The following is a 228,327-nucleotide window of genomic DNA, read 5'->3' on the forward strand; positions in this document are numbered from 1 at the left end:
CATGAACGCGGCCAGGGCCACCGCCCTCATCACCGATGTCGCGAACGCCGCCAAGCTCGACGAAGTGGCCGGGAGCAATGTCCGACCCTGCGCGCGCATCCTGGTCGATGGCGAGCGCGACGGCTGGCACGAGCTACGACAAGCTCATGCACCGGGCCAGACGCAGCGCGTTTCGAGACCGCCGACACCGCCTTCGACGAAGATGCACTGTTATTTCACGTCCGGACCACCGGCTATCCCAAGATGACCATCCATGGTCACGACGTGGCCTCGCGCACCAGGTCACTGGCCGCTACTGGGCTGGATCTCTCGCCCGACGACGTGCACTGGAACATCAGCGACACCGGCTGGGCCAAGGCTGCCTACAGCAGTTACTTCGGGCCGTGGAACATGGGCGCGACGGTGTTCGTGCATCACTCGCCGGTGTTCGATGCGAAGAAGACGCCTCGATCTGCTCGCGCACTATCCCATCACTGCCACCCTGTGCGGCGCGCCGACGGTGTATCGCATGGTGGTGCTGCAGGACCTGTCGGCCTACAAGTTTCCGCACCTGCGTCATTGTGTGGGCGCCGGCGAGACGCTCAACCCGAAGTCATCGAAACCTGGAAGCGCGCCACAGGCCTCGTCATCCGTGACGGCTATGGCCAGACCGAGACAATGCTGGTGTGCGGCAACCATCCGTCCATCACGCCGCGTTTCGGCTCCATGGGCCAAACCCATGCCGGGCGTCGAGATGGCCATCATCGATGAACAGGGCGAAGCCCTTGCCACCCCAGCAGGAAGGCGACACCCGCGATTCGCGTGAAGCGCTGCGCGCTGCCGGCCTGTTCCGCGACTATCGCGGTGATCCGGAGCGGCTCAACGCCTGCTTCATCGGCGACTGGTACCTGACCGGCGATCGCGGTTGCATCGATGAAGACGGTTATTTCTGGTTCGTCAGTCGCGCCGACGACGTGATCCTGTCGGCCGGTTACCGCATCGGTCCGTTCGAAGTGGGAAAGCGCCCCGATCGGCACCCGCGGTGGCGGAGTCGGCGGTGGTGGCGAGCCCGGATGCCTTGGGCGGCGACGTGGTCAAGGCCTTCGTGGAGTTGGCGCGGGTTACAGCGGCAGCGATGCGCTGGTCACGAATCTGCAGGAGCATGTCAAGCGTGTGACCGCGCCTTACAAGTATCCGCGTCGCATCGAATTCGTCGACAGCCTGCCCAAGACCGTCAGCGGCAAGATTCGCCGTGTCGAACTGCGTGCGCGGGAAGCGGGCGCGGGTTGATTGCTTTGACGCGTCGCGCAGGCTGGTGGAATGTCAGGCTGAAGCCTGACCCACGGCACGCGAGCCGGCAGCGCCGAATCCTTGTGGGTCAGGCTTCAGCCTGGCAACATGTCGATTGCATGAGCGCCCCGCCGCCCGACGACATCTCGCCCGGCTCGCGCTGCGCTTCGCGGTCGTCATGATCATGCTGAGCTCGGTGGCGACGGCGATGATGCTGTCGACGGTCAACGTCGCCTTGCCCGCCATCGCCAGGCGCTCGACATCGACGCGGTGATGCTGCTGAGGCTGGGTGCCGATGGCTACCTGTTTGGCGAGCGCGGCCGCGCGTGTTGAGCCTGGCGCATGGCCGACATGTACCGGCCGACGGCGCATTTTCCTGTGGGGCACGGTCGGCGTGATCCTGGCCTCGCTGGTCGCCGCCTGCGCCAACAGCGCGGCGGTGCTGCTGGCGGCGCGCGCGCTGCAGGGCAAAGTTCGGCGGCGGCGCTGTTCGCCCCAGATAGCCATCAAATCGTCGGTCTATCCGCCGGCCAGGGGGCGCGGCGCCGCCATCGGCGCCAGCATCTCGGCGGTGTATATCCCGGTCTCGCTCGGGCCCTTGCTCGGCGGCCACGTGATCGAAATGTGGGTCGTGGCGCGCGGCCTTCCTGCCGCATCTGCCGCTGACCGCTGGCGGTGCTCTACCTGGTGTCTCGTGCACATGCGCTTCGAGGCGGGCCGAGGAGCGCGGCCACTTCGATGTCGTCGGCGCGCTGCTGCGCGGTAGGCATCATGGTGGCGGATCGATCGGCCTGTCCAGCCTGCCGAGCGCGCGCGATCTCGCCATGGTGGCGGGCGGCGCCGCGCTGCTGTGGGTGTTCTTCCGTCACGAACGCGGCGACCACCAATCGATATTCGATGTCGGAACTGTTCTTGACCAACCGCGTGTTCACCTTGTCCTATCTCGCCTCGCCTCAGGTGATGTACCACCACGACCTTCGCCAACGTCATGCTGGTCAGCCTCTACCTGCAATTGCTGAAGGGCGTGCCGCCGTCGCGCGCCGGCGTGATCATGATGACGCAGCCGGTGGTGATGGCATTGTTCTGCCAGATGGCGGGACGCATGTCGACCGCATCGAACCGCGCGTGATTGCCTCGCTGGGCATGGCGCTGACCGGCATCGGCCTGGTCGGCTTTGCCTTGCTCGATGAACCACAGCGCGCTGCATCTGACGGTGTGTTGTGTCTCGCCGTCTGCGGATCCGGCTCCAGCCTGTTCCAGTTCGCCCAACGTCAACGCCATCATGGGCGCGGTGCCGCCACGGGATTATTCGCGCCCGGGCGCGATGTCGGTGATCGCGCGTGATCGGCCAGTTGTGCAGCATGGCGCTGGTGGCGGTGGTGATGGCGTTGTGAAAGCTCGGACCGGTGGACATCGAGCCCGCCGTCACCCGGCGCTCGGGCATGCCAACTCCACACAGCTTCGCCGGCGGCGCGGCGCTGCTGTCGCTGGTCGGTATCACGCTGTCGCTGTCGCGCGGTGGGTGCACGGCCCGCCAACACTGCGTGAGCGTTCATCGCAGGTGAGCCTCGCCGCTCTACCTGCCCGGCCCTGCTGCTGCGGGCATTCCCGCCCAGGCGACCTTCATGTTGCTGCCGCTATGCGAAGTGCTGGAGCAGGGCGGGAGCGCGGCCACCGCCGCCGCCATCGTCGGGCTGAACGCGGCATCGGCATGATGGCCATGGATGCCGGCCGGCATGCTGGCCGCGCGTTTCGGCGAGAAGCGGTGATGGTGGTGGCGGTGTCCCTTCACCATGCTGGCGTTCGCCGGTTACGGTCCCGCCGACGACATCGGCTGGTTCTATCTCATCGCGTTCATGAACGGCTGGGCGCAGCACCTTCCTGTTGGGACGCATGAGCTACGTGTCGGCCTGTTGCACGCCGCCGAGCGCGGCCGCGTGATCGCGATGATCGGGCTCGGTGCGGGCCCTCGGCCTTGCTCGGGCCGATGTGCGGCGGCGGGCTCGCGCACTACGCGGGCTACTCGGTGACCTTCCTGTGCGGCGGCGCTGTCGGTGTTGTTGGCGATGCTGTGCGTGTTCGTGTTCGCGCCGAGGCGCCGAGGGCGCGGCCACCGAGCGGTGGACCATCCCCAGGCTCGCCCTGGAGTATCGACGCTTGTTCGCCACCGCCGGCGTGGCGGCGGTGTCCTTCATGTTGATGCGCGGAATCACGCACGGTGCTGGGTCGCTGATCGGCGTAAGCCTGCGCTCGACGTGCGCAGCAGATCGGCAGCATCGTGTCGGCTTCGGCGCTGGTCGACATTGCGTTCTTCTACCCGGCCGGCGTGATCATGGACCGTTACGGCCGGCGTGGCGCCCGCCGTGCCGAGATCCATGCTGTTCGTCGTCACGCTCACCGCCCATGACCTGGCCACGGGTTATCACAGCCCGCTGATGGTGGCGCTGGTGGTGGGCGTGGCTATGGCATGTCGGCATCGACGCTCGGCACCGATCTCGCGCCGCCCGGACGTCGCAGTGAATTCCTCGGACTGTGGCGCTTGCTCACCGATGCCGGCACCTCGGCGGCTGGCGGACCGATGGTAATCAGCGCGCTGCTGGCGGTGGTGCGGCTCGGCAGCGCGGCGCTGGGCGTGGCCGCGGCCGCCCGGCGCGCTGGGCAGTTCGTGGTGTATCGCTTCGTCGAGGAAACGCGGACGTTTGATCGGCTCCTCTGTGGGTCAACTTCCAGTCCGACTCCGCACGCAAACCACCAGCCTTCGATACCTGGTCAATGTCAGACTGAAGTCTGACCCCGACGGCTCCCCACAAGAAGAAATGCGAGCGGTGGTCTTAGATATCAAGCAGCATAGTAGACGGCCATGCTGCTTCCTGATCCCAATCGTTGTTTACCAAGACTTCGATAGAGCAAGAAGGACAGCATGTACGCAAGCAGTTTGCTGGAGAGTTGGCTAGAGGACAACTGCACCTGGATGCACAAGGCGCGTCAGGGCGCGGTGTGCAAATTGGTCGATGGCCTGCTTCGGGGAGGTGTCGCAACCCTCACCGCCATGGGGCGCCATATCCCGATGCAGCAAGCAGAGAAACACGGTATCAAGTGTGCGGATCGCTTGTTGGGCAATCGTCATCTGTCCGCCGAGCGATTGAAGATCTATCAGGCGCTGGGGCGCTGGCTATTGGCCGACATCGCGCAACCGTGGGTGGTGGTCGACTGGTCCGATGTTCGCCCAGGCCGTTGCTACGGTTCGCCGGCCACGCACTTGGCGTTCTTGGGCCGCCTCAAGAGCGTGGTCCCATCAAGCTGTCGACCCATACTGATCACCGATGCCGGCTTTCGTGGGCCATGGTTCAAGGCCGTGTCTGCGTTGGGCTGGGGATTGGATCGGCCGAGTTCGCGACCGGGTAACGTATCGCCACGAGTTGAACGGACCATGCCGCCCCGTCAAATCGTTGTATGCCCAGGCAGCGACCGTGCCGCGCACAGTGGGCTCGGTGTGGCTGGCAAAAACGAACAGCTATCGCTGCCAGTTGCATCACTACCACGCCACACCGCCAAGCGCGCCGTCGCGGCAAACAGCACTCCAAGCCCAACGGTGCACGCAAGCGCCGCTCGGTCGCGAGCCCTGGGTGTTGGCGACGTCGCTTCCTCTGAGCGATTGGTCGGCTCAACGAGTCACGCACCCTATCGTCAGCGCATGCAGATTGAAGAGACCTTCCGGTGATGAAGAGCCCGCGTTGGGGCTACGGCCTACCTACAGCGGCTCAAACTCAGTGATGCGACTATCGAACCTATTGCTGCTCACCACTTTGGCGACGCTGGTGACCTGCGTCACGGGGTTGGCGGCTCGCGCCGCCAACCTGGCTCGAAAATTCCAGGCCAATACTGAAAAGCAACGTCACGTACTGTCGGTGTTCTCGCTAGGCAGGCGATTGCTCAGCAGAGCTTGGAAGCTACTTTCCCTGTCCGACATCCGCAACGCCTGGAGAGAACTCCCGAGCATGGCCGCAGCACAGGCCTTAACGGCATAATTCGTGGGGATCCGTCAGAGTCTGACCCACAAAACGGGACCTCTGTGGGTCGGACTTCAGTCTGACTGCCGCGCGTCACGCATCCAGCGTATTGCGCCGTCCCCAGTTGAAGAACAACCGTCGCGCCGGCACCTGGCGGCCGGCGAGGCGCTGCACCAGGGTGTCCAGCACCAGCTTCTGCACTTCCATCATGTCGAGGCTGGCGGTGTCCTCGATGCGGATCCAGCGCAGGTCTTCCAATTCGCCGTCGCCGGCCAGTTCGCCGCTGAACAAGTCGGCGGGCGCCGCGAAAAAGCGCGCGTGGTATCGGATCGGCTGGTGGCTGGGCGTGATGGCGCGTCCCAGGAATTCGAGCTCGCCGAGATCCGGCGCGCGCGCGGCGCGACGAAAGGCGTCCCAGGTGGCATGGCCGACAGCGCCGACGCTGCCCGGCACGCCGAACATCAGCCCGGCTTCCTCGTGCGCCTCGCGCACCGCCGCCATGGCCAGCGCATTGGCCTTGCTGTGCGAGCTCGCCACCGCCAACTGCGGCACCAGCTCCGCAGCCAGCGGCCGCGCCGGCTGTGCGCGGTAATCGGCGCGATCGAGCCCGCCGCCCGGAAACACGTACACGCCAGGCTTGAAGCGCGCCTTGGTGCCGCGCCGCCCCATCAGCACTTCGTGATGGGTGTTGCGGCGACGATGGATGACCAGGCTGGCGGCATCGCGGGGGGCGGACTGGAGGCATGGCGCGCGTTCATCTCTTTGCCGGGGACCGGCCGGACTTTAGCACAGCCATGGCATCGCGCTGGGCGCGGGCGGCCTCGCGTCTATACTGCACCGCGATGATTGCCTGCCTGCCTCGCCTCGCGTTCAACGCGCTCGTCCTGCGTCTGTCACTGTTGCTGGTCTGCCTGGCCGTCTGCGCGCCGGCCATGGCGGTGCCGACCCTGCCCGGCACCGACAGCGTCGAGGCGGCGTCGGCCGCCACGCCTAGCCTGCCCGATCCGCGCAATCTCGATCCCGAGTGGTGGAATTACTTCGCGGTCGGCGAACCCCCGACGGCAAGCTGCTCGATACGCGCTACGCGGCCTTCATCAAGCAGCTCGATACCATCGCCGCCGGCATGAGCGGCGAGCCGCGCGACGACGTGGCGCAGCTGCGCGCCAGCATCGAGCGCCATTACGGCCGCTATAAGCGCACCTTGCAGGCGCCGACCGCGCCGGCGCCGCCGACGCCGACCATGAAGGACGCCTATCCGCTCGACGACGTGCTGGAGCTCGGCCGCGAGAACGAACAGCTGCGCCGTGCCGCCGACCTGGAAGCGCAGGAGATCACGCTCATCGAGCGCTCACTGGCGCTGGGGCGCAATGAACAGGACGCCGCCAAGCTGCGTTATCGCGATCTCGCGCAGGACAGCGCCGAGCGCACCGTCGAAGGCGTGCGCCTGGTCCGCGACCGCCTGCGCATCGAGACGCTCAACCAGGAACTGCGCTGGCGGCGGGTGCACCAGTCGGCCTTGCAGGCGGAGCTCGACCAGCACATGAAGCTGCTGGCCACGGCCGGCGAGCGTATCGAATGCACCTCGAGCGCGCTGGCCGAGTGGCAGCGCATCGAGAAGGACGCGGCCAAGGCCGCGCACAACGCCGGCGCCGACCTCATGAAGCTGCAGCTGACCAGCTCCATGGCGCTCGCCACCAGTCCCGATGAGCGCGCGCAGGCGCGCTATCACGAAGTCAAATCGCAGCGTCGCAGCGTCGAGATTGCGATCGCTGAGGCGCGCCGCGCCACCGCGGTGCTGGCGCAGCGCCTCCTGCAGCGCGTGGCCGAGCGCAACACCGCCGAGCCGGCCGCCGATCGCACGCTGTTGCGCAAGCAACAGGCGCTGCTCGACAAGCAGGCGCGACTCGCCACCGAGCAGCGCGCGCGCGCCAACCAGCTGCGCAGCGCCATCACCATTGAACGCGAATCCTCCGACGAGCCGTCGGTAGGCGCGCTCTACGACCGCGCGCGCAATGAACTGACCGGCGTCGAAACGGCGCTGGAAGATCTTGCCGCGCAGCTGCGCAGCGGCACGCAGCTCGTCGACATGCTCGATGCGCGCCTGCGCGAACGCGAAAGGGCGCATGGGCCAGAGCGTGCGACTGCTGAAGGACGCCGTGCGCGGCAGCATCGCCGAGGCCCATGCGCTGCTCGGCGCGCCGTTGTTCGAAGTCAACGAAACGCCCGTCACCAGCCTTGGCCTCATTCGTCTCGGCCTTATCCTCACCATCGCGTGGTGGGTGTCGGCCCTGATGCGCGGCGCCCTGCAGCGCCTCGGGCCGAGCTTATTCGGCGTTCAACGCGGCCTCGCTCTACACCGTCGGACGCGTGCTGCATTACGTCTTGCTGACCATCGGTATCGTGGTCGGCCTGTCGTCGATTGGCGTCGATCTGACCAAGTTCGCGCTGTTCGCCAGCGCCCTCGGTATCGGCGTCGGTTTCGGCCTGCAGACCCTGATCAGCAATTTCGTGGCTGGTCTCATCATCCTGTTCGAGAAGAGCCTCAACGTCGGCGACCTCATCGAACTGCAGTCCGGCGTGACCGGCATGGTGAAGGAAATCAACATGCGCGCCACGCGCATCACCACCGGCGACAATGTCGACATCCTGGTGCCGAACGCCGAATTCATGAGCAGCAAGGTCATGAACTGGACGCTGGAGGACGCCTGTCGGCGCCTGCATGTGCCGTTCACCGTGACCTACGATACCGACAAGGAACAGGTGCGCAAGGCAGCGCTGGCCGCCGCCCACGATGTCGAGCACACCTTGCTGCACAACCCGGCGCGCGAGCCGCAGGTGTGGCTGGTGCGCTTCGGTGACACCGGCCTCGATTTCGAACTCGTGATCTGGATGAACCTGCGCGCCATCAAGCGTCCGGGCTCGGTGATGGCCGATTACTGCTGGGCGTTGGATACACGCCTGCGCGAAGCCGGCATCGAGATCCCGCATCCGACGCCAGCGCCGCCGAGGCCACCCAAACCCGCCGAGTAGGTGCGAATTCATTCGCACACTGACGCGGGGGCGACAGGCCATCGTCGGGCATGAATGTGCGAATGAATTCGCACCTACAAATCCTTATCCGGCGGCCGCTAACCTCCGTTTGAACGCATCGCGGCGCCATCGCGCCGAAACGGAGATTCATACATGGACCATTCCAGACTTTCTTTCACCGCCGCGGGCCTGGCCGCCGGCATGCTGGTCGCCGCCGTCGCGAGCGCGGACGAACAGGGCGCCGAGGCTGCCGCTTCCGCGCACACTTTCAGCGCCAACGTCGGCCTCTTTTCCGAGTACGTGTTCCGCGGCATCACCAATTCCAACGAAGGACCGGCCATCCAGGGCGGCTTCGATTACGCGCACGAATCCGGCTTCTACCTCGGCGTATGGGCGTCGAACATCGAATTCGGCGGTGGCACCAGTGACACGGCGTCGATAGAAACCGACTTCTACGGCGGCTTCACCGGCAACTTCGCCAACGGCATCGTCTGGGACGTCGGTCTCATCTACTACGCCTATCCCGATCAGAACGAAGACTTCGCCGCTGATTTCAATTACCTCGAAGGCTACGGCAAGCTCAATTACACCTGGGAGGGCGTGACGCTTGCGCCGTCGCTGGAAGTGGGCCTGTATTACTCACCCGATTATTTCGGTGAAGACGGCGACGGCGTGTATACCTATGGCACCTTCGGCGCCACGCTGCCCCATGAATTCAACCCCTACGTGACGATCGGCTATCAATACGTCGACGGCGACCAGACTTCCGGACCGGCGGGCTACGACTACGTGCATTACGCCGTCGGCGTGAACAAGACCCTCGGCCATTTCACCGCGGACCTGTCCTGGCAGGACGCGCGCGACCTGTCCGGTTGCAACGACAATTGCGAAGCGGTGGTGTTCTCGGTGTCGAGCAGCTGGTAGATGCCGCGCGTGCGTGGCTCTCAGCCGTGGCCGGCGCCGCCGAGCAAGGTGCAGGCGTGGCCCTGCACGCCGGTTTCGACCTGGAAGGTGGCGTGATGGATCGCGAATTCATCACGCAGCGCCTGCGCGAGCTGGTCCAGGAAGTCATCGCCCGGGTGGCCAAGCGGCATGACCAGATGGGCAGTCAAGGCGACCTCGGTGGTGCTGAGCGCCCAGATGTGCAGGTCGTGCACTCCGCTTACGCCCTGCTGGGTTTGCAGAAATCGCGTGACCGGCGCGCTGTCGAGGTGCGCCGGCACCGCGTGTAACGACAATAGCGCGCTGTCCTGCAACAGGCGCCAGGTGCCGACCAGCACCACGCTCATGATGGCGAAGGACACCAGCGGGTCCAGCCAGTACCAGCCGCCGCGCAACATGAGATAGCCGCTCACCGCCACCCCCAACGAAATGAGCGCGTCGGCCAGCATGTGCATGAAGGCCGCGCGCAAGTTGAGATCGTGCGCGCGGTCACGCAGAAAGAACATCGCCGTCACGCCGTTGACGGCCACGCCCACCAGCGCCACCACCATCACAGTCGCGCCCGCCACGCTGCCCGGCGTGAACAACTTGTGCAGCGCCTCCAGCGCGAGGCCGCCGCAGGCCAGCAACAACATCACCGCGTTGGCGAGCGCGGCGAGGATGGTGGAACTGCGCAAGCCATAGGTGAAGCGCGGCCCGGGCGCGCGCCGCGCGAGCCAGGCCGCGAACCATGCCAGGGCGAGAGCGGCCACGTCGCTGAGATTGTGGATCGCGTCGGCCACCAGCGCGGTAGAGTCGGCGACGATACCGAAGGCGAATTCCAGCGCAACGAACACGCCGTTCAAACCAATGCCTGCGGCGAACGCGAGGTCGTGGCGCCCGTTTGCAGCCGCCGTGTGCGCATGCCGGTGATGCGCGTGATGGTGATGATCGTGACCGTGCATCAGCGTTCAGGGCCCCGCCCGTCGGCGCAGTGCGCGACACCGATGCGTGGCGTGTTCACAGCGTATGCAGGTACCAGTCGTAGTCCTGCTGCGGCACTTCGCCGAAATAGCGACCGCTCTCGGTGCGCTTGATTGCGCAGTAGACCTCGACGAAACGCTGACCGAAATAATCGCGCGCGAAGGCCGAGTCGGCGAAGCGATCGATGGCGCTCAGCCAGTCGCGCGGCAGCGCTGCGTGGTTCTTCTGCTGGTAGGCGTCGCCGCTCACGGCCGGGCCCGGGTCGATGCGCTTGCGCAGGCCGTGATGCACGCCGGCCAGCACCGCGGCCGCCACCGCGTAGGGGTTGGCGTCGGCGCCGCAGATGCGGTGTTCCACATGGCGCGAGGCGGCCGGCCCGGTGGGAATGCGCAGCGCCACGGTGCGATTGTTGACGCCCCAGTTCGCCACCAGCGGCGCGCAGTTGTAGGCCTGGTAGCGGCGGTAGGAATTACCGAAAGGGGCGAACAGCGCCATCATGTCGCCAGCGCTGGCGGCCATGCCGCCGATCGCGTGCTTGAGCAGGTCGTTGCCGTCCAGCGCCTCGGCCGCGAACACGTTGCAGCCGTTCGCGTCGTTGAGACTCAGGTGCAGGTGCAGGCCCGATCCCGGCAGCACCGGAAAGGGCTTGGCCATGAACGAGGCCCACAGCCCGTGACGTTGCGCGACGCCGCGCACCGCGCGCTTGTACATCACGCCTTCATCGAGCGCGCGCAAGGCATCGCTGCGATGCTTCAAGGTGATCTCGAATTGCCCCGGCCCGAATTCCGAGATGGTGGTCGACACCGGCAGGCCTTGCGCTTCGCAGCAGGCGTAGAGATCGTCGAGGAAGGCCGCGCGCGATTCGATCTCCTCGACGCTGTAGACGTGCGGATGCCTGCCACGGGTCGAGGCCGCCTGCGCGCGACCGGCACGCGCCGCCTCGGCGTCGAGCAGGTAGAACTCGAGTTCCACCGCCATCACCGGCGTATAGCCGTCCTCTTGCAAAAGCCTGATCACGCGCGCGGCGGCGAGGCGCGGGTCGGCGGCGGCGGCCGGTCCGCCTTGCTCCGCATCGAACATCATCAGCACCTGGGCGCTCGGCGTCTTAAGCCACGGCGTCGGCACCAGGGTGCCCGGCAACGGCCAGGCCAGGCAGTCCATGTCGCCTATTTCCCATAGCAGGCCGGTGTTTTCGGCGTCATCGCCGTCGGCAGTCAGCGCGGCGATGGAACTCGGCAGCGGCAGGCCCTCGTTATAGATGCGCTCGAGCTCGGCGCGTTGGATGGACTTGCCGCGCAGGATGCCATTGAGATCGGTCTGCATTAGCTGCACGTGACGCAACTCGGGATGGCGGGCGAGAAATTCGCGGGCCTGGGCCGGATCGGAGCCGGTGCTCATAAAGGAATCCTCGTGGCACGCCGCTGGCGCGGCGTCGGTATGGTCATCATGACCCGACCGTTAGCGGCGGCGCAACGCGGATTGGTAGGTGGGAATTCATTCGCACGCGGGGTGACATGAGCGCGACGCATCGTCTGGCATGGGTGTGCGAATGAAATCGCACCTACAATGCCGCCATGTTCGAACCGCTAGCTTCCACGCCGCGCGCCGACGGCTACGCCATGCCCGCCGAATGGGCACGCCAGGCGCGCTGCTGGATGATGTGGCCGACGCGCGCCGATACCTGGCGCGATGGCGCGGCGCCGGCCCAGGCCGCGTTCGCGGCTGTGGCGAACACCGTCGCCGAATACGAGCCGGTGGTGGTGGGCGTGGCGGCGCCGATGCGCCAGCGGGCGCGCGCGCTGCTCGGCACTGCCGTCGACATCGAGATCATCGACAGCAACGATGCCTGGATGCGCGACATCGGCCCGACCTTCGTGCGCAACGGCGCGGGCGACGTGCGCGCGGTGGATTGGATGTTCAATGCCTGGGGTGGCCTCGACGGCGGCCTCTACCATCCCTGGGATGCCGACGACGCGGTGGCGGCCAAGGTTGCGAGCCTGGCCAAGCTGCGGCGCTACCGCGCGCCGCTGGTGCTGGAAGGCGGCGCCATCCACGTCGACGGCGAGGGCACCTGTCTCACCACCGAATAATGCCTGCTCAATCGCAACCGTAATCCGAGCCTGACGCGCGCGGACATCGAAGGGCATGTGCGCGATTACCTCGGCGTCGACACCGTGCTGTGGCTGGGCGACGGCGTGTACCAGGACGAAACCGACGGCCATGTCGACAACCTCGCCTGCTTCCTCCGGCCGGGCGTGGTGGCCTTGACGTGGTGCGACGACGAGCAGGATCCGCAGCACGCCATTTCGCATGACGCTTTACGACGCCTGCGCGGTTTTCGCGACGCGCGCGGGCGTGCGCTCGAGGTGGTGAAGCTGCCGCAGCCGCGACGCATGCCGACCATGCGCGCAGAAGAAGCGGCCGGTCTACGGCCGATGGTCGGCTCGCATCCGCGCCCGGCCGGCGCGCGCCTCGCGGCGTCCTACGTGAATTTCCTGCTGGTGAACGGTGCGCTGATCCTGCCGTCGTTTGGCGATGAACACGACGCGCGCGCCGCCGCCATCCTCGCCGAGCAATTCCCCGGCCGCGACATTCGGCCGTTGGCCGCACGTGAGATCCTGCTCGGCGGCGGCTGCGTGCATTGCATCACCCAACAGCAGCCCGCCTGAACGCCGCTTTCAGTCGGAGGCGTTGACCGCCATCTGCGTATCGCGCTGCTGTTGACGCTCCTGGCGCGTCATCAGCACGCCGGCCACGATCATGGCCACCGTCACCACCAGCACCATGAGGGTGGCCAGCGCATTGATCTCGGGCGACAGCCCGAGCCGCACCTTGGAATAGATCACCATCGGCAAGGTGCTGGCGCCAGGGCCGGACACGAAGCTCGACACCACCAGATCATCGAGCGACAGCGTGAAGGCCAGCAGCCAGCCCGACACCAGCGCCGGCGCGATGATGGGCAGGGTGATGACCAGGAACACCTTGGCCGGCCGCGCGCCGAGATCCATGGCGGCCTCTTCGATGGAGGCGTCCATGCCGACCAGGCGCGATTGCACGACCACCGTCACGTACGCCATGGCGAAAGTGGCGTGGGCGATCACGATGGTCAGCGTGCCGCGGCCGGCGGGCCAGCCGATGGCCTGTTCCAGTGCCACGAACAGCAGCAGCAAGGACAGGCCGGTGATGACTTCCGGCATCACCAGCGGCGCGGTCACCAGGCCGCTGAACAGGGCGCGGCCGCGAAACGCGCCGAAGCGCGCCAGACACAGTGCCGCCAGCGTGCCGAGCACGGTGGCGAGGCTGGCGGTCAGCGTGGCGATTTTCAAACTGAGCAGCGCGGCGTCGAGTATCGGGCGATTGTCGAGCAGGGCGCCGTACCACTTGGTGGAAAAGCCCGCCCACACCGTCACCAGCTTCGATTCGTTGAACGAGAACACGATCAGCGAGGCGATGGGCAGGTAGAGGAAGGCGAGGCCCGCCACCAACCAGGCCAGCAGCCAGCGCGGCGTGCGCTTCATGCCGACGCCTCGCTGCGGCGTTGCAGCCAGCCTTGCAGCAGCATGATCAAGACCACCAGCGACAGCATGGCGATGGCGACCGCCGAGGCCACCGGCCACGCGCGGTTGGCGAAAAATTCCTCCCACAGCACCTTGCCGATCATGAGCGTGTCGGTGCCGCCCAGCAGATCCGGGATCACGAATTCACCCAGCGCCGGTATGAACACCAGTGAGAAGCCGGCGATGATGCCCGGCACCGACAGCGGCAGGGTGATGGCGAGGAAGGCGCGCCACGGCCGGCTGCCGAGGTCGGCGGCGGCCTCCAGCAGCGTGTCGTCGAGTTTCTCCAGCGTCGCGTACAGCGGCAGCACCATGAACGGCAGGTAGGAGTAGACGATGCCGACGTACACCGCGAAGTTGGTGCGCATCATGACGATGGGCGTATCGATGAGGCCGAGCGCGATGAGCACGTTGTTGATGACGCCGTTGTTGTTCAAGAGGCCTATCCAGGCGTACACGCGCAGCAGGAACGAGGTCCAGAACGGCAGCACCACCAGCATCAGCAGCACGTTGCGCCACGCGCTGGGCGCGCGCGCCATGGCGTAGGCCATCGGGTAACCGATGACGAGACACATGAGGGCCGAGCAGAACGCGACTTCGACCGAGCGCAGGTAGGTCTTGAAGTAGAGCGCGTCCTCGATGAGGAAGCGGTAGTTGGAAAGATGCAGCTTGAGCGTGAGGCCGCCCTCGGCGCCGCGTTCGAGCAGCGCGCTGTAGGGCGGCTGGGCGAGCAACTGCTCGGCGAAAGAGATCTTCAGCACGATCAGGAACGGTACCAGGAAGAACAGCGCCAGCCATGCATAGGGCAGGGCGATGACGCCGCGCCGCCCGGCCAGGCCCAGCGCGCCGATGGCGTTCAAGGCCCAGCGCAGGGGCGCGAAACGCAGCAGCGTGCGCACCAGGGGCTCGGAGCCCTGCGCCAGACGATCGCCCAGCGGCAGGTAGCCGAGGCGGCTCACGAGGTCAGCACCACACCGCTGGCGGCATGCCAGGACAGCCACACCTGGTCGTCCCACTCGATGCGGTCCGCGGCGTGGCGGATGAGATTGGGCTGCGTGACCTTCACCGACATGCCCGAGGCGAGCTTGACCTTGAACACCGAGATGTCGCCCATGTAGGCAATGCCATCGACCTGGCCGGCCACGCAGTTGGCACTGGTGTCGGCCGGCGGCTCGCGGCTGATGGTGATTTTTTCCGGCCGCAAGGCCACCCATAGCGTGCCGCCCGGTGACGCCGCCACGCCGTGGTTGATGTACAGCGTGCAATCGGCGTTGGTCGAGCGGATGCGCACGTAGTCGTTGTCTTCGTCGATGATGTGCCCTTCGAAGATGTTCACCGAGCCGATGAAATCGGCGACGAAGCGGCTGTTGGGGAATTCGTAGATCTCGCTCGGCGTGCCGGTCTGCACGATGCGGCCGTGATCCATCACGCCGATGCGCGAGGCCAGCGTCATGGCCTCTTCCTGGTCGTGGGTGACGATGATGAAGGTCACGCCCAGGGTGTCCTGGATGTTCATCAATTCGAACTGGGTCGATTCGCGCAGCTTCTTGTCGAGCGCCGCCAACGGCTCGTCGAGCAGCAGCAGCTTGGGCTGCTTGACCAGCGAACGCGCGAGCGCCACGCGCTGGCGCTGGCCGCCGGACAACTGGTGGGGCTTGCGACGCGCAAAGCCGGACAGCTTGACCAGTTCCAGCATGGCCTCGACCTTGTCGCGGATCTCCTGGCGCGGGCGGCTCTCCTGCTTCAAGCCGAAGGCGACGTTGTCCAGCACCGTCATGTGCGGAAACAGCGCGTAGGACTGGAACATCATGTTGACCGGGCGCTGGTAGGGCGGAATGCCGGTCATGTCGACGTCGTCGATGAAGATGCGCCCGGCGCTCGGTTCCTCGAAGCCGGCCAGCATGCGCAGCAGCGTGCTCTTGCCACAGCCCGAGCCGCCGAGCAGGCAGAACAGTTCCTTGTGGTAGATGTCGAGCGTGACGTCGTTGACCGCCACGAAGTCGCCGAAGCGCTTGCTGACATGCTCGATGCGCACGTAGGGCCGCGCGCCCGGGTCGGTCCACGGCGTCGGCTCGCGGCGCTCGGCGCCCGGCGTGTCACTCATGGGGCCGGGCACGTCTTACTGGTTGGTCTTGATGCGCGTCCAGGCGCGCGTCACCTGCCGGTCGTAGTCCGGCGGATTGACCACGTTCGGGAACAGCGTGGCGCGCGTCGCCTCGTCGGGATAGACCGCCGGGTCGTGCACCACCTCCGGATCCATCTTGGCGGTGGCGGCCTGGTTGGCGTTGGCGTACTTCACCTCGTTGCTGATGGCCGCCGCGACCTCGCCGCGCAGGATGTAGTCGAGGAACTTGTAGGCGTTCTCGACGTGCGGCGCATCCTTGGGGATGGCCATGGTGTCGAACCACATGAGCGTGCCTTCCTTGGGAATGACGTAGGCGATTTCGTTGCCGTTCTTGGCTTCCCGGGCGCGGTCGCGGGCCTGGAAGATGTCGCCGCTCCAGCCCATCACCAGGCACAGTTCGCCGTTGGCGAGGTCGTTGAGGTATTGCGATGAGTGGAAATACTTGATGTGCGGGCGCACCTGCATCAGCGCCGCCTCGACCTTGGCGAGATCCTCGGCGGTCTGGCTGTCGGTCGGCAGCTTGAGGTAGCGCAGCATCAAGGGCACCACTTCGCTGGGCGTATCGAGCATGCTCACGCCGCAGTCCTTGAAGCGCGCGACGATTTCGGGTTTGAACAGCATGTCCCAGCTGGTGATCGGGGCATCGTTCATGCGTTCCTTGATCTTGGCGACGTTGTAGCCGATGCCGTCCGTGCCCCACAGGTAGGGCAGCACGTAGGCATTGTCCGGGTCGTAGCCGGCCAGCGCCTTCATGATCTCCGGATCGAGGTTCTTGTAGTTGGCGAGCTTGTTCCGGTTCAGGCGCTGGAAGATGCCGGCCTTGATCTGGCGCGCGACGAAATTGGCCGACGGCACCACGATGTCGTAACCGGTGTTGCCGGCCAACAGCTTGGCTTCCAGCACCTCGTTGCTGTCGAACACGTCGTAGCGAACCTTGATGCCGGTTTCCTTTTCGAAATTGGCGACAGTGTCCGGCGCGATGTAATCGGACCAGTTGTAGATGTTCAAGACCTGTTCCTCGGCCGACGCGGCCGGTGCCGGCGCAGGGGCGCTGCTTGGCGCGGGCGCGGCGGGCGCGGCAGTGCCGGCGGTGTTTGCGCCGTCGCCGCCGCCACAGGCGCCGAGCAACAGGCTGAGTGCGGCAGGAACGACAAGACGCAAACGCAGGTGCGACATCAGGATTACCTTCGATGAGATGACAGGATGGGGTTCAGGCATGGCCGCGCACGGTATCGAGCGTGAGGTCCAGGCAGCGGCGCGCGAGCGTCACCAGTTCGTCGATTTCCGCGCGGCTCATGACCAGGGCCGGCGCAATGATCATGGTGTCGCCCACCGCGCGCATGATGAGGCCGTGCTCGAAACAGAAATCGCGGCACACCGTGCCCACTTCGCCGACCGGCGTGTAGCGCTGGCGACGGGCCTTGTCGCGCGTCAGCTCCAGCGCGGCCATGAAGCCGACGCCGCGCACTTCGCCGACCAGCGGATGGTCGGCCAGTTCGCGCAGCCGCGCCTGCAGGTAGGGGCCGGTGTCGTCGTGCACGCGCTCGACGATGCGCTCGTCGCGCAGGATGCGCACATTGCGTTCCGCCACCGCGCAACAGGTCGGATGGCCGGAGTAGGTGTAGCCGTGATTGAACTCGCCGCCGCGTTCGATGAGCACGCGTGACACTTCGTCGCTGACCATCACGCCGCCGATGGGCAGGTAGCCCGACGACAGGCCCTTGGCGATCACCATGAGGTCCGGCGTGTAGCCGAAATGCTCGCAGCCGAACCAGCGCCCGAGGCGGCCGAAGCCGCAGATCACTTCGTCGCTGACCAGCAGGATGCCGTACTTGCGGCAGATGCGTTCGATCTCCGGCCAGTAGCTGGCGGGCGGCACGATCACGCCGCCCGCGCCCTGGATGGGTTCGCCGATGAAGGCCGCGACCTGGTCGGCGCCGATGGCGAGGATGCGTTCTTCGAGGCGGCGCGCGGCCACCAGGCCGAAGGTGTCGGGATCCATGTCGCCGCCCTGTTCGAACCAGTAGGGCGGCTCGATGTGTTCGATGCCGGGGATGGGCAGGTCGCCCTGCTCGTGCATGTAGCGCATGCCGCCCAGGCTCGCGCCCGCCATGGTGCTGCCGTGATAGGCCAGCCAGCGGCTGATGATGACCTTGCGCTGCGGCTGGCCCTGCACCTGCCAGTAGTGCCGCACCAGGCGCACCACGGTGTCGTTCGCTTCCGAGCCGGACGAGGTGAAGAACACGTGGTTGAGATGCGCGGGCGTGACTTCCGCGAGCAGCGCCGCCAGCGCCAGCGTGGGTGGCGTCGCGGTCTTGAAGAAGCTGTTGTAGAACGGCAGTTCCAGCATCTGCGCGTGGGCCGCCTCGGCCAGTTCACGGCGGCCGTAGCCGACGTTCACGCACCACAGCCCGGCCATGCCGTCGAGAATGCGCGCACCGTCGGAATCCCACAGGTACACACCCTCGGCGCGCGTGATGATGCGCGCGCCGCGCGCGTGCAGGGCGCGGCTGTCGGTGAAGGGATGCAGGTAGTGGCGTCGGTCCAGATCCTGCCAGGCGTGCGTGTCGTGGGATGGGGCAAGCGTGCTCATGCTCGGGCCGGGACTCTCAAGGCATCGGCGACCCGACGGCCGCTGTGAAGCATCATTAACATGTTTCATCTGGAGCGTCGAGCCAGGCCCGCGCGGTCGCCGCCAACGCGCCTTGCGGGCACGCGCGGCCAGCGCGCATGATGGCTCGGCACCGCGCACATCGAGCCTCGCAAGCCGCCACTCAGCATGTCAGCCGACCTCCCATCCCATTACGCACGCAGCGCCGGCCCGCGCCCGCCTTGCGTGGCGCTCGACGGCGACACGCACTGCGACGTGGCGGTGGTCGGCGCCGGCATCACCGGGCTGTCCGCCGCCCTGCATCTCGCCGCGCGCGGCTACCAGGTGGTGGTGCTGGAGGGCGCCGAACTCGGCGCCGGCGCCTCGGGCCGCAGCGGTGGCCAGGTATTGGCCGGCTACGCCTGCGGCGTCGCCACCCTGCGCGCGCAACTCGCGGACGCCGACGTCAGGCGACTTTGGGACATGTCGCGCGAGGCGGTGCAGCTGACGCGCGATCTCATCGCCCGTCACGCCATTGCCTGTGACTGGCGCGAAGGTCACGTCGACACCGCGGTCAAGCCGCGCCAGCAACGCGAACTGGCGGAGATGGCCGCGACCCTGGCGCGAGTCTGCGGCGACACCCGCCTCGAATTGCTGGAAGGCACGGCGCTCGCGCGCGAAGTGCGCAGCGCGCGCTATTGCGCCGGCCTGTACGACCCCGACAGCGGTCATCTGCATCCGCTCAACTACACGCTGGGGCTCGCGCACGCGGCGCTCGCGAGTGGTGCGCGGGTCTACGAACACAGCGCGGTGACGGCCATCGACAGCGGCCGGGAGCTGCTGTTGCGCTGCGCGCGCGGCACGGTGCGCGCGCGCTACGCGGTGCTGGCGCAGAACACCGGTCGCCCGGTGCTCGATGCGGGCCTGCGCGCCAAGATCATGCCGGTCGGCACCTACATCGCCGCCACCGCGCCCTTGGGCGTGGAACGCGCGCGCGCGCTGCTGCCGAACAACGCCTCGGTGTGCGACATCAATTTCGTGCTGGATTATTTCCGCCTGTCAGCCGATCACCGCCTGCTGTTCGGCGGGCGCGTGAGTTACTCGGGCATGACGCCGCCCAACCTCGCCGCCTCGATGCGCGCGCGCATGTTACGGGTGTTTCCCGAACTTGCCGACGTGGCCATCGATTCGGTGTGGGGCGGTGACGTGGACATCACCATGAATCGCGCGCCGCATTTCGGCACCCGCGATGGACGCATCCTGTTCGCGCAGGGCTTCTCGGGCCACGGCATGGCGCTGACCGCGCTGGCTGGCAAGCTGATGGCGGAAGCGATTGCCGGCCAGGCCGAACGCTTCGATCTGTTCAGCCGTCTGCGCCACCGCGATTTTCCCGGCGGCCCGTGGCTGCGCATGCCGATGCTGGTGCTGGCGATGGCGTACTACCGTTTGAGGGATCTCCTGTAGGTGCGAATTCCTTCGCACGTTACTCGCGGGCGTGCGACTGAATGCGCACCTACAGGATGAAATCGCCGGAGGTGAAACCAATCAGGCTGGTGAAGTCGATCTGGAAATCGGCCACCGCATCGCCGTTGACGTCGCCTTCGACCACGGTGTGATCGAGGCTCGTGCCCGATTCGTTGAACAGCTTGTAGTGCAGTTGGCCGGCAACGTGGCCGAAGTTCGAGCGGCCGATGAACTTGAAGGCGTTGTTGCTGCCGCCGGTGATGGCGTCAATGCCGGACAGGTCGATGTGATCCGTGCCATGCAGGAAGTCGCGGATGAGATCGCGCGTGGTGGCGCCGGCGGACTCGGTGAGCGCGTTGAAATCGAACAGGTCGGCGCCGGCGCCGCCGGTCAGTTGGTCCTTGCCGCCGGCGCCGGTCAGGGTGTCGACACCGTTACCGCCCAGCAATTTGTCGTTGCCGTTGCCGCCCAGCAGCTTGTCGTTGCCGTCGAGCCCGCTGAGGATATTCGCGCCGCGGTTGCCGAGCAGGGCATTGTTGGTTGCGTTGCCGGTGGCGTTGATGTTCGCCGCGCCCAGCAGCGTGGCGGTGGTGGCGCCGCTGCCGAGCGTCACGCTCGCCGAGCACAGCACCTCGGCGTTGCCGGCGAGGTCTATCTTGACGTTGTCGTCCGCCGTCACGGTGCAGTTCACCGCTCGGCTCAAGGGGCCGCCGTGAAATTGCACCTGGTAGCTGCCGGCGGCAACGCCGATGCTGTAGTTGCCGGCGGTGCCGGTGGTGTCCTTGCCGGCGGTCACGCCGGCCTTGATGACGTCCACCAGCACGCCCGAACGCTGTTCGCCGATGTCGTAGAAGTTGTCGCCGTCGGCGTCGGTGATGGCGACGCCCGAGATGAACACCTTGCTGCCCGAGCGCGCGAAATTCTGCGTGGCATCGACCGAGTCGAAAGCCTCGGACTGGCCTTCGAAGACGAACGAGCCACGCTTGATGCCGATGCCGAGTTCACGGAAATTGGTGCTCAGGATGTTCAGGCGGTGCGGGGCGCTGTCGAACAGCCCCTCGTGGTTGGCGAAAGTGAAGGTGGTAACGTCGGCAGTGCCGGCGGTGCCGTTGATGGCGATGTTTTCGCCCAGGGAGCCACCATTGGGGAAGGTGTAGCCGGCCTTCTGGATGCGCGAACTGGGCGTGCCGTCGCCGATACCTTCATGTTCGAAGCGATCGTGATCGAGCATGAACTGGCTGTGTGCGCGTGCGGCGTCGACCAGTTTGTCGTTGGGCGCCAGCGGTGCCTTGGGCGTGCCGTTCAGCGTGCCGGCCGCCAGGTTCTTGTTGAGGTCGATCCCGAATCGCTTGGCCTCCAGCAGCGGATCGAGCCGCGCGCGGTTGACCAGTTCGAGCATCAGTTGTTCGTGGACGGAAAATTGCGCCATGGGGGTCGGTCACCCTGTCGTGGGCCGCGGCTCGGCCGTGCTCGGCAAAGTCTAGAGCGAGCGTCCGTTTACGATGGTCAAAGAATGTAATTTTCGGGAACAGGAGCACATATTGGCTCCAGCGCATCACCGATGCACGCCTGGCGACGGCGTGTGACAACATGGACTCGCTGTGGCGCCGCGCGGGACGGGCTAGACTTCCAGCAGTGACGACAGACACCGATGGCGACATCATGATTCGTTCGACCTTGCCTGGCATCTCGAGACTGGCCATCGCCGCCGTGCTGGCGCTGCTCGCGGGCGCTGTCTCCGCGGTGACCGTTCACACCTGGGTGGATGCCGACGGCGTGCGCCATTTCGCCGATGCGCCGCCCACTGCCGAGGGCGGTGTGGCCAGCAGCGAGATCTCGGTCGACGGCGGCGAGGGATCGGTGTCGGAGGATCTCGATTACTACTCCATCACCAATCAATGGCAGCGCTTGCGGGCCGAACGCGAGGCCGAGGAAGCGCTGGACCTGCAACGCGGGCGCGCTGACGGCGCGCAGCCGCCAGCGCCGCCGCCGATGCAGGACGATGTGCCGCGCTCGGTGTTCTACCCGAGCTACTACTACGGACTGCCGCCGCGCGGCGGCCCAATGTATCCCTGGCCGGCGGATGTCAGCGGTCCGCCGTCGCCGCGCAATGCCTTCGTCAACAAGCCACCGCCGGTGTGGCCGCGCGAGCGTTGAGCGCGGCGCTACCTGGCGCGCTGGATCACGAAGCGGTAGACGCCGTCGCTGACGCTCGCTTCCAGCAGCGGGTGACCGCTGTTCTTGCAGAAGGCGCGGAAATCGGTATCGGACGCCGGGTCGGTGGCCAGCACTTCCAGCGTTTCACCGACGGCGATATCGCGCAGGGTCTTCTTGGTCTTGAGGATCGGCAGCGGGCAGTTGAGCCCGGTGGTGTCGAGTTGCAGGGTGGCCATGGTCATGAGGTCTCGCGACGGCGGTTCGTGGCCACAGTATGCGGGATTGCGGTCGTCGGTTAAGCGGACTGGGCGCGCGGCTATACTGGGGCGGCATCGTGCGCGGCGGGTGCTTGGTTACGGTGTGCGACTAATTCGCGCTGCTCGTCTTTCTGTGGGTCAGCTTTCTGACATTAAGGGGCGGACGACGAAGGGTTCGCCTGAATCGTCAGACTGAAGTCTGACCCACAAACGACTGCCGCCAGGCCGGCAAGCACGACATCCAAGGGGGAGAGCATGATTCACGGTATCAATCACGTAGCCATATCCACGCCCGACATCGAACGCTCGGCGGCGTTCTACATGAATCTGCTGGGCTTCGAGGAAGTGTTCCGCTTGAACTGGGACATCGGCCACCAGGCGCTCGATGCCATCACCGGGCTGCGCGATTCGTCGGCGCGCATCATCATGCTGAAGTGCGGCAACGCCTGCGTGGAATTGTTCGAATACCGTACGCCCACACCCAAGCCGGGGGAGGCGGCGCGACCGGTGAACGATCACGGCATCACCCACCTGTGCGTGCAGGTCACTGACATCAATGCCGAGTACGCGCGTTTGAAAGCCGCCGGCATGCGCTTCCACTGCGAACCGCAGACCGTGGGCGGCGACATCTGGGCAACCTATGGTCGGGACCCCGATGGCAACGTGGTCGAGCTCCTGGAGGCGCCCGCCAACAGCGCGCTGGCGGTGGTGGCGGCCTGAGGCCCCATGAGTCTGCGCGAAAGCCTGGTGATGGCCGGGCCGCAGGCATTGGCATGGGGCGGGCTCGCCATCGGCGTGGTGTTCGGCGTGGTGGTCGAACACACGCGTTTCTGTGCGATGGGCGCCCTGTCCGACTGGCATGGCTTCGGTGACAAGCGGCGGCTGCGCGCCTGGCTGTTGGCCACGGCGGTGGCGGTGCTCGGCGCCCAGGGGCTGCATGCCGCCGGCGTGGTCGATCTCGGCCTCAGCATGTATCTCGCGCCCAGCCTCAACTGGCTGGGCAATATCCTGGGCGGCCTCCTGTTCGGCATCGGCATGGTGTTCGCGGGCGGCTGCGCGAGTCGCAACCTTACGCGCCTCGGTGGCGGTGACCTGCGCGCGGCGGTGGTCTTGGGGGTGATGGGCGTCGCCGCTTACATGACCCTGGGCGGCGTACTCGGCCCGGCGCGCGCCCTGCTCGAGCAACTCAGCGCCGTCGAACTGCCGAGCGGCGCGAACGCATCGTTGGCGTCGCTGCTCGCCGTGGCCATGGAGATCCCGGCGAGTTGGGCGCGCGCCGCGCTTGCGGTTCTGCTGTCGGGCGCGCTGCTGGTCTACTGCCTGTCCGATGCCGCGTTTCGCGCCTCGCCGCGCTTGCTGGCGGGCGGTCTCGGCGTGGGTCTGTGCGTGTGCGCGGCGTGGGCGTTGACCGGCCTCGCCCATGATGAATTCGCCGACCAGCCCGTGCCGCCCCAGGGGCTCTCTTTCGTGCGCCCGACCGGGGATGCGCTGGAATACCTTGAGCGCTACACCGCCGCCCCGGTGCCGGCGTTCGGCGTGGCCACGGTGTTCGGCACGGTGCTCGGCGCGGGCCTTGCCGCGTGGCGCGCCGGACGCTTCAAGTTCATCGGTTTCGCCAACAGCGGCGACACGCTGCGCAATCTCGCCGGCGCGGCCATGATGGGCGTCGGCGGCGTGGTGGCGATGGGCTGCAGCATCGGCCAGTCAGTGACGGGCGTGTCGACGCTGGCCGCCGGTTCGGTGCTGGCGGCACTGGCTTTGATGGTCGGTGGCCTGTTGGGCCTAAGGCTGCTGGAGCGCGTCCTGTAGGTGCGAATTCATTCGCACACCCGATACCGAACGAAGCTCCCGCCAAGGCCTGCGCCTTCTTCGTGGGTCAGACTTCAGTCTGACATTCCATGTCACTTACAGCTTGCCCAGGATCTGCTGCGCGCGCGTGAACATCGGCATCACGCCGAGACCAATCTTCTCCCACGCCGGATCGTGGCGTTGGCCACGGCGATGCAGTTTCACGTTCAGGCAGGCGATACAGGCCAGACGATAGCCGGCCAGCGCCTGGTACCAGGGGATCTCGTCGTAGCGCTTGCCCACGCCCTGTTCGAACAGCGTGCGCAGACGCTCGGGCGAGAGCGGGTGGATGGGGTGATAGACGGGCGTCCAGTTGGCGGCGTCGGCGATCATCATGAGCCAGCCGATGTCGAGCAGCTTGGCGCCGATGCCGGAGATCTCCCAGTCGATGATGCCGGTCAGCTTGCCCTGGTGGTAGAGCAGGTTGCCGGGCTGGTAGTCACCATGGAACAGGCCCACGGGCTCGCCGTCGGGCAGGCTCGCGAGCAGCGCTTTTTCCGTTGCTTCGGCGGCGCGGGTCCATTCCGGCTCGGGCGCCTGTGCATAGATGCGTTCCCAGCGCGTGATCTGATCGGTGAGGGCTTCGGGTTGTTCCCAATCGGCGAGATGGGTGCGCCAGTCGAACTGGTGGAGCTGGGCCAGCGCCGTCGCGCATTGTTCCCACAGCGGTTCGGCGGCGGCGGGCGTGCGTTCGAACACCGCCGGCGGATCCCATACGAAGAACACGCGGCCCGGCAGGCGTTCCATGATGATGAACGGCACGTCGAACCACGGGTTGTCGTCGTAGGCCCACGGCACCTGCGGCACCGGCACACCGGCCTTGTGCAGCGCGCGCATCAGGGGCGCCTGGCGATAGACGTCGGTGTTGCCATGACGGCGCACGCCCTTGGGCGGCAGCTTGACGACGTAGCCGGTGGTCGCGCCCTCGGCGTCGACCACCTCGAACAAAAACGTCAGGCCGGCATGGCCGTCGGATTCCTGAACGTTGACCACGCGCGCGGCGCTGCCGAGTTCGGCATTGATGAAGGCGGCAAGGCCGGAGCGAAGTTCTTCGATGTCCACGACAGGGTTCCATGCTGGTTCAAGGGTGCGCTCGAATCATAACGCAGGCGTTCGAGCGGCAGTGGCGCACCGTGCTGCGCCACCAATGGCAGGGGCGATGGCTTCAGGCCTCGGGCGGCGGTGCCGGGTACCATTCCTCGGGGGCCGGCATGGGCTTGTCGGTCGGGATGATGAACAACTCGGCGGTGGTGGTGGTGGCCTCTTCGGTGTCGAAATAGGCGTAGGGCACCGTACCCTGCCAGGTACCGGACTGGATCATCTTGAAGCCGCGCTTCTCGAATTCCGCGCAGCGCGCAGCCCAGCTCATGTCGCCGCAGTGGAAGGCGGTGTGGTGGATGCCCTCGCCGTGGCGCTCGAGGAACTCGGTGTAGATGCTCGGGCCGAGGGTCGGCTGGATGATTTCCCACATCATGTTGCCGTTGAACGCGAGGCAAAGTTTCATGGCATATTCGGCCGGCTTGCCGCGGAAGGTCATGTCGCTGACGGTGGTCTTGTCGAAGGTGTAGACCGCCCACGGGCCGATGCCGAGCTTGAGCATGCCGTCCATGGTGCGGTAGATGTCGCGAGTCACCACGCAGATCTGCATGGTGTCGCTGAGAAAGCTGTTGCTGAGCGTGTTGGCGCTGGTGGTGGTTGGCTTGGCGGCCATGCTGGTGTCTCCCCTTGGTGCTCAAACTGGTGTTGTGTCGGCTCCGGAATCGGCGACAATACGGCGGCGTATAGCCATGACCCGCAGCGGTCCGCATCCGAAGTCTCGAGGATACCTAATTGAATCTCCTGCATAACAGCTTTAAGGACATGATGAACGACGTGGTCGACTACGGCAGCTGCTGCGAATGCGGCAGTTGCGTGGTGGTGTGCCCGCACAATGTCATCGAGTACGTGGACGGAAAACCCAAGCAGACCGCCAAGGAATCCGCGGCGTTCGACTTCTGCGGCGTCAGCGAAGGCGCGGGCTGCGACGTGTGCGCGACGGTGTGTCCGCGCCTGTGGCCGCGCGAATCCCATCTGAAAGACGCGGTGTTTGGCGAAGAGCGCGGCATCGAGGACATCTTCGGCGTGTTCAAGCACATCTTCGTGGCACGCGCCAAGCGCCCCGATATTGCCGAAGTCGGCCAGGACGGCGGCGTGGTGACGGCGCTGCTGGCGTGGGCGCGCGAAAGCGGCCGCATCGACGGCGCGGTGGTGTCGGCAGTCGGCGCCGAGGACAAGCCCTGCTTCCCGACCCCCAAGGTCGTCACCACCGATGAAGAGATCCGCGCCAGCGCCGGCAGCTGGTATACCTACTGCGCCAACAACCTGGCCTTGAACGAGGTCGAGGAGCGCGATCTCAAGCAGGTGGCGTTCGTCGGCGTGCCGTGCCAGATCACGCCGCTGCGCAAGATGGAGCACATGGATCCGAGCTTCCTCATCGGCGACAAGAAGAAGCCCAAGATCATCGGTCGCCAGCGCGGCTTCCTGCGCGGCTACAGCGATCGCGTGGCGTTCAGCGTCGGCCTGTTCTGCACCGAGGTGTTCAGGCCCGAACTCATGACCGACCGCATCGAAAAGCAGATGGGCATTCCGCTCACCGAGGTCAAGCAGTTCAACGTCAAGGGCGAAGTCTTGATCTACCAGAAGAACGGCGACATCGGCCGCATTCCGCTGGAAGAGGCGATGCACGAATACCAGCGCCCGGAATGCCGACATTGCGGCGACTTCTCGGCCGAGATGGCCGACATCGCCTGCGGTGGCGTGGGTACCGACCGCGCCACCATCGTGGTGCTGCGTACCCAGAAGGCCGTCGACGTGTGGCGTGAATTCCAGGCCTCGGGCCAGGTGGAAGTCGAGCCCATCAAGGACAACAAGCGCGCCTGGAACATCCTGCTGCGCCTGGCGCGTCGTCAGCGCGAGCGCATTCCCGCCGGTCCGAGCCGCGGTGGTTCGGCGCCGGGCATGCCGCAGTACAAGGCCGCCGACGGCGCGGCCATCGCCCTCACCAAGCTGACGCCCGGCGCGCTGTCGGAAGACGAAGTGAAGGCGAGCCTGGCAGCGGCCTACGGCGATGAAGCGCGGCCGACCGAGACGGTGGCCTACATCGCCGGCAACCCCATTCCCGGCGACCCCGGCGAAGGCACGGGCGAGAAGCGCAAGCTGCCGCCGCCCTTGGCGCCCGAAGCCGGCGGCGCGCCGCCGGACTGGGTGGCGCCGACCGCCTGAGTCTTGCCGGGTGCGAATGAATTCGCACCGATGGGCCATGACTGCATAAGCAAATCCGAAATTGTTCTGCGCGGCGCCTTGGCGCGCCGCGCATTCATCGTTAGTCTGGCCGCAATGCAATCGCGCGGCGCCCGCCCTTTCCCTACAACGTGATCCGTCTTCGTCCACACCGCGTGCCGTTGCTGGCGGCCTTGTGCATGTGCATCGAGAGCGTGTGCGCGGCCGATTACGTGGTGGAGAATCACGGTATCGCCAAGCCCTTGAGCAGCGAGCCTGGCGATGCCGCGCGCGGCGCCAAGGTGCTGGCCGATCGCGAGCTCGGCAATTGCCTGGCCTGCCACGCGGCGGCCGTCAACGAGGAGTTCTTCGGCACCACCGGCCCGTCGCTGCTTGGCGTGGGCGAGCGCCTCGGCGAGGCGCAACTGCGCTTGCGCATCGTCGATCCGAAACGCGTCAATCCAGCGACCATGATGCCGGCCTACTACCGCAGCGAGGGCCTCTATCGCGTGCTGCCGGAATTCGCCGGCAAGACCATACTCACGGCACAGCAGGTCGAGGACGTGGTGGCTTTCCTGATGACGCAGAAAACGGCGCAGTGAACGCGCGAGGAAGCATGATGACCCCCGATGCTGTTGGCGTGGCGCCGAGCGCGTCGCGTCGCGCCCTGTTGCAACGCGCGCTGCTGGCCGCCGGCCTGTGCGGGCCGCTGGCAGCGCTGGCGGGCGAGACCGACAACGGCGCGGCAGCGGCCGTGGCCAAGGTCCTCATGCAGCGCACGCCGCTTGCCGAGGGCATCAAGTTCAATACCCCGGCCATCGCCGAGAACGGCAACACGGTGCCGATAAGCATCGAAGTCGAGGGCCGGTTCAGCGCCGACCGCTACGTGAAAGCCATACACGTGTTCGCCGAAGCGAATCCCGCGCCCGAGGTCATTTCCTTCCATTTCACGCCGCGCAGCGGGCGCGCCAAGGTCGCGACCCGCATCCGTCTCGCACGCACGCAGCGCGTGGTGGCGCTGGCGGAATGGTCCGATGGGCGCGTGCAGGAGGCCATCAACGAGGTCAAGGTGACGATAGGAGGCTGCGGTGGCTGAGTCGGACAAGGGTCTGGACAAGCCGCGCGTCAAGGTGCCGACCAGCGTTACGCGCGGCGAGCCCTTCGAAGTCAAGGCGCTGGTCTCGCACAAGATGGAGTCGGGGCAACGCAAGGACGAAAAAACCGGCGAGAAGATCCCCACGCCGCATATTGAATCGATTCCAATGCACGCTCGATGGCGACGAGATTCTCGCGGTCACGCTGCATCCGGCGGTGTCGGCCAATCCCTACCTGTCGTTCTACGCGACCGCCGACAAGAGCGGCGAGATGCGCTTCCTGTGGAGCGACGACGACGGCAGCACGCTCGAAGCGCGCGCGCGCATCGAGGTCAAGCCTTGAGCGCCATGCGCGTATCGGCCGTGCTATGCGCGTGGCTGCTCGCCGGCGCGGCGCTGGCCGCGGAACACGAGTGGGGCAAGTACGCGGTGGACGGGCGTCGCAGTGGCTACACCTACGCCGCGCCCGAGACCCGCGCCATGCAGGACGACGAGTTCGACAACCCGGGCTCGATGTGGGTGGCCAAGGGTGAAGACTTGTGGAACGCCGTGGACGGAGCCAAGGGCAAATCCTGCGCGAGTTGCCATGCCGACGCCGCCGACTCGATGCGCGGCGTGGGCGCGCGCTACCCGTTGGTCAGCAAGAGCGGCAAGCTCCTCAACCTCGAACGGCGCATCAACCTGTGCCGAGTCGGTGCGCTGGGCGCGCCGTCCTGGCCGCCCGAATCCGAGCCGCTGCTCGCCATGACGGCCTACATCAAGCACCAGTCGCTGGACATGCCGGTCAGCCCGGTGATCGACGGCGCGGCCGCGCCGTTCTTCGCCAAGGGCAAGGAAATCTACGAGACGCGGCGCGGGCAACTCGACCTCGCGTGCATCCATTGCCACGAGCAGAATCATGGCAACATGCTGCGCGCGCAGCGTTTGAGCGAAGGCATGTCCAACGGTTTTCCCGCCTACCGCCTGAAGTGGCAGGCGCTCGGTTCCCTGGAGCGCCGCATGAGCGGCTGCATGCAGGACATTCGCGCCGAGCCCTACCCGCAAGACGCCGACGAATACGTGGCGCTGGAACTCTATCTTGCCTGGCGCGCGCGCGGCCTGCCGGTCGAAACGCCGGCGGTGCGTAACTGAAGACGCGCCTAGCCGGCGCTGGCGAAACCGCGGAAGGCCGCCGGCAGGCGTTGAATGTCGGCGATGACTTCGGCCGGCATGTCCGAGGGCTGTTCGGAACTGGCGCTGGCATGCACGGTGTCGATGAGACCGCCGAAGCGCTTCGCGATGACACCCGCAATCTGGTCGTGACGACCGATGGCCGTGCAGGCTTCGAGCAGGCTGTCGGGGATCTCCCGCGCCAGCGCGTCCCAGCGCCCCTGCTTGGTCAGATCATTGAGCCGCGGCCCCAGTGCCTGTAAACCCTCCGCTTCCAGCACCGGCCAGTAGGCGGGCGTAGAGCCATAGAACGCGATGCGGTAGCGCACCCAGTCGACCATCTTGCCGACCGACGCGTCGTCGGCGCCGGTGGCGACGAAGCCGCCGCCGTTGATCTCGAAATTGGCGCGCGCGCGACCTGACTTGGCGAGGCCGCGCTCGATGGTCGGCGCCACCGTCTGTTCGAAATAACGGCGCGTGCAGAACGGATGCAGGCGCACGCCGTCGGCGACTTCCGCCGCCAGTTTCAGCATGGCCGGACCGACCGCGGCCAGCGTGATGGGCGGCAAGGGCAGTGCGCTGCCTTCCGGCACGAAATTCGGCGGCATGAGCGTGAAGCGATAATGCTCGCCTTCGTGGCGCAGCGGCGTGCCATCGCGCCACGCCGTCCAGATTGCGCGCAAGGCCGTCACCAGTTCGCGCATGCGCGGCACCGGCGCCGACCACGGCACGCTGTAGCGCTTTTCGTTATGCGCCTTGATCTGGGGCCCGAGTCCCAGCACGAAACGGCCGCCCGACGATTCCTTGAGATCCCAGGCGACGTGCGCAAGCGCCATCGGCGAGCGCACGAAGGCGAGGGCGATGCCGGTGGCGAGCTCGACCTTGCGCGTCGCCAGCGCGGCCACCGCCAGCGGCATGAAGGGCTCGTGGCGGTTCTCCAGCGAGCACAGGCCATCGAAGCCGCGTGCTTCGATGTCGGCGGCGGCACGGCTGGCCGCGGCCAGCGAATGTTGGGGGACGGTGGTGACGACGCGCATGGATTCGGACTCCGAACATTCGTTGAGGCAAGCAGTGGGATAGCGGGATTTTGCACCATCCGTGACGCCGCACATACTAGGCCAACCACCCACCCAACGCAGGGCGCAGCTTGCTCCATGGCCACCGTCATCCATTACTTCGACTACAAGAGTCCCTACGCCTACCTTGCGCAACAGCCGACCTTCGATCTCGCGCGCGCCAGCGGCGTTACGATCGAATGGCACCCCTACACGCTCAAGATTGAAAAATATCTCGGCGAGGCGGAGCTAGACGCCGACGGGCGCGACACGCGCGGCACGCGCAACGATCACCAATGGCGTCGCGTGCGGTATTCCTACATGGACTGCCGGCGCGAGGCCAACCGGCGTGGGCTCGTGATCCGCGGGCCGCGCAAGATCTTCAACAGTTCGCTGGCCCACATCGCGTTTCTGTACGCCTGCGAGCGCGGCGATTTTCGTCCTTTCCACGACGCGCTGTTCGAACGCTTCTGGCGGCGTGAACTCGACATCGAGAACGTCGCGGTGCTCGCCGCGCTGCTCGACGAACACGGTTTCGATGGCGGTGGCTTGCAGCCTTATCTCGACGGCGCGGGACGCGCGCGTTACGAACGCCTGCAGGCCGAAGCCGAAGCCGCCGGCGTGTTCGGCGTGCCGAGTTACCTCGTCGACGGCGAATTGTTCTGGGGCTTGGAGCGGCTCGAGCGCGTCAGGGAACGGCTCGAGCAGGGATAAGGTGCTCGAGGCGAGGACCACGCCAACGCCAGCGTGACCCCCGCCCGAGCGGGGAGAGCGGTATCAGGCGGCGCGCGGCAGGCTTGCCTTGCGTACCGCCGGCAGCACGTCGGTGCCCAGCAGTTCCATGGCCGACAGGACCTTGTCGTTTTCGAGGCCGCCGATGCGCGTCCAGCACAACAGTTCGTCGAAGCCGAAATCACGGCCCATGTTGACCAGCTTCTCGACGCAGTACTCGGTTTCGCCGCAGACCATCGAGGTGCTGTCGACGATGTCCTTGAAATCGAGACTGGCCGCGAGATCGCGCGCCGCGCCATAGCCTTCGTAACCGGCCACGTCGGCCTGGCCCTTGGGCGGTGCGATGTACTTGGCGATGGTGCTGTAGTACCAGTTGACGCGCGGGCCGAAAGTGTTGCGCGCCTGCTCGCGGGTCTTGCCGGGGTAGACCATGACCAGGCACGCGATCTTGCCGCCCTTGGGATCGAGGCCGGCTTCCTGGCGACCGCGCCGATAATCGGCAATGCCCTGGCGCGCGCCTTCGGCGGTCAGGCCGAATACTGTCGACATCAGCACGTCGTAGCCGAGCCGGCCGGCGGTCTCGAAGGTGCCGGGCGACAGGCAGGCCATGTACACGGGCGGATGCGGCTGCTGCAGCGGTTTGGGTCGCACGCAGATGTCGTCGAACTGGTAGTAGCGCCCCTTGTGGCTGAAGCGATCGAGCGTCCAGCATTTCTTGATGACGTCGAGACTCTCGAGAAACATCTCGCGTGACTGGCTCTGGTCGAGACCGAAACCGCGATATTCCATCGGTTGATAGCCACGTCCGACACCGAGATCGACACGGCCGTCGCTCATGAGATCGATGAAGGCGAAATCTTCCGCGACGCGCACCGGGTGGTGGAACGGCAGGATCACGACGCCGGTGCCGAGGCGAATCTTGGAGGTGCGCGCGGCGACCGCCGCCAGTGACACCTGCGGCGAGGCACAGTAACCGTACTCGGAAAAATGATGTTCGGCCGGCCAGACGGAGTCATAGCCGAGACGTTCGGCTTCCACCATCAGTTCGAGCTGGTTCTTCACCACCTGGTGTTCGGTGTAGCCGATCGGGTTCTCGAAAAGATGCAACATGCCCAGTTTCATATGCCTTCCCCTTGGCGCGTCTGGCGCCACTGTTCGAAAGCCGCGCGATGGAGGGACTTTGCTACAGGTGCGGGCGCGTGGATCTTGATCAGGATCATGTGCGGCCGTCTGCCGCGAACCGCGACGTGCAAGCATCGACAGCGCGACGCTCATTGCCGATGGCGCGGCGCTGCCACTACACTCGCGCGCATGAGCACCATGATGAACGCCGACATCAACGCCTGTCTCGCGCCGACCGCGATGGTCGACAGCCAGCACCCGGCCATCCGTGAATACGCCCATGCGCGCAGTGCCGGATGCGCTGACGACAGGCAGCGCGCGGTGGCGCTCTACTACGCGGTGCGTGACGGCATTCGCTATGACCCCTACGCGCTCGATCTCAGCGAGAGCGGATTTCGCGCCAGCGCCACCTTGGCGTCGGGGCGTGGCTGGTGCGTGCCCAAGGCGGTGCTGCTGGCGGCGGTGTGTCGCGCCATCGGCATACCGGCGGCGCTCGGTTACGCCGACGTGCGCAATCATCTTTCCACCGAGCGCATGCGCCAGTTCATGCAGACCGACGTGTTCTACTGGCACGGCTATACCGCCATCCTGCTCGACGGCCAGTGGGTGAAGGCGACGCCGGCATTCAACGTCGAGCTATGCGATAAGTTCCGCATTCGCGCCCTGGAGTTCGACGGGCGCGAGGATTCGATCTACCACCCGCTCGATCTCGACGGACGCCAGCACATGGAATACCTGGCCTATCGAGGCGAATTCGCCGATGTGCCGCTGGCGGCGATGGCGGCCGACTTCCGCAAGCACTATCCGGGCGTCAGTGACAAGCTCGCGCACGAGGACTTCGACAGCGACGTCAACGTCGAGACCCGGCGCCCGGCGTGAGCGCGTGGCTCGTGCCCATGACGCACAGCGCGTGGCGGGCACGCGCGGCGCGTTGAACATCACGAGGGCCGGACGCTGAGCGAGGCGCGCCTGCGCCTGCTGGTGTTCGCGGCGGTCGCCACCTACACCAGCGGTTTCCTGTTGTGGTATTCAGCCACGGCGCTCGGGCTCGCGCCGATGCTGGACGGGCGCGAGCAACTCGAACTCGCCGCGCGCATTGCGCACGGCGGCTTGCCGCACGAGCCGTTTTATCGCGCGGCGCTGTTTCCTTCGTTGGTGGCGTGGCTGCTCAAGGCCGGCGTCAGCGCCACGCAGCTGCCGTTCGCGTCGCGCCTGTTGAACGGTGTACTGCATCTGGCCAGCACCGGCCTGGTGTGGATGATTGCAGCGCACGTGTGGCGCACGCCGAACGCGGCGGCGCTGGCCGCCGTGCTGTTCGGCATGAATCCGGTGGTGCTGCATTTCGCCGGCGACCCGCTGGACTTGAGCTTGGCCATGACCTTCATGCTGGGCGGCGTGCTCGCCAGTCTCCACGCGCTCGATGGCACGCCGGCCTCGCGCGTGATGGCGATGGCCGCCGGCATCCTGCTCGCATGCGCGAGCCTCGCCCGTCCGCAACTGGTGGTGCTGCTGCCGATGTGGACACTGTGGCTGGCATCCCATCGCGGCGCGCGGCGCCTGCTGGCCTGGAGCGTGCCGCCGATGTTGCTGGTGCTGGCGCTGATGGGTGCGGCCAACCTTGCGGTAGGCGGTGCCTTCCAGGTTTTGCCCTGGCAGGGCGCCTACAACCTGTGGGCGGCCAACGGTCCCGATGCCAACGGTCGCTACTTCGTGCAGCGCGAGCGGCAGGCGGTATACCGCGAAGGCGGCAACCCGGCGCGTATCGAATCCGAAAGGCGTTATCGACGCGAGCAGCCCGGCGCGCCGGACGACAACGCGAGCATGAGCCGCTACTGGCAACAACGCACGCTGGCCCATGTGCGGACCGAACCGTGGACGTGGCTGACGCTCGTGGCGAGCAAGGCCTGGTACCTGCTCAACGGCTTCGAGCAATACGACATCAAGACCTACCATTTCCACAAGGCGCGTTCGCCGTGGTTGCGTTGGAACCCGCTTGGCTGGTCGTGGTTGCTGGCGGGCGCCGGCGCGGCGCTGGTCATGCATGCGCGCAACCGCCGGGCGTGGACGGTGGCGACGTTTGCCGCGTGCTACGCGGCGGGGTTGCTGCTCGCCTACGTGAGCGCGCGTTTCCGTCTGCCTCTGGTGCCTTTGCTTGCCGTGCTGGCCGGCGGGGTGCTGCATACGGCGCCCCGCGCGGCGTCGATGCGCGCCTTGGCGACGGCGCTGCTGTTGTTCAGCCTGTCGCGCCTGCCCTTGCCGCCAGGGGAAGCGGAACGCACCGTGGTGCAGGACTACCTGCTCAATGCACGCGCAGCGGCGGTGCTGGGCTTTACCGATGAAGCCTTGCGCGACGCACGGGCGGCGCTAGCCCGCGCGCCGGGCGATGCCGCCGCGCGCGAATTGCTGTGCGTCGCGGCATTCAATGCCTGGCTGCGGGCCGGAGACTATCGATCGCAAGGCCCCACGCAAGCCTGCGCCGCGGCCGCGGCGGACTCGCCGAGTGCGCAACGGGCCCTGGGCGTGCTGTGGTGGCGCGCTGGCCGGGGCGACGAAGCGCGCGCTGCGTGGGGTGCTTTGGTGACCGCCAATGGCGATGAGCGCGACGCGGCACTGGCGGCGTTGGTGATGGTCGACGGTGCGCGTCATGCGGCCGCGCTCGAACGCGGCAGCATGGCGCAATGGAGTGACGAATTGCTGCTGGCACTGGCCCTGCGCGGCGACCCGCGGGCGCGCGCCGCGCTCGCGTCGCGCATGTCGAGTGTCGAGATCGCGCGGCAGACGGCGGCGCTCACGGCGCTGTTCGCGCCGCCGTCCGAGCGCTGAGCCGCACTCAGCTGGCGCCGTGCTGCCGCGGTTGTTCGACATAGCGGGCGGGGTGGCCGATGGCCTCCTCCAGCGCCACGTAGACGCCCGCCATGAACAGTACGAACACGGCGGCGGCCAGTACATCGGGTAGTTTTTTCATGACTTCGCTCCTCGGGTGGTGGACGCGCCGGGAATCGACGCGACCGCTTGATCTCTAATTCAGCCGGTCGCGCGGTGGGCGTCGATGACCTGCCCTTGCTGTGCCGACGCGGGCGCGGCGCCAGGACGCGCGACGCCGTAACGGAACTCGCTGAAGGCCAGCAGCAGCGCGAAAGCGACGAGCAGGGCACGCGCGAGACGCGCGAGCGGGCCGCAGACTAGCGGCGCTCGGTCGCTGCATGGGGAAGACAGGGGCGCGCAGCCGGTTTGCTGTCCCATGGCTGTCGACCTCAACCGCCCTGCAGCGGTATCGGGGTAGTCACGGGCGTCTTGAAAAACCGACTGGTTGGTATGTTTTCTGACACCATGCAAACCGAATAGGCCTCGGTGGCGGTGGTCGCGCCCTGCGCTTCTTGCGGCGCGCTGCCGTTGACCACGAACCAGGTCAGCGCGAATGCGATCAGCGCGGCGATGAGTCCGCCACCGATACCGGTACCCGTCGATGTGCTGTTGTGCTGCTGCATGTTCGTTCTCCTGACAGACCGTGTGGAATTCACCGACCGATTGGTCGGTCACCAGCCAAATTTTTTTAGCTCGGAACCTTCTTCAAGTTCTTCAGATAAGAGCTCAAGCCTTTGATGGATGAGCGAAAGATGCCGCAATCCTGCGCGTTCTTCGCCAACCCCACCGCGCCTTGAAGCGAGGCGATGATGAAATAAGCCACTTCGCCGGCATCGAAATCGTCGCGCAGCACGCCGCGCTGCTGGGCACCCGCCAGGGCATTCTGTATGCGCCGCTGCCAGACCCGGTAAATCTTCTCGATGCGCTGACGGAAGCCTTCATCCACCGGCGACATTTCCTGCGCCAAGTTATTGAGAGGGCAGCCACAAGTCAGTCGCATCCCAGACATTACCTGAGCTTCGGCCTCGAGCAGATCGCACAGGCCTTCGATTGGGTCCTCCTGGCTGAGGGCGGTATCCCAGGTGCTGCCGACGCGATTGAGAAGGACATCGTCGAGTACCGCGTAACCAAGCGCGAGTTTGCTCGGGAAATGGTGGTACAGCGCGCCCTTGGAGATGCCGAGCCTGGTGAGGATGTCGCACAGCGAGGCGGCTTGAAAGCCGACCCGGTACATTTCATCGGCCGCCGCCTCGAGGATTTTCTCGCGGGTGATCTCGGCTTTGATTTCGCGCTGTGTGACCATGGCTTGAAGTCTACCGACCGGTCGGTCGGTAATCAAGGCAAGGACGAAATTATTTTTCGAGCGCTGCCGTAACGCCTGCACAGGGCCGAATCAACGGCAGGCCGTGGCGTCGGATCGCGAGGGTGAAGCGAGGCACGAGAGCCTCTGACAGATCGCGGGCGCATCGCGCGGCCGCCGAGCGCCGCGCGTGATGAATCATGTACCTGCCATCACGGCTTGCGACTGTATTGCGCACCGACGCCATGGCACAGCGTGCCAATCACCGCGCCCACCGCGCCAAAGCAGAAGTGGGTGATGATGGGAAAGACCGCGCCGAAACGCAGCGTGCCGAGTTGAAGATCGAGGCCGTGCGCCAGCAGGTAGACGGTGATGGGTTTGAGCATGAAGGCCACGCCGCCGAGCAGGGCCGCCGCCGCCAGGCGACGCAGATGCGTCGCGCCCAACAGCCAGGCGGCGTCCACCACCAGCGCGCACAGCGCGTAGACCGGCGCCTGCGTGAGGCCGGCATGGGCGCCGTGGGTCAGCAGAGCGGTGCCGCCGATGTAACCGCAGGCCGAGCCGAGCGCCGCCCAGCGGGCCGGCGACCAATGCCGCGTCATCATCACGCCGGCCATCCACACCAAGCCGTAGTGGCCCGGCAGCTTGAGATGAAAATCCCAGGCCTGGTGTATCAGGGCCAGCAGCGCGCCGATGCCGAGCAGCGCGGCCGCATGCGCCAACCCGACGCTAGGGGCGGAAGGCTTTGATGCGCTGTTTGTCGGCGACGACGAAATCGACTGAGCCATTGCGATGCTTCTCCACGAATAACACTGACCGACCGGCGACGCGCACCGGGCGGGCCCAACCGCCGAGGTCGATGACGGCCTCGGCGGGCGCGGCGGCGCCTGCGCGCTCGCCGTCGAATTCCAATACGTCCTGCAGGCCGGTGGCCTCGCACAGCGCCGCCACCGTCATGGTGTCGGCGGCGAGCTCGCGTATGCGCGGCAACCAGATGTAACGCCCGTCGTCGCCCTGCAGGTACAGGCCGACGCCGGCCAGCGAGCCGATGATACCGCCATGGGTGCCCGTCAGTCCCTCCAGCAGGATGTCGGCCCGCGCGGCGGTCTCGCGCGCGATATCGCGATTGAGCACTTCGACCTTGGCGCGCAGGCCGTAATCGATCACGCGCCCGGCGGCGGCCACGCTCGCGATGCACAGGCCGATGTCCGCGCCGACCGCCGCCACTTCGAACAGGAACTGCCGGCAATAGGTGTGGATGTCGGCCAGCGAAGCACGCGCGCTGGTTTGCAGACAGGCCGAGCTGTTGTGCGAGGTATAGGGAATGCGCGGGTCGACCAGCAACTGGTGGCGCGTGATGCCATGTACCTCGGCCAGGCCGGCATCCGCCAAGCCCTGCGCCAGTGTACGGGCACGGTAGCCGGTGCCGCGGGTATCGAGGTTATCGGTGTCGTCGATACCGATAAGCATGTCGATGCGCGGGTCTACTGGTGGGTGCGTGACGCTTTGGTGCATGGCGGCCCTTGAATACCTGGCCGTATTGTCGACGATTGTCGCGTGGTGCGAAATGGTCACGGGCGAAATCACAGGAGCTTGATGTCGAAGCCCGCGTACAACAGGCGCCCCGCCTGCGGCAGGCCATAGGCTTGCTCGTAATCGGCGTCGAACAGGTTGTCGGCGCCGACGAACACCCGGATGCGTGGCCCGAGCAGCGGCCGTGCCACGCGCAGGTTGAACAGGGCATAGGGGTCGAGCATGCGTGTCCGCGGCAAACCCTGGCGCGAGAAGTAGTACTCGCCGCCAACGAACTGCATGGTGGCGCTGAGTTCGGTGTCGTCGGCGAAGCGTTCGCTGGCCATCATCGCCACCTTGTGCCGCGGGCGATATTGCATCTCGTCGCGAATGCTGGTGCTGGAGCGATCGCTGGCGTCGAGATAGGAATAGGACGCCTCGAGGCGGCTGCGCGCGTCCAGCCTCGCGCTGGCCGTGAGCTCGGCGCCATCGAAGCGAATGCGCTGGTTGTTGGCGAATTCCTCGGTGAGCGGGTCACGGTCGATGAAATTCCTGACGTCGCTGCGAAATATCGTCAGGCCGACATCCGCCCAGCGCCAGCCACCGTAATCGGCGCCGATCTCGTAGGTCATGGCGCGCTCCGGGGCGAGCGTCGGGTCGCCCGAGATGCTGTCGTACAGCTGCTGCACGGACGGCATGCGGATCTTGCGCGCGACGCCGGCGCGCACGCGCCAGTCGCGGCCGAGCGCGCGGCCCAGGCTCGCCGAGAAACTGCCTTCGAAAGCGCTGCTGCCGTCGTCCCGCTGCAGCCAGTGCTCGGCGTATCCCAACACCACGTCGATGGCGGCAATGGTCCTGAAATTGATCTCGAGCGCGCCGCTGGCGATGGTGAGATCGCGCGTCTGGTCGAAAGGGCGCAGGCCGAAAGAGACCTGTTCGAAACGCGTGGGCTGGCCGCCGCCCGAACCGTCGCCGCCACTGCCGCAGGCGCTGCCGGCCTTGGGTGCGGTGATCGGCTTGACCGGATCGGGCGGCTTGGGACCGGTCAAGGCGGTGGCACTGGTGGGCGCGACCAGGAACACGGCCAGACCGCCAGGCCCACCGGTCGGTGGCTCCGACGGCCCCCAGAAACCGCTGGCGTCGACCTGTCGCAGTTCCAGCGCGGCGTAGGCGGGCGGGCGTCCGCCGGTGCTGGTGGCGGAGAATCTCAAGAGCTCGGCGAGCCGCGCATGGGAATAGCTCCACAGCGCCGTTTCGCCGTCGACCAACGGGTCGGCCGCGCCACCGGCGCCGCCCGGGCGCTGCCATCCGATCTGAGTTCGAAAGTGATAGTTGTTGATGATGTCGCCGAGCCCGGGCGCGGCGAAACCATTGGCATTGGCGCCGTTCGAGCCCTGGCTGGCGGGGTTGCGCACGAACTGCCAGTCGCTGATGTCGAGGTCCTGGTCGGGCAGCAGGTACAGGCGCGACACGTACATTTGCGCAATCGGCGGGCCGGAGCCGCCTTGCGTGAAGAAGTTTTCCGCGGCGAGGCTGCGCAGACTGAAATCGACGCCGCCCTGGGCGTTGTTGGTCATGGTCAGGCGCGCAATGGCCTGGTTGTCGCCGGCGCTGTTGGTGGCGCCGTAGTTGTTGGTCGCGAGGTAATTGAAATCCAGCGTCGCGCTGGTGGCGTTGGTCAGGGGATCGGGCGTCGGCGCCGGCGGCGGCGGTGGCGGCAGATGCGGAATGTCACGCGTCATGCAGTCCTGGGTGATGTGTTCATGGCGCGCCTCGAGCATGAACTTGATGGCGCCACCGTAATCGTGCTCGAAGCTGAGTTCGTTGTGCACGCCCACCACCCGCGAGTCGGAGTTTTCCCTGAACGTGCCGCGCACGTGCACGTCGTCGAGCGTGGGCGCGAACGGGTCGCTGTAGCGATTGGTGTTCTCGTCCAGCGTGTTGATGTAAGCCCAGGCGCGATCCGACAGGCGGCCGCCCGGCGTCCACGCCAGGCTGAGCTGGCCGGTCACGGTCTCCTGGTCGTCCACCCGTTGCCAGCGCGGGCGGTTGGCGAAGGCGTCGCTGATGTCGTCGACCACCGTGCCGGGTGCGCCATAGCCGCCGCGCGCGTAGGTGAAGTTGCCGCCGAGTTCGAAGCTCGGGTTCACCTGGTGGTAGAAATTGAGATAGGCATTGTTGCGTTCGCGATCGCTGTTGGCGCGCAGGCCGCCATGTTCCAGCGAGGTCTTGTCGAAGCCGCCCGCCAGCGGGAAGCCATCGCGCGCGTTGCGCCCACCGGCCACGAACACGCCGCTGTCGCCATCGCCCCACGCGTAGCTGCCGCTGACGCGATGGAAATCGCCGCCGCCGTATTCGGCATGGGTGGTAGCGGATTGTCCCTGCTCGGCCTGGCGCGTGATGACGTTGATGACCGCCGCCACCGCGCCGTCGCCGTACATGGTCGAACTGGCGCCGGTGGTCAGCTTGATGCGCGCGATGTTCTCACTGGGGATGAGGGTCGGATCGAATTGGCCGTCGAAGGTGTTGCCGAAAGGCACGCCATTCAACAGCAGTTTGACGTGTCGCGTGCGGAAGCCACGCACGTCGATGCGTGGACTGCCGTTGCCGCCGGTGCGCACGTTCACGCCCGGCAGCAGCGCCAGCGCCTCGTCGAGGGTGCGCGCGCCGCGGATCTCGATGTCCCGCGCATCGAGCTGATACACCGTGCCGACCTGCTCGACCGTCGGCTTGCGTGCGCTGACCACCACCTCGTTGAGGGCCGCGGCATCGCCGCCCAGGGCCGGGCGCGCGAGCAGGCCGATGAGCATCCCCAACGCGGCGCGCCGTGCCGCGCTGGCGATGCATAGTGGTTGATGCCTGCACATGATGTCTTTAGCGCGGGAGCGGACTGTGTCAGATTAAGCGTTTATTTGAACACGCTTTTCCTGGCGTGTGCTGTTGTTGAAATAAGTAATGATAAGCATATTAAACGACACGGGCAGCGGCCATGTATGCCACCGCCGTGAGTTCCTGGCACGGCCAACCAAGGCCTGCGGCCAGGAGGGCGGCTGGCATCGCCCCAATGCGCATGGGAAGGCATGAGATGGACATGAAAATCGGCCTCGGACTGACCTGGCATATCGATCTCGACGGCCAACGCTACGCCATTGAAGCTCTGCTGTTTGAACTCCTGGAAGCCGTCGACAAGGGCGGCCATCTCAATTTCGCGGCCAACGCCACCGGCGTGTCCTATCGCCACGCATGGGGCCTAATGCGCACCTGGGAGGAGCGGCTCAAGCTGCCCCTGCTGGACCTGCAGCGAGGTCGAGGCGCGACCTTGACGGCGAGCGGGCGCGCCTTGTTGGCCGCACGTGCCCAGGCCGTCACGCACACGCAGAGCGCCCTGGCCCAGGCCGCGACGCAGGCCACCTCGCTGCTGGCGCCGACTCTCGATAACGTGCGCGCGATGGTGCGCATCGCCTCCAGCAACAGCGAACTCATCAATGGCCTGGTCGACGCGCTGCGCGCCGCGCAGTGGCAGGTCGTGATCGATGTGCTGGGCAGTGAAGCGGCCTTGCACCGCTACCAGCGCGGCGAAGTGGACGTGGCCGGTTTCCACCTGCCGCTGGGCGAACTCGGCCGCACGGTCGGCATGGCCCTGACCGCCATGCTCGATGACGCACGCGACCAGGTCTTCCTGCTGGAATTGCGTTCGCTGGGCCTGATGTCGCGTCCCGAGCGGCCGCTCGACGAGTTGGAGGAACTCTGCCGTGACGGCGTGCGCTTCATCAATCGCCAGCCGGGTTCGGGCACGCGCCTGGTGTTCGACGGGCTGCTGGGTGCGCGCGGCATCGCGCCGGGCACCATCGCCGGCTACCGCAACGAGGAATACACCCACTCGGCGGTGGCGGCGATGGTCGCCAGCGGCAGCGTCGATGCCGGCTTCGGTACCGCCAGCGCGGCGGCGAGGTTCGCGCTCGCCTTCAAGCCATTCGTGCAGGAGCGTTTCTATCTGTGCATGCGGCGCGGCGCGGCGCGCGAACTCGGCGAGGCGGTGGAGAACTATGTGCAGGCAACGCTGGCGAGCGGTCAACGCCCGCCGGCGGCCAGTGAGATCCAGCCCAGCGTGGGCCTGTTGAGGCGCCTGCACAATCCCATGTAGGCGCCTCGCGGCAGCGGATTACTTCAAGACCTTGGCGCAGGACTCCAGGAAGTATTCCAGGTTGGCGTTGTTGATGCCCGCCACGTTGATGCGGCTGGAACCGACCATGTAGATGCCGCATTCCTTCTGCAGGCGCGTGACCTGCTCGGGCGAGATGCCGAGGAAGGAGAACATGCCGCGCTGCTTCTGGATGAAGCTGAAGTCCTGCCCGACAGCCTTCGCCAGGCGCTCCGCCAGCACGTTGCGCAGGCCGTTGATGCGTTCGCGCATCTCGTCCAGTTCCTTGACCCACGCCACGTTCAAGGCTTCGTCGCCGAGGATGATCTCGACCAGCGCGGCGCCATGCGCCGGCGGCATCGAATAGCTGGTGCGCACCACGGAGTCGATCTGGCTCTGCACCTTGCCGACCTCGGCGTGGCTCTTGGTGACTATCTGCAGCGCGCCGACGCGCTCGCGGTAGAGGCCGAAGTTCTTCGAGTACGAACTCGCGACCAGCAACTCGGGGCACGCGTCGGCCATGATGCGCAGGCCCATGGCGTCGTCGTCGAGACTGTCGCCGAGGCCCTGGTAGGCAAGGTCGATATAGGGCGTCAAGCCCCGCTCGCTGCAGATCTTCGCGATCGCCTGCCAGTCTTCACGTTGCGGATCGACACCCGACGGGTTGTGACAGCAACCGTGCAACAGCACCAGGTCACCGGACGGCACCTTGGCCAGCGCGCCCAGCATGGCCTCGGTGTTGAGACCGCGGGTCTGCTTGTCGTAGTAGGGATAGGTTTCGATCTTGATGCCGGCGCTGCCGAGCAGCGGCACGTGGTTGGCCCAGGTCGGATCGCTGACCCAGATGGTGGCATCGGGGCGTGCGCGCTTGACCAGTTCGGCGCCCATGCGCAGCGCGCCGCAGCCGCCGGGGGTCTGCACACCGGCCACGCGCTTGTCTTTCAGCACCGTGTGGTTGGCGCCGAACATGAGCTTGCGCACCAGCTCGTTGAAGCCGGGGGTGCCGGGCGGGCCGATGTAGGTCTTGGTGGTCTCGGTGGCGAAGCGGCGGCGCTCGGCTTCGGTCACGGTCTTCAGGATCGGGGTATTGCCTTGCTCGTCGCGGTATACGCCGACGCCCAGATCGATCTTCTGCGCGCGGGGATCGTCACGGAACGCGGCCGTCAGGCCGAGGATGGCGTCGGGGGCCAAGGCTTCCAGGGTTTCGAACATGGCTTTATGAGACTCCAGGCTCACGGCTCTAGGGAATGAGGCGCGCGAATATACCACGGGCCCCGCGCTTCGGACCGGCGCGCGGACGAGACGGACTGGCGTCAGTGTTCGAAGCAGCGTTGTGCGGCGGAGGCGGCGCGCAGGGCGTCGAGATCGGCTTGCAGCTGCGGGCGTTTCTGCTGTTCGCGGAATTGCTGCACGGTGCGGAACGGCAGGTAGGCGAAGGCCGGCATCCACACGGTGCCGAGCAGCGCACTGGTGCGTATGCGTGGGTCGCCCATGAAGTCGGTCGGATTGGCGTCGACCTGGCCACGCATGAGGGCCACGCGGCGGTTGTAGAGCGTGGCGCAGTCGAGGTTGGTCGGCATCACCGCCTGCGGCGCGGGATTGCCGAGGGCGAGGTCGCGGGCATCGCGCGCGCGTTCCTTGACGAACTGTTTGACCTGCACCGGCTCGACGGCGTCGAGCGTCGTAACCGGCGGCTCGCCTGCGAGCGCATGGGCCATCGGCGCGAGCAGGCTCATGCCGATGACGATGGACAATAAACGTGAGCACATGGTCGGACCCCTCCGCTACCTCACGGGTGTCGGCCGGCGGGGCGCCGACTTGAGCGGCGCCTCAGGGTCTGGGAGCGGGCGCCGGTTCGATGTACAGAAAGGACAGGCCGCCCGAAGCGCCGAGGCCGCGGCTCGATTCCAGCGCCACCGGCTGCAGGCCGACGTTCTTGGCGCCGCCGCCGAACAGCGCCTTGGCGCCAAGACCCAGGCCGGCCGCCGCCGACACTTCGCCACCGACGTACCTGCCGGCCAGCGCGTTGGAGCCGGGCGCGATGTCCTTGGACGCGGACAGCACCGTGAACGCCATGCGCTCGTCGCGGCGGAAGCTCAAATCGACGCCGAGCGCGATGCCGGTCTCGCCGACGTAGTGCTCGGCGGCGCCGCCCTTGGTGTAGTCGCAGGTCACGTCGGCGGTCGAGCGCACCACGAGATTGACGCGGCTGCCGGGCACCACGGTGCAGGTCAACAGACCGACTTCGAGTCCGGGCGCCTGGGCGCCCGCGCTCGAACACTGCAGCGTGCCGCCGAGCAGCACGGACAAGGCGAGGGACGACGATCGTTTCATCATGGGCTCCGTGGATGGCGGCGGCTTCGATTCTCGCAACCACGCTTCGCGCTTGTCCATCACGTAGCGTTCCGCATCACTGGTCTTCGATGACTGTTTTTATATACAGTATTCGTCCCATGAGCCATTGCCGTGTCGTCCCATGCCCAGCGCGCCCCTGCCTGCCTATGCCGAGCTGCATGCCGTCAGCAATTTCACTTTCCTGCGCGGCGCTTCGCATCCCGAGGAACTGGTGCGCGAAGCCCACAGGCTCGGCTACCGCGCGCTGGCCCTGACCGACGAATGCTCGCTGGCGGGCGTGGTGCGCGCCCATGTCGTCGCGCGTGAACTCGACTTCAAACTCATCGTCGGCACCGAGCTGCATCTCGACGACGGCTTGCATGTCCTGCTGCTGGCCGACAGCCTGCGCGCCTACCAGCGCATTGCCACGCTCATCACGCGCGGCCGACGGCGGCAGCGCAAGGGCGCCTACGCGCTCAATCGCGAGGATCTCGAACTGCTGAGCGACGCCGGCCTCGTCATCTTCCTGCCGCGTCCGGACGACCACGACGAGGAGGCGATGGCGTGGCTGGCGGCGCGTTTCGGCGGGCGACTGTGGGTGGGCGTGGGCCTGTTCTACAGCGGCTACGATCATGTGCTGCTGGCCCATGGCGAAGCACTCGCGGCGCGCCATGGGCTGCCGCTGGTGGCGACCGGCAATGTGCACATGCATGTCCATGCGCGCCAACCGCTGCAGGACACCCTGACCGCCATCCGCCACGGCGCCACGGTCATGACGGCGGGCAGGCTGCTGTTCGCCAATGGCGAGCGTTACCTGCGGCCGCGCGAGCGCCTGGCGCGCATCTACCCGGCGACCTTGCTGGCGGAAACGGTACAGGTCGCCGCGCGCTGCCAGTTCACGCTGGCGGAACTGCGCTATCGCTACCCGGCGGAACTGGTGCCGACGGGCATCACGGCGAGCGCCCACCTGCGCGCCCTGACCGAGGCCGGCATGCGCAGGCGCTGGCCCGACGGCGTGGCGGCCAAGGTGCGCACCCAGGTCGAACATGAACTGGCTCTCATCGTCGAGCTCGGCTACGAGGCGTTCTTCCTGACCGTGCACGACATCGTGGTGTTCGCGCGCGGGCGCGGCATTCTGTGCCAGGGGCGCGGCTCGGCGGCCAATTCGGCGGTGTGTTTCTGCCTCGGCATCACCGAGGTCGACCCGGCGCGCATGGACATGCTGTTCGAACGTTTCATTTCCAAGGAGCGCAACGAGCCGCCGGACATCGACGTCGATTTCGAGCACGAGCGGCGCGAGGAAGTGCTGCAATACATCTACGCCAAGTACGGCCGCGAACGCGCGGCGCTGGCCGCCACCGTCATCACCTACCGCCTGCGCAGCGCGGTGCGCGATGTCGGCAAGGCGCTCGGCATGAGCGTCGAACAGGTTGAGCGCCTGTCGGGCAATCTCTACTGGTGGGACAAGGGCAACGACATGGGGCAACGCCTGCGCGAAGTGGGCTTCGATCCCGACAACCCGATCATCCGCCGCGTGGTGATGCTGGTGGCGGAGATCCTGGGCTTTCCCCGTCATCTCTCGCAGCACGTCGGCGGCTTCGTGATCTCCGATCAGCCGCTGTCGGAACTGGTGCCGATCGAGAACGCCGCGATGGCCGACCGCACGGTCATCCAATGGGACAAGGACGACCTCGATGCGCTGGGCCTCTTGAAAGTCGATTGCCTGTGCCTCGGCATGCTGAGCGCTCTTCGGCGCAGCTTCGATCTCATCCAGGACTTCGATGGCCGACGGTTGAGCATGGCCGGCATTCCCGCCGAAGACCCCGCGACCTATGAAATGATCCAGCACGCCGACACCGTCGGCGTGTTCCAGATCGAATCGCGCGCGCAGATGGTGATGCTGCCGCGCCTGAAACCGCGCTGTTACTACGACCTCGTGATCGAAATCGCCATCATCCGTCCGGGCCCGATACAGGGCGAGATGGTCCATCCCTACCTGCGCCGGCGTAACGGCGAGGAAGCGGTCGAATACCCGAGCGAGGAGGTGCGTGGCGTGCTGGAACGCACGCTCGGTGTGCCCTTGTTCCAGGAGCAGGTCATCAAGCTCGCGATGGTGGCGGCCGGCTTCACGCCCGGCGAGGCCGATCACCTGCGTCGCTCGATGGCGGCCTGGAAGCGCAGCGGCGGGCTCGAGCATTTTCGCCAGCGCCTGCTGGACGGCATGCGTGAGCGCGGCTACCAGGAAGCGTTTGCCGAGCGCATCTTTCACCAGATAGAAGGTTTCGGTGAGTACGGCTTCCCGGAATCCCATTCGGCGAGCTTCGCGCTGCTGGCCTATGTCTCCGCGTGGCTGAAACGCCACGAGCCGGCGGCCTTCCTGGCCGCGCTCCTGAACAGCCAGCCGATGGGTTTCTATGCGCCCGCGCAGTTGATCCGGGATGCCGTGCGCCATGGCGTCGAAGTGCGCGCCGTCGATGTACTGGCCAGCGAATGGGATTCGACGCTCGAGGAGCGTGCGCCCGGCGCGCGCCAGGCGGTGGTGCGGCTGGGCCTCGGACGCATCAAGGGCATGCAGGCGGAGGCCGCCGCGCGCATCGTCGCCGCGCGCGGGCAGGGGCCGTTCATCGATGTCACCGATCTCGCGCGTCGTGCCGGACTGGATCGGGGCACGGTACGGGTCTTGTCCCAGGGCGGCGCGCTCGCCACCCTGGTCGGCAATCGCCACCATGCCTCGTGGGCCGCGCTTGGCGTCGAGACGCCGCTCGCGGTGCTGCCCGAGGCGCGTATCCGCGAGGCGGCGCCGCTGTTGCGCACGCCCGGCGAGGGCGAGGACATCGTCGCCGACTATGCCAAGCTCGGCTTCACCCTCGGCCGCCATCCCCTGGCCTTGCTGCGCGACCATCTGCGCCGTCGCCAGTGCCTCTCGGCCGCCGACATCGCCGCCGCCGAACCCGGCCAGCGCATCCGTACCGCCGGCCTCGTCATCAGCCGCCAGCGGCCGGGCACCGCCACCGGCGTGGTGTTCGTCACCCTCGAGGACGAGACCGGCATCATCAATCTCATCGTGTGGTCGACCCTCGTCGAGGCCCAGCGCCGTGAGTTGCTGCACGCGCGGCTGCTCGGCGTGGTGGGCGAAGTGCAAAGGGATGGCGAGGTCGTGCATGTCATCGCGCAACGCCTGTCGGACCATTCGCCGCTGCTCGGGCAACTCATGGCGGCGTCGCGGGATTTCCACTGAAAGCTTGGGAAGCTCTGAATAAGCGTAGCGAGCATGGCCGCGCGCTAGGAGCCGCGCAGAGAGCGACGAGACATATCAGCCAGATAGGCGAGGAGCGAGCGAGCACGCGACAACGCGCGCGGTCAGCGCAGTAGCTTAATCAGTGATTCCCTTGTCGCGGGACAAGCCCGGCCCCGGCCGCCTGCCTTACATCGGGGGCGGATTCCAGTACAATCGCGGCCCCTTATTGCGCTGCCGCAAATGCATGAGAAGAGAGATGCAGAAACCAGCAAACAAACCCGCCAATCCCTGTTTTTCCTCCGGACCCTGCCCCAAGCGGCCGGGTTGGGAACCGGCCGTGCTGGCCAAGGCCCTGGTCGGCCGTTCCCACCGTTCCAAGCCCGGCGCCGCGCGCCTCAAGGCCGCCATTGACGAGACCCGCGCCGTGCTCGGCGTGCCGGCCGACTATCGCATCGGCATCGTCGCCGGTTCCGATACCGGCGCGGTCGAAATGGCGCTGTGGAGCCTGCTCGGCCCGCGCGGCGTCGACGTGCTGGCCTGGGAAAGCTTCGGCTCGGAGTGGGTGACCGACGTCATCGACGTGCTCAAGGTCGCCAATGCCCGCAAGATGGTCAGCGCCTACGGCGAACTGCCCGATCTGACCCAGGTCGATTTCAACAACGACGTGGTGTTCGTGTGGAACGGCACGACCTCGGGCGTGAAGCTGCCGAACGGCGACTGGATCCCCGACGACCGCGCCGGCCTCACCATCTGTGACGCGACCTCGGCGGCCTTCGCCATGCCGCTGCCGTGGTCCAAGCTCGACGTCACGACCTTCTCCTGGCAGAAGGTGCTGGGCGGCGAAGGCGCCCATGGCGTCATCATCCTCTCGCCGCGCGCCGCCGAGCGTCTGGTCACCTACACGCCGCCGTGGCCGCTGCCCAAGCTGTTCCGCCTCGCCAAGAAGGGCAAGCTCGACGAAGCGGTGTTCGAGGGCGCGACCATCAACACGCCGTCCATGCTGTGCGTGGAAGATTATCTCGATGCATTGCGCTGGGCGGCCGGCCTCGGTGGGCTCGATGCGCTGTGCCAGCGTTCGGCGGCCAACCTCGCGGTGCTCGACGCCTGGGTGGCGAAGACCCCGTGGGTGGAATTCCTGGCCGCCAAGCCGGCCGAGCGTTCCAACACCTCCATCTGCCTGAAGGTGGTCGCCGACTGGTTCCTGAAACTGTCGGAAGACGCGCAGGCCGATTTCACCAAGAAGCTCTCGGCGCTGCTCGAAGCGGAAGGCGTGGCCTACGACATCAACGGCTATCGCAACGCTCCGCCCGGCCTGCGCATCTGGGGCGGCGCGACGGTGGAAGCCAGCGACCTCGCGGCGCTCACGCCGTGGCTGGACTGGGCCTACGCAGAACTTGCCGCCAAGCACACCGGCGCCTGAGCGCCTGACGGAGTAACACCATGTACAAGGTTTTTGTCGCCGACAAGCTGTCGGCCGAAGGCATCGCCGCCCTCAAGCAGTACCCGGAGATCGAAATCGATTTCGCCGCCGGCCTGTCGGTCGCCGACGCCATTCCCCACGCCGCCGCCGCCGATGCCATCATCGTGCGCAGCGCCACCAAGATCAAAGGCGAGCTGCTGGCCGCCGCGACCAAGGTCAAGGTCATCGGCCGCGCCGGCATCGGCGTCGACAACGTCGACCTCGACGCCTGCACCGAGCGCGGCATCGTGGTGCTGAACACCCCCGACGCCAACGCCACCACCACCGCCGAGCTCGCCATCGCGCACCTGTTCTCGCTGTGCCGCAGCCTGCCCGCCGCCGACGCCTCGGTGCGTGCCGGCAAGTGGGAGCGCAACAGCATGGTCGGCACCGAGGTGTCGGGCAAGACCATCGGCATCGTCGGCTTCGGCACCATCGGCCGCCTGTTCGCCGAACGCGCGCGCGGCCTGAAGATGCGTGTCATCGGTTTCGACCCCTTCGTCACCGAGGCCACGTTCACCGAGTACGGCGTGGAGAAGGTCGACCTCGACACGCTGGTGACGACGGCCGATTTCATCACCCTGCATTGCCCGGTCACCAAGGACACCCGCGGCCTGTTGAGCCGCGAGCGCCTCGCGTCGATGAAGAAGGGCGCGCGTCTCATCAACTGCGCGCGCGGTGGCCTGGTCGACGAAGCGGCGCTGATCGAACTGGTGGCATCGGGCCATCTCGCCGGCGCCGCGCTCGACGTGTTCGAGGAAGAGCCGCCGCCGGCTGATTCGCCGTTGTTCAAACAGCCCGGCATCCAGTTCACGCCGCACTTGGGCGCCTCGACCGAAGAAGCGCAGATCGCCGTCGGCATCGAGATCGCGCACCAGGTAGCCGCGTTCCTGATCCGGGGCGAAGTCATCAACTCGGTCAACGTGCCGAGCATGGCGCCCGAGAAGCTCGCCAAGCTGTCGCCCTACATGGATCTCGCGCGCAAGCTCGGTCGCCTGTTGTGCCGCATGACGGAAGAGCCCCTGAGTTCGGTGGAGGTCGGCGTGTTCGGCGCCGCCGCCAACTTGAGCACCCATCCGATCGCGAGCGCGGCGATGGTCGGCATGCTGTGCGAGCACCACGCGGTGCCGGTCAACCAGATCAATGCCATCCACCTCGCCCGTCGCCAGGGCATCACGGTCACCGAGACCAGCTCGGCCGACTCGCGCGATTACGTGTCGCTGGTGCGCATCACGGCCAAGAACGGCAAGCAGACCCTGTGCCTCGAGGGCACGCTGTTCGACGAACGTCACCCGCGCCTGGTGCGCGTCAATGACTACGAAGTCGAGTCGGCGCTGGAAGGGCAGTTGCTGTTCACCCGCCATGCCGACAAGCCGGGTGTGATCGGCGCGCTGGGTGAGATCCTCGGCCGCGCCGGCATCAATATCTCGCGCATGCAGGTGGGCGTGGCCAAGGGCAGTGACCGCGCGATCGCGGTGGTCGGCGTGTCACAGGCGCTGGAGCAGGCCACGCTGGACCAGCTGACGGCCATCGCCGCGGTGGACAAGGTGCTGCAGGTCGGGTTCTAGTCGCCCAGGCGGCGCGCAATGCGCCGCCTTTTGCGATATGTGCTGCGGACAAATCGCGGCGTGACGTTGCCGCGGCTTCGATGTGCGAATGAATTCGCACCCACATGCCCCGATGTCGACCTTGTAGGTGCGAATTCAATCGCACACCCCAGGTGCCGGGATCGAATTCAGGCCGCCAAATCGTCGTCTTCTTCTTCGAGTTCCAGGCCCAAAGGCGTAGCCGCCACGAAATTCGCCGCGGGCAGCTTGGCTACCAGGGTTTTGAGCTGGGTGACCGCGCCTTGCCAGTCGACGGCGTTTTCACCGGCACGTTGTGCGGAACAGGCGTGGATGGCGGCGAGTGCTTCGCTGGTGGCGCCGCCGTTGCAGGCCATCTTGAGCAGCATCATTGCTTGCGCTTTCGCGTTTGAATCAAGTCCCTTCATGGTCGCTCCTTGTCGATTCCGCTACGGCCGCGTGGGTTGGGCGGTCGCGCCGAATTCTCCGTTGGTCATGCAGGTGGCGGCGGGTGACCGCCACGGCAATCGATCGGCCGCGGGCTGGAGCACATCATGTGCGCAGCGCTCGCGGTCGGTTGCGCGGGCTATTTCGCCCGACGCTATACCGCTTCGTATGGTACGAATCCGCCCCCGTGGGCAGCAAAATTCTTGCTGTCGCAAACGGGGGCGAGTGTGTAAAAGATTATGGCTGTGCCTGGCGGATTTGATTCAGCTCAAAAACGGAAGATGCCGTAACCCTGTTGGCCGAGCGGCGCATTCAGCGCCGCGCTGATCGACATGCCGAGTGCGTTGCGCGTATCGACCGGGTCGACGATGCCGTCGTCCCACAGTTCCGAGGTTGCGTAGTAGGCCGACATCTGGTGCTGGTAGGCTTCCAGGGTCTCGCGGTAGACGCGATCGAGTTCACTCTGCTCGACTTTCTCGCCACGACGCTCGAGCTGCCGGAGTTTCACTTCCGAGAGCGTCTTGGCCGCCTGTTCGCCGCCCATGATGCCGATGTTGTGGTTGGGCCACGAGAACAGCATGCGCGAATCGTAGGCGCGGCCGCACATGCCGTAGTTGCCGGCGCCGAAGGAGCCGTGGCACATGACAGTGAATTTCGGCACGTGCGAGCCGACCTGCGCCATGATCATCTTGGCGCCGTCCTTGGAGATGCCGCGCGCTTCGTATTCGCGGCCGACCATGTAGCCGGTGATGTTCTGCAGGAACACGATGGGCGTGTTGTTCTGGTTGCACAGCTCGATGAAGTGCGCGCCCTTCAAGGCGCTGTCGTTGAACAGCACGCCGTTGTTGGCGAGGATGCCGACCTTGAAGCCCCAGATGTTGGCGAAGCCGCACACCAGGGTCGTGCCGTAGGCCGGCTGGTATTCATGGAAGCGGCTGCCGTCGACGATGCGCGCGATCACTTCGCGCATTTCGAACGAGCGCTTGATGTCGTTCGGAATGATGCCGTACAGCTCGTCGGGGTCGTAGTAGGGCGGCTCGACGGCGTCGCGCTGCAGGTTCCATTTCGGCGTGTGTTCCCACTGCGCGACTATTTCGCGGCCAATCGCAATCGCTTCTTCCTCGGTCGAGGCCGGGTAGTCGCAGGTGCCGCTGATCTGGGTGTGCAGATCGCAGCCGCCGAGTTGATCGGCGGTGACGATTTCACCGGTCGCGGCCTTCACCAGCGGCGGACCGGCGAGGAACACCGCGCCGGTGCCGCGCACGATCACCGAGTAGTCGGACAGCGCCGGGATGTAGGCGCCGCCGGCGGTGCAGTGTCCGAACACCAGGGCCAGCTGCTTGACGTTCATCTTCGACAGCACGCTCTGGTTGCGGAACATGCGGCCGGCCATGTACTTGTCCGGGAACAGCTCGGACTGCAAGGGCAGGAAGCCGCCGGCGCTGTCGCACAGGTGGATCACCGGCAGCCGGTTCTCGATCGCCATGTCCAGCACGCGCACGATTTTCTTGACCGTCAGCGGATACCAGGCGCCGCCCTTGATGCTCGAATCGTTGGCGTTGATGATGACTTCGCGGCCCTGCACCATGCCGATGCCGGTCACCACGCTGGCGCTGGGCGCCTCGCCGTCATAGGCCATGTTGGCGGCCAGTGTCGAGAACTCCAGGAACGGCGTGCCCGGATCCAGCAGCTTCTCGATGCGCTCACGCGGCATCATCTTGCCGTGGTTGGCGAGGCGCTCGATGTCCTTCTGCGGGCGGTCGAAGCGCGCCGCGCGTTGCTTCTCGTGCAGTTCGCGCGCCAGGCCACGGTTGTGCGCGTAGTAGCGGCGGAATTCCGCCGAGCCGGTCTGAATGGTGGATTGGATGCGTGGCATCTCAGGACTCCGCGTGCAAGGAAATGAGTTGAGCGCCCTTGTCGAAAGTCTGGTTGACCTCGACATGCACCGCTTCGACCACGCCGTCGCGTGGCGCGACGATGTTGATCTGCATCTTCATCGACTCGATGACGATCAGCACGTCACCGGCCGACACATGGGCGCCGACGCTGGCGTTGACCGCCACCACCACGCCCGGCATGTCGGCGCGCAGCGTGTCGTCGCCGCCGGCATGGTGCTGGGCGGCGGTGATCGCGTCTTCATAACCGACCGAAAAGCTGCGGTTGCCGATGCGCAGGTGGATGCGATTGCCTTCCCAGGTGCGCCACACCTGGTAGCTGCGACCATCGACGGTCAACAGCGCGCATTCCTCGTTGATGGCGCCGGATTCGCTGACGGTGTGGGCGATGCCGTCGACCGTCAACACCAGTTCCGGGTTGCGCTCGGCGATGCTGACACCGTGCTCGGTGCCGTCCAGGTTGAAACTGTATTCGAGTGCCATGACTAGTTCCGCCAGCCGCCGATGGAGGCGTAAGGTTCAGGGGTTTCGTAGACCAGGCGGCGGAAATCGCTGACGCCCAGGGCCGCGGCAATCAGCAATGCCGCGCGGTCGGTGTCATCCAGCGCCGCGGGCGCGAGATCGGCCGCGTGCTCGGTGATGAAACCGGTATGCAATTGACCGGCGCGGAACGCCGCGTGACGCAGCACCGTACCGAGGTAGTCGATGTTGTTGCTGACGCCGAGCAGCACGAAGTCGTCCAGCGCCTGCACGATGCCGTCGACCGCCGCGTCGCGCGTGGCGCCGTGGCAGACGAGCTTGCCGACCATCGAATCGAAGGCGGCGGTGATGGCCTGCCCCTGGCGGATGCCGCCGTCGAAGCGCACGCCTTCGCCGTCGGGAATGCGCAGCAGCTGCGCGACGCCAGTGGCGGGACGGAATTCATGTTCCGGTTCTTCGCAGCAGATGCGGCATTCGATGGCGTGGCCGCGCTGCTTGATGTCGGCCTGCTTCCACGGCAGGCCAAGGCCCGCCGCGACGCGCAGCTGCGCCTCGACGAGATCGACGCCGCACACCATCTCGGTGACCGGATGCTCGACCTGCAGGCGCGTGTTCATTTCCAGGAAGTAGAACTCGCCGTCCGGCGCAAGAATGAATTCCACGGTGCCGGCGTTGCGGTACTTGGCGCTGGCCGCCAGTTCCACCGCCGCCTTGCAGATGCGATCGCGCAGTGCTTTCGGCATGCTCGGCGCCGGCGATTCCTCGATGATCTTCTGGAAGCGGCGCTGCACCGAGCATTCACGTTCGAACAGGTGCACGACATTGCCCTGGCCGTCGCCCATCACCTGCACTTCGATGTGACGCGGGCGCTCGATGTAGCGCTCGGCGTAGACGCGGCCGTCGGCGAAATAGCGTTCCGCTTCGCCCATGGCGGTGCGCGCCTTGGCCGCCAGTTCACCGCTGCTGCGCACGATGCTCATGCCCTTGCCGCCGCCGCCGGCGGCGGCCTTGATCAGCAGCGGGAAGCCGATCTTCGAGGCCTGCTCGACGAAGCTGTCCAGATCGCCTTCCTGCTTGACGCTGGGCGAGACCGGCACGCCGGCCTTCACCGCGAATTCGCGCGAGTGGATCTTGTCGCCCATGAGGCGGATGACTTCCGACTGCGGACCGACGAAGGCGAGGCCGGCATTCTCCACCGCCTCGGCGAACTTCGCGTTCTCCGACAGGAAGCCGTAGCCCGGGTGGATGCATTGCGCGCCCTGGGCCTTGGCGATGTCCAGCAGTTGCGGGATGTCGAGATAGCCGGCGGTCGGCACATCGGCCACCAGCTCGACGGCGACATCGGCCAGCTGCACATGGGGTGCGTGGCGGTCTTCGTGGTGGTAGACGGCGATGGTGCGCAGGCCGAGCTTGCGCGCGGTACGGATCACGCGGCAGGCGATTTCACCGCGATTGGCGACGAGGATGCTGTCAAACATGGATGAGTCTGTCGTTGTTTTTGAGCGGGCAGCGGGCGCAGGTCCGCGCTGCGGTTAGCGGGCGAGTATACCGTCTTTGGCGGCCCATTCGGCAGGTACCGTCACGGGCAGGTCGAGCAGCATCTGGGCATGGGCCTTGCCCTGCGGGTCGTGGCGCAGCGACGCCACGCCGCCGCCGCCGAGCGCGCGTTCGAGCACGAAGTTGAAGCCATCGAGCCCCGGCCACGGGTAACGCGTCACCGGCCCGGCCGCGAGATGGGCGAACCACGCGCCGACCGCGTCGCTGCTCAATTGCGCGGCCAGCAGTGGCACGAATTCCGGGCGCCGCGCCAGCACGCCGATGTTGACGCGGTCGCCCTTGTCGCCGGAGCGGGCATGGGCGAGGGCGCGTAGCGGAACATCGATGCCGGCGGTGACGTGCCGCGCGGGTGTATCGTCGGCGACCGTCGCGGCGTGGCCCGCCGTGCCCGCGGGCGCCGGCACCGGGATGCGCGTGTCGCCGAGCAACACCTCGATGTCGATGGTCGCTTTCGGCACCAGGCACGAGTAAAGGCGGATCACCGGCTGCACGTTGGGACGCCCGCCGGCGAAACCGGTCAGTCCCTGGGCCATGGCGGTGGCGGCCGGAAAGATCTCGCGCGCGAAGATCTCGAGCGCTTTCTTGTCCGCGTGGGCAACGCCGATCTTGACCACCACCTCGCGAGTGTCGCCATGGCGTGCGTGGGGTCCATAGGTGCTCTCGGCGCCGAGCAGCTCCACCGACACTTCGCGGTAATCGCCAAAGCCGCGTTCGCCGAACATGCGCCGCGTGCGGGCCAGGATGGCGTCCGCCACGCGCTGGCCTTTGCGCGCGGCATCCACGCCGCCGATCATCATGGTGGCGGTGGCGCGATAGCCGTCGGCATGGGTGGCCGAGACCTTGTAGCTGTCGCTGGGCGTGTGCCCGCGCGCACCGCTCACCTCGACCCGGTCGACGCCCACCTCGCGCACCGCGATGCGGGAAAAATCGCAGCATACGTCGGGCAGCATGTAATGGGCGGGATCGCCAATCTCGTAGACGATTTGCTCGGCGACGGTGGCGCGCGAGATGAGGCCGCCGGTGTGCGCGGGCTTGCTGATGACGAAGCTGCCATCGGCGCGGCACTCGGCGATTGGAAAGCCCATGTCGTCCCAGCCCGGCACCTGTTCCCAGTCGGTGAACAGGCCGCCCGTGCATTGCGTGCCGCATTCGATGATGTGCCCGGCCAGCGAACCGGCCGCAAGCAGGTCGTAGTCGTCGCTGCGCCAGCCGAACTCGTGCATCAGCGGGCCGAGTACCAGCGCGCTGTCGACACAGCGGCCGGTGATGACGACGTCGGCGCCGGCAGCCAGCGCGGCGGCGATGGGCGTGGCGCCGAGGTAGGCATTGATGCTGGCGAGCCTGGCCGGCAACGGTGCGCCGCTGTCCATCTCGCGCAGGCCCGATGCGCGCAGTGTGTCGGCCGCGGCGGACAGGTCGTCGCCGAGCACCGCTGCCACGCGCAGGCCGACGCCGGCCTCGGCGGCCACCTGTTCCAGCGCCGCCTTGCAGGCCAGCGGATTGACGCCGCCGGCGTTGGTCACGACCTTGATACCCTGGCGAGCGATCTCGGCGATGAGCGGCTTCATGACCGCCGACACGAAGTCGGTGGCATAGCCGGCCGCGGCGTCGCCGGCCTTCATGCGTGCGAGTATCGACATGGTGATCTCGGCCAGGTAGTCCATCACGAGGTAATGGATATCGCCGTGATGCACCAGTTGCGCCGGCCCCGCCGCGCTGTCTCCCCAGAAGCCGGCGCCGCAGCCGATGCGCACCACCGGCATTGCCGTCGTGCCGTTCATTTGCCCGGCCATTGCGGCGCGCGCTTCTCGTTGAAGGCGGCGAAGCCCTCGCGGGCGTCTTCGGTCATGGCCATGATCGGCAGCATGAGCTGGGTGTATTCGAAGGCCTTGTCGAGCGGCATGTCCTCGATGGCGCGGAATGCCTGCTTGCCGAGCTTGATGGCGGTCGGCGACTTGTCGGCGATGCGCGAAATCAACCAGTCGAGCTTGGCGTCGAGTTCGGCGGCCGGCACCACGTAGTTGACGATGTCCATGGCCAGCGCCTCGGCGGCCGAGAACGACTCGCCGGTGGTGGCGATTTCATACAGCTTGCGCCGCGGAATGATGCGCATCATGTAGGACAGGATCATCATCGGAAACAGCCCCAGGCGTGATTCCGGCACGCCGAACTGCGCGGCATCGGTGCTGATGGCCATGTCGCAGGCGCACACCAGGCCCAGCCCGCCGGCCAGGGCATGGCCGTTGACGCGCGCGATGACCGGCAGGCCGCAGCGCTCGAGACGGCGGAACAACTGGATGACGTAGTGCCGCGGATTGGCCGGGTCGATGACGAAGGGCGTGCCGTCGGCGCCGGGCTTGAGATCGCCGCCCGCGCAGAACACCTTGTCGCCGCTGCCGGTCAGCACCACCACCCGCACGCCGGGGCTGGCCTCGGCCTCGTCGATGGCCGCCGCGATGCCGGCGCACACCTCTTCGTTCAGGGCATTGCGCCGCTCCGGTCGATTGATGGTGATGCGCAGCACCGCGCCATCGCGGTCGCTCTTAACCACGTCATTCATGCGAGATCTCCCCAAAGAATGCGGCTGGCGGGCGCGCCCGCCGCGCGGCCGGCGTGGCAGGTGGCGCTCCGCCGTGCGTGTACTAGAGTTGATGATACCAAGCAGCCATCAAGGGCGGGGAGGTGACTATGCTGACGGTGGGCCAGTTGTTGGATGGCAAGGGGCGGCAGGTATGGTCGGTGCAGGTGGACTCGACGGTGTTCGAGGCCCTGCGCGTGATGGCGCACAAGGACATCGGCGCCTTGCTGATACTCGACGGCGAATCGGTGGTCGGCATCCTCAGCGAACGCGACTACGCGCGCAAGATTGCGCTCGAAGGGCGCGCCTCGCGCTACACGCCGGTGACCGACATCATGTCGCGCCAGGTGCTCTCGGTGTCACCCCGTCACACCGTGCACGAATGCATGGCGTTGATGACGGCGCACAAGGTGCGGCACCTGCGGGTGCTGGAACAGGGGCGGGTGCTGGGCATCATCTCCATCGGCGACCTGGTCAAGTCCATCATCGCGGAACAGGAATTCGTCATCGAACAGATGACGCATTACATCGCCGGCACCATGGCCTGAGCGCGCGAGCGGCGGTCTCAGGCCGCGGCGTCCAGTTCCTGGAACGCGATCAAAAGACCGAGCACTTTGCCGTCGGCGTCGTGATAGCGCATCTTGTGCGAACGCACCCGTGCGCGGCGCCCGTCGGCAAGCGGCAGGCCATGAACGTGGTTCAACATCGGCACGCCGGTGCGTAGCACCTCTTCGTCGGTGATGCGGTAGTCGATTTCCTCGCCCAGCACCAGCTCGCTGACACTGCGCCCGACCAGTTCGGCCTGCGATACGCGGAAGAACTCGGCGGCCAGGCGGTTGGCGCGCAGTATGTGGTTGTCGCAATCCTTGAACACCACGCAGATCGGCAGTTCGTCGAAGAGGGTGCGCAATTCATGCTCGTGATGACGCGCCTGGCTGAGCGCCTCTTCGAGCGCCTGCTGGGCGGCGATGTCGGCGCTGATGTCCTCGGCAATCACGATCACGCCCACCGCCTGCCCGCCGGCGTCGAAGTACGGCACCTTGTGATAGCGCAGCCACACCGGTGCGCCGCCGGCGATAGCCACCTGGCACTTGAGATCGAAACGCGGCCGCCGGCTGCGCATCACGTTGAGGTCTTCCTGCCAGAAGCGCCCCTCGGGATCGGGGAACACCTCGTCGGACGAGGTGCCAATCAATTCCTCGGCGCGGCGCCCGATACGCTCGGCCACCGCGCGGTTGACGCGCAGCAGGTTGTTCTCCGCATCCTTGACGATGATCATGCTCGGCACGTGGTCGAGCACGATGGCCATCTCTTCCTTCTGGCGACGCAAGGCATCTTCGACGAGCTTCTGTTCGGTCATGTCGTGGCTCATGACCATCACGCCGGCGGGCACGCCGCGCTCGTCGTAGAACGGCACCACTTCCGAGTGCCAGAACGAGTTGTCGGAAAGATGCGAGTACTGCACGTTCCATTTGCGCAGACTGCGCCCGCTCAGCATCACTTCGCGACTCTCGGCGATGAGTTCCTCGGCGGCGTCGCCGAGCAGGTCGCGTAGATTGCGCCCGACGATCTGTTCGGGCGGCAAACCCATGCGCGTTGCGCAGGTGCGATTGACGCGCAGGAAGTTGCCGTCGCCGTCGCGCGTCACGATCGCGGCCGGCGAGTGGTCGAGGATCAGCTGCAGCTCGGTGCGTTGGCGGAGCAGTTCGTCCTCGGCCTGCTTCTCGGCGGTGATGTCGTGCGACAACACGATGATGCCGTTCACTTCGCCGGCCTCGTCGAACAGCGGGAATTTACCGGTGCGCACCCAGCGTTCGCCGTGGCCCGGTACGACGTGCTGTTCCAGCAGCCCGAGCAGCGGCTGGCGGGTGCGTATGACCGTCAGGTCGTCTTCGTAAAAGCGCTTGCCGCGCTCGCCGTATATGTCTTCGAGGTTCCGGCCTTCGAACTGCTCGAGCGTGAGGCCGATGGACTCGGCGGCGAAGCGGCTGGCGCGCAGCACGCGGTTATGGGTGTCCTTGTAGACGATGCGCGCCGGAACGCGGTCGAGGATGAGATGCTGTTCGGCGTTGCGCTTCTCGAGTTCGGTCACCAGCGCTTCGGCCTGCTGTACGCGCCTTTGCAGTTCGGACTCGAAATGGCGGGCATGGGTGATGTCCTCGCCGACCACCATGATGCGGGTCAGCGCGCCGGTGGCGTCGAAACAGGGCAGGTGGTGCAGCCGCAGCCAGCGTTGTTCGCCGCGTCGCGTGGTCACCGATTCGATGACATTGGTGAGCGGCTGGTGTGAGCGCATGACGTCCAGATCGTGCAGGTACAGCGCCGCGGCTTCGCGTGGCAGCGACATGCTGGCGTGCCGCCCTTCGATTTCCGACTGCGTGGTGCCGAGCACATCGGCGGCGTAGCGATTGCAGCGCAGGATGCGGTTGTCGGTGTCCTTGTACAGGATCAGGACCGGGATGTTGTCGAGGATGAGATTCTGCTCGTACTCGCGCTGACGCAGAACGCGCACCAGCGCATCGCCGTCCTCGATCTGTTCGCGCAGACGATGCTCGAGCATCTTGGTGTCGCTGATCTCGACGCCCAGCACCAGGCACAGGGTGGCGCCGTCGCCGGCGCGCTTGAACGGCACCTTGTCCATGCGGTGCCAGCGGTTCACCCCCTGCACGTTCAATTCCTCGACCAGCCCCAGCATGGGCTCGCCGCTGGCGATCACCGCGCGGTCCTGGCGGTGCCAGGCCTGCGCGACCTCCTCGGGAAACAGCGCGTAGGTGTTGTGGCCTTCCATGCTCGTCTCCGAGCCGCGGAAATAGGCGTTGGCGCGCCGGTTACAGCGCAACACGTTGTTGTCGGCATCCTTGACGACGATGAAGGCCGGGATCTGGTCGAAGATCTGGCGCTGCAGCGCGAGTTCGTGGCTGGCTTGATGCTCGGCCTCGACGCGGTCGGTGATGTCCGTCGCGCACAGGGTCAGCCGCGCGTGCTCGCCATTGCCGACCATGACCCGCAGCCAGTGGTAGTCGCCGTCGACATGGCGCAGACGCAAGTCGACATGGGCGCCGCTATGACAGGCTTCGCGTACCCGCGCCAACCAGTGCTCGCGGTCCTGGGGATGCAAGGCCTCGCGCCAGTCTTGATCGGTCAGGCTGCTCGGGTCGCGACCCATGAAATGGCACAAGGCCAGGTTGAAATCGTCGCCGCGTCCGTCGGGCGTAACCTGCCAGGCCGGCATCGGCAGTGCGTCGAGCGGCTTGGGCGTGCGGCGCAAGCGCGACGCGGGATTGCTCATCCCGCCGACACCTCGCAGCGGTTACGGCCATTGTTCTTGGCCGCATACAGGCAGGCGTCGGCGCGATCGAAGGCGTGTGCCGGCGCTTCCTTGGGCGCGAACTCGGCGATGCCACACGAGATCGTCACCGCCACCGGTTGGTCCTTGAACTTGAAGCGGCAGGCCTCGATGTGACGGCGCAGGTTGTCGGCCAGCTTGAGCGCGCCGCCGCGATGGGTGTCGGGCAGGATGAGCACGAACTCCTCGCCACCGTAGCGACCGAAGAAGTCCTGGGCGCGGATCTGGCTCGACAGCTCGCGCGCCAGGTATTTCAGCACGCGGTCGCCGGCCTGGTGGCCGAAAGTGTCGTTGATGCTCTTGAAGCGATCGATGTCCAGCACCACCAGCGACAGGTGCTGGCCGCTGCGCTCCCAGCGCGCGTACTCCATGTTCATGCGCTCGTTGTAGGCGAGACGATTGGGCAGGCCGGTAAGCGTGTCGTGCAAGGCCTGGTCCTGTGCTTCGACCAGTTGCTTGCGCAAGCGGTCGGTCTCGCGGCCCAGCTCTTCGAGCTGCTTGGCGAGCGTGCCATGTTGTTCGTCGACGCGCTCGGAACGCGCGCCCTCGGATTTCATGAAGGCATTGAGGTTGCCGTCGATGATGCCAATCTGGCGCTGGATGTCGTCTTTCAGCTGTTTCAGATCGTCCGTCGTATTGACCCGACCGCGCATGGTGTCGAGGCTCTGCTGCACCGACTTGTTCAGATCGTCGCGCGCGCTGCTCGCCACCTTGCGTTCGCTCTTCTCGAGGTCGACGAAGCCCGAGACCTCGCCGAGGCGGGCCTTGATGACCATCAGGAAGGTATTGAGGCCGGAGACTTCGGTATGCAGGCCTGCCACGTAATCGACCACGAAGTCGGCGAGCTCCTTGGCAATGGCTTTGACGGCCGCCGAGTCGACGGCCTTCTGCAACTGCGGCGTGATGGCGCCGAGCCGCGCCTGTGCCGCGCTCGGCAAGGACAAATGGTCGATCAGGGCCTGCAGCACGTCGCGCGCCGCGAGCGTGCGGTCCTCGCCGGCTTCGCCGAGGATCACCGACAGTTGTTCGGCGATGGCGCCGATCAGGGGCAGGTCGGCATCGGCGCTGGCGCCGAGACGGCGGCTGAGATCGTCGATGACCGGGCGCAGGCGATTCGGCACCTTGAGCAGTCCGACCAGTTCGCGCAGCGGCGCCGCGCTGTCCAGCGGCAAGGGTGCCGACACAGCGACCAGGCTCGGCTTGGCGCTCGGCGCCGGCGCCGCGCCGACGGCCGGCGGTTCCATGCGCGCGAGTGTCGACACCAGGCTGCGCAAGCGTGACTGCTGGATGTCGTCGGCGAGCTTGTCGGTCTTCTGCAGTTCGGCCAGGTCCTTGTCGAAGGCCGCGCCGCTGCCGCGGAAGTGCTGCAGCACCGTGAGCAGATCGCGGCTTACACGCGTGACTTTCTCGGCGCGCAGACGCTCTTGATCATCAAGCTCGTTGAGCGCTTTGAAGTACTTGTCTTTCCAGTCGTCGGACCGGTTTTTTTCGACTGTGGCCATATGACGGGGCATATCGGCCACGATTGATGACAGCTTTAAGCGCGCGCCGTGTCGGCTTGACAGTGACTGGGGCGCTCCCTAGTCTCCAAGCACCGCGCGGCGCCGTCGCGACGGGCACGAGGACCGTTGGCAGGCCGACATGCGTATCGCCACCTATCGCACGCTGCAACGCATCGAAATCGGTGTGTTGTCCCAGGACGGCTCGTCCATCACACCGTTCGATCTGCCGCCGGCGCGGGCCGAGAAAGGCCTGCTCGCGGTACTCGAGGCCGACCAGGCATTGCTGCCCTTGCGCTCGGTCGACCATCCCCATCGCATCGGCTCGGTTGAACTGCTGGCGCCAATCCCGCGCCCACGTCGCAACATCATCTGCATCGGCAAGAACTACCACGAGCACGTCCGCGAGATCGCCGAGCGCGGTTTCGACACCACCGGCGGGGGCGCCGCGCCGCCCGAAGCGCCCATCGTGTTCTCCAAGTTTCCCGACTGCGTGATAGGCCCCGGCGCTTCCATCGTGCACGACAAGCGCGTCACCCAGCAGCTCGATTACGAGGCCGAACTGGCCGTCATCATCGGCCGCAAGGGCCGCGCCATCAGCGTCGGCGACGCGATGGATCACGTGTGGGGTTACACCATCATCAACGACGTCACCGCGCGTGACGTGCAGAAGGCGCACAAGCAATGGCTGCTCGGAAAATCCCAGGACAGTTTCTGCCCGATGGGACCGATAGCCGTCACGCGTGACCTGCTCGATCTGGCCGACACGCCGATTCGGCTGTGGGTCAACGACGAACTGCGCCAGGACGGCAATACCCGCCTCATGATGTTCTCGGTGCCGGAGCTGATTGCGACCATCTCGGCCGGCATCACCCTCTATCCGGGGGACGTGATCGCCACCGGCACGCCGGCCGGCGTTGGCGCGGGCTTCGACCCGCCGCGCTTTCTCAAGGCCGGCGACACCGTGCGTATCGAGATCCCGCCCATCGGCGTGCTGGAAAACACGGTCGAAAACCGCCGCAAATGAATAGACGTTGCTGCGCGCCGAGAGGCGCGCTCAGGCGGCGGCGTCGCGCGCCGTCAGGTCGGTAAAGCAGAATCCATCGCGCTCGAGCCGCTCGCCGACCGTGATCGGCAGGTTCCGCGTGAACATCGGCCCGGCATGGCAGAAGGTGTGGAACTCGCCGTTTTCGCCGCAGGCATCGACCGCGGCGGGCAGCTCTTCGAGCAGGCGTGCATCGAATTCGCGGCCGCAGAAATGCGCCGGCAGTTGCGCCGGGTCGACGCAGGTCAACACCGCGCGCAGGCCGCCGGCCAGCATTTCGCGCGCCTGCGCCGGCGTGTCTTCGCGGCGACCCCACAGTGGAAACAGCGGCGCGATGCCGGTCCCTTTGAGCTGCGTTTCGCGGTAGGCACGGATGTCCTCGAGGAACAGGTCGCCGAACGCCATGTGGGTGATGCCGGCCGCGCGTGCTTTCGCGATCACGCCCGCCATGATGGCGGCATACTGCTCGTTGCTGCAGGGATACGGCAGGTCTACCGGCCATAGCGGCAGCTCGCTGGCCGCCGCCTGCGCTTCGACCAGCGCGTGGCGGACGGCATGCATGGCCACGCGGTCGGCGGACTGGTTGAACGTGGTCAGCAGGCCGACGACCTCGAGGCCCGGCTGCTGACGTAGAAGATGGAGGGCCCAGGCGCTGTCCTTGCCGGAGCTCCAGGACAGGAGCACTCGTTGGGTCATCAAAGGTGTCTCCGAATTGTTGTGGCTGCAGCAGGTGCGTATTCATTCGCGCATGGGTACGAGCGACGGCCTCCCACGGCTGGCCGAATGTCAGACTGAAGTCTGACCCACAATAATGCTCTCCTTCCTGTGGGTCAGACTTCAGTCTGACATTGGAGGTCGTGGGTACGATACGCCGGATACCCTTGCGTGTCGGCGTTACACTTCGACAACGACCACCGCGAGTAACAGCCATGAGCGACACCGCGCTCGAACGCATCGAGCTGAAGATTGCCTATCTCGAAAGCGCCAACCAGGAGCTGAGCGACATCGTCTATCGTCAGCAGCGCGAAATCGACGCCTTGCGCACGCAGCTGTCGGCCTGGCAGCGGCAACTGGAAGCGTGGCGCTCCGAGCAGCAGGACAGCGGCAATCCGCTGGATGAGCGGCCGCCGCATTATTGAGTGCCACTCGGGGCAGGTGAGGGTGACGGGCGCCTCAGGTCGTCAGGCGTCGATAGATGTCCGCCACCTTGTAGGGCAACTTCTGCACTTCATCGATGACCGCGTAATTGGCCGGGCCATACATGTGCGGCAGGTATTCCTGGGCCTCGTTGTCGATGGTGATGCAGAACGAATGGATGCCGCCCTGGCGCGTCTCCAGCAGCGCGTGACGGGTGTCCTCGATGCCGTACTTGCCCTTGTAGCCGCCGTAATCCTCGGGCCGGCCGTCGGACAAGGTGATCAAGAGCTTGGTGCGTGCGCGCGTCTCGTGCAGCAGGTGGCCCAGATGGCGGATGGCGACGCCCATGCGCGTGTAGGCCTTGGGCCGGATGCCGCTGATGCGCTGGCGCACCTCGAGATTGTAGGACTCGTCGAATTCCTTGATCTTGTATACCTCGCAGCGCTTGTTGGTGCGCCCCGAGAATCCATAAATAGCATAGCGGTCGCCGAGCAGTTCCAGCGCTTCGCACAACAGCACCAGTGACTCGCGTTCGGCGTCGTTCACCCAGCCCAATGTCGAGCCGCTCATGTCGACCATGAACATCACGGCGATGTTGCGTTCCTGGTTGCGGTAGCGGGTGTAGAGGTACTCGCTCATCTCGCGGCCATTGACGACGTCGGCATAGGCTTCGATGACGGCGTCCAGATCGATGTCGTCGCCGTCGGACTGGCGGCGCTGCAGCTTCGATTCGCCGAGCACCGCCTCGAAGGTCTTCTTGATCGACTTCATGAGGCCGCGGTGTTTTTCCAGCGTCTCCTCGACGAAGCGCTCGTCGCCGGGCGGCACGGTCAGCTCGCGCAGGGTGCAGAAGCCCTCGCGGAAACGATTGCGCACGCAGTCCCACTCGCGGTAGCTGAAGGTGCCTTCGGCGGACAGGTCGGCATTGCCGTCGACGTCGTTGTCGCCATTCTGCGGCAGCAGGTCGTCGCTGTATTCGCCGAGATCCATGCGCTCCATGTGCTGGTCGGGGATCTCGCCGAAATCCTGCAATATCGAACCGACCAGGTCCTTGAGATGCTCGGGCAACTGCTGCAGCTTGCCGTCGATGCTGACCTGCATGCTGAGGTTGGCCTCCGAGCCGTCCTCGTTGTCGGTCGGCTGCATTTCGACCAGCTGTTTCTGCGCGGCGTCGGCGCCGGTGCCTTCCGGGCCGTCGCCTTCATTGCGCATGTCTTCCATGGCGCGCTGGAAGGCCGACTTCTCGCGCTCGATGCGCGCGAACATCGCCTGGCGCACCTTGCCGGCGAACATCTCGCCCTGGTAGAGCTTGAGCGGCGGCAGCGGCGTGCCGAGCAGGGTCGGGATCAGGGCCAGGGAATCCTCGGCCGTGGCGCCGGCGCCGGCCAGCAGCGGCGCCGCTTCGCGCCACTGCGCCCACAGTTGTTCTTCATCTTCGTCGTGACAGCCGAACACCGCCATCTCGCGCGCCACGCCCGGCAGCTCGCGGGCCAGGCACGCGTCCAGCCGGATGCATTCCAGGCGATTGAAAATCGGCAACACCTTGTCGGTGTCGAAATGGCGCATGAGCTTTTCCAGCACCTGGTAGCGCCAGGTGCCGTACCAGGTCTGCGCCCACAGGTGCACGGCCGTCAGCTTGTACAGCGTGAAGTTCTGCTCGGCGTCGGGAAAGACGTTGAAGCTGGCCGGCAGATACAGGCCTTCGGTATCGGTGTAGGTGTCGTCGTCGGTGGCGATGCGCAGTTCACGCCCGCCGAGACCGCGCACGAAATGGCGCAGGAACACGCTCGCCTGGTCGAAAGCGCATTGCGCGTGGCGGCCGGCATAAGCCTCGGCGAAGGAGTCGATGTCCTCGAGGAAATCGACGGCGAAGCCGAGGCCCCGGTGATCGAACACTTCGATGGCGCCGTCCAGCCATTCCTGCACGCCGTCGCCGCCCATGGCGTAGAACGCCGCCGGCGCCTTGGCGATGAACTGCGCGGCGAGCTCGTTGTTGGAGCGCGCCACCAGTTCGGCGCTGCGGTAGATCTGATCCTGCTCGTCGCGCTCCAGCGCGGCGATGGCGGCGATCAATTCCTCGAGATTGGGATGACGGGCAAGCGCGCCTGCGGTGAATTTCTCCAGGTCCTTCTGGATACGCAGGCGGTTGAGGATGTTCTGGCGCGATTCGTCACTCATGGGCTGCCGTTCAGAAGATCGAACGGCTGAGTTCGTGTATCGCCTTCAGCATGTCGTCGTCGTCGGTCAGGGCCTGGGCGATGGCCGCGTCGGTGGCCACCACCGGCGCCACGTCGCTGGCCATGAGCTTGCCGGCGTTGACCAACAGGCGCGTGCTGGCGCCTTCGTCGAGGCCGCTGCCCTTGAGATTGCGGGTCATGTGGCCGAACTTGACCAACTGGCGGGCAATCGCAGCATCGATGCCCGATTCCTTTTCGATGATGGTCTGTTCGAGTTCGGCATTCGGATAATTGAACTCGAGCGCCACGAAGCGCTGACGGGTGCTCTGCTTCAAGTCCTTCAACACGCTCTGGTAGCCGGGGTTGTAGGAGATCGCGAGGCAGAACTCCGGCGGCGCGGCCAGCACCTCGCCGAGCTTTTCTATCGGCAGCAGGCGACGGTCGTCGCACAGCGGATGGATGACGACCGAGGTGTCCTTGCGCGCTTCCACCACTTCGTCGAGGTAGCAGATACTGCCGTGACGCACCGCGCCGGTCAGCGGGCCGTCGACCCATACCGTCTCACCGCCCTTCACCAGGTAACGACCGATGAGATCCGAGGCGGTCAGATCGTCATGGCAGGCCACCGTCACCATCGGTCGCTTCAGATACCAGGCCATGTACTCGATGAAGCGGGTCTTGCCGCAGCCGGTCGGGCCTTTGAGCAGCACCGGCAGCTGGTTGTGGTAGGCGGCGGCGAACACCGCTATCTCGTTGCCGATGGGCTGGTAATAGGGTTCACGCGTCACGAGATTGTGCGCGGTACGGATGGCGGTGGTGGACATGATGGATTGCGCTGCAACTGAATTCGCCGACACTATAACCAACTGATCCCGCGCCCACTAGAAGGCCGCCGCGCGGCGCACGAGCGCGCGTCGCAGCCAAGTACCTTGGAGATCCCGCTCATGCTCGAAAAATTCAATCCCGCGACCATCGTCACGCCGTTCAACAACGCCTACCACCATGCGGTGGTGATACCGCCGAACGCGCGCATCCTGTACATCGCCGGGCAGGTCGGCATGCGCCAGGACGGCAGCCTGCCCGACACCCTGGAAGGCCAGGCCGAGCAGGCCTGGATGAATGTCATGGCGTGCGTGCAGGGCGCCGGCATGAGCGCGCAAAACATCGTCAAAATAACCGCTTACCTGGTCGACGCGGACGACTACGGGGCCTTCGCCGCGGCCCGTGCCAAGCACCTCGGCGAGGCGCGACCGGCGTCCACGGCTATCCTCATCAAGGGCCTCTTGAAGCCCGAGTGGCGCTACGAAATCGAGGCCATCGCCGCCGCGCCGGCATGATCTCGAGCGGGCGTCCCAGGCCGCCGCGCCACGCGCGGGGCGGCCGGTGGACGCCTCGCCGCCACGCGTAGTAACCTCAGACGCGTCCGCAACCGCGCCCAACGCCAATGGCGCCGCGGTCATCGTGCTCTTTATCACGTGGGGAGAAATCTTATGGAAGTCGGTGCATTTTATCTGCCGTCGGTCGGGCGTGTTTCGGATATCAAACAGGGTATGGCCGGCAAGCGCACCGACCTGTACCAGATGATGCTCAAGGAAATCACCGAGCACGTGCAGTACATGGACCAGCACGGCTACTACGGTACCGGTTTCACCGAGCACCATTTCCATATCGAAGGCGAGGAGGTGTCGACCAACCCGGTCATCCTCGACCTGTACTTCGGCATGCAGACCCGCAACATGAAGTTCGGCCAGCTCGGCAACGTGCTGCCTTCGCAAAATCCCGTCAACCTGGCGGAGAACATCGCGATGGTGTCGCAGATGTTGGGCGGCCGCGTGTTCGCCGGCTTCGCACGCGGTTACCAGCCACGCTGGGTGAACGTGCTCGGTCAGCAGGTCGGCCTCGCCGAGCCGGCCGGCGGCGAAGACTACGAAGAGCTCAAGCGTTCGCTGTTCGAAGAGAATTTCGACCTCATCATGAAGGCTTGGCAGAACGACACCTTCAGTTTCCAGGGCAAGCACTGGCAGGTGCCGACCAAGGACATCAAGTGGGCCGCCGCCGAAGTCGCGTGGAACTACGGCCGTGGCTGCAACAAGGACGGTTACATCGAAGAGATCGGCATCGCGCCACCGACCTACAACAAGCAGATTCCCGACTTGTTCATGCCGTTCGCGACCTCCGAGCGCTCGATTCGTTGGGGCATGGAGCGCGGCATCGTGCCGGTCACCATCATGACCCACCACGACGTCGTCAAAGAGCACTTCCGCGCCGGCATGGAAGCGGCCAACGCGGTCGGCAAGAACTACAAGTTCGGCCAGGGCATGGCCATGAGCCGCGAAGTGATCGTGGCCGACACCGACGCCGAGGCCGAGGCCATCGCGCGCGAAGCCGGCAGCTTCATCTGGAACAACTTCTTCGTGCCCTTCGGCTTCAATGCCGCCATCGCCGGGCCCGGTGAAGGGCCGTTCGATCTGCCGGCCAACTTCGAGTCGTTGTCCGATCGCGGCCTCGTGATCTGGGGCAGCCCGGACACCGTCAACCGCAAGCTCGAAGTGCTGCTGAAGGCGCTGCCGGTCGATTACTTCTGGATGTTCATCTACAACCACATGCCGCACAAGCAGTGCATGCGCAGCCTCGAGCTCTTGACCGAGAAGGTGTGGCCGAACTTCACCGACAAGATCAAGCCGTCCAACCTCTCGCGCGTGGCGGCCAACGCCGGCTGAGACGACCGCATTTCCCTTGCCACCCGGCGCGGGCGTTTCGCCCTCGCCGGGTTTTTTGTGTCCGCGTTTCGAGAATCCGCGCAAAGTACGAGCACAGCAGCCCATGCAATACGCCATCTACGCGCCAACCTTCAACGACTACGGTGAACCCGCGCGCCTGGTCGAACTCGCGCAGGTCGCCGAGCGCGCCGGCTACGACGGCTTCTTCATCTGGGACCACCTGGCCCTCGAGCCGCACGGCCGCATCGACATCGTCGACGCCACGGTGATGCTGGGCGCGCTGGCGCAGGCCACCTCGCGACTTCGCCTCGGCGCCATGATCACGCCGCTGGCGCGACGGCGGCCGTGGAAGGTGGCCAAGGAAATGGCGACGCTGGACCGCCTGAGCGGCGGGCGCATGGTCTTCGGCGCCGGTCTCGGTGAGCCGGCCGGCGTCGAGTTCGAGGCTTTCGGAGAGGACGGCAGCGCGCGCACGCGCGCCGCGCGGCTCGATGAAGGACTCACGCTATTCGACGCCCTGGTGCGCGGTGAACGCGTCACGCACGATGGTCGCCACTACCAGCTGCACGACGCGCAGCTGGCGCCGCGCGCCACCCAGCAACCACGCATGCCAGTGTGGGTGGCGGCGTCCCTGCCGGCGCGCGCCGGCGTGCGTCGCGCGGCGCGCTGGGACGGCATCTTCCCGGTGCGGGTGCCGCGGAGCGTGCTCGACGGCGCGCCGGTGACGGCGCTGGACTGGCGCGAATGGTGGCTGCGCCCCGACGAGCTTGGCGAGCTCAAGGCCGAGGTGCTCGCGCTGCGCGCTGCGAACACACCCTTCGAGGTCGTCGCCAGCGGCCGCGTCAGCAACCTCGGGCACGCCGCGGCCTGCGCCGCGGTCGCGGCCTACGCGGCCGCCGGCGCCAGCTGGTGGTGCGAGTGGGTGGACGAAGCGCCCGGCAGTTTCGCGGCCACGCTGGCCGCAATCGAGCGCGGCCCGCCACGATGAACGCCGTGACGGCGGTGGCGGTGCCAGTGTTCGGCACGGTCGCGCTCGGCTTCGCCATGGCGCGCGCCAACGTCTTCACGCGCGACACCGGCGCCGGCCTCACGCGCTTCATGTTCCATCTCGCCATCCCCGCCATGCTGTTTCGCGGCCTGGCCGGCGCCGAACTGCCGGAGCATGTGCCGTGGGCCTATCTCGCCGCGTTCTACCTGCCATCGTTCGCGGTGTTCTGGTTGGCCCTGCGCGGCGCGCAATGGTGGCTGGGCTGGTCCCGCCGCGAAGCCGGCATGGCCGGCATGAGTGCCTGTTACGCCAATATCGTGCTGCTCGGCTTTCCGCTCATGCATGCGGCTTTCGGCGAGCGCGGCCATCTGCCGATGTTCATCCTGATGGCGACCCAGAGCACCTTGCTGTTTCCGCTCGCCACCTATGCGCTGGAGATCTACGGCCACGCGCGGGTCGGACAGCCGCTGGTCTACCTGCGTGCCGCCGCTCGCCTGGCGCTCAACCCGGTGATCCTGGCCCTGGCGGCGGGCTTCGTCGTCAATCGCGCCGAACTCGGCGTGCCGTCGGTGGCGGCGCGCATGCTGGAACTGGTCGGTACGGCGGGGCCGGGCTGCGCGCTGGTCGCGCTCGGCATCAGTCTCGCGCAGTATCGCTTCGGCGGCGGCTGGCGCGATGCGTTGTGGCTGGTGGTGCTGAAGAACCTGCTGTGTCCGCTGCTGGTGTGGGGGCTGGGCAGCGCGCTCTCCCTACCGCCGCTGTGGCTGGCCACCGCGGTGCTGATGGCGGCCATGCCGGCTGGCATCAACACCTTCATTTTTGCCAGCCAGTACGATATCCGCCAGGACACGGTGGCCAAGACCATCGTCGTTTCCACCCTCGCCTCGACCGTGATCTCGACCATCCTCCTGGCGTGGTTCATGGACGGCTGACGCGTTGGCGTGCGGGCAGGCGCGGTGTATAAGGATTGGCCATCGACCACTTGCCTGCGCGCTTCGTGAGCAACCCCATCAACGCCTCCATTCTGCTGGTTGAAGACCATCGCGATATCGCCGAGCTGGTGTTCGACTATCTCGAGGCGCGTGGCTGCAGCGTCGATTACGCGGCGGACGGTCGCGACGCCCTGCGCCTCGGCATGGACAATCCTTACGACGTGGTGGTGCTGGACATCATGCTGCCCGGCATGGACGGCCTCGAGCTGTGCCGGCGTCTGCGCGGCGAAGCGCGCCTCGCCTCGCCGGTGCTGATGCTGACCGCGCGCGACACGCTGACCGACAAGCTGGCCGGCTTCGACAGCGGCGCCGACGACTACCTGGTCAAGCCCTTCGACCTGGCCGAACTCGAGGCGCGACTGCGCTCGCTGTTGCGACGCAGCCGTGGCGGCGCGCAGGGCGAAGTGCTGGTCATCGCCGATCTCACGTTCGACACGCGCAGCATGAAGGTCAGTCGCGCGGGCCAGGACCTGGTGCTGACGCCCATTGGGCTCAAGATCCTGAAGGTGCTCATGCAGGAATCGCCGGCGGTGGTGGATCGACGCGTGATCGAACGGGCGATCTGGGGCGACCTTCCGCCCGACAGCGACGCGCTGCGCAGCCACATGTACAACCTGCGCAAGGTGGTCGACAAGCCTTTCCCGCGCGCGCTCATCCATACCTTGCACAGTGCGGGCTTCCGTCTTGCCGCCGATGAATGAGCGGCGACCGCGGCTGAATGCGCGGCTGCTGCGCGCCTTCCTGTTGCAGATAGCCTTGATCAGCGCAACCGCGGTGGCCGGTGTCTACCTTGCCGAGTTCGCGATCCGGGAAATGCTGATCGTGTCGGCGCTGGAACGCGAAGCCGATTATTTCTGGTCGCGCTACAGCATCACCGCCGATACCCCGGCGCCCAATACCAATACCCTGATCGGCTACCTGTTCACCACCAACGCCGCCGAGATCCCGGCCGAGTTCAGCAGCCTCAAGCTCGGCATCCACGATCTCAAGACCGCGGTCGGCGATTCGGTGGTGCATGTCAGCGAAGTCGACGGCAAGCGCCTGTACCTGGTGTTCGACGCCAACAACATCCAGCAGCTCGCCACATGGTTCGGCGTGGCGCCGTTGGCGCTGATGCTGGTGGTGCTGTATTCCTCGGCGTGGGTGGCCTATGGGCTGGCGCGCAAAGCGGTGTCGCCGGTGGTGCGCCTGGCGCGCCTGGTGCGCGACATCAACGTCGAAACGCCCGATCGCGCGGCGTTCGACACCACGCAACTGGCGCACGGCGCCGATACCGAAATCGAAACCCTGTCCCATGCGCTGTCCCATCTGATGGGCCGTGTCGACCAGTTGATCGAGCGCGAGCGCAATTTCACGCGCGAGGCCAGCCATGAACTGCGCAGCCCGCTGACCGTGATCCTGATGGCCTCCGACAACCTGCTCGGTCGGCCGCTGGACGACAGCGCGCGGGCGATGGTCGAGAAGATCCGCGGCGCCGCCCAGGACATGGTCGAATTGACCGAAGCGCTGCTGTTGCTGGCGCGCGAACACGAGGGGCAGCTCGCCACCGAGGTGGTGAGCGTCAACCAGGTATTGCGCCAGGAGCTGGCGCGCTGCCGCATGATCTTCGAGGCCAAGCACCTGGAATTCCGCTTCGATGAAAGCGTCGACCTTGAACTCGACGCCGCGCCGCGCCTGCTGGCCATCGTGCTTGGCAACCTGTTGCGCAACGCCTGTGCCTATACCGATGCCGGCGTCATCATCATTGCTGTCGATGCGCATCGCGTGACCATACGCGACAGCGGCATCGGCATGAGCAAGGAGAACCTGGGGCGGTTGTTCACGCCCTATTTCCGTGTATCCCAGGCGCGCGGCAGCGGCCACGGCATCGGGCTCACCCTGGTCAAGCGCATCAGCGATCGCTTCGGCTGGCGACTCGACATCGCCAGTGAACCGGAACGCGGCACGATGGTCGAGGTCGGATTGCTGGCCGCGCGCGTGGTCAAGGCGTCGTCGTCGCGCACGGCGAGCGCTTGAAATCCTTCCCGCGCGACCCCATCCCTCATCCTGTTGATTATTTTTCGGAGTGGCTTTACCACCATGATGCGTATCGGTCTATTTGTCGTCACCAACGCGGCCGTGTTGTTGGTGTTGTCCGTGGTGCTCAACGTGCTTGGGCTCAACCAGCCGGGGCACGGCACCGGCGGCATCCTGGTGATGGCCGCGGTGTTCGGCATGGGCGGCTCGCTGGTGTCGCTGTTGTTGTCCAAGAGCATGGCGGCGCGCTCGGTCGGCGCGCAAATCATCGACACGCCGCGCACCGGCGGCGAGCAGTGGCTGGTGAACACCGTGGCGCGCCTCGCCGCGGACGCCGGCATCGGCATGCCGGAAGTCGCGATCTTCGATTCACCGACGCCCAACGCCTTCGCCACCGGTGCCAACAAGGACGCCGCGCTGGTGGCGGTCTCCACCGGCCTTTTGCGCAACATGACGCAGGAGGAAGTGGAAGCGGTGCTCGGCCACGAGATCAGCCACGTGGCCAACGGTGACATGGTGACGCTGGCGCTGTTGCAGGGCATGATGAACACCTTCGTCATGGTGTTCGCCCATGTGCTGGCGGCGGCCATCGATCGTAACGACGGCCGCGAGCAGCGTGGCATGGGTTATTACATCGGTTACTACGTCGCGCAGGCGGTGCTGGGTTTCCTGGCCGCGCTGGTGGTGATGTGGTTCAGCCGCTATCGCGAATTCCGCGCCGACGCCGGTGGCGCGCACCTGGCGGGCCGCGCGAACATGATCGCGGCGCTGGAAAGGCTGAAGCGCGGCGCGGACGGCGCGTCGCTGCCGGAAGGCATGGCCGCCTTCGGCATCAGTGGCGGGCTCGGCAGTCTGCTTGCCACCCATCCGCCGCTCGAAGCGCGCATCGCCGCGTTGCGCGCGGCGGCCTGAGCCGCGCGTCGCGCACGGGCTCGGCGCGCACTTGCGTGCGCCGGCCCCACCTCGCTTTCATGCGCCGGCGGCGGGTGCGCCGGGCTTCACCAATACATCGGCGCGCATCGGGTTCCTGAAGCGCGCACCATCCTCCCCGCAATGGGCGGCAAAGCGCTCGCGCACCGCGGCGTGCACCTCCGGCGTCAGGCGATGGGCGGTGTGGGTGGCGCCGATGATGCGCTGCTCGAAGTCGGCGAAGTCGCGAAAACTGGAGGGCGCGAGGTAGAACGCCTCGGCGCCGAGTTCGAACAGGCCGTCCTCGACCGCCGCTACCAGCGCCGCGAATGCCGCTGCGCGGACTCCCTGTTCGTCATGGAACAGCCGCAGGATGTGATTGAAGTCGCCGGCAAACAGCGGCTCGGTCACGTAGAGGAAACCGCCGGGCTTGAGGATGCGATGGATCTCGCGCAGCGCGCGAGGCATCACCGCCAGCGGCACATGGTGCAGTGACTTGAACATCATCACGCCGTCGACGCTGGCGTCGGCGCAATCGATGGCTTCGGCGCCACCGTAGTGAAAGCTTACGTTGGCCAGCGGCGCGGCCGCGAGATTGAGTTCGTGCTGGATACGGTCGACCTCGTAGGCCAGCACCCGGCGACCGTGTCCGGCGCCGGCCAGTGCCCGGGTATTGGCGGCGGCGCCGCAGCCGAGTTCGACCAGCAGCTTGCCGTCGAGACTGAGCAGCTGCTCGTACATATCGCGATCACTGGCGATGCGCTCGATGTCATCGCGGATGAGTTGCATGGAAGCGGCGGCGTGGGAGGCAAGCATCGCGGAGCCCTGGCTGGCACGAAAACACGATGTTAGCCCAAGCCGCCGCAAGCCGGGCCGGGCGCGGTCCTGGCCGGCGCCCGCCCGACGACGGCGCCCGTCGCGGGCGGGCGGCGAGGACCGATGCAAGGCTCAGGAGGCGCCGCGCACCGGGATCTTGCGTGCGCGGGTGTGGGCCGCGCGCGGCAGGCTGAGATGCAGCACGCCGCGCTCGTAGTTGGCGCTGGCCTGGTTTTCATCGACCGCCACCGGCAGCGCGATGGCGCGTTCGAAACTGCCGTAGGCGCGCTCCAGCACATGGTACTGGCCGCGCTCCGAACGGCGCTCGATACGCTTCTCGCCGCGCACCACCAGGAGGTCGTCGACTACGTCGATGCGGAAGTCGTCGGGGTCCATGCCCGGCACTTCGAGACTGACCTTCACCGCGTCGTCCTCGAGCCGCACTTCGGCGGCCAGCACGCCCCAGCGCGAACTGGCCGCCAGCAGCTGGCGCTGCTCCAGATCCTGCTCGTCGCTGCGATGCACGGGGTTGAACCGGGTGATGGCCTCGCTCGCGCGTTGCGTCAATTCTCGCCAACCCTCGGCGACGCTGTCCCACGCGCGGGACAGCCCGCGCTTGATTTCTTCGATGCCGCTCATGCTGTTTCCTCCGTTGGTGTGCGAGACCACCCATGCGTGTGGCCCCGCTTGAACATGCGGGGGAAATGGCGGCCGCGAGCGCGCAATTCAAGCGCGGCGGCGACCGTCAAAAAAATTCTCGTGCGTGTCTTGAAATGTTTTTGCCTCGACCCATCTAGCCCTCAGCAAAGCAATCGAGCCGGAGGCCACCATCATGCGTACCACCATCTACGAACCCTTTTCCACCATCCGTCGCCTGCAGGACGAAATGAATCGCGCCTTCGGCGGCGCGCTCACCAACAGTGAAGACAACTCCACGTCGGCGGTCAGCCACTGGGTGCCGGCGGTGGACATCCACGAGGAACAGGATCGCTACGTCATCAGCGCCGACGTGCCGGGCGTCAACCCCGAGGCCATCGAGGTCAGCATGGAAAACGGCGTGCTGACCATCAGCGGTGAGCGTCGTTCGGAGCGTAGTGAAGAACGCGCCGGCGGTGCGCGCCGCGTCGAGCGGCTGTACGGGAATTTCTACCGGCGTTTCGCCTTGCCCGACAGCGTCGACGCAGAGAACGTCGAAGCACGCAGCGTCAACGGCGTGCTGGAAGTGGTGATTCCGAAGAAGGCCCAGGTGCAGCCGAAGAAGATCAAGGTCGGCGCCTGAGCGCGGTCTCTTTCACCGGTGGTTCGAAACACGGGGCCCGCGGGCCCCGTTTTTTTGTGCCGATGCTATCGAACCGACGCATCGCGGGAGGATACTCACCTGCGTCTACCGCCGGCCCGGGCCCGCGCACCGCGCGCCCGCCGTAGCGGGACAAGGAAGACCCCATGCGTATATTCATGCTCCTGTGTCTTGGCCTCTCCGCGGCGCGGGCGTTGGCTGTGCCCGCCGAAGTGCTGGCGCTGCAGGGGCCGGCCTGGCGTATCCATGACGGCGCGCGCAGCGCCTTGTCGCCGGGCCGGGCCCTGGCCGCGCGGGACCGCATCGAAACCGGCGCGGGTGCGCGCGTGGTCCTCAGCCTGTCGGAAGGCAGCACCGTCAAGCTCGGTGAGAACGCGACGCTGGCCTTGACCGCGCTCGTCGAGCCGCGGGCCGCCGATGGCGTGTTCAAGGGCGTGCTCGACGTCGTGCGCGGCGCATTCCGCTTCACCACCACGGTGGTCGGACGCAAGCGCGACATTCGCGCGCATGTCGGCGCCGCCACCATCGGCATACGCGGCACCGACGTGTGGGGCAAGCACGAGGACGGGCGCGACTTCGTGGTGCTGCTCGAAGGACAAATCGATATCGAGCACGATGGCGAGACGCGCGTGCTCGGCGAGCCGCGCACCCTGTTCATGGCGCCGCACGGTCAGGCCGCGCTGCCGCTGGCGCCGGTCGCGGACGCCGACCTCGCCCGTTGGGCGCAGGAGACCGAACTGCAGGAAGCAGCCGGTCAGCGCGACGCCAAGGGCGCATTTCGCCTGATGTTCAGATTGGAAACGGATGCATCGCGCGCCGCGGCGCAGGTGGCTGCACTCGCCACGGCCGGGCATGGCGCCGAAGTGATGGCCGTCGGCCCGCTGTGGCGCGCCGTCATCAAGGGCTACAGCAGCGAAGCGGACGCACGCACCGCGGCGGTGCAGGTCAGCGGCGTGGCGGGCGCGCGGCCGTGGGTGAGTCGCGAGTGAGGTGTGTGTTCAGTGCCCGCTGGCGGCGATCAGACGTCGCGAGGCGAGATGGATGTGCGCGGCTTCGAGCGCCGCGTGGATGGCGTTGTTGACCGCGTACAAGGTCTCGAAATAACGCGGCGAGCGCGCCCAGTAGCGGTAGCCCACCACCACCATGTCGTCTTCGAAGGCCTCGATGCCGATCAGCGGCGCCGGCGCCTCGAGATCGCGCGTGTGCTCGCGCACCACCGTCTCGATTGCCGCGCAAGCGGCCGCGATGTCGGCCTCCGGGTCGATACCGATGCGGCCTTCCACCAGGCGTTTTTCATAGGAGTTGCGCAGCACCTCGCCGACGATGTGCTTGTTGGGGATGATGATGTCCTCGCCGTCCTCGGCCACCAGGCGCGTCGACGACAGGCTGATGTCGGCCACCACCCCCGAGCAATCCTGCACGTTGATGGTGTCGCCGATCTTGAACATGCGGGTCAGGATCACGACCATGCCGGCGCCATAATTGGACACCGGGCCCTGGATGGCGAAGCTGGCGCCGACCGCGAGACCGCCCAGCGCCGCGATCAAAGGTGTGATGCTGATACCGAGCTTGCCGAGCGCCATGATCACGAACAGGCCGATGACCAGCACGCGCGCGGTGCTGGCGATGAACTGGCGCAGGGTGACGTCGACATGGCGACGCTCCTGAATGCGCAGCAGCGCGCGCGACACCCAGTTGGCGACCACGAAGCCGGCGATGAGAATGATGATGGCGCCGGCGATCTGGAAGGCATAGGCGACCAGGAAGTTGGTCACCAGCACGATCACCTGCTGCACGGTTCCCAGTTCCTGCGCCATCTTTCCCCCAAGCTTGCGACCAGCCGTCCCCACGGTGCCGGGCCAGCATAGGCAAATTCATGGCGCCGGTACACCGATGGGGTAAGGGAAATCCACGACCGCGGCGGTCTGCCGTGGTGCAGCACGATTTGTTAAGGTAAGCGCGTAACGCTACGAGCGCCGGGCCGATTTGCCCGCCGCCCGACCGCATTCTTACCACTGAAATCGCAAGCACGCGCCGCCCGACGAAGGCCTGGGCGCGTGGGGGAAACCGAGTAATGAGTAACGCCCAATCCACGGCACGCCAGCCGCGTATCGTGATCATCGGCGCCGGCATGGCCGGCATCCTGACCGCCATCAAGCTGCGCGAAGCCGGCTACACGGACTACACCATCTACGAGAAGACCGACAGGGTCGGCGGCACCTGGCGCGAGAACACCTACCCGGGCGTGGCCTGCGACGTGCCGGCCCATGGCTACACCTATTCCTTCGAACCCAACCCCGACTGGAGCCAGACCTTCGCGCCAGGCCCGGAGATTCACCAGTATTTCGAACGGGTCGCGCGCAAGTACGGCGTGACCGACGAGGTGCGTTTCAACGAAGAGATCCCGGAGTGCGTGTTCCGGGACGGGCGCTGGCACCTGAAGACCTCCAAGGGCCGCGAAGACGTGGCGGACGTCGTGATTGCCGCGACCGGCGTGCTGCATCATCCGGCAATCGCCGATATCCCCGGCCTCGATTCCTTCGCCGGCGCCTGCTTCCACACCGCGCGCTGGGATCACAGCGTGCCGCTGGAAGGCAAGCGCGTGGGCGTGATCGGCACCGGCTCGACCGCCATCCAGATCACCTCGGCGCTGGTCGACAAGGTCGCGCACTTTTCGCTGTTCCAGCGCACCGCGCAATGGGTGATGCCGATCGAGAACAACTTCTACACCGATCAGGACAAGCAGGATTTCCGCACCAATCCCGCGCGACTGAAAGAAGAGATCACCAAGATCACGGGCTTCTTCGATGCCTTCGCCAACGCCGTGATCGATTCCGATTCGGCCGAGATGAAGGAAATCGAGAAGGCCTGCCTGGACAATCTCGTGAACAACGTGCGCGATCCCGTCCTGCGTGAAAAGCTGCGGCCGAACTATCGCGCCGGCTGCAAGCGCATGATCTTCTCGACCGACTTCTACGAGGCCATCCAGCATCCCAATGCCAGCCTGGTGACCGAGGGCATCACGGGCATCGAGCCCAAGGGTGTGCGCACCGCCGACGGCGTGCTGCATGAACTCGACGTGTTGGTGATCGCCACCGGCTTTCGTGCCGACGCCTTCATTCGCCCGACCACGGTGCTGGGACGCAATGGCGTCAATCTCGACGACGTGTGGGAAGACCACCCGGTCGCCTACCTGTCGATCTCGATCCCGCAGTTTCCGAACTTCTTCCTGTTGAACGGCCCCAACGGGCCGGTCGGTAATTTCTCGCTGATCCGCATAGCCGAGTCGCAGGTGGCCTACGTGCTGCAGCTGCTCGAGCAGATCCGCAACGGCAAGTGCCGCGAAATCAGTGTGAGTCCGCAAGCCTCGGCGAGCTTCGAGGTCGAGCGCGGCGCCGCCGCCAAGAAGTCTATTTGGGCGACCGGCTGCAAGAGCTGGTACCTGGACAAGAACGGTGTGCCGGCGAGCTGGCCGTGGACGCCGACGCGCTTCTTCGCCGAGATGCAGGCACCGGAAACTCGAAGCGTACGAGCTGAGCTGAGAGGCGCAGGGCAGGGCGCGCGGCCCTGTCCGGCATTATGACGGCGAGCGCGGCGGCGGGCCGCGCTCAGTTCGATTCGCTGGGCGCTTCCATGAAGCGCGCCATGTAGAAGCCCTGGGCGAGCATGAACAGCACGGTCAGGGCCGGCCCGCCGAACATGTTGAAATTGACCCAGGTCTCCTCGCTGAAACGCGCTGCGACGAACAGGTTCAGCACTCCCGACAGCGCGAAGTAGCCTATCCAGCTGAAATTCAACTGCCGCCACACGCGGTCGGGCAGCTCCAGCTGCGATTCCAGCATGGCGCGAATGAAGTTCTTGCCCAGCAACACCTCACCGCCCAGCAGGATCAGACCAAACAGCCAGTCGAGCACGGTGGAGCGCCACTTGATGATGGCCGGGTCGTGGAATACCAGCGTGCCGATGCTCATCACCACCACGATCACGAGCGTGATCCACAGGATCTTGTCGACCTTGTGGCGCAGCGCGATGAGCAGGCCGACCTGGGCAAAGGTCGCGAGCATGGCCAACTGCGTGGCGCACGCCATGTCCAACTGGTCGGCGGGCAGCGGCCCGGCCAGGCCCAGCAGGCCGAGCAGGGTGTTGATGAAGGATTCGGCCAGTTCGGGCCACTCCTTCGCGCCGTAATATCCTCCGAAAAATACCAGCAGGGGAATGAGGTCGAGTAGCGATTTCATGCGCTTGAGGTCGAATCCCTGGCCATCTCGGCTGAGTTGTTTTCTTGCATGGTAAGGGCTGCGCGGTTACGGGCTTGTGAATAGGGGCACGCGCAAGGTTAAGCATTGTATCGTCGCGCTGCCACCGGTGTTTGGTCCCGGTGGCAGCAGCAAAGGTTCAACGGCGGCGGGTCAGTCGAGGGCGGCGGCCAGACGTTCGCAATAGGTTTTCAGGATCTCGACCCGCGCCCCGCGCTTGTCGTTGCCGGGTACCAGGGTCCACGGCGCGATCTCGGTGCTGGTATGCACCACCATGTCGGTCACGGCCCGCTCGTAGTCGTCCCAGCGATCGCGGTTGCGCCAGTCCTCGGCCGTGATCTTATGCTGTTTCCACGGTGTCTGTTCGCGTTCGCGAAAGCGCCTGAGCTGCTCCTGCTGGTCGATGTGCACCCAGAATTTCAGCACCAGCGTGCCGTGATCGAACAGTTGTTCCTCGAAGGAATTGATTTCGTTGTAGGCGCGTTGCCAGGCGAGATCGGTGGCGAAGCCCTCGACGCGCTCGACCAGCACGCGCCCGTACCACGAGCGGTCATAGATGGTGTGGAAGCCGCGGCGCGGTACGTGTCGCCAGAAGCGCCACAGGTAATGATGGGCTTTCTCTTCGTCGGTGGGTGCCGCCACCGAGATCACGCGATACAGACGCGCGTCCATGGCCTGCGTGACGCGCCGGATGGCGCCGCCCTTGCCGGCCGCGTCCCAGCCTTCGAACACCGCGACGGTGTTGACGCCCTTGGCGCGCGCCTTCCAGGCCAGGTCGTAGAGTTCGTCGCTGTACTGCTCCATGGCGCGGCGGTAGGCCTTGTCGTCCACGGTGGCGGCCAGGGGCACGGCCGACAGCACGCTCTGTTCGCCGGCCTTGAGCAGCGCCGGTGAACTGACGGTCACGCGACCGCTGCTGGGCGGCGCTTCGTCGAGGCGCGCCTTCAGGCGCTCGATCAGGATCTCGCCGACCCGCATGTCGCGGAAACGGGTGTTGCTGGCGTCGATGATGTGCCACGGCGAGTGCGAAACGTCGGTCTTGCGCAGGGCGCGCTCCGACACCTTCACGAAGCGGTCGTAACTCTTGGCATAGGTCTTGGTGAGCGGGCCGACCTTCACGCCCTTGCCCTTGGCGTCTTCCTCGAGGCGTTTCAGCTGGCCCTTCTTTGACAGATGGAACCACAGCTTGATGATGAGCGCGCCATCGTCGACCAGCATGTCCTCGAAATGCCGAATGCGTTCAAGTTCACGGTCGAACTTGTCGCGCTTGGAAAATTTCAGCGCGAGGTCGATGATGGGGCGCGTATACCAGGAGCCGAACAGGATGCCGATGCGGCCCTTGGGCGGCATGGCACGCCAGAAGCGCCAGTAACGCGGCCGCAGGCGCTCTTCATCGGTTTCGTCCCAGAAGGCCTGGGTCTCGAGGCCGCGCACGTCCATCCAGCGATGCAGCAGGCTGACCACGTCGCCCTTGCCGGCGCCTTCCACGCCCGACACGATGACGATGACCGGAAAGTCGGCGTCGCGCACGCGTCGCTGCAGCTCCAGCAGTTCCTGATGCACCGACGGCTCGCGCCGCTCGAATTCTTCCTTGGAGATCTTGCTGCCCAGTTCGGCGGCTTCAAACATCGACTGTTCCTCGGCACCTGCCAGATTTCACAGTAGCGAGGGCATCGCCATCGCCGCCTTGATCGCCATCAAATCCCGCGCCGACGGCGCTGTGCGCCTACACCGGCGCGATGCGCACGTGATTGTCGTGAAAGGCCGCACCGCCGGTCGGCGCGCCGGGGTCGGCGCCGGTCAGCGCGTTGATGCCGATGCCGTCTTCGAACGCCGCGTTGGGCCAGATGCTTTCCGAGACCAGCACGCCGCGCTGCAGGCCATCGAAGAGTTCGGCGTGCAGGCGCACGCGCCCACGCCCGTTGCTGAGTTCGACCTTGGCGCCGTCGGCGATGCCGAGCGCGTGCGCATCGTCGGGGTGCAGCATGACGGTCGGACGCGACTCGCGGCGCTGTGAAGTGGGGGTCTCGGTGAACGTCGAATTGAGGAATTGGCGGGCCGGCGCCGTGACCAGGCGGAACGGCAGCTCGTCGGTGGCGTTCTCGATCACGTCCCAATGGTCCGGCAGGCTCGGCATGGCGGCGGCGGCGCCCGCCGGGCCGAAACCGGCAGGCGCCGGCGCCTGCCAGTCGGCGGCGAAGTGGTAGCGCTTGTCGGCGTGACCGAAGCCATGCACGAAATGCGCATCCTCGAAACTCGGCTGGGCGTCTATCCAGTGCCGCGCTTCGAGCTCGTCGACCGTGCCCCAGCCGGATTCGCGCAAGGTCCAGTCGACGATTTCACGCGCGCTCATGTCGAAGCCGCGGTGCTCGGCGCCGACGCGTTTGGCCAGCGCGCAGATCACCTCGTGATTCGAGCGGCATTCGCCCGGCGGCGCGATGATGCGCGGCCCGAAGTGGATGTGCTGCTGGCCACCGCTCTGGTAGAGGTCGTCGTGTTCGAGAAACATGGTGGCGGGCAGCACGATGTCGGCGACCTTGGCGGTCTCGGTCATGAATTGTTCGTGCACGCACACGAACAGGTCCTTGCGCGCGAAACCACGATGCACGGTGTTGAGATCCGGCGCGACCGACATCGGGTTGGTGTTCTGGATCAGCATGGCGGTGACCGGCGGGCCGCCGCTCAAGGCCCGCGCGTCGTTGCTCAGCACCGCGCCGATGCGCGACTGGTCGAGCAGGCGCACGCTGGCATCGCGCACGTCGAGGCCGTCGATCAGCGTGCGGTTCCAATGGTAGATGGCGCCGTTGTTGAAGAACGTACCGCCGCCGCGGTGCTGCCAGGCGCCGGTGACCGCGGCGATGGAGGCGGCGGCATGCATGTTCACCGAACCGTTGCGCTGCCGCGCGAAACCGTAACCGAGCCGGAAGTAGCTGCGCGGATGGGTGCCTACCAGGTGTGCGAATTGTTCAATCTGGGCAACCGGCACGCCGCAGATGGCCTCCGCCCATTGCGGCGTGCGGGTGGCGAGATGGGCTTCGAGTTCGCGCGGGCAGTCGGTATGGCGTTCGAGGAACGCCCGGTCGGCGTGGCCATCGCGAAACAGGACGTGCATCACGGCGCAGGCCAGCGCGCCGTCGGTGCCGGGCTTCACGCACAGGAACAGGTCGGCCTGCTTGGCGGTGGCATTGCGGTAGGTGTCGATTACGACCAGCTGCGTGCCGCGTTGCTGGCGCGCGCCGAGCGCGTGGCTCATGACGTTGATCTGCGTGGCGGCGGCATTGGTGCCCCAGATCACGATCACGTCGGACTCGGCCATCTCGCGCGGATCGACGCCCGACAGTCGGCCGGTGCCGGCCACGTAGCCATTCCAGGCCAGCGTGGTGCAGATGGTCGAGTGCTGACCGGAATAGCGCTTGGCGTGGCGCAGACGGTTGATGCCGTCGCGCATCACCAGGCCCATGGTGCCGGCGTAGAAATAAGGCCACACTGCCTCGGCGCCATGGCGCTGTTCGGCGCGCAGGAAAGCTTCGGCCACTTCGTCCAGCGCGGCGTCCCAGCCGATGGGTACGAAGTCATCGCCACCCTTGGCGCCGCGGCGTTTCAGCGGCGTCATGAGGCGCGCCGGATGATGGATGCGCTCGGCGTAACGCGTGACCTTGCTGCAGATGACGCCGGCCGTGTAGCTGTTGTCGCGCGCGCCGCGCACGCGGCCGATGGTGCGCTCGTCGAGTTTCTCGACCTCGAGGGCGCAGGTCGAGGGGCAGTCGTGGGGGCAGGCGCTGTGATGAAATGCCATGGCAAGCTCCGAAAGCGGGATGAGCGGTGCGCGCGCCGGCGATGGCGGTCGAAATCCGGCCCAAGGGTGCGCGCGGGCACGGTATCCTAGCATCGCCCACGGCGGCGCAGGGGCGTCGGCATTTGTTCGGACCTGGAGTCAGCACTCGATGCACACGCAACACACGGTGGCAGGCGGCGACGCTCTCGCGCTCAACGTCATGGAATGGGGACGTCGCGATGGCCCGGCCATCGTCTTCATCCATGGCTGGTCGCAGGCCACGCTGTGCTGGAGCAAGCAATACGAGAGCAGTCTCGCCGAGCATTTCCGCCTCATCGCCTTCGACCTGCGCGGCCACGGCATGTCGGCGGCGCCAACCGAAGCCGCCTGCTACCAGCAATCGCGACTGTGGGCGGCCGATCTCAAGGCCGTGCTCACCGCGCTCGAGGTCGGGCCGGCGGTGCTGGTCGGCTGGTCCTACGGCAGCTTGGTGATCGGTGATTATCTCAATGCCTATGGCGCCGCCGGCATTGCCGGTATCAACCTGGTGGGAAGCGCGGTGCGCTTCGGCGAGCAGGCGCTCGGCGCCTATATCGGTGGCGGCTTCAGCGAGACCTTCCCGCGCGCCATCTCGCGTGACCTGACGGTCAGCATCGATGCCATGCGCGAATTCATCAACCGCTGCTTCCTGGTGAAGATGTCGCGCGAGGATTACGAGCGCGTGCTGTGCTTCAACATGACGGCGCGGCCCGATGTGCGCGCGGCCATGGTGCTGCGTGACGACATCGCCATGGAGGCCGCGCTCGCCGCCTACCATGGCCCCCTGTTATTGAGCCATGGACGCCTGGACAGCATGACCTTGCCATCCTGCGCCGAACTCGCCAGCACGCTGTGCCCGCAGGCGCGGCTGTCGTGGTACGACGACGTCGGCCACGGCCCGTTTTTCGAGGCGCCGGAGCGCTTCAATCGCGAACTCGCCGCCTTCGTGCGCTCGGTATGTCCCTGAGCGCTGGCGCGGGTTGTTCTTAGCACATCCTTTCGACGGAGACAGAAAGCCATGAAACTCGACGGACCCCTGGTCAGCACCAACTGGCTCGCGCAGCATCTGGCCGATCCGCGCCTGCGCCTTTTCGATGCGACGATTTTTCTCAAGCACAAGCCGGAAGGCGGCTACATCCCCGACAGCGGACGCGCGCAGTGGCAGGTCGAACACATTCCGGGGGCGGGCTTCCTCGACGTCTACCAGGAACTGTCGGACACGACGCGCGAGGTGTCGTTCATGATGCCGGCGCCGCGCGACTTCGCCGCGCGCATGGCCGCCCACGGCGTCAGCGATGACAGCGCCGTCGTGCTCTACAACCAGGGCTTTCCGATGTGGGCGACGCGCGTGTGGTGGATGCTGCGTTCCATAGGCTTCGACAATGTCGCGGTGCTCGACGGCGGCTACGAGAAGTGGAAGAAGGAAGGGCGCCCGGTGACGGCCGAAGTCACCCATCATGCGCCCGGCAGCTTGAGCGTGCGACCGCGCCCCGACATGTGGGTCGACAAGGACGCGATGCTTGAAGTGGTGGCGGGCAAGGGCCCGGTGACCGTGAACGCGCTGGCTCCGGCGGTCTACAGCGGCGAGAAGAACCAGTATGGCCGCGCCGGCCATCTGCCCGGTACCTACAACGTCTACTACGGCGACCTGCTCGATCCCGCGACCGGCGAATTCCTGCCGCCGGAAAAGCTGCGCCCGCTGTTTGCCCAGAGCGGCGCGCTCGACAGCGAACGCGTGATCGCCTACTGCGGCGGCGGCATCTCCGCCACCATGGACGCGCTCGCCATGCTGGTGTGCGGCCAGGACAAGGTCGCCATCTACGACGGTTCGATGTCGGAATGGGTCAAGGATCCGTCCTTGCCGCTGAAGCTCGGCATGGAGCCCTGAGCCATGGCGGCGAACGCAATGCAAGAAGGAGCGCACCAGCGTGGATAGCGAACAACGCGTCAGTTACACCGTCGCCGACGGCATCGCCAACATCGCCATGCGGCGCGCGCCGGTCAATGCCATCGATCACCCGATGATCGACGCCATCCATGCCGCCATGCGCCGCGCCGAGCAGGACGACGAGGTGCGCGTGATCCTGATCACCAGCGCCCTCGACGGCATGTTCTGCGGCGGCATGGATCTCAAGATGGTGGCGCGCGGCGATGCGCTGGATCTGCGCAACTTCGTCTACAAGTTCTACATGGAGACCATGGATATCCAGTACCGCGCCAGCAAGCCCAGCATCGCGGTGGTCAACGGTCCAGCGCGCGGCGCCGGCATGACGCTCGCCATCAACTGCGACATGACGGTGGCGGCCGACGACATCGATCTCGGCTATCCCGAAATAGACGTCGGCGTGATTCCCGCCATCCATTACGCGCACCTGCCGCGCCAGGTCAGCCGCGCCAAGGCTTTCGAGCTGTTGTTCTGTGGCACCCCCATCACCGCCGCCGAGGCGGCCGAACTCGGCATCATCAACTACGCGGTGCCGCGCGCGCACTTGATGGACAAGGCGCTCGAGCTCGCGCGCGTACTGGCCGCCAAGTCGCCGACCATCATGGCGCTGGGGCGCGCGTCCTTCATGCGCGCCAATGATCTCGACTACCGGCGCAATGTCGAGAACCAGATTGAAACGCTGTGCAACGTGTTCTCCACCGCCGACGGCCGCGAAGGCTTGAATGCCTTCGTCGAAAAGCGCAAACCGCGCTGGTCGGGAGCGTGGCGCGGCACGCGCCCGACCACCTCCTGAATCGAAGGACCCGTCATGACTGCACCGGTACTGCTCGTCGACAAGGCCGATGGCCTTGCCGTGCTCACGCTCAATCGCCCCGAGCGCCTCAATGCCCTGTCGCTGGAATTACGCCAGGCCCTGTTTGAAACCTTCGCGGCGCTGGAAGCCGATGGCGAGACGCGCGTGGTGATCCTGACCGGCGCCGGGCGCGCCTTCAGCGCCGGGCTCGACCTTGCGGAACTCGGCAGCGGCGCCGCCATTCACGGTCGCAAGCAGCCGTGGGCCGATACCGGCGCGGCGGTGCGCTCGTTCAGCGGCCCGGTGATCGGCGCGATCAACGGCGCGGCGGTGACCGGCGGCTTCGAAATTGCGCTGTGCTGCGACATGCTGATCGCTTCCAGCAACGCACGTTTCGCCGACACCCACGGCCGCGTCGGCCTGCTTGCTGGCTGGGGTCTGAGTCAGCGCCTGTCGCGCATGATCGGCCTGGCGCGCGCCAAGGAGTTGTCCTTGACCGGCAATTTCCTCGACGCGGCGACCGCCGAACGCTGGGGCCTGGTCAACCGCGTGGTGGCGCCGGATGCCTTGCTGGCCACCTGCCGCGAACTGGCGGCCGCGATGCTCAGCGTCGCGCCGGAATTCCTGCCGCTCTACAAACGTGTGATCGACGAGGGCTATCACATGGATCTCGGCGCGGCCATGGCTTTCGAAGCGCGTGAGTCGCGCGCCTGGAACGACGGCGTGAGCGCGGCCTCGATCGAAGCTCGGCGCGGCCAGATCATGGCGCGCGGCAAGCAGCAGGTCAGCGACTGAGGACGGTGGCTGGCGTCGCGCGGCGGTAGGCCGTCAACAACACGTGCAACATGAGGGCATTGAGCAGATGCCAGAGCAGATGCGTGCCTGACGGCCAGCGCGTGCACAGCGCGAGGTCGACGCTGCGCGCCACCAGCGACGGCAGGAACAAGAGCGCCGCCGCCAGCACGTCGAGTCGTGCTCGCAGGCGCCAGTGCGCGATGCCCAGCATCAGCAAGGCCACGGCCGCCGGCGCATAGGCGAGCGAGCCGTTGAACAGAGGTGGCGCCTGCGCGGCGAGCGTCAGCGCCACGACGTACAGCAACAGGCAGACGCCGCGCGCCGGCAGCGACCAGCGCGCCACTCGTTCCAGATACAAACCCAGAAAGCACAGTTGAAACAGCCCGATGGGCAGTACGTCCAGCCACTGCGTCATGGCCGTGGCGAAGGCATGGAAGAGGGTGCTGCCGACGCCGATGGCGCCGAGCAGGGCGGCCAGCAGGCGCTGATCCCGATGCTGGCCCGCGCGTCGCCAGCCTAGCCAGGCGGCCAGCAGGAAGGCGAGATTGGTGACGGTGTTGAAAGGCTCGCCGAGCAGGCCCGGCGCAAGACGTTCGCAATAGACGCTGACGGTGGTCACGGCAGGCGCTGCCCCTGCACGTCGTCAGGCATGCGCCGCCGCGTGCCGCGGCGGCGCATGGAGGTTCACTCCGAGCTCGGCCACACGTCTTCCAGGCTGCGCAGCGCACCCACGGCATTCGGCCAGCCGGCGTAGTGCGCGGCGTGGGTGATCATTTCCACCAGCTTGTCGCGCGGAATGCCGAGACGTCGCGCGGCGGCAAAATGAAACCGCTGTTCCGGTTCACGCGCCAGCGCGACGAGAATGGTGCAGGTCACCAGTGAGCGCTCTTCCAGGGCCAAGGCTTCACCCTGCCACACGTCGCCGAACAGGTGCTCCAGGGTGTAGTTGCGGAAGCGCTCGGGAAAACGGTCGAGCGCGGCCGGCGTGGCGGTCAGTCGTTCGAGCAGGGCGCGGCCTTTAGCCGCCTGTTCTTCACTCATCGTTGGATTCCTCGGCAGTGGACGGTAAGCGCGTGTGTCTTCGCAGGCGCTACGGGGTGATAAAAAAATCGCCACCCGGCTGCTGGTGGTGTTGCTTGAATTTAAGCACAGCAGCCGGGTAGGCGAGGTGACCGTTCAGCGCGTGGCGCCGTGGTGTGGCGCGGGCGCGCGCGGACGAAAGCGCAATGTGGAATGAGCCCTGGAGATGAGTGAGAGCATCCTTGTCGTGTGGCGTACCACGGGCCGCATCATGCTCAACGCCTGCAGGCGGGAGCAGTTCGGAAGCGTCCAGGCAATTGGGAAAGCGAACGCGCGGCGCGGGAAGCGGGCAAACAAGCGGTCGAAAATGCCGCTCTCGGATCATGTCCCGGTGCTCATGCGATGGCTTGCGTAAAAGTCACTGCCAGACTGTCTGCCACAAAGGATACGTCAGGTTTGACGCTTGTGCACTACCTGTAGTGGTGGCGGGCCCTGTCGGCGCAAGACTACGTGTGCCTGCCGGGGCGCCCGGCGCTAGCTTTCGTGGGGCTGCCGACCCGCGGCGAGAGCGCTCAGGTAAGCGGCGAACTCGGCGTTTTCACCGCGCAACAGCTGCGGCAGCGCGTCGCGAAAATCGGCGCGCTGACACCATTCGCTCATGTAGTCCTCCCACGACTGCCACAGGCGACGCTGGCGCGTGCTCATGTCGGGTTCGTAGAGCAGCAGGTAGGCGCGCTCGAACAGCGACACCAGCATGCTGAAAATGATCAGCATGCGTTCGCGCTGTTCGGCGCTCAGTGAAGGTGTCTGCTCGTCGGAGAACAGGCGCAGTTCAGAATGATCGAGCGCGGTCTTGAGGAAGTCCTGGTAGTTGTCGGACAGCAGTTGATAAACCGCTTCCTCCTCGTTGTCGCGCTCCTTGCGCTGCTCGTAGACGAACACCGCGATGGCGAGCGGCAGGCCGATTACCGTCACCACGTAACTCAGCAACTCCCAGCTTTCGAGATTCATGGAGCGCCTCCAGCGGCACACGGCCCGGCCTTGCCAAGCGCGCCGCGCTCAGGCGCGCGCCACACGCACCACCGTCGAGTGCACGCTGGTGCTCCCCGCCATGTCGGCGGCGCGCGCCGGGTGGATGAAATTGACGTTCATGTGGTTGCCTTCCAGCGAAGGCCAGCGTCCCTTGTAGGACAGCACCGTGCCCGGCAGCACGTTCTCGTCGAGCCGCGCCACGAGGCGCAGTTCGCCGGTGTCGTTGCCGACCGTGACCGTCGCGCCCTCGCGCACGCCGATGCGCACTGCATCGCTGGGGTTGATATGCAGGGCGGCCGGGCCGCTGCGCTCGACGATGTGCGGGTCGTTGGCGTAGGAATCGTTCATCAACCACTTCGAGGCCGGGGTCAGCAGTCGGAAATGACCATCGGGCGGTGGCGTGTCTGCCCACGGCCGCGGCGCGCGCGGCAGACCCATGGCGACGGCCTGCTCGGAGGCGATTTCGATGCGCCCGCTCGGTGTTTCGAATTGTCGGTCGGCGTACCAGATCTGCGGGCTGTCACCCAGCGTGAAATGCCCGCGACGCTTCAACTCGTCGAAGTCATAGCCGAGCTGCATCTGCGCCATCATGGCGTCGAGCAGGGCGCGGTCGGATTCGAACAGCGCCGCTTCGTCGAAGTCGAGGGCGCGCGCCAGGCGCCGGAAGATTTCCGCGTTGGGCAGCGCCTCGCCGAGCGGCTCATCGACCTTGGCCTGCGCACCCATGGTGAGGTGGAAATAGCTGAACGTGAGGTCGTCGTATTCGAGAAAACTCGCCGCCGGCAGGACGATGTCGGCATGGCGGGCGCTGTCGGTCATGAACAGGTCCGACACCACCATGAACAGGTCCTTGCGGTTCAGCGCCGCGCGCAAGCGTGACTGTTCCGGCGCCGATGCCAGCGGATTGGTGTTCCATGAAAAGAACACCTTGAATTCATCGGGCGCTTCGAGGCGCGCGGCAAGTTCCATGTGGCTGACCTTACGAATCTCGCGCGATGCGAGCTGGCCGCCGCCCAACCAGCCGAGATCGACGCCGGCGAACAAGGGCGTGACGTTGAGGTAATAGAAGCCCGCGCCGGGCTTGCCGACGTTGCCGGTCAAGGCCGGCAGCAGGCCGATGGCGCGCATCACGTTGCCGCCGGTGGCCTGGCGTTGCAGACCTTGGCCACACCACAACAGCGACGGACCGGCGCCGTAGATGTCGGCCGCGGCCATGATGTCGGCCGCCGGTACGCCGGTCTGCGCTTCGCCCCAGGCCGGCGTCGCGCACTCGATGTCGAGTTCGATTTCGTCGATGCCGAGGGTGTGCCTGGCGATGAAGTCGTCATCAAAATGACCGTTGCGCTTGAGGCAATGCAGGAGACTGAAGGCCAGCGCCGCGTCGGTGCCGGGGCGTGGCTGCAGGTGCAGATCGGCGGCGGCCGCGGTTTCGGTGCGCAGCGGATCGACCACCACCACCTTGCCCGGCGCCTCGGCCAGCCAATGCTCATGGGCATGCGGCGCGGAGTGCGAGGGATTGGCGCCCCACACCAATATGCAGCGGGCATCGCGCGCGGTGCGCGGATCGAAGCCCTGGATGGAACTGCCGTAGAGCAAGGTCCAGGCGGTGTGGCCGGCGGCGTTGCAGATGCTGTCCGGATCGACTTCGGAGGCGCCGATGTAATTGAACAGCCGGTTCGGAAACAGGTAGCCGATCAGTGACAGCGTGCCGGAGTAATGGGTGTGCAATATCGATTGCGGGCCATGGGTGTCGATGGCGGCGCGCATGTGCCTGGCGACGGTGGTGAGCGCTTCGTCCCAGGAGATCCTGACGAAGTCGTTGCCGCCCTTGCGCCCGATGCGCTTCAGCGGAAATTGCAGGCGTGCATTGGGGTCTTGCCACACGCCGTTGTAGGCCACCGCGCACTTGCTGCACAGCTTGCCGCGCGATACGGGATGGTCCGCATCGCCAAGCACGCGATGACGTCCCCCCGCGCGTTTCTCCACCACGATGCCGCAGCCGTCGTAGCAATCGCGCGGACAATTGGTCTTGATGGTTACGGACATGATCGGCCTCCCCAGGCATCGCGACAGCCCGCATGTAAACACAGGCACAGTTCAGCGGCAATTACATGGAAAGTCATAACGAGGGGTTGACTTGGCGGGTGCTGCGGTGGAATAAAAGCACGGCTGTCGTACGGTTTTGCCGCCGTTTCAAATCGAGTCCGCGGCCCGTGTCTTCGTGCAGGGAATCCATAATTCGAGGGAGGAGCGATCATGAGTCTGATGAGTGAATTCAAGGATTTTGCCGTCAAGGGCAACGTCGTGGACATGGCGGTCGGCATCATCGTCGGCGGCGCTTTCGGCAAAATCGTGTCGTCGTTCGTGGGCGACGTCGTGATGCCGCCCCTGGGCATGCTGATGGGCGGCGTCAACTTCACCGATCTCGCGATCGTATTGAAGGAAGCGCAGGGTGAGACGGCGGCGGTGGCCATCAAGTACGGCGCATTCCTGCAGACGGTGTTCGACTTCCTGATCGTCGCGTTCGCGATCTTCATCGCCGTCAAGGCCATGAACACCATGAAGCGCATGCGCGAAAGCGAGGAAGCCGCGGCACCGCCGCCGGCACCGCCGGCGCCGTCCGCCGAAGAGAAGCTGCTCACCGAAATCCGCGACCTGCTGGCCAGGCGCTGAGCCTGCGCGACGGTCATCGCCCGCCGGCGGTGGCCGTCTTGCCGATGGCGTGCGGCGCTTGCCAGGGCGCGGGTCATCGCGCGACAGTGCCGGGCACCGCCATCCTGGAGTGCCGTTCATGCAGGTCGAACCCTTCCGTATCCATGTCGACGAGGCCGTGCTCGCCGATCTCAAGGCGCGCCTCGGCCGCGCGCGCTTTCCGAGCCAGGTGCGCGATGCCGGCTGGGCCTATGGCGCGAACGTCGCGTTCATGCGCGAACTGGTCGAATACTGGCTGGATGGCTACGACTGGCGCGCGCAGGAAGCGCGCCTGAATCGCTTCCCGCACTTCCTCGCCGATGTCGACGGCCGCAAGCTTCACTATATCCATGCGCGCGCCACGCGCGACGATGCCCTGACCCTGGTCTTGAGCCATGGCTGGCCGGGCTCGGTGTTCGAATTCGACAAGGTCATCGAGCCGCTCACGCGTCCCGAGCTTCACGGCGGTGATGCGGCCGACGCCTTTCACGTGATCTGTCCGTCCCTGACCGGCTACGGCTGGTCCGAACCCTGGCTGGAAGAAGGCTGTGACATTCGCATGGTCGCCGAGCGGCAGGTCAAACTCATGGCCGGACTCGGCATCGCGCGCTACGGCGTGCAGGGCGGTGACTGGGGCGGCCTGGTCAGCCCCTACATGGCAGTCATCGCGCCCGAACAGGTGGTCGGCGTCCACCTCAACATGTGTTCGACCGCTTCCACCGACGACCCCGAGGAAGCGCGCGCGCAGGGCGTGATCCCGGGCCGTACCTGCATCAGTCGCGAGTACTACTACGAGCATCGCGGCTATGCCGTCATCCAGAGCCTGAAACCCGATCAGCTGGCTTTCGCCCTGAACGATTCGCCGCTCGGCCTCGCCGCGTGGATAGTGCAGAGCTTCTACGCCTGGGGCGATATCGATGGCGACATCGAGAGCCGCTTCAGCAAGGACGACCTCATCACCAACATCATGATCTACTGGCTGACCGAATCCATGCCTTCGGCCATCCGCCTGTATCGTGAATCGATGCAGACGCGACGCTTCGGCCCGCCCGACACCTATATCGCGGCGCCGACCGGCGTAGCCCTGTTCAAGGACATCCCACGGCCCAAGCGTGCCTGGGCCGAGCGCCAGTACAACATCACGCGCTGGACCGAGATGCCGTCGGGCGGACACTTCGCCGCGCTCGAGGAGCCCGAGCTGCTGGTCGAGGACGTGCGCGCGTTTTTCCGTACCTTGCGGTAGGGCGGCAGGCGGCCTTCAACCTGCTAGCATGCGCATGAAAATCCGCACTGACAGGGGAGCACCACCATGAGCACTTTCTACGGCGAGCACAATCGCGCGCTTCAGGACCAGTTCGAGACCCGCAAGATGGCCGACCTCATGGAGCAGGCCATCTTCAAGACCGCGCTCGACGAGATGGACAAGCAGTTCGTCGCGAGTCGCGACATGTTCTTCCTGTCGACCATCGACAACCAGGGCCGGCCGACGGTGTCGTACAAGGGCGGCGACCCGGGCTTCGTCAAGATAGTCGATGACCAGACCATCGCCTTCCCGAGCTACGACGGCAATGGCATGTACTATTCGATGGGCAACCTGCTCGGCAACCCCGAGATCGGCATCCTGTTCATCGATTTCGAAACGCCCAACCGCATGCGCCTGCAGGGGCGCGCCTCGGTCATGCCCAACGACCCCTTGCTCGCCGAGTACAAGGAAGCGGATCTCGTGGTGCGGGTGGCCATTACCCAGACCTGGGTCAACTGCCCGCGTTACATCCATCGTTACAAGAAGCTCAACCAGTCGCGCTATGTGCCGCGCGCCGACAGTGACACGCCATTTTGCGTATGGAAGCGCATCGAGGGCTTTCACGAGGTGTTGCGCCCTGGCGACATGGGCCGTCCCGCGACCGAAGGCGGTCTGCTGAGCATCGAGCAATACATGGAAAAGGTCGCCAAGGGCGAGGCCTGAGCCGGGCACGCGACGTCGGCCCGGGCGGGCGTCGCGGACTCCGTGCGCCTTTGTATATAAAAGCGCTCAACCCGTGGGCAGGAATTGCCGCTATCCGGGCATTGCCTCTGAAAGCGGGCCCGGAGCGAGCGTGCAGGACCAATTCTTCATCAATACAGCAGCCTGCGTCGGCGCCCTGTGCAGGGTGCAGCAGACCGCCGTCGAACTTTCACTGGCGGCCAAGAACGCCAAGGCCATCGCCTACCGTGCCGGCACCAAGGCCGTCGGTTTCAAGCCACTGACGGATTTCATCGACGAGATGGGGCGCGACACCTCGCGCCTGGTGACCGAGATCAACGCCACGGCGCTGCGCATTGCCCGCCGCGCGGTGGATGATGTGCGGCTGCAGGAGGCGAGTGGGCGATTTGACAGCGCTCAAGAAGCGCTTGGCGGCGGCAGCGATTATCTACGCGGCATCCAGATCAAGTTGCAGGACGAACTCATGGGCAATCGCCAGGAAATCGCGCGCGGCCTGCGCCGCCTGCTGGAACTGCTGAGCGAGATCAATCACCGCATGCGCGCCGCCGCCGTCATCTCGACCCGCGCGCGGGTCGAGGCGACCCAGGCCGGCGACTACGAGAGCGGCCTGCAACTGGTCGCCGATACCGTCGAGCGTTCGGCGGCCACCATACGAACCATCATTTCGCGCTGTGACCGACAACTGCGCGACGCGGCCTGAGGCGAGATTCCCCAATGCGCAGCACATCACTGTATTCCAACAAGCACCAGTGGGTGGTGTTCGGGCGCGACCCGGCCAAGGTCGCGGACATCATCGACACCAACCAGTACCTCATCGTCGACGGCAAGCGCTCCTTGCTGCTCGACCCGGGCGGCATCGAGAATTTCTCGGCGATGCTGTCGGCGGTGGCGGGCTTTTGCGACATCGAACAGATCACCGATATCTTCGCTTCTCACCAGGACCCGGACATCATTTCGTCGCTGGGCCTGTGGGACCGCGCCGTGCCGCATGCGCGCCTGCATGCGCCGTGGCTGTGGGAAGGCTTCCTCAAGCACTTCGGCTGTCACAGCATCGAGTACGTGTCGATTCCCGATGAAGGCGGCACGCTGGCGCTCGAGACCGTGAACCTGGAGTTCATCCCGGCGCACTACCTGCACTCATCGGGCAACTTCCACGTCTACGACAGCCGCGCGCGCATCCTTTTCAGTGGTGATGTGGGCGCCGCGCTGGAGCCGCCGGAGGCGCCGATGTTCGTCGACGACTTCGCGTCCCACGTCGGCAAGATGACCATGTTCCACCAGCGCTGGATGCCGTCCAACCGCGCCAAGAACGATTGGATAAAGCGCGTGCGTCGCCTCGACATCGACATCCTCGCGCCCCAGCACGGCCGCCTGTTCCGCGGCGACGACGTGACGCGCTTTCTCGACTGGTTCGAGGCCCTGGAAGTCGGTATCGCGGTCGGCGACGACAGGCTCGCCGAGGTCGCCTGAAAGCGGACCGCGCGCTCAGGCGCCGAGCGCGGCGCTCACACTGCGATGGAAGTGGATGAGCCCCGGCTCGTTGCGCCCGAACAGGATGCTGCTCTGCGCGCCGCTGTGAAAACCATGCTGGATGCCTTCCCCGATCGGGAAGTCCTCCTTCTCCACCACGTGCACCACGAGATCCATGTTCTTGTCCCAATGGCGACGCGCGGCCTCGCTGTGCGCGGGCTCGGGGGTGTACAAGGACAACAGCGTGATCGATTCGTCGGCGCTGGCGCCGGGATGAATCTGCCACAGCTCGACATGGTCGAGCTGCCACACCAGGACGGTGTTCGGGAACAGCACGTAGATGCTGACGATGTGCGGCAGGAGATTCCAGCTCGACGCCTGCTCGCCACGGATCTGCTCGATGCTCTTGCGTGGACTGACCAGGCGGAAGTGCGGCCCCCAATGATCGAAGGCGCCGAGATTGTCATGGAAGATGGCGCAGATGGAGTCGCGGTGCAGAACGCAGAAGTGGTAGGACTCGAGGAAGGTGTCGAGCAACAGTTTCCAGTTCATGCGCCGCGTGAGCGTGCGGGTTTCATAATGGTGGAAGCCGGACAGCGCGAAGCTCGCGAGCTCGTCGTTCAGTGCGCCAAGGTGCGCATCGAGGTCCAGCGTGGCCTGCGCGCGCGGCATCACCCAGATCAGGCCATCACGTTCCTCGGTGGCGAGGGGCGTGAGTCCCAGTCCCGCGTGGGGCGCGCCATCGAAGGCGCTGTCGGCGGGGCGCACCTTGAGCTGTCCGTTCAGATCGTAAGACCACGCGTGGTAGGGACACACCAGCGCACGCGTCTTGCCGCAGCCGTCGGCCACGCGCGCGCCACGATGGCGACACACGTTGAGGAAGGCCTGCACCCGTCCCTGCTCATTGCGCGTCAGCAGCAGCGGCAAGCCGCTGACGTCGTGGGTTTGAAAGCTGCCCGGCCGGGGCAGGAGACCGCTCATGCCGACGCACATCGGTAGCGCGCGAAACAACTTCGCCTGTTCGAGAGACGCGGTGGCTGCGCTGGTGTAGTCGTCGACCGCTTGCAGGTAGAGCTCGGGCGCCATCGCGGTACTGCGCGTGTCGATGTAGTCGAGCAGTTGGCGACCCAATGAAATCTGTGCGGCTTGCAGCATCCTCGGCACTCGGGTGTAGCGTCGCGCGAGTATAGCCAGGAGCTGCGCAAGCCGGCGCGCGGGCGGGCGGAACGCGGACAAAAAAAAGCCCGGCGCGAAGCCGGGCTTTCATACCGACGGGTGTTGCGTTGGGACCGTCGTGGCGGATCTCTCGCCGGACTTTGCGGTCCGGGTCAATGCTGCCTGGGTACAGATTAGATCACTTGGGCCTTGAATGCTCCCCCGAAAATGGGGGGCTAAGGCCTTGTATTGTTTATGATAATTTGAGAATTACAAACTAAGAGTCTGATCTGACAGGCTTAAGTCAGTGCAAACTCGAGAAAGCATCAATTGATATTTTTCGTGCCCGGCATATATGACGGCGAAATATCACGGCACTCCTGAGCGCCGCCGCCGGATGCCGCACATGTTCCCCGGCGCCTCGCAGCATAGCCCGGCTTGCCGCGCCGCCAAAGCAATCTCGAATCGGCCCGACGCGCCGCCGCGGTGCGAGCTCTATGTACAATGCCCGCAGGTCTCGGGGGGAGTTCGAGCATGTACGCAAGGTTATGGCGAGGGCTGTGCACTGGCTTGGTGATGTCGATTGCCTGGGCATGGTGCGCCGCGGCGGAGGAATCCGAAGTGGACGTATGGGCGACGCTGTTGCGGCCCCAGTACTTCGGTGAGCGCGACATCGTCGAAGGCAAGGAGCTCGTCGAATTGCGCCTGCCGGCCCGCGCCGAGGACGCCGGGGTGGTGCCGATCAGCGTCAACGCCAAGATCCCGCAGAGCGCCGAGCGTTACATCCGCACCCTCTACGTCTTCATCGACCGCAATCCCCGCCCCCTGGCCGGCAAGTTCGAACTGACCCCGGCGATGGGCAAGGCCGACCTCGCCATGCGCCTGCGCATCAACCAGTTCACCAATGTGCGGGTGGTGGCGGAAACCAACGACGGCCACCTTTACATGGACAAGGGCTATACCCGCGCCAGCGGCGGCTGCTCGGCGCCACCGCCGTTCCTGGCGCTCAAGGAAGCGCGCGAGCACATCGGCGAAATGAAGTTCCACGCCCAGAGCAGCACCCAGGACAGCGACGTGGCACTGGGCCAGTTGCTCATCAGTCATCCGAACATCACCGGTATGCAGCTCGACCAGCGTACCCGTGCCTACCTGCCGGCCGAGTACGTGACCAAGGTCGCGCTCAAGTTCAATGGCGAGCACATCCTTAGCGCCGAGACCGACATCTCGATCAGCGAAGACCCGAGCTTTCGCTTCTTCTTCAAGCCCAAGAGCGGCGGCACCATGACCGCCGAAATGACCGACTCCACGGGGCGCCAGTTCAGTCACAGCTTCGAGGTCGCGGGCGCCGCGGGTACGGTCACCCGCTGAGTCCCCGGTGGTCCGATGTCGCGCGTCGCCGTGTCGCGAAACCCGCCGAAGTCACCGACACGCGTGCGCTGGTGGCGCCACCCGGCGCTCTACGCCGCGCTGATGCTGTTCGCCGCCGACGCCTTGCTGCTGGAGCAAGGCCTGCTGGCGGCGCTGCTGCTGATGACCGTGTTTGGCTGGTTGGTGCCCAAGGCGCTGTTGTTGAGCAAGGTACGGCGCGATGCGTGGCCGACGCTGCGCCTCGCGCTGCTGTTCGGCGCGACGGCGGTCGCGATCATGGCGACCATCAACCTCAACAATCACCTGGCGCGACAGCGCGCCGCGCGTCTCATCGAGGCCATCGATCTCTACCACGCCAGCCAGGGGCGCTATCCGCTGGCGCTGGACGCGCTGGTGCCGCGTTACATCGCCGCCGTGCCGCGTGCCAAATACACACTGGCCTTCAACCAGTTCATCTACCGCCAGCAGGCGCCCCGTGCGCGCCTCGGCTATGTCGAAGTGCCGCCCCTGGCGCGCCCCTGTTTCGATTTTGAACAGCGGCGCTGGCTGGGAGCGGAGCGCGCGGGCGCCGCCCAACCAAGCTGCGACCGGGCTTTTATGGTCGCCGAACAGGAGCCGATGCGATGAGCGTGAGAGTGGAAAAGAACGGTGCCGTGACCACCGTCATCCATAGCCGTGCCGAGGCGCGCAATGCCATGGACCCGGCCAGCGCCGAAGCGCTGACCGCCGCCTTCCTGGCCTTCGACGCTGACGACGAGGCCAGCGTCGCGGTGTTCTGGGGCGAAGGCGGTGCGTTCTGCGCCGGGTGGGACCTGAAGGAGGCGAGCAGCCTGGTGGGCCGCGACGACCCGCTCGCCGAATTCGATTTCGGCGCTGACGGCGAGGCCATGCCACGTGGGCCGATGGGCCCGAGTCGCCTCGCGCTATCCAAGCCGGTGATCGCGGCGGTCGCCGGTCCAGCGGTGGCGGGCGGCTTCGAACTGGCCCTGTGGTGCGACCTGCGCGTGATGGAAGAGAGCGCCTATTTCGGCGTCTATTGCCGGCGTTGGGGTGTGCCCCTCATCGATGGCGGCACGGTGCGACTGCCGCGCCTGGTCGGCGAAGGGCGCGCGCTCGACATCATCCTGACGGGGCGCAAGGTCACGGCCGAGGAAGCCTTGCGCATCGGCGCCTGTGAGCGCGTGGTGCCCGATGGCAGTGCGCGGCTGGCGGCCGAAGCCCTGGCCGCCGACATCGCACGCTTTCCGCAGGCTTGCGTGCGTGCCGATCGCCGCTCGGTGTACCTGCAGCAGGGCTTGTCGGAAGCCGACGCGCTGCGCGCCGAATGGTGGAACAGCAAGGCGGTGCTGAAGGCCGAAGGCATCGCCGGCGCCACGCGCTTCAGCGGCGGGCGTGGCCGGCACGGCAAGTTCGATGATCTTTAGGAACGAATGTCAGACTGAAGTCCGACCCACAATTTTTAAGCATTCTCCGTGGGTCGGACTTCAGTCTGACATCTTGCATTTCCGGCGCGACAATCCTCAATACAAGCCGGTGCGGTAATTCTCTTCGATCAACTCGTCGACCTGGGTCACCACTTCGGCGGTGGGCGGCGCGTCGGGCGCGGCGGTCTGTTCCAGGATCATCTTGCCGAGCGAGGGCAGAGCCTTGCGATCCTGCCTGCTTGACTCGTGCCACAGCTTGGAGCGCTTGACCGCCTTCGCGCAGTGCAGGTAGGCCTCGTCGACCGCCACACGGATACCGACGCGCGGGGTTTTGCCGTTGACCGTGGCCTGCGACAACAGCGCGTCGTCGATCACGATGTGGGCGCGGCCGTTGACGCGCAGCAGGTCCTCGAATCCCGGCACCATGAACAGCAGGCCCACGTTGGGGTTCTCGATGATGTTGCGCATGGTGTCGAGGCGGTTGTTGCCGGGCCGGTCGGGGATGAACAAGGTGTTGTCGTCCAGCACCTGCACGAAGCCCGGCGCATCGCCGCGCGGCGAGACGTCGGCACGGCCGTCGGCCGAGGCGGTGCCGATGGACACGAAGGGCGAAAGCGCGATGAAGGCGCGGCAATGGCGGTCGAGATGGGGGATGGCCTTGCGCACCGCGAGTTCGATCGGCGTGCCGATGAAGGCCTGCAATTGTTCGGTGGAGGTGAAGACCTTGGGGGCTGGACCGGACATGCACTGACTCCTCGGGACATACGCTGACAGGCGACGAATATAACGCAGCGACATGCGTGGCAGGGAGCCACGCCGGGATTGTTTGTCCGACCCCTATTGCAGCGCACACTGGAAACCGACCATATTACTCGGTACGACGGCGAGCGGCCGCGCGGGCTCGGCCCCGCATGCGGCATCGCCCTTGCCCAACCAGAGGAGAGTGCAGATGAAAATCGCCGTGCCACGCGAAGTGCACGCCGGCGAACGCCGGGTCGCGACCACACCCGAGGTCGTCAAACAACTGACGAAGCTCGGCTTCGAAGTGAGCGTCGAAGCCGGCGCCGGTTCCGCCGCGAGTTATGCCGACGAAGCCTATGCCGAAGCAGGCGCGACGCTGGTCGCCGACACGCGCAGCCTGTGGAGCGAAGCCGACATCATCTTCAAGGTCCGCGCACCGCAGGCGCATCCCACCCTCGGTTGCCACGAAGCGGAGCTGTTGCGCGCCGGGCAGACGCTGATCTCCTTCATCTGGCCGGGCCAGAACCCCGAACTCATGGAAAAGCTGGCCGCCACCGGCGCCAACGTGCTGGCCATGGACAGCGTGCCGCGCATCTCGCGCGCGCAGAAGATGGACGCCCTGAGTTCGATGGCCAACATCGCCGGCTATCGCGCCATCGTCGAAGCGGCCGGCGTGTTTGGCCGCTTCTTCACCGGCCAGATCACCGCCGCCGGCAAGGTACCGCCGGCCAAGGTGCTGATCATCGGCGCCGGCGTTGCCGGCCTCGCCGCCATCGGCGCGGCCAAGAGCATGGGCGCCATCGTCCGCGCCTTCGACCCCCGCCCCGAGGTCAAGGAGCAGGTCGAGAGCATGGACGCCGAGTTCCTGATGCTCGACTTCAAGGAAGAGGGCAGCGGCACCGGCGGCTACGCCAAGACCATGAGCAAGGAGTTCATCGAGGCGGAAATGGCGCTGTTCGCCGAGCAGGCCAAGGAAGTCGACATCATCGTCACCACCGCCCTCATTCCCGGCAAGCCGGCGCCCAAGCTCATCACCGCCGAGATGGTTGCGAGCATGCGCAACGGCAGCGTCATCGTCGACCTCGCTTCCGAGCAGGGCGGCAACTGCGAATTGACCGTGCCGGGCGAGATCGCGGTGCGCCATGGCGTGTCGATCATCGGCTACGCCGATCTGCCGAGCCGTCTCGCCACCCAATCGAGCCAGCTCTACGCCACCAACCTGCGCCATCTTCTGACCGAATTGTCGCCGGCCAAGGACGGCAACATCGTCATCAACATGGAAGACGAAGCGATCCGCGGCGCGACCGTCATCAAGGAAGGCGCCATCACCTGGCCGCCACCGCCGCCGACCCTGTCCGCCGCGCCCAAGAAGACCGAGAGCGCCGCGCCGCCGCCCAAGGCGCACGGCCATGGTCACGGCGCACCGGCCGCCAACCCGATGTCGACGCTGATCGTGCTGATTGTCGGTGCGCTCGCGATGTGGGGCATCGGTAGCGTCGCGCCGGCCGCCTTCATGTCGCACTTCACGGTGTTCGTGCTGGCGGTGTTCGTCGGCTACCAGGTGATCTGGAACGTGACGCCGGCCCTGCATACGCCGCTCATGAGCGTGACCAATGCCATCAGCGGCATCATCGTCATCGGCGCGCTGCTGCAGATCTCGACCGAGGGCTTCATGATCACGCTGCTGTCGGCGGCCGCAATCCTGCTCGCGACCATCAATATCGCCGGCGGATTCCTGGTCACCCAGCGCATGTTGCGCATGTTCCAGAAGTAGAGGCAGCCATGGGAACCGGAATCGTCACCGCGAGTTACATCATCGCCGCCGTGCTCTTCATCCTGAGCCTCGGCGGTCTCAGCAATCCCGAAACCGCGCGCCGCGGCAATGCCTACGGCATGGCCGGCATGTTGATAGCCATCGTCTCCACCGTGCTCGGCCCCGAGGTCACCGCCGGCGGCATGGCCATCCTGATATTGGTCATGCTGATCGGCGGCAGCATCGGCTTCATCGCCGCCAAGCGCGTGCAGATGACCGAGATGCCGGAACTGGTCGCGATGCTGCACAGCTTCGTCGGCCTGGCCGCCGTGCTCATCGGTTACGCCACTTATGTCGGCGGCACCGGCGACATGGAAGGCGCGGAGAAGACCATCCACGAGGTCGAAATCTACCTAGGCATCCTGATCGGCGCCGTGACCTTCACCGGCTCGGTGGTCGCTTTCGGCAAGCTGCGCGGCAAGATCGACGGCAAGCCGTTGACCCTGCCGGGGCGACACTGGCTGAACCTGGGGCTCGGTCTCGCCTGCGTGTGGCTGGGTTCGAGTTTCATCCACGGCGGCGGCGCCTTGCCGCTGATCGTGATGACGCTCATCTCGCTCGCCTTCGGCGTGCACATGGTGATGGCCATCGGCGGCGCCGACATGCCGGTCGTGGTGTCGATGCTGAACAGCTATTCCGGCTGGGCGGCGGCGGCCACCGGCTTCATGCTGTCGAACGATCTCTTGATCGTGACCGGCGCGCTGGTCGGCTCCAGCGGCGCGATCCTCTCCTACATCATGTGCCGCGCCATGAACCGCCAGTTCCTGTCGGTGATCGCCGGTGGTTTCGGTTCATCGGGCGGTGGCCCGGTGGCGGCCATCGAGGGCGAGGTCAATCCCTTGAGCCCGGAAGAAACCGCCGAGCTGCTGCGCGAAGCGTCGAGCGTCGTGATCGTGCCGGGCTACGGCATGGCTGTCGCCCAGGCGCAGAACACGGTGTACGAGATCACCAAGAACCTGCGCGATCGCGGCAAGACCGTGCGCTTCGCCATCCACCCGGTGGCGGGCCGCATGCCCGGCCACATGAACGTGCTGTTGGCGGAAGCGCGCGTGCCCTACGACATCGTGCTGGAGATGGACGAGATCAACGAAGACTTCGCGTCCACCGACGTGGTGCTGGTGATCGGCGCCAATGACATCGTCAATCCCTCGGCCCAGGACGAGCCCAACAGCCCCATCGCCGGCATGCCGGTGCTGGAGGTGTGGAAGGCGCAGACCGCCATCGTCATGAAGCGCTCGATGGCGAGCGGCTATGCCGGCGTCGACAATCCGCTGTTCTTCAAGGACAACACCCGCATGCTGTTCGGCGATGCCAAGCAGAGCCTGGATGCGGGGTTGAAGGCCTTGCCGTGCTGAGTTGCCTGCGAGGGCGCGAGCTCGGTCGCGCCCTCGTGTCGGTCTTCGCGAACCGAAGTGGCGCCGAGTTCTTGCTTGAATCTGGAATCGTCAGACTGAAGTCTGACCCACAGGTGTCTCTCCTTCCATTTGTGGGTCAGACTTCAGTCTGACATCCGCGCCCACCGCGAGGCGCCAGCCACGACCTCACCTTCCCACCGCGAACCAGCCCTTGCCCTTCAGGCAACGCAGCATGCCGACCGTCACCACCTTGGCGTTCGGCGCGACGGTGTGGGCATCGCCGAGCGTCGTGCCGCAGCTGGCCTGGTCGGCTTCGAGGCCGCCGGCGGTGCCGCCGAGTTTCCACCAGCTCGCAACCGTCAATTTCTTCAGCGGGTCGGCGGGTGGCGTGGCCGTCGGCTTGGCGGCCTGGGGTATGGACTCACCCGCGCGGCCCGCGGCTGCCACGCTGATGGTCGGCGCCGCGTGAGTCACCGCGATGTCGTCACTGGCTTGCGCTTGCTCGGCAAACAGGACTGCGTCGCCGCTCGGCTTGGCGTAGACGAAGCCCGCCGCATTCAGGCACGCCTTGTAGGCTTCCACGTCGGCGCTCTGCGCCCGGCAGGCCTGTTCGGTGGCCTGCATCTGAGCGGGGCCGGCGCCGCGTTTGAACGTGACTTCGGCACAGCCATTCAGCAAGACCAGGGTACAGCCACAGGCCAGCAGCGCCGCGCGGCGCCCGGTATCGAGCCAGGTGTTCAATTCAATATCCCCTCGCGGATCACGAACTCGGCGATGGTGTCGAGACCACGGCCTTCGCGCAGGTTGGTAAAGACATAGGGGCGCGTGCCGCGCATGCGCCGGGTGTCGCTTTCCATGACCTCCAGCGACGCGCCGACATGGGGCGCGAGATCAATCTTGTTGATGACCAGCAGATCCGAGCGCGTGATGCCGGGCCCGCCCTTGCGCGGGATCTTCTCGCCCTCGGCGACGTCGATGACGTAGATGGTGAGATCGGCTAGCTCCGGGCTGAAGGTCGCGGCGAGGTTGTCGCCGCCACTTTCCACCAGCACCAGATCGAGATCCGGGAAGCGCGTGCAGAGCTCCTCGATGGCGGCGAGATTCATGGACGCGTCTTCGCGGATGGCGGTGTGCGGGCAGCCGCCGGTCTCGACGCCGACGATGCGATCGGGTGTCAGTGCCTGGCTCCTGATCAGGAACTCGGCGTCCTCGCGCGTGTAGATGTCGTTGGTGACGGCGGCAATCTGGTAGTCGTCGCGCAGGCGCTTGCACAGGGCGTCCATGAGCGCGGTCTTGCCCGAGCCCACCGGCCCGCCGATACCGACCCGCAGCACCGGCTTGTTGCGTGGCAGGGGATTCAACATGGGTATTTCCTCAGGTTCAGCGCTTGCGCGCATCAGGAACGGAACAGTCGGGTGTACTGGGTTTCGTGCAAGGCGCTGGCCATGGCGAGCGCCGGCAGGCTGCCGCCGATGTCGTCGTCATCGAGCGTGAGGCCAATGGCCACGGCGCGGCTCAAGGGCTCGAGCAACTCGCACAGCAGACGTTGGCCGGCCACTTGCCCGAGCGGAATGAGCTTCACGCCCGCCAGCACCTGGCCTTCCAGCCACGCCCAGGCATAGGCCTCGGCGGCACTGTCCCGTGGCACCAGCCAGTGCACCGCCGCGCAGGCGAAGCTCGCCGCGAGCGGCACCTTGCGGCCCGCCGGCAAGGGCAGGTGCTCGACACCGAGATCGCGCAACAGGCGCGCCAGCGCCAGGCCGCGATCGCAGTCGTCGGCGCGCAGTTCGCGCGTCTCGCGTTGCGCGATGAGTTCCGCGCTGCGCATCGTCATGGTCTCGACATCTCCGTGTGCGGCGGCCTCATGGAGGCGCGCGTAGAGCGGGATGTCGACGGCGCCCAGGCCCTGTTCGAGCTGATCACGCAGCCACGCCGCCAGCGAGGCGGCGTCTTTCACCCAGCCAAGCTCGACCGCCATCTCGAGACCCTGGGAATAGGCGTAGGCGCCTATCGGCAGGCTCGGGCTCGCGAGCTGCATGCAACGCATCAAGGCGGACACGCCGCGGTTCAATGGGCGTGCCCATGGCCGTGCGCGTGGCCATGGCCGGCCGCCAGCGCGGTGCCCGCGTAGGCGCCGCTTTCGGGCTCGAACACCACCGCTTCCTCGACCACGCTCAAGCCCAGTTGTTCGAGCATGTCGGCCAGTACGTGGTCGCGCAGGCAGCGCACCCAACCTGGCCCCACCGCGATGGCGACGTGACGATTGCCGAGGTGATAGCAGGCCCGCGCGAGGCGCAGCGGATCGCTGGTGCGCGCCGTCATCACCGCTTCCGGCGCGGCCTGCACGCGTACCACCGAGTGATCTTCGCCGCGCAGCAGGTCGCCATCGCGCAGCACCGTGCCGGGCGGCAACATCAGCGCCGCCTCGCGGCGGCTGTCCAGCACCACGCGCTGGCGGCTTTTCTGTCGCTGCTCGAAAGCCAGCGTCAGCGAATCAGTGACCGAGGTCGCCGGGCCGGTGAGTTTCTGTATCAGGCGTTGCATGGCGGGCTCTTCGTCAAAACAGGAAATAGCGTTGCGCCAGCGGCAGCACCGCGGCGGGTTCGCAGGTCAGGAGTTCACCGTCGGCGCGCACTTCGTAGGTCTGGCTGTCGACCTCGATGTGCGGCCGCGCGTCGTTCAACACCATGTCGGCCTTGCCGATGCGGCGCGTGTTGGCCACCACGCCGACGAGGCGTTTCAATCCCAGGCTTGCCGGCACGCCGGCCGCCGCGGCCGCCTGCGAAATGAAAGTCATGGAGGTCGCGCCGAGCGCGCCGCCGTAAGCGCCGAACATCGGCCGGAAATGCACCGGCTGCGGGGTCGGAATGGACGCATTGGCATCGCCCATCGGCGCCGCCACGATCATGCCGCCCTTGACGATGAGGCTGGGCTTGGCGCCGAAGAAGGCCGGCTTCCACAACACCAGGTCGGCGAGCTTGCCGACCGCGATGCTGCCCACTTCATGGGCGATGCCGTGGGTGATGGCCGGATTGATGCAGATCTTGGCGATGTAGCGCTTCACGCGGCCGTTGTCGTGGCGCGCCGGGTCGCCGGCCAGCGCGCCGCGCTGCACCTTCATCTTGTGCGCGGTCTGCCAGGTGCGCGTCACCACTTCGCCGACGCGGCCCATGGCCTGGGAATCGGACGAGATCATGGAGAACGCGCCGAGGTCGTGCAGGATGTCCTCGGCGGCGATGGTCTCGCGGCGAATGCGCGATTCGGCGAACGCCACGTCCTCGGCGATCGATGGCGACAGGTGATGGCAGACCATCAACATGTCGAGGTGCTCGTCGATGGTGTTGATGGTGTAGGGCCGCGTGGGGTTGGTGCTGGACGGCAGCACGTTCGCTTCCATGCACACCTTGATGATGTCCGGCGCATGGCCGCCGCCGGCGCCCTCGGTGTGGTAGGTGTGAATGGCGCGGCCCTTGCAGGCCGCCACCGTGTGCTCGACGAAACCCGACTCGTTCAAGGTGTCGGTGTGGATGGCGACCTGCACGTCGTGCTTGTCGGCCACCGCCAGGCAGTTGTCGATGGCGGCCGGTGTCGTGCCCCAGTCCTCGTGCAGCTTCAAGCCGATGGCGCCCGCCGCCACCTGTTCTTCGAGCGCCGCCGGCAGGCTGGCATTGCCTTTACCGAGAAAGCCCAAGTTGATGGGCAGGCCTTCCGCCGCTTCCAGCATGCGCGCCATGTACCAGGGCCCCGGCGTGCAGGTGGTGGCATTGGTGCCGGTGGCCGGGCCGGTGCCGCCACCGAGCAGGGTGGTGACGCCCGACATCAGCGCCTCGTCCACCTGCTGCGGGCAGATGAAATGGATATGGCTGTCGATGGCGCCGGGCGTGACGATTTGCCCTTCGGCGGCAATCACTTCGGTACCCGGGCCAATGATGATGCTCACGCCCGGCTGCACGTCGGGATTGCCGGCCTTGCCGATGCCGACGATGCGGCCATGACGCACGCCGATGTCGGCCTTGACGATGCCCCAGTGGTCGACGATGAGCGCGTTGGTGATGACGAGATCGACCGCGCGGGTGTTGTCGTACTGGCTCTGACCCATGCCATCGCGGATGACCTTGCCGCCGCCGAAGGTCACTTCCTCGCCGTACAGCGTGTGATCGTGCTCGACCTCGATGACGAGCGCGGTGTCGGCCAGGCGCAGGCGGTCGCCGCTGGTGGGGCCGTAGAGTTCGCCATAGGCGCGACGCGAGAGGCGGCTCACGAGGCGTCCTCCAGGGCACCCATCACCGCACCCTGAAAGCCGTAGACCTTGCGCGCGCCGCCGAAGGCGACGAGTTGCACGCGGCGCGTCTGGCCCGGTTCGAAGCGCACCGCGGTGCCGGCCGCGATGTTGAGGCGATAGCCGCGCGTCGCCGCGCGCTCGAAGGCCAGCGCCGGGTTGGTTTCGAAGAAGTGGTAGTGCGAGCCGACCTGTATCGGTCGGTCGCCGGTATTGGCGACTTCGATGTCGAGCGTTGCGCGACCGACGTTCAGTTCGATATCGCCGTCGGCCGGCAACAGTTCGCCGGGAATCAATTCTCCGGCAGGCATGGCGTCAGCTATCACTTGCGGCTCTCCGGCATGGGTTCGTCAGACGATCGGGTCATGGACGGTCACGAGCTTGGTGCCGTCGGGAAACGTCGCCTCGACCTGCACGTCGTGGATCATGGCGGGCACGCCCGCCATCACGTCGTCGGCGCTGAGCACCGTGCGGCCGAGCGTCATCAGTTCCGCCACCGTGCGCCCGTCGCGCGCGCCTTCGAGGATGGCGGCGCTGATCAGCGCCACCGCTTCCGGGTGATTCAATTTCAGGCCGCGTGCGCGCCGCCTCTCGGCCAGCAGCGCGGCGGTGAACAACAGCAGCTTGTCGCGTTCGCGGGGCAGGAGATCCATGCTTCATTCCACTCGTGATTCAAGTTGACCAGATACGAGGCGCGTGGGCTTCGCGCGCCAGCAGGGTAGGGCGCAGGGCGCTCCACAGGCGTTCGCACAGGGTGCGCAGCGGCGCGACGTGCGTCGCAAGCAAGCGACACACCAGCAGGTCTTCGAGCAAGGTGGCGCCGGCGAGCGTCGATGGCGTCGCCGCCAGGCAGGCGCGCGCGACGTCGAGATGGGCGGTGTCGGCGCCGCTGGCGATGAGCGTGGCCGAAGCGGCATGGCCGCGCAGGCCGGCGCCATCGGCATCGAGGGCGCGACCTTGCGCGGGGCGCAGACGTTCGAGCAACACGGGCGAGCCGTCGCGGTAGAGGGCAATGCGCTGATCGACGCTGCCCAGCGCGAAGCCCTCGCCGCAGGCCGGCCGGCCGAGGCACAACAGTTCCCAACCCACGAAGCGCGCGCGCGGTGCGAGATCGATACGCGTGCTGATGGCGGCACGCGCGGCCTCGAACAGCAGGTTCTCCTGCGGCAGCCATTCCAGGCAGGCGTCGTCTTCCACCGCGAAGCGCTGCGTCAAGCGCGACACCTGCGCGCTGGAACGATAGAAGCGCGTGGCCGAGGGCGTGGTCAGCAGCACCTGCGCGCCGGCGGCGAGCGTGACCGTCACATGCAATTCATCGCCGCCGACGATGCCTGCCGGCGGATGAATGAGATAGGCGTGGCACACGTCGGCGCTTTCGGGATGGAAGGGGCGCTGCACCAGCAGCGGCCCGCTATGACGCTGCGCGGTGAGGCGCGTGCGCGCACCGCGCAACGCGAACTCGAGCGCGAGTTCGGCGCGCCACGGCAGCGTGGTGGCGGCGACGCTCAAGCTTCAGCCCATCCACACCAGGGCGAGGCCCAGCACGCCGCTCGCGCTCAAGGCGCCGCGCAGCACGCGCGCATGGCGGCCGTCGTTGATGCGCGTTGCGATGGCGAAGCCGGCGGCGTGCAGCAGCACCGAGCCGAGCACGAACCAGGCGCCCGCCCAGCCCAGGCCCGCGAGTTCGCTGCCGTGGGCGTGGCCGTGAAAGATGCCGGCCACGGCGCTGACGAGCAGGCAGGCCAGCGCCGGAAGCCGCGCCTCGCGCGCCGCCAGCGGGCCGAGCAACACCACGCTGAGCGCAATGCCGGTCTCGACCGCCGGCAGCGGCACGCCACCGGCGCCGAGCGCGGCGCCCGCCATCAAGCCGCCGACGAAGCCGAGCGGCGGCAGCAGGCGACGCGCCGACGTGGTGAGCGCCGCCCATGCGCCGACGACCAGCATGGCCAGCACATGATCGAGGCCAAGGAAAGGATGGATGAAAGCCTGCCATTCGGCGGCATGGGCGGCGAGCGGATGGGCTTCGGCCAGGGGCGCGGCCAACAGGCCGATGAGCAGGGCCGGGGTGTGCGTGAGTTTGAATGACATCGACATGAATCTCCTGGAAATGAAACGACACATCAGACCGACAGGTACTGACGCACCAATTCGTCGTTCAATTGGTCCATGGCGTCACTCGCCACCACGCGGCCCTTGTCCATCACGCAGAAGCGATCGGCCACGCGCCGCGCAAAGGGCAGCTTCTGTTCAACCAGCAGTACCGTGAGCCCCAGTTCGCGATTCAAGCGCAGGATGAGATCGCCAATCTCGCGCACGATGTTCGGCTGTATGCCTTCGCAGGGCTCATCGAGAATCAACAGGCGCGGCTCCAGCACCAGCGCACGGCCAATGGCGAGTTGCTGCTGCTGACCGCCCGACAGGTCACCGCCGCGACGGCGCAGCATCTTCTTCAACACCGGGAACATTTCGTAGACGCGCGCCAGGGCCGCGTGGCCGTGGCCGCCGCGCGTGGTGATGCCGAGGCGCAGGTTTTCTTCCACCGTCAGGCGCGGAAAGATCTCGCGGCCTTGCGGCACGTAGCCGATGCCGAGACGCGCGCGGCTTTCGGCCGGCTGCCCGGCCAGCGCCACGCCGTCCAGCGTCATGTCGCCGTCACGCACGCTTTCGAGCCCCATCACACAGCGCAGCAGGGTCGATTTGCCGACGCCGTTGCGGCCCATCAGGCAAGTGCAGGCGCCGCTCGCCACCTCGAGGTCGAGATCCCACAGCGTGTGGCTCTCGCCATAGAACTGGTTGAGTTTGCTGATCGTGAGCATCACGCCCCCAGGTAGACTTCGCGCACGCGCGGGTCGTTCTGTACGTCCTGCATGCTGCCCTCGGCCAGCACGTGGCCTTCATGCAGCACCGTGACCTTGCGTGCGATGGAACGCACGAAGTCCATGTCGTGCTCCACCACCACCACCGAGCGCTGGCCGGCCAGCGCCACCAGCAATTCGGCGGTGCGTTCGGTTTCCTGGTGGGTCATGCCCGCCACCGGTTCGTCGATCAGGAGTAGTTGCGGTTCCTGCATCAGCAGCATGCCGATCTCGAGCCACTGTTTCTGGCCATGGGACAAGGCGCCGGCGCGCTGTTCGCGCTGCGCGGCGAGCCCCACCAGGTCGAGGGTCTCGGCGATGCGATCGAGGGCCGCGCCGTCAAGGCGCGCGCGCAGGCTGTGCCATACGCCCTTGCTGGCGCGCATGGCGAGCTCGAGATTGGTCGCCACCGGCAATTGTTCGAACACCGTCGGCTTCTGGAACTTGCGCCCGATGCCGGCCTCGGCAATCTCGGGTTCGCTCATCTTCAGCAGGTTGAGGCGCGGACCGAACCACGCACGGCCGCGGTCGGGGCGGGTCTTGCCGGTGATGACGTCCATCATGGTGCTCTTGCCGGCGCCGTTGGGGCCGATGATGCAACGCAGTTCGCCGCGCTCGATGTAGAGCGTCAGTTCATTCAATGCACGAAAGCCGTCGAAGCTGACGGTGATGTTCTCGACGTACAGGTTGCCTTCGCCGACGCGCGACGAGATGCCAGCCGCGTCGCTGCCGGCGCGCGTGAAGTCATCCCACCAGGTCGGCGCCGCGGCGGGTGTCGACGGCGCGTTCATGCCCATTGCTCCCTGCGCAGGTAGCCGGCGATGCCGCGCGGGATGAGCAGGGTCACCAGCACGAACATCGCGCCAAGCACGAACAGCCACAACTCCGGCAGCGCGCCGGTGAAATAGGTCTTGGCGAAGTTGACGACGAAGGCGCCGAGCAGCGCGCCGTAGAGCGTGCCGCGGCCGCCCACCGCCACCCAGATCACGAGTTCGATGGAGTTGAGCGGTGAGAACTCGCCGGGATTGATGATGCCGACCTGTGGCACGTAGAGCGCGCCGGCAATGCCGGCCAGCATCGCCGAGGCGGTGAACACCCACAGCTTGTAGTGCTCGACCTTGTAGCCGATGAAGCGCGCGCGGTTCTCGGCGTCGCGCACCGCCACCAACACGCGCCCGAACTTCGAATTGATGAGCGCGCGGCAACCGGCGTAGGCCAGCGCCAGGGCCAGCGCCGAGGCCACGAACAGCGCATTGCGCGTGCCGTCGGCGGCGAGATCGAAGCCGAGCATGTCCTTGAAGTCGGTCAGGCCGTTGTTGCCGCCAAAGCCCATCTCGTTGCGGAAGAAGGCCAGCAGCAGCGCATAGGTCAGCGCCTGCGTGATGATCGACAGGTACACGCCGGTGACGCGCGATCGGAACGCGAAATAGCCGAACACGCCGGCCAGCACGCCCGGCGCCAGCACCACCATCGCCATCGCGTAGGGAAAACTCTCGAAGCCCCACCATGCGACCGGCAGTTCCTGCCAGTTGAGGAACACCATGAAGTCGGGCAGGTCGGCATTGCCGTACACGCCGCGCTCGCCGATCTGGCGCATGAGGTACATGCCCATCGCATAGCCGCCCAGCGCGAAGAACGCACCGTGGCCCAGGCTCAGGATGCCGCCGAAGCCCCACACCAGGTCCACCGACAGCGCCAGCAGGGCATAGCACAGGTACTTGCCGAGCAGGGTCACGGTGTAGGTCGATACGTGCAGCGAAGATGTTTCCGCCGTGCCGAGATTGAGCGTCGGTACCGCCACCGCCATCAGCAGCAGCAGGCCGTAGACGAAACGGTCGGGATGCATGCGTGCGAGTGCGCTCATCGCTCAACCCTCCGCCGCGCGGCCGCGCTGCGGAAACAGTCCGCGCGGCCATTTCTGTATGAACAGGATGATGAACACCAGCACCAGGATCTTGGCCAGCACCGCGCCGGCGAAAGGCTCGAGAAACTTGTTGGCGATGCCGAGCGAAAGGCCCGCCACCAACGTGCCCCACAAATTGCCGACGCCGCCGAACACCACCACCATGAACGAATCGATGATGTAGGACTGGCCGAGATTGGGGCCGACATTGGTCAACTGGCTCAAGGCCACGCCGGCGAGACCGGCCACGCCCGAACCGAGGCCGAAGGTCAAGGCATCCACCCAGCCCGCGCGCACGCCCATGGCGCGCGCCATCGCGCGGTTCTGGGCGACGGCACGCACCTTGCAGGCCGAGCGCGGTAAAGCGCAGCAGCGCCAGCAGTGCGAGAAACACCAGCGCGCTGAAGGCAATGATGTAGAGCCGGTTCCAGGTCAGTGCCAGCGCATCACCCACCAGCAGTTGGCCACTCATCCACTGCGGCGTGGCCACCGCGCGGTTGAGCGGCGAGAACACGCTGCGCACCACCTGCTGCAGGAACAGGCTGACGCCGAAAGTCGCGAGCAGGGTTTCCAGCGGGCGCCCGTAGAGAAAGCGCACGATGCCGCGCTCGATGACGATGCCGACCAGGGCGGCGACCAGGAACGCAGCGGGAATGGCCAGCGCCAGCGACTGTTCGATGTGGTGCGGAAAGGCCTGCTGCACCACGTAGGTGGTATACGCGCCGAGCATCATCATTTCGCCGTGCGCCATGTTGATGACACCCATCACGCCGAAGGTGATGGCGAGGCCAGTGGCGGCCAGCACCAGCACGAAGCCGAGGCTGAGTCCGAAGAACACCGTTTGTATGAATTCGTAGCGCGCGCGTCGCTCGTCGATCATGCGCAGCGCGCGCGCCGCCGCCACGCGCACTTCCATGGACGGCTCCATGGCTTTGCCGTCGGCATCCTTGGCCAACAGCGCGGCGAGGCGATTACGTACTTCGCCGAGCATGCTGCCACTCACGGTCTCGACCGCCGCCAGGCGTTGCGCCTGGTCGGCATGGCCGAAGTTCGCGAGCGCCAGCACCACGTTCATGGCGCGGCGCACCTTGGCATCCTGTTCCTTGGCCAGGGCTTGTTCGAGCGCGGCGGCGGTGGCGGGCGTATCGTCGCCGGCCAGCGCTTCGACCGCCGCGCGTCGCGCGGCGGGATCGGGATTGGCCAGCGACAGCCTCGCCAGTGCGCCACGCAGCACCACGCGCAGCGGGTTGTTGATCACGACTTTCTTGAGATTGGCGAGCTGTTCGGCGCCGAGCGCACTGCCGTCCAGGGCGTCGCTGATGGCGGTCTCGGCATCGGTGGTGGCGGTGATGACCATGCGACGATCGGATTTGCGCATCAGCAGGCGGCCGTCCAGCAGGGCGCCGAGGATGACGGCGGCGCGCGGCGAGCCACTGTCGGCAATGGTGGTGATGGCCGCGGTCTTGGCTTTGAAATCAAGGCCCATGAGTTGGGCGAGCGGCAGGTCGGCGTCGGTGGCGGTGCACGCCAGGCTCACGCATAGCAGGGCGAGAGCGAGCAGGGCACGGCACGGGCTGAAGAATGAAACACGCAACATGGGGTCTGAACGGTCTTGGAATAGGTCGGTTGCAAGGCCGTGGCCACGCTGGCCGCGCATTCCTTGCGCGGTCAGCGGGTCACGTGGGGGAAACCCTACTTGTAGTTCTGTCCCGAACACTTCTTGGTGACGGTGTTGTAGTTGCCGCAGTTGAGCTTGTCGGTCCAATCGGCTTCGATAATCTTGCTGTCCGGCAGGAAGTCGGACCAGGCGTCACCCGGCACCAGGCCCTCGGTCTTCCACACCGTCTCGAACTGGCCGTTGGCCTGGATCTCGCCGATCAGCACCGGCTTGGTGATGTGGTGATTGGGCAGCATCTTCGACACGCCACCGGTGAGGTTGGGCGTCTCGACACCGATGATGGCCTTCTGCACCGCCGCTGGGTCGGTCGACTTCGCCGCCTCGACCGCCTTCACCCACATGTTGAAGCCGATGACATGGGCTTCCATGGGGTCATTGAAGGTGCGCTTGTCGTTCTTGATGAACGTGTGCCAGGTCTTGATGGCGGCGGCATTGGCCGGATCTTCGATGCTCATGAAGTAGTTCCAGGCGGCGAGATGGCCGACCAGCGGCTTGGTGTCGATGCCCGACAGCTCTTCCTCGCCGACCGAGAATGCCACCACCGGGATGTCGGCCGCCGACACGCCCTGGTTGCCGAGTTCCTTGTAGAAGGGCACGTTGGCATCACCGTTGATGGTCGACACCACCGCGGTCTTCTTGCCGGCCGAGCCGAACTTCTTGACGTCTGACACGATGCTCTGCCAGTCGGAATGACCGAAGGGCGTGTAGTTGATCATGATGTCTTCGGCGGCCACGCCCTTGGCCTTCAGATAGGCCTCGAGGATCTTGTTGGTGGTGCGCGGATAGACGTAATCCGTGCCCGCCAGCACCCAGCGCTTCACACCGAGATCGTTCATGAGGTAGTCGACGGCGGGAATCGCCTGCTGGTTCGGCGCCGCCCCGGTGTAGAACACGTTCTTCGACGACTCCTCGCCTTCGTACTGCACCGGGTAGAACAACAGGCCATTCAATTCCTCGAACACCGGCAGCACGGATTTGCGTGACACGGAAGTCCAGCAGCCGAACACCGCCGCGACCTTGTCCTTGGCCAGCAATTCGCGGGCCTTTTCGGCGAACAGCGGCCAGTTGGAGGCCGGGTCGACCACCACCGCTTCGAGTTTCTTGCCGAGCAGGCCGCCCTTCTTGTTCTGCTCGTCGATCAACATGAGCATGGTGTCCTTCAGCGTGGTTTCGCTGATGGCCATGGTGCCCGACAGGGAATGGAGGACGCCGACCTTGATGGTGTCTTCAGCCCGGACAGGCGTGGTCGACACCACCAAGGCGGCGACCATGGAGGTCAGCAGGGAGCGTATGGAAAATTTCATCGAATTCTTTCCTCGTTTCTAGTGACGTGGTAGCGCTTAAAGCTGCAGCTGGAAGGCCAGCTTGATGGCGTCGATGTCTGCGCCGCTGGCGCCCGGCGCGAAGTTGGTCAGGCCTTTGCTCGCGATGTCGCCGTGCTGGTAGAACAGCGAGATGCGCGCGTTGTGGCCGTCGATGATGTAGTTGACGCCGCCTTCGATCTCATCGCGGTCGGCGCTGTCGTCCGGGTAGATGGCCGAGTAGCGCACGTAGGGCTGAATGCGGCCGATGCCGATCATTTGCGGGAACATGTACAGGCCGACCACCGAGAACGAGTCACCGCTGAACTGGCAGAAGCAGTCCGCATCGGCGAACGCCAGCACGTCGTAGTCGGAGTCGTAGTTCTTGTACTCGCCGTTGAAGGTCACCACGCCCTTGCCGGGCAGCACCTTCTCGAAGATGACGTCGGCGCTGATGTTGCGATAGTCGCCGGGATTCAGGAACGAACCGGCGCCGTCTTCCTGGTACTGGAAGGCGATGGCGACGGTGAAGATGTCGCCGCCGGTGCCGTAGTAGGTGCCGCTGGTGTAGTAGCCGGGGTTCTTCTCGACCGACAGGAAGTTGTAGGCGACGCGGCCGGCGTAGAGCAGGTTGTCATCCTGGTTGGGACCGAAGGCCGCCGAGGACTCGAGGCCGTTGAACACGCCGAACACGTATTGCAGGGCGCCGCCGGGCCCGTCGCGCCCCACACGTTGACGCCGTGGTCGCGGCCGTACACGCCGGCGCCGCCGCTGCCGAAGCTGCCGCTGAAGTCGGAAGTCTCGAACGGCGTCTTGTAGGCGTCGTAGGTGGTGGAATAGTAGGGGCCGTTCAATTCCTGGCGCTCGGCCGGTACCAGCAGGCGCCCTGCCCACACATTGAAATAAGGGTTCAGTTCGAATTTCGCGATTGCATCGAGCAGGTGATAGCGCTCGCCCGGGCCGCCGCAGAACACGCACTCGGTGTTCAGTTCGAACTTGATGTATTGATGAATCTGGCCGTTGACATAGATGCGCGCGCTGTCGGCGTTGAAGTCCGTGCCCCAGTCTCCGTTCGGCGCATTGTCTTCCATGGCCGTGAACGAGCCGCGTGCGGCCGCGCCGATGCTGATCCACTTGGTGTCATCGATGGCAATCTTGCCGCCCGCGTTTGCCGCTGCCGCGCCTAACAGCAGCGCGCCAGTCATCAGCGCTGCTATGGGCTCTTTGCACTTGGTCATTTAGGAGTCTCCTTCGCTGTCATCGTGCTTTGCATTGAGCCTGTCCGGGCATGTCGGCTTTTGCGAACTTCGTGCCAAGCAACGAAGACGATGAAAATCATCCGTTTAATGACTCGCGATGAATGGTGCGTGCGTGCGTCTGCACTACGGGAGAGCGATATCGTCGCGGCCGCACAATAATGGGGATGAACGCGACAACGCGCGGTGCACCAGTCGCGACAAATGCGACAGCACCGCGATGGAGCGATGCGCAAGGCCGCGCGGAAGCGTGGGCCGCGGCTGCTGTCGGCGAGGGGCCAGAAGCGAGAACGCCGTGTGCGGCGGGCAATACGTAGATGTCAGCGTGCACGCATCAACGCCGGGACGAAGACCGTGCGCTGAGCGTCGGTGGTGCACGATGTCGATGCTAAACTGCAACAGCCCAACCAGCGGAGTATCAGCAGTGGCCAGCGCGAAGACCCATCCTTCCTTTCGGCTCGATGCGAGCCAGTTGGCTGCCCTGTCCGAGCGCGCCATCACCAAGAGCTACCCGCGCCAGAGCGTGATCGTGAACGAAGGCGACCCGACCGACGCCATCTACATCATTCTCGAGGGCCGGGTGCGCATCTATCTCGCCGATCACAAGGGCAAGGAGGTCACGCTCAACGTGCAAGGGCCGGGCGAATACTTCGGTGAGCTGACCTTGGACGGTGGACCGCGCTCAGCCTCGGTCATGACCTTGGAGCCCTCGCGTTTCATGATCATTCCGCGCGAGTCGCTGGAGAGCTTCTTCGCCACCCATCCCGACTTCGCCATGCACCTGGTGCACAAACTCATCAGCCGCGTGCGAGTGCTGACCGAGCGCGTCAAGAGCCTCGCCCTGCAGGACGTCTATGGTCGCTTTCGCGGCATGCTGGAAGAACTGGCGGTGGAACAGGACGGCGTGCGGGTGGTGGAAGGGCGCATGACCCAATCGGACATCGCCGCGCGCATCGGCGCGTCGCGGGAGATGGTCAGCCGCATCCTGAGCGACCTCAAGACCGGTGGCTACGTGACCCAGGGCCGCCATCGCATCGTCATACATCGCAAGCTGCCGGCCGAATGGTGATGTGCATGGCCTGCGACTGGGCTACTGCGCTGCCCGGGCGCGGTGTCGCGTGCTCGCTCGCTCCTTGCCTATCCAAATGATATGTCTTCGTCGCTCGCTGCGCGGCTCCTTGCGCGCGGGCATGCTCGCTACGCCCATTCGCAGGCCGATAGGTTTGGAAACGGCTTCGGCGGCGCCCGCAGCGCGGTCGCGGCTGGTAGAATCGAATCCACATGATCAGTCTAGACGCGGTAGCGGTGCGGCGTGGTGGCCGCCTGCTGTTCGAGAACGCCACCCTCGCCATCCATGACGGCCAGCACGTCGGTATCACCGGCGGCAACGGCACGGGCAAGTCCACCCTGTTCAAACTGCTGCTGGGCGAACTCGGCCCGGACCAGGGCAACGTGCGCCTGCCGGGCGGCATGCGTATCGCGCACATGGCCCAGGAAGTGGTCGCCACGGCGGTCAGTGCGCTCGACTACGTGATCGACGGCGACCAGCAGCTGCGCGCCCATGAGCGCGCGTTGGCGGCGGCCGAGGCCGCGGGTGACGATGCGCGCATCACCGCCGCGCATGCCGAACTCGATCACATCGACGGCTACAACGCCCATTACCGCGCCGAGCAACTGCTGCATGGCCTCGGTTTCAGCCAGGCCGACTGCGCGCGGCCGGTGAGCGAATTCTCGGGCGGCTGGCGCATCCGTCTCAATCTCGCCCAGGCCCTGATGTGTCCGAGCGATCTGTTGCTGCTCGACGAGCCGACCAACCATCTCGACCTCGAAGCCACGCAGTGGCTGGAGGATTGGCTCAAGCGCTATCCCGGCACCTTGCTGCTGATCTCCCACGACCGCGATTTTCTCGATGCGGTGGTGACCCTCATCGCGCACATCGAACACGAGCAGTTGCGCCTGTACCGCGGCAACTACTCGGCTTTCGAGGTGCAGCGCGCCGAGCGTCTCGCCCAGCAACAGCAGATGTACCTGCGCCAGCAGAGCCGCGTGGCCGAGATCGAGGCCTTCGTGCGGCGTTTCCGCGCCAAGGCCTCCAAGGCGCGCCAGGCCCAGAGTCGGCTGAAGGAGCTGGAACGCATGCAGACGGTGGCGGCCGCCCACGTCGATTCACCGTTCGACTTCCGCATCCTCGAGGCCGACAAGGTCTCCGATCCGCTGCTGAGCCTGAACGATGTCGCGGTCGGTTACGCGGACCGCACGGTATTGCGCGGCATCAAGCTCAACCTGCATCCCGGTTCGCGCGTCGGCCTGTTGGGCGCCAACGGCGCCGGCAAGTCGACCTTCATCAAGACCCTGATGGGCGAACTCGCGCCGCTCGGCGGCGTGCTGACGCCGGGCACGCACCTGCGCATCGGTTACTACGCCCAGCAGCAGCTCGAGGTGCTGGACCTCGATGCCAGCGCCGCGCTGCACGTGCAGCGCCTCTCGCCCGAAGCCTCGGAGCAGAAGATTCGTAATTTTCTGGGCGGCTTCGATTTCCATGGCGACGCGGCCCTGACGCCTATCCGTCCGTTCAGCGGCGGTGAGAAGGCGCGCCTGGCGCTGGCGCTGGTGGCCTGGCAGCAGCCCAACCTGCTGTTGCTCGACGAGCCCACCAACCATCTCGACCTCGAGATGCGCCAGGCCCTGACCCTGGCCCTGCAGGAGTTCGGCGGCGCCATCGTGCTGGTCTCCCACGACCGCTACCTGCTGCGCAACTGCGTGGATGAATTCCAGCTCATTGAAGACGAGCGCCTGCAGCCCTTCGATGGCGACCTCGACGATTATCACAAGCGCCAACAGCAGCGTGATCGCGATAATGCCGCGCCGCCGCCGGAAGCGAGTGACGCTGGCGCGACGCCCGCGCGCGGCAAGCAGGCGCGCCAGGAGGCGGCGGCGCGTCGCGCGGAGGTGGCCCCGATGCGCAACGCGGTGAAGAAACTCGAACGGGCGATGGAGAAATCCCAGCACGAACTCGCTGACGTCGAGCGGCGCCTCGCCGACGGCGCGCTCTACGAAGCGCCACGCAAGGCCGAGCTCACCGAGCTGTTGCAAACGCGCGGCCGTCTGCAGCAGCAGTTGTCGGACCAGGAGACCGAGTGGCTGGAGAAGCAGGAAGCATTGGAGAAACTCGAATCGTAGGTGCGAATTCATTCGCACGCTCACGCCGAACGCGGCGCCACGCCTTGCAATGTGCGATTGAAATCGCACCTACGGTGGGTGCGGATTTATTTGCACGCCCGTGCCGGGAATGGCGCCCTTGAATGCGCGATTGAAATCGCACCCGCAACGGCGATGCGGTGTGCGGCTCAGTGCAGGCGCGGTGGCTTGAGTTCGGTCTCGCCGGGCGCTTCGAGCGGCGGCGCCTGCAGGATGCGGCCCGCGCGCGCCGCGAGCCAGCGTTCCAGCTCGGCCGCCGGCATCGCCCGCCCCAGGTAGAAGCCCTGCATCTCGTCGCAGCGATGCTGGCGCAGGAAGGCGAGCTGCGCACTGTTTTCCACGCCTTCGGCGATCACCGACAGGCGCATGCTGTGGGCCATCGCGATCACGGCGCGGGTGATGGCCGCATCGCCCGGGTCGCTGTTGAGATCGCGGATGAAGGATTGATCAATCTTCACCTGGTCGACCGGCAGCTGCTTGAGATTGGCCAGCGACGCGAAGCCGGTGCCGAAATCGTCGATCGCGATGCGCAGGCCAAGATCCTTCAACGCCTGCAGCAGGCGGCCCGCGCGTTCGCGCTCGTGCATCACCGCGCTCTCGGTGATTTCGAGCGTGATGCTGCGCGCGTCGGCGCCGCTGCGTTCGAGCGCCGATTTGACGCTGCCCAGCCAGTTGTCGCTGGCGAGCTGACGGGCCGAGACATTGACGCCGATCTTGAGCGCCAGGCCCGCCAGCTGCCAGGCGCGCGACTGCCGGCAGGCCTCGTGGAATACCCATTCGCCGATGTGCTGAATGAGATCCGATTCCTCCGCGACCGGTACGTAATCGCCGGGCAGCAGCAGGCCGCGTTCGGGATGATGCCAGCGCAGCAGCGCTTCGGCGCCGGTCACGTGGTCGCTGTCCAGCGCCAGGGTCGGCTGGTAGTAGAGTTCGAACTCGTGGTTGCGCAGTGCGTGATGCAGGGCATTGGCCACCTGCAGATGCTGACGCGCGCGCGCGTCGTAGGCTTCGTCGTAGTAACCGATGCCATTGCGCTCGCGCTGCTTGACGCGATGCAGGGCCGCGTCGGCATGTTTGAACAGGCTCTCGACGTCCTCGCCGTCGCGCGGATAGAGACTGACGCCGACGCTGCCGGTGATGCGCACGTCGTGGTTTTCGAGCACGTAGGGTTCGTTGCCGATGTCGAGAAAGCGGCGCGCCAGTTCGTCGATGCTGGCCGCCGGGTCGATGCCGGTCAGAAGGATGCCGAACTGGTCGCCGTCCCAGCGCGCGACGGTGTCGTGGGGGCGCGCGGTCAGCGCCAGGCGTTCGCCTATTTCGACCAGCAGCGCATCGCCGGTGGCATGGCCGTGACTGCTGTTGATGTATTTGAAGCCATCGAGATCGAGAAACAGCACCGCCAGCATGTCGCCGTCGCGGCGCGCCGCGGCGATGGCCTGCGCCACGCGGTCGGCCAACAGCTCGCGATTGGGCAGGCGCGTCAAGGCATCGTGGGTGGCCTGGTGCGCCACCTGGCGTGACAGCGACAGGTTCTCGGTCACGTCGTGAAAGGCGATCACCGCGCCTTGGCGCGTGCCGTCGTCGGCCACTATCGGGCTGGCCGTGATGCGCACCGCGTAGGGGTCGCCGAGGCGCCTGTTGAGCAAGGCATAGGACGGCGAGCGCACCGAGCGATTCTCGGCCAGCGCCTGGCCGATGACCTGGGCAGCCTTGTCGCGCTCGGCTTTCTGCGCCGACCAGAAGATGCTCGAGATGTGGCGACCGACGGCATCGCGGCGCGCATGCTCGCTCAAGGCCTCGGCGACCGGGTTCATGTAGGTGACGAGGCCATCGTGGTCGGTGGTCACCACCGCGTCGCCGATCGCATGCAGGGTGGCGCGTGCCAGTTCCTTTTCGCGACGCAGGCTGCGGGCCGCGCGCTCCACCCGTCGCCAGCTCCACAGCGGATAGCTGCAGGCGCCGGCAAGCAGCGCCGGCGCGGGCGCCAGCCACAGTTCGAAGGCGAGCAGCAGGATTACCGGTACGGCGACGGTCAAGACCATCAACACGCCGGCCACCGCCAGGCCCTGGCGTGGCGAACAGCGCGGATACAGCAGCGCCGGCGCCAGCGCGAACAGCGACAGCAGCGCGGCGTAGAGCGGACCGCGCAGCGGCGTCACCCAATTGCGATTGCGCAGGTTGTCGAGCACCGTGGCGTTGAACTCGACGCCCGACATCGGCTGCGCCTCGCCCGACACCGGCGTGGCGAGGCTGCGGCCGAGTCCGGCGGCGGTCACGCCCACCAGCACGAAACGCCCGTGCAGACGGTTCAGCAGCGCATCCTGCTCCAGTACGTCGGCGAACGACACTTCGCGAAAACGCCCGGGCGGACCGAGAAAATTCACCAGCAGGCGATAGTCGCGCAGCCACTGTCCGCTGCCGGCCGTCGAGGTCGGCGCGCGGGTTTCGCCGGGCAGGTGCTGCCATTCGCCGGGTGCCACCTGTTCGAGCATGGCCAGCGCCAGGCTCGGCCACACCGGCGACGACAGGCCGGCCTGCAGGTAGACGCTGCGGATCACCGAATCGCGATCGAGCTCGGTGTCGACATGCCCGAGCTTGGCCGCGACCTGGGCGAAGGCGCGCAAGGGCTGCACTTCGCGCAGGGGGCCGTCGGCGCTCTCCTGGTCGGGAAACACCGGCAGCACCACGTTGCCATTGGCGGCGATGGCGCCGGCCAGGTGGGTGTCGCCGCCGTCGCCATTGGCGGCCTCGGCGAACATGATGTCGAAGGCCACCGCGCGCACGCCGACGCGGGTCAGACGCTCGAGCAGTTGCGCATGCACGTGGCGTGACCACGGCCAGCGCCCGAGCTGCTTGAGACTGCGGTCGTCGACGGCGACGATGACGATGTCGTCGGGCGTCGTGCCGCGCTTCAAACGCAGCGCCGCGTCGTAGATGACGTTGTCCCAGCGTTCCAGCACGCCTGACATCACCGCCAACGCGATGATCGCGCACAGCGCGCCGGCGAGGCGCGCGGTCTCGCTGCGCGACCAGTCGCCGAGGCGTGTGGCGAGCGGCGTCACAAGGCCAGTGCTATCAAGGGCAGGAACACCAGCATCCACCAGCGCGCGCCAGCCTTGGACGGCACCTCGATTTTTTGCACGGTGCCATAGGCGCCCTCGGTGCCGTCGCTGTCGATGGTCTTGACGTGCATGAAATAGGCGCCGCCCTTGGGCCGCTTGAACTTCGCTTCGGCGCCGTCGACGCGCATGTCGACCACCGGTTCGGCAAAGCTCTCGTCGCCGGCGAGCTGGAACTGGAACGTCTGGCCGGGTTCGCCGGCGCGCCAGCGCACGCTCATGTTTTCTTTATCCACTGCCGGCGCCTCCAACGGCGGCGCCGGCGGCAGGCGACGGAATTGCTGGGTGTCGCTGTAGGGGCCCTGGCCCTCGGCGTCGGTGATGGACGCGACGCGCCAGTAGTAGATGCCGGGCGGCAGCGCCTCGGCCGTGGTGGCATGGCTGGCGCTGATGCTCGCGTCGTCCATGATGAGATCGGTAAATTGCGCGTCGCGCGCCACCTGCAGGTGATAGCGCGTGACGGCGCTGCTCTCACCCCAGCTCATGGGTGGCTTTTCTTCCGGCACGCCGGCGCCCGGCGCGGGCGCGGTCAAGAGCGGCGGCTCGGGGCGCGCGTCGAGGTCGAAGGGATGGTCGGCGCTCAAACCTTCCAGGCCCTGGGCATCGATGCCGCGCACACGCAGGAAGTAATGGCCGTCCGGCAGGTCGCTTGCGCGCAGGCGCGTGGCGTCGGCGCGGCCATCGAACAGCACACTGTCGAAGCGCGTGTCGGCCGCGAGCTGAAAGCGGTAGGCGCCGGCGCCGGCCAGGGCCGGAACGCTGAACGCCACCGGTACCCGTTCCACACGCGCCGGCAGCGCGGTGAGATCGGGCGCTGGCAGCAGCGCGACCGGCGCGCTCGGCGCGGCGGCGGCGCTGGCCACCGTGCCGTAGCCGGCGGCGACGTCGACGCCGCTCGTTTGCGTGTTGACCGCGACCTTGCCTTCCAGCACTTCGCTGCGCGTCGCATCGCTGGCGGCATTCACCCGGTAGCGCGTGCCGCGCACCGCGGTGACCGCGGCCGGCGTGCTGATCTCGAAGCGGCCCGGACCCTTGCCGAGCGGCGCCACCAGGTTTTCCATGCGCCCCTGCGTGAGGCGCACCTGGGTGTCGTAGTAGTCGGTGTTCTCGAAGCCGCCCAGCGCATCGAGATGCAGCTCCGCTTCGGCGTGCACCAGCACCCGTGAACCATCGGCGAATTCGAGTGTGACATTGGCTTCACGGCCGGTTTGCACCACGTCACCGCTGCGCAACTGCATGCCCGCCGTCAGGGCGCGCGTGGCGCGCTTGCCGCGCACTTCGGCCTGGCCGTGCACCGCCGCGACCTTGGCGATGGCATCCACGCGCCGCAGCCACTCGACCGGAATGCGCAGGCGTGTACCGGGCGGGATGTGTTGCGGGTCGTTGATGCGATTCAGGGTCTGGATGCGCGGCCAGTACTTGATGCCGGCCAGGTAGCGCTCGGTGAGATTCCAGGGGTTGTCGCCGTCCTGCACGGTGTAGATCCATTCGGCGGCGTGGGCGCTCCGGTGCGCCACCGTGCCGAACAGGATGAGCAGGACACAAGCGGTCAATCGAGCAAGGCGCGGCGGCATGGTGACTCCTTTTTCCATGCCCGGCGCGACGTTCAGGCGCGGGCTGGCGTTCGGTTTCGTGGAACACACTCTCGACTCGCGGGCACCCGTGGCCGGCGCACGTCGAAGCGGGCATGCTAACCAAGGAGCCGGCAGGGCGTCATCCCATCACGGGTAGAATCGGCGTGACCGCGGCGCCGTTGCGGCAGCCTGGTACAGACCTTTTCACCCACGCTTTTCCCAACAGCAAGGAACCACCACGATGAAATTCGGACTCATGAGCGGCGCCTCGATGCACGGCGTGACCGTCGACTCGATAGTCGCGCTGGCGCGCCGCGCCGAACAGGCCGGCTTCGACACGCTGTGGATGGCCCACATCCGATCCATCGATGCGATTGCCGCGCTCGGCGTGGCCGGCCGCGAGACTTCGCGCATCGAACTCGGCACCGCCGTCACGCCCACCTATCCGCGCCACCCGATGGCGATGGCGCAGCAGGCCCTGACCACCGCGCAACTCACCGACAATCGCTTCGTGCTCGGCATCGGGCTGTCGCACAAGCTGGTGGTGGAGGGCATGCTCGGCCTGTCCTATGCGCAGCCGGCGCGCCACATGCGTGAGTACCTGAAAATTCTCAGGCCGCTGCTGCGTGGCGAGATGGTGAATTTCGACGGCGAGGAATTCCGCGTCGCCAACCTTCAGGTGGCGGTGCCCGGCGTCACCGACGTGCCGGTGGTGGTGGCGGCGCTCGGCGAGCACATGTTGCGCCTGAGCGGACGCCTGGCCGACGGCACCAGCACCTGGATGACCGGGCCACGCACCATCGCCGAACACATCGTCAAGCACCTGCTGCCGGCGGCCGCGGCGGCGGGGCGCCCGGCGCCGCGCATCATCGGCGGTTATCCCATCGTGCTCACCACGGCCGTCGAGCAGGCGCGGGCCAGCATCGCCAAGAGCCTGGAAATCTACGGACAGTTGCCGAGCTATCGCGCCATGCTCGATCGCGAAGGCCATGGCGGGCCGGCCGATCTCGCGCTGGTCGGCGACGAGGCCACGCTGCGCCGCGAGATCGGCCGCATCCGCGACAGCGGCGTGACCGACTTCAATGCCGCCATCAGCGAGACCGAGGCTGGCGCCTTCGAGCGCACCTTCGAATTCCTGGCGGCGGTCAGGGGCGAGTTCGTCTGAAGAAGCGAGGCGCCCGCGTCAGTAGCCCTGGTGTCCGGTGCGAAAATCGTTGCCACCGCAACGATCGACGCCGCGCAGCAACCAGATCGGTCGTTGCTTGAATTCGACCGGCGCGGTGTGCGAGGCGCCGCCCATGTCGAGCGTGCGATCGTAGAGCGAGGTGGACGGCATGTAGCGCACCGCGAGTCCCGCGCGCCGCCGGCCGGAGGTATTGGCCTGCGAGCCATGCACGAGTTCGACGTCGTGCAAGGACACCTGGCCGGGCTCGAGTTCGATGTTGCGCACGCGCGAAAGGTCGATGCGCGGATCGTTCAGCACCTGGTTCAGGACCAGGTCTTCGCGCGGGCTCGTGTCGTGGCTGAATTCGCCCATGCGATGCGAGCCGGGAATGACGCGCATGCAGCCGTTGTCGACACGCACGTCATCGAGCGCAATCCACACCGTGACCGTCGCGCGCGGGCGTATCGGCCAGTATTGGCCGTCCTGGTGCCAGGGCACTTCGAGGCCGGTGGCGGCGGGTTTGCAGAACAAGGCCGAGGCCCACAGGATGATGTCCGGGCCGATGATCTGCTCGACCACGTCGAGCAGCTGCGGCGCGCTGAAGAATTCGAAGAACTCGCGCGCCAGCGCGCTGCCCTCGGCGCCATCCCACGGCACATGGGGCAGGGCGATGAAATCCGGTCGCACATCGGCACGCGCCGCGAGCAGGCGCAGGACGGCCGCGCGCAGCGCCGCGAGGCGCGACGGCGACAGCCGCCAGGCCGGCGTCAACTGGCCATCGCGGTGGTAGCGCGCGACTTCCTCGGCGAGTAGGGGAGCCGCGCAACCAGTGCCGCCCATGGCGGCTTCAGGCCGACGCGACGGCGCGCAGATTCCCTTGCTCGTCCAGCACGAGACCCGCGGCGCGCGCCGCGTCCTTCATCGACGCCGGCCAGCCGACGCGGCCCGGATCATGACCGCCGACCACCGCCAGCATCATGGCGGTCTCGCTGCCGACATTGCGAAAGCCGCGCATCACATGCACCGGCACCGAGATCACGTCGTAGGGTTCGAGGATCACTTCCTTCTCGCCTTTCGGCCCCCAGTAAATGGCCCAGCGCCCGGTCAGGGGCATGAACACTTCCTGGGTGAGATGGGAATGCAGGGCCGCGCCCTTGCCGGGCTCGGAGCGGATCATGGCGAGATGAAAATCCTGCGGCGCGATCTGCGGCTGCATGCTGTCGTCTTCCTGCACGCCGTTGCCGATGATGCTGAAGATCTCGCGCTCGTGGCCGGGAATGCGCGTATCGAGAAAGGCCTCGGCCGAGCTCTTCTGGTTCTTGAAGCGCGCGACGTTGCGCTCCATTTCTTCGACCGTGAAGTCGATGTCGGTAATCTCGGCGTACTGCACCATGGCTCGTTCTCCCCGAACGCGAATGTGGCGGCCAGACTATCGCTGCCCGCGCGGCCATGGCAAGCAACGCACCGTTTGAGGGGGTGCCGGGGCGCGACGCGGCGCGCGACAATGGCCGCACCAGGATCAGCGCCACGGGCGCGGAGCAAGCCCACCATGACCAGCCCCCACCTCAACGGTCGTGACCGTCTGCGTTTCGGCATCTTCATGCCGACCGTCAGCAACAGTCCCAACATCAGCCACTACAAGGCCGACCAGGCCGACTGGACCTTCGCCGCCAACCGCGCCATCGGCCTCGCCGCCGAACAGGCCGGTTTCGATTTCCTGTTCCCGGTCAGCCGCTGGCGCACCATCGGCGGCGAGGTCGATTACCACGGCAAGTCGCTGGAGACCATGACCTGGGCAGCGGCGATGCTGGCCTCGACCACGCGCATCCAGATCTTCTCGACCGTGCACGTGCCGGCCTTCAACCCGGTGGTGGCGGCCAAGATGGGCGCCAGCCTCGATCACATCGGCGACGGGCGCTGGGGCATCAACATCGTGAGCGGCTGGAACCGCAGCGAGTTCGACATGATGGGCATCGAGATGCTCGACCACGGCAAGCGCTACCAGCGCTCGGAGGATTTCATCAAGATCCTGAAAGGCCTGTGGACCGCGCCGCCCGGCACGTTCAATTTCGAGTCCGAGCATTACACCGTGCGCGATGGTTACGTGATGCCGCAGCCGAGCGCGCGCCCCCATCCGACCATCGTCAACGCCGGCACCTCAACCGATGCGCGCGAGATGGTGGCGCGCCAATGCGATTGGGCCTTCGTGTGTCCGGTCAGCATGGATGACGCCGAAGCCCTGGCGCGCGACTTCAAGGCCCGCGCCCAGGCCTACGGGCGCAGCGTGCGCATGGTGTGCATGGTGCTGCCGGTGTGGGCCGCCACGCGCGCCGAGGCCGAAGCGGAGCGGGCGCGCGTCATCGAGCAGATGGACCCGGTGGCGGTGCGCAACTGGGCCGATGGTCTCGGCATGGAAAGCGGCTCGTTCAACCAGCAGACCCTGGAAACCTTCGCCTTCGGCGCCGGTTCACTGCCCTTGCTCGGCACTGCCGACGATGTCGCCGAACAGATTGCCGAACTCTATCGGCGCGGCATGGACGGCGTGCTCATGAGCTACATGGATTATCTTGGCGACACGCGGCGTTTCGGCGCCGACATCGTGCCGCGTCTGCGAGCCCTGGGTGTGGTGTGATTTGCGCCCGGGCCGCGCCTGCTTCATTACCAAAACCAACAGGAGAAACAGCGCATGAGCGCCGTCAAGATTCGCCAGATGGTGCACGCCAATATCTGCGTGCGCGACATGGAACGCACCATTCCGTTCTACGAAATGCTTGGCTTCGAGAAATTCGCCGACCAGGAATTCGGGCCCGGCGCCGGTGTGTGGCGCGGCCTGGGACTGGACAACAATCGGCGTTTCCGCGCGGTGTTCATGAAGATCCCGGGCGACAACCCGGTGCCGTTCCTGGACATCATCCAGTTTCTCGACCAGCCGACGCGTGGCGAGGCCTACGCGACACTCGACAATGTCGGCATCTGCCGGCTGTGCTTCGAGGTGGCGGACATCGATGCCGTCGCCGCGCATCTGGCGGCCAAGGGTGTGGAATTCGTCGGGCCGGTGTCGCCCTACGAGACCGCGCCGGGTGTCGCGCCGTCGGGCGTGGAAGCGAAGTTCCTGTGCGTGCGCGACCCTGACGGCACGGTCATCGAATATGCGCAGTTCGCGCAGGATGCCTGCGATCGCCTGACAAGGCTTCGCATGGGGGTTCCCGCGGGGCGTGAAGTCGCCACAAGAATCAGCGCACCACCGGTCATGTGCGAATAATGGCCTACCGCGGCCGCAGTTGCGGAAAGTCCTGGTGACGGAACGGCGCCCGGCTGGCCAGCGCCATCTTCTTCAAGGGATGGCGTCCGCCGTCGTCGTGTTTCAAGCCGTCGACGTTGGCCATGCCGTCGTGCGGACGCCTGGCGACCCGGGCATCGTCACCGAAGAAGCGCAATGACAGGGTGCGGCGTCTCACGCCGGCGCGGGTCGGCGCGCCGCCATGCAGGACGGCGGGGTGAAACGCCACCACGTCGCCCGGTTGTATGTCCCACGACACGATGGGAAATGCCTCGCGCGCCTGTTCGATGGCCGGCAGCGGCGGCCACTCGGCGGCGTCGAACAGGTTGGCGGCTTCGTCGTCGGGATTGAAGGCGCTCGGGTTGTACAGCGGCCCGCGATGGGAGCCGCGGATGAATTCGAGCGAGTAGTCCTTTGCCACCGGGTCGAGGTTGGCCCACATCACCATCAGGTGCTCGCCGCTCGCCGGCAGGTAGGGCAAGTCCTGGTGCCAGGGCGTACGGCGCGTGTCGGCGCCGTCCTTCAACCAGATCTGTTCGTACATCAGCCACACGTTGTCGCAGCCGAACAGCGCGGCCGCCACGTCGGCAAGCGGCGCTTCGCGCAGGAAGCGCCGGTAGGCGGGATAGCTGTCGGGATTGGCTTGGTCCTGGTAGAAGGTGCCGGGCGTGCCGAGCAAGACCGGGCCGGCGCCGGGGCCCGGGTGATTGAGCGTCCATTCATAGCACTCGGCCGCGAGTTCGAGCGCGCGGGCATCGAGCACGCCGGGCAGGAACACCACGCCATCTTCCTGGAAGCGGGTGCGCAGTTCGGAGACATCGAGATTCGGTGCCATGGTGGCGACTCCCCCGGATGTTCGCATGGTACGAAGGAGGAGAGGCGGGCGCCCGCGCTCCATGCGCGGATCCTGTGCCTCAAGGACTTCGAGTCCCGACGGTCAAGCGCCAACACCGTGAATGTGCGCGCGGGCAGCCCCGGAAAAACGGGCCCCGGGGGGCCCCCCGGGGGTCGTTGACGGCCCCACCCCCAAGAACCCAGCCGCCCACCCCCCCCTTTCCCTCCCCCGAAAGACCGACGCCCGACCCACCAACCCGCACCACCGCAACCACCGACACCACAAACAATAAATTCGCACCTACAGCGGATCAGCGCGCTTCAGATCAATTTCTTGTCGCGCAGTTCGTCCTTCACGTAGGCGTAGTAGATCGGCGCGGCCATCAAGCCCGTGATGCCGAACGCCGCCTCCATGGCGAGCATGGCCAGCAGCAGTTCCCAGGCACGCGCGCGGATCTGGCCGCCGACGATGCGTGCGTTCAGGAAATACTCGAGCTTGTGGATGATGACGAGATAACTCAGCGACGCTACCGCGAGCCCCAGCGACTGGCTGAGACTGACGGTGAAGATCATGGTGTTGGAAATGAGATTGCCGAGGATGGGAATGAGGCCCAGCACGAAGGTCAATACCACCAGGGTCTTGGCGAACGGCAGCTGCACGTCGAACCACGGCAGCACCACCAGCAGATAAATGGCGGTGAAGGCGGTGTTGATGGCGGAGATGCGCACCTGTGCGAAAACCACGCGGCGAAAGGCCAGGATGAGATGGCGCGCGCGCTCCGCGAGCGCCTCCGACAGCGGCCCGCGATCGGCGCGCACGCCGGCGTTTTCCAAGGACAGCAGGGCACCGATCACCATGCCGACCACGATATGCGCGAGCGCGCGGCCGACGCCGGTGCCGGCGACCTGGAACACCTCGGCATGGGTGCGCAGCCATGTCACCAGCGCCTGGCGCAGTTCCTCGGTGTCTTGCGGCACGTAATGCAACAGCCACGCCGGCAGGCTGGCACGCGAGTGTTCGATGATTTCGGCCATGCGCTGAATGAGGGCCGGCAGGTTGTCGCCGCCATTGCGCATGAACGACACCAGCGACAGGATGGCGGCCGAGGTCGCGGCGATGACGATGGTGGCGATCAAGGCCACCGCCAGCATGCGCGGCGTGCCGTGGCGGGTATCGGCCTTGCGCAGCAGCGGCACCAGGGCATCGACCAGGGCGAAGATCAGGAGCCCGGCGAGCAGCGACGGCAGGAGGTGCACGAACAGCAGCCACAGCAGGCCGACGCCAAACAGGATCCAGGCCGCGATGTCGTAACGGGAAAACGACGGCGAAGTCATGCGCGTTCCTCGCCGCCGGGGAGAACGACTGGCCGTAAGCGAGTTGCGGCCGGTCGCGTGCCGAGCGTGGGGCGGCTAAGCCTCACTTGGCCTTGGGCCCGTAGGCCACGTAGACGTTGCCGGGCATGCCCCACAGGCCATAGCCCGAACCGAAGTACACCCAACCGTCGACCACCACCGCGCCGGCGCCCTTGATCGAACCGCCCTTGGCCTTGACGCCGTTGACGGTCGGAAACTCGCGCTTGGTGTCGACGTCCCAGATGACCTTGCCCGTCGCCGGGTCGTAGGCGCGCATGTGACCGTCCATGGAGCCGGAGAAGATCGCGCCCGGGATCAACACCGCGGCCTGCGGCTGACCGGCGTTGCAGCCCGGTGTCGACAGGCAGTCGGGCTTTTGCGCGGGCGTCTGCCACACGGTGCTGCCGTCGGCGATGTTCAATGCATAGATGCCGCCGGCCGCGCCGGGTTCACTGCGCGACTCCCACACGTCCGAGATCGGCACGTAGACGTGTTTGTCGTCGGCCGCGTAGCCCCACTCGATGCCGCCCAGCACGCCGCCCGGTGACAGGCGCTTCTGCCACAGCACGGCGCCTTGCGCATCGGGATCGACGGCGTGCATCACGCCCGACTTCTGGCCCGCCAGCAGCACGCGCTTGCCGTTCGGCAGGGTGCGCAGGATGGCCGAGGAGCCGAAGTCGACATCGGGGCCGCAGCCCTTGCGCGCGACGGGATCGGCGTTGTGCGCGACACAGGCGGCGGTGAAGGCGTCATCGGCCGTCATCTGCTTGTGCCAGCGTATGGCGCCGGTCTTGAGGTCCAGCGCGACGATCGCATCGGAGGTGTCCGCCGCCGGCGCCGAATAGGAGTCGCCGGTGGTGAGGTAGATGGCGCCGGCCTTGGCATCGATGGTCGGCTGTGACCATACCGCCACACCCGACGGTCCCCACAGCTGCGTGCCATTGCTGGCCTTGACGGTCTTCTTGGCCGGTTCCGGGATGAGATAGGACTTCCACAGCCGTTTGCCGGTTTCGAGCTCGTAGGCATTCACGCTGCCGCGGAAGGTGCAGCACTCGTAGGTCGGCGAGCCGCCGGCCAGTTCCTCGAAGGACGCGAAGGGCACGTAGACCTTGCCGTCGTGGTAGGCGGCCGAGCCGGTGTTCATCGCCCATGGATGATCCTCGCCCTTGTCCTGCCACAGGATTTTGCCGGTATTGGCATCGAGGCCATAGACCATGGCCTTGCGATCGGCCGCTACCAGCATCACCGAACCGTCGGCGCGCTTGAAGGCCTGGATGGCGCCGCGCACTTCGCCGGCGGTCTCGGTCTTCCAGTGCGCGCAGCCGCTCCTGGCGTCGAGCGCGTAGATGCCGTTGCCGGGACCGCCGATGTAGATGCGCCCGCCGATGACGGCGGTCTGGGTCGAGACGCTGGTGCCGGCCGGGAAGCCCAGCGCCCACTTGAACTCGAGGTTGGCGAGATCTTCGGGCTTGAGGCGCGCATGCGCGGCCGGCTGGAAATGGGTGTTGTCGGCGTCGAGGCCCCAGCCCGACCAATGGGGGTGTTCGAGCGCATCGGCCGCCAGCGGCGCCGGGTTCTTGCACATCGTCAGCTGTTCGACGGTCTGGGCGTCCTTGACCGAGCCCCACGGGATCTCGGACAGGTAGATGGACACCGCGCGCTTCTCGATCTCCGACAGGGCGGCGGCCTGCAGCGTCATCTTGCCGCCGAGCAGGGCGGCGAAGATCGCTTCGGGCGGCATCTTGGCAAGCTGATCGCGCGGCATGGCGCGCGGCACGGGCGGGTCGCTGTGGCAGGCCACGCAGGCTTTCTCGAACGCATGTTTGCCGATGGCCTTGTCGTCGTCGGCGTGGACGCCGGTCGCGAGCAGGCTCGCGCAGCCCAGGGCCACGAGCGTGCGCCAGCCGCGCACGCCAGGTTTGTCGTTCCGCATCAGTATCCCCTCATGTCGTGAGTGCGGTGAATGAAAGCGCGCGCGCGTCGACTGCCTTGCGCGGGCAGGGCGATGGCGACGGGCGCGATGGATTGCGCGGGCATTATTGCAGAAGGCGTCGTGCTGCGCTGCGACCCTTGATTCGCGTCAAGGACGCGCGCACGGTATGGGCTCACCGTTATTCCATCGGGGGTGCGCCCCCGCCATCGCTGGTCTCATTCATCATGCAGGAGGGGAGTATGGCCGCACTGCCACAAGACGTTTCCACTTTCGGTCGTCCGTCGGCCGACGTTCGCATTGCCAAGTGGGCGCCGACGCCCCATCCCAAGCTCGGGCCGTTCGGCGCCGAGTGCCCGATGAGCGAAGAGGAAAGCGCCATCGTCGACACCTTGCGCCGGTTCGCCGAAAACGAAATGCGCCCGACCGGCGAGGTGCTGGACCGCATGACGCCGGACGAAGTCATCGCGCCCGGCTCACCCCTGTGGTCCTTCTACGGCAAATTCCAGGAGCTCGGCTTCACGGTCGACCTGTTGCTCGGCATGGAGCCGCTGCAGCGCGCCAAGATCATGTGCCTGTTCTACGAGATCCTGGGCTGGGGCGATTCCGGTCTCGCGATCTCGATCGGCGCCGGCACGTTGCCGCGTTATCTCTCGCGCCTGTTCGGCAACGACTACCTGGCGGAACTGTGCGCCGACAACATCATCGGCTGCTGGGGTATCACCGAGCCCGATCATGGCAGCGATTCCCTGGACCCGGAGGGCAACGCGGCCCACGCCAAGGGCGCCTACGGCCGGCCCAATTGCATCGCCACGCTGAAGTCGGATCGCATCATCATCAACGGGCAGAAGTCGGCATGGGTATCGAATGGACCCATCGGCCAGATCTGCATCCTCTATTGCGCGGCGGACAGCGGCGCCGGCGCCGACACCCGTCACGGCGCCTGCGTGATCGTGCCGTGCAACACCAAGGGCGTGAGCAAGGGCAAACCGCTGGACAAGATGGGCCAGCGCGCGCTGCCCCAGGGCGAGATCTTCTTCGACAACGTCGAGCTCGGCATGGAGCACCTGCTGGCCGGGCCCGACAGCTTCCAGCGCGCGGTCTATGCCATCCATGCCGAGGCCAACGTCCTGATGGGCGCATGCTTCACCGGCGTCGCGCAGCGCGCCTACGAACTCGCCCACGCCTATGCGCACGAGCGCAAGCAGGGCGGGCAGCCGCTGGTGCGCCACCAGAGCGTGGTGCATCGCCTGTTCAGCATGTTCCGTCGCGTCGAAGCGGCGCGCGCCGTCACGCGGCGTGCCTGCGAATACAACATGGCCGTGCAGCAACCGGCCTTGCATGCGGCGATGGTGTCCAAGGTCACCGGCACGCAGACCGCCTTCGAAGTGGCGAGCGACGCCCTGCAGCTGTTCGGCGGCAACGGCATGACGCGCGCCTACCCGATGGAGAAGCTGTTGCGTGATGCGCGTGCCTCGATGATCGAAGACGGTTGCAACGAGATCCTGTCGATCCTCGGCGGCACGGCGCTGGTCGATCCCGAGCTCCTGTAACGTAGCGGGCGCGGCACGGCGCGGGCCGTGCCGTCGCCAAGCTCGTAATATGCGAGGATGCCGCCCGCCGCGCACAGGCGTGGGGAGCCGTGTCACAACCATTTCACTGGGGAGCCAAGCATGAAACAGGATGCCTATGTCGTCGGCGTCGGGATGACCCGTTTTGCCAAGCACATGGACCGTACCCTGAAATCCCTGACGGTCGAGGCGGTACAAGCCGCGCTCGCCGACGCGGGTATCGACCAACGCGAGCTGCAGGCGGCCTACATGGCGACCGCCGGCACCGCCATCACCGTCGGCCAGGTGATGGTGCCGGGCCAGGCGGCATTGCGCGAGATGGGCATCGGCGGCATTCCCGTCATCAATGTCGAAAACGCCTGCGCGTCCGCCGCCACCGCCTTTCAGCAGGCGGTGCAGATGGTCAACCACGGCGTCTACGACATCGTGCTGGCGGTCGGTTTCGAAAAGCTCTACACGCCGGACAAGGCCAAGACGTTTTCGGTCTTCACCGGCGCGGTCGACTTCGAAAGTTTCGACGCGGTGACGAGCGGCATCTACGATCGCATCCGCGCCGCCGGCATCGAGGTCGATGACAGCGGCGCCGGCGCCACGCGATCGCTGTTCATGGACGTCTACGCGGCGATGGCGGTCGAGCACATGCGCGACTACGGCAGCACGCAGCGCGACTTCGCCGCCGTCGCGTCCAAGAATTCCTTTCACGGCAGCTTGAATCCCAAGGCCCAGTACCGCGAACAGCAGAGCATCGACGAGGTCTTGAACTCGCGCGCCATCAGCTACCCGCTGACCTTGGGCATGTGTTCGCCAATCGGCGACGGCGCGGCGGCTGCCATCATCGTCAACGAAGCGGTGGCGAAGCGTCTCGGCCTCGCGCGCGCGGTGAAAGTACGCACCAGCCTGTTGCGTTCGGGCTGGGACTACGCCGACAACGAGCCGAGCGTCGCCGAAGTGGTGTGCCGCGAAGCCTATGAACAGGCCGGCCTCGGTCCGCAGGATCTAGACGTCGTCGAGTTGCACGATGCCTCGTCGCCGGCCGAACTCATCTACTACGAGACGCTCGGCCTGTGCGCGAAGGGCGAGGGTGCGCGCTTCGTCAACGAAGGCCACAGCAAGCTCGGTGGCAAGACGCCGGTCAATCCTTCCGGCGGCTTGTTGCGCAAGGGCCATCCGGTCGGCGCCACCGGCCTTGCCCAGGTCCATGAACTGGTCGAGCAGCTGCGCGGCGAAGCGGGACCACGCCAGGTCGAAGGCGCGCGCATCGGCATGGCGGAAAACGGCGGCGGCTACATCGGCCGCGACGCCGCCGCCATCGTCATTTCCATCCTCGAGAAGTAAGCGAAAGTAATCACTGCCATGAGCGCCACGCCGGATACCCTCATTCTTGCCAACCTCATCGCCGCGCGCCGCGCGAGCCAGCCCACGCTCGACGTGCTGACCTTCGTCGACATCGGCCCCCAGGGTGAATACCTCGAGGAAGTGCGCACCTACGACGACCTGTGGCTCAACGGCCAGCGCGTCGCCGCCACGCTCGACGACGAAGGCATGGCCGCCGGCGATGCCTTCGCCATTGTCGCGCAGAACCACCCGGAGTTCGTCGACACCATGGTCGGTTCGTCGATCGCGGCGACGGTGTTCGTGCCCGTCGACCCGCGCACCAAGGGCAAGAAGCTCGCCTACATGCTGGACTTCGCCGGCTGTCGCGGCGTGGTGATCGGTGATTACGCGGCCGCCAACCTGCTCGACATCCTCGACGATTGCCCCAAGCTCGAATGGGTGTGGGTGATTTCGACCCAGGGCAACAAGCTGCCGGCGAGTTTCGGCAAGCTGCGCGTGCGCTCGTTTCAGGAAGTGCTGGCGCGGCCGCGCGCGGCCGACATCGACGTGCGCGTGAAAGCCGCCGACCAGCCGATGCAGATGCTCTATACCTCGGGCACGACCGGCGACCCCAAGGCCATCCTCTCACCCTATGCGCGCTTCGGCTTCGTCGCGAGCCTGGGAGAAATGATGGGGCTGCGCGCCGGCGATCGCCCTTACACCGGGCTGTCGCTGACGCACGCCAACGCGCAGTTGATCACGCTCGGCAATACCTTGTTCATGGGGCTGCGCGGGGTGTTCAGTCGCCGCTTCACCAAGTCGCGCCTGTGGGACATCACGCGTCACTATGGTTGCACCATGTTCAACCTGCTGGGCGGCATGACCACCGCCATCTACAGCGAGCCTGTCAAGGCGAACGACGCCGACAACCCGGTGCGCTACGTGCTGTCGGCCGGCATGCCGGCCAATATCTGGAACGAGTTCAAGCAGCGCTTCGGTGTCGAGATCTTCGAATTCTATGGCGCCGCCGAAGGCGGCCTGACCATGAACCCGCCTGGCGGCCCGGTCGGCAGCATCGGCAAGCCGCCGGCCAGCGCCATCGGCCGTATCGTCGACGACAACGGCAACGACTGTGCGCCGGGCGAGCCGGGCGAGATCATCTTCCAGAACGCCGACGGCTCGTGCCCGGCGGTGTCGTACTTCAAGAACCCGGAAGCGAGCGCCAGCAAGACCGCGGACGGCTGGCTGCGCATGGGCGACATTGGCTACAAGGATGCCGACGGCTGGTATTACTTCCTGTTCCGCAAGGGCGGCGGCATTCGTCACAACGGTGACTTCATCAACCCCGCGTTCGTCGAGAAGGAACTGGCCGAACATCCGCAGGTGGACGACGTGTTCGTGTACGGCGTGCCGTCCAGCAACGGCGTGCCGGGCGAGAAGGACGTGGTGGCGGCGATCGTGCCGGTGTCGCGCGCGGCGTTCGACGCGGCGGACGTGTTTCGCTGGTGCCGGGCGCGACTCGAATCGAGTTTCGTGCCAACTTACCTGCAGGTGCTGGACGAGATCCCCAAGACTGCTTCGGAAAAGCCGCAGGAGAGATTCCTGCTCGAAGCGTTCAAGGTGGGAGCGCCGAACGTCATCACCGAGTAGGTTTTTTTCGGCATAGATCGCAGTGGGCCAGACGCCAGCCGGATTCGCGCAGGTGTCAGAATGAATTCGCACCTACAAAAACCCGTCGGCGTGACAGGACGATGGCGGCGGCCGTGGCCGCCGCCAGTGTGGTTTCAAATCAGAACAAGCCCGGCGCCTTGAGCTTCAAGGCGCGCTCGAGATATTCCAGCTCAGCCTCGCGCTCGGGCAGCGGCGCGGGACGCGTGAACATCTTGTCGCGGGTCAGTTCATCCACCACCGCCTGGCTGCGCGGATAGGGATTGCCGTAGGTGTTGAGCGAGAACAGGCTCTCGAAGGGTTGCCGCGGACGCTGACCGCCGGCTTCCCAATGTTCCATCGGATAGCCCACGCACTGCATGAGCAGCAGGCGGCAATGGGACGGTACACCGAGCACCTTCAGGATCGAATCGCCATCGGGCGTGCCGAGGAAGCAGCTGCCGAGGCCGAGTTCGTAGGCCATCAGGGTAGCCTGCGCCATGCCCTGGCCGCAGTCGATTTCATTCAGGCCCGGCGCTTTGAGGAAATCCTTGATCTCCTTGAAGGCGGGAATGAATTTTTCTTCGAGGGTGTTGCGCTTGAGTTCGGCGGGACCGAAGCCGAGCGCGCCGACATCCATCAGTTGACGCAGTCGGTTGCCCTGTTCCTCGACCTGCTCGGGGTCGCAATACCACACGATGACCACCGGCGCGATGCGCAGCTGCCAGCCCACCACCACCGCTTTCAGGGCGTCCAGCACTTCCTGCGGCGCGCTGTGGCGATGAATGGCGACGGCGCGCAGCGACTGCACGTTGCCCCAATGGGTGGCAATGCGCGCGGCCTCGAACATCATCTGGATCTTTTCGGGTTCGACCGGCATGTAGGGCCGCAAAAAGCGGATGGAGCGGCGGCGGCCGATCACTTCTCTCAATTCCATACTCTTAACCTCCGTAGCGGATGAATTCTCATGGGACCAGGCATCCTGCCGAGGCCGCGATGCGAACCTGGTCGCGCGCCATGACGAGCATGCACGCACGGATGGTCAGGAAGTCTGACCTATCTCAAGATCGCGCGCAAACCTCGCCAGCCGGCGCGTGGCCAGGCCGGCGAGGCGCTGCGTGCAGCCTCAGCCCAGCGCCAGCAGCTCGCGCAGGTTGTCGTCCAGCGCGGCCAGGAATTCAGGCTCGAAACCGAACAGGCCGAGATGGCCACCGACGCTGTTCAACACGCGCAGCTGGCTGTTCTTGATCAAGGGCTGTTCGCGTGCGCAGTCCTCGACCTTGAAGAACATGTCGGTCGAAATGGGCATGACGAAGGTGTGGGCGGTGATGCGGCCGAGCGCCGCCGCGAGGTCGCCGCCGGTCATGCGCGTGACGTCGCCATCCTGCCATTTGCGCGCCATGCACAACAGGCTGTTCGGATCGAGCGGCGTGAAGAACGGCTCCATGAAGTCGCGATGGAAATCCGCCGAGCTCGAAAAATTGAAACCACGCCAGCATTCGCGGGCGAAGAATTCCGTCGACCAACCCATCACCGACCACAGTCGTGCGTGGCGCTTCAGGCCCGCCTGCACATCGAGGTGGGAGCGATAGTTGCCGTTGTTCCAGTGCGGGTCGGAGGTGATGGCTTCAATCAGGGTTTCGACGAACAACCGATCGTGATCGGTGTTCCTGGCATAACCCGCCAGCGGCGCGGCGCGCGCCACCATGGCGGGATAGCGTACCGCCCAGTCGTAGGTCTGCTGCGCGCCCATCGAGCCGCCGAACACCAGCGCCAGCTTGTCGATGCCGAACACCTCGGTGACCAGCTTGTGCTGCGCGCGCACGTCGTCGCCGATCTGGATGCGCGGAAAATTGGCCATGGCCTGCGCGCCGTCGATGGTGTGCGGCGAAGTCGAAATGCCGTTGCCAATCTGGTTGACGATGATGATGCAGTAGCGCGCTGGATCGAGCGCGCGTCCGGGCCCGACGAACAGCTGCTCCATCACCTTGCTGGTGCCGGAGTACCAGGTCGGCACCAGGATGGCATTGTCGCGCGCGGCGTTCAGTTCGCCGTGCACGGCGTAGGCGAGCTCGAGATCGCCCAGCACGCCGCCCGATTCCAGCTCGAAGTCGCCGACCTTGAAGATCTGCCACGGGCCGTGGGCGTCCTGGGAGTAGTAGGGATTGTCTAGCATGGTGGGTGCATGGTTCCTGCTGTGGTTTTGATTCGGTGGCGCGGCGAGCTGCCGGGCCGCGTGCGCATCAGCCCTGGCGCTGGAACAGCGCCTTGATGGTGGCGGTGCGACCCTGCTGGTTGTTCTCGAGCATGTTGTCCATCTTGCGCTCGACATCGTCGGGCACGATGACGTCGATGCCGAGTTGTCGCGGATCCTGCGCCGCGAGCGTCGCGCGACGCTTCAGTCCATTGGCGATGACGCTCGCGGTGGTGTCTTCGACGGCGATGAGTTCGAAGCCGGCATGGGCGAGCAGGGACTCGAGTTCACGTCGCGTGACCAGGAAACTCAAGTCCGGGCGCGATGCCCAGAAGACCGGCAAGAGGATGGCGCGCCCGTCGCCGGCCAGCACGGTCTCCAGCGCGAAGCGGCCGCCGGGTTTCAGCACGCGTGCAATCTCGTCGAACAGCTGCGCCTTGTTCGGCACGTTCATGAGCATGTTCTGCGACCACACGAGATCGAAACTCGCATCGCCGAACAAGAGGGTGGTGGCGCTGCCGTGTTCGAAGCCGCACTGGCCGTCGAGCGCGAGCAGCGTGGTCAGCATACGCGCCGCGCGGATGAATTCATGGGTGAGATCGACGCCCACCACCGAGCAGCCGAATTCCGTCGCCAGGGTGCGCGCCGGGCCACCGATGCCGCAACCGATGTCGAGCACGTGGGTGCCCGGCGCCAGCTGCGCGAAGCGGGCCAGCTCGCGGGTCGAGGCCAGGCCGCCGCCGTGGAATTCGTCGAAGGGCGCGAGATCGGCGCGGGTGAGGGCATGGACGTCCTTGCCGGCGCCGGTCAGCGCCGCCAGGATGCGCGCACTGATGTCCTGGCCGCCGTAGTGGCGGTCGATGTCGCTGTCCAGCGTGCTCATGGGCGCCGCTCAGGCGAGGTAGTCGTGCACCACCACGCCGTCTTCGAGGGTGAAATCGGTGTGGTAATAGAATCCGCCGGTCACTTCCTCGACCGGGATGTCGGCGAAGCGATCGGCCGGCGACAGGCCGAAGCGCAGCGTGGCCGGGCCCTTGTGCACTTCGCGGACGACGATGTTGGTGAGGGTGGTCGAGGTCAACTGGAACACCTCCGGCGGCGCGTCGTTGCTGACCGAGGGGATGAGCTTGCGGCTCACGTACTCGGCGCTGCCGCTGACGTCGGCGGCGCTGCCGAAAGTCTTGAGTTGCATGGCCGCCTCGACCAGCAGGATGCCGCCGCGCTCGACCGTGCCACGCATCACGCCGTCGCTGGTTTCGAGCGCGACGCGGCCCATCTTCTTGGGAAAACCCCAGATCTCACGGCCACCGGCGGTGGCGATGTCGTTGTCGAGAATGAGATACAGACCGTAGTTCACCGGCCGGCCCTTGAAGGTCGCGAGCGCCGACATGTTGATCTCGTGGTAGTGGCCGAAACCGCTGGTGAAGAATTCGCTGATGGCGACGAACATGTGGCCGGACTTGTCCGGCACCAGTGGCGCCGGCACCAATTTGCGCAGGACTTTCGGATCGGTGCGAAACGTCACCAGCAGCTGGCGGGTGTCACGGTATTCGTAAGGTGGCCGGCCGTAGAGCTCGGACAATTCGGGCATGCTGTAGGCCGGTTGCGCGCCGCGCGCGCTGCGTTTGCTCGCCATCATCTCCCCCTCGTTGAAGTGGCGCCCGGCATGGCGCGCGGGCGGCCAAGTATAGCCGCAGCGCGTCGCGCATCGGAGACGTGGCGAGTGGGGAGGTAAGGTGCGCGGCGCGACGGTGGTGGTCTCGCCTTGCACGGCGCAAACCCCGTGACTATCTTGATGGCTCAGGATGAGCGATGCGTGGTCGCGGCCGCGGCCCATCGCCCACTCCCCTTGCCAGCCGCACCCCCCAAGGCGCTGGCACTCTGTGTTCTCGCTGCCGCGTGACATCCCCTGTTGCGCGGGCAGCGGGGCTTTGTCGAGACTTTCGTTCAGCGTGTGCGCAGCCAGTTCAGCCGCTGGCGTCGCAAGTCTTTCAGTTCATCCAGCAAGGGCAGCACGAAGGCGACCGCCGCCCAGTTCAATTCGAGTTCGCGTTGCAGGCGCAGGGCGCGCTCGGCGCGCGCGAGACACGCGCCGGAAAATCGCCATTCGGGCGGGGCGGCGCCGATGGGTTCGAGGATGCCTTCGCGCACCATTTCCAACACCAGCGATTCGATCAGGCCGGTAGCGCTGCAGAATTCCGCCAGCGGAATGGCGCGTTCCTCGTCCAGCAGCCAGCAGGCGGCATGCAATTGTTCCAGCATGACTAGACCCTCATGGTGGCGCGCGGCGCCATCGGCATCAGGCGCTCCATTTCGCGATACAGCGCGCGTTGTTCTTCGGTGCGCGCCTCGGGCACCACGATGGTCAGCACCACGTATTGATCGCCGGCCGGTTTGCCCGGCAGGCCGCGGCCCGCCAGGCGCAGCTTGCGGCCGGCCTGGGAGCCCGCCGGGATGTTCATTTCGACCTTGCCGCCCAAGGTCGGCACCACCACCTTGGCGCCGAGCGCCGCTTCCCAGGGCGTGAGCGGAAGTTCGAGATGGATGTCATGCCCTTCGGCATGGAACAGCGCGTGGGGCTCGAACTCGATCTCTAGGAATAAATCGCCGTTCGGCCCGCCGTTGAAGCCCGGCCCGCCCTGGCCGGTGAGGCGAATGCGTTGGCCGGCGACGACGCCCTTGGGGATCGTGACGTTGATGGTACGGGTCTTGTGGCGCACCTCGCCGCGCGCGTCCAGCTCTGGCTCGCTGAACGACAGGCTGCGCGTCGCGCCCTGGTAGGAGTCGGCAAGGCTGATGGCGATGCGCGTGCTGCGATCCTGACCGCGCATCTGGAAGGCGTCGCCGCGTGGCTGGTGCGCGCCGCCGCGCTGGCCGAAGATCGACGAGAAGAAATCGCTGAACTCCGCGCTGTCGCGGAAGCCCGCGCTCTGGTAGCTGAAGTTCGGGTCCTGGTCGGGTGGCGTGAAATCCTCGCCATGGCGCCAGTTGGGGCCGAGGCGATTGTAGGCGTCGCGCTTGTCGGCGTCCTTGAGGACTTCGTAGGCCTCCTGCACGTCCTTGAAGCGCGCCTCGCAGTCTTTCTCCTTGCTCACGTCCGGATGGTATTTGCGCGCGAGCTTGCGATAGGCGCGCTTGATGTCATCGCCGGAGGCGTCGCGGCTGACGCCCAGGGTTTCGTAATAGTCTTTGAACTGCATGACTCGGCCCATGGCTGAAGATGGTCGCGAACACGCGCGCATGGTCCATGCCCGCGTTCGACCTCTATATGGGGCGAGGCGGCGCGCTCTTCAATGGCGCGCCGCGGGAGAGAGGCTCAGCCGCGACCGTAGGCGGCGCGCTGGGCGAGAAAGCTGCGCACGCTGCAGGCTTTCAGCAGCAGGTCGTGGTAATTGCCGTCGCGGTCCTTGACGTGGTCGCGCAGCAGCGCCTCGGGCTGGAAGCCGAGTTCCTGGAACAGCACCCGTGCGCCTTCCTGGTCCGGCGTCATGCGCGCCAGCAGTTTTTCGATGTCGAGCGCCAGCGCGATGTTGAACGCCTCGCGCGCCAGCAGGCGACCGAGACCGCGGCCACGGGTGCGGGTGGCGGTCGCCACGCGCAGGTCGGCGATGTGGCGCGTCCATTCGAGTTCGTTGAGGTTGATGGTCGAATAGCCGCACACGCCCTGGTTGTCTTCCGCCAGCAGCGAGTAGATCACGCCGTCCTTGAGATCCTTCAACCAGCTGTCGATGCCGCTCTGGCGGGTGATGTCACGCCGCATGTAGAGCGTGTCGTGCGACGGCAGTTCACGCGCGAATGCCATCAAGGCTTCGCCGTCGGCCGCGGTCATGGTCCGTATGCGATAGTCCTGACCGCCGAGCTTGGCGGTGATGGGGTAGTGCGCAAGCGCCTTGGCGACCGCTTCCCGACTCATCCTGTTCTCCTCATCGAAGGCCGTTCAGACGTCGCGCACGCTCAACCAGCGGTCGAGCTGTGGCCACAGGCGGAATACGGCGTTGCCTCCGGCGACCAGGCTGACATGGCCGCCCTTCATGACGATTTCGTGCTTGTCCTGGCTGCCGATCAGCGGCAGCAGGTCCTGCGAGGCGGCGGCCGGCACGATGTGATCGTGCTGGGCGGCGACGTGCAGGAAGGGCACCTTGACGGCGCCGAGATCGACGCGCTCGCCGCGCAGTGTAAGCGCGTTGTTGACGAATTTGTTGCCGACGATGAAATCCTTGACCAGGCTGCGCGCCAGCTCGCCCGGCACCGGCAGCTGGTCCACCGCCCAGCGGTCGAAGCGCAGGTGCGCCTTCACGAACGCATCGTTCTCGACATTGTTCAGGAGCTTCATCTGGTTGGCGCTGCGCTGCAAGGGGCGCAGCGCCTGCAGCGAGGTGTTGATGAAGTCGCCGGGGATGTTGCCCAGCTCCTTCACCAGCCTGTCGATATCGAACGACTTGGCCGTCATCCAGCGCTTGTACAGCTCCATGCCGTCGCCGTTCACGGGTGTCGTGAAACAGGCCAGGTTGCGCACCGCGCCGCCCGGGTGGAGAGCGGTGTACATGATGCTCAACATGCCGCCCATGCAATAACCGACCAGCGTGACGTCCGCTTCGCCGCTGTCGCGCTGTACCGCCTCGATACAGCCGCCGAGCAGGTCGTTGACGTAATTGTCGAGCGACAGGTGGCTCTGGTCGCGGCGCGGCGCGGCCCATTCCAGCATGTAGACGTCATGCCCCTGCATCACCAGGTACTCGATGAGGCTCTGGCCCTTGGCGAGATCGAGGATGTAACCCTTGGCTACCGGTGACATCACGATCAGCACCGGCACGCGGTAGATCTCGTCCTGGGTCGGCAGGTAGTGGTACAGGCGCGCGGTTTCGTTGCTGTAGACCATCTCCTTGGGAGTCAGGCCGACATCGAGGTCGGACTCGGTCTGCGGCAGTGGCGCGAGGCCGGGGATGTTGCGCGCGATGGCGCGCTCCAGCGTGCGCCGGACGCTGGCTTCCAGGTCTTCCGAGGTGATATCGGCGCGAGCGGATGCGGTCATGACGGTTCCAGTCGGGCCTCAGGCGTCGAGGTTGGAGGCGGGTTTGCGCGTGCGCGGCGGTCGCACCGTGCCGCTGGCGGAGGCCGGCGCGGCGACGCCACCGGCGGCGAGACGCGCCATCTGGCTGCGCTGCTCGCGCAGTTCCACCTGGATCTGGTTGAGCGTATCTTCCATGTGCGCGAGCCTGTCGTTCATGTCCAGGATGTCACTGCGCGAGGGAATGTTGAGATTGGCCAGGTACTGCGCCATGGTCTCGCTGAACATGCGATGGGTGTGCAGCGCTTCCAGCGTGTAACGGCCCATGCCCTTGGAGAAGTGCTCGTCGCCCATCATTTCCGACAGGGCATCGCTCCAGGACTTTTCCGATTTGACGAACCATTCGCGCCACAGGCGGATGGGATCCATGCTGTCTTCTTTGGACATGGCTTACGCCCCCCTTCAGTTGATTTTTTATTCAGGTGCGGTGCACTTGCTGCGCGAGCCGCGCCGCCACCGCGCGATACACGCTGTGATCGAACACCATGCCGATATGCGAGCAGTTGACCTCGGTATTCAGACGTCCGTCCTCTTCCAGGCAACTGGTCCAGTCGGCGATGCCGTCCTTGCGAGAATAGACCGCGAATTGCGCCACGCCACGGCTGCGCGGCGCGTTCATGTTGCGCACGAAGGCGCAGGTGCAATGGCCGGTACCGCAGGACGCATGCAGGTTGCGGCCGATCAGCGCGCCCTGCGCGAGCTTGAGCTTGTCCCAGATGCCGATGATGGCGGGATGGGCCTTGACCAACGAGCGGAACGGCGAGCCGAGGGTGATGACGCGGTCGATGAGTTCCGGCTCGTCCTGCACGAGGCTCTTGGCCAGCATGCCGCCGAGGCTGTGGCCGATGAGGTTGACGCGGTGCCCGGAACGGTCGGCCAGCGCGCGCAGGCGATGAGCGAGCTTGTTGGCGGTCTTGTCCGGGCAGTCGTTGTTCCAGGCAATGCGCGACAGCGAAGACTTGTAACCGATGCGTTTCAGCCAGCGATGCATCTCCAGCATCATGAGATCGCCCGACATGAAGCCCGGGATCAGCAATACCGGCTGGCCCTTGCCGCGCGGCACGCCGACCCCGTAGTAGACCGGGCTCAAGCGCAGGCTGGCCCACTCGAGGCTCCAGCGCGCTTCCCGCCACAAGGGCGTGATGGACTGCTCGATGGCATCGTCGTAGGCAAACGCTTCGTCGAGCGTCTCGTCCGACGGCGCCGGCAGTTCGTTGATGGATTGTTCTGTGCTCATGACCTGGTCCGGGCTGCCTGCGGCGGCGCCACCCCGTGAGGTGGGCGCCGCCGCGCGACTCGCGACGCTCGCTCTACTTGGCCGCCGACGTCCACAGGTTGGTGAAATTCTCGAACGGCTTGCCGAAGGCCTTGCCCGACTCCAGCGCACGGCTGGCGGCGGCGCGCGCATCGGCGGCAATTTCGTTGTTGGTGCGATAGACGGTCTTGGCCAGTTCCAGCGCGCGCTCCTGGGCGCTGGTCAGGGAATGCAGGAACGCTTCGACGTTCTTGCCGTACTCGGTGGGCTGGGCGGCGAGGGTCTTGCCGAGGGTGAGGGCATCGCGCTGGCTGGCCAGCAGGTTCTCGACCAGCTGGTCGGTGACGCGCGCCGCGCGTTCGCGGGCGCTGCCGAGCGCTTCGGCGAAACGGGAGTGGCCGCTCTCGAGACGATCGAGGTAGGCGCTGGTGGTTTCGGAGAATTTCAGGGATTCGGGTTTCTTGCTTGCCATGGTCATGGGCTCCTGTGAGCGAAGGCGACCCTCGGGCCGCGTGATTTGTTGCAGTGCAAAAACTGTAATCGGTTTGACAGCTAGATGCAAGTTGCATATAGATGGCCGCATGTCGAAATCGAAACCGTCTCCAAATTCCGCCCCCGCATCCGCCACCGATGAGCCCGCCGCCGCCCCGGGCCACCCGACCGGCGACATGCTCAACGCCCAACTGCTGGCCATGCTCAAGGACTGGTCGGCCTATGGCTACGAACTCGCCCAGAAACTCGAGCAGGCCGGCTTCGGCAATTACAACAAGGGCACCGTCTACCGCGCCCTGCGCCAGATGGAGGGCCTCGGGCTGGTGTCGTCGATGTGGGATACCAGCAGCGCGGGCCCGGCGCGCCGGATGTATTCCATGACCCAGGCGGGTAACCTGTTCCTCGACAACTGGTTGGCCCTGCTCAACCTGCACCGCGCCACGCTGGAGCGCTTCCTTGGCGGCTTCGGCGGCGGCGATTTCCGAAAGTAGCGCCGGGCGCGCGCCGCGCGACCCGTTGATCACCGTGCGAGCTCAACCATGTCCGTCATCGTAGACAAGAATATCGACGTCACCCTGCGTGACGGCACGCGCCTGCGCGCCGACATCTACCGCCCCAACGACGGCGAGCGCCACCCGGTGCTGTTGCAGCGCACGCCCTACAACAAGGAGCTGTGGCCGATCACGGCCCTGACCCTGGATCCGCTGCGCGCGGCAGCGGCCGGCTACGCGGTGGTGATCCAGGACGTGCGCGCGCGCTGGGCCTCGGAAGGCGGGGTGTTCTTTCCCTATCGTGACGAAGGCGACGATGGTCACGACAGCGTGGCCTGGTGCGCCGCGCAGGATTTCAGCAGCGGTCGCGTCGGCTGTTACGGGCTGTCGTACATGGGCGGCACTTCGTGGCTGGCGGCGCGTGGAGCCCATCCCGCGCTCGGCGCCATTTCGCCTACCACCGCGCCCAACGATTTCTGGCGCAACCACTTCTGGCGTGGCGGCGCGCTCAACCTCGGCACGCTGGCGATGTGGGCGCTGCGTGCCATCGGACCGGCGGCGCTGATCCGCTCACGGCCGGACCCCGCGCAGTTCTTCGCACCGCTCACGCAGCTCATCGACGACGTCGACGCCTTCGCCGAGATCCTGCGCGCCTTGCCGCTGAGCCGCTTCGCGCCGGCGCGTCCCGACGATGAGCGCTTCGTGCCGTTCTTCCACGAGTTCCTGCGTCACCCGGTGCCGGACGCGCTGACCCGTTCGCTGCTGTTCTCCGACGCGCACGCCAAGGTCAAGGTGCCAGCCCTCATCATCGCCGGCTGGCACGACCTGTTGCTGGCCGCCGATCTCGAACACTTCGCCGGCATGCGCGCCAACGCCGGTTCGGAACTCGCGCGTCGCCATACCCGCCTGGTGATCGGCCCGTGGTCGCACGGCATGTTCCAGAACGTGGTCGGCGGCGTGGATTTCGGTTTTCGCGCCAATGGCCTGTTCCTCGATCTGAAGGAAGACCTCACGCGCCTGCAGCTGCGCTGGTTCGATCACTGGTTGAAGGACATCGCCAACGGCGTGCGCGATGACGCGCCGGTCAAGCTGTTCGTGCAGGGCGCCAATCGCTGGCGCGACGAAGACCAGTGGCCGCCGCGTGGCGCGCAGCTGCTGCCACTGTACCTGCAGGGCGAGGCGGCGCTCGCCACGCAGCCGCCGCGCGCCGACCAGCCGCCATCGAGCTATGTCTACGATCCGAACGACCCGTGCCCGACTTGCGGTGGCAACCTCCTGATGCCCGCCCAGTACGGCGCCGGACCGCTGGACCAGGCGCCGCTGCTGGCGCGCCGCGACGTGCTGTGTTTCACCTCGCCGCCGCTGGTCGAAAGTATCGAAATCATCGGCGCGGTGCAGGCCGAGCTGTTCGCCGCCACCTCCGGCGTCGATACCGACTGGATGGTCAAGCTGTGCGAAGTTCGCGCCGACGGCCGCAGCTTCAATATTTGCGACGGCGTGGTGCGCGCCTCGGTGCGGGACGGCCAGACGCGGCGCCTGCTCGAACCCGGCGCGGTCGAACGCTACGTCATCGACCTGTGGTCGACCGCCATCGAGATCCCGGCCGGTCATCGCCTGCGGGTGCTCATCACTTCCAGTGACTTCCCGCGTTACGACCGCAATCCCAACACCGGCGAGCTGGCGCACGAGGCCACGCATCTCGACAGCGCCCTGCAGCGCGTGTTCCACGATGCGTCGCGCGCCTCGCGCCTGTTGCTGCCGGTGACGCGCGGCATCGGCGCCCTCGGCGGAGCGCGGCCGTGAGTGGCGCGCTCATCGCGCTGGTGGCGCTGCTCGCCGCCGCCGTGCTGCTCTACTACCTCGCCCCCGGCCTGTTGTTCCAGTGGGCCACGGCGCTCGGTCGCCGCGCCGCCGGGCTCAAACAGCGCGAGGTGATGGTCGACGGTCACCGCGTTCCCTATCTCGATGGCGGGCACGGCGAGGTGCTGCTGCTCCTGCACGGCTTCGCCGCCAACAAGGATCACTGGAGCATGATCGCGCGCCTGCTGACGCCGCACTTCCGTGTCATCGCGCCGGACCTGCCAGGCTTCGGCGATGCGAGTCGCGTCGCCGGCGCGAGCTACGCGGTCGGTCCGCAGCTGGAGCGCATCGCCGCCTTCGCCCGCGCGCTCGGCATTACGGAGTTCCATCTCGGCGGCAATTCCATGGGCGGCTATCTCGCCACCTTGTATGCCTTGCGCCATCCGCAGCAGGTCAGGAGCCTGTGGTTGCTGGCGCCGGCCGGCGTGCTGAGCGCCGAGTACAGCGACATGCTGCGCATGCTGGAGGCTGGTGAAAACCCGCTGATCGCGACCGACATGCGGTCCTTCGATCGACTCGCCGAGCTGTGCTTTTGCAAACAGCCCTACATGCCGGCGCGCTTCAAGCTGCCCTTGCTGGCGCGCTCGATCGCCGAAGCGCCTTTCAACGCGCGCATCTTCGAGGAAATGTTCAACGAGCCGCTGGCGTTGGAGGAGCGCGTGGCCGCGCTCGCGGCCCGCACGCTGGTAGTGTGGGGCGACGACGATCGCGTGCTGCATCCCTCGGCGCTGGACATTCTGCGGCCGCTCATGCCCGCCGCGGAATTCATCCTCATGCGCGACATGGGCCACGTGCCGATGATCGAGCGACCGGCCGAGACGGCGCTGGATTTCCTGCGTTTCCACGGTCGCCAGGCTTGAGGCGCGGCGCGGGCGGCGCGCTATGATGGCCGTCCCGTCGCCACCGGCGACCATGCCTGGCCAGGAGCCCCGAGATGTCCGACCGTTACGGTGAACTCCATGACCTCTGCGTCGCTTTCCTGGACGCCTTCAACCGCTACGATCTCGACGGCGTGATGGCTTACTTCACCGACGACGCGGTCTACGAAGAACTCACCGGCCGCGCCAGCCGCGGGCGCGAGGCCATTCGCAAGGCCTTCGCGCCGCAGTTCGAAGGCAAGTTCGGCCCCATCCAGTTCATCGAGGACGACACCTTCATCGACGCCGGCAGCGGCAAAGTCATGAGCAGCTGGGACATGACCATCGAGAAGGACGGCGTGCCGCAGATCATGCGCGGCCTCGACTTGCTGCACTTCGTGGGCGACAAGATCGTCCTCAAGCAGACCTACGTGAAGACCAAGTCGCCGCATTACACGACGCCCTGAGGCGGGCGCGATCCGGGCGGGCGTGCACCGGGCATTGAACCCCTTGCGCGCGGCGGGGCACTCAGTACTCAAACAGGGGAGCGTGGCCGGCGCCACCGCGGGGCGCAGGCCGGGATAGCCACATGACGAGAATCGCCGACCGAGTCGACCAGGAACTGGACCAGGATCTGGCGCGGCTGCGCAGCCTGCGCCATGACCGTGGTGCGTTCGAGGCGCTGTACCGGGATTTCTACCCGCGCCTGTTCGAGTTCGTGCTGCGCATCCTCGGCGCGCCGGCCGATGCCGAGGAGACCATCAACGACACCATGATGGTGGTGTGGAACAAGGCCCACGAGTTTCGCGAGCAATCCAAGGTCTCGACCTGGATCTTCGGCATTGCCTACAAGAAGGCGCTCAAGCGCCTGCAATCGAACAAGCGCCTCGCCGCGCGCGAATTGCAATGCGAGGCCGAGCAGGAAGACCGCCGTGACCCGGCCGATACGGTCAGTCATCGCGCCGCCATCGAACGCATCCGGGTGGCGGTCGGCAAATTGCCGCTGGCCCAGCGCAGCATCGTGCAGCTGGCGTTCTTCTACGGATACAGCTACCCCGAGATAGCCGCCATCGTCGGTTGTCCGGTCAACACGGTGAAGACGCGCATGTTCTATGCGCGCGAGCGCCTGAAGCCGGCGCTGGAATTGGCCATGAGCCTGGAGAACGCGGATGACAGCCGCTGACAAGCACACCACGCATCCTGCCCACGCCGCGGTGTGGGACCTGTTGCCCTGGTATCACAACGATGGCCTCACGCCGGGCCAACGCGCCGAGGTCGAAAGACATCTGCGCGAATGCCTGGTTTGCGCGCGCGAGCTGCGCCTGCTGCGCCAGCTCGACACGGCGCTCGCCAGCCCGGCCTTGGAGAGCGCCAGTGTGCAGGGCTTTGCGCGCCTGTCGGCAGCCATCGACGCGCGCCAGCGGTCCTGGCATCAACGCCTGCGTCACTGGCTGAGTGTGGCCTTGGCGCCGGCGCCGATGCTGGCGACGGTCGCGCTCGTCGCTTTCGGCGTGCTGCTGGTATGGAACATCGAGCGCGGCGACGACAGCGTCGGCGCCAGCGCCGAGAAACAGTTCCAGACCTTGGGCAAGCATGACAGCCACGAGTCGCTGCTGGCGGCGCCTTTGTTGCGCGTGGTGTTGAAGGACAGCCAGGACGCCGCCGCGCGCCAGGCGTGGCTGGGCGAGCACGATGCCGAATTGGTCGACGGTCCGTCCGACATCGGCGTCATGACGGTGCGCGTCAAGCTCGGCGCGCGCAGTGTCACCAAGGTCATCGACGACATGCGCGCCGAAGCCGACACCCTGTTCGTCGAACCCCTGCGCAGCACGGGCACGCGGCCGGATCGGCGTCGGTGACGGGCAGCGGCGCCGTGCGCCGCGGCTGGACCGTGCTCGGCTGCTGCTGTTGTTGTCGGCCGGCGGCGCCGAGGCGCGCACCGCGGTCGACGAGCAGGTCATGGTGTTGTTGCGCGATGGCGCCGATGCCGCGGCGCTGGCGCGGGATCATGGCTTGCGACCGCTGGGTCAGCGTCGCCTTGCCGCGCTCGACGGTGACGCGGCGCTGTTCGCGCTCGGCGCGCAAGGCAATCGCGGTGCGGCGCTTGCGCGGCTGGCGGCCGACGCGCGCGTCGAATCGGCGCAGGCCGTGCAACTGCATCACGTCGCCGGCATGCCAAGCAAGGATCCCTATTTCGACCTGCAGGTGCGCACGCGGCCAGGGGGCGTATCGACGCTCGCGACGCGCGGCAGCGGGCGCAACGTGCGCATCGCCGTGATCGATACCGGCATGGACAGCGATCACCCCGACCTGCTCGGCCAGGTGGTCGAGGCACGCAATTTCGTCGGCGCCGACAGTCACGTCATCCCGGCCGAATTCCACGGCACGGCGGTCACCGGTCTCATCGCCGCGCACGCCGGCAACGGCGTCGGCATCCACGGCCTGGCGCCGCATGCCTCGCTGCACCTGCTGCGCGCCTGCTGGGAACCGAGTTACGGTGACGGCATCTGCAGCAGCTACACGCTGGCCCAGGCCCTGGACTACGCCATCGAGATCCGCGCGCGCATCATCAACCTGAGCCTGGCCGGGCCCGACGATCCACTGCTTGCGCGCCTGGTGGAACGCGCCGCCGAATTGGGCGCCATCGTGTTCGGCGCCATCGGCGAAGAGCCGGAGCAGACTTTCCCGACCTCGATTCCCGAGGTCATCGCGGTCGAGCAGGCACGGCAGAGCGGGGTGGAGGTGCCGGGCGAACGCCTGACCGTGCCGGGCCTGCAATTGCTGACCACCGTGCCGGGCGGTCGTTACGACTTCGTGTCCGGCCCGTCCTTCGCCACCGCCCATGCCAGCGGCGTGGCCGCCATCATGCTGGAACTCGAACCGCACCTCGGGCCCCATGAGCTGGCCGCGTGGTTGCGGCGACTGCACGAGAATCCCGAGCCGCGTTGAGCCGCGTGCGCGGCGTTCAGATGTAGCGGCGCGCGTCCCAGTACTCGAAACGGAAGGCGTCGCCATCGCGTTTCACCGCGCCGGCGGACGGCAGCGGGAAATGCGCGGTCAGCACGTGGGTGGCACAGTCCGCGTAACGCTCGAGGAAGCGGCGACGGGTCTGCGCGGCCAGCGGCTTGTTGGCGTCGTGGCGGAAATTCCATTCCGGAAAGTGGCACTGGATGGGGCTGTGGATGAGATCGCCCGTCACCACCGCGTCGCCGCCGCGGCCGTCGATGCGCACCGCGCAATGGCCGTGGGTGTGGCCGGGCGTCGCCTCCAGCCACACGTGGTCGTCGATTTGATGGTCATCGTCGACCAGCAGCGCCTGGCCCGCCTCGATGATCGGCAGCACGTTCTCGGCGTAGGTCGGGTCCTGGCGTTCGCGGTGCAGCTTTTCGCAGGCTGCCACTTCGGTGCGCGACAGCATGTAGCGCGCGCGCGGAAAGGTCGGCCGCCAGCGGCCATCCAGCCATTGCGTATTCCAGCCCGAATGATCGACGTGCAGATGCGTGCACAACACCACGTCGATGTCCTCGGGGCGCAGGCCCAGCGAGGCCAGCGCCGGCAGGTAGGTATTGCCGCTCATGTGGTCCCAGGCCGGGAACCATTTCACCGACTTGTGATTGCCCACGCAGCTGTCGACCAGCACCACGTGCCGCGGCGTGCGCACCACGTAGCTCTGGATCGGCATCAGCAGCTTGTCGGTGCCGGGCTCGAGCGCGGTGGGCTCCAGCCAATGACGGTGGGGCGCGAGGAGCTCGGGCGTGGCATCGGGAAAAAAATCATAGATGCTGATGAAGGGGCCGTTGCTTTCGACCGCACGGCCGATCTCGACTTGCCCGAGTTTCATCCAGTTCATGGCGGTATCTCACACTCTGCAGGCATGGGGTATTGCGTGCGGATGATATAGTGCCGCCACAACCCGAACCATCACCCTCCTGACGAGGTTGATACTGAACAAGACTCGCATCATGACCCCGAAGTCCCCAGTCTTTCTTCTCGCGGCGATGCTGAGCGCGAGCGGCGTGCAGGCCGACGACGCGAGCCAGCCGGCGCCGCCCGACGCCGGTCCGCAGACGCTCTCCGTGTTGTTCGAAAACGATCTGTTCGGCGAGACCGATCAGCAATACACCAACGGTTTCAAGCTCAACTGGATGTCGCCCAACCTGAAGGCCCTGGGCGACGCGCCCGGCGTGCCGTCGTGGCTGTTGCGCGCCGTGCATGGCCTGAATGCTTTCGAGCACGCGGTGCTGGGTGAGAACGATCGCGCGTTCAACCTCGGCTTCACGGTCGGGCAGTTGATGTTCACGCCCGGCGATACGCAGGCCGTGCAGTTGGTGGACGATGACCGTCCCTACGCGGGCTGGCTGTTCGGTGGTCTGACCCTGGTCAGCAAGACCGACTACGTGGCCGACACCTTCGACATCCAGGTCGGCATGATCGGTCCCGCCTCGCTGGCCGAGGACGCGCAGCGCCTGGTGCACGAACTGCGCGGCTTCGACGTGCCGCGCGGCTGGCAGAACCAGCTGTCCAACGAACCGGCGTTTCTCTTGTATTACGAGCGCAAGTGGCGCCTGCTGCGCGGGCCCTTGGTCAGCCAGTTCGGTTACGACCTCATCACCCATGCCGGCCTTGCCGCCGGCACGGTGATGGATTACGGCGCGGCCGGCGCCGAACTGCGCGTGGGCTGGAACCTGCCGCACGACTTCGGCACCTCGCTGATACGCCCGGGCGGCGATGCCAATGCGCCGAGCACGGTGACGGGGGCGGGGGGACAAGGTCGGGGCTTCGGCGCCTACGGTTTCGCTGCCGCCCTCGGTGGCCGCCTGGTCGGGCGCAACATCTTTCTCGACGGCAACACCTTCGAGGACAGCCACAGCGTCGACAAGAAGATCCCGGTGGGCGATCTCATCATCGGCGCGAGCATGATCTACGACGGTATCAAGCTGTCCTATGCCCAGGTGTTCCGCACCAAGGAGTTCGACGGCCAGCACCGTCGTCACAACTTCGGCTCGATCAGCCTCTCGCTGTCGTTCTAGGCCGCGCTCACGCGAGCATGCGCCACAGCGTGTCCTGCTGGCCGGCGCGACCGTCGTCGCGCAGCTTCAGGAGGTGTGCGTGCAGCGACATCGCCGCCCAGGAATGCATGACCGGGTCGACATCGTCGTAGACCACCGGCGTGAGCGTTTCGATGGACACCGCACCGAGACGCGTGAGCGCATCCACCACCTTGGCCTCGCGCTTCAGGCGGTGGGCGATGAGGTGTTCGATTTCGCCACGCGGATTGCCGATCAGGTCGCCGTGTCCCGGCGCGAGATGCTCGACCCGGTAGTTCAACATGCGGCGCAGTGATTCGATGTAATGCTGCATGTTGCCGTGGGGCGGCACGATCACCACGGTCGAACCGCCCATGATGTGGTCGCCGGTCATGAGCAGCGCGTCTTCCTCGACGAGGTAACAGATGTGATTGCTGACATGGCCCGGCGTCAGCAGCGCGCGCAGCGTGAACTCGTCGGTCTTCAGAGCCTCGTCCTGCGCAAGCTGACGGGCATCGACAAAACTGTCGTCCTGGAAGCCGTCGTTGGCAATGATGTTACCGACCAGTTCGGCGCCGGTGCGCCGCGCGAGGACATGGGCGGCCGGCGAATGATCGCGATGGGTATGGGTGACGAAGATCCAGCGCAGGCGGCCGGCGCAGATCCGTTCCAGCGCGTCGACGTGCTCGGGCAGGTCCGGCCCCGGGTCGACCATCGCCAGTTCGCGTGTGCCGATGAGGTAGGTGTTGGTGCCGGGGCCCGTCATGCGTCCGCTGTTGGGCGCCGTCACGCGCCGCACGCGCGGCGACACTTGCACGGCTTCGCCGTAGGTAATTTCGGGCATGGTTCGGCTCCTGGCTGATCGGAGCGTTAATCTCCCATAAAAACAGCAGGCCTTGTAGGTGCGAATTCATTCGCACATTCAAAGGCGCGGCAAGGCGCCTTCAGCCCGCATTCAGTGTGCGAATGAATTCGCACCTACAGGTCCGTTGATTCGAGATTTGTCATTCCTTCAACCGGCAAGGCACACTAGACCCACCATCCCATCTCATCTCATCCCCGGAGGAATGCATGTCTGCATTGGTGCTCGACGGCAAGGCGCTGGCGACGGCGGAAGAACACGTGCTGGCGGCGCGCGTCGAGCAGGTCAAGCTCAAGAGCGGTGGGCGCGTGCCGATCCTCGCCACCCTGCTGGTCGGTGACGATCCGGCGTCGGCCACCTACGTGCGCATGAAGGGCAATGCCTGTCAGCGCGTCGGCATGGAATCGCTGCGCATCGAGCTGCCGGCCTCGACCACCACCGACGAGCTCTTGGCGCGCATCGAGGCCTTGAATGCCAATCCCGACGTGCATGGCATCCTGCTCCAGCACCCGGTGCCGGCCCACATCGACGAGCGCGCGTGCTTCGATCGTATCGCCCTCGCCAAGGACGTGGATGGCGTCACCACCTGGGGCTATGGCCGCATGGCGATGGGTGAGCATGCGTGGGGATCGGCAACGCCGGCCGGCATCATGCGCCTGCTCAAGCATTACCGCGTGCCCTTGTCCGGCCAGCTCGCAGTGGTGGTCGGTCGCAGCCCCATCCTCGGCAAGCCGATGGCGGCGATGCTGCTGAACGCCGACGCCAGCGTGCTGGTGTGCCATTCCCGTACCCGTGAGCTGCCCGCGCTGCTGCGCCAGGCCGACATCGTGGTCGGTGCGGTCGGCAAGCCACAATACATTCGCGCCGACTGGATCAAGGACGACGCGGTGGTGATCGATGCCGGCTATCATCCCGGCGGCGTCGGCGACATCGAACTCGCGCCGCTGGTCGGGCGCTGCGCCGCCTACACCCCGGTGCCGGGCGGCGTCGGCCCGATGACCATCAATACCTTGATCGCCCAGACCGTGGCTGCCGCGGAACAGGCGCTGGTCGGATAAACACCAATACCGCGAGGGGAGCGTCCATGAGTCAACCGAATCCGCACATGCTGAGCGGCATCCGCATTCTCGATCTGACGCGTGCGCTGGCGGGGCCGACCTGCACGCGCCTGTTTGCCGAGATGGGCGCGGACGTCATCAAGGTCGAGGCGGCGCCTGACGGCGATCGCACGCGCCTGGTGTCGAAGATGCGCAACGAGCGCGGCCTGTATTTCGTGCAGCAGAACCTCAACAAGCGCAGCGTCGCGATTGATTTCAGCAAGCCGGGCGGGCTCGACCTGGTGCGCGAACTGGTGCCCCACTGCGACGTGGTGGTGGAGAACTACAAGCCCGGCGTCATGAAGGGCATGGGGCTGGCCTATGAGGATCTGAAAAAGCTGCGCGAGGACATCATCCTGTGCTCGATATCGGCGCTCGGCCAGAGCGGGCCCTTGTCCCACAAGCCGGGCTACGACTACATCGCCCAGGCCTATGCCGGCGTCACCTCGATGATCGGGCCGCGCGATGAATCACCCTACATACCCTTGCTCGGCCTCGGCGACGTCGGCACCGGCGTGCACGCCGCCTTTGCGATTGCCGCCTCGCTGCTGTACCGCGCGCGTACCGGTCGCGGCCAGTTTCTCGATATCGCCTTGCTCGATTGCTACTACCACGCGCACGAAGTGAACGTGCACCAGTTCACCGCCAGCGCCGGTGCCATGAAGCCGACCCGCAGCGGCCGCCATCTCACCTACCTGTGCCCGGCCGGCGTGTTTCGTGGCACCGGCGGCGACATCGTGCTGATGGGCTTCATGCATCACTGGGCCGATGTGTGCGCCGCCATGGGGCGGCCGGAACTGGTGAGCGCGCCGGGCTGGGCGACCGACGCCGAGCGCATGCCGCACTTCGAGGAAGTGATCGCGCTCATCGAGGGCTGGCTGCAGAGTTTTCCCGATGTCGACAGCGCCATCGCCGCCTTCGACGCCCACGGCGTGCCGTGCGCGCCGGTGCTGTCCATCGAGCAGACCGTGTCCCATCCGCATTTCATCGAACGCGGCACCATCCGCACCATCCATGACCCGGTGGCGGGGGAGTTCCAAATCCCCGGCATGCCGATCAAGACCTCGGATTTCCCGGCCAACAACGAATACGTGGCGCCGTTGCTCGGCGAACACAACGGCGAAGTGCTGGGCGAACTGCTGGGCAGGAGCGCGGCCGACATCGACGCGCTGCGCGCCGCCGGCGTGCTCATCTCCAAACCCTACTAGCGCCGCGCGCGTCGCGGCCCTTTCCCACGCAAGGAAACCTCCATGGAACAGAGCGCGAGCCTGCATCGCTACCTGACCCCCGAGCGGCTCATGATCCGCGACACCGCGCGCGAGTTCACCATCAACGAAGTGCTGCCGGTGGCCAATGCCCTCGACCCGCTGCAGGGTGACATCCCCATGGCGTTGCGCGACAAGCTCGCCGACATGGGCTATTTCGGCATCCGCATCCCCGAGCAGTACGGCGGCAGCGGTCTCGGTGTGTTCGAGTATTGCCTGGTGTCCGAGCAACTGGCGCGCGGCTGGATGAGCGTCGCCAGCATCGTCGCGCGCGGCAACGGCACCATGACCATGAGCTTGCTCGACGAGGCCCGCCGCGCCGAGATGATGCCGCGCGTGGTGCGCGGCGAGTATCTCGGCGCGATGTCGCTGTCGGAGCCGGACACCGGCTCGGATCTCGCCTCGATTTCCTGTCGCGCCGAACGCGATGGCGATGGCTGGGTGATCACCGGCAACAAGTACTGGTGCACGTTTGCCGACGGCGCGGATTACATCCTGCTGTTCGCGCGCACTTCGCCGCCGCCCGACGCCAACAAGCGGCACCTCGGCATCAGCGCCTTCCTCATCGACAAACCACGCGGCAGCCTGCCGGCCGGCGTACACGGCGCCGAGATCCCGAAGATCGGCTATTTCGGCTGGAAGACCTTCGAACTCGCCTTCGATGGTTTTCGCGTGCCGGCCAGCGCCCTGATCGGCGCCGAGGGCAAGGCCTTCTATGCCCTCGCGCAAGGCCTCGACGAAGCGCGCGCGCATACCGCGGCGCGTTCCATCGGTCTCGCCCAGGGCGCGCTCGAGGACGCGCTGGCCTATGCCCAGGAACGCCAGCAGTTCGGGCGGCCCATCGCCGAGTTCCAGGATCTCAGGTTCAAGCTCGCGCGCATGGCCACCGACATCGAGGCCGCGCGCCAGTTGCTCTACTACGTGTGCGACCGCGTCGATTCGGGCGAGCGCTGCGACAAGGAAGCGTCGATGGTGAAATACTTCGCCAGCGAAATGGCCGAGCGCGTGACCAGCGACGCGCTGCAGATCTTCGGCGGCGCGGGCTACACCAAGCTCTACGCCGTCGAGCGCTACTGGCGCGACGCGCGCCTGACCAAGATTTTCGAGGGCACGTCCGAGATCCAGCTGCGCATCATTTCCGACAACCTGCTGGGCAAGCCCGGCCATTGAGCGCGCCATGACCGACAACCATCCACTCAAGGCGTGCTCGATGGCATGCGCGTGCTCGATCTCACGCAGGTGCTGGCCGGCCCGTACTGCACCATGCTGCTCGCCGATCATGGCGCCGACGTCATCAAGATCGAACCGCCGGGCGGCGACGTCGCGCGCGGCATGGGTCTGTTCCATGCCAGTGACACGGACAAGCGTCACGCCGGCTATTTCCACAGCGTCAACCGCAACAAGCGCAGCATCGTGCTCGACCTCAAGAACGCCGACGACGCCGCCACGTTCCGCGCCATGGCGCGCCAGGCCGACGTGGTGGTGGAGAACTACCGCGTCGGCGTGATGGAACGCCTGGGCCTGTCCTACGAATCGTTGCGGGAAGAAAACCCGCGCCTGGTCTACGCCGCCGTGCGCGGCTTTGGCGACCCGCGCACCGGTCGCAGTCCCTATGCAGACTGGCCGGCCTTCGACATCGTCGCGCAGGCCATGGGCGGCTTCATGAGTATCACCGGCCCCGGGCCGGACGTGCCCTTGAAATCGGGGCCCGGCATCGGCGACATCGTGCCCGGCATCATGTGCGCCTTCGGCATCGTCGCCGCCGTGCGCCTCGCCGAGCGGCGTGGCCATGGCCAGTTCCTGGACGTGGCGATGTACGACGCCATCCTCGGCATTTGCGAGCGCCTGGTGCACCAGCATTCCTTCGCCGGCGTGGTGCCCAAGGCCGAGGGTAACGAGCACCCACTGGTCAACCCGTTCTCGATTTTTCCGGTGACCGACGGCTGGGTCGCCATCGGTTGCCCGATAGAAGCGCAGTGGCAGGAACTGGCGCGCCTCATCGGCCGCGACGATCTGCGTAGCGATCCGACGCTGCAGAGCAATGCCGATCGCGTGCGCCAGCGCGAACGGGTGCGCAGCGCCATCGAAGCCTGGACCAGTACGCGCAGCAAGCGCGAAGTGGCCGAGGTGCTCGGCGGCCGCGTGCCCTGCGGCCCGGTCAACGATGTCACCGACATCTTCGCCGACCCGCACATCGCCGCGCGCGAGATGATCGCCGAAGTCGAGATTGCCGAAATCGGTCAGCGCCTGCAGCTGGCCGGCATTCCGGTTCATTTCGCCGACACGCCGGGCAAGGTGCGCGGCGGGGCCGGGGCTGGATGCGCATCGGCAGGAGATCCTCGCGCAGTTCGGCCTTTAGACGGGCGCCGATCTTGTGGGTCGGACTTCAGTCTGACTCTTTTTTTCGGTCGTTCCCGGCTCGTTCGCCACATTCGAAATCGTCCGACTGAAGTCGGACCCACAAAGGGCCGGGACCCGAGCCCGACGTCGACGGGTAATTCCAGCGGTACCCCGCGCTTGATATAACGCAGCCTTCACGCCCTCACGTGGCGTTGCCAGAACAGGGGAGAACGACCATGAAACTCGGTGTCTTTCACTTCAACACCGAATATTCCATCCGTGCCGACGAACTCGCGATTGCCGCCGAAGAGCGTGGCTTCGAATCGCTGTGGTTTCCCGAGCACACGCATATTCCGGCCAGCCGTCTCACGCAGTGGCCGGGCCGGCAGCCGCTGCCGCGCGAATACGTGCACATGTCCGATCCGTTCGTCAGCGCGGCGGCGGCGGCGGTGGTGACCAAGACCATCAAGCTCGGCACCGGCATCTGTCTCATCATCGAACACGATCCGCTGGCGCTGGCCAAGACCGTCGCCACCGTCGACCAGATCTCCAACGGCCGCTTCCTGTTCGGCGTCGGCGCCGGCTGGAACCGCGAGGAAATGGAGAACCACGGCACGCCCTACGACAAGCGCTGGAAAGTGCTGGAAGAGCGCGTCAAGGCCATGAAGGAGCTGTGGACCAAGGAAGAGGCGAGCTACCACGGTGACTGGGTCAACTTCGACAAGGTGTGGTCCTATCCCAAGCCGGTACAGCGTCCGCATCCGCCGGTGATCCTCGGCACCTTCGGCTCGGCCTGGGGGCGCAAGCGCGTGGCCGAATTCGGCGACGGCTGGATACCCATCGATCTCTTCCATGGCGACCTCAAGTCCGATATCGACGATCTGCACAAGCGCCTGCGCGACAACGGCCGCGACCCGTCGGAAGTGCCGATCTCGATGTTCGACATCTTCGAGACCAAGGAAGACGATTTGAAGCGTTTCGCCGACCTCGGCCTCATCGAGCGCGCCATCCCGCGCTGCCCGACCGAGGACCGCGATACTGTGCTACGCTGGCTCGACCGCTACGCCGAGATTGGCCGCCGCATCGGCGCCATGTGACGGCGGTCGCGTGTCAATCCGAACAACACCAACACCGCTCGTCGTGCCCGGCGTGGTCGCCACGTCGGCCCCATCGCCGCGCGTCCTGTGACAGACAACCAAGGGGAAAGTCCATGACCAAGCTTTACGGATTCGCCGTCAGCAATTACTACAACATGGCCAAGTTCGCGCTGCTGGAGAAGGGCGCGAAGTTCGAGGAAGTGGCGGCCATGCCCAGCCAGGAAAGCGACTACAAGGCCAAGAGCCCGATGGGCAAGGTGCCGTGCCTGGAAACCGACAAGGGTTTCATGTCGGAAACCAACGTCATTCTCGAATACATCGAAGCGAGCATGGGCGGCACGGCGCTGTTGCCGTCCGACGCTTTCGCGGCTGCCAAGGTGCGCGAAGTGATGAAGGTCGTCGAGCTTTACATCGAACTGCCGGCGCGCCGTCATTACGGTGAACTGTTCTTCGGCGGCCCGCGCAACCAGGCGGCGTTCGACGAGGCCAAGCCGGTGATGGAGAACGGCGTCGCGGCCTTGAAGGCGCTGTGCTCGTTCAAGCCGTTCCTGTGCGGCAATTTCAGCCTGGCCGATATCATGGCCGCGCATACCTTCATCTACGCGCAGCCGGTGGCGCAGGCCATCTACGGCTGGGACCTGGTCGCCGCCGTGCCGGGCCTCGGCGCCGCGCTGGAAGCGACCAATGCGCGCGCCGCCGGCGCCAAGGTGATGGCCGATCAGCAGGCCGCCCTGAAGGCCTTCCAGGAACAGGCCAAGGGCTGAGCCAATCCTGTAGGTGCGAATTCATTCGCACCTGCAGAACATTCCACCGCACACAGGAGGTCAGCATGACATCCACCCTCACGCTTCCCGTCGATTGCATACGCGATCGACTGAACGCCGATCCGGAATTCAAACTGGCGGCGCGCTTCTGGTATTGCGATCTGCGTTTCAAGGTCGGCGAAGAGCTGTATTTCATGCGGGTCGAGAACGGCCGTGTCGCGAGCTTCAACCACGGCACCCATGGCTTCGACCCCTACACCATCAACATCGGCGGGCCGGTGGAAGTGTGGGAGCAGATGCTGGTCGACAAGCCCAAACCGTTCTTCCACGACTGGTTCGCGGCTTCGTTCCACCATCCCTTCGAATTCGGCGGCGACCTGGAATCGGCCTACGCCTACTACTACGCGCTGCGTCGCATCCACGCCATCATGGGCGTGTGCGTGCGCGAACAGCGCAAGGCCGCGTGAGAGGTACTCCCATGGCACGTTATTCCCCCATCACCGGGCGCTACATCTATCTCGACCTCGACGGCGCTGAGTATCGCGTCTACCTCGAGGAGGCCGGGCAGGGCATTCCGCTGGTCTGCCAGCACACCGCCGGCTCGGACGGTCGCCAGTTCCGCCACCTGCTGGAAGATCCGGAGATCACCTCGCGCTTTCGCGTCATCGCCGCCGATCTGCCCTACCACGGCAAGTCGCTGCCGCCGCAGAGCGTGCGCTACTGGGAGCAGGAATATCGCCTGACCCAGGAATTCTTCATCAATTACTGGGTGACGCTCACACGCGAACTCGGACTCGAGCGGCCGGTGTACATGGGCTGCTCGATGGGTGGCCACCTGGCCGCCGATCTCGCGCTCTATCGCCCTGACGACTTCCGTGCCTGCATCGGTCTCGAGGCCTCGATGTGGAGCGGCAACATGGATCGTCTCATCAACCAGTGGTGGCACCATCCGCGCCTCTCGAACGAGTCGAAGCCGGCGGCCATGATGAGCCTGTGTTCGCCCCATGCGCCGGAAGCGAACGTGCGCGAGACCATCTGGATGTACAGCCAGGGCGCACCGGCGGTGTTCGCCGGCGATCTGAACTACTACGGCATCGAGCACGACCTGCGCGACAAGGCCGGTCAGATCGACACCACCAAGTGCATGCTCTACGTGCTGAGCGGTGACTATGACTGGTCCGCCTACCCGGCGGCGTCCAAGGCCCTGGCCGATGCCGTGCCGGGCGCAACCTATACCTTGATGGAAGGCATGGGGCATTTCCCGATGGCGGAAGATCCGAAGCAGTTCAAGAAATACCTGCTGCCGGTGTTGGCCGACATCGAAAAGCGCAGCGCGCGCTGAGCGCGACGCCGTGATGGAGCGGGCGCTGCGCGCTCCATCACGATGTCTGCCCGCTCAGGGCGAGGCGGGCGCGTCCTTTACCTGGCTCGCGTACCTGGCGAGAATTTCGCCGACCTTCTGCATCATTTCCGCGCGCATCTGCAGTTCGAGCTTGTCGTTGCCCGGCGGCAGGCTGGGCAGCGCCAGCATGTGCGGCATGTGACCGTCGCCCATCATCGGGCCGCGGTGCATGCAGCGACGGCCCTTGCCTTCGTGCTCACCGTTCTTGCCCATCATCATGTCGTGCATGGCGCCCATGTCGTGTTTGGCGGCCGGCGCCGCGGCGGCGGGCTCCGCGGCCGTGCAGGCAAGATGGCCGCCCAGCAGGGCCGCGCCCGTGGCAAGAAGCAGTTTCGCGTGTCGCATGATGGGATCTCCTATGGGGCTCTGCGCCGAAGCATGGGCGAAATTGCACGGCAAGGCCAGCGGCTCGCGCAACGATTCACAGCGACAATCGATGCCCGCCGTCGCCTGCCCGGGGTTAGAATTGCCGGCGCTATCGCCGATTCGCCACAACAACAACGACGCCTTCGCCAAGCATGAATTTCGCCAGGTATTGGAGCAGCATCGAGGTCCGCGTGCCGGCGCGTTTCGGCAAGCCCGGCGCGGTACGGGTGTGGGGCGCGTCGAACGACGACGAAGCGACGGCGCTCGAAGCAGCCCGCGTGCGTGCCGCCCGCGCGCTGGCGTTCTTCGCCGGCCAGGCTCGCGACTACGAGTACGATTCGGACATCATTCGCGAAGAGTTGATCGAGGAATTCCACGACGAGGCGGGCGAGCGCCTCGCCGTCATCACGCGCAATCGCTACGGCGCGCTGGTGCTCAACACCGAGCGTGTGCTGTTCGGCGATATCGACGTGCCGAGCGAGAGCTTCGTGCAGCGCCTGTGCAACCGTTTCGGCCGCCGCGCGCGCGACAAGCATTACTTCCTGGAGGCGATGCGCGCCTTTCATGCCGCCCATCCGGAGTTCGTGCTCGAGGTCTATGAAACACGCGCCGGCTTGCGCTTCATGGTCGTCAACCGCGAGATCCGCCCCGGACGACAGCGAGGTGGAGCTGTTGTTCAGGGAACTGCCGGTCGACCGTCTCTACACCCGGCTGTGCCGCAGCCAGGTGTGCTTTCGTGCACGGCTGACGCCCAAGCCGTGGCGCATCGGCCTGGCCCGGCCCACCGCGCGTTTCCCTTTTTCGTCGCCGCTCAAGCAGCGCAGTTTCAATTTCTGGCTGGCGCAGTACGTGGCAAAATCCCGCAATACCTGTGCGGCGCGGCGCCTGGAGCGCATAGGCGAGGGAGCCGTGCCGGCCGCGGTGCAGGCGGTGGTGGACATCCACGACCGCTACGCCTGCGACGACGATTCGAGCCTGGCGTGACATCATGAACGCGGGTCGTGCGCTTGCCGGCCCGTAACGACGAATCAGGGGGAGCTTGCAGTGTATCCAGACAAATATGCGCTGACGCGTGCCGACGAGCCGTGTTACATCATGGCCGGCAGCGGCGAGACCGTGAGCTATCGCGAGTTCGAGGCGCGATGCAATCGCCTCGCCCACCTGCTGCGCGCCACCGGCTTGCAGCGTCTCGATCACTACGCGATGCTGATGGAGAACCATCCGCGCTTTCTCGAGTGCTGCGGCGCCGGCGCGCGTGCCGGGCTCTATTACACCTGCATCAACTCCTACCTCACGGCCGAGGAGGTGGCGTTCATCGTCAACGACAGCCACTCGCAGGTGCTGATCACGACCGGTGCGCGACGCGAGGTTGCCATCGCCGCCGCCAGGCTGTGCCCGCGTCTCAAGCTGTGCCTCATCATCGACGGCACGGGCGACGATGCGCCCTTCGTCGACTATGCCAGCGCGGTGGCGGCCATGCCGTCCACGCCCATCGCCGACGAGCGCCTGGGCACCGCCATGCTGTACTCCTCCGGCACCACCGGCCGCCCCAAGGGCATCCTGCGGCCCTTGCCCGATACGCCGCCGAGCGAGCCCCTGCCGCTCTACCATTTCCTGCTCAAGCTGTGGCAGTACCGCGAAGGCATGGTCTACCTGTCGCCGGCACCGCTCTACCACTCGGCGCCCAATACCGCCGTGACCCTGACCATGCGCGTCGGCGGCACCTCCATCGTCATGGAGCGCTTCGACCCCGAGCACTACCTGGCGCTCATCGAGAAATACCGCGTCACCCACACGCAGCTCGTGCCGACCATGTTCAGCCGCATGCTGAAGTTGCCGCGTGAAGTGCGCGAACGTTACGACCTGTCGTCGCTGGAATTCGCGGTGCACGCCGCCGCGCCCTGCCCGGTGCAGGTCAAGCACGAAATGATCGACTGGTGGGGACCGATCATCCACGAGTACTACGGCGCCACCGAGGGCCTGGGCTTCACCGCCTGTAACAGCGAAGAATGGCTGGCCCATCCCGGCACCGTCGGGCGCGTGATGCTGGGCGAGTTGCACGTGCTGGACGAGGACATGCGCGAATGCCCGACCGGCACCGCCGGCACGCTGTGGTTCAAGACCGCCACGCCGTTCGAATACTTCAATGACCCGGAACGCACCCGCGAGGCGCGCTCGCCGGACGGCAGCATGAGCACCGTCAACGACGTCGGCTACGTGGACGGCGACGGCTACCTGCACCTCACCGACCGCAAGACCTTCATGATCATCTCGGGTGGCGTGAACATCTATCCGCAGGAATGCGAAAACCTGCTCATCACCCATCCGAAAGTCCTCGACGCGGCGGTGTTCGGCGTGCCCAACGAAGATCTCGGCGAGGAGGTCAAGGCGGTCATTCAACCGCTCGCCGGCGTCGAGCCGGGACCGGCCTTGGCCGAGGAGTTGATAGCGTTCTGTCGCGCGCACCTGTCCCACCAGAAATGCCCGCGCACGGTCGACTTCATCGAGGAGATGCCGCGACTGCCCACCGGCAAGCTCTACAAGCGTCTGCTGCGCGACAAGTACTGGGGCGACAAACAGAGCCGCATCGTGTGAAGCGCGACCGTTCGCCGCGCTTGCGCTTGACGGTCGAGGCGCGAATGACGACGCTGTGACGCATGCTCAAGATTGATGAAATCCGCCTGGCCCTGTCGCGCCTCAACCACGACTGGGAGGTCTATGACGCGCATCCCAGCCAGGCCGCGGTCGCCATGATCCTCAACGAGGGTACGCGCGGCCTGGAGGTGTGTTTCATCCGCCGCGCCGAGCGCGTCGGCGATCCGTGGTCCGGGCAGGTCGCGTTTCCCGGCGGGCGCGCCAGCGCCGCCGATGCGGATGCCTTCGCGGTGGCCGAACGCGAGACCTGGGAGGAGATCGGCATGACGCTCAAGGCCGAGCACCGGGTCGGCGCCCTGCCGATGCGCAACGTCGAGCGCAACGTCAAACGCTCGGGCCTGACGCTGTGGCCGTTCGTCTACTACGTCGGCGCCGAGGAACGTGCCAGCGCCACGGCGCGTCTGCCGCTGGAAGTGGCGAGCGTGTTCTGGGTGCCGATAGGCCACCTGTTCGACCACCAGCACGTCACCGAGCTCGAATACCCGATGGGCGTGACCGCCTCGACCTTTCCCGGCATCCAGTTCGGGGAACACGTGATCTGGGGCTTGACGCTGCGGGTGCTGGCGAGTTTCGCCGAGGTCATGCAGCGGCAACTGCCGGCGCTGGCCTGACACCACCATCAAAGTTTCCCGACCGGGACGCGAGGACCGAAGCGATGAAATTCAATACCGTGCTGCTGCCCACCGACTTTTCGACCCATGCCGACGCGGGCTGCGCGGCCGGCATCGCGATGGCGCAACGTGATGGCGCCAAGGTCATCGCCCTGCACGTGCTGCCGCTCTCGGACCTGGTGATGGGCGAGTACCCGATCACCATGGTCGATCAACTGCAGGCCGAACTCATGGGCGACGCTGAACAGCGCATGCAGCGTTGGAAGGACCAGCAGGCCATGGCGGTTGAAACCCTGGTGGTATGGGGCAATCCGGCCCTCGACATCTGCCGTATCGCCGAAGAGCGCAAGGCGGATCTCATCGTCACCTCGACCCATGGCCGCACCGGCCTGGCTCACCTCGTGATGGGCAGCGTCGCCGAACGCGTGGTGCGTCATGCGCCGTGCTCGGTGCTGGTGGTGCGCGCCCGCCACGCCTGACATGCCGGGCGGAGGTGCGCGGCGCACGGGCGCGCACCCGGCGCCCGCCACGCAAACCGCGACTCAGCCCGGCTTCTTGAGCCCCAAACGCTCGTAGTACTTGGCCGGGATCTTGTCCGGGTCCTTGTAGATCAGCATCGAGCAGTAATCGCGGCCGAGCCTGGCGGCCGGTTCCACCACCACGAACGGCTTGCCGTTCGCTTCGATGTCGACTTTCTCCATCGAGTATTCGTGGGCGCAGTACACCGGGTAGTCGGGCCGGCCGTAGGTGAGCGGCTGGGGCTTGGCAATCTTGTGGAAGGCGTCCGGCCCTTCGTACTTGCCTTCCTGCACCAGGCGACCGCCGCTGCCACACGGTTTCATCTTGATCTCGACCTTCTCGTCGTCTTCGCTGATCTCGAGCGGCTGCAGATGTCCCTGCAGGCCGGCCGCGAACATCTTGATGCGGCCGCGCAGCTGGTCGTCGCCCTTGGGCATGCCGTTCAGCGCCGGCATCCACCACGCGCGCACGCCTTCGTTCATGATCTGCTCGAGTTCCTCGTCGCCGTGGCGGCGCGCGACCTCCGACAGGGTGGCGGTCACCCAGTTGCGATAGAGGTCGTGCATGGCGAGGAATTCGTTGTACATGCGCCGGGCTATTTTCTTGGCCTTGTCGGCGTCGCCGGCGTCGATGGCGTCGGTGAGGCGCTCGAGCGTGAGCTTTTCCATCTCGCGCAGTTCGGCGTCCGTGAAGAATTTTTCAGCCATGCTGGTGCTCCCCTTGCTCGTTGATGTTGCGCGGTCCGCGCTCAGACCGGCACTTCGCCTTCCAGGGTCACGCGGTGCATCTCGCGCCGGTAGCCGTGGTAGTCATTCAGCGCGTTGTGCTGGGCGCAGCGGTTGTCCCAGAATGCCACCATGCCGCGCTTCCAATGCAGACGGCAGCCGAATTCCTCGCGCTGCTGCACGCTGTAGAGATATTGCAGCAGCGGCCGGCTTTCTTCGACCGTCATGCCTTCGATGTGCATGGTGTGGGCGGCGGCGCAGTACAAGGCGCGGCGTCCCGTTTCGGGATGGGTGCGCACGATGGGATGCGCGGCGGTGGTGACGATGGCGCGCGCGTCCTTGGGTGATTCGGCCATGCGATGGGTGCGCGTGACCGCGGCATCGGGCTTCTCGGCGCTGTTGACGCCGCGCAGGCCGGTGAGCATTTCGCGCAGGGTCGGTGACAAGGCCTCGTAGGCCATGTACATGTTGTTCCACAGCGTGTCGCCGCCGATCTTCGGCACTTCGACCGCGTACAGCACCGAGCCCATGGGCGGTCGCTCGAGGTAGCTGGTGTCGGTGTGCCACAGGCCGCCGAAGTTGATCTTCTCGTCCTCTTTCTTGACCACCGCCACCACTTCGGGCTGCTCCGGCATGCCGGATACGAAGGGGTAGTAGCCAATCTCGCCGAAGCGCTTGGAGAACGCCACCAGTTGGGCCGGCGTCAGGGTCTGGTCATGGAAGAACACCACCAGGTGTTCGAGGTAGGCGGCGCGGATCTCGGCCACCACCTCGGCTGACAGCTCACGTGAAATGTCGACACCGAAGATATTGGCGCCGATGGCCGGCGTGACGGGTTCGACCGTGATGTGTTTGTAGTTCATGGGGCGATTCTAGGGATGGGGCGATGAATGTGCGAATAAATTCGCACCTACAGAGGTCGCTCTGGTAGGTGCGAATTCATTCGCACTTGGCAAATTCTGTTCCATCAATTGACCTGGCGCCCGCGGCCCGCCCAGAACGGCTTGCGCAACTCGGTCTTAAGCACCTTGCCGGCGCCCGACAGCGGCAGCGGTTCATCCTGGAAACTCACCGAACGCGGGCACTTGTAGTCGGCGATGAGCTTGCGGCAATGGGCCATGAGCGCGGCTGGCTCGGGCGTGGCGCCGGGGCGCGGCACCACGATGGCATGCACGCGTTCGCCCCACTTGTCGTCGGGCACGCCGATCACCGCGCACTGCGCGACATCGGGGTGCTGGTACATGGCGTTCTCGACCTCGGTCGAATAGACGTTCTCGCCACCCGAAATGATCATGTCCTTGAGGCGGTCGCTGATGAAGATGAAACCGTCGTCGTCCATGTAGGCGGCATCGCCGGTGTGCAGCCAGCCGTCGCGCAGCGCTTCGCGGGTGGCGTCGTCGCGGCCCCAGTAGCCGAGCATGACATTGGGACTGCGCACCACTACCTCACCGACTTCGCCGCGCGGCACTTCCTGGCCCTGCTCGTTGACGATCATGAGTTCGGTGGCAGGCAGGGCACGGCCCGCCGAGCGCAGCCGACCGCCATCGGCGGTGTGATAGCGCGCCACCAGCGCGGTCAAGAGCGGCGCCGATTCGGTCTGCCCGTAGAGCTGGCAGGCCGCCACCCACGGCAGCTTGGCCATGAGGTCGAGCGCCACCGCTTCCGGCATCGGCGACGCGCCGTAGAACATGCGTTGCAGGCGCGACAGGTCGAATGCGGCGAAACCCGGCTGCTCGAGCAGCATCTGGATCATGGTCGGCACCAGGATGATGTCGGTCACCGCGTGTTCCTGCAGCGCGCGTGCGCAGGCCGCCGGTTCGAAGCGCGGGATGAAGACGTGCGTGCCGCCGATGTGGGTGATGGCATACACGTACAGCGCATCGGCGATGTGGAACATCGGCGCGGCGTGCAGGTAGATGGTGTCGTCCACCGCGCCGCACATGGTCACGTACTGCAGGGTGTTCGAAACGTGGTTGCCATGGCTCAGCATCACGCCCTTGGAGCGGCCGGTGGTGCCGCCGGTGTAGAAGATGCCGGACAGGCTGTCGGCGGTGTTGGGGTATTCGTCGATGCCGGCATGGCCGGCCACGAGCATGTCGTGCACGGCATCGGCGCCCGGCAGTTCGTCGTCGATACAGATGATGGTGAGCGCATGCTCGACCTGCGCGCGCAAGGGTTCGACCAGGTGCCAGAACGCATGGTCGACGAACAGCACGCGGGTGCCGGAGTCGCTCAGCGAAAACGCGATCTCGGGCGCCGACCAGCGGTAATTGATCGGCACGATCACCGCGCCCGCCCACGGCACGGCGAAGAAGATCTCGAGATGCCGATCGGAATTGAGGCCAATCACGCCGACGCGGTCGCCGGCTTTCACGCCCAGGGACTTGAGTCCGCCGGCCAGGCGCGCGACGCGTTCGCCGAGCTCCAGCCAGGTGTGACGACGTTCGCCGTCGACGGTGGCGATGGCGTGGGGGATCTGCTGACGATTGCGCAACAGGGGCTGGGTGACTCGCATGGTAGGTGCTACTTCGAAACGTTTGAAATTCAATTGACGGCGCGGCGCAGTTCGTCGTGCAGACGCGCCATGATGTCGGCGGCCGGCGCGATGTCGTGGATGCCGTCGACCGAGTGACCGGCATACAGCGGCATCGCTTCGAGGTCGCCGTCGAAGGCCTTGAGCGGCGGGATCACGCAATAGCGCTGCAAGGGCATGCGTTGCCCGCTGATCACCAGCTCGCCAACCTCATCACGCTCGCCGGGGCGCGCGCCGCTGGCGGGCTTGCCGGCGCTCTCCCAGCGCTCGTAGGTGGCATTGCGGATGACACGATGATTGGCATTCGGCCAGCCGATGTCGAACAGCGTGGTCATGACGGTGTCGGCGGCGGAGGCGGCGACGATGCGCTGCTTGTAGTCGTGGAAGGCGTCGGCCTCGTCGCTGGCCACGAAGCGTGTCCCGAGCGAGGCCGCCTGGGCGCCGGCCGCGAGCACCTCGGCGATGCCGGCGCCATTGGCGATGCCGCCCGCCGCGATCACCGGCAACGGACCGAGCGCCTTGACGGTGGCGGCCAGCGTTTCGCTGAGCGGCGCGAGTGCCTTGACGTGGCCGCCCGCTTCTACACCCTGCACGATCACGGCGTCGACGCCGGCGTCGGCGGCGGCCACCGCGTCCTCGGGCCCGCCGCACTGCGCGACCACGAACATGTCGCGACGATGGGCATCTTTCACATAGGGCTGCGCATCGCCCCAGAACAGCACCAGCACCGGTACGCGCGCGTTGAAGCAGGCTTCGATGTCGCTGCCGTCGGACATGGGCAGGATGATGTTGGCGCCGAACGGACGCGAGCAGAGGGCGCGGATCTCGTCCAGCCACACGCTGACCAGCGCGCCGGGCGCGCTGCCGGCGCCCAGCACGCCGAGGCCGCCGGCTTCGCACACCGCCGCCACCAATGCCGGTCCGGCCATGCCGCCGCCCATGCCGGCGTTCCAGATGGGCAAGCGAAGATTGAGATGATCGAGCATGGTGCGCATGGCGTGGTCCTGCTTCGCGGCGGACGACGGCGCCACCGGGGTCGGCGCAATCTAGGGCGTCGAGACCGGCTTTGCAACGCTTGCGGCGGCGCCGCCGGCCACGCCGCGCGGACACCATTCGTCACCCTTGCGCCGTGGGAAATGGCGGATAATGCGATTTTCAACCACGATCGCCCGCGTGACCGACACCCGCCCTCCATCCGAGCCAGCGACGCTCAGCTGTCTCCCCCGCCGCTGGCCGCATTGCTCGACAGCCACGCGCCACTGGTCCTGTTGCTGGATGGTGCAGGTTGCCTGCTCGCCAGCGACGCGCCGCAGGGCGCATTGCTTGGCGCAGCGCTGCCGCGCCTGTGGCCGGCCGCCGATGCGCAATGCCTCGAGGGCTGGTTGCAGGCGGCGCTCGCGAGCGGCGAGCCGCGCGATTTCGTGTGTCTGCGCCCGCATATCCGCGGCGACCAGCAGTATCGCGCCCGGCTGCGCGTATTGAACGCCGTCGGCGGCTCACGGCAGGTGCTGCTCACGCTGCGGGGCGCCGAAGCCCGGCATCCGCTGGCGGCCGTGGCGCACGGCGAAATGCGCCCCGATCCGACCATGCCGTTGTCCTTCATCAACCCGTCGGCCATGGGCGACGGCCGTCAAACCGCCGAGCGGCTGCATTTCGCCGAGAGCGCGACGCGCTTCGCGACCTGGGAGTTCGATGTCGAGCGTTGCGTGCTGCTGACCGGCCCCAACTACAACGAACTGCATGGCCTGCCAGCCGATACTCGCGAACTGAGCGTGGCCGACATCCTGGCAATGACCCATGCCGACGACCAGGCTGCCATGAAACAGGCCATCGCCGGCCTGCAGCGCGACGCCGGCACCGCTGTCACCCTGAGCCTGGATGCGCGGATCAAGCTGCCCGATGGCGAACTGCGCTGGATGGAAGCGCGTATCGCATTGCTGCCGGGGGAGGCCGGCGCCGCACCGCGCGTGTTCGGCATCTCGCTGGACATCAGCGCGCGCAAGGCCATCGAGGCCAGCCTGCGCGACAGCCGCGCATGGCTGGATCTCGCCATGTCGTCGATCGGCATGGTGCTATGGGATCGCGACTTGCGCAGTGACAGCCTGCGCTCGTCGAGCAACTACGGGCGCTTCTACGGCCTGGACGGCGAGCGCCGCGAGTGGGATTACCGCGAAATGCTGAGCCGCGTGGTGCCGGAAGATCACGCGGTACTGCTCGATGCCATCGAGGCGACGCTCAAGCACGGCCACGAGTACGCGCCGAAATTCCGTATCACCGCCGCCGACGGCAGCGTGCGCTGGCTCGCTTCGCGCGGCCGCGTGCAGCACGACGCCGCCGGCGCACCCGAGCGCCTGGTCGGCGTGACCTGGGACGTGAGCGCGCGCGAGCAGTCCGAACAGCGCCTGCTCGGCATTGCCGAACTCGTGCCGGGCATGGTCTATCAGTTCCGCCGCGCAGCCGATGGCAGCACCAGTCATCCCTATTGCAGCGACGGTGTACGCGAGATCTTCGGCGTCGGTCCCGAGGAGATCCGTCACGAAGCCGGCCTCCTCATGACGATGTTGCACGAGGACGATCGCGCCGCGGTCGAGGCTTCGATAGACGCCTCCGCCGCCGAACTCACGCCGTGGCGCGAGGAATACCGCATCCGCGGCCCCGATGGCCAGGTGCACTGGCTGCTCGGTCACGCCAATCCCTTGCGTGAATCCGATGGCGCGGTGGTGTGGTACGGACACATCATGGACATCACCGCGCGCAAGAGCGCCGAGATGGCCTTGCGCGAAAGCGAGGCGCGCCTGACGCTGGCCTTGTCGGCGGCGCGCATGATGACCTGGTTCTGGGACATCGCGAGCGACGCCATCACCACCAGTTCGCGCGAATTCGCGCCGGCCCTCGGCCTGGTGGACGGGCCGCTGACCATGGCGCAGGCGCTGGCCGCCGTCCACCCGGACGACGCGGAGCCGGTGCGCGCCCGCATCGCGGCCTTGATCGCGCGGCCGCCCGACGATGTCGTGATTCTCGAGAACCGCTTCGTGTTCCAGAGCGGCAACACGCGCTGGATTGAAACCCGCGCGCGCAGCCACTTCGACACCTCGACGCGCCTGCTCGGTTTCCTGTGCGTGTCCATCGACGTCACCGCGCGCAAGGAGGCCGAGGCGGAACGCGAACGCATGCAGCGCAACCTGCAGCAGGCGCAGAAGATGGAAGCCATCGGCCTGTTGACCGGCGGCATCGCCCACGACTTCAACAACATCCTGGCCAGCATCCTCGGCTACTCGGGCCTGGCCCTGCAGCGTTTCGCGACGGTGATGCCGGACAAGCTGGTCGACTACGTGCGCGAAGTGCAGCAGGCCGGTGAGCGCGGCCATGAACTGGTCAGCCAGATGCTGGCCTTCAGCCGCGGCGAAGGCACCGAGCTGCAGGCGGCGGCCTTGCCGCCGCTGGTCGAGCAGGCCTTGAAGATGGTGCAGCCGACCTTGCCCAGCAGCCTGTCCTTCAGCGTCGACTACGAGGATGCACTGCCGACGGTGATGACCAATGCCGTGCAGCTGCAGCAGATCATCGTCAACCTGTGCATCAACGCGCGCGACGCGCTGCTCGGCAGCGGCAGTATCGAGATCCGGCTCACCCGTGCCACGCGCTGCAATGCGCACTGCGCGTCGTGTCACAACGGCTTCAGCGGCGAATACCTGGTGCTGTCGGTGGCCGACGACGGCCCGGGCATCGACGCGGCGTTGCGCGAGCGCATCTTCGAGCCGTTCTTCTCCACCAAGTCCGGCAGCGGCGGCAGTGGCATGGGACTGGCCATGGTACATGGCATCGTGCACGGCCAGGGCGGACACATCACGCTCGACAGTACGCCGGGCGCCGGCGCGCGTTTCGACATCCACTTTCCGCTGACGCCGGCGGTGGCCGGCGCCGTGGCAATGCCGGCCACGCCGCGCGACGCCGAGCAGGGCACGCGCCGCGCGCGCGTGCTGGTGGTGGACGACGAGCGCGCAGTCGGCAGCTTCATCGGCGAACTGTTGGAGATGAGCGACTATTCGGTGGTGGTCGAGAGCGATGCCATGCGCGCGCTGGAATTGTTCCGCGCGACGCCGCACCAATTCGATCTCATCATCACCGATCAGACCATGCCGCGCCTGACCGGCGCGCAGTTGGCGACCGCCGCGTTCGCCCTGCGTCCAGGCCTGCCGGTCATCCTGATCTCGGGCTACAGCGCGGTGATGGACGCCGAGCAGGCGGCGCGTCTCGGCCTGTACGCGTTCCTGCACAAGCCGATCCGCGCCAACGAACTGCTGGCGGTGGTCTACGAGGCGCTGGCCTCGGCGTCGCCCGACGACGAAGCCGCGCAGTAAGCCAGGAATTCCGGTTCCGACGACGGACGCAGGAACAAGTAGCCCTGGTAGCGGTTGCAGCGCAGGCCCTTCAGGAATTCGAGCTGGGCGGCGGTCTCGACGCCTTCCGCGACCGTTTGCAGCCCCAGGTGCTGACCCATCGCGACGATGGTCTGGCAGATGATTTCGTCGTTGCGGTCGCTGCCGATGTCGGCGATGAAGGAGCGGTCGATCTTCAACTGGTCTATCGGCAGGCGTTTCAGGTAGGACAGCGACGAATAGCCGACGCCGAAGTCATCCAGCGCGAACATCACGCCCAGGCGGCGCAGACGGGTCATGATGGCGATGGTGGCGTCGACGTCCTCGATGACGGTGCTCTCGGTGATCTCGAACACGATGCGTTGCGCCGGGATCCGGTAGGCCGCCAGCAGCTGCTCGACGTCCTCGAGGAAGGTCTCGGCGCGGAATTGGCGCGAGCTGACGTTGATCGCGAGTTCGCCGATGTCGGCGCGGCCGTCGTCCAGCCAGCGCCGGTAGGTGGCGAACGAGGCTTCCAACACCCAGCGCCCGATGTCGATGATGAGGCCGCGTTCCTCGGCGATGGGAATGAAATCGGCCGGTGAGATCACGCCGCGCGTCGGATGCTGCCAGCGCAGCAGCACTTCGGCGCCGCTCACGCGTCCGTTGCCGTCGATTTGCGGCTGGAACACCAGCGCCAGCTGCGAACGGCGCACCGCGGTGCGCAGATCGCTTTCCAGCAGCAGCCGCTCCTGCGCGTTCTGTTCCATCTCGGGGTGGAAGAAGCGCGTCACGTTGCGGCCGGCGGCCTTGCCGCTGTACATCGCGGTGTCCGCCTCCTTCAACACGTCCTCGACGCCCTTGCCGGGCTCCGGGAACAGCGTGATGCCGATGGTGGGCGTGATGTGGAACTGGTGATGATCGAACTGGTAGGGCTGGCCCAGGGTTTCGTGGATCTTGTCGGCCACCAGCCGCGCCTGGCGCGCGGCGTGCTCCATGTCGGCGGCGAGATCCGGCAGCAACACCACGAACTCGTCGCCGCCGAGGCGCGCCACCATGTCGTCCTGGCGCGTGACGTTCTGCAGGCGGTTGGCCACCGCCTGCAGCAGCGCGTCGCCCACCGAGTGGCCGAGCGTGTCGTTGATGCGCTTGAACTGGTCCATGTCGATGAACAGCAGCGCGCCGCAGATGCCGCGCCGCGTGGCGGTGGCGAGGCCGGCCTCGAGCCGCTCGCCGAAATAGCGACGGTTGGGCAGGTTGGTCAAGGGATCGTAGAGCGACAGCCGCTGCGCGTGTTCCTCGGCGCGCTTGCGCACCGAGATGTCATGGATGGCGCCCAGCACGCCGATGATGGTGCCGGCGCTGTCGCGGATCGGCACCTTGATCAGATCCACCCAGCGCGTGTCGCCAAACGGCGTGACGAGCGCGGTTTCCTGCGCGACGGTTTCTATCACGCCGTCGAGCAGGGGCTGATCCTGTTCGACGAAGTGCGCCGCCTGCGGCGCCCACCAAAGATCCTTGTCGGTCTTGCCCAGCAGTTCGTCCGGGGTCGCGACGCCGGCCAGTTCGGCGAACTGGCGATTGCAGCCCAGGTAACGGAACGAACGGTCCTGCCAGAAGATCGCCTGCGGCACGGTGTCGACGATGAGCTCGAGAAACTTCTGTGAGCGCTCCAGCGCCGCCTGCGAATCCTTGAGCGCGGAGATGTCGGTGAAGGTGCCGAGCATGCGCTGCACGCGGCCGGGCGCATCCCAACTGGTTGCGCGTCCACGCACCAGCGTCCATTGGTAGTTGAGATCGGTACCCAGCAGCCGCACTTCGCAGGCATAGGAGGGCGATTCGCCGCGCAGGTAGTCGAGCAGGGCGATGCGCATGCGCGCCTGGTCGTCGGGGTGCACGCGCGACACCAGCGTGACGCCGGTGCCGACCGGCGGTGCGCCGCGTTCGTCGACCCCCGCGTAGCGGCTGCCGAAGGTGGTCAGGCGGTCGCTGTCGATATCCCATTCCCACAGGCCCTGGTGCGCGCCTTCCATGGCGGCGTTCAGGCGCTGCTCGCTGGCGCGCAGTTCGGCGTGGGTGCGCTCGCGCTCGAGTTCAGTGACGGCGCGCGCGGCGAAGATGTCGATCACCGGTCGCACGCGTTCGCGATCGATCACGGGCGCGATGAACATCATGGTGAACAGACCGATCACTTCACCATCGCTGGTCGCGAGCGGCTGCCCGTAATAGGCCTCGATGCCGCGTTCGGCCAGCATCAGGTCGTGCGGGTAACGCAGGGCGACGTCGTGACCGACGAAGCAGCCGGCCTCGGCGATGGCGGTCTCGCAGGGCGTGCCCGCGAGGTCGTAGGTCAGGCCTTTGAAGATGTCGTGGTTGGGATAATAGGCCGACACCGTCGCCGTGCCGTCGCCGTTGATGCGCGCCACGAAGGCGTAATCGGCGCCCGCCAGTTCCGCCGCGGCGCGCGTCACCGCGTTCAACAGCCGGGACTGCTTGCCGCTGGTGAGGGCGTTGGCGACCACCTGCAGCTGCTGCTGATGGGCGCGGCGCCGGGTGATGTCATCGTAAATGCCGAGCACGCCTATGATGTCGCCGCCGCTGTCCTGGATCGGCACCTTGTGGGTCTCGACCCAGATCGGCTCGCCGACGGCCGGCGTCAGCTGGCGCTCGACCGTGATGCGGCGCCGCGCGCCCTCGAGGATGCTGACGTCGTCCACGCGCAGCGCCGGCGCAATCTGGTACCAGGGCAGATCGGTATCGAGCTTGCCGACGATGGCGGTATTGGGTTCGACGCCGACATCCTCGGCGAAACGGCGATTGCAGCCGAGGTAACGGCTGTCCCGGTCTTTCCAGAACACGCGCAGCGGCAGTGCGTCGAGCACCGTCTCCAGCAACTGGCGCGAATCGCGCAGGCGCGCTTCGGTGGCCTTGAGCGTGGTGATATCGACATGGGTGCCGATCACGCGCTTGGCGCGGCCGTCGCTGCTGCGTTCGATCACGCGACCGCGCGAGAGGATGGTCAGGTAATGGCCGTCGTGATGACGGAAGCGATGTTCGACCTGGAAGTCGTCCACTTCCCCCTTCAGCATCGGCACCAGTACCGCGCGACCAAGCGCACGGTCGTCGGCATGCAGGATGCGCTGCACGTTGTCCGAGTGGCGCGTGATGGAGCCCTCCGGGTAGCCGAGCATGGCGTACCACTCGCGCGAGAACACGATGCGGTCGGCGTCCGGTTCCCAGTCGAACAGGCCCTGGCGGCCGTTCTCGAGCGCGATCTGCAAGACGCGCTCGTTGGCCTTGATGTTGGTGATCTCGGTATAGGTGCCGATGATGCGTTCGCAACGACCGTGTTGATCGCGCTCCGGCGCGCGGCCACGCACCAGGAAATAGCCGTAGGAGCCATCGCTGCGCCGTACGCGCAGCTCGACCTCGATGGCGTCGGTGCGCCCGCGCAGATGCTGCAGCACCTGTTCATGGACCTGCGGTACGTCGTCGACATGGGCGTATTTCATCAGCGCCGCGCCATCGAGCGGCGAATTGATGGCGTAGCGATCGCGCTGCGGACGCCAGAAGCGATGCTCGACGATGCGATTGGCCGCGATGTTCCACTCCCAGATGCCCTGCTGACTGCTCTCGAGCGCGAATCGCAGCAACTGCTCCTGCTCGCGCAGCGCGGTGATGTCGGTGTAGGTGCCCATCAGGTAACGCGCGCGGCCATCGCTGCCGCGATCGGAAAACTGGCCGCGCACCAGGAAGCGCACGTAACCACCTTCGATCAGCCGCACGCGCTGTTCGACTTCGTAGTGTTCGGTTTCGCCGCGCAGATGGGCGATCAGCGCCTGGCGCACGCGTTCCAGGTCGTCGGGGTGGGTGTTATCGAGCAGCAACTGGCCGGAGCCGACCGCCGCCGCGGCGGTGTGCGCGGTGCGTCCCACCCAATGGCCGGATTCACGCAGCACATCGCTGTCGACCTGCCATTCCCACAGGCCGACCTGGCCGCCGGCCAGTGCGATGCGCAGGCGCTGCTCGGCGCCGTCGAGCGCGTTCTTGAGCGCCGCCACCGGGTCGTAGGCGCGCAGCGTGATGAGGGCGCCCTGCAGACCATCGGCCGCGCCGCTGGCGACCGCCTCGATGCGCGCCGCCACCACCCGCTGGCCGCCATCGCGCACGCGCACGGTGGCGTGATCGGCTTCCATGGCGCGACCCGCGCAGCCGACGCCCGCGGCGCCGGGCGAGGGACCGCCAGCCACGAAGTCCACCACCTCGTGCCACCAGCGACCAACGGCCTCGCCGGCCGCGACGCCCAACAGGGCGCAGGCTGCGGTATTGATGTGTTGCACGCGCTGTCGGCTGTCCACCACCACGAAGGCGTCGGCCGTGGCATTGAAGGCGGCCAACAGCAGCGGATCGGAACCTAGCGACGCTTCCTTGCGTTCCAAGGGAATCGACATGGGTTCAGCTTCGCGGGCGGATGGCGGCGATGAGTGGCGCTGCACAGGGCTTGGTGCAAAGCGGCGGAGACATGCGCAGGGTCCTTTCCAAGTGGTTCACAGGGTGTCGACGGCGAGCCGGCGAACTGTAGGGCGCGCCGCGCGTAGCGGGCCAGGGACGGCACTCGCGGTTGCGCGCACCCTCGCCACAGCTCGTCGACGCTTCCTATAATCGGATTATAAAGCGTTATCGAACCCATGCCCTTGCGTATGCGCATGCGCGTTCATCGCAACCGAGCCACTGCCGTCCAGGGAGCCCCATGGCGAGCGTCAATCCACTGTGTGAGCGCCTCGACATTGCCGAGCCTTTGCTGCTCGCGCCGATGGCCGGCGTGGCCGGCGGGCGCCTGGCCGCGGCGGTGTCGCGCGCCGGCGGGCTCGGCCTCGTTGGCGGCGGTTATGCCGATGTCGAGTGGCTGGGTCGCGAGCTCGCGCAGCTCGAAGGCCAGGCCTTCGGCGTCGGCTTCATCACCTGGCGCCTGGCCTCGCAGCCGCGCGCGCTCGACATCGCGCTCGCGGCGCGGCCACGCGCGGTGCTGCTGTCGTTTGGCGACATCGCGCCCTACGTGGGCGCCGTGCACGACGCAGGCGCTGTCCTCATCGCGCAGGTGCAAAGCGTGGCCCAGGCCCGCGCGGCGCGCGATGCCGGTGCCGACGTGATCGTCGCGCAGGGGGGCGAGGCCGGTGGGCATGGCGGCACGCGCGGCACGCTGGCGCTGGTGCCGGCGGTGGTCGACGCGGTCGCGCCGCTGCCGGTGGTGGCGGCCGGCGGTATCGGCGACGGACGCGGCATTGCCGCCGCTCTCGTGCTCGGCGCCCGCGGCGTGATGCTGGGCACGCGCTTGTACGGCAGTCGCGAAGCGCTGGCCCCGGCCGCCGCGCAGCAGGCGCTGCTGGCTGCCAGCGGTGACGCCACCGTGCGCGGCGCGGTGTTCGATCGCCTGCGTGGCTACGAGTGGCCAGCGGGGTATGCACTGCGTACGCTCGCCAATGACATGACCGCGCGCTGGCCGGGCGACGCCGCCGCGCTGCCCGCGGAGCTGGGCGCGCAGCGCGCCGAATTCGAACGAGCGATGGCCGCGGCCGACACCCGCATCGCGCCGGTGATCGTCGGTGAAGCGGCCGATCTGATTGCCGACCTGCCGTCGGCCGAAATCTTGGTGGAACGCTTGATGCGCGAAGCTCGCATGCTCCTCAGGCGCGCCCCGGATCTGCTGTAGGTGCGAGTTCATTCGCACACCCTTTGAACGCGCGAATAAGTTCGCACCCACATCTTTATCCGAGAGGACCCCTGCATGACCAACCAGGCCATCTGGACAGTCGACGACGTATTGGCGGCGGCACGGCGCGCCAACAGTGGCCTGCTGGTCGAATATCTCGGCATCGAGTTCACCGCCGCCGGCGACGATTGGCTGGAGGCGCGCATCCCGGTCGTGCAGCACAACAAGCAGCCGGCCGGCCTGTTGCACGGCGGCGCGTCGGTGGTGCTGGCGGAAACCCTGGCGTCAGTCGCCTGTTACAGCACGCTCGATCACGCGCACCAGACCTGCGTCGGTCTCGAGATCAACGCCAATCATCTGCGCGGCGCGCGCCAGGGTTACGTGACGGGACGCGCCACGCCCTTGCACCGCGGTCGCAGCACCCAGGTGTGGGACATCCGTCTGCGTGACGACGAGGGCCGCCCGACCTGCATTTCTCGTTGCACGATGGCGGTGCTGGCGCTGCGGCCGTGAAGCGCCTGCCTTGCAAAGCCGGGGCGCGCGCCGCATAGTGCGACCACGAGCGAAGCTAGGGGTGCTCCACTGCGAGGCGGAGCTGAGAACATACCCTTCGAACCTGACCCGGGTGATGCCGGCGTAGGAAAGCAGTGGCCCTCCTGGTGCTCAATGACACACCGCCGGCAAGCGCGCCGGTGCGCGAGCCTATGAGGTCCATGCCATGAATGCCGTTCCCGAGATCCCCTTGAGCCAATCCGCCGCCGTCGATGACGCGGCCGTGCAACCCTTTCCCCGCGCGCGCAAGGTCTACGTCACCGGCAGTCGTGCGGACATCCGCGTGCCGATGCGCGAAATCGAACAGCACGGCACGGCGGTGCGTAGCGGACTCGAAGCCAATCCGGTCATCACCGTCTACGACACCTCCGGGCCATACACCGATCCGCAAGCGCGTATCGATCTGCGTCTCGGCCTGCCGGCGCTGCGCGCGCCGTGGATAGCCGAGCGGGGCGACACCGAGGAACTCGGTGACCTGACCTCGCGCTACGGCCGCGCGCGCGCTGCCGACGCCAACCTCGCACACCTGCATTTCGCGCATCGGCGGCTGCCGCGTCGCGCCAAGGCCGGCGCCAACGTCACGCAGATGCATTACGCACGCAAGGGCATCATCACGCCCGAGATGGAATACATCGCCATTCGCGAGAACCTGCGTTACGAAGCGCTGGCGGCGGCCTGTGGCCGCCTGCACAAGGGCCATGATTTCGGCGCGGCGATCCCGGCCAAGGTCACGCCCGAATTCGTGCGCGACGAAATCGCGCGCGGGCGCGCCATCATTCCGGCCAACATCAATCACCCGGAAGCGGAGCCGATGATCATCGGCCGCAATTTCCTGGTGAAGATCAATTCCAACATCGGCAACTCGGCGGTCACTTCCACCATCGAGGAAGAAGTGGCGAAGATGACCTGGTCGACGCGCTGGGGCGCCGACACGGTGATGGATCTCTCCACCGGCAAGAACATCCACGAAACGCGCGAATGGATCATCCGCAATTCGCCGGTGCCGATAGGCACGGTGCCGATCTACCAGGCGCTGGAGAAAGTCGACGGCGACGCCGCCGCGCTGACCTGGGAGATTTTCCGTGACACCCTCATCGAGCAGGCCGAGCAGGGCGTCGATTACTTCACCATCCATGCCGGCGTGCGCCTCGCCTACATTCCGCTGACCGCCAAGCGCGTGACCGGCATCGTCTCGCGCGGCGGCTCGATCATGGCCAAGTGGTGTCTCGCCCATCACAAGGAAAGCTTCCTGTATACGCACTTCGAAGAGATCTGCGAGATCATGAAGGCCTACGACGTCAGTTTCTCGCTCGGCGACGGCCTGCGGCCAGGCAGCATCGCCGACGCCAACGACGCCGCGCAGTTCGGCGAGCTCGAGACGCTCGGCGAACTGACCAAGATCGCCTGGAAGCACGACGTGCAGGTCATGATCGAAGGCCCGGGGCACGTGCCCATGCACATGATCAAGGAGAACATGGACAAGCAGCTCGAGGTGTGTGGCGAGGCGCCGTTCTATACCTTGGGGCCGCTGACCACCGACATCGCGCCGGGTTACGACCACATCACCTCGGCCATTGGCGCGGCCATGATCGGCTGGTTCGGCACGGCCATGCTGTGCTACGTGACGCCCAAGGAACATCTCGGCCTGCCGGACAAGAACGACGTCAAGGAAGGCATCATCACCTACAAGATCGCCGCCCACGCCGCGGATCTCGCCAAGGGCCATCCCGGCGCCCAGATCCGCGACAACGCCTTGTCCAAGGCGCGCTTCGAATTCCGCTGGGAAGACCAGTTCAACCTGAGTCTCGATCCGGACCGGGCACGCGAATTCCACGACCAGACCTTGCCCAAGGAAGGCCACAAGCTCGCGCACTTCTGCTCGATGTGCGGGCCGAAGTTCTGTTCCATGCAGATAACCCAGGAAGTGCGTGACTACGCCGCCCAGCAGGGCATGAGCGAGTCCAATGCGGCGCTGGAGAAAGGCATGCAGGACAAGGCCGAGGAGTTCCGCGCGCAGGGCGCGGAGGTCTACCGGGAAAGCTGAGGTCGGGCGCGTCGCCGGCGTCAGGCGCCGGCGTTCAGCACCTCGTGCACGACCGCACGCAAGCGGCCCGCGATGTCCGGCTTGTGCAGCAGGTGGCGGACGCCGCAGCTTGCTGCCTCGCTCTGCAGCTCGGGCGTGATGTAACCCGACGCCAGCACCACCGGCAGGGCGGCGCGGATGTCGTGCACCGCACGCGCCACGTCCAGGCCGGACATCTTCGGCATGTTGAAGTCGCTGACCACCAGGTCGAAGCCCTGGGGATCGGCGCGCAGCGCCGTCAGTGCCGCTTCGGCGTCGACATGGCCCACCACCTCGATGCCGTCGTCGGCCAGCAGCTCGCTGGCCAGCGTCACCAATTGTGCTTCGTCGTCGATGTACAGCACGCGCCGTGACGGGCTCGGCCGTGGCGCGGCGCCGGGCTTGGCGTGCGTCGGCGCGTCGACGCTTTCGCCACTGACCGGCAGGTAGATGCGGAACGTAGTGCCGGAGCCGGGCAGGGAGTCGACGGCGATGGCGCCGTGGTGGGCGGCGATGATGCCATGCACCACCGACAGGCCGAGGCCGGTGCCGTCGCCCGGCGCGCGGGTGGTGAAGAACGGTTCGAATACGCGCGCGACGGTGGCGCCGTCCATGCCGATGCCATTGTCGGCGACGCTGAGGCACACCAGCGGGCCGGGGCCTGTCTCGCCGCGCAGGCCCGGCGGTGGGCCGTCGCGGCCGTCGTGCAGCGCCAGGCCGACCGCGATGCGCCCGCGCCGCGTGCGGATGTCGCGCAGCGCATGCCAGGCATTGGTGCACAGGTTCATCAGCACCTGGTGCATTTGCGTCGCATCGGCGAGCACGCTCGGCACGGCCTCGTCGATGCGCGTGTCGATGCCGATGCCGGCGGGAATGGTGGCGCGCAATAGCATCATCGTTTCGCGCACCACGTCGGCCAGCGACAGCACGCGCAGCTGCTGGGGCTGACGACGGCTGAAAGCCATGATCTGCTGCACGAGGTCGACCGCGCGCTGGCCGGCGATTTCAATCTGCTTGAGCTTGTCGCCAGGCGGCAAGCCGCGTTCGAGGGCGCGCTCGGCGAGACCGACATTGCCGAGGATCACGGCCAGGATGTTGTTGAAGTCGTGGGCGATGCCGCCGGCCAGCGCGCCCAGCGATTCCATCTTCTGACTTTCGCGCAGGCGCTCCTCGATGCCGCGCCGCTCATTCTCGGCGGCGTGGCGCGCGGTGACGTCGCGCACCACCGCCAGCGTCACGCCGGCGCCGGGCAAAGGGAAGGAATTCCATGACAGCAGGCGATAGCTGCCGTTCTTGCAACGGTAGCGGTTTTCGAATTCGATGACCGGCTGACCGTTGCGCAGGCGTTCTCCGGCGTTGAGCGTGGCCACCAGGTCTTCGGGATGGACCAGCTCCAGGTAGGGGCGGCCGAGCAGTTCGGCGCGATCCCAGCCGAGCACGCGCGACCACGCCGGGTTCAGCTGTTTGAACGCGCCGTCGATGTCGGCCACGCACAACAGGTCGAGCGAATAGTCGAAGATGAGATTGCGCTCGTCCTCGGCGAGGTGCATGGCCGATACGTCGAGCACCTGCGCCACGGCGTACATCGGCTGGCCGCGCTCGCCGCGCACCATCGACACGCTGAGGATCGCCCACACCGTGCGACCGCTCTTGTGTACGTAGCGCTGCTCGTGCTGAAAGCTTTCGATCTCGCCGCGCCGCAGGCGCGTGACATAGGCATCGCTGCGCTCGCGATCGTCGACGTGGGTGAGCGAGCCATAGGTGTGTCCCTGCAGTTCCTCGGCGCTGTAGCCCAGGATCTCGCACATCGCGCGGTTGACCTTGAATAGCGCACCGTTCTCATCGATGAAGCCGACGCCGACCGAGCTGTGCTCGAAAGCCTGCGTGAAGCGCGCCTCGCTTTCGTAGAGCGCCGCCTCGTCGCGCTTGCGGGTGATGGCGATGGCGGCGAAGCGCGCGGCGTTGGTGATGGTGGCGATGTCGTCATCGCTGGGCGCGTGGGCGGTGTTCGGATACATGCCGAAGGTCCCGAGCAACTGGCCGGCGGCGTCGCGTATCGGCTCCGACCAGCACGCGCGCAGGCCGGCGGCGAGCGCCGCCTCGCGATAGTCGGCCCAGCGCGGATCGGTTTCGATGTCGGTCACGACCACGCGCTCGCCGGTATGGGCGGCGGTGCCGCAGGAACCGGCGTTCGGACCGATGAATACGCCATGCACGGCGCGCACATAGGCGGCCGGCAGTGACGGCGCCGCGCCGTGCACGAGGCGCTGGCCGCTGTCGTCGAGCAGCATGATGGAGCTGCGTACCGCCGGGTTTTCCTGTTCCAGGCTGCTGACTATTTCGGTGAGGATCTCAGGCAAGGACCCGCGTCTGGCCAGCATGGAGGTGATACGGGCCTGGCTCGCGGCGCGCAGTTCGCTGCGTTTGAGCGCGGTGATGTCGATGTGGATGACGGCGATACGCCGTGTGCCCTCGACCTCGAAGGTGCGCACGCGACCGTCGTACCAGCGCCTTTCGGTGGGTGAATCGCTGGGGTATTGCACCTCGAAGCGCTCGAGATCGCCGGCCAGCACCGCGCGCAGGTTGAGCATGAAGCTGAGCGCCGCCGGGTCGTGTTCCGCGGCGCGCGCGTATTGCTCGCATACGCCCAGGTAGCTCACCCCTTCGCAGGTGCGGTCGAGCAAGCCGCCGCGCGTGACGGCGGTTTCGCGCCACGCGGCATTGGTGGCGATGATGGTGCCGCTGTCATCGAGAATGCAGATCGGCGTTACCCAGGCATTGAAGATGCCGAGCGCGAGATGCGGGTCGTCGCTGACGCCGCTGCGCGCCAGTGCAGGTCTGTTGACATTCATGTTGGCGTCCGCGCTTCGCTGCATGGCTGCTCACTCGCCGGAGCGGCGCAGCACCTCGAACACCGCGGCAATCTCGTCGTCGCCATGGCCGGCGGCGGCCGCCTTCTTGTAGGCCGCCATCAGCACGTCCGGCAGGCGCGTGTCGACTTCATTATCGTGGGCGAGGCGCTGGATATGGCGCAGCGCCGCGACGTGTGTGCTCATCGCGCAGTCGACGCCGCTGTAGTTCTCGCGGTCGATCATGGTGCGCGCGCCGTCGGCGGTGGCATTGAGCAGCGGCGCCACGGCCTTGATGGTCTGGAAGTACTGCGTGAGCGGCAGCTGTTCCGATTCGCACAGCGCCGCACCGTGCAGCATGGCGAGCGTGGCGCCGTAGTAGTACTCGAGCACCGCGCAGTCGAGCGTCGCCGCCGCGCCGATGGCTTCACCGACGAACTGGCTGACGCCGCCGAAGGTCGCCAGGGTCGGCCGGTAACGCTCGTAACGCGCTTCGTCGCCGGCATAGAACAGCACCGCCTGCGCGCTGCCCACGGCATTCGGATAGGCGACGATGGCGCCATCCAGGTAGTGCATGCCGTGCATGCCGGCCCAGGCGTCCATGGTGCGCGCGTCGGCCGGCGAGCCGCTGGTCAATTGCACCAGGGTCTTGTCGGCCAGTTCGACCTGTTCGGCGACTTCGTCCATGACCTCGATGCCGGCGCTGTAATCGCTCAGCGACAGCACCAGCAGTTCGGCCTCGGCGCAGGCCTGGGCGGCGCTACGCGCCAGGCGCGCGCGCCCTTCGAAGGCGTAGGCGCGGGCCGGATTGCGATTCCATACCGTCAAGGGCACGGCGGCATCGGCCAGCGCGCCGGCCAGCGCGCTACCCATGCGACCGAGCCCCAGCATGGCGGTGGCGGGATGACTCATGGTGGTTCGTCCTTGAGGCGCGGCGCTCAGTGGGTGCGTTCGTACAGCGTCACCACGCAGCATCCGCCGAGGCCGATGTTGTGCTGAAGCGCGATGCGCGCGCCTTCCACCTGGCGTGCGCCGGCTTCATCGCGCAGATGCCAGTTGAGCTCCGCGCATTGCGCGAGACCGGTGGCGCCGAGCGGGTGGCCCTTGGAGATGAGACCGCCCGAGGGGTTGACCACGTACTTGCCTCCGTAAGTGTTGTCGCCGTCCTCGATCATGCGCTCGGCGGTGCCGGGCGCCGTGAGTCCCAGGGCTTCGTAGGTCAGCACTTCATTGGTGCTGAAACAATCATGCAGTTCCACCACCTTGACGTCTTCCGGGCCGATGCCGGCATCTTCATAGACTTTGAGGGCGGCGGCGCGCGACATGTCGAAGCCGACGGTGCTGATGAGGCTGTCGCCGAAGGTCGAGGCGGTGTCGGTGGTCATGGCCTGCGCGGCGATACGCACGCGCGGCGTGAGGCCATGGCGCTTGGCGAATTCGTCGGAGCACAGGATGGCGGCGGCCGCGCCGCAGGTCGGTGGGCAGCATTGGAAACGCGTCACCGGGTCGCAGATGCTGGGGCTCTGCATGACCTGTTCGAGCGTCACGAGGTCGCGGAACACCGCCTTGGGGTTGTTCTGCGCGTGCTTGCGCGCCTTGACCGTGATACGGCCGAAGGTCTCGGGTTTGCAGCCGTATTTCTCCATGTACTCGCGGCCCGCGCCGCCGAATACCAGCGGCGCCATGGGCACGTCGCTGTCGCCGTACTTCTTCTTGGCCAAATCGATGAACTTGCTGAGCGGCGACGGGCGGTCGTTGTAGATATTGACCAGCGCGCCCGGTTGCATCTGTTCGAAGCCGAGCGCGATGGCGCACTCGACCATGCCCGATTCCACTGCCTGGCGGGCGAGGTACAGCGCGCTCGAGCCGGTCGCGCAGTTGTTGTTGACGTTGAACACCGGGATGCCGGTCATGCCGAGCTCGTAGACCACGCGCTGGCCGGCGGTCGAATCGCCGTACACATAGCCGACATAGGCCTGCTCGACGTCGCGGTAGTCGAGGCCGGCGTCGGCCAGCGCCAGCTGCCCGGCCTCATGCCCCATGACGGTATAGGGATCGGCGTTCTTGGGGGTCTTGAACTGCGTCATGCCGACACCGAGTACGTTCACATGCCTTTTCATCGCGAGATTCTCCGCTGGGGGCGGCCACCATGGCCGCGGGTCGAGAGCCAGCCCCCGATTATCGACGCGCAATCCCGCATGGCCAAGCGCCACCTGCTCAAGGCCGGCGCGCGGCTGTTAACATCGCGTTCGTCAAAGTACTGCCCGGACAGCCTCCATGCCCCATACCCGTAACGCGCTCATCACCGGCGCCAATCGCGGCCTCGGTCTCGAAATCGCCCGTCAGCTCGGCAGCCGTGGCCATCGTGTCTTTATCGGCAGCCGTCAGCTGGAACTGGGGGTGGCGGCCGCCGCGACCCTGCGCGAGGCCGGCATTGACGCGCGCGCCGTGCATCTCGATGCCGCCGACTCGGCCAGCATCGCGGCCGCCGTGCGTACCGTCGCCGCCCAGGTCGAGGTGCTGGACGTGCTGGTCAACAACGCCGGCACCTTCGTCGAGGCCTGGGGCACGCAGCCGAGCGCCGTCACCATGCACGAGATGCGCGCCACCTTCGACACCAATTTCTTCGGCGCCTTCGAGATCCTGCGCGAGTTCACGCCCTTGCTGGCGCGCAGTCGCGCCGCGCGCATCGTCAACATCGGCAGCGACATGGGCTCGCTGACCCACATCAACAACCCCGAGTCGCACGTGTACGCGGTGGTGGGGCCGGCTTACCAGGCCTCGAAGATTGCCTTGAACGCCTTGACGGCGCTGTTCGCCAAGCAGTTCAAGGACAGCCCGGCCAAGGTCAATTCCGCCTCGCCCGGCTGGTGCCGCACCGACATGGGCGGCGAGGGCGCGCCCTTGTCGGTGGCCGAAGGCGCCGATACCGCGGTGTGGCTCGCGACCCTGCCGGACGATGGCCCGACGGGCAGTTCTTCTCGGCCACGCGCCAGCGCGGCGCGATGGAGTGGTGAGGCGTTATCATGCGACGCACCCGCGCAACCCGGCAGGAGACCCGGTCATGAGCAAGCTACGTATCGGCGCCATCATGTTCGCGACCGATCAATCCATTCAGCCGACCGAACTCGCGCGGGCGATAGAAGAGCGCGGCCTCGATGGCCTGTTCGTGCCCGAGCACACGCATATTCCGCTCGACTCCCATTCGCCGTTCTTCCCCGACGGCAAACTGCCGCCGCCCTACCTGCGCACCTACGATCCGTTCGTGGTGCTGGGCGCGGCGGCCGCCGTCACCGAGCGCATCCACCTCGGCACCGGCATCTGCCTGGTCGCGCAGCGCCATCCCATTTCGCTGGCCAAGGAGGTGGCGACGCTCGACAGCCTGTCGAACGGGCGCTTCATCTTTGGCGTCGGCGCCGGCTGGAACAAGCCCGAGATCGAGAACCACGGCGTTGCGTTCGACACGCGCTGGCGCGTGCTGCGCGAGCGCATCCTCGCCATGAAAACCATCTGGACGGAAGACGAGCCGGAGTTCCATGGCGAGTTCGTCGACTTCAACAAGTTGTGGTCCTATCCCAAGCCCGTGCAGAAGGGCGGACCGCCGATCTGGCTCGGCGCCAATTCCAAGTTCGTCGCCGATCGCGTGGCGGAATACGCTGATGGCTGGCTGCCGGTCGGCGGTCGCCAGGGCGGCGCCACCATCGAGCAGTTGAAGGAGGCATGCGCGCGTCGCGGCCGGCGCTTCGAGGACATCACCTTGTCTTATTTCTACGCGCCGCTCGATGAAGCCCAGGCGCGCGCGCAGATTGCCGCCGGCTATTCCTACCTCGTGTTCGGACTGCCGTCCGACAGCCGCGAGCAGGTGCTGCCGGTGCTCGACCAGGTGGCGGCGCTGGCCGCCAAGCTGCGCCGCTGAACGCCACGGTCCTGCATCCCTTCGAGGCCCTGACGCCGGATTTCATCCTGGCGGCAGTGGAGGCGCAGGGCTATGTCACCGATGGGCGCCTGCTGGCGCTCAACAGCTACGAGAATCGCGTCTACCAGGTCGGCGTCGAGGACGGCGAACCCCTGATCGCGAAGTTCTACCGGCCGCAACGCTGGAGCGACGCGGCGATACGCGAAGAGCACGAATTCACTTTCGACCTGGCGCGCCAGGGCCTGCCGGTGGTGGCGCCACTCGGCCACGATGCCCGCCACAGCCTGCATCACATAGGCGAGCATCGCCTGGCCTTGTTCCCGCGACGCGGCGGTCGTGCGCCGGATCTCGATCGACGCGATGCGCTGACCACCATGGGACGCATGCTGGCGCGCATGCACACCGTGGGCTTCGGGCGGCCGTTCCGCCATCGACCGGCCATCGACGTCGAGACCTTCGGCGTCGAGAGCGTGGAGTACATCAAGGCCCATTGCCTGCCCGCCGACCTGCGTGCCGCCTACGTCAGCCTGGCCGACCACCTGCTGCGCCTGTGCCAGGAGCGCTTTGCGCAGTGCGAGGGCGTGCGCTGGCTGCGCGTGCATGGCGATTGTCATGTCGGCAACCTGTTGTGGCGCGACGATGCGCCGAACTTCGTCGACTTCGACGATGCGCGCATGGCGCCGGCGGTGCAGGACCTGTGGATGCTGTTGTCGGGCCATCCCGAAGAACAGCGCTCGCAGCTCGCGGCGATCCTCGAGGGCTACCACGAGTTCGGTGATTTCGATCTGCGCGAACTGTCGCTGGTCGAACCCTTGCGCACGCTGCGCATGATGCATTACGCGGCGTGGCTGGCGCGGCGCTGGGACGACCCGGCGTTTCCGCAGGCATTTCCGTGGTTCAACACCCAGGCCTACTGGGAGCGCCACATCCTCGAGCTGCGCGAACAGTTCGCCTTGCTGTGCGAGCCGATGTGGGCCGCCGATCTCTTGCACTGATGGCGCGACAGCGGCGCAGCGGCACAGCAAGAACGGGATAGTCACGCCGACGCGACGCTGCGTACCATCGTCCACGGCCCCACACTCCCGGGCCGTACCCATGCATGGGCATCGAGGCCCCGACTTCATGAAGCGCGCGATCGCGATGGGATGGCTGCTGGCCGTCGTGTTCTCCACCGCGGTCTTCGCGCAGGCCGAGCCCGCCAACGGCGGCGCCGCCACCGCCACCTTCGCGCGCATCGTCATCAGCGGCAATACCGCCGTGCCGTCGTCGGCGCTGGACGCCATCGCCGTCGACTACGTCGGACGCGCCATCAACGACGACGACCTGCAGGCCCTGCGCCGACGCATCGACGAAATCTATGCCGGCGCCGGCTTCCGCACCTCGCGCGCTTCCATACCCAACCAGGACATCGGCGGCGGCGTGCTGCGCATCGACGTGCTGGAAGGCGGCATCGAACGCATCGACATCGAAGGTGCGCGCCATGTCAGCGCCGACTACCTGCGTGCGCGCATCCAGGCCGGCCTCGGCGCACCGCTCGATGTCGATCGTTTGAACGACAACCTGCGCCTGCTGCTGCTCGAGCAACTGGTGGAAAATCTCAAGGCCGAATTCAAGGCCGGCAGCAAGCCGGGCCTGCAGGTGCTGACCGTGCGCGTCGAGGAAGGGCCGCGTTACAGCGCCGGCCTGCGCGCGGCGGACGATCGTTCACCCACCGCCGGCGGCGTGCGCGGCGCGGTCGAGACCGGCGTGCGCAACCTGTTCGGCCGCGGTGACGAACTCAACCTGAGTGTCGGCCAGGCCGCCGGCCTGCGCGATTTCGATGTGCGCCTGCGCGCGCCGCTCAACACCTGGGGCACGGAAATTTCGGCGCGCTACGCACGTTTTCGTTCGGAGCTGGTGGAGGAAGAGTTCGCGGTGCTGGACGCCGAGACCCATGCGCGCGCCGCCGAACTCGGACTGACGCAGGCGCTGTGGCGCAGCGGCGCGCGCCAGTTCGCCACCAGCCTGCGTTTCACCAGCCGCCAGAGCACCAGCTTCCTGCGCGGTGAGCCCCATTCCTTCAGTCCCGGCGCCGAGCACGGCAAGCTCGACGTCAAGGCCGCGCGCTTCGGCGTCTCGTGGCTGGAGCGCGGCCGCGCCGACGTGTTGAGCCTGCGCTACACCTGGAGCCTCGGCCTGCCCGGCCTGGGTGGCACCGAGCACCATGACGGCGTGCCCGATTCGCGTTTTCATGCCAGCCTGGTGCAGGCCCAATGGCTGCACACCTTCGGCCCGCGGCTCGGCAGCCTCGCGCTGCGCGGTGATTGGCAGGACGCCGCCGAACCCTTGCTGTCGATGGAAAAATTCGCGATTGGCGGCACGGGCTCGGTGCGCGGCTATCGTCGCTCGCGGCTGGTGAAGGACAACGGCTGGTCGGCCTCGGTCGAATACCGCCTGCCGGTGTTGCGGCTCGCGCTGCCCGGCGTGTCGCTGCGTGACAACGACGGACAGCTGTCGCTGGTGGCCTTCATCGACGCGGGGCGCGCGTGGAACGAACACGACGGCGCCGATGACCCGCGCACGCTGCTGGCGGCCGGTCCAGGCCTGCGTTGGGACGCGAGTCGTGAAGTGCGCGCGGAACTGTACTGGGGCGCGGCGCGCCGTCATTTCAACGCCGGAGAGGACGACGACATCCAGGACCAGGGCATCCATTTCGCGCTGAGCGCGCGGCGCGGCTTCTAGACGCTTTGCCGCGTGACGGCGGCGCGCGACAATCGCGCGCATTCCGGCAATGCATGAGGAGTCGCCCATGGCCACCTGGCTGTTGAAGACCGAGCCCGACGAGTTCTCGTGGCACGAACTCGAAGCGCGCGGCGCCGAGGGCGAGGTATGGGATGGCATCCGCAACCACCAGGCCGCCGCCTACCTGCGTGCCATGCGCAAGGGCGACCAGGCCTTCATCTATCACACCGGCAAGGAGAAACGCATCGTCGGCATCGCGACGGTGCTCTGCGAAGCCTTTGCCGATACCAAGGACGACAGCGGCCGCTTCGTCGCCGTGAAGGTGAAGGCTGACAAGCCACTCGCGACAGCGGTGACACTGGCCACCATCAAGGCCACGCCGGCGCTCGCCGACTGCGTGCTGCTACGCCAGGGAAGATTGTCGGTGATGCCGATCAGCGCCGCGGAGTGGAAGGCGATTCTCAAGCTGTCCGTGTAGGTGCGAATTCATTCGCACATTGGCGCTGGGCTTAAAGGTCAGCGGCGATTTTAATCAGCCGAAGTCTGACCCAGCGGCGGTCGGGGTCGACTTTAGTCACGCCGATGAGCGAATGAATTCGCACCTACAGGAGATCATTCGCCCTTTGCTTGTGCTTCTCCCGCTCCCGCAGCTCGCGCCGCATGATCTTGTGCGTGGTGGTCATGGGCAGGCTGTCCAGGAACTCGATGAGGCGCGGCACTTCGTGGCGCGCCAGGCGTTGGCGCACGAAGTCCTGCAGTTCGGCCGCCAGCTCGTCGCTGCCCGCGTAGCCCGCCGCCAGCACCACGAAGGCCTTGATGACCTCGGTGCGCACCGCGTCGGGCACACCGATGACGGCGACGTTCTGCACCGCCGGATGGCGCAACAAGGCCTCTTCGATCTCGGTCGGGCCGATGCGGTAGCCGGCCGAAGTGATGACGTCGTCGGCACGGCCGCGGAACCAGTAATAGCCATCGGCATCGCGCAGGCCGGTGTCGCCGGTCAGCAGCCACTCTCCGACGTATTTCTCGGCGGTGGCTTCGGGCCGGTCGAGATAGCCCAGGAACATCACCGGGTGCGGCGCCTTGACCGCGATGTGGCCGACCTCGCCGTCCGGCAGCGGTTGACCGGCATCGTCGACGATGGCGCAGGTGTGGCCCGGCAGCGGACGGCCGATGGAGCCGGGCTTGATCGGCATCACGCGGCCGTTGTTGCCGAGCGGCTCCATGCATTCGGTCTGGCCGAACACTTCGTTGATGCGGATGCCGAGTTCGCGCTCGGCCCATTCGAACAATTCCACGCCCACCGCTTCGGCGCCGGATTTCACCACCCTCAGCTTGAGCGGGTAGCGGGCGCGCGGATTGTCGATGTGGCGCATGAGTTTCAACATGGTCGGCACCAGCAGCGTGCAGGTCACGCCATGCTCGGCGAGGATGCGGAACGCGTTCTCCGGATCGAAGCCGCCGAGGGAGGTGCCGACCGTGGTGCAGCCATGCCACAGGCTCGGCAACATCACGCCGGCGAAACCGCCCATCCATGACCAGTCGGCCGGCGACCAGGTCACGTCGCCGTCGCGCGGAAAACCGTCCCACACGAATTCGAGGCTCGGCAACATGCCGAGCAGCAGGCGATGGGGTTGCAGTGCGCCCTTGGGCGCGCCGGTGGTGCCCGAGGTATAACTGATCCAGGCGGCCTCGTCGGCGCGCGTCTCGACCGCCGGACAGTGTGGCGAGGCGTGCTCCAGCGCGCGCCAGAAATTGTCGGCGTCGTGCGCGGCGTCGTCGATCAGGAACAGGTGCTCGAGCCGCGGGCAGTCCGCGCGGATGGCGCGCACCTTGTCGATGTTGTCGCTGTCGGTCACCAGCACGCGCGCGCCGCTGTCGTTGAAGCGATAGGCGAGGGCATCGGTGCCGAACAGCACCGAGGTCGGGCTCGTGACGAGACCGAGCTTCCACGCCGCGAGATGGGTGAGGGTGTTCTCGGGATGCTGCGAGAGCAGCACCGCCACGCGCTCGCCGCGTGCCAGGCCGCGCGCCTTCAGCACGTTGGCGAAGCGGCTCGCGTACTCGTCGAGCTCGGCATAGGTGTAGCGCTCGACGCTGCGATCGGCATGCTCGTAGATCAGCGCCACGCGTTGGCCATCGCTGGCCGCCCAGCGCTCGCAGCATTCGCGGGCGAGGTTGAGGAATTCCGGCACGCGGCCTTGCCAGCTGAAGGCCGCGCGTATGCTGTCGTAGTCACCGTCGTGATTGAGAAACATGGAGCCCCCCTGTCGATGGCGCGATTGTAGCGTTGTGGCGCACGCGTCCGCGCCTATCCCTTCGGGCGGTGGTGGCCCGCGCGGGCATTTGACAGAATGCCGGCACAACATTGTTCAAGAGGAGATCACTGATGCTGCCCGTAGGCTATTTCCCCTGCACCCAGGACGCGCCCGACGGCAAGAACAGTGCCGGCGTGATCGAAGAATTGATGGAGCAGGCGGAACTGTGCGAGGCGGTCGGTTTCGACGGCTTCTATTTCACCGAACATCATCAGCAGCAGGACAGCTACCTGCCGGCACCGGTGCTGCTGGCCGGCATGGTCGGCATGCGCACCAAGCGCATCAAGGTCGGCACCTGCGTGCTGCTGGCGCCGCTCTACCATCCCATCCGCCTGGCCGAAGACATCGCGGTGGTCGACCAGGCCACGCGCGGACGCATGGTGGCGGCGGTCGGTATCGGCTACCAGCCGCCGGATTTCGACGCCTTCGGTGTGCCGCTCACCCAGCGCGCCGGCCGCACCGAGGAATGCGTGGAGATCCTGCGCAAGGCGTGGCGCGGAGAAGCGTTCAGCTACCCGAGCAAGTACCACAAGATTGAAAACGTGCGCGTCACGCCGCCGGCCTACCAGGACGGCGGTCCGCCTATTTGGCTGGCGGGCTGGGTGCCGGCCGGCCTCGAACGCGCCGGACGCATGGGCGACGGCTGGATAGCCGATCCGATCCAGTCGCTGCCGGTCATCAAGGATTACGCCAACCAGTACCGCGCCGAAGCGAAGAAGCACGGCCGCAAGCCCTACGTGGTCTTGATGCGCGACTGCGTGATCGCCGATGACTGGCAGGCCTGCGTGGCCAAGAGCGGTCCGACCATGACCACCCACCGCTGGTACTACCACTACGGCGCCTATGTGAAGGATGACTACCTGAAGGACATCAAGTCGTCCGAGCAGCTGACCTTCGAACTCGCGGCCAAGGATCGGTTGATTGCCGGTTCGCCGGCGCAGTGCCTGGAACAGCTGCAGATGTGGAAGGAAGAGATCCAGCCCGATTACGTGATGCTGCGCATGCGCCAGCCGGGCGGTCCGCCGCAGGCCGAGGCACTGGCCGACATCCGCCTGTTCGGCGAAAAGGTCATCCCCTACCTGTAAGCGCGGTCGCGATTACGCGAAGGCGCTGGCATGCAGGGTCGGGCGATAGCCCGCGGCCAGCGCCGCGACCGAGGTCGGCGGTGTCAGCACCGCGACTTCGAGGTCGGCCGGCCGCGCCTGTGGCTGGCCCCAGCCCGCGAATGAAAACGGCCGCAGGCTCGCGGCCTGCACCAGCCAGCAGCGCGCTTCGTCATCCACTACCACGGCGCCGTCGGGCAAGTCCGCGAGCGGCGTGCGCCATGGCCTGCGATCCTTTGCGCGCTCGAGGCCACGGCCGCGCGCCAGCCGCTCGCTGCGCAGGCGCGCATCGAGTTGCGCGGCGGAGAGCGGCGCCGCCGCGCCGAGTGCGCGCGTCACCGCATCGCGATAGTCGAGGTAGTCGGCACGGCGGCACAGGCCGCAGGGACGGTGGCCGGCCGCCAGCGCCACCGCGTCGTCGAGGAAGAACAGCGGCGTCCAGCGTCGCGGCCGCGCCAGCGGCCAGCGCCAGTCGCGATAACGCGTGACGCACACGATCCACAGCTGGCTGCCGTGATGGCGCACCACCCGTTCGTGATCGTCGACCACGCAGCCGCGGTTGCCGGTGAACAGTCCGCGCGCGCTGACCGCGTGCAGATCGCCAAACGGGTCGACGCGGTTGCGGCGCGGGCTCGCCACGCTTGCCGCGCCGACGCGCTCCGCATCCATGGCGCGGCCGCGTCGCTCAGCTCGCGGTCAATTCCGCGACGATGCGCTTCTGATCTTCCACGCTGATATGCGCATAGGCGGCCGATACGCGGTCGACCAGCCCTTCGCAACGCGCCTTGATGCCCTTGGCGATGGCGGCGGGTTCGCCGATCACCGCGAACGCGGCGAGCAGGTCGTCGGGGATCAAGGTGCCCATGTCGTCCCAGCGGCCGGCTTTCGACAGGCGATTCAATTCGTCCTGCAGTTCGCCCGCGCCTATGCTTTCCAGAACCGGGCGGTAGGCCGGCGTCGAACCGTAGAACGCAATCTGCTTGCACACCGCGACGCGCGAGGCCGCCATCTCGGCGTCGTCGCGGCCGGTGACCACGAACACCGGGTAGCTGATCTCGAAATCCTGGCGGCGGCGACCGCTCTTGGCCATGCCGCGCGTGAGCGCCGGCAGGGTGGTTTCGCGCAGGTATTTCTCGGTGGTGAAGGCATGCACGATGACGCCATCGCAGACTTCGCCGGCCACTTCCGTCATGTGCGGGCCGACCGCGGCCAGGAACACGCGCGGTGCGCCGTACTGGTTGTTGGTCGGCGCGAACATCGGCGTCATGAGCGTGTGCGAATAGAACTGGCCGTGGAAGGCCAGCGCTTCGCCGCGGTGCCAGCTCGCCCAGATCGCGCGCAGCGCCAGCACGTATTCGCGCATGCGCGGCGCGGGATTGCTCCACGGCATGTTGAAGCGGCGCGTGATGTGCGGCTTGATCTGCGAGCCCAGGCCGAGAATGAAGCGGCCCTTGGCGGCGGCGTTGAGATCGTGGCCGATGTTGGCCAGCAGCATCGGTGAGCGCGCGAAAGCCACCGCGATCGAGGTCATGAGGTCGACGCGCGTGGTGCGCTGCGCGGCCAGCAGCAGCGGAAAGAACGGATCGTGGGCGGTCTCGACCGACATCAGGCCGGAATAGCCCAAGGCTTCCTGGGCGGCGGCGTCGGCGCCGACCTCGTCGAGATTCCAACCGATGAGGCTGTCGATTTTCATGGCTTGGGGTCCGTGCTGGTGGAGGGGCGGGGTGTGGCGGCACGGCCGCGCGGCCGGCGCCCGGATTGTTCCATCGCCGGCCGGCAAGCGCAAACCATGGCGCCTGTGCCGGGCACCCTGTGCTGGACGCCGCGCGGCGTTTTCGCCAACATTCACGCTGCTTCGCGCCGCCGGGCGCGGGTGTCCATCAATCTCAAGCCGGAGCGCGTGCCATGGCGTATTTCAACGACAACTCCCTGTCCATCGGCAATACGCCCCTGGTGCGTCTGAACCGCGTGGTCGATGCCCGGCATGCGACGGTGTTGGCCAAGATCGAGGGCCGCAATCCCGCCTATTCGGTCAAGTGCCGCATCGGCGCGGCGATGGTCTGGGACGCCGAGGCGCGCGGCCTGTTGAAGCCCGGCGTCGAAGTGGTCGAACCGACCAGCGGCAATACCGGCATCGCGCTGGCCTACGTGTGCGCGGCGCGCGGCTACAAGCTGACGCTGACCATGCCCGACACCATGAGCCACGAGCGTCGCAAGGTGCTTAAGGCGTTTGGCGCCAACCTGGTGCTGACCGAGGGCGCCAAGGGCATGAAGGGCGCGATTGCCAAGGCCGAACAAATCGTCGCCAGCGATCCGGCGCGCTACTACATGCCGCAGCAGTTCGAGAACCCGGCCAATCCGGCCATCCATGAAAAGACCACCGGCCCCGAGATCTGGAACGCCACCGACGGCAAGATCGACGCCCTGGTGGCGGGCGTCGGTACCGGCGGCACCATCACCGGCATCTCGCGTTACATCAAGCACACCCAGGGGCGCGCCATCACCAGCGTGGCGGTTGAACCCGAGACCAGTCCGGTCATCACGCAGAAGCTGGCAGGCCAGGATCTGCAGCCGGCGCCGCACAAGATCCAGGGCATAGGCGCGGGCTTCATCCCCGGCGCGCTCGATCTTTCCCTCGTCGACCGCGTCGAACGCGTGTCGAACGAAGACGCCATCGCGATGGGTCGCCGGCTGGCGGTGGAAGAAGGTATCCTGTCCGGCATCTCCTGTGGCGCAGCCACGGTGGCCGCCGCGCGCCTCGCCGCCGAGCCGGCCTTCGCCGGCAAGACCATCGTCGTGATCCTGCCCGATGGCGGCGAGCGTTACCTGTCGAGCGTGATGTTCGAGGACATCCAGGCCTGAGAAAATGCCGACGGTGCGGCCGCGCGCCGCACCGGCTCGGGGCCGCCACAGGTAAGCCATCACGCCAGCCGGCTCGTCGAGGCGCCCAGCCACGCGCAGGCCGTCCAGGCGTGCGCCACATGAACACCCACGCCGTGCCGACCGAAAGCGGCACGATACTGCCCGTTTCACCATTCAACTCAATCAGGAATCGACTATGGCCGGCTTCACACCGCGCTCCCAGGCTGTCTATGACATCACCAATCGCAAACCGATGACGGTGCAGCCGCCGGCGTCGCTCGGCAGCCTGTGGGCGAGCGACGTCTTCACCTTGGCCAAGATGAAGGAGAGTCTGCCCAAGGACGTGTTCAGATCCTTGCAGAACACCATCGAGCACGGCGTCGGCCTCGACGTGTCGGTGGCCGACGTGGTGGCGCTTGCCATGAAGGACTGGGCGCTGTCCAAGGGCGCGCTGTATTACGCCCACGTGTTCTACCCGCTGACCAACGCCACCGCCGAAAAGCACGACGGCTTCATCTCCGTGCAGAGCGACGGCTCGGTGATCTCCGAATTCAGCGGCAAGGTGCTGGTGCAGGGCGAGCCGGACGGTTCGTCCTTCCCCAACGGTGGCATACGCTCGACCTTCGAAGCGCGTGGCTATACCGCCTGGGACGTCACCAGCCCGGCCTACATCATGACCACCGACAACGGCGCGACGCTGTGCATCCCGACGGTGTTCGTGTCCTGGAGCGGCGAAGCGCTGGACAAGAAGACGCCGCTGCTGCGCGCCAATGCGGCCATGAACAAGGCCGCGCACCGCGTGCTGTCGCTGCTCGGTCACAGCGACATTGCGCCGATCAAATCGAGCTGTGGCGCCGAGCAGGAGTACTTCCTGGTCGACGCCAATTTCGTCAACAACCGGCCTGACCTGCTGCTCGCCGGCCGCACCCTGTTCGGCGCGCCGTCGGCCAAGGGCCAGCAGTTCGACGATCATTACTTCGGCGCCATCCCCGAGCGCGTGCAGGTCTACATGCAGGACGTCGAGGAACAGCTGTATCGCCTGGCGATCCCGGCCAAGACCCGCCACAACGAGGTGGCGCCGGGCCAGTTCGAGATTGCGCCGTTCTTCGAATCGGCCAATGTCGCGACCGACCATCAGCAGCTGTTGATGACGGTGTTGAAGAACACCGCCAAGAAGCATGGCCTGGTGTGCCTGCTGCACGAAAAGCCCTTCAAGGGCGTCAACGGCTCGGGCAAGCATGTGAACTGGTCGGTGGGCAACAGCACCCAGGGCAATCTGCTCGATCCCGGCCACACGCCGCACTCGAACCTGCAGTTCCTGTTGTTCTGCGGCGCGGCCATTCGCGGCGTGCACAAGTTCGGGCCCCTGCTGCGCGCGGTGGTGGCGACCGCCAGCAACGATCATCGCCTCGGCGCCAACGAGGCGCCGCCGGCCATCATGTCGGTGTATCTCGGCTCGCAGATTGAAAACGTGTTCGAGCAGATCAGCGCCGGCACGCTGAGCGGCTCCATCCTGCCCGGCATGATGGATCTCGGCATCGACACCTTGCCGGTGTTCAAGAAGGATGCCGGCGACCGCAATCGCACCTCGCCGTTCGCCTTCACCGGCAACCGCTTCGAATTCCGCGCCGTCGGTTCCGGGCAGTCGGTGGCGGGGCCGCTGGTGGCGCTCAACACCATCCTCGCCGATTCCCTGCACTGGGTGGCCGACCATCTCGAAGTACAGTTGAAAGACGGCGTGGAGCTCGACACCGCGATACTCACCACCCTCAAGACCTTGATCGACGAACACGGCGCGGTGGTGTTCGGCGGCAACGGCTACTCCGCCGAATGGCACAAGGAGGCGGTCGAGAAGCGCGGCCTGCTCAACTTGAGAACCGCCGCCGACGCGCTGCCGGTATTGAAATCGGCACCGGTGGAAGCCTTGTTCGACGGGCAGGGCGTGCTGTCGCCGGTGGAGCTGGCCAGCCGCTTCGAGATCTATGCCGAGCAGTACATCCTCGCCATCGAAGTCGAGGCACGCATCGTGGTCAGCATGGCCAAGACCGGCATCTATCCGGCCACCGTCAAGTACCTCGCGGATCTCGGCAAGTGCCTGGCGGATCTCAAGGGCCATGGCATCGCTCTCGACGACGGCAGCCTGAAGATCATCGCCGCCGAGCTCACCGGCCTGACGGACAAGACCCAGGCGCTCAGCGCGGCCTTGGCGCGTCATGATTTCGCCAGTTCCGAGGAGCACATGCAGTTCTGCGCGCAGACCATACGGCCGTTGATGGACGAGGTGCGCCGGCACGCCGATGCGCTGGAAGGCGAAGTGGCCAACGACCTGTGGCCTTACCCGACCTACCAGGAAATGTTGTTCATACGCTGAGCGCGGTGCGCGGTAATCCTCGCAAAAAAATGCCCCGGCCGAGGCCGGGGCAATCCCGTGGAGGGAGGGAGACATCGGGAGAGTGGCGAGGCACGGCCGCGACGTGCGGCGCGCCATCGCGTCGGAACTTCAGGCAAGCTTCATGGCGGTGAAGAACTGCTGATCGCCGCGGCGTACCAGCACCACCACCGGGCGCTTGTCATCGTGCGCGCTGCCGAGGGCATGCTTGGCGGCGCTGGCATCGGCGACCTCGGCGTTGTTGACGCGCACGATGACGTCACCGGGCTTCAGGCCACTCTCGTCGGCGGCGCTGCCGTTCTTGACGCCCACCACGAGTGCGCCCTTGACGCTGTCATCGAGGTTGAGCTGCGCGCGCGCATCGCTGGACAACGCGCCCAGCACCACGCCGAGCTTCTCGTCGAGCTTGTCGACACCGTTGTTGGCCGGGCCGGCATCCTGGTTGAAGGCGACATCGTTCTGCGCATTGCGATCGATGACGGTGGCCAGGCGCTGGTTCTTGCCGTTGCGCACTACCTCGATATGCACCTTGCTGCCGGGCTCGGACTTGGCCACCGCACGACTCAGGTCGCGCGCGTCCTTGATGGCGGTGTCGCCGAACTTGAGTATGACGTCGCCGACCTTGACACCAGCGCGCGCCGCCGGGCTCTTGTCAACCACCGCCGCCACCAGCGCGCCGCCGGCTTCGTCCATGCGCAAGGCTTCGGCCATCTCGGCGTTGACCGGCTGGATCTGCACGCCCAACCAGCCGCGCGTGACGCCGCCATGCTCGCGCAGCTGGCTCACCACGCGCTCGGCTTCGCGCGCCGGAATGGCGAAGCCGATGCCGATGTTGCCGCCGTTGGGCGAGTAGATGGCGGTGTTGACACCGACCACGCGGCCCTCGGCATTGATCACCGGGCCGCCCGAGTTGCCGCTGTTGATGGGCGCGTCTATCTGCAGGTAATCGTCGTAGGGACCGGAATGGATGTCGCGGCCGCGCGCCGAGATGATGCCGGCCGTGACGCTGCCGCCGAGACCGAAGGGACTGCCGATGGCCACCACCCAGTCGCCGACGCGCGCCTTGTCTGAATCGGCGAAGCTCACCGACGGCAGCTCGCCCTTGGGCTCGACCTTGATCAGCGCGAGGTCGGTCTGCGGATCGGTGCCGACCAGCTTGCCGGCCAATTCACGGCCGTCGCTCAGCGTGACCTTGATGTCGTCGGCGCCGTCGATCACGTGGTTGTTGGTGACGATGTAGCCACTCTTGTCGACGATGAAGCCCGAGCCCAGGCCTTCGATCTTCGACTGCGGCTCACCCTGCGGTGCGCCGAACGCAAACGGCCCGGGGCCGAAGTGACGGAAGAACTGGCCCATCGGCGAATCGGGATCGAGTTCCATGGCGCGGCCTTCGAGGCGCGCGACCTTGGCGGCGTTCTTGACCACCGCGATCTTGACCACCGCCGGCTGCACGTCCTCGATGACATCGGCGAACTGCGGCTGGCCGAAGGTCGGCGTGGGGGCCGGCATGACGGGGGCGGCCTCGGCGCCCGGCCAGTTCGCCACGCCCAGCGCCAACGGTACGGCGAGGGCGGCGGCGTAGGCTTTGTGGTTGTGAACAATGCGGGCAATGGCGGATTTCATGGGAGCCTCCTTCAGGCTGGAAATCGTTCAAGTGCCGGCAAGCGTAGAAGCGTGTCCATTACTGGAGACTTTCCGCGCGATTAATTTTTTGTAATGTGCGGCGGCGGCCGTGCAGGTAGGCGAGGCACGGCAAGCTTGGCACAATGCGGCCATCCCATTTTTTTCACCGTTGGCCACGCCAGGAGTGAATCGTGCACCTGCTCGTCGTTGAAGACGACCGCGATACCCGCGAGTTCATTCGCAACGGGCTCGTGCAGGCCGGCCACAGCGTAGACGTGGCGGCCAATGGCCGCGATGGACTGTTTGTCGCCACCACCCACGAGTTCGATCTCGTGGTGCTCGATCGCATGCTGCCCGAGATCGACGGCCTGACGGTATTGCGCACCTTGCGCGCGTCGGGTTCGCGGGTGCCGGTGCTGCTGCTGTCGGCGATGGGCGAGGTCGACCAGCGCGTCGCCGGTCTGCGTGCCGGCGCCGACGACTACCTGGTCAAGCCCTTCGCCTTCAGCGAACTCGAGGCGCGCATCGAAGCCCTGGCGCGACGCACCGTCCCCGAAGGTCCGGCCACGGTGCTCAAGGTCGGCGATCTCGAGCTCGATCTCATGACGCGCGGCGTCAGGCGCGGCGAGGTCGGTATCGACTTGCAGCCGCGCGAGTTTCGCCTGCTCGAATACCTCATGCGCCATGCCGGACAGGTGGTGACGCGCACCATGCTGCTCGAGCACGTGTGGGACTATCACTTCGATCCGCAGACCAATGTCATCGACGTGCACGTGAGCCGCCTGCGCGCCAAGATAGACAAGGGCTTCGAGCCGCCGCTGCTGCATACCGTGCGCGGCGCGGGCTATCGCCTGGCGGTCGAGAGCGGCGCCGATGGCCGTTGAGACGTCGCGCTCTCTTGGCATGCGACTGGGCGCCCTGCTGCGCACCAGCGCCTTCCAGTTGACGCTGTTCTATACCGGCCTGTTCACGATGTCGGCGGCGCTGCTGGCGATGTTCTTCTACTGGTCGACGATTGGTCTTCTGGTGCGCGAAACCGATGCCACGCTCAAGGCCGAGATCACCGGCCTCGCCGAGCAGTACATCGAACATGGCCTGGAACGCCTGGTGCAGGTCATCGTGCATCGCATCCGCAACGACCAGTCCGGCGCCATGCTGTACCTGTTCGCGACCCGCGACAACGAGCCGCTGGCCGGCAACCTGCTCGAGTGGCCGCGTATCGAGGCCGACGTCGATGGCTGGGTGGAATTCACCCATCACCGCGCCGATGGACGCGATGTGCCGGCGCGCGCGCGCGTGTACCTGCTCGGCGATGGCCTGCACCTGCTGGTCGGGCGCAACATCGAACAGCTGCGCCAGCTGAAGCAGGTGTTCAATCGCGCGCTCTTGCTCGGCGTCGGGCTGATCTTCGTGCTGGCCACCGGCGGCGGCCTGTTGATGAGCAGTCGCCTGCTGAAACGCGTCGGCGCCATGACCGCCGCCACCGGCGACATCGTCGCCGGGCAACTCGACCGGCGACTGGAGGTGCGCGGTGCGGGCGATGAATTCGACGAACTGGCGTCGCGCGTCAACCTCATGCTCGACCGTTTGCAGGCGTTGCTGGCGACGGTGCGTCACGTATCGGACAACATCGCCCACGATCTGCGTACGCCGCTGACGCGTCTGCGCAACCGCATCGAGCTCGCCGCGCGCGCCGCGCCCGACGCCCTGCGCGACGAACTCGAAGCCAGCGTCGACGACGCCGATCAGTTGCTGGCGACCTTCGCCGCGCTGCTGCGCATCGCGCGCATCGAATCGGGCAGCTACGAGGCACAGTACGAAGTGCTGGACTTCGGCACGCTCATCAACGATGCCAACGAACTGTATCTCGGCGTGGCGCAGGACAAACAGCTCAGCCTGCAGGCCGAAGTGCATGGCCAGCCGCTGGTGCGCGGCGATCGCAATCTCCTGTTCCAGGCGCTGACCAACCTGCTCGACAACGCCATCAAGCATTCACCGGCCGGCGGCGTGGTGAAGATAGACGTGCGCGGCGAAGCGGGGCAGGTGGTGGTCGACGTGCGCGACAGTGGGCCGGGCATTCCCGTCGAGGAGCATGAACGGGTCACACAGCGTTTCACGCGGCTCGATCAGAGTCGCACGCTGCCGGGCAGTGGTCTCGGCCTGTCGCTGGTGAAGGCCGTCGCCGAATTGCACAAGGGCAGTTTGAGTTTCAGCGCCAATGCGCCGGGCTTGTGCGCAACGCTGCGCTTGCCGGCGGCGTGAGTCGGCCTTGGATGTACGAGCGACCAGGAGCGCGGCCATTTTTTTGTGGGGCAGATTTCATTCTGACACCGGTATTGAATGTCAGGCTGAAGCCCGACCCACAACCCATGACGAGCGCGATTCATGTGGGTCAGACTTCAGTCTGACACCGCCCATCTCAGTACCTGAACTTCCCCAGGCGCCTGCGCAGGCTGCGCAGCGTATTCGGCGAGGCCAGCGCCGCCGCCTGCAGCTTGCCGTCGAGCAAGGTCGGCAAGGCTTCCATCTGTCGTATGGCCTTGGCGCGGTCGTTGGCGGCCGACATCGATTCGGTGACCACCGCCGGCGGGTTCTGTTCGATCAGGGCGAGATGCAAGAGGCCGAGGCGGTGATCGGTGATGATGGTCTCGAGCGCGGGTTGCGACAGCGGTACCGCCAGGCTCTCGAGTTCGGCGCGGTTGGCGGCCACCGCCGGGATGATCGGCGGCGGTTCGTTTTCGTCGGGCGTGACCAGCATGCCGCGCTCGCGCAGCCACAGGCCGAGCGAAGGTCGCGAACTCCACACCGACAGCGGCGCGGCGAACACCATGCTGAGCAAGGCCGGCGACATCCACAGCAAGAGGCCGGGATACACCGCGTAGGCGGCGGTCGCCAGTACCACGCCGGTGATGATGTGATGGTGATGGCGCTGCCAGGCTTCGCGCCACGGCGTGCCGACATCGTCACGCGACTGCGTGTTCCAGCCGCTGTCGCCGCCGGCGAACACGTTGAACACGAAGCGCGACTGGAACAGCATGTGCAGCGGCGCCAGCAGGGCCGACACCAGGGTCTCGGTGAGCACGCTGCCGAGCGTGCGCAGGCGGCCGCCGAAGCGCCGCGCGAGATCCTTGTCGAAGCACACCGCCAGCCAGCCGAAGAATTTCGGCGCGAGCAGAAAGCCCATGGTCCAGCCGAACACCTGCGCCGCGAGCTCCGGATCGATGATGTGCCACACCGGGTAGGGCGTACGGTCGGGAAAGAAATACACCGGCAGTTCGAAACGCGTTTCCAGCGCGGCCGCGATGCCGACCAGGATGAAGCTGAACCACAGCGGCGAGGCGAGGTAGGCCATGATGCCGGTCAACAGGTGCAGGCGACTGGCGGGATTGAGGCCCTTGGCGCCGATGATTTTCATGTGCTGCAGGTTGCCCTGGCACCAGCGCCGGTCGCGCAGCGCGTGATCGATCATCGACGGCGGCGCTTCCTCGAAGCTGCCGTCGTCGTCGGGCAATAGGTACACGCGCCAGCCGGCGCGCCGCATCAAGGCCGCTTCCACGAAGTCGTGACTCAAGACCAGGCCGCCGAAAGGCGGGCCGCCGGGCAGATGAGGCAGACCCGCGTGGCCGGCGAAGGCCGACAGGCGAATGATGGCGTTGTGGCCCCAGTAGTTGCCGTCGCCGAGATACCACCAGGCGAGACCCGCGGCCAGCACCGGCCCGTAGCACGAGCCGGCGAACTGGTGGGTGCGCGCGAACAGCGTATTGCGATTGACCAGGCGCGGAATGGTTTGAATGATGCCGGCGTGCGGGTTGGACTGCATGAGACGCGCGAGGCGGATCACGGTGTCGCCGCACATCACGCTGTCGGCATCGAACACCAGCATCTGCTGGTAATGTCCGCCCCAGCGCCGACAGAACTCGGCGAGGTTGCCGGCCTTGCGCGCGGTGTTCTCGTAGCGACGGCGGTAGAAGAAGCGGCCATTGGCGCCGAGCCGGCGGCGGCTCAAGTCCCAGGCCAGTTCCTCGGCGATCCAGGCGTTGGTGTCGGTGCTGTCGGACAGCACGAAGAAATCGAAATTGTTGATCTCGCCCGCCGCTTCGATTTCACGGTAGATGCATTCGAGGGCGCCGAACACGCGCTGCGGCGATTCGTTGTAGACCGGCATGATGATGGCGGTGCGGGTGGTGAGCGTGCTCGCCGCCGGCAGCAGGCCGGTGGTGAGTGCCGGCGCACCGCGCCACATCGCGATGAGGCCGGCGAGGCCGGTCCAGAATGACATCGCTATCCACACGAAGTTGGCGGTGAACAACACCATCAACACGATTTCGATGACCGAGATGCCGCCCGGCGTGAACACGCGGCCGAGTTCGTAACAGCCGAGACCGGTGGTGCCGAGCGTCAGCACCGCCAGCAGCAGGCGCCGTCGCCAGCGTGGCTCGCTCAAGGGCGCGGGCGGCGCGGCGTGGCCGTCGGCCTCGTGCCATTCGGTCAGCGACTGCGGCGGCATGGCGAGCGGCGCCGGCGGCGGCAACGACAAGGGCAGGGCCTGCATGAAGGCCGCCTCGAAGGCGCGCGAGGGCGTGGCCAGCAGCAGTTGATCCGGCCAGTGCTTGCCGATCTCCAGCGTCAGCAGCGCCACGCGCGGCGCGGCCGAGTAGGGATGCACGGTGATGCCGGTGCGCGCCACCATCGCCGCCAGCCAGTGGCGGATGCGATCGTCGATGAGCTTCAGCGCCTGGGTGGGCGCGCAGTCGGGTGGAATGTCGGCCAGCAGCGTGTGGGCCCTGGCCGTCGCCGCGTCGGGCGAGTAGGCGAGCCCCGCCAGGTATCGCGCCACCACACGCTCGAGATGGGAAGGGGCGGTGATGGTCTCCAGGGCGTCATCCACCGCGGCGGACCGCCGGCGGCGCCATCAACTCGACCACTGGTAGCTCCAGGTCTCACTGATGGCGTTTTCGCCCACCTTGAGAAAGCAGCGCAGTTCCGACGGCTCCTCGTCGGTGACCGACAGATCGAAAGCCACGCGCCAACCGCCGCTCACGTCGTTGAAGTGGGTCAACACGTTGAGCACCGCGCCGCGCGATGCCGACACGATGGCTTCGGGTTGTGCGTCCACCGGCTTGGGCAGCGTAGCGCCAACGAAATCGAGCACGATGTGGGTGCTGCCGTCCTCGGCGGCGCTGCGCCCGATACGCGTGGCCACCACCTGCGCGGGGCGCGGTTCGACGCCGGACGGCGCATCGGCGCACCAGTGCAGTCGATAGGTGAACTGCCATTCGCGCTTTTCCAGCAAGGGTTCCTCGGGGCGCCAGAACGCCACCAGGTTGTCGTTGCTCTCCCTGTCGGTCGGGATCTCGATCAGCATCACCGCGCCCGGACCCCAGTCACCGACCGGCTCCACCCACACGCTGGGGCGCAGCTCGTAACGCGCGTCGAGATCCTGGAAGTTGGCGAAGTTGCGATCACGCTGCATGAGGCCGAAGCCCTTGGGATTGTGATCGACGAAGGACGAAATGCGCAGGCGCTCGGGATTGACCACCGGCCGCCACAGCCACTCGCCCGCGCCGGTCAGCACCATCAGGCCATCGGAGTCGTGCACCGCAGGTCGGAAATCATCGACGCCGACGCGATCGTTGGCGGCGAAGAAGAACATGCTGGTCAGCGGCGCGAGACCGACGGTTGTCATGGTGGTGCGCGGATAGAGCGTCATGTTGACGTCGACGATGGTGTCGACGCCGGGGCGCACGGTGAAGGTATAGGCGCCGCTCAGGCTCGGGCCGTCGAGCAGGGCGTGGATCACGATGCTGTGATTGTCGGCCGGCCGCTCGATGTAGAACTCGCGGAATATCGGGAACTCTTCGTTGTCATTGGTGGCGGTGCCGACCGCGATGCCGCGTGCCGACATGCCATAGCGCATGCCGCGCCCGAGCGCACGGAAATAACTGGCGCCGAGGAACGAGATCAGCTCATCGAGATAGTCCGGCGTGTTGAGCGCGGTATGCACGCGAAAGCCCGCGTAGCCCAAGGTTTCCGGCAGCGGATCGGGGCCGAGATCGGTATCGCCGTATTCGAACAGCGCCGGCGAGTACTGGATCTCGCTGGCGTCGCCGTCGACCACCGCGAACACCCGCACCGGATGGTTATAGTAAGAGCCGAGATGGAAGAACTGCGCGGTGAACTTGCCCTGGTCGGCCCACAGCGCCTGCGCCGGCAGGAAATGAATCTGGCGATACTGCTCGACCGACATGTCGGCCAGCACTTCGGGCAGCTTGGTGTCCGGCGCGCGGAACTCGTGGGTCGACAGGATGCGCGCGCGTTCACGCAGGCGTTCGACGGAAAACGGATGGCCGGCGCGGGTCGCGGGTTCGGCCCACGGACGCTCGCGATCGCTGCAGAATACCGCCAGGCCGCTGGCCAGCATGAGGCGCAGCGCGTGACGACGCGAGAAGTGCAGTTGGTCAGTCATGAAGCCGAATGGAACAGGGTGTGTGAAGCGCGTTTTGCGTCGCAACAATGACCTTTTGTGCCGTCATCCGTCAAGGCCCGAGCATTGAAAAATTTCCGCGTCGAGATTGCAACGATACTCATGCTGTCGATGAGCGCCTATCTGCTCCACGTCAGTTTGCAGGCATCACTGCGTGATGACGACACAGCGTTGCCGGCCGCATCAGCGCAGGTGTCGGCGATGCCCGTCAGGAGCGTGGCGGCGCCGGTCAACGGCGCGGCGCATGGCGTCGCCACAGGTAGACCATGCCGGCGCCCGCCAGGCCGCCGAGATGGGCGAAATGCGCCACGCCGTTGACGCTGCCGGTCACGCCCAGCAGCAGTTCGATGGCGGCATAGAGCGCGACGAACACGCGTGCCGGCAGCGGGATGGGCGGAATCAACAGCACGATGCGCCGCTCGGGAAACAGCAGCGCGAAGGTCAGCAACAGGCCGAACACGCCGGCCGAGGCGCCGACCACCGGCGCGTTACTGTGGGTGATGGCGGCACCCACCACGATCTGCGCGAGAGCGCCGGTCACCACGCTGGTGAAATAGGCCTGCGCCATGCCGCGTGCGCCCCAGCGGTATTCGACCGCCGGCCCGAACATCCACAGCGCGAACATGTTCAAGGCGAGATGGGTGAGACCGCCGTGCAGGAAGCTGTAGCTCACCAACTGCCACAGCGTCGCCAGTGTCGGCGAGCCGCCCGCCAGCCAGTCGCTGGGCCACAGCGCGAACCAGGCGAACATGCCCTGACCCAGCACCATCTGCAGCACGAAGGCGCCGATGTTGATTTGCAGCAGGGTGCGTGTGAACACGGGTATGGTCATGGGCTTGTCGTCGTTGCTCGAAGGATGTCAGGACCGCAGGAGGAGCATGTGGTTGCGCGCCGCCGCGCAATCAAGGCGCGCGCGGCGCAGGTTTCAGTCGCGCCAGCATCGCCGCGGGTTGCTCGGCCATGAGCGGGTTGCGATAGACCGCCAGCACCTCCAGCCACGGCTGCAGGCGCCGGTAGGGATAGTAGTACTGCGGAAAGCTCGGGCTCGCGCCCATCATCATGAAAAGGTACTGGCAGCGCCCCGCCGCGAGCCGCGCGCGCGTGGCATCGTCGTCGAGCCCGAAGGGCGGATAGCCATCCACCCGGCGACCGCTGTAGAGCGCCACCACCGACGGCTTGGTGGCGAGCAGGCAGGCATCGGCCGGAACATCGCGACGCCGGCCGATGGCGCTCAGCGCCTCGGTGATGGCGCGCTGGTAAGCGAGGGTCGGAAAGGCGCTGGCGGGATCGGGCTCGAACCAGGCGCTGCTGCGCGTGTAGGGCCGCAGGCCGGGATCGGCCGGCGGCGTCGCCAGCCGTTCCGCGACCAGCAGTGCGAACGGCGCAATGGCGGCCAGGCACAGCAGCAGCGGCACGGCCGCCGCCACGCGCGCATCGAGCCATGGCGCCAGCGCACGCATGCCGAGTACGGCATAGACCAGCGCGAACGGCAACAAGGGATAGCACATGCGTTCGTACTCGGCCGGGTAGGGCCAGATCACCATGAGCACGAGGTAGGCCAGCACCGACAGCGCATCGAAGGCCGCGCCACGCAGACGCATGACGAGGCCCGCCAGGCCGAGGCCGGCGAGCGCCGCCGGCAGCGCGCGCAGGAAGCCGGCCTGGCTGACATCGCCGAACACGCCCAGCCACGCCGCCGGTACCGCGGCGAGGTTCTCGAGCAGGCGCGCCTGCGGGCCATGGCGTTGATAGAGCTCGACGAGCGCATGCAGGTAGCGCGCGTTGCCGCCATGGGTGAGGGCGAGGTACAGCACCGGTGCCAGCGTCAAGGCTGCCAGCCACGCGGCGCGCGGCGGTCGTTTGACCAGGAGCCACAGCCACAGGCTGGCCACCAGCGTCATGCCGAAGCTGCGCGTCATGTAGGCGGCGCCGACCGCCACGGCGGCCCACGTCAACGCGCGCGGCGTGGCCGGCGTGTTTGCCAGCAACAGCGCGGCGCAGAGCCAGCACAGGAGGTACAGGTGCTCGCTGTGCAGTTCCAGGCCTTCGAGCAGCACGATGCGCGTGCCGGCGCACAGCGCAACGACCGCCCATGCTTCGCCGCGCGTGAGCGTCGCGGCGCGTGCCAGGGCATAGACAGCCGCGCCCGCCAGCATGATGACTAGCGAGGTGACGAGATGCGCGGCCGCCAGCGAGGTGCCGCCGCCGGTCATGGCCAGCAGCCAGGGATAGAGCGGCGGGTAGACGCTCTGCGCGGCAAACTGCGCCGCCGCCGCGTGGGCGACGCCATAGGGTGAGTAATGATTGGCGGTCAGGAAATAGACCGCGTTGTCACCGCCGAAATCGGCAAGCAAGGTGCCGCTGCCGGCCCACCACAGCGTGAACAGCATCATGAGGGCGGACAGTCCGCCGAGCAGCAGTCGGGAAACGCGCAATGATGATGCCGGCGCGGGCCAGGCCTCCTGTCGATAGGGCGATGCGCGAAGCGCGGGGCCCGCGTGCGCGGTCAGTATAGCGGCACGCCGCGCGCCCTCGCATTGCCCGCCGCCCCGCTGCTTGCCAGTGGCACGGCAGCGGGTACTATCCATGACCCGCGCGCGGCGCGACACATCGTACCCATCAACAGCGAGGACCTCAGCCATGCGACTCGGCTATCTCGGTATCGGACTCATGGGCGCACCGATGGTGGAAAACCTCCTGGCCGACGGCCACGAGGTGACGGTGTGGAATCGCTCGCCGGACAAGACCGAGGCCTTGCTGGCCAAGGGCGCGAAGCACGCGGCGCGCGCCGCCGACGCCGCCGCGGACGGCGTGATCCTGAGCTGCCTTGCCGACGACGCGGCGCTCGACGCGGTGTTCGCCGACGGCAGCGTGCTGCGCGCGCTCGGGCAGGGCGGCGTGCATGTTTCCATCAGCACCATCTCCGCCGCCTGCGCCACGCGCCTCGCCGCGGCCCATGCCGCCGCCGGCGTGCATTACGTCGCGGCGCCGATCATCGGCCGGCCCGACGCGGTGCGTGCACGCGTGCCGTCCTTTCTCACCGCCGGCGACCTCGAGGCCAAGCAGCGCGTGGCGCCGGTGCTGGAGAAGCTGTCACGCCGCATCTTTGATTTCGGCGCCACGCCGAGCGCGGCCAACGTCGCCAAGATCAATTTCAACTTCATGATTGCCACCACCATCGAAGCCCTGTCGGAAAGCTTCGCGGTGGTCGAAAAGCACGGTATCGACGCGCGGCAGTTCTACGAGATGGTGATAGGCACCGCCTTCGGCTGCCCGATCTTCGAGAACTACGGGCGCCAGCTGAGCCAGCATGGCTGGGACAAGGTCGGCTTCAAGCTCGCGCTCGGCCTCAAGGACGTGCGCCTCGCCCAGGCCACCGCCGCCGACGTCGGTGCGCGCATGCGTCTCGGCGAACTGCTCGAGGCGCGCTTCAGCGAGGCGCTGGCCCATGGTCATGGCGACAAGGACTGGACTGCCATCGCGCTCGAGGTGCGCAAGGAAGCCGGCTTGGTGCCCTCGGCGACAATGGATAACAGTGAGGCGCCGGCCGGCGCCGCCAATCAAGCAACGAGGCACGCGTGATGGCGCAGTTCGAAGGGTTTCCCAAAACCTGCATTCCCTACCTGAAACAACTCGCGAAGAACAACAATCGCGAATGGTTCAACGACAACAAGCAGCGTTACGAGGACTGCGTGCGCAACCCGGCGATGGCCTTCATCGCGGCCATGGCGCCGCAGCTGCCGGCGCTGTCGCCGCATTTTCGCGCGGTGGCGAAGAAGATGGGCGGCTCGCTGATGCGGGTCTACCGCGATACGCGCTTCGCCGGCGACAAGACCCCGTTCAAGACCAATGTCGGCATCCACTTCCGTCATGAGCTCGGCAAGGACGTGCACGCGCCCGGTTTCTACGTGCACATCGAGCCGGGCGATTGTTTCCTCGGTGCCGGCATCTGGCACCCCGAGCCGCCGGTGCTGAATGGCATTCGCGAATTCATCATCGACAACCCCAACGCCTGGAAGAAGGCTACCCAGGCGGCGTCCTTCAGCAAGGACTGGGCACTGATCGGCGACACGCTGGTGCGGCCGCCGCGCGGCATCGACCCGGCCCACGAATTGATGACGGATCTGAAACGCAAGGATTTCATCGCCTGCATGAATTTCGACGAAGCCCTGATCAGTGAACCCGGCTTCGTCAAGTTCGTGATGAGTAACTACAAGCGCGCCAGCGCGCTGGTCAGCTACCTGTGCATGGCGGTGGACGTGCCGTACTGAGGGGCTCCTCGATTTCTTCCTGTAGGTGCGATTTCAATCGCACTCTTCACTGTGGGTCAGGCTTCAGCCTGACACGCGAAGCGTGCGAATGAATTCGCACCTACAGGGCGCCCCCGGCGCAACCGGGCGCATCACACAGGCGATTCCGGCTCGTCCTTGTAGCCCGTCACCATGGCCCGCGCCAGGTTCTGGCGATGGCGCAGGCTCGATGCCACCACGCCCAGTACGTGCAGGCCGACCAGCGCCAGGGTGGTGTTGGCGCCGAACTCGTGGATCTCCTTCCACAGGTGCTCTTCGTCGCGTCGCGCCTTGCGTGCCGCCTTGAGCGTGACGATTTCGCTTTCGCTCATGGTCGTTGCATCGGGCTTGGCGAGCTTGGGGATGGCGAACGGGCCTTCGCCTTCGAGCGCCAGGGTGCGCAGCCCGCAGCCCACCGTCAGCGTCAACGACGCGAGCAGCATCAGCACCATCCAGCCGCCGGCCGGGTTGTGGCCGCGGTAGTGCTTGATGGGGCCACCCGCCAGGCTCTTGAGGTAGCCGAGCGCCGCACTGGGCGGCGTCACGAAATCCGTGAAGCGCGCATGGCGGCTGCCGATGAAGCCCCAGATCACGCGGCTCACCAGCAAGGCGCAGATCAGGTAGCCGGCATAGAAGTGCAAGGGCGTTTCTTCCTCGCCGCTCAGGTAGGCGAACGTGAATGCCGCCACCAGCGTCCAGTGGAAGAAGCGGACATAACGGTCCCATACATAGACGCGATTGCTCATAATGCGGCTCCTTTGTTGAACTGGCTGGCGGTCATGATGGCTGCCGCGCGCGCCCATTACATCGGGCATGCGTCCTACCAAGACCAGTATGGGACATATGTCCCATGGTCTAACTGATTGATATCAAGGCCGAGGAATGAGATTGACCAGTCTGCGCGACAGCCTGTTGCTGATCCTTCTGTGTGTGGTGGCGCTCGCCAGCATCAGCGATCTGCTGGACGACATCGCCCATGGTTCCGATGTCCTGCACCTGGTCGGTGAACTGGCCGCGCTGCTGCTGGCCGGCGGCGCGGTGGTGTGGCTGCTGCGCAGCCATCGTCGCCAGCAAAGCCAGCTCGCGGCGCTGCGCGCGGAACTCGCCGAAGCCGCCCAGCGCGCCGCCGGCGGCGATGCCGGCGAGCAGGCGCAGCGGCGTCAGCTTGGCGAGTTCATCGGCAGGCAGTTCGCGAGCTGGGGCCTGACCGACAGCGAGCGCGAAGTCGGCTGGCTGTTGCTGAAGGGCCTCAGCCTGAAAGAGGTGGCGGCCTTGCGCAACACGCTCGAGAAGACCGTGCGCCAGCAGGCGTCATCCATCTACCAGAAGGCCGGCGTCAGTGGCCGCCATGCGTTCGCGGCCTGGTTCCTGGAGGACTACCTGTAGGCGCGGCCTGCCGGCGCGGCGCCCTAGCGGTGCTGTCCCAAGGTGCGGATGTCGATGCGCGTGGCGCTGATATGGCCAGCCTGCAGCACCGCGTCGTCGGTCTCGGGATGGGTATCGAGTTCGGCGCTGGCGAGGGCATGATGAAATTGATCGCCGCGTTGCTTGAAACAGCCGCGGTAGTAACTCAAGCCCAGGCGCGCGCGCACGATGCCGCTGTCCGGCGCGCGCTTGAACGGGAAGTTGACGTTCCAGGTGGTGGCTTCGAAGTCGTCGGGCACCACCAGCTCACGCCAGATATCGGGCAAGCTCGCTTCCACCACCGCCGTGACGCGCGTGATGGTGTCTGCCTTGAAGCTGCGCTCGGCATCCCAATGGCGAAATTCCTCCGGTGCGATTTCCTGCGACAAGGCCAGCGCCGGCAGGCCGGCGATGTTGGCCTCGAGGCACGCGCCGATGGTGCCGGACGCGAGCGTGAAGCCCAGGCCGACGTTCTTGCCGATGTTGATGCCCGACACCACCAGGTGCGGCGGCTCGGCCAGCAGGTTGTGGATGGCGAGGTTCACGCAGTCGGCCGGCGTACCGCTGACCGACCACGCCGGTGTGCCATGCAGGTCGATGCGGTCGACGTACAGGGCGCCGTAGCGCGTCATGGATTTGCCTTTCCAGCTCTGCTCGGTGGCCGGCACCACGATCTCGACATCGCCGAACTGCTTGAGCGTGCGAATCGCGAGCAGGAACAGCGGCGAGTCATGGCTGTCGTCGTTGGTGAGCAGAATGCGCGGACGCGGCGGGATCATCATCAACTCCTGCGGTTCGGGGACGGTGCGGGCGGCAGCACGTCAGTGTCGGATGGCGCGCAATTGCGGGCCGTGGCCACGGCGCACCACCACCATGGTGTTGTCCGGTATCGCCGTCCACGCGTCGTCGTCGGTGAGACGTTCGGAGCTGACGATGACCGGGTGGCGGCCGAGCTGCTTGTCGTGTTGCGCAGCCTCGGCAATCGCAGGGTAAAGCGCGCCATGGAAGTAGTACAGCGACTCGGGGCTGTCGCTGCTGTCATCGGTGTAACGCGACACCACCGCGTTCTCGCCGTCCGACAGCGCGCAGTTCATGTAGCTCGGCGCGCCGTCGCCATGCTCGGCGACCAGTCCGGCCATGCGCGCAAGCGCGTTGGCCAGGGCGCTGGCCAGGCGTTCATCGGCGGCCATGCCGGCCGGCTGCTGCAACAACTCGTCGATGCACAAGGCGAAGAAGCATTCCGAGTCGGTGCTGCCATAGACGTTCGAATAGGCTTCGTCGCACACCGAGTCGAGCAGGCGCCGCCGCACGCGACGGAAATTGCCGACGTCGCCGTTATGCATGAACAGGTACTGCCGGAATCGAAAGGGATGACAGTTCGCCTCGTTGACACCTGACGACTGCGTGGCCGCGCGCACATGGGCGAGGATGCAATCGCTGGCCACCACCCGCGCCAGGTTGTGCAGGTTGCGGTTGTTCCAGGCCGGCGTGATGGAGCGGAACACCGCCGGTTCGCCGGCCAGCGCACGTGCATACCAGCCGACGCCGAAGCCGTCGCCATTGAGCGGCTCCTCGCGTTCACGGCTGTGGGTGGACTGGCGGATGAGCGAGTGGCTGGGGTCGAGCAGCAGGCTCGCCAGGCGGATGTCGGGGCCGAGATAGAGCGTGAAACGACACATCGCGGTGCTCCTCGCAACACCGGCCGATGGCCGGCTCCATCAGTCGGGTAAGCGGCGCCAGCGCGCGAAACTTGCGGCCTGGCCATGGAAACGGCCATCGCCATCGATGACATTCCACACCGTGGCCTGCTCGATGACGAAGCGACGGCCGCTGCTGGCGATGCGCACGCCGCTGTAATCGTCGATGTAGCCGCGTTCCAGAACCTGCTGCATGAGCCGCGCGCGCGCTTCCTGGTTGAGCGCTTCGGCCGAGGCGCGCGAGGGCAGCGCCAGCAGCGCCGGCCAGTCGAGTTCGAACAGGTCGAGGGCGGTGAGGTTGGCGTAGTTGAACAACGGATCGGCTTCGAGGCCATGGGACAACAGCGCAAAAGGCGCTTCGAAGGCCTGGCGTGCCAGCGCGGTGGCGTCCTGCCCGGCCGGCAGCAGTTCGCGTCCGGTCAGGCGCCGATGGCTGTCCAGCAGCAGCGTGACATGGGGCGCCAGCCACGCGTTGGCGGCCGAGGGCAGTCGCGCGCGGCTCATGAAACGCCGCTCACAGGCCGCGCGCACGCGCGCGTTGCAGCGACAGCGCGATGGTCTCGGCGCTTTGCGCGCCGGAGAACAACAGGTGGCCGTTGTAGAGAAACGAGGGCACGCCGCTGATGCCGAGTTCATGGGCGTCATTCTCGGCGGCCTCGATGACGGCATCGCCATCCGGCGCGCTGAGCATCTTGGCGGCGGCCTCGCGGCCGAGATCGGCGCGCGCGGCGATGTCCTCGAGCACGGCGTGCTTGCCGACGTCCTCGCCGTTGACGAAATAGGCTTCGAACAAGGCATCGACCACCGCGTCCTGGCGGCCGTGCCGGTCGGCCCAATCGATGAGACGATGGGCGGCGCGGGTATTGGGCGTGCGCGCGATGCGCTCGACATGGAGCGCGAGGCCGTCGGCCTGCGCGGCGGCGGCGACCCGCGCATAGAGGTGGTTGGCGTGCTCGACGGAGCCGAACTTGCGCTCGCAATACTCGCGTCTCGCCATGCCTTCGCGCGGCATGCCCGGATTCAATTCGTAGGGCCGCCAGCGGATGCGCAGCGGGAAGTCCCCGAGCTGGGCGAGCGCCTGGGCGAGGCGACGCTTGCCGACATAACACCACGGGCACACCACGTCGGACACTATCTCGAGCAGCGGCGTGGCGGGCAGGGTGTCGGCGTTCATGGGCAAGGTCTCCGCCGCGAGCAGCACGGCAAGTTTGATACGGGGCGAATGATGCGGGCGCTGCTCACGCCGCACGCCAGCGGAACGGCAGCGTTTGCGGGCCGCGCACGAACCAGTTGTCGTTCCAGGTGACGTCATCGAAGCCACGCTCGAAGCGCTGCAGGCGCGGCACCAGCCATTCGAAGGCGACTCGCGCCTCGAGACGCCCCAGGTGCGCGCCGAGGCAATGGTGTATGCCCATGCCGAAGCCGGCCTGGCCGCCGGTATGGCGCAGCACGTCGAAGTCTTCCGGCGCGGTGAACTTGCTTTCGTCGTGGTTGGCGGATGCCAGCAGCGCGACCACGTCGCGGCCGGCCGGGATGGTGGTGCCCGCCACCTCGACATCGTGCATGGCACGTCGATATACGCCCTGCACCGGTGAGCAGTAACGCAGACCTTCCTCGATGGCATTGGGGATGCGTGCCGGCTCGTCGCGCAGCAGTGCAAGCTGCTCGGGGTGATCGAGCAGGGCCAGCACCATGCCGCCGATGAGATTGGTGGTGGTTTCGTTGCCGCCGGTCAGGAGCAGGATCGAGTAGGCGATGATCTCGCGTCGATTGACGCGCTGCTCGGCTTCGGCGTTCAGCAACACGCTCAGGATGTCGCGCCGCCCGTCGAGATCGTGGCTGCGCCCTTCCAGCACCTCGCCGAAATACTGGATGAGGTCGAAGACCCCGGCGCGGGCGCGCAGCCATGCCGGGCCTTCGCGATCATTGAGCAACTTGATGAGACAGTCCGACCAGTACTTGAAGTCGTCCTGGCGCGCGCGTTCGATGTCGAGCAGCTCCGCGATGACCGTGACCGGCAACGGGATGGTGAAGTCCTGCACCAGGTCGAAAGCGTCGCGCGCGTCGACGGCGTGGCCGAGGCCGTCCACCAGTTCGCGTATGCGCGGTTCGAGTTCGCGCAGGGGGCGCATGCGGAACTCGTCCTGCAGCAGGCGGCGCAGGCGCGTGTGCTCGGGTGGATCGGCGGTGATGACGCTGTTGCCGCCGCGCGCCTCGGCTTCACGTCCCGGTCCTTGGCGGCGCATGGCGATGGACGAGAAGGTTTCGGGGGCGCGCAGCAGCGCGGCGATGTCGTCGTAACGCGTGACCAGGTAGGCATCGAGTGCCGGCACCCAGTGCACCGGCGATTCGTGGCGCAGCCACGCCATGTACGGATAGGGATGGCGACGCACCTCCGGGGCGAGGAAGTCGGTCTTGGCCGGGTGGTAGTCACGCATGGAAAAAAGCTTAACCTGCTTTGCCCCGCGAGGCACGACGCCAGGCGTGACTGGGCGTGAAGCCTGCCTTGTGCGAATAATGCGCCATCGCAGCTATCGGTCAGGAGCCGCTTCATGGGCACGCGCAGATTGAAACTCGGGCAATACAACTTCCAGATCACCGAGGAGGGCGCGGGCGATCCGGTGTTGCTGCTGCACGGCTTCCCCGATTCGGCACGCCTGTGGCGCCACCAGATCCCGACGCTGGTGGCGGCAGGCTTTCGCGTCATCGCGCCGGACCAACGCGGCTTCGGCGAATCGGACAAGCCGCAGGAAGTCGAAGCCTATGCGCTGCGCGAAGTGATCGGCGACGCCATCGCGCTGCTCGATGAACTCGGTCTCGAACGCGTGAAACTGGTCAGCCATGACTGGGGCGCGGCGGTCGGCTGGGGACTCGCGGCCTTTCATCCCGAGCGCATCGTCAAGCACGTGGCGCTGTCCGTCGGCCACCTGTCGGCGCTATGGAACGCCGGCCTCGCGCAGCGGCGCCTCGCCTGGTACATGCTGTTGTTCATGCGCCGCGGCCTGGCCGAAGAGATCCTGACGCGCGACAACTGGCTGTGGTTTCGCGACCTGTTCCAGCATCACAGCGAAATGGAAAGCTGGATCCGCGACCTCTCGCGTCCCGGCGCGCTGACCGCCGGCCTCAACTGGTATCGCGCCAATGTCGACGTCGAGACCTGGAAGCCCGAAGGCTGGGTATTGCCGCGCACGCCGGTGCCGACGCTCGGCGTGTGGAGCAGTGGCGACGCCTACCTGACCGAAGTGCAGATGGCGACCTCGGGCCAGTACGTCGACGGCCCCTGGCAGTACCTCAGGGTGGAAGGCGCGAGCCACTGGCTGACGCTCGACCGCCCGGACCACCTTGCCAAGGTGCTGGTGGACTACCTGCGCTAGACGACTCTCATCCCAACTCACAAGGAACAAGCAACATGGCCAACAAACTCGGATTGAAAGAAGCGCGCATGATCGTCGACACCATGCTCAGCGAAGCGGAAAAACGCGGCATCAAGTTTGCCGGCGCGGTGGTCGATGCCGGCGGCGATCTCATCCATCTCGCGCGCATGGACGGCGCCACCGCGCTCAACGCGCGCATGGCCTACAACAAGGCCTATACCGCCACCAAGTGGCAGATGGATACGCGCGTGCTGAAGACGCGCTTGTTCGACATGTCGCTCGGTGACGAGCGCCGCGAGATCACCTGGTTCTGCGATCCGCTGTACACGCCGGTGTGGGGCGGCATCGTGCTGCGCAACGCCGACGGCGTGATGCTGGGTGCGCTCGGTGAAAGCGGTGGCACCTACCAGCAGGACGAGGAGATCGGGCAGATTGCGGCCAAGGCCTTCAACGATCTGTAGGCGGCAAGGGCGGCAAGCGCTTGCCGCCGGGGCGGCAAGGCTTGGCCGCCAGAATCCGCCGAGATTCCATTGTGGGTCGGACTTCAGTCTGACATGGGCGCGGAAATATTCCTTGAGCGCCGGCCTTCAGCCGGCTGTCCGACTGAAGTCGGACCCACAATGGATGGCGCTTTTCCCAAGTTTCGAGCCGGCACGGCGATTGCAAATCTCCGACCATTACTGTCAGCAGGCTTGAGATTTTGAATCACGAACCCCCCGCCATGCGCGCCCCGCCGGCGACCGCTGCCGCTTCATCGGCTCCCTGGTCCATCGGTGGCGTGAAGCTGTTCGGCGACGACGGCTTCAATTTTCGTGACGTGCTGGATCTCATCAATCCCATTCAGCACATTCCGATCATCGGTAACCTGTATCGCAACCTGACCGGCGATGTCGCCGCGCCGGCCATCCGCATCGCCGGCGGCGCCCTGTTCGGCGGGCCGCTGGGCGCGGCCTTCGCGGCGGCCAACGTCGCCTTGAAGCAGATAGTCCATCCGGATCTCGACGCCACGCCGCTGGCGGAGCCCGGCACGGCCTTGGCGGCCAAGGCCACGCCCGGCGCAGCGGACGAAGCGAAAGCGGGCGATGCGAAGACGCCGGGTGTGTCGCCGGCCGACGATTCGACTACCGGCAAGGCCTTGAGCCCCGTCGAACTCGTGCAGCTCAAGAACGCTTACAGCATGGAAGAAATAGAAGCGCAGCGCAGCCACCTGTTCGGCAGCTTTCACTTGATGGCGTGAGCCATGTCGTGAGGCGCTGATGAATGTCCGATTGAAATCGGACCTACAGGGCAGGCGGCGAGCGCGTTAGATCGCGCGGCCGCGCTGTAGGTCCGAATTCATTCGGACATTGGCGGGCAGGCTTTGCGCCCGGCCTTACTTGAAGACCGGCATGATCTCCTTCGAGATCTGATCCACCACTTCACGCGACGGCCGTATGGGCTGAATAGCGACCTGGTGCACGCCGGCGTCGCGCATCGCTTCGATCATGCCCAGCACCTCGGCCTTGGTGCCGGTCAGGGTGGTGGCCTGGATGATCTTCTTGGTCATCAGCGCTTCGTGCTCGTCCTTCAAGTGCTGCAAATACCCTTCGTAGAGCTTCAGGTGACGGGTTTCAATCGGCGCATTCGGCTCGCGATAGACGTCGGTGAAGCCCATCAGGTCATCGCGCAGCGAACCCGGCAGGGCATTCGGATCCTTGTGGCAGGACAGGGCGAAGATATTGCTGCTGGACGCCACCATCGGGCCGACCGCCTCGCGCACCGCGCGGGTCTCGATCTGCTCGTTGGAGTCGGTCATGTAGAACGCGGTCATCGACACCACGTAGACCTTGTCCGGATCGCGACCGGCGGCCTCGGCGCCCTTGCGCACTTCACCCACCATCCATTTCACCAGGTCCGGATGCACCGCGCCGAACAGGATCACGCCGTCGGCGCACTTGCCGGCGAGCTGCGCGACCTTGGGGCCGCTGGCCGAGATGTAGATCGGGATGCGGTCCTTGATGTTGATGTAGCCGAGATTGGGATTCAGGAACTTGATCTTGCGATGACGCTCGCCCTCGCTGTAGTCGGTGATCTTGCCGTCGAACAGGTCACGGCAGATGCGTACATGTTCCTCGAGTTCGGCGACCTTGGCGGCCGGCATGCCCATGGTGCGGCGCGTGGTATTGCCGGTGCCGATGCCCATGATGGCGCGGCCGGGCGCGAGTTCGTTGATGGTGGCCATGCCGCAGGCGGACAGCGGCGCGATACGCGAAGCGGGGTTGGTCACGCCCGGGCCAATCTTGATCTTGCTGGTGCGGTCGGCGCACAGCGCCATGGTCGCGTAGACCTCGCTGCCGAGCATCTGCGTGTCGTACAGCCACGCGTGGGAAAAGCCATGATCCTCGGCGTACTTGACGTCCTTGTGGATGTGCACGTCACCCATGAATACAAATCCGAAATCCATCTGACCTCTCCTCTTGGCGGGCTGGGGCGCGCGCGGGCGCGCCGGTTTGTGATGTCCTGCGGGCCGATCTTGGGGCCGGCACGAGCGCAGCTTAGGGGGCGTGCTCGCGCCGTGTAAAAGACCGCGTGGCTATACCTGTGATAAGGCCGACTTATATAGGGGGCAGGTCCTCGCGGTCGGACTTATAACGCTAAGGGGTAGCACGCGCCGTCAGGCAGGCGCTGACGAAGCGCCCGATATCCTTGATCTCCTCCATGCTCACGCTGTGCTCTATGGGGTAGCTGTGGTACTCGACGGCGTGGCCGAGCTCGCGCAGGCGCGCCGCGCTCTGCTGCCCGAAGCGCTCGTCGACCATCGAATCGTGGCTACCATGGCCAATCATGACCGGCAGGGCGGCGTTGGCGGCATGCGGCACGATGCTGTCGCGGGTCGCGAAGTAGGTCGACAGGGCGATGAGGCCGGCCAGGCGCTCGGGCCAGGTCAAGGCCAGTTCGAAACCGACGGCGCCGCCTTGTGAGAAGCCGGCGATCACCACCCGTTCACTGGGGATGCCACGCTCGTTCTCGCGGGCGATGAGCGCGCCGACCGCGGCGCTGGAGGCGCGCAGCTGCCTGTCGTCCACGCGCCGTTCCAGTTCCAGGCTCAGGATGTCGTACCAGGCCGGCATCACGAAGCCGTTGTTGAGCGTGACCGGGATGGACGGTGCGTGCGGAAAAATGAAACGCACCTCGAGTCCCGGCGCGAGGTCGAGATGCGGCACCACCGGTTCGAAATCGTGGCCGTCGGCGCCGAGTCCATGCATCCAGATCACCGTGGCATTGGCCGCGCCGCGCGGCTCCACCTCGACGCAGGGCAGTAGTTTCATGGCGGCCTCCTGTCAGTCGCGGACCAGTTCGAGCGTGACCGGCACCGGCTGCGAGAGCATGTCCAGCACCGGGCAGTGGCTGTCGACCGCGGCCTTCAGGCGCGCGAGCTCGGCGGCGCTGGCGTTGGACGTGATGTGTACCTCACCGCGGATGTTCTGGAAGCCGGCGCGCACCTTGTCGTCGACACCGAAAAAGCCGCGCAGGTCGATGTCGCCGCTGAGCCGCACGGAGACCGAATCGAGGGCAATGCCGAGTGCGGTGGCGTAGGCACGGTAGGTGATCTCCTGGCAGGCGCCGAGCGCGGCCAGCAAGGTCTCGATGGGGTTGGGGCCGCTGTCGGTGCCACCGAGGGCCGTGGGTTCGTCGATGACGAGGCCGTGCTGACGGATGCTGACCTCGGAACGAAAGCCATGGGTCAGGCGCGAGCTCGACTGGAAGCTGACGCGCGCGCTGTCGGGTGTGATGCGCAACTTGTCCTGTACGGACGCGATGGTGGCGGCGAGGGATTCGCTCATGGGTGCTGTGGCCGGAGTGCTTGGGGTTATCATCATAAGCCACCGCGCGGGTCGGCCGCGTGCACGAGGGGGACGCATGCGGGAGCAGGGGCAGGTAGGCATCATCACGGGCGCGGCGTCCGGCATCGGTCGCGCGCTGGCGCTGGAACTCGCGCGCCGCGGCGCGACGCTGGTGGTGAGCGATATCGATGGCGCGGGCGCGGCCGAGGTGGCGACCGCCATCAACGCCATGCGGCCCGACAGCGCCCGCGCCGTGACCCTCGACGTCACCGATGCCGATGCGGTGGCGGCGCTGGTGGGCGACACGGTGGCCGCGCACGGGCGGCTCGACCTCATGTTCAACAACGCCGGCATTTCCATCACCGGCGACGCACGCGATCTGTCCATCGCGCAGTGGCGGCGCGTCATCGACATCAATCTCATGGGCGTCGTGTATGGCAGCGATGCCGCCTACAAGGCCATGGCCCGGCAGGGCTGCGGGCATATCGTCAACATCGCGTCGCTGGCGGGCCTGGTGCCGTTTCCGACCAACGCGCCCTACGGTGCCACCAAGCACGCGGTGGTGGGTCTGTCGCTGGCCTTGCGCGCCGAAGGCGAGGATCTCGGCGTGCGCGTGTCCGCGGTTTGCCCGGGCTTCGTCGATTCGAACATCTTCAACGCCACCGAAGTGGTGAATGCCTCGCGCGAGAAGCTCATCGCCGGCATACCGTTCAGGAAAGTGTCGGTGGAGGAAGCGGCGACCCGCATCCTCGACGGCGTGGCCCGCAACCGCGCCATGATCGTGTTTCCTGCCTACGCGCAGCTGCTGTGGTGGGGCTATCGGCTGGTGCCGGACCTGCTGGCGCCGCTCGGGCGCAAGTTGATTCGCGATCTGCGCAAGATTCGGGGCGCTGCGTGAGCGATGTCTGTGGGTCAGACTTCAGTCTGACACCTGCGGATCGAAAGGCACCCACTTCGAATAGTCAGGCTGAAGTCTGACCCACATGCCTCAGGGGAGTCACATGATCGATCACAAATTCATCGGCTATCGCCAGGCGCCCTTCGAGGCCGAAGTGGAAAAAGGCCGGCTGCGCCTGTTCGCCAAGGCCATCGGCGAGACTGATCCCGTTTACAGCGACGAAGCCGCGGCGCGCGCCGCCGGCCATCCGACGCTGCCGGTGCCGCCGACCTTCTTGTTCTGCCTGGAGATGGAACGCGCCGATCCCTACGACTGGTTTACCGAGCTCGGCATTCCCTTGGGCCAGGTGCTGCATGGCGAGCAGTCCTTCACCTACCACCGCAGCGCCTACGCGGGCGAAACCCTGACGTTCAGCGCCGAACTCATCGACATCTACGAGAAGAAGAGCGGCGCGCTGCAGTTTCTCGTGCAACGCAATTTCGTCACCGACCAGCAAGGGCTGCCGGTTGCCGAATTCGATCGCACCATCGTCATCCGCTGGGCCTGAACCATGAATACCCTGAACTTACCCAATTTCGATGCCGTGGCGGTGGGTGATGAGCTGCCGCCGCTCGCCATGCCGCCGGTCACCCGCCACACGCTCGCCATCTACTGCGGCGCTTCGGGCGATCACAACCCGGTGCACGTCGACAGCGATTTCGCCAAGGCCTCGGGCCTCGACGACGTCATCGCCCACGGCATGCTGGTGATGGCCTACAGCGGCCGCGTGCTGACGCGCTGGTTGCCGCAGTCGGCCATCCGCCAGTTCAACACGCGCTTCATGGCCATGACCCGCATCGGCGACGCCATCACCGCGCGTGCCAAGGTAGTCGAGAAACGCGAGCACAATGGCGAACGCTGCGTGCTGGTCGAGATCTCGACCGCCAACCAGCACGGCGAAGTGAAGACCACCGGCAGCGCGCTGCTCGCGCTGGCGTGAGCGCGGTGGCGCACAACGCCGGGCGTGCGCGCCTGGTGGCGGATGGCCTGTTCTTTCTGCAGGCCGGCTGCGCGCTGTTGTTCGGCATTTCGCAGTTCCGCCGCATGCTCGAGTCGGTGGAAGGCGTCAGCGTCACCTGGATGGCGTTCTGGGTGGCTTTCCTGCTCGTCAATCTCGGGCTCGCCATCGGCGCCCATCGCAAGTTCGCGAGCCGCATTTCGCGCCAGGTCATCACCATCTACAGTCTGTGGACGGGGGTGTGCGCGGCGAACCTCGTGCTGCTGCTGGTCTCGCCGGGCGTGGAATGGACCTTGGTCGATAGCGTCACCGCCACCTTGACGCTGGGCGGTGTGGTGATTGCGACCGCCATCGGTCGCGCGCGCGGCTTGAGACTCGGCGATCCGATGCTGCACGCCGCCTACGCGGTGTTCTGCAAGGCGGTGCCGCAGCTGACCCTGGCCTGGAACATCTTTCGCGAGGGCGGCGAGGGCATCTCGGTGGTGGCCTTCACCGCCGGCCACGTCACCATCTGCATGCGCCTCGCGCAGATCATCGCGTCGATCCGCGAAGCGGGCCTCGATCGCGCGCGT

General features: G+C 66.4%; 209 protein-coding genes, 5 pseudogenes and 1 riboswitch (1 of these 215 only partly in view). Of the genes and pseudogenes, 105 read left to right on the top strand and 109 right to left on the bottom strand.

The window, feature by feature from the left end:
• Positions 1-264 precede the first annotated feature (264 nt).
• Positions 265-750: a hypothetical protein gene (locus IPM80_00005; protein MBK8956827.1), complete on the top strand. Its 486-nt coding sequence runs from the start codon at positions 265-267 to the stop codon at positions 748-750.
• A gap of 258 nt (positions 751-1,008) precedes the next feature.
• On the top strand, positions 1,009-1,269 hold the full coding sequence (locus IPM80_00010; GenBank protein ID MBK8956828.1) for a hypothetical protein: 261 nt from the start codon (positions 1,009-1,011) through the stop codon (positions 1,267-1,269).
• A 33-nt stretch (positions 1,270-1,302) separates the two neighbouring features.
• Here the strand turns inward: IPM80_00010 and IPM80_00015 are convergent, their stop codons facing one another.
• Both IPM80_00015 and IPM80_00020 read right to left on the bottom strand, forming a co-directional pair.
• A complete protein-coding gene (locus IPM80_00015) occupies positions 1,303-1,776 on the bottom strand; it encodes a hypothetical protein (GenBank protein MBK8956829.1) in 474 nt (157 codons plus the stop codon).
• Positions 1,777-1,949: 173 nt separating this feature from the next.
• Positions 1,950-2,189 (bottom strand): hypothetical protein, encoded by a 240-nt coding sequence (locus IPM80_00020; GenBank protein MBK8956830.1) that lies wholly within the window; start codon positions 2,187-2,189, stop codon positions 1,950-1,952.
• Here IPM80_00020 and IPM80_00025 point away from each other — a divergent pair.
• From IPM80_00025 to IPM80_00035, 3 genes are all read left to right on the top strand, one after another.
• Complete coding sequence (locus IPM80_00025) at positions 2,167-2,613, top strand: hypothetical protein (GenBank protein MBK8956831.1); 447 nt, start codon at positions 2,167-2,169, stop codon at positions 2,611-2,613. The two genes, IPM80_00020 and IPM80_00025, sit on opposite strands and share 23 nt — an antisense overlap.
• A gap of 1,123 nt (positions 2,614-3,736) precedes the next feature.
• Positions 3,737-4,060, top strand: coding sequence for a hypothetical protein (locus tag IPM80_00030; protein ID MBK8956832.1), 324 nt, complete (start codon positions 3,737-3,739; stop codon positions 4,058-4,060).
• Positions 4,061-4,189: 129 nt separating this feature from the next.
• On the top strand, positions 4,190-4,990 hold the full coding sequence (locus IPM80_00035; GenBank protein ID MBK8956833.1) for a hypothetical protein: 801 nt from the start codon (positions 4,190-4,192) through the stop codon (positions 4,988-4,990).
• A 382-nt stretch (positions 4,991-5,372) separates the two neighbouring features.
• Here the strand turns inward: IPM80_00035 and IPM80_00040 are convergent, their stop codons facing one another.
• Complete coding sequence (locus tag IPM80_00040; GenBank protein ID MBK8956834.1) at positions 5,373-5,990, bottom strand: NUDIX hydrolase; 618 nt, start codon at positions 5,988-5,990, stop codon at positions 5,373-5,375.
• A 32-nt stretch (positions 5,991-6,022) separates the two neighbouring features.
• On the opposite strand from IPM80_00040, the gene IPM80_00045 reads away from it, so the two are divergent.
• From IPM80_00045 to IPM80_00060, 4 genes are all read left to right on the top strand, one after another.
• A complete protein-coding gene (locus IPM80_00045) occupies positions 6,023-6,406 on the top strand; it encodes a hypothetical protein (protein ID MBK8956835.1) in 384 nt (127 codons plus the stop codon).
• Entirely contained in the window at positions 6,307-7,668 is a 1,362-nt protein-coding gene (locus IPM80_00050) for a hypothetical protein (protein MBK8956836.1), read from the top strand. The genes IPM80_00045 and IPM80_00050 overlap by 100 nt, the downstream gene beginning before the upstream one ends.
• A complete protein-coding gene (locus IPM80_00055; GenBank protein ID MBK8956837.1) occupies positions 7,647-8,309 on the top strand; it encodes a mechanosensitive ion channel in 663 nt (220 codons plus the stop codon). The genes IPM80_00050 and IPM80_00055 overlap by 22 nt, the downstream gene beginning before the upstream one ends.
• Before the next feature lie 153 nt (positions 8,310-8,462).
• Entirely contained in the window at positions 8,463-9,233 is a 771-nt protein-coding gene (locus IPM80_00060; GenBank protein ID MBK8956838.1) for a hypothetical protein, read from the top strand.
• 20 nt (positions 9,234-9,253) lie between these two features.
• On the opposite strand, the gene IPM80_00065 is transcribed toward IPM80_00060, so the two are convergent.
• Together IPM80_00065 and IPM80_00070 are read right to left on the bottom strand one after the other, a co-directional pair.
• Positions 9,254-10,195, bottom strand: a complete 942-nt coding sequence (locus tag IPM80_00065) for a cation transporter (GenBank protein ID MBK8956839.1) — start codon at positions 10,193-10,195, stop codon at positions 9,254-9,256.
• Between the two features lie 55 nt (positions 10,196-10,250).
• On the bottom strand, positions 10,251-11,612 hold the full coding sequence (locus IPM80_00070) for a glutamine synthetase (protein ID MBK8956840.1): 1,362 nt from the start codon (positions 11,610-11,612) through the stop codon (positions 10,251-10,253).
• A 176-nt stretch (positions 11,613-11,788) separates the two neighbouring features.
• Between IPM80_00070 and aguA the strand changes: the two are divergent.
• A pseudogene (gene aguA / locus IPM80_00075) lies at positions 11,789-12,883 on the top strand (agmatine deiminase).
• A 9-nt stretch (positions 12,884-12,892) separates the two neighbouring features.
• Here the strand turns inward: aguA and IPM80_00080 are convergent.
• From IPM80_00080 to IPM80_00100, 5 genes are read right to left on the bottom strand one after another with little or no spacing between them, the layout of a single operon-like run.
• Complete coding sequence (locus IPM80_00080; protein ID MBK8956841.1) at positions 12,893-13,732, bottom strand: ABC transporter permease subunit; 840 nt, start codon at positions 13,730-13,732, stop codon at positions 12,893-12,895.
• Positions 13,729-14,706, bottom strand: a complete 978-nt coding sequence (locus IPM80_00085; protein ID MBK8956842.1) for an ABC transporter permease subunit — start codon at positions 14,704-14,706, stop codon at positions 13,729-13,731. Before IPM80_00085 ends, IPM80_00080 begins: the two co-directional genes overlap by 4 nt.
• Positions 14,707-14,726: 20 nt before the next feature.
• Positions 14,727-15,875, bottom strand: coding sequence for an ABC transporter ATP-binding protein (locus IPM80_00090; protein MBK8956843.1), 1,149 nt, complete (start codon positions 15,873-15,875; stop codon positions 14,727-14,729).
• 15 nt (positions 15,876-15,890) lie between these two features.
• The gene (locus IPM80_00095) at positions 15,891-17,072 is read right to left on the bottom strand and encodes a polyamine ABC transporter substrate-binding protein (protein ID MBK8956844.1); all 1,182 of its coding nucleotides are present in this window, start codon (positions 17,070-17,072) and stop codon (positions 15,891-15,893) included.
• Between the two features lie 34 nt (positions 17,073-17,106).
• The gene (locus IPM80_00100) at positions 17,107-18,489 is read right to left on the bottom strand and encodes an aspartate aminotransferase family protein (protein MBK8956845.1); all 1,383 of its coding nucleotides are present in this window, start codon (positions 18,487-18,489) and stop codon (positions 17,107-17,109) included.
• Positions 18,490-18,675: 186 nt separating this feature from the next.
• Between IPM80_00100 and IPM80_00105 the strand changes: the two genes are divergently transcribed.
• The gene (locus tag IPM80_00105) at positions 18,676-19,950 is read left to right on the top strand and encodes an FAD-binding oxidoreductase (GenBank protein MBK8956846.1); all 1,275 of its coding nucleotides are present in this window, start codon (positions 18,676-18,678) and stop codon (positions 19,948-19,950) included.
• Between the two features lie 49 nt (positions 19,951-19,999).
• On the opposite strand, the gene IPM80_00110 is transcribed toward IPM80_00105, so the two are convergent.
• The gene (locus IPM80_00110; GenBank protein ID MBK8956847.1) at positions 20,000-21,379 is read right to left on the bottom strand and encodes a M10 family metallopeptidase C-terminal domain-containing protein; all 1,380 of its coding nucleotides are present in this window, start codon (positions 21,377-21,379) and stop codon (positions 20,000-20,002) included.
• Between the two features lie 206 nt (positions 21,380-21,585).
• On the opposite strand from IPM80_00110, the gene IPM80_00115 reads away from it, so the two are divergent.
• Positions 21,586-22,107 carry a DUF4124 domain-containing protein gene (locus IPM80_00115; GenBank protein ID MBK8956848.1) on the top strand — a complete coding sequence of 174 codons (522 nt, stop codon included), beginning with the start codon at positions 21,586-21,588 and terminating at the stop codon, positions 22,105-22,107.
• Positions 22,108-22,115: 8 nt separating this feature from the next.
• Here IPM80_00115 and IPM80_00120 read toward each other — a convergent pair whose 3' ends face one another.
• The gene (locus tag IPM80_00120) at positions 22,116-22,343 is read right to left on the bottom strand and encodes a sulfurtransferase TusA family protein (GenBank protein ID MBK8956849.1); all 228 of its coding nucleotides are present in this window, start codon (positions 22,341-22,343) and stop codon (positions 22,116-22,118) included.
• A 276-nt stretch (positions 22,344-22,619) separates the two neighbouring features.
• Between IPM80_00120 and IPM80_00125 the strand changes: the two genes are divergently transcribed.
• Together IPM80_00125 and IPM80_00130 are read left to right on the top strand one after the other, a co-directional pair.
• Complete coding sequence (locus IPM80_00125; protein ID MBK8956850.1) at positions 22,620-23,084, top strand: VOC family protein; 465 nt, start codon at positions 22,620-22,622, stop codon at positions 23,082-23,084.
• A 30-nt stretch (positions 23,085-23,114) separates the two neighbouring features.
• Positions 23,115-24,173, top strand: coding sequence for a YeeE/YedE family protein (locus tag IPM80_00130; GenBank protein MBK8956851.1), 1,059 nt, complete (start codon positions 23,115-23,117; stop codon positions 24,171-24,173).
• A gap of 96 nt (positions 24,174-24,269) precedes the next feature.
• Here the strand turns inward: IPM80_00130 and IPM80_00135 are convergent, their stop codons facing one another.
• Both IPM80_00135 and IPM80_00140 read right to left on the bottom strand, forming a co-directional pair.
• Positions 24,270-25,274, bottom strand: coding sequence for a phosphotransferase family protein (locus IPM80_00135; protein ID MBK8956852.1), 1,005 nt, complete (start codon positions 25,272-25,274; stop codon positions 24,270-24,272).
• Between the two features lie 103 nt (positions 25,275-25,377).
• On the bottom strand, positions 25,378-25,923 hold the full coding sequence (locus IPM80_00140) for a VOC family protein (protein MBK8956853.1): 546 nt from the start codon (positions 25,921-25,923) through the stop codon (positions 25,378-25,380).
• 119 nt (positions 25,924-26,042) lie between these two features.
• Between IPM80_00140 and IPM80_00145 the strand changes: the two genes are divergently transcribed.
• The 5 genes and pseudogenes from IPM80_00145 (at position 26,043) to soxA (ending at position 29,695) form a co-directional block, all read left to right on the top strand.
• Positions 26,043-27,473: a Coenzyme F420 hydrogenase/dehydrogenase, beta subunit C-terminal domain gene (locus IPM80_00145; protein ID MBK8956854.1), complete on the top strand. Its 1,431-nt coding sequence runs from the start codon at positions 26,043-26,045 to the stop codon at positions 27,471-27,473.
• 197 nt (positions 27,474-27,670) lie between these two features.
• Positions 27,671-28,072 (top strand): sulfur oxidation c-type cytochrome SoxX, encoded by a 402-nt coding sequence (gene soxX, locus IPM80_00150; GenBank protein ID MBK8956855.1) that lies wholly within the window; start codon positions 27,671-27,673, stop codon positions 28,070-28,072.
• 167 nt (positions 28,073-28,239) lie between these two features.
• The gene (locus tag IPM80_00155) at positions 28,240-28,566 is read left to right on the top strand and encodes a thiosulfate oxidation carrier protein SoxY (protein ID MBK8956856.1); all 327 of its coding nucleotides are present in this window, start codon (positions 28,240-28,242) and stop codon (positions 28,564-28,566) included.
• 94 nt (positions 28,567-28,660) lie between these two features.
• Positions 28,661-28,907 (top strand): annotated as a pseudogene (locus tag IPM80_00160) (thiosulfate oxidation carrier complex protein SoxZ).
• Positions 28,908-28,912: 5 nt separating this feature from the next.
• Positions 28,913-29,695, top strand: a complete 783-nt coding sequence (gene soxA / locus IPM80_00165) for a sulfur oxidation c-type cytochrome SoxA (GenBank protein MBK8956857.1) — start codon at positions 28,913-28,915, stop codon at positions 29,693-29,695.
• Between the two features lie 8 nt (positions 29,696-29,703).
• Here soxA and IPM80_00170 read toward each other — a convergent pair whose 3' ends face one another.
• Positions 29,704-30,750, bottom strand: coding sequence for a TIGR03617 family F420-dependent LLM class oxidoreductase (locus IPM80_00170; protein MBK8956858.1), 1,047 nt, complete (start codon positions 30,748-30,750; stop codon positions 29,704-29,706).
• Positions 30,751-30,867: 117 nt separating this feature from the next.
• On the opposite strand from IPM80_00170, the gene IPM80_00175 reads away from it, so the two are divergent.
• Positions 30,868-31,482, top strand: a complete 615-nt coding sequence (locus IPM80_00175; GenBank protein MBK8956859.1) for a DsbA family protein — start codon at positions 30,868-30,870, stop codon at positions 31,480-31,482.
• A 63-nt stretch (positions 31,483-31,545) separates the two neighbouring features.
• On the opposite strand, the gene IPM80_00180 is transcribed toward IPM80_00175, so the two are convergent.
• The gene (locus IPM80_00180) at positions 31,546-32,622 is read right to left on the bottom strand and encodes an LLM class flavin-dependent oxidoreductase (protein ID MBK8956860.1); all 1,077 of its coding nucleotides are present in this window, start codon (positions 32,620-32,622) and stop codon (positions 31,546-31,548) included.
• 201 nt (positions 32,623-32,823) lie between these two features.
• Between IPM80_00180 and IPM80_00185 the strand changes: the two genes are divergently transcribed.
• Together IPM80_00185 and IPM80_00190 are read left to right on the top strand one after the other, a co-directional pair.
• The gene (locus IPM80_00185) at positions 32,824-33,501 is read left to right on the top strand and encodes a transglutaminase family protein (protein ID MBK8956861.1); all 678 of its coding nucleotides are present in this window, start codon (positions 32,824-32,826) and stop codon (positions 33,499-33,501) included.
• A gap of 102 nt (positions 33,502-33,603) precedes the next feature.
• Positions 33,604-35,445: a hypothetical protein gene (locus IPM80_00190; GenBank protein ID MBK8956862.1), complete on the top strand. Its 1,842-nt coding sequence runs from the start codon at positions 33,604-33,606 to the stop codon at positions 35,443-35,445.
• Between the two features lie 201 nt (positions 35,446-35,646).
• Here the strand turns inward: IPM80_00190 and IPM80_00195 are convergent, their stop codons facing one another.
• From IPM80_00195 to IPM80_00220, 6 genes are all read right to left on the bottom strand, one after another.
• Positions 35,647-35,865, bottom strand: a complete 219-nt coding sequence (locus IPM80_00195; protein MBK8956863.1) for a hypothetical protein — start codon at positions 35,863-35,865, stop codon at positions 35,647-35,649.
• 11 nt (positions 35,866-35,876) lie between these two features.
• Positions 35,877-36,110, bottom strand: a complete 234-nt coding sequence (locus tag IPM80_00200; protein ID MBK8956864.1) for a hypothetical protein — start codon at positions 36,108-36,110, stop codon at positions 35,877-35,879.
• A 65-nt stretch (positions 36,111-36,175) separates the two neighbouring features.
• On the bottom strand, positions 36,176-36,790 hold the full coding sequence (locus tag IPM80_00205; protein MBK8956865.1) for a TetR/AcrR family transcriptional regulator: 615 nt from the start codon (positions 36,788-36,790) through the stop codon (positions 36,176-36,178).
• A gap of 209 nt (positions 36,791-36,999) precedes the next feature.
• Positions 37,000-37,509, bottom strand: coding sequence for a hypothetical protein (locus IPM80_00210; GenBank protein MBK8956866.1), 510 nt, complete (start codon positions 37,507-37,509; stop codon positions 37,000-37,002).
• A 7-nt stretch (positions 37,510-37,516) separates the two neighbouring features.
• Positions 37,517-38,257, bottom strand: a complete 741-nt coding sequence (locus IPM80_00215) for an ABC transporter substrate-binding protein (GenBank protein MBK8956867.1) — start codon at positions 38,255-38,257, stop codon at positions 37,517-37,519.
• Between the two features lie 113 nt (positions 38,258-38,370).
• Positions 38,371-41,115 carry a TonB-dependent receptor plug domain-containing protein gene (locus IPM80_00220; GenBank protein MBK8956868.1) on the bottom strand — a complete coding sequence of 915 codons (2,745 nt, stop codon included), beginning with the start codon at positions 41,113-41,115 and terminating at the stop codon, positions 38,371-38,373.
• Between the two features lie 275 nt (positions 41,116-41,390).
• On the opposite strand from IPM80_00220, the gene IPM80_00225 reads away from it, so the two are divergent.
• Entirely contained in the window at positions 41,391-42,443 is a 1,053-nt protein-coding gene (locus tag IPM80_00225; GenBank protein ID MBK8956869.1) for a helix-turn-helix transcriptional regulator, read from the top strand.
• An 18-nt stretch (positions 42,444-42,461) separates the two neighbouring features.
• Here IPM80_00225 and IPM80_00230 read toward each other — a convergent pair whose 3' ends face one another.
• The 3 genes from IPM80_00230 to IPM80_00240 all read right to left on the bottom strand — a co-directional run bounded on the left by IPM80_00230 (position 42,462) and on the right by IPM80_00240 (position 44,774).
• Positions 42,462-43,652, bottom strand: coding sequence for an aspartate/tyrosine/aromatic aminotransferase (locus IPM80_00230; GenBank protein ID MBK8956870.1), 1,191 nt, complete (start codon positions 43,650-43,652; stop codon positions 42,462-42,464).
• Between the two features lie 101 nt (positions 43,653-43,753).
• Positions 43,754-44,209 carry a hypothetical protein gene (locus IPM80_00235; protein ID MBK8956871.1) on the bottom strand — a complete coding sequence of 152 codons (456 nt, stop codon included), beginning with the start codon at positions 44,207-44,209 and terminating at the stop codon, positions 43,754-43,756.
• Positions 44,210-44,270: 61 nt separating this feature from the next.
• The gene (locus tag IPM80_00240; GenBank protein ID MBK8956872.1) at positions 44,271-44,774 is read right to left on the bottom strand and encodes a DUF992 domain-containing protein; all 504 of its coding nucleotides are present in this window, start codon (positions 44,772-44,774) and stop codon (positions 44,271-44,273) included.
• A gap of 142 nt (positions 44,775-44,916) precedes the next feature.
• Between IPM80_00240 and IPM80_00245 the strand changes: the two genes are divergently transcribed.
• The 3 genes from IPM80_00245 to IPM80_00255 all read left to right on the top strand — a co-directional run bounded on the left by IPM80_00245 (position 44,917) and on the right by IPM80_00255 (position 51,039).
• Positions 44,917-48,012 (top strand): error-prone DNA polymerase, encoded by a 3,096-nt coding sequence (locus IPM80_00245; GenBank protein ID MBK8956873.1) that lies wholly within the window; start codon positions 44,917-44,919, stop codon positions 48,010-48,012.
• 244 nt (positions 48,013-48,256) lie between these two features.
• Positions 48,257-49,432: a phosphoserine transaminase gene (locus IPM80_00250; protein ID MBK8956874.1), complete on the top strand. Its 1,176-nt coding sequence runs from the start codon at positions 48,257-48,259 to the stop codon at positions 49,430-49,432.
• Between the two features lie 20 nt (positions 49,433-49,452).
• Complete coding sequence (locus IPM80_00255; GenBank protein MBK8956875.1) at positions 49,453-51,039, top strand: phosphoglycerate dehydrogenase; 1,587 nt, start codon at positions 49,453-49,455, stop codon at positions 51,037-51,039.
• Between the two features lie 167 nt (positions 51,040-51,206).
• Here IPM80_00255 and IPM80_00260 read toward each other — a convergent pair whose 3' ends face one another.
• The 6 genes from IPM80_00260 to IPM80_00285 all read right to left on the bottom strand — a co-directional run bounded on the left by IPM80_00260 (position 51,207) and on the right by IPM80_00285 (position 57,975).
• On the bottom strand, positions 51,207-51,464 hold the full coding sequence (locus IPM80_00260; protein ID MBK8956876.1) for a hypothetical protein: 258 nt from the start codon (positions 51,462-51,464) through the stop codon (positions 51,207-51,209).
• A gap of 287 nt (positions 51,465-51,751) precedes the next feature.
• Entirely contained in the window at positions 51,752-53,359 is a 1,608-nt protein-coding gene (locus IPM80_00265) for a methylcrotonoyl-CoA carboxylase (protein MBK8956877.1), read from the bottom strand.
• A gap of 1 nt (position 53,360) precedes the next feature.
• On the bottom strand, positions 53,361-53,861 hold the full coding sequence (locus tag IPM80_00270) for a biotin/lipoyl-binding protein (GenBank protein MBK8956878.1): 501 nt from the start codon (positions 53,859-53,861) through the stop codon (positions 53,361-53,363).
• A 2-nt stretch (positions 53,862-53,863) separates the two neighbouring features.
• Positions 53,864-55,336 carry an ATP-grasp domain-containing protein gene (locus IPM80_00275; GenBank protein MBK8956879.1) on the bottom strand — a complete coding sequence of 491 codons (1,473 nt, stop codon included), beginning with the start codon at positions 55,334-55,336 and terminating at the stop codon, positions 53,864-53,866.
• A gap of 54 nt (positions 55,337-55,390) precedes the next feature.
• Positions 55,391-57,178 (bottom strand): DUF1446 domain-containing protein, encoded by a 1,788-nt coding sequence (locus tag IPM80_00280; GenBank protein ID MBK8956880.1) that lies wholly within the window; start codon positions 57,176-57,178, stop codon positions 55,391-55,393.
• Between the two features lie 14 nt (positions 57,179-57,192).
• Positions 57,193-57,975, bottom strand: coding sequence for an enoyl-CoA hydratase/isomerase family protein (locus tag IPM80_00285; GenBank protein ID MBK8956881.1), 783 nt, complete (start codon positions 57,973-57,975; stop codon positions 57,193-57,195).
• A gap of 128 nt (positions 57,976-58,103) precedes the next feature.
• Here IPM80_00285 and IPM80_00290 point away from each other — a divergent pair, with 128 nt between their 5' ends.
• Positions 58,104-58,541, top strand: a complete 438-nt coding sequence (locus IPM80_00290; protein MBK8956882.1) for a CBS domain-containing protein — start codon at positions 58,104-58,106, stop codon at positions 58,539-58,541.
• Positions 58,542-58,558: 17 nt separating this feature from the next.
• Here the strand turns inward: IPM80_00290 and IPM80_00295 are convergent, their stop codons facing one another.
• Positions 58,559-61,282: a PAS domain-containing protein gene (locus IPM80_00295; GenBank protein ID MBK8956883.1), complete on the bottom strand. Its 2,724-nt coding sequence runs from the start codon at positions 61,280-61,282 to the stop codon at positions 58,559-58,561.
• Positions 61,279-62,841, bottom strand: a complete 1,563-nt coding sequence (locus IPM80_00300; GenBank protein ID MBK8956884.1) for a diguanylate cyclase — start codon at positions 62,839-62,841, stop codon at positions 61,279-61,281. The genes IPM80_00295 and IPM80_00300 overlap by 4 nt, the downstream gene beginning before the upstream one ends.
• A 139-nt stretch (positions 62,842-62,980) precedes the next feature.
• On the opposite strand from IPM80_00300, the gene IPM80_00305 reads away from it, so the two are divergent.
• A complete protein-coding gene (locus tag IPM80_00305) occupies positions 62,981-63,865 on the top strand; it encodes a fumarylacetoacetate hydrolase family protein (GenBank protein ID MBK8956885.1) in 885 nt (294 codons plus the stop codon).
• A gap of 30 nt (positions 63,866-63,895) precedes the next feature.
• On the opposite strand, the gene IPM80_00310 is transcribed toward IPM80_00305, so the two are convergent.
• Positions 63,896-64,579 carry an adenine nucleotide alpha hydrolase gene (locus tag IPM80_00310; protein ID MBK8956886.1) on the bottom strand — a complete coding sequence of 228 codons (684 nt, stop codon included), beginning with the start codon at positions 64,577-64,579 and terminating at the stop codon, positions 63,896-63,898.
• A 233-nt stretch (positions 64,580-64,812) separates the two neighbouring features.
• Between IPM80_00310 and IPM80_00315 the strand changes: the two genes are divergently transcribed.
• A complete protein-coding gene (locus tag IPM80_00315; protein ID MBK8956887.1) occupies positions 64,813-65,022 on the top strand; it encodes a SlyX family protein in 210 nt (69 codons plus the stop codon).
• 34 nt (positions 65,023-65,056) lie between these two features.
• Here IPM80_00315 and IPM80_00320 read toward each other — a convergent pair whose 3' ends face one another.
• Positions 65,057-67,198 (bottom strand): nitric oxide reductase activation protein, encoded by a 2,142-nt coding sequence (locus IPM80_00320; protein MBK8956888.1) that lies wholly within the window; start codon positions 67,196-67,198, stop codon positions 65,057-65,059.
• 10 nt (positions 67,199-67,208) lie between these two features.
• Complete coding sequence (locus IPM80_00325) at positions 67,209-68,021, bottom strand: CbbQ/NirQ/NorQ/GpvN family protein (GenBank protein MBK8956889.1); 813 nt, start codon at positions 68,019-68,021, stop codon at positions 67,209-67,211.
• Between the two features lie 120 nt (positions 68,022-68,141).
• Here IPM80_00325 and IPM80_00330 point away from each other — a divergent pair, with 120 nt between their 5' ends.
• The 7 genes from IPM80_00330 (at position 68,142) to htpX (ending at position 74,825) form a co-directional block, all read left to right on the top strand.
• The gene (locus tag IPM80_00330; GenBank protein MBK8956890.1) at positions 68,142-68,534 is read left to right on the top strand and encodes a RidA family protein; all 393 of its coding nucleotides are present in this window, start codon (positions 68,142-68,144) and stop codon (positions 68,532-68,534) included.
• A gap of 153 nt (positions 68,535-68,687) precedes the next feature.
• A complete protein-coding gene (locus IPM80_00335; protein MBK8956891.1) occupies positions 68,688-69,917 on the top strand; it encodes an LLM class flavin-dependent oxidoreductase in 1,230 nt (409 codons plus the stop codon).
• Positions 69,918-70,020: 103 nt separating this feature from the next.
• Positions 70,021-70,905 carry an LLM class flavin-dependent oxidoreductase gene (locus tag IPM80_00340; GenBank protein MBK8956892.1) on the top strand — a complete coding sequence of 295 codons (885 nt, stop codon included), beginning with the start codon at positions 70,021-70,023 and terminating at the stop codon, positions 70,903-70,905.
• Positions 70,902-71,837 carry an AEC family transporter gene (locus tag IPM80_00345; protein MBK8956893.1) on the top strand — a complete coding sequence of 312 codons (936 nt, stop codon included), beginning with the start codon at positions 70,902-70,904 and terminating at the stop codon, positions 71,835-71,837. The genes IPM80_00340 and IPM80_00345 overlap by 4 nt, the downstream gene beginning before the upstream one ends.
• Before the next feature lie 77 nt (positions 71,838-71,914).
• Positions 71,915-72,598 carry a response regulator transcription factor gene (locus IPM80_00350; protein ID MBK8956894.1) on the top strand — a complete coding sequence of 228 codons (684 nt, stop codon included), beginning with the start codon at positions 71,915-71,917 and terminating at the stop codon, positions 72,596-72,598.
• Complete coding sequence (locus IPM80_00355; protein MBK8956895.1) at positions 72,582-73,913, top strand: HAMP domain-containing histidine kinase; 1,332 nt, start codon at positions 72,582-72,584, stop codon at positions 73,911-73,913. Before IPM80_00350 ends, IPM80_00355 begins: the two co-directional genes overlap by 17 nt.
• 63 nt (positions 73,914-73,976) lie before the next feature.
• Complete coding sequence (gene htpX, locus IPM80_00360) at positions 73,977-74,825, top strand: protease HtpX (protein ID MBK8956896.1); 849 nt, start codon at positions 73,977-73,979, stop codon at positions 74,823-74,825.
• 57 nt (positions 74,826-74,882) lie between these two features.
• On the opposite strand, the gene IPM80_00365 is transcribed toward htpX, so the two are convergent.
• Entirely contained in the window at positions 74,883-75,611 is a 729-nt protein-coding gene (locus IPM80_00365; protein ID MBK8956897.1) for a class I SAM-dependent methyltransferase, read from the bottom strand.
• A gap of 159 nt (positions 75,612-75,770) precedes the next feature.
• On the bottom strand, positions 75,771-76,277 hold the full coding sequence (locus IPM80_00370; protein MBK8956898.1) for an Hsp20/alpha crystallin family protein: 507 nt from the start codon (positions 76,275-76,277) through the stop codon (positions 75,771-75,773).
• A gap of 193 nt (positions 76,278-76,470) precedes the next feature.
• Here IPM80_00370 and IPM80_00375 point away from each other — a divergent pair, with 193 nt between their 5' ends.
• A complete protein-coding gene (locus IPM80_00375; GenBank protein MBK8956899.1) occupies positions 76,471-76,917 on the top strand; it encodes an Hsp20/alpha crystallin family protein in 447 nt (148 codons plus the stop codon).
• Between the two features lie 164 nt (positions 76,918-77,081).
• Positions 77,082-77,924 carry a FecR domain-containing protein gene (locus tag IPM80_00380; protein MBK8956900.1) on the top strand — a complete coding sequence of 281 codons (843 nt, stop codon included), beginning with the start codon at positions 77,082-77,084 and terminating at the stop codon, positions 77,922-77,924.
• Between the two features lie 9 nt (positions 77,925-77,933).
• Here IPM80_00380 and IPM80_00385 read toward each other — a convergent pair whose 3' ends face one another.
• Positions 77,934-78,752, bottom strand: a complete 819-nt coding sequence (locus IPM80_00385; GenBank protein ID MBK8956901.1) for a mechanosensitive ion channel — start codon at positions 78,750-78,752, stop codon at positions 77,934-77,936.
• A gap of 257 nt (positions 78,753-79,009) precedes the next feature.
• Here IPM80_00385 and IPM80_00390 point away from each other — a divergent pair, with 257 nt between their 5' ends.
• Positions 79,010-80,518: an NAD(P)/FAD-dependent oxidoreductase gene (locus tag IPM80_00390; protein MBK8956902.1), complete on the top strand. Its 1,509-nt coding sequence runs from the start codon at positions 79,010-79,012 to the stop codon at positions 80,516-80,518.
• Positions 80,519-80,543: 25 nt separating this feature from the next.
• Here IPM80_00390 and IPM80_00395 read toward each other — a convergent pair whose 3' ends face one another.
• The 3 genes from IPM80_00395 to IPM80_00405 form a co-directional block, all read right to left on the bottom strand.
• A complete protein-coding gene (locus IPM80_00395) occupies positions 80,544-81,173 on the bottom strand; it encodes a septation protein A (GenBank protein MBK8956903.1) in 630 nt (209 codons plus the stop codon).
• 171 nt (positions 81,174-81,344) lie between these two features.
• Positions 81,345-82,820 (bottom strand): polyphosphate:AMP phosphotransferase, encoded by a 1,476-nt coding sequence (gene pap / locus IPM80_00400; GenBank protein MBK8956904.1) that lies wholly within the window; start codon positions 82,818-82,820, stop codon positions 81,345-81,347.
• Positions 82,821-82,917: 97 nt separating this feature from the next.
• Positions 82,918-84,987, bottom strand: a complete 2,070-nt coding sequence (locus tag IPM80_00405) for a molybdopterin oxidoreductase family protein (GenBank protein ID MBK8956905.1) — start codon at positions 84,985-84,987, stop codon at positions 82,918-82,920.
• A gap of 148 nt (positions 84,988-85,135) precedes the next feature.
• Between IPM80_00405 and IPM80_00410 the strand changes: the two genes are divergently transcribed.
• The 4 genes from IPM80_00410 to IPM80_00425 all read left to right on the top strand — a co-directional run bounded on the left by IPM80_00410 (position 85,136) and on the right by IPM80_00425 (position 88,538).
• Positions 85,136-85,972 (top strand): alpha/beta hydrolase, encoded by an 837-nt coding sequence (locus tag IPM80_00410; GenBank protein ID MBK8956906.1) that lies wholly within the window; start codon positions 85,136-85,138, stop codon positions 85,970-85,972.
• A gap of 51 nt (positions 85,973-86,023) precedes the next feature.
• Positions 86,024-86,893 carry a sulfurtransferase gene (locus IPM80_00415; GenBank protein ID MBK8956907.1) on the top strand — a complete coding sequence of 290 codons (870 nt, stop codon included), beginning with the start codon at positions 86,024-86,026 and terminating at the stop codon, positions 86,891-86,893.
• 97 nt (positions 86,894-86,990) lie between these two features.
• Positions 86,991-87,743, top strand: a complete 753-nt coding sequence (locus IPM80_00420; GenBank protein MBK8956908.1) for an enoyl-CoA hydratase/isomerase family protein — start codon at positions 86,991-86,993, stop codon at positions 87,741-87,743.
• Positions 87,744-87,758: 15 nt separating this feature from the next.
• Positions 87,759-88,538, top strand: a complete 780-nt coding sequence (locus tag IPM80_00425; GenBank protein ID MBK8956909.1) for an enoyl-CoA hydratase — start codon at positions 87,759-87,761, stop codon at positions 88,536-88,538.
• On the opposite strand, the gene IPM80_00430 is transcribed toward IPM80_00425, so the two are convergent.
• The 4 genes from IPM80_00430 to IPM80_00445 form a co-directional block, all read right to left on the bottom strand.
• Positions 88,528-89,157 carry a ceramidase domain-containing protein gene (locus tag IPM80_00430; protein ID MBK8956910.1) on the bottom strand — a complete coding sequence of 210 codons (630 nt, stop codon included), beginning with the start codon at positions 89,155-89,157 and terminating at the stop codon, positions 88,528-88,530. The two genes, IPM80_00425 and IPM80_00430, sit on opposite strands and share 11 nt — an antisense overlap.
• A 65-nt stretch (positions 89,158-89,222) precedes the next feature.
• On the bottom strand, positions 89,223-89,579 hold the full coding sequence (locus IPM80_00435) for a carboxymuconolactone decarboxylase family protein (protein ID MBK8956911.1): 357 nt from the start codon (positions 89,577-89,579) through the stop codon (positions 89,223-89,225).
• 513 nt (positions 89,580-90,092) lie between these two features.
• Positions 90,093-90,569, bottom strand: coding sequence for a hypothetical protein (locus tag IPM80_00440; GenBank protein ID MBK8956912.1), 477 nt, complete (start codon positions 90,567-90,569; stop codon positions 90,093-90,095).
• A 48-nt stretch (positions 90,570-90,617) separates the two neighbouring features.
• Positions 90,618-92,636, bottom strand: a complete 2,019-nt coding sequence (locus IPM80_00445) for a molybdopterin-dependent oxidoreductase (GenBank protein ID MBK8956913.1) — start codon at positions 92,634-92,636, stop codon at positions 90,618-90,620.
• 216 nt (positions 92,637-92,852) lie between these two features.
• Between IPM80_00445 and mscL the strand changes: the two genes are divergently transcribed.
• From mscL to IPM80_00470, 5 genes are all read left to right on the top strand, one after another.
• Positions 92,853-93,263 carry a large-conductance mechanosensitive channel protein MscL gene (mscL, locus tag IPM80_00450; protein MBK8956914.1) on the top strand — a complete coding sequence of 137 codons (411 nt, stop codon included), beginning with the start codon at positions 92,853-92,855 and terminating at the stop codon, positions 93,261-93,263.
• A gap of 118 nt (positions 93,264-93,381) precedes the next feature.
• Positions 93,382-94,524: an epoxide hydrolase gene (locus IPM80_00455; protein ID MBK8956915.1), complete on the top strand. Its 1,143-nt coding sequence runs from the start codon at positions 93,382-93,384 to the stop codon at positions 94,522-94,524.
• 66 nt (positions 94,525-94,590) lie between these two features.
• Positions 94,591-95,247 carry a pyridoxamine 5'-phosphate oxidase family protein gene (locus IPM80_00460; GenBank protein MBK8956916.1) on the top strand — a complete coding sequence of 219 codons (657 nt, stop codon included), beginning with the start codon at positions 94,591-94,593 and terminating at the stop codon, positions 95,245-95,247.
• A 130-nt stretch (positions 95,248-95,377) separates the two neighbouring features.
• Entirely contained in the window at positions 95,378-95,965 is a 588-nt protein-coding gene (locus IPM80_00465) for a chemotaxis protein (GenBank protein ID MBK8956917.1), read from the top strand.
• 14 nt (positions 95,966-95,979) lie between these two features.
• Positions 95,980-96,735: an MBL fold metallo-hydrolase gene (locus IPM80_00470; protein MBK8956918.1), complete on the top strand. Its 756-nt coding sequence runs from the start codon at positions 95,980-95,982 to the stop codon at positions 96,733-96,735.
• Positions 96,736-96,750: 15 nt separating this feature from the next.
• Here the strand turns inward: IPM80_00470 and IPM80_00475 are convergent, their stop codons facing one another.
• Positions 96,751-97,890: a Rieske 2Fe-2S domain-containing protein gene (locus tag IPM80_00475; GenBank protein MBK8956919.1), complete on the bottom strand. Its 1,140-nt coding sequence runs from the start codon at positions 97,888-97,890 to the stop codon at positions 96,751-96,753.
• A gap of 534 nt (positions 97,891-98,424) precedes the next feature.
• On the opposite strand from IPM80_00475, the gene IPM80_00480 reads away from it, so the two are divergent.
• Genes IPM80_00480 through IPM80_00490 form a run of 3 tightly spaced genes read left to right on the top strand, consistent with a single transcriptional unit; the run spans position 98,425 to position 100,682 of the window.
• Positions 98,425-99,258, top strand: coding sequence for a quinoprotein dehydrogenase-associated SoxYZ-like carrier (locus IPM80_00480; GenBank protein MBK8956920.1), 834 nt, complete (start codon positions 98,425-98,427; stop codon positions 99,256-99,258).
• A gap of 15 nt (positions 99,259-99,273) precedes the next feature.
• Positions 99,274-99,885, top strand: coding sequence for a hypothetical protein (locus tag IPM80_00485; protein ID MBK8956921.1), 612 nt, complete (start codon positions 99,274-99,276; stop codon positions 99,883-99,885).
• Positions 99,882-100,682, top strand: a complete 801-nt coding sequence (locus IPM80_00490) for a crotonase/enoyl-CoA hydratase family protein (protein ID MBK8956922.1) — start codon at positions 99,882-99,884, stop codon at positions 100,680-100,682. The genes IPM80_00485 and IPM80_00490 overlap by 4 nt, the downstream gene beginning before the upstream one ends.
• Positions 100,683-100,778: 96 nt before the next feature.
• Here IPM80_00490 and IPM80_00495 read toward each other — a convergent pair whose 3' ends face one another.
• Positions 100,779-101,426, bottom strand: coding sequence for a pyridoxamine 5'-phosphate oxidase family protein (locus IPM80_00495; protein ID MBK8956923.1), 648 nt, complete (start codon positions 101,424-101,426; stop codon positions 100,779-100,781).
• Positions 101,427-101,631: 205 nt separating this feature from the next.
• Here IPM80_00495 and IPM80_00500 point away from each other — a divergent pair, with 205 nt between their 5' ends.
• Both IPM80_00500 and pntB read left to right on the top strand, forming a co-directional pair.
• Positions 101,632-103,197, top strand: coding sequence for a Re/Si-specific NAD(P)(+) transhydrogenase subunit alpha (locus tag IPM80_00500; GenBank protein ID MBK8956924.1), 1,566 nt, complete (start codon positions 101,632-101,634; stop codon positions 103,195-103,197).
• A gap of 8 nt (positions 103,198-103,205) precedes the next feature.
• Entirely contained in the window at positions 103,206-104,591 is a 1,386-nt protein-coding gene (gene pntB / locus IPM80_00505; protein MBK8956925.1) for a Re/Si-specific NAD(P)(+) transhydrogenase subunit beta, read from the top strand.
• Positions 104,592-104,777: 186 nt separating this feature from the next.
• Here pntB and IPM80_00510 read toward each other — a convergent pair whose 3' ends face one another.
• From IPM80_00510 to IPM80_00580, 15 genes and pseudogenes are all read right to left on the bottom strand, one after another.
• Complete coding sequence (locus tag IPM80_00510; protein ID MBK8956926.1) at positions 104,778-105,332, bottom strand: hypothetical protein; 555 nt, start codon at positions 105,330-105,332, stop codon at positions 104,778-104,780.
• Positions 105,329-105,955: an urease accessory protein UreG gene (ureG, locus tag IPM80_00515; GenBank protein ID MBK8956927.1), complete on the bottom strand. Its 627-nt coding sequence runs from the start codon at positions 105,953-105,955 to the stop codon at positions 105,329-105,331. The genes IPM80_00510 and ureG overlap by 4 nt, the downstream gene beginning before the upstream one ends.
• Positions 105,956-105,987: 32 nt before the next feature.
• Positions 105,988-106,638 carry an urease accessory protein UreF gene (locus IPM80_00520; GenBank protein ID MBK8956928.1) on the bottom strand — a complete coding sequence of 217 codons (651 nt, stop codon included), beginning with the start codon at positions 106,636-106,638 and terminating at the stop codon, positions 105,988-105,990.
• Between the two features lie 20 nt (positions 106,639-106,658).
• Positions 106,659-107,135 (bottom strand): urease accessory protein UreE, encoded by a 477-nt coding sequence (ureE, locus tag IPM80_00525; protein ID MBK8956929.1) that lies wholly within the window; start codon positions 107,133-107,135, stop codon positions 106,659-106,661.
• 13 nt (positions 107,136-107,148) lie between these two features.
• Entirely contained in the window at positions 107,149-108,852 is a 1,704-nt protein-coding gene (gene ureC, locus IPM80_00530) for an urease subunit alpha (GenBank protein MBK8956930.1), read from the bottom strand.
• On the bottom strand, positions 108,849-109,166 hold the full coding sequence (locus tag IPM80_00535) for an urease subunit beta (protein MBK8956931.1): 318 nt from the start codon (positions 109,164-109,166) through the stop codon (positions 108,849-108,851). Before IPM80_00535 ends, ureC begins: the two co-directional genes overlap by 4 nt.
• A 54-nt stretch (positions 109,167-109,220) precedes the next feature.
• Complete coding sequence (locus IPM80_00540; GenBank protein ID MBK8956932.1) at positions 109,221-109,523, bottom strand: urease subunit gamma; 303 nt, start codon at positions 109,521-109,523, stop codon at positions 109,221-109,223.
• Positions 109,524-109,542: 19 nt separating this feature from the next.
• Entirely contained in the window at positions 109,543-110,379 is an 837-nt protein-coding gene (locus IPM80_00545) for an urease accessory protein UreD (protein ID MBK8956933.1), read from the bottom strand.
• A gap of 3 nt (positions 110,380-110,382) precedes the next feature.
• Entirely contained in the window at positions 110,383-110,958 is a 576-nt protein-coding gene (locus IPM80_00550; GenBank protein MBK8956934.1) for a HupE/UreJ family protein, read from the bottom strand.
• 32 nt (positions 110,959-110,990) lie between these two features.
• Positions 110,991-111,686, bottom strand: coding sequence for an urea ABC transporter ATP-binding subunit UrtE (gene urtE / locus IPM80_00555; protein MBK8956935.1), 696 nt, complete (start codon positions 111,684-111,686; stop codon positions 110,991-110,993).
• Complete coding sequence (gene urtD, locus IPM80_00560; protein MBK8956936.1) at positions 111,686-112,516, bottom strand: urea ABC transporter ATP-binding protein UrtD; 831 nt, start codon at positions 112,514-112,516, stop codon at positions 111,686-111,688. The genes urtE and urtD overlap by 1 nt, the downstream gene beginning before the upstream one ends.
• Positions 112,513-113,589, bottom strand: coding sequence for an urea ABC transporter permease subunit UrtC (gene urtC / locus IPM80_00565; GenBank protein ID MBK8956937.1), 1,077 nt, complete (start codon positions 113,587-113,589; stop codon positions 112,513-112,515). Before urtC ends, urtD begins: the two co-directional genes overlap by 4 nt.
• A 3-nt stretch (positions 113,590-113,592) precedes the next feature.
• Positions 113,593-115,225, bottom strand: a pseudogene (urtB, locus tag IPM80_00570) (urea ABC transporter permease subunit UrtB).
• Positions 115,226-115,320: 95 nt separating this feature from the next.
• The gene (gene urtA, locus IPM80_00575) at positions 115,321-116,610 is read right to left on the bottom strand and encodes an urea ABC transporter substrate-binding protein (protein ID MBK8956938.1); all 1,290 of its coding nucleotides are present in this window, start codon (positions 116,608-116,610) and stop codon (positions 115,321-115,323) included.
• A 36-nt stretch (positions 116,611-116,646) separates the two neighbouring features.
• Positions 116,647-117,845, bottom strand: a pseudogene (locus IPM80_00580) (hypothetical protein).
• Between the two features lie 403 nt (positions 117,846-118,248).
• Here IPM80_00580 and IPM80_00585 point away from each other — a divergent pair.
• Positions 118,249-118,932, top strand: a complete 684-nt coding sequence (locus tag IPM80_00585) for a Crp/Fnr family transcriptional regulator (protein MBK8956939.1) — start codon at positions 118,249-118,251, stop codon at positions 118,930-118,932.
• Between the two features lie 212 nt (positions 118,933-119,144).
• Positions 119,145-121,043 (top strand): ATP-binding cassette domain-containing protein, encoded by a 1,899-nt coding sequence (locus IPM80_00590; protein MBK8956940.1) that lies wholly within the window; start codon positions 119,145-119,147, stop codon positions 121,041-121,043.
• A 167-nt stretch (positions 121,044-121,210) separates the two neighbouring features.
• On the opposite strand, the gene IPM80_00595 is transcribed toward IPM80_00590, so the two are convergent.
• Both IPM80_00595 and IPM80_00600 read right to left on the bottom strand, forming a co-directional pair.
• Positions 121,211-124,123, bottom strand: coding sequence for an EAL domain-containing protein (locus IPM80_00595; protein ID MBK8956941.1), 2,913 nt, complete (start codon positions 124,121-124,123; stop codon positions 121,211-121,213).
• Positions 124,120-125,772, bottom strand: coding sequence for a FecR domain-containing protein (locus IPM80_00600; protein MBK8956942.1), 1,653 nt, complete (start codon positions 125,770-125,772; stop codon positions 124,120-124,122). Before IPM80_00600 ends, IPM80_00595 begins: the two co-directional genes overlap by 4 nt.
• A gap of 223 nt (positions 125,773-125,995) precedes the next feature.
• On the opposite strand from IPM80_00600, the gene IPM80_00605 reads away from it, so the two are divergent.
• Complete coding sequence (locus IPM80_00605) at positions 125,996-126,919, top strand: TIGR03564 family F420-dependent LLM class oxidoreductase (protein MBK8956943.1); 924 nt, start codon at positions 125,996-125,998, stop codon at positions 126,917-126,919.
• An 18-nt stretch (positions 126,920-126,937) separates the two neighbouring features.
• Here the strand turns inward: IPM80_00605 and IPM80_00610 are convergent, their stop codons facing one another.
• Positions 126,938-127,759 carry a phytanoyl-CoA dioxygenase family protein gene (locus tag IPM80_00610; protein MBK8956944.1) on the bottom strand — a complete coding sequence of 274 codons (822 nt, stop codon included), beginning with the start codon at positions 127,757-127,759 and terminating at the stop codon, positions 126,938-126,940.
• 7 nt (positions 127,760-127,766) lie between these two features.
• Positions 127,767-128,264 carry a cupin domain-containing protein gene (locus tag IPM80_00615; protein MBK8956945.1) on the bottom strand — a complete coding sequence of 166 codons (498 nt, stop codon included), beginning with the start codon at positions 128,262-128,264 and terminating at the stop codon, positions 127,767-127,769.
• Positions 128,265-128,468: 204 nt separating this feature from the next.
• Between IPM80_00615 and IPM80_00620 the strand changes: the two genes are divergently transcribed.
• Together IPM80_00620 and IPM80_00625 are read left to right on the top strand one after the other, a co-directional pair.
• Entirely contained in the window at positions 128,469-129,551 is a 1,083-nt protein-coding gene (locus IPM80_00620) for an LLM class flavin-dependent oxidoreductase (protein ID MBK8956946.1), read from the top strand.
• Positions 129,552-129,605: 54 nt separating this feature from the next.
• On the top strand, positions 129,606-130,181 hold the full coding sequence (locus tag IPM80_00625; GenBank protein MBK8956947.1) for a VOC family protein: 576 nt from the start codon (positions 129,606-129,608) through the stop codon (positions 130,179-130,181).
• Between the two features lie 4 nt (positions 130,182-130,185).
• Here the strand turns inward: IPM80_00625 and IPM80_00630 are convergent, their stop codons facing one another.
• The 3 genes from IPM80_00630 to IPM80_00640 all read right to left on the bottom strand — a co-directional run bounded on the left by IPM80_00630 (position 130,186) and on the right by IPM80_00640 (position 134,319).
• Positions 130,186-131,034, bottom strand: a complete 849-nt coding sequence (locus IPM80_00630) for a phytanoyl-CoA dioxygenase family protein (protein MBK8956948.1) — start codon at positions 131,032-131,034, stop codon at positions 130,186-130,188.
• 320 nt (positions 131,035-131,354) lie between these two features.
• Positions 131,355-132,368 carry an AI-2E family transporter gene (locus IPM80_00635; GenBank protein MBK8956949.1) on the bottom strand — a complete coding sequence of 338 codons (1,014 nt, stop codon included), beginning with the start codon at positions 132,366-132,368 and terminating at the stop codon, positions 131,355-131,357.
• A gap of 82 nt (positions 132,369-132,450) precedes the next feature.
• Positions 132,451-134,319, bottom strand: coding sequence for a PQQ-binding-like beta-propeller repeat protein (locus IPM80_00640; protein MBK8956950.1), 1,869 nt, complete (start codon positions 134,317-134,319; stop codon positions 132,451-132,453).
• A gap of 239 nt (positions 134,320-134,558) precedes the next feature.
• Between IPM80_00640 and IPM80_00645 the strand changes: the two genes are divergently transcribed.
• The 3 genes from IPM80_00645 to IPM80_00655 all read left to right on the top strand — a co-directional run bounded on the left by IPM80_00645 (position 134,559) and on the right by IPM80_00655 (position 138,851).
• Positions 134,559-135,869, top strand: coding sequence for an acyl-CoA/acyl-ACP dehydrogenase (locus IPM80_00645; GenBank protein ID MBK8956951.1), 1,311 nt, complete (start codon positions 134,559-134,561; stop codon positions 135,867-135,869).
• Positions 135,870-135,989: 120 nt separating this feature from the next.
• Positions 135,990-137,222 carry a thiolase family protein gene (locus IPM80_00650; protein ID MBK8956952.1) on the top strand — a complete coding sequence of 411 codons (1,233 nt, stop codon included), beginning with the start codon at positions 135,990-135,992 and terminating at the stop codon, positions 137,220-137,222.
• A gap of 18 nt (positions 137,223-137,240) precedes the next feature.
• Complete coding sequence (locus tag IPM80_00655) at positions 137,241-138,851, top strand: AMP-binding protein (protein ID MBK8956953.1); 1,611 nt, start codon at positions 137,241-137,243, stop codon at positions 138,849-138,851.
• Between the two features lie 139 nt (positions 138,852-138,990).
• On the opposite strand, the gene IPM80_00660 is transcribed toward IPM80_00655, so the two are convergent.
• From IPM80_00660 to IPM80_00710, 11 genes are all read right to left on the bottom strand, one after another.
• Positions 138,991-139,785, bottom strand: a complete 795-nt coding sequence (locus IPM80_00660; GenBank protein ID MBK8956954.1) for a nitroreductase family protein — start codon at positions 139,783-139,785, stop codon at positions 138,991-138,993.
• A gap of 189 nt (positions 139,786-139,974) precedes the next feature.
• Positions 139,975-141,024, bottom strand: coding sequence for an alpha/beta fold hydrolase (locus IPM80_00665; protein ID MBK8956955.1), 1,050 nt, complete (start codon positions 141,022-141,024; stop codon positions 139,975-139,977).
• 67 nt (positions 141,025-141,091) lie between these two features.
• Positions 141,092-141,925, bottom strand: coding sequence for a class I SAM-dependent methyltransferase (locus IPM80_00670; GenBank protein MBK8956956.1), 834 nt, complete (start codon positions 141,923-141,925; stop codon positions 141,092-141,094).
• Positions 141,926-141,934: 9 nt separating this feature from the next.
• Positions 141,935-142,681 (bottom strand): acetoacetate decarboxylase family protein, encoded by a 747-nt coding sequence (locus tag IPM80_00675; GenBank protein MBK8956957.1) that lies wholly within the window; start codon positions 142,679-142,681, stop codon positions 141,935-141,937.
• A gap of 308 nt (positions 142,682-142,989) precedes the next feature.
• Positions 142,990-143,304: a chaperone modulatory protein CbpM gene (locus tag IPM80_00680; GenBank protein MBK8956958.1), complete on the bottom strand. Its 315-nt coding sequence runs from the start codon at positions 143,302-143,304 to the stop codon at positions 142,990-142,992.
• A 2-nt stretch (positions 143,305-143,306) separates the two neighbouring features.
• On the bottom strand, positions 143,307-144,242 hold the full coding sequence (locus tag IPM80_00685; GenBank protein MBK8956959.1) for a DnaJ domain-containing protein: 936 nt from the start codon (positions 144,240-144,242) through the stop codon (positions 143,307-143,309).
• A gap of 116 nt (positions 144,243-144,358) precedes the next feature.
• Positions 144,359-144,955 carry a GNAT family N-acetyltransferase gene (locus IPM80_00690; protein MBK8956960.1) on the bottom strand — a complete coding sequence of 199 codons (597 nt, stop codon included), beginning with the start codon at positions 144,953-144,955 and terminating at the stop codon, positions 144,359-144,361.
• Between the two features lie 24 nt (positions 144,956-144,979).
• Positions 144,980-146,074: an alpha/beta fold hydrolase gene (locus tag IPM80_00695; GenBank protein ID MBK8956961.1), complete on the bottom strand. Its 1,095-nt coding sequence runs from the start codon at positions 146,072-146,074 to the stop codon at positions 144,980-144,982.
• Positions 146,075-146,092: 18 nt separating this feature from the next.
• Entirely contained in the window at positions 146,093-146,497 is a 405-nt protein-coding gene (locus tag IPM80_00700; protein MBK8956962.1) for a hypothetical protein, read from the bottom strand.
• 31 nt (positions 146,498-146,528) lie between these two features.
• On the bottom strand, positions 146,529-147,347 hold the full coding sequence (locus tag IPM80_00705) for an alpha/beta hydrolase (GenBank protein ID MBK8956963.1): 819 nt from the start codon (positions 147,345-147,347) through the stop codon (positions 146,529-146,531).
• 73 nt (positions 147,348-147,420) lie between these two features.
• Entirely contained in the window at positions 147,421-147,837 is a 417-nt protein-coding gene (locus IPM80_00710) for a hypothetical protein (GenBank protein MBK8956964.1), read from the bottom strand.
• Positions 147,838-148,033: 196 nt separating this feature from the next.
• On the opposite strand from IPM80_00710, the gene IPM80_00715 reads away from it, so the two are divergent.
• From IPM80_00715 to IPM80_00745, 7 genes are all read left to right on the top strand, one after another.
• Complete coding sequence (locus IPM80_00715) at positions 148,034-148,348, top strand: helix-turn-helix transcriptional regulator (GenBank protein ID MBK8956965.1); 315 nt, start codon at positions 148,034-148,036, stop codon at positions 148,346-148,348.
• Positions 148,349-148,396: 48 nt separating this feature from the next.
• Entirely contained in the window at positions 148,397-150,151 is a 1,755-nt protein-coding gene (locus IPM80_00720; protein ID MBK8956966.1) for a CocE/NonD family hydrolase, read from the top strand.
• The gene (locus IPM80_00725; protein ID MBK8956967.1) at positions 150,148-151,068 is read left to right on the top strand and encodes an alpha/beta hydrolase; all 921 of its coding nucleotides are present in this window, start codon (positions 150,148-150,150) and stop codon (positions 151,066-151,068) included. The genes IPM80_00720 and IPM80_00725 overlap by 4 nt, the downstream gene beginning before the upstream one ends.
• 74 nt (positions 151,069-151,142) lie before the next feature.
• Positions 151,143-151,532 carry a nuclear transport factor 2 family protein gene (locus IPM80_00730; protein ID MBK8956968.1) on the top strand — a complete coding sequence of 130 codons (390 nt, stop codon included), beginning with the start codon at positions 151,143-151,145 and terminating at the stop codon, positions 151,530-151,532.
• 122 nt (positions 151,533-151,654) lie between these two features.
• Positions 151,655-152,248, top strand: coding sequence for a sigma-70 family RNA polymerase sigma factor (locus IPM80_00735; protein MBK8956969.1), 594 nt, complete (start codon positions 151,655-151,657; stop codon positions 152,246-152,248).
• Positions 152,235-152,924 carry a zf-HC2 domain-containing protein gene (locus IPM80_00740; protein MBK8956970.1) on the top strand — a complete coding sequence of 230 codons (690 nt, stop codon included), beginning with the start codon at positions 152,235-152,237 and terminating at the stop codon, positions 152,922-152,924. The genes IPM80_00735 and IPM80_00740 overlap by 14 nt, the downstream gene beginning before the upstream one ends.
• Positions 152,925-152,973: 49 nt before the next feature.
• Positions 152,974-154,014, top strand: coding sequence for a S8 family serine peptidase (locus IPM80_00745; GenBank protein ID MBK8956971.1), 1,041 nt, complete (start codon positions 152,974-152,976; stop codon positions 154,012-154,014).
• Positions 154,015-154,030: 16 nt separating this feature from the next.
• Here the strand turns inward: IPM80_00745 and IPM80_00750 are convergent, their stop codons facing one another.
• Positions 154,031-154,915: an MBL fold metallo-hydrolase gene (locus IPM80_00750; protein MBK8956972.1), complete on the bottom strand. Its 885-nt coding sequence runs from the start codon at positions 154,913-154,915 to the stop codon at positions 154,031-154,033.
• A 112-nt stretch (positions 154,916-155,027) separates the two neighbouring features.
• On the opposite strand from IPM80_00750, the gene IPM80_00755 reads away from it, so the two are divergent.
• On the top strand, positions 155,028-156,095 hold the full coding sequence (locus IPM80_00755) for a lipid A deacylase LpxR family protein (GenBank protein ID MBK8956973.1): 1,068 nt from the start codon (positions 155,028-155,030) through the stop codon (positions 156,093-156,095).
• A gap of 7 nt (positions 156,096-156,102) precedes the next feature.
• Here the strand turns inward: IPM80_00755 and IPM80_00760 are convergent, their stop codons facing one another.
• Positions 156,103-156,858: an MBL fold metallo-hydrolase gene (locus IPM80_00760; GenBank protein ID MBK8956974.1), complete on the bottom strand. Its 756-nt coding sequence runs from the start codon at positions 156,856-156,858 to the stop codon at positions 156,103-156,105.
• A gap of 305 nt (positions 156,859-157,163) precedes the next feature.
• On the opposite strand from IPM80_00760, the gene folD reads away from it, so the two are divergent.
• The 8 genes from folD (at position 157,164) to IPM80_00800 (ending at position 164,859) form a co-directional block, all read left to right on the top strand.
• Positions 157,164-158,012: a bifunctional methylenetetrahydrofolate dehydrogenase/methenyltetrahydrofolate cyclohydrolase FolD gene (gene folD, locus IPM80_00765; GenBank protein ID MBK8956975.1), complete on the top strand. Its 849-nt coding sequence runs from the start codon at positions 157,164-157,166 to the stop codon at positions 158,010-158,012.
• 26 nt (positions 158,013-158,038) lie between these two features.
• Entirely contained in the window at positions 158,039-159,259 is a 1,221-nt protein-coding gene (locus IPM80_00770; GenBank protein ID MBK8956976.1) for a CoA transferase, read from the top strand.
• 90 nt (positions 159,260-159,349) lie between these two features.
• Positions 159,350-160,486 carry an acyl-CoA dehydrogenase family protein gene (locus IPM80_00775; GenBank protein MBK8956977.1) on the top strand — a complete coding sequence of 379 codons (1,137 nt, stop codon included), beginning with the start codon at positions 159,350-159,352 and terminating at the stop codon, positions 160,484-160,486.
• Positions 160,487-160,531: 45 nt separating this feature from the next.
• Positions 160,532-161,842 (top strand): CoA transferase, encoded by a 1,311-nt coding sequence (locus tag IPM80_00780; protein ID MBK8956978.1) that lies wholly within the window; start codon positions 160,532-160,534, stop codon positions 161,840-161,842.
• A 50-nt stretch (positions 161,843-161,892) separates the two neighbouring features.
• Positions 161,893-162,753: an LLM class F420-dependent oxidoreductase gene (locus IPM80_00785; GenBank protein MBK8956979.1), complete on the top strand. Its 861-nt coding sequence runs from the start codon at positions 161,893-161,895 to the stop codon at positions 162,751-162,753.
• A 113-nt stretch (positions 162,754-162,866) separates the two neighbouring features.
• On the top strand, positions 162,867-163,517 hold the full coding sequence (locus IPM80_00790; protein MBK8956980.1) for a glutathione S-transferase family protein: 651 nt from the start codon (positions 162,867-162,869) through the stop codon (positions 163,515-163,517).
• A 65-nt stretch (positions 163,518-163,582) separates the two neighbouring features.
• On the top strand, positions 163,583-163,984 hold the full coding sequence (locus IPM80_00795; GenBank protein MBK8956981.1) for a hypothetical protein: 402 nt from the start codon (positions 163,583-163,585) through the stop codon (positions 163,982-163,984).
• 11 nt (positions 163,985-163,995) lie between these two features.
• Entirely contained in the window at positions 163,996-164,859 is an 864-nt protein-coding gene (locus tag IPM80_00800) for an alpha/beta hydrolase (GenBank protein ID MBK8956982.1), read from the top strand.
• A 54-nt stretch (positions 164,860-164,913) separates the two neighbouring features.
• On the opposite strand, the gene IPM80_00805 is transcribed toward IPM80_00800, so the two are convergent.
• Positions 164,914-165,264, bottom strand: a complete 351-nt coding sequence (locus IPM80_00805) for a hypothetical protein (GenBank protein MBK8956983.1) — start codon at positions 165,262-165,264, stop codon at positions 164,914-164,916.
• A 299-nt stretch (positions 165,265-165,563) separates the two neighbouring features.
• On the opposite strand from IPM80_00805, the gene IPM80_00810 reads away from it, so the two are divergent.
• From IPM80_00810 to IPM80_00825, 4 genes are all read left to right on the top strand, one after another.
• Entirely contained in the window at positions 165,564-166,277 is a 714-nt protein-coding gene (locus IPM80_00810) for a hypothetical protein (protein ID MBK8956984.1), read from the top strand.
• Positions 166,278-166,329: 52 nt separating this feature from the next.
• On the top strand, positions 166,330-167,880 hold the full coding sequence (locus IPM80_00815; protein MBK8956985.1) for an AMP-binding protein: 1,551 nt from the start codon (positions 166,330-166,332) through the stop codon (positions 167,878-167,880).
• Between the two features lie 62 nt (positions 167,881-167,942).
• Complete coding sequence (locus IPM80_00820) at positions 167,943-168,551, top strand: CoA pyrophosphatase (protein ID MBK8956986.1); 609 nt, start codon at positions 167,943-167,945, stop codon at positions 168,549-168,551.
• Between the two features lie 44 nt (positions 168,552-168,595).
• Positions 168,596-169,030 carry a universal stress protein gene (locus tag IPM80_00825; protein ID MBK8956987.1) on the top strand — a complete coding sequence of 145 codons (435 nt, stop codon included), beginning with the start codon at positions 168,596-168,598 and terminating at the stop codon, positions 169,028-169,030.
• Between the two features lie 63 nt (positions 169,031-169,093).
• Here IPM80_00825 and IPM80_00830 read toward each other — a convergent pair whose 3' ends face one another.
• The 4 genes from IPM80_00830 to IPM80_00845 form a co-directional block, all read right to left on the bottom strand.
• Positions 169,094-169,777: a hypothetical protein gene (locus tag IPM80_00830; GenBank protein MBK8956988.1), complete on the bottom strand. Its 684-nt coding sequence runs from the start codon at positions 169,775-169,777 to the stop codon at positions 169,094-169,096.
• A gap of 41 nt (positions 169,778-169,818) precedes the next feature.
• Positions 169,819-170,658, bottom strand: coding sequence for a TauD/TfdA family dioxygenase (locus IPM80_00835; GenBank protein ID MBK8956989.1), 840 nt, complete (start codon positions 170,656-170,658; stop codon positions 169,819-169,821).
• A 104-nt stretch (positions 170,659-170,762) separates the two neighbouring features.
• Positions 170,763-172,310 carry a long-chain fatty acid--CoA ligase gene (locus tag IPM80_00840; protein MBK8956990.1) on the bottom strand — a complete coding sequence of 516 codons (1,548 nt, stop codon included), beginning with the start codon at positions 172,308-172,310 and terminating at the stop codon, positions 170,763-170,765.
• A gap of 29 nt (positions 172,311-172,339) precedes the next feature.
• Complete coding sequence (locus IPM80_00845; GenBank protein MBK8956991.1) at positions 172,340-173,323, bottom strand: nitronate monooxygenase; 984 nt, start codon at positions 173,321-173,323, stop codon at positions 172,340-172,342.
• Between the two features lie 243 nt (positions 173,324-173,566).
• Between IPM80_00845 and IPM80_00850 the strand changes: the two genes are divergently transcribed.
• On the top strand, positions 173,567-176,686 hold the full coding sequence (locus IPM80_00850) for a PAS domain-containing protein (protein MBK8956992.1): 3,120 nt from the start codon (positions 173,567-173,569) through the stop codon (positions 176,684-176,686).
• Here the strand turns inward: IPM80_00850 and IPM80_00855 are convergent.
• Complete coding sequence (locus tag IPM80_00855) at positions 176,638-181,134, bottom strand: EAL domain-containing protein (GenBank protein ID MBK8956993.1); 4,497 nt, start codon at positions 181,132-181,134, stop codon at positions 176,638-176,640. The two genes, IPM80_00850 and IPM80_00855, sit on opposite strands and share 49 nt — an antisense overlap.
• Positions 181,135-181,433: 299 nt before the next feature.
• Between IPM80_00855 and IPM80_00860 the strand changes: the two genes are divergently transcribed.
• The 3 genes from IPM80_00860 to thiC all read left to right on the top strand — a co-directional run bounded on the left by IPM80_00860 (position 181,434) and on the right by thiC (position 184,989).
• Positions 181,434-182,393, top strand: coding sequence for a nitronate monooxygenase (locus IPM80_00860; protein MBK8956994.1), 960 nt, complete (start codon positions 181,434-181,436; stop codon positions 182,391-182,393).
• A 75-nt stretch (positions 182,394-182,468) separates the two neighbouring features.
• Complete coding sequence (locus IPM80_00865; GenBank protein ID MBK8956995.1) at positions 182,469-182,906, top strand: hotdog fold thioesterase; 438 nt, start codon at positions 182,469-182,471, stop codon at positions 182,904-182,906.
• 47 nt (positions 182,907-182,953) lie between these two features.
• Positions 182,954-183,053: riboswitch (TPP riboswitch) on the top strand.
• A 58-nt stretch (positions 183,054-183,111) separates the two neighbouring features.
• Positions 183,112-184,989: a phosphomethylpyrimidine synthase ThiC gene (gene thiC / locus IPM80_00870; GenBank protein MBK8956996.1), complete on the top strand. Its 1,878-nt coding sequence runs from the start codon at positions 183,112-183,114 to the stop codon at positions 184,987-184,989.
• A gap of 20 nt (positions 184,990-185,009) precedes the next feature.
• Here thiC and IPM80_00875 read toward each other — a convergent pair whose 3' ends face one another.
• From IPM80_00875 to IPM80_00885, 3 genes are read right to left on the bottom strand one after another with little or no spacing between them, the layout of a single operon-like run.
• Entirely contained in the window at positions 185,010-187,859 is a 2,850-nt protein-coding gene (locus IPM80_00875) for a PAS domain S-box protein (GenBank protein MBK8956997.1), read from the bottom strand.
• Between the two features lie 30 nt (positions 187,860-187,889).
• The gene (locus IPM80_00880; GenBank protein ID MBK8956998.1) at positions 187,890-188,768 is read right to left on the bottom strand and encodes an NAD(P)-dependent oxidoreductase; all 879 of its coding nucleotides are present in this window, start codon (positions 188,766-188,768) and stop codon (positions 187,890-187,892) included.
• 26 nt (positions 188,769-188,794) lie between these two features.
• Positions 188,795-189,976 (bottom strand): lipid-transfer protein, encoded by a 1,182-nt coding sequence (locus IPM80_00885; protein MBK8956999.1) that lies wholly within the window; start codon positions 189,974-189,976, stop codon positions 188,795-188,797.
• A 157-nt stretch (positions 189,977-190,133) separates the two neighbouring features.
• Here IPM80_00885 and IPM80_00890 point away from each other — a divergent pair.
• The 5 genes and pseudogenes from IPM80_00890 to IPM80_00910 all read left to right on the top strand — a co-directional run bounded on the left by IPM80_00890 (position 190,134) and on the right by IPM80_00910 (position 194,971).
• Positions 190,134-190,748 (top strand): annotated as a pseudogene (locus tag IPM80_00890) (SDR family NAD(P)-dependent oxidoreductase).
• Positions 190,749-190,947: 199 nt separating this feature from the next.
• Positions 190,948-191,772 carry an LLM class F420-dependent oxidoreductase gene (locus IPM80_00895; protein MBK8957000.1) on the top strand — a complete coding sequence of 275 codons (825 nt, stop codon included), beginning with the start codon at positions 190,948-190,950 and terminating at the stop codon, positions 191,770-191,772.
• Positions 191,769-192,767: a serine/threonine protein kinase gene (locus tag IPM80_00900; GenBank protein ID MBK8957001.1), complete on the top strand. Its 999-nt coding sequence runs from the start codon at positions 191,769-191,771 to the stop codon at positions 192,765-192,767. Before IPM80_00895 ends, IPM80_00900 begins: the two co-directional genes overlap by 4 nt.
• 127 nt (positions 192,768-192,894) lie before the next feature.
• Positions 192,895-194,493, top strand: coding sequence for a ShlB/FhaC/HecB family hemolysin secretion/activation protein (locus IPM80_00905; GenBank protein MBK8957002.1), 1,599 nt, complete (start codon positions 192,895-192,897; stop codon positions 194,491-194,493).
• Between the two features lie 67 nt (positions 194,494-194,560).
• The gene (locus tag IPM80_00910; protein ID MBK8957003.1) at positions 194,561-194,971 is read left to right on the top strand and encodes an EVE domain-containing protein; all 411 of its coding nucleotides are present in this window, start codon (positions 194,561-194,563) and stop codon (positions 194,969-194,971) included.
• Between the two features lie 124 nt (positions 194,972-195,095).
• Here the strand turns inward: IPM80_00910 and IPM80_00915 are convergent, their stop codons facing one another.
• Positions 195,096-196,751, bottom strand: a complete 1,656-nt coding sequence (locus tag IPM80_00915; protein MBK8957004.1) for an AMP-binding protein — start codon at positions 196,749-196,751, stop codon at positions 195,096-195,098.
• Positions 196,752-196,882: 131 nt separating this feature from the next.
• Here IPM80_00915 and IPM80_00920 point away from each other — a divergent pair, with 131 nt between their 5' ends.
• Positions 196,883-197,896: an LLM class flavin-dependent oxidoreductase gene (locus IPM80_00920; GenBank protein MBK8957005.1), complete on the top strand. Its 1,014-nt coding sequence runs from the start codon at positions 196,883-196,885 to the stop codon at positions 197,894-197,896.
• A gap of 12 nt (positions 197,897-197,908) precedes the next feature.
• Here the strand turns inward: IPM80_00920 and IPM80_00925 are convergent, their stop codons facing one another.
• Entirely contained in the window at positions 197,909-198,583 is a 675-nt protein-coding gene (locus IPM80_00925) for a hypothetical protein (GenBank protein ID MBK8957006.1), read from the bottom strand.
• A 16-nt stretch (positions 198,584-198,599) separates the two neighbouring features.
• Positions 198,600-199,607 carry a TIGR03617 family F420-dependent LLM class oxidoreductase gene (locus tag IPM80_00930; protein MBK8957007.1) on the bottom strand — a complete coding sequence of 336 codons (1,008 nt, stop codon included), beginning with the start codon at positions 199,605-199,607 and terminating at the stop codon, positions 198,600-198,602.
• A gap of 212 nt (positions 199,608-199,819) precedes the next feature.
• On the opposite strand from IPM80_00930, the gene cysK reads away from it, so the two are divergent.
• Both cysK and IPM80_00940 read left to right on the top strand, forming a co-directional pair.
• The gene (gene cysK, locus IPM80_00935; GenBank protein ID MBK8957008.1) at positions 199,820-200,776 is read left to right on the top strand and encodes a cysteine synthase A; all 957 of its coding nucleotides are present in this window, start codon (positions 199,820-199,822) and stop codon (positions 200,774-200,776) included.
• A gap of 196 nt (positions 200,777-200,972) precedes the next feature.
• Complete coding sequence (locus IPM80_00940) at positions 200,973-203,147, top strand: glutamine synthetase III (GenBank protein MBK8957009.1); 2,175 nt, start codon at positions 200,973-200,975, stop codon at positions 203,145-203,147.
• 129 nt (positions 203,148-203,276) lie between these two features.
• On the opposite strand, the gene IPM80_00945 is transcribed toward IPM80_00940, so the two are convergent.
• Entirely contained in the window at positions 203,277-204,788 is a 1,512-nt protein-coding gene (locus IPM80_00945; GenBank protein ID MBK8957010.1) for a DegQ family serine endoprotease, read from the bottom strand.
• 191 nt (positions 204,789-204,979) lie between these two features.
• Between IPM80_00945 and IPM80_00950 the strand changes: the two genes are divergently transcribed.
• Both IPM80_00950 and IPM80_00955 read left to right on the top strand, forming a co-directional pair.
• Entirely contained in the window at positions 204,980-205,672 is a 693-nt protein-coding gene (locus IPM80_00950) for a response regulator transcription factor (GenBank protein ID MBK8957011.1), read from the top strand.
• Positions 205,673-205,691: 19 nt separating this feature from the next.
• The gene (locus tag IPM80_00955; GenBank protein MBK8957012.1) at positions 205,692-207,050 is read left to right on the top strand and encodes a HAMP domain-containing histidine kinase; all 1,359 of its coding nucleotides are present in this window, start codon (positions 205,692-205,694) and stop codon (positions 207,048-207,050) included.
• A gap of 157 nt (positions 207,051-207,207) precedes the next feature.
• Here the strand turns inward: IPM80_00955 and mdoH are convergent, their stop codons facing one another.
• The 4 genes from mdoH to IPM80_00975 all read right to left on the bottom strand — a co-directional run bounded on the left by mdoH (position 207,208) and on the right by IPM80_00975 (position 213,707).
• Positions 207,208-209,676: a glucans biosynthesis glucosyltransferase MdoH gene (gene mdoH / locus IPM80_00960; protein MBK8957013.1), complete on the bottom strand. Its 2,469-nt coding sequence runs from the start codon at positions 209,674-209,676 to the stop codon at positions 207,208-207,210.
• A gap of 24 nt (positions 209,677-209,700) precedes the next feature.
• Positions 209,701-211,209, bottom strand: a complete 1,509-nt coding sequence (locus IPM80_00965; GenBank protein MBK8957014.1) for a glucan biosynthesis protein — start codon at positions 211,207-211,209, stop codon at positions 209,701-209,703.
• 292 nt (positions 211,210-211,501) lie between these two features.
• Positions 211,502-212,104, bottom strand: a complete 603-nt coding sequence (locus IPM80_00970; GenBank protein ID MBK8957015.1) for a rhomboid family intramembrane serine protease — start codon at positions 212,102-212,104, stop codon at positions 211,502-211,504.
• A gap of 70 nt (positions 212,105-212,174) precedes the next feature.
• A complete protein-coding gene (locus IPM80_00975) occupies positions 212,175-213,707 on the bottom strand; it encodes a hypothetical protein (GenBank protein ID MBK8957016.1) in 1,533 nt (510 codons plus the stop codon).
• Positions 213,708-213,912: 205 nt separating this feature from the next.
• Between IPM80_00975 and IPM80_00980 the strand changes: the two genes are divergently transcribed.
• A complete protein-coding gene (locus tag IPM80_00980; protein MBK8957017.1) occupies positions 213,913-214,854 on the top strand; it encodes an NAD(P)-dependent oxidoreductase in 942 nt (313 codons plus the stop codon).
• On the top strand, positions 214,854-215,543 hold the full coding sequence (locus IPM80_00985) for a DUF2461 domain-containing protein (GenBank protein ID MBK8957018.1): 690 nt from the start codon (positions 214,854-214,856) through the stop codon (positions 215,541-215,543). The genes IPM80_00980 and IPM80_00985 overlap by 1 nt, the downstream gene beginning before the upstream one ends.
• Positions 215,544-215,674: 131 nt before the next feature.
• On the opposite strand, the gene IPM80_00990 is transcribed toward IPM80_00985, so the two are convergent.
• A complete protein-coding gene (locus IPM80_00990) occupies positions 215,675-216,307 on the bottom strand; it encodes a cytochrome b/b6 domain-containing protein (GenBank protein ID MBK8957019.1) in 633 nt (210 codons plus the stop codon).
• Between the two features lie 136 nt (positions 216,308-216,443).
• Here IPM80_00990 and IPM80_00995 point away from each other — a divergent pair, with 136 nt between their 5' ends.
• Positions 216,444-216,947 (top strand): DNA-binding response regulator, encoded by a 504-nt coding sequence (locus IPM80_00995; GenBank protein ID MBK8957020.1) that lies wholly within the window; start codon positions 216,444-216,446, stop codon positions 216,945-216,947.
• Positions 216,948-216,970: 23 nt separating this feature from the next.
• Here the strand turns inward: IPM80_00995 and surE are convergent, their stop codons facing one another.
• The 5 genes from surE to IPM80_01020 form a co-directional block, all read right to left on the bottom strand.
• Positions 216,971-217,747 (bottom strand): 5'/3'-nucleotidase SurE, encoded by a 777-nt coding sequence (gene surE, locus IPM80_01000; protein MBK8957021.1) that lies wholly within the window; start codon positions 217,745-217,747, stop codon positions 216,971-216,973.
• 39 nt (positions 217,748-217,786) lie between these two features.
• Positions 217,787-218,644: a class II glutamine amidotransferase gene (locus IPM80_01005; protein ID MBK8957022.1), complete on the bottom strand. Its 858-nt coding sequence runs from the start codon at positions 218,642-218,644 to the stop codon at positions 217,787-217,789.
• A 39-nt stretch (positions 218,645-218,683) separates the two neighbouring features.
• Positions 218,684-219,166 (bottom strand): MEKHLA domain-containing protein, encoded by a 483-nt coding sequence (locus tag IPM80_01010; protein ID MBK8957023.1) that lies wholly within the window; start codon positions 219,164-219,166, stop codon positions 218,684-218,686.
• Positions 219,167-219,176: 10 nt separating this feature from the next.
• Positions 219,177-219,836: a DsbA family oxidoreductase gene (locus IPM80_01015; protein MBK8957024.1), complete on the bottom strand. Its 660-nt coding sequence runs from the start codon at positions 219,834-219,836 to the stop codon at positions 219,177-219,179.
• A gap of 64 nt (positions 219,837-219,900) precedes the next feature.
• A complete protein-coding gene (locus tag IPM80_01020; protein ID MBK8957025.1) occupies positions 219,901-221,100 on the bottom strand; it encodes a cytochrome P450 in 1,200 nt (399 codons plus the stop codon).
• A gap of 114 nt (positions 221,101-221,214) precedes the next feature.
• Between IPM80_01020 and IPM80_01025 the strand changes: the two genes are divergently transcribed.
• From IPM80_01025 to IPM80_01035, 3 genes are all read left to right on the top strand, one after another.
• Positions 221,215-222,036, top strand: coding sequence for an alpha/beta hydrolase (locus tag IPM80_01025; protein ID MBK8957026.1), 822 nt, complete (start codon positions 221,215-221,217; stop codon positions 222,034-222,036).
• A gap of 35 nt (positions 222,037-222,071) precedes the next feature.
• Entirely contained in the window at positions 222,072-222,497 is a 426-nt protein-coding gene (locus IPM80_01030; GenBank protein MBK8957027.1) for a heme-binding protein, read from the top strand.
• Positions 222,498-222,757: 260 nt separating this feature from the next.
• Positions 222,758-223,273, top strand: coding sequence for a hypothetical protein (locus IPM80_01035; GenBank protein ID MBK8957028.1), 516 nt, complete (start codon positions 222,758-222,760; stop codon positions 223,271-223,273).
• 135 nt (positions 223,274-223,408) lie between these two features.
• Here IPM80_01035 and IPM80_01040 read toward each other — a convergent pair whose 3' ends face one another.
• From IPM80_01040 to IPM80_01050, 3 genes are all read right to left on the bottom strand, one after another.
• Positions 223,409-224,479, bottom strand: coding sequence for an LLM class flavin-dependent oxidoreductase (locus IPM80_01040; GenBank protein ID MBK8957029.1), 1,071 nt, complete (start codon positions 224,477-224,479; stop codon positions 223,409-223,411).
• Positions 224,480-224,669: 190 nt separating this feature from the next.
• Positions 224,670-225,344 carry a dienelactone hydrolase family protein gene (locus IPM80_01045; protein MBK8957030.1) on the bottom strand — a complete coding sequence of 225 codons (675 nt, stop codon included), beginning with the start codon at positions 225,342-225,344 and terminating at the stop codon, positions 224,670-224,672.
• Positions 225,345-225,356: 12 nt separating this feature from the next.
• The gene (locus tag IPM80_01050) at positions 225,357-225,860 is read right to left on the bottom strand and encodes an OsmC family protein (GenBank protein ID MBK8957031.1); all 504 of its coding nucleotides are present in this window, start codon (positions 225,858-225,860) and stop codon (positions 225,357-225,359) included.
• 76 nt (positions 225,861-225,936) lie between these two features.
• Here IPM80_01050 and IPM80_01055 point away from each other — a divergent pair, with 76 nt between their 5' ends.
• The 4 genes from IPM80_01055 to IPM80_01070 all read left to right on the top strand — a co-directional run.
• Entirely contained in the window at positions 225,937-226,758 is an 822-nt protein-coding gene (locus IPM80_01055; protein MBK8957032.1) for an SDR family NAD(P)-dependent oxidoreductase, read from the top strand.
• Between the two features lie 103 nt (positions 226,759-226,861).
• On the top strand, positions 226,862-227,305 hold the full coding sequence (locus IPM80_01060; protein MBK8957033.1) for a MaoC family dehydratase N-terminal domain-containing protein: 444 nt from the start codon (positions 226,862-226,864) through the stop codon (positions 227,303-227,305).
• Positions 227,306-227,308: 3 nt separating this feature from the next.
• Positions 227,309-227,737 carry a MaoC family dehydratase gene (locus IPM80_01065; GenBank protein MBK8957034.1) on the top strand — a complete coding sequence of 143 codons (429 nt, stop codon included), beginning with the start codon at positions 227,309-227,311 and terminating at the stop codon, positions 227,735-227,737.
• Positions 227,734-228,327 carry the 5' portion of a hypothetical protein gene (locus IPM80_01070; protein ID MBK8957035.1) on the top strand. Its footprint extends 78 nt past the window's final position, so the window shows 594 of its 672 coding nt (coding positions 1-594); its start codon is at positions 227,734-227,736; its stop codon lies off the right edge, out of view. The genes IPM80_01065 and IPM80_01070 overlap by 4 nt, the downstream gene beginning before the upstream one ends.

It is taken from the genome of Pseudomonadota bacterium, assembly GCA_016719885.1.
Taxonomy (GTDB): Bacteria; Pseudomonadota; Gammaproteobacteria.

Bases quoted from the DNA above. Each gene is read 5' to 3' on its own strand.
- IPM80_00080 (MBK8956841.1), bottom strand. From the start codon at position 13,732: ATGAAGCGCACGCCGCGCTGGCTGCTGGCCTGGTTGGTGGCGGGCCTC.
- IPM80_01030 (MBK8957027.1), top strand. From the start codon at position 222,072: ATGGCCAACAAACTCGGATTGAAAGAAGCGCGCATGATCGTCGACACC.
- IPM80_00035 (MBK8956833.1), top strand. From the start codon at position 4,190: ATGTACGCAAGCAGTTTGCTGGAGAGTTGGCTAGAGGACAACTGCACC.
- IPM80_00235 (MBK8956871.1), bottom strand. From the start codon at position 44,209: ATGTGCTCACGTTTATTGTCCATCGTCATCGGCATGAGCCTGCTCGCG.
- IPM80_00790 (MBK8956980.1), top strand. From the start codon at position 162,867: ATGACCAAGCTTTACGGATTCGCCGTCAGCAATTACTACAACATGGCC.
- ureG (MBK8956927.1), bottom strand. From the start codon at position 105,955: ATGTTGAATCCCCTGCCACGCAACAAGCCGGTGCTGCGGGTCGGTATC.
- IPM80_00205 (MBK8956865.1), bottom strand. From the start codon at position 36,790: ATGGTCACACAGCGCGAAATCAAAGCCGAGATCACCCGCGAGAAAATC.
- IPM80_00265 (MBK8956877.1), bottom strand. From the start codon at position 53,359: ATGCCACGCATCCAATCCACCATTCAGACCGGCTCGGCGGAATTCCGC.
- ureE (MBK8956929.1), bottom strand. From the start codon at position 107,135: ATGCAACGCCTGATACAGAAACTCACCGGCCCGGCGACCTCGGTCACT.
- IPM80_00495 (MBK8956923.1), bottom strand. From the start codon at position 101,426: ATGTCCGGTCCAGCCCCCAAGGTCTTCACCTCCACCGAACAATTGCAG.
- IPM80_00475 (MBK8956919.1), bottom strand. From the start codon at position 97,890: ATGCTGCAAGCCGCACAGATTTCATTGGGTCGCCAACTGCTCGACTAC.
- IPM80_00275 (MBK8956879.1), bottom strand. From the start codon at position 55,336: ATGTTTGACAGCATCCTCGTCGCCAATCGCGGTGAAATCGCCTGCCGC.
- IPM80_00930 (MBK8957007.1), bottom strand. From the start codon at position 199,607: ATGAAAATCGACAGCCTCATCGGTTGGAATCTCGACGAGGTCGGCGCC.
- IPM80_00760 (MBK8956974.1), bottom strand. From the start codon at position 156,858: ATGACGGGCCCCGGCACCAACACCTACCTCATCGGCACACGCGAACTG.
- IPM80_00660 (MBK8956954.1), bottom strand. From the start codon at position 139,785: ATGGAATTGAGAGAAGTGATCGGCCGCCGCCGCTCCATCCGCTTTTTG.
- IPM80_00105 (MBK8956846.1), top strand. From the start codon at position 18,676: ATGTCAGCCGACCTCCCATCCCATTACGCACGCAGCGCCGGCCCGCGC.
- htpX (MBK8956896.1), top strand. From the start codon at position 73,977: ATGATGCGTATCGGTCTATTTGTCGTCACCAACGCGGCCGTGTTGTTG.
- IPM80_01065 (MBK8957034.1), top strand. From the start codon at position 227,309: ATGAATACCCTGAACTTACCCAATTTCGATGCCGTGGCGGTGGGTGAT.
- IPM80_00885 (MBK8956999.1), bottom strand. From the start codon at position 189,976: ATGAAAAGGCATGTGAACGTACTCGGTGTCGGCATGACGCAGTTCAAG.
- IPM80_01020 (MBK8957025.1), bottom strand. From the start codon at position 221,100: ATGCGTGACTACCACCCGGCCAAGACCGACTTCCTCGCCCCGGAGGTG.
- IPM80_00480 (MBK8956920.1), top strand. From the start codon at position 98,425: ATGTACGCAAGGTTATGGCGAGGGCTGTGCACTGGCTTGGTGATGTCG.
- IPM80_00715 (MBK8956965.1), top strand. From the start codon at position 148,034: ATGCTCAACGCCCAACTGCTGGCCATGCTCAAGGACTGGTCGGCCTAT.
- IPM80_00855 (MBK8956993.1), bottom strand. From the start codon at position 181,134: ATGTCGATTCCCTTGGAACGCAAGGAAGCGTCGCTAGGTTCCGATCCG.
- IPM80_00460 (MBK8956916.1), top strand. From the start codon at position 94,591: ATGAGCACTTTCTACGGCGAGCACAATCGCGCGCTTCAGGACCAGTTC.
- IPM80_00375 (MBK8956899.1), top strand. From the start codon at position 76,471: ATGCGTACCACCATCTACGAACCCTTTTCCACCATCCGTCGCCTGCAG.
- IPM80_00845 (MBK8956991.1), bottom strand. From the start codon at position 173,323: ATGCGCACCATGCTCGATCATCTCAATCTTCGCTTGCCCATCTGGAAC.
- IPM80_00240 (MBK8956872.1), bottom strand. From the start codon at position 44,774: ATGAAACGATCGTCGTCCCTCGCCTTGTCCGTGCTGCTCGGCGGCACG.
- IPM80_00030 (MBK8956832.1), top strand. From the start codon at position 3,737: ATGTCGGCATCGACGCTCGGCACCGATCTCGCGCCGCCCGGACGTCGC.
- IPM80_00470 (MBK8956918.1), top strand. From the start codon at position 95,980: ATGCGCAGCACATCACTGTATTCCAACAAGCACCAGTGGGTGGTGTTC.
- IPM80_00670 (MBK8956956.1), bottom strand. From the start codon at position 141,925: ATGAGCACGCTGGACAGCGACATCGACCGCCACTACGGCGGCCAGGAC.
- IPM80_00910 (MBK8957003.1), top strand. From the start codon at position 194,561: ATGGCCACCTGGCTGTTGAAGACCGAGCCCGACGAGTTCTCGTGGCAC.
- IPM80_00490 (MBK8956922.1), top strand. From the start codon at position 99,882: ATGAGCGTGAGAGTGGAAAAGAACGGTGCCGTGACCACCGTCATCCAT.
- IPM80_00805 (MBK8956983.1), bottom strand. From the start codon at position 165,264: ATGCGACACGCGAAACTGCTTCTTGCCACGGGCGCGGCCCTGCTGGGC.
- pap (MBK8956904.1), bottom strand. From the start codon at position 82,820: ATGTTTGAAGCCGCCGAACTGGGCAGCAAGATCTCCAAGGAAGAATTC.
- IPM80_00420 (MBK8956908.1), top strand. From the start codon at position 86,991: ATGCGGCGCGCGCCGGTCAATGCCATCGATCACCCGATGATCGACGCC.
- IPM80_00395 (MBK8956903.1), bottom strand. From the start codon at position 81,173: ATGAAATCGCTACTCGACCTCATTCCCCTGCTGGTATTTTTCGGAGGA.
- soxX (MBK8956855.1), top strand. From the start codon at position 27,671: ATGTGCATCGAGAGCGTGTGCGCGGCCGATTACGTGGTGGAGAATCAC.
- IPM80_00060 (MBK8956838.1), top strand. From the start codon at position 8,463: ATGGACCATTCCAGACTTTCTTTCACCGCCGCGGGCCTGGCCGCCGGC.
- IPM80_00895 (MBK8957000.1), top strand. From the start codon at position 190,948: ATGTTCGCGACCGATCAATCCATTCAGCCGACCGAACTCGCGCGGGCG.
- IPM80_00925 (MBK8957006.1), bottom strand. From the start codon at position 198,583: ATGGATGCGGAGCGCGTCGGCGCGGCAAGCGTGGCGAGCCCGCGCCGC.
- IPM80_00185 (MBK8956861.1), top strand. From the start codon at position 32,824: ATGAACGCCGACATCAACGCCTGTCTCGCGCCGACCGCGATGGTCGAC.
- surE (MBK8957021.1), bottom strand. From the start codon at position 217,747: ATGATGATCCCGCCGCGTCCGCGCATTCTGCTCACCAACGACGACAGC.
- IPM80_00110 (MBK8956847.1), bottom strand. From the start codon at position 21,379: ATGGCGCAATTTTCCGTCCACGAACAACTGATGCTCGAACTGGTCAAC.
- IPM80_00015 (MBK8956829.1), bottom strand. From the start codon at position 1,776: ATGGCTATCTGGGGCGAACAGCGCCGCCGCCGAACTTTGCCCTGCAGC.
- IPM80_00260 (MBK8956876.1), bottom strand. From the start codon at position 51,464: ATGAAGGGACTTGATTCAAACGCGAAAGCGCAAGCAATGATGCTGCTC.
- IPM80_00635 (MBK8956949.1), bottom strand. From the start codon at position 132,368: ATGACTTCGCCGTCGTTTTCCCGTTACGACATCGCGGCCTGGATCCTG.
- IPM80_00485 (MBK8956921.1), top strand. From the start codon at position 99,274: ATGTCGCGCGTCGCCGTGTCGCGAAACCCGCCGAAGTCACCGACACGC.
- IPM80_00755 (MBK8956973.1), top strand. From the start codon at position 155,028: ATGACCCCGAAGTCCCCAGTCTTTCTTCTCGCGGCGATGCTGAGCGCG.
- IPM80_00100 (MBK8956845.1), bottom strand. From the start codon at position 18,489: ATGAGCACGCTTGCCCCATCCCACGACACGCACGCCTGGCAGGATCTG.
- IPM80_01015 (MBK8957024.1), bottom strand. From the start codon at position 219,836: ATGAACGCCGACACCCTGCCCGCCACGCCGCTGCTCGAGATAGTGTCC.
- IPM80_00690 (MBK8956960.1), bottom strand. From the start codon at position 144,955: ATGAGTCGGGAAGCGGTCGCCAAGGCGCTTGCGCACTACCCCATCACC.
- IPM80_00585 (MBK8956939.1), top strand. From the start codon at position 118,249: ATGCTAAACTGCAACAGCCCAACCAGCGGAGTATCAGCAGTGGCCAGC.
- IPM80_00455 (MBK8956915.1), top strand. From the start codon at position 93,382: ATGCAGGTCGAACCCTTCCGTATCCATGTCGACGAGGCCGTGCTCGCC.
- IPM80_01050 (MBK8957031.1), bottom strand. From the start codon at position 225,860: ATGAGCGAATCCCTCGCCGCCACCATCGCGTCCGTACAGGACAAGTTG.
- IPM80_00090 (MBK8956843.1), bottom strand. From the start codon at position 15,875: ATGAGTGACACGCCGGGCGCCGAGCGCCGCGAGCCGACGCCGTGGACC.
- IPM80_00880 (MBK8956998.1), bottom strand. From the start codon at position 188,768: ATGAGTCATCCCGCCACCGCCATGCTGGGGCTCGGTCGCATGGGTAGC.
- IPM80_01035 (MBK8957028.1), top strand. From the start codon at position 222,758: ATGCGCGCCCCGCCGGCGACCGCTGCCGCTTCATCGGCTCCCTGGTCC.
- IPM80_00175 (MBK8956859.1), top strand. From the start codon at position 30,868: ATGGCCACCGTCATCCATTACTTCGACTACAAGAGTCCCTACGCCTAC.
- IPM80_00915 (MBK8957004.1), bottom strand. From the start codon at position 196,751: ATGTTTCTCAATCACGACGGTGACTACGACAGCATACGCGCGGCCTTC.
- IPM80_00170 (MBK8956858.1), bottom strand. From the start codon at position 30,750: ATGCGCGTCGTCACCACCGTCCCCCAACATTCGCTGGCCGCGGCCAGC.
- IPM80_00825 (MBK8956987.1), top strand. From the start codon at position 168,596: ATGAAATTCAATACCGTGCTGCTGCCCACCGACTTTTCGACCCATGCC.
- IPM80_00730 (MBK8956968.1), top strand. From the start codon at position 151,143: ATGTCCGACCGTTACGGTGAACTCCATGACCTCTGCGTCGCTTTCCTG.
- IPM80_00270 (MBK8956878.1), bottom strand. From the start codon at position 53,861: ATGGCACTCGAATACAGTTTCAACCTGGACGGCACCGAGCACGGTGTC.
- IPM80_00405 (MBK8956905.1), bottom strand. From the start codon at position 84,987: ATGGCATTTCATCACAGCGCCTGCCCCCACGACTGCCCCTCGACCTGC.
- IPM80_00095 (MBK8956844.1), bottom strand. From the start codon at position 17,072: ATGTCGCACCTGCGTTTGCGTCTTGTCGTTCCTGCCGCACTCAGCCTG.
- folD (MBK8956975.1), top strand. From the start codon at position 157,164: ATGTCTGCATTGGTGCTCGACGGCAAGGCGCTGGCGACGGCGGAAGAA.
- soxA (MBK8956857.1), top strand. From the start codon at position 28,913: ATGCGCGTATCGGCCGTGCTATGCGCGTGGCTGCTCGCCGGCGCGGCG.
- IPM80_00780 (MBK8956978.1), top strand. From the start codon at position 160,532: ATGCGCGTGCTCGATCTCACGCAGGTGCTGGCCGGCCCGTACTGCACC.
- IPM80_00740 (MBK8956970.1), top strand. From the start codon at position 152,235: ATGACAGCCGCTGACAAGCACACCACGCATCCTGCCCACGCCGCGGTG.
- IPM80_00130 (MBK8956851.1), top strand. From the start codon at position 23,115: ATGGCCGGGCCGCAGGCATTGGCATGGGGCGGGCTCGCCATCGGCGTG.
- IPM80_00875 (MBK8956997.1), bottom strand. From the start codon at position 187,859: ATGAATGTCAACAGACCTGCACTGGCGCGCAGCGGCGTCAGCGACGAC.
- IPM80_00775 (MBK8956977.1), top strand. From the start codon at position 159,350: ATGATCCGCGACACCGCGCGCGAGTTCACCATCAACGAAGTGCTGCCG.
- IPM80_00315 (MBK8956887.1), top strand. From the start codon at position 64,813: ATGAGCGACACCGCGCTCGAACGCATCGAGCTGAAGATTGCCTATCTC.
- IPM80_01055 (MBK8957032.1), top strand. From the start codon at position 225,937: ATGCGGGAGCAGGGGCAGGTAGGCATCATCACGGGCGCGGCGTCCGGC.
- IPM80_00965 (MBK8957014.1), bottom strand. From the start codon at position 211,209: ATGCTGGCCAGCGGCCTGGCGGTATTCTGCAGCGATCGCGAGCGTCCG.
- IPM80_00245 (MBK8956873.1), top strand. From the start codon at position 44,917: ATGCCCAGCGCGCCCCTGCCTGCCTATGCCGAGCTGCATGCCGTCAGC.
- IPM80_00065 (MBK8956839.1), bottom strand. From the start codon at position 10,195: ATGCACGGTCACGATCATCACCATCACGCGCATCACCGGCATGCGCAC.
- pntB (MBK8956925.1), top strand. From the start codon at position 103,206: ATGGGAACCGGAATCGTCACCGCGAGTTACATCATCGCCGCCGTGCTC.
- IPM80_00705 (MBK8956963.1), bottom strand. From the start codon at position 147,347: ATGAGCACAGAACAATCCATCAACGAACTGCCGGCGCCGTCGGACGAG.
- IPM80_00340 (MBK8956892.1), top strand. From the start codon at position 70,021: ATGCAATACGCCATCTACGCGCCAACCTTCAACGACTACGGTGAACCC.
- IPM80_00425 (MBK8956909.1), top strand. From the start codon at position 87,759: ATGACTGCACCGGTACTGCTCGTCGACAAGGCCGATGGCCTTGCCGTG.
- IPM80_00380 (MBK8956900.1), top strand. From the start codon at position 77,082: ATGCGTATATTCATGCTCCTGTGTCTTGGCCTCTCCGCGGCGCGGGCG.
- IPM80_00410 (MBK8956906.1), top strand. From the start codon at position 85,136: ATGCACACGCAACACACGGTGGCAGGCGGCGACGCTCTCGCGCTCAAC.
- IPM80_00070 (MBK8956840.1), bottom strand. From the start codon at position 11,612: ATGAGCACCGGCTCCGATCCGGCCCAGGCCCGCGAATTTCTCGCCCGC.
- IPM80_00435 (MBK8956911.1), bottom strand. From the start codon at position 89,579: ATGAGTGAAGAACAGGCGGCTAAAGGCCGCGCCCTGCTCGAACGACTG.
- IPM80_00305 (MBK8956885.1), top strand. From the start codon at position 62,981: ATGCGTATCGCCACCTATCGCACGCTGCAACGCATCGAAATCGGTGTG.
- IPM80_00675 (MBK8956957.1), bottom strand. From the start codon at position 142,681: ATGATGGCGAGCAAACGCAGCGCGCGCGGCGCGCAACCGGCCTACAGC.
- urtD (MBK8956936.1), bottom strand. From the start codon at position 112,516: ATGAACGCGCCGTCGACACCCGCCGCGGCGCCGACCTGGTGGGATGAC.
- IPM80_00125 (MBK8956850.1), top strand. From the start codon at position 22,620: ATGATTCACGGTATCAATCACGTAGCCATATCCACGCCCGACATCGAA.
- IPM80_00795 (MBK8956981.1), top strand. From the start codon at position 163,583: ATGACATCCACCCTCACGCTTCCCGTCGATTGCATACGCGATCGACTG.
- IPM80_01010 (MBK8957023.1), bottom strand. From the start codon at position 219,166: ATGAGCCGCGCGCGACTGCCCTCGGCCGCCAACGCGTGGCTGGCGCCC.
- IPM80_00695 (MBK8956961.1), bottom strand. From the start codon at position 146,074: ATGACCGCATCCGCTCGCGCCGATATCACCTCGGAAGACCTGGAAGCC.
- IPM80_00630 (MBK8956948.1), bottom strand. From the start codon at position 131,034: ATGGCACCGAATCTCGATGTCTCCGAACTGCGCACCCGCTTCCAGGAA.
- IPM80_00250 (MBK8956874.1), top strand. From the start codon at position 48,257: ATGAGAAGAGAGATGCAGAAACCAGCAAACAAACCCGCCAATCCCTGT.
- IPM80_00200 (MBK8956864.1), bottom strand. From the start codon at position 36,110: ATGCAGCAGCACAACAGCACATCGACGGGTACCGGTATCGGTGGCGGA.
- IPM80_01045 (MBK8957030.1), bottom strand. From the start codon at position 225,344: ATGAAACTACTGCCCTGCGTCGAGGTGGAGCCGCGCGGCGCGGCCAAT.
- IPM80_00155 (MBK8956856.1), top strand. From the start codon at position 28,240: ATGCAGCGCACGCCGCTTGCCGAGGGCATCAAGTTCAATACCCCGGCC.
- IPM80_00990 (MBK8957019.1), bottom strand. From the start codon at position 216,307: ATGAGCAATCGCGTCTATGTATGGGACCGTTATGTCCGCTTCTTCCAC.
- IPM80_00120 (MBK8956849.1), bottom strand. From the start codon at position 22,343: ATGGCCACCCTGCAACTCGACACCACCGGGCTCAACTGCCCGCTGCCG.
- IPM80_00985 (MBK8957018.1), top strand. From the start codon at position 214,854: ATGGCGCAGTTCGAAGGGTTTCCCAAAACCTGCATTCCCTACCTGAAA.
- IPM80_00970 (MBK8957015.1), bottom strand. From the start codon at position 212,104: ATGACCATACCCGTGTTCACACGCACCCTGCTGCAAATCAACATCGGC.
- IPM80_00865 (MBK8956995.1), top strand. From the start codon at position 182,469: ATGACCAACCAGGCCATCTGGACAGTCGACGACGTATTGGCGGCGGCA.
- IPM80_00520 (MBK8956928.1), bottom strand. From the start codon at position 106,638: ATGCGTTGCATGCAGCTCGCGAGCCCGAGCCTGCCGATAGGCGCCTAC.
- IPM80_00620 (MBK8956946.1), top strand. From the start codon at position 128,469: ATGACCAGCCCCCACCTCAACGGTCGTGACCGTCTGCGTTTCGGCATC.
- IPM80_00615 (MBK8956945.1), bottom strand. From the start codon at position 128,264: ATGGAGCGCAACGTCGCGCGCTTCAAGAACCAGAAGAGCTCGGCCGAG.
- urtE (MBK8956935.1), bottom strand. From the start codon at position 111,686: ATGCTCACGATCAGCAAACTCAACCAGTTCTATGGCGAGAGCCACACG.
- IPM80_00225 (MBK8956869.1), top strand. From the start codon at position 41,391: ATGAAAATCGGCCTCGGACTGACCTGGCATATCGATCTCGACGGCCAA.
- IPM80_00330 (MBK8956890.1), top strand. From the start codon at position 68,142: ATGCTCGAAAAATTCAATCCCGCGACCATCGTCACGCCGTTCAACAAC.
- IPM80_00255 (MBK8956875.1), top strand. From the start codon at position 49,453: ATGTACAAGGTTTTTGTCGCCGACAAGCTGTCGGCCGAAGGCATCGCC.
- IPM80_00645 (MBK8956951.1), top strand. From the start codon at position 134,559: ATGGCCGCACTGCCACAAGACGTTTCCACTTTCGGTCGTCCGTCGGCC.
- IPM80_00310 (MBK8956886.1), bottom strand. From the start codon at position 64,579: ATGACCCAACGAGTGCTCCTGTCCTGGAGCTCCGGCAAGGACAGCGCC.
- IPM80_00955 (MBK8957012.1), top strand. From the start codon at position 205,692: ATGCGACTGGGCGCCCTGCTGCGCACCAGCGCCTTCCAGTTGACGCTG.
- IPM80_00940 (MBK8957009.1), top strand. From the start codon at position 200,973: ATGGCCGGCTTCACACCGCGCTCCCAGGCTGTCTATGACATCACCAAT.
- IPM80_00800 (MBK8956982.1), top strand. From the start codon at position 163,996: ATGGCACGTTATTCCCCCATCACCGGGCGCTACATCTATCTCGACCTC.
- IPM80_00720 (MBK8956966.1), top strand. From the start codon at position 148,397: ATGTCCGTCATCGTAGACAAGAATATCGACGTCACCCTGCGTGACGGC.
- IPM80_00045 (MBK8956835.1), top strand. From the start codon at position 6,023: ATGGCGCGCGTTCATCTCTTTGCCGGGGACCGGCCGGACTTTAGCACA.
- IPM80_00700 (MBK8956962.1), bottom strand. From the start codon at position 146,497: ATGTCCAAAGAAGACAGCATGGATCCCATCCGCCTGTGGCGCGAATGG.
- IPM80_00295 (MBK8956883.1), bottom strand. From the start codon at position 61,282: ATGAGCAATCCCGCGTCGCGCTTGCGCCGCACGCCCAAGCCGCTCGAC.
- IPM80_00370 (MBK8956898.1), bottom strand. From the start codon at position 76,277: ATGAGCGGCATCGAAGAAATCAAGCGCGGGCTGTCCCGCGCGTGGGAC.
- IPM80_00445 (MBK8956913.1), bottom strand. From the start codon at position 92,636: ATGTCCGTAACCATCAAGACCAATTGTCCGCGCGATTGCTACGACGGC.
- IPM80_00365 (MBK8956897.1), bottom strand. From the start codon at position 75,611: ATGCAACTCATCCGCGATGACATCGAGCGCATCGCCAGTGATCGCGAT.
- IPM80_00945 (MBK8957010.1), bottom strand. From the start codon at position 204,788: ATGAAATCCGCCATTGCCCGCATTGTTCACAACCACAAAGCCTACGCC.
- IPM80_00770 (MBK8956976.1), top strand. From the start codon at position 158,039: ATGAGTCAACCGAATCCGCACATGCTGAGCGGCATCCGCATTCTCGAT.
- IPM80_00735 (MBK8956969.1), top strand. From the start codon at position 151,655: ATGACGAGAATCGCCGACCGAGTCGACCAGGAACTGGACCAGGATCTG.
- IPM80_00025 (MBK8956831.1), top strand. From the start codon at position 2,167: ATGTCGGAACTGTTCTTGACCAACCGCGTGTTCACCTTGTCCTATCTC.
- IPM80_00860 (MBK8956994.1), top strand. From the start codon at position 181,434: ATGGCGAGCGTCAATCCACTGTGTGAGCGCCTCGACATTGCCGAGCCT.
- IPM80_00385 (MBK8956901.1), bottom strand. From the start codon at position 78,752: ATGGCGCAGGAACTGGGAACCGTGCAGCAGGTGATCGTGCTGGTGACC.
- IPM80_00640 (MBK8956950.1), bottom strand. From the start codon at position 134,319: ATGCGGAACGACAAACCTGGCGTGCGCGGCTGGCGCACGCTCGTGGCC.
- IPM80_00680 (MBK8956958.1), bottom strand. From the start codon at position 143,304: ATGCTGGAACAATTGCATGCCGCCTGCTGGCTGCTGGACGAGGAACGC.
- IPM80_00840 (MBK8956990.1), bottom strand. From the start codon at position 172,310: ATGCGAGTCACCCAGCCCCTGTTGCGCAATCGTCAGCAGATCCCCCAC.
- IPM80_00440 (MBK8956912.1), bottom strand. From the start codon at position 90,569: ATGAATCTCGAAAGCTGGGAGTTGCTGAGTTACGTGGTGACGGTAATC.
- IPM80_00550 (MBK8956934.1), bottom strand. From the start codon at position 110,958: ATGTCATTCAAACTCACGCACACCCCGGCCCTGCTCATCGGCCTGTTG.
- IPM80_00215 (MBK8956867.1), bottom strand. From the start codon at position 38,257: ATGCTTATCGGTATCGACGACACCGATAACCTCGATACCCGCGGCACC.
- IPM80_00415 (MBK8956907.1), top strand. From the start codon at position 86,024: ATGAAACTCGACGGACCCCTGGTCAGCACCAACTGGCTCGCGCAGCAT.
- IPM80_00655 (MBK8956953.1), top strand. From the start codon at position 137,241: ATGAGCGCCACGCCGGATACCCTCATTCTTGCCAACCTCATCGCCGCG.
- IPM80_01005 (MBK8957022.1), bottom strand. From the start codon at position 218,644: ATGTGTCGTTTCACGCTCTATCTCGGCCCCGACATCCGCCTGGCGAGC.
- IPM80_00230 (MBK8956870.1), bottom strand. From the start codon at position 43,652: ATGTTCGAAACCCTGGAAGCCTTGGCCCCCGACGCCATCCTCGGCCTG.
- IPM80_00540 (MBK8956932.1), bottom strand. From the start codon at position 109,523: ATGGATCTCCTGCCCCGCGAACGCGACAAGCTGCTGTTGTTCACCGCC.
- IPM80_00750 (MBK8956972.1), bottom strand. From the start codon at position 154,915: ATGAACTGGATGAAACTCGGGCAAGTCGAGATCGGCCGTGCGGTCGAA.
- IPM80_00625 (MBK8956947.1), top strand. From the start codon at position 129,606: ATGAGCGCCGTCAAGATTCGCCAGATGGTGCACGCCAATATCTGCGTG.
- IPM80_00665 (MBK8956955.1), bottom strand. From the start codon at position 141,024: ATGCTAGACAATCCCTACTACTCCCAGGACGCCCACGGCCCGTGGCAG.
- IPM80_00590 (MBK8956940.1), top strand. From the start codon at position 119,145: ATGATCAGTCTAGACGCGGTAGCGGTGCGGCGTGGTGGCCGCCTGCTG.
- IPM80_00140 (MBK8956853.1), bottom strand. From the start codon at position 25,923: ATGGCCGCCAAGCCAACCACCACCAGCGCCAACACGCTCAGCAACAGC.
- IPM80_00995 (MBK8957020.1), top strand. From the start codon at position 216,444: ATGAGATTGACCAGTCTGCGCGACAGCCTGTTGCTGATCCTTCTGTGT.
- IPM80_00335 (MBK8956891.1), top strand. From the start codon at position 68,688: ATGGAAGTCGGTGCATTTTATCTGCCGTCGGTCGGGCGTGTTTCGGAT.
- IPM80_00600 (MBK8956942.1), bottom strand. From the start codon at position 125,772: ATGGAAAAAGGAGTCACCATGCCGCCGCGCCTTGCTCGATTGACCGCT.
- IPM80_00280 (MBK8956880.1), bottom strand. From the start codon at position 57,178: ATGCCGGTGGTGCGCATCGGCTGCGGCGCCGGCTTCTGGGGAGACAGC.
- IPM80_00390 (MBK8956902.1), top strand. From the start codon at position 79,010: ATGAGTAACGCCCAATCCACGGCACGCCAGCCGCGTATCGTGATCATC.
- IPM80_00920 (MBK8957005.1), top strand. From the start codon at position 196,883: ATGCTGCCCGTAGGCTATTTCCCCTGCACCCAGGACGCGCCCGACGGC.
- IPM80_00325 (MBK8956889.1), bottom strand. From the start codon at position 68,021: ATGTCCACCACCGCCATCCGTACCGCGCACAATCTCGTGACGCGTGAA.
- IPM80_00905 (MBK8957002.1), top strand. From the start codon at position 192,895: ATGAAGCGCGCGATCGCGATGGGATGGCTGCTGGCCGTCGTGTTCTCC.
- IPM80_00195 (MBK8956863.1), bottom strand. From the start codon at position 35,865: ATGGGACAGCAAACCGGCTGCGCGCCCCTGTCTTCCCCATGCAGCGAC.
- IPM80_00610 (MBK8956944.1), bottom strand. From the start codon at position 127,759: ATGGGCGGCACTGGTTGCGCGGCTCCCCTACTCGCCGAGGAAGTCGCG.
- IPM80_00605 (MBK8956943.1), top strand. From the start codon at position 125,996: ATGAAATTCGGACTCATGAGCGGCGCCTCGATGCACGGCGTGACCGTC.
- thiC (MBK8956996.1), top strand. From the start codon at position 183,112: ATGAATGCCGTTCCCGAGATCCCCTTGAGCCAATCCGCCGCCGTCGAT.
- IPM80_00710 (MBK8956964.1), bottom strand. From the start codon at position 147,837: ATGGCAAGCAAGAAACCCGAATCCCTGAAATTCTCCGAAACCACCAGC.
- IPM80_00500 (MBK8956924.1), top strand. From the start codon at position 101,632: ATGAAAATCGCCGTGCCACGCGAAGTGCACGCCGGCGAACGCCGGGTC.
- urtA (MBK8956938.1), bottom strand. From the start codon at position 116,610: ATGAAATTTTCCATACGCTCCCTGCTGACCTCCATGGTCGCCGCCTTG.
- IPM80_01060 (MBK8957033.1), top strand. From the start codon at position 226,862: ATGATCGATCACAAATTCATCGGCTATCGCCAGGCGCCCTTCGAGGCC.
- IPM80_00830 (MBK8956988.1), bottom strand. From the start codon at position 169,777: ATGGCTGAAAAATTCTTCACGGACGCCGAACTGCGCGAGATGGAAAAG.
- IPM80_00180 (MBK8956860.1), bottom strand. From the start codon at position 32,622: ATGAAACTGGGCATGTTGCATCTTTTCGAGAACCCGATCGGCTACACC.
- IPM80_00685 (MBK8956959.1), bottom strand. From the start codon at position 144,242: ATGCAGTTCAAAGACTATTACGAAACCCTGGGCGTCAGCCGCGACGCC.
- IPM80_01025 (MBK8957026.1), top strand. From the start codon at position 221,215: ATGGGCACGCGCAGATTGAAACTCGGGCAATACAACTTCCAGATCACC.
- IPM80_01040 (MBK8957029.1), bottom strand. From the start codon at position 224,479: ATGGATTTCGGATTTGTATTCATGGGTGACGTGCACATCCACAAGGAC.
- urtC (MBK8956937.1), bottom strand. From the start codon at position 113,589: ATGAGCGCACTCGCACGCATGCATCCCGACCGTTTCGTCTACGGCCTG.
- IPM80_00835 (MBK8956989.1), bottom strand. From the start codon at position 170,658: ATGAACTACAAACACATCACGGTCGAACCCGTCACGCCGGCCATCGGC.
- IPM80_00320 (MBK8956888.1), bottom strand. From the start codon at position 67,198: ATGAGTGACGAATCGCGCCAGAACATCCTCAACCGCCTGCGTATCCAG.
- IPM80_00345 (MBK8956893.1), top strand. From the start codon at position 70,902: ATGAACGCCGTGACGGCGGTGGCGGTGCCAGTGTTCGGCACGGTCGCG.
- IPM80_00785 (MBK8956979.1), top strand. From the start codon at position 161,893: ATGAAACTCGGTGTCTTTCACTTCAACACCGAATATTCCATCCGTGCC.
- IPM80_00285 (MBK8956881.1), bottom strand. From the start codon at position 57,975: ATGAATGACGTGGTTAAGAGCGACCGCGATGGCGCGGTGCTGCGCATC.
- IPM80_00290 (MBK8956882.1), top strand. From the start codon at position 58,104: ATGCTGACGGTGGGCCAGTTGTTGGATGGCAAGGGGCGGCAGGTATGG.
- IPM80_00300 (MBK8956884.1), bottom strand. From the start codon at position 62,841: ATGGCCACAGTCGAAAAAAACCGGTCCGACGACTGGAAAGACAAGTAC.
- IPM80_00820 (MBK8956986.1), top strand. From the start codon at position 167,943: ATGCTCAAGATTGATGAAATCCGCCTGGCCCTGTCGCGCCTCAACCAC.
- IPM80_00980 (MBK8957017.1), top strand. From the start codon at position 213,913: ATGCGACTCGGCTATCTCGGTATCGGACTCATGGGCGCACCGATGGTG.
- IPM80_00650 (MBK8956952.1), top strand. From the start codon at position 135,990: ATGAAACAGGATGCCTATGTCGTCGGCGTCGGGATGACCCGTTTTGCC.
- cysK (MBK8957008.1), top strand. From the start codon at position 199,820: ATGGCGTATTTCAACGACAACTCCCTGTCCATCGGCAATACGCCCCTG.